Here is a 230,686-nt window from a genome sequence, read left to right as displayed (position 1 = left end):
TATGGAATGGGTATTTATGTACCCAAAAATAAAATTAGTAAAGATAGTAAAGATATAATAGATGAGTATTTTACAACAGAAAAATTAAATAATAAAACTGTATATAATATGCAAAATTGTATGACAAAGATGCCTGGGGATTTTGAAATTAGTAAAATAAATCTTGAAGAAGGTAGTTTTGATAAGAAAGAGGCGATAAAAGAAAAAGGAGTAATACTTGTAAGAAAAAGTTACTTCGAAGAGCCTGGTAAAAAGTATGAATTAAACTTAACAGATTATAAAGTTGGAGATACTGTTACAGGTTATACTTCAGAATATGATGAAGATAAGGAAATAAAAAAAGAAATTAATTTCAAAATTATGGCTATAACTGATGATATACCAATAGGTAGTGCATCATATAATTATATGGGATTAGATTTTATAACATATGAAGAAGTAGGAGAAAAACTTGGATTTACCCCAAGTAGTAATAGTATGTATATCTCTACAAATAAAGAAGAAAGTACACGAAATGCAGTAAAAGATATTGCAAACAAATATGGATATGATGTAACTGATAAAATGGAAGAAGTAAAAGAAATGGAAGATACACTTATAGTAATGCAAATCTTTGTATATGGATTTGTTACAGTAATTTCTTTAGTAAGTATAACTAATATAGTAAATACAATTAGCACAAATATAAATTTAAGAAAACGAGAATTGTCTATAATTAAATCCATAGGAGTTACACCTGGAGGTTTTAACAAGATGATATACTTAGAGAGCTTACTGTATGGTGCATTAGCTCTTATTTATGGTATTCCTTTAGGAATAGGTCTAGTTATGCTTATGAATGTTATTTTAGGTGATGTTATTCAGCTTGGATTAGTACTTCCATGGAGCGCTATAATTATATCTATCATAGGTATTTTTGTAATTACATTTATTTCATCATATATACCTATGAAGAAAATAAATAAAGAAAATATAATTGAAAATATCAGACAAGAAAGTATATAATTTTTTACTTACTAGAAAAGTGGGGATTTGAAATGAAGAACAAAACAATCAAAATATTATTAATTACATCATTTGTATTTTATACAGGATTTCTATTATGGAATATTCTTTTCAAATATGTGTCACCTATTGAAGTATTTAGTAGCGAAAGATATTGTTCACGTACAATAAGTCTAATACCTTTTAATGATATAATTCAAGGAAATTATAATAAATTAGATTTATTTGGAAATATAATACTATTTATACCCTTAGGTATTTATATAAGTATATTTTTAAATAATAAAACCATTAAAAATATATTAAGCATACTAATAATAAGCCTTGTATTTGAATCTTGCCAATATATATTTGGGATAGGGGCCACAGATATTACAGATGTAATTACTAATACTATTGGTGGAGTAATAGGTATATATTTTTACAAAATGTTTGTTATGTCATTCAAAGATGAAGAAAAGGTAAAAAAAATAATTGCTATTTGTAGTTTTATAATGATGTTAATAGTATCATTGTTACTGATAGGAATAATAATAGCAAATTAAATAGAACATTAAAAATAGATAGCTAGTAATAGCTATCTATTTTTTTATTTAAAAGGATTTTCAACTATATTTATTAAATCTGATGTTTTGACTTGTTTAGCAGTATTTTCATAAGATTTTTTTACTTTATTTTCTGGCAAATTAGCTATTTTATCTAAATCTGATTTATTTGCAATAGGTACTATTTCATAAACATACTTAGCAGTTTTATTATTGTAATATTTACTTAGCCAAGTAGGTATACAAGTAACTTTATCAACCTTTGCTTTTTCATCATTATTTTTACTAATATTTATATTTATCATTAAGCCATCTTCTGTATATTGATTAAACTGATCTCTGCTTTGGTTAGATAAGAAGTTTCCAAGAGAGTAAGCAACTACAGTTTCATGTTTATTATCACTAGACTTTATAGTTGTTACAGGTTGTACAACATGAGGGTGAGAACCTATTACAACATCTACACCAGCATCACAAAGTTTTTGAGCAAGCTCTTTTTGGAAAGTATTCTCTTTAAGAGAATATTTATCTCCCCAGTGTAAATACACTACTTGTAAATCAGTATCATTCATCTTTTTAAGAGTGTAGTTTATATTGTTAAATGCTTTATCTACACTTGTAGAATCAAAAATATTAACACTATTTTTGTATTCATCAGATATTTTAACATCATTTAAATATTTGTTATCATCAATAATTCTTCCGTAAGAATAAGAAGTAACTCCTACATTAATACCATTGATTTTTTTTACTATAAATCTTTCGTCACTGTTTTTTCTAGTTCCAACTACATCGAGTTTTTTATCTTTTAAAGTAGCAAGAGTATTTTTAATACTTAAATACCCCTTATCATGAGCATGATTGTTTGCTGTTGAAATTAAATCAAAACCAGCATATTTTAAACCATCAGCAAGCTCATCTGGTGAATTAAATTTTGGAGACGAGCTATATCTATAAACTTTATTGCCAGTTAATGTTGTTTCTAAATTAACCATGGAATAATCAGCTTCTTCAACATATTTTTTTATATGCTCAAAGTTATTATTGAAGTTATATTTTGCATTGGATACATCGTACTGTGCAGTTAATTGAGCGTTATATACCATAGTATCACCTACAGCTAATAAATAGGCTTTATTAACGTTTTCTTTTTTAGGTGTAAATATGGATGCTTCTTGTGATTTATTTTTAGAGAAAATGGATGTTTTGTTAATAGTAACAAAGGAAAAAGTACCCATAATTAATATACTTAAGCAAAAACAAATAAAAAATTTCTTAGTATTACGATTATTATAGTTATACATTTTTTGCCCCCCTTTCTTAAAAATATAAAATATTCATATAACTTTATATTATCTATATGTTAGTACATTTTCAATGAAAAGTTTTATTTTGTATATTTAAGAGTTTTTTTGGAAATAATTAAATTAAACAAAATACAATAATATATAAAAATAAAAGGAGAAACTATAATTAGTTTCTTTTTTTATATATTTAAAAGGAGACATTATGAAAAAATTTACTTTAACTTTAATGATAATAAGTAGTATTTTAATGGTAGGTTTTAATAGTGAATATAAAGAAGTTAATAATAATAAACCAAATGAAAAATTAGAAAAAATTATAATGAACAATGATAATATTACAGATGATAACAACGACAGATACATATATTTTCATGAGGATTTAAATGATGATAAGAAAGATGAAATAATAGTATTTCTATGGGGAGACAACTATAGTGGTACAGGGGGAGGAACATTAATGATATTCAATAATAAATATGATTTAATTTCAAGAAGCACAGTAGTTAATATGCCTATAATAATAAGCAAAAATAAAACTAATGGATATAAAGATATAATGGTAAAAGTAGAAGGTGGAGGGATTTACAAAGGATTTTACTCTTTACTTAAATACGAAAATAAAAAATATCCGCTAAACGCAAGCATGCAAGAAAAAGTTAACTTAGATAAGAATAATATTAAGAGAATTATAAATATGAATATAACACCAGAAAGTGGATTTAAATTGAATTAAAATAAATCCAAGTCTTAAAAATAAGACTTGGATTTACTTATAAGCAGATAGTTTACTTATAAGCAGATAGTTTACTTAAAAGGACTGTCTACTACCGTAACTATATCAGAATCATCTATTAAAGATGCTGTATTATTATATGATTGTTTTACATTATATTTATTTAAAGAAGTAATTGAGTTTAAATCACGTTCATCTTCTATTGGAATAATTTCATATACATTTTTATAACCATTATTATACTTATTTACCCAAGTAGGTATACAAGTGACCTTTTTTACTTTAGCTTCTTCTTCATTGATTTTTTTACTTATATCAATATTAACCATCAATCCATCTTCACTGTATGAGCCCACAGTTTCTCTTCTTTGATTAGAAATATAATTTCCTAAGGAGTAAATTACAAGTGTTTCGTTTTTCCCATTTGTTGATGTAATTGTTTCTACAGGTTCAACTACATGAGGATGAGAACCTATTATAATATCAACACCATCATCACAAAGCTTTTGAGCCAACTGTTTTTGAAAGCTTGTTTCCTTTCTTGCATATTCTATACCCCAATGTAAAATAACTATCTGTAAATCTGAATCTTTCATTTTGTCTGTTGTAGAAGAAATAGTTTTAAATGCTTTATTTACATTTGAGGAATCAAAAATATTCATTTTATCTTCACATTCTTCCGATATTTTAATCCCATTTAAATATTTATTATTATTTTTTACTTCTCCATAGGAATAGGATGTGATACCTACTTTAATATTATTTATATCTTTTATTATATAGTCATTGTCAGAAGAATTTTCTCTTGTGCCAACCGTATCAAATCCTTTTTCTTTTAATGTTGATAAAGTTCTATTAACTCCTAAATCTCTTTTATCAAAACTATGATTGTTTATTGTTGACAATAAATCAAAACCAGCATTTTTTAGTGCATCAGCTAACTCGTCGGGTGAGTTAAATGTGGGGTAGGAACTATATTGATATACATTATTACCAGCTAAGGTTGTCTCCAAATTAGCCAAGCTATAATCAGCATCTTCGATATATTTTTTGACGTATTTAAAGTTGTTATCAAAGTTATAAGTACCATTGGAATAATCATACTGTGCCTGAAGCTGAGGAGTATGAACCATAACATCTCCAACAGCTAATATGGAAGCCTCGTAAGTCTCAACGTTTTCGTTAAATATAGGAATAGTATTATCTTTCTTGCTTTCTTTTGTATCATTATTTATGCCCTTATAGATGAAAAAAACTCCCATAATACAAATAACAATTATTATAATACAAAATAATTTGTTATTATTTTTTCTTTTCTTTCTAGATTTTCTTCTAGACATTAATTATCCCCCTTTTAATAATTAATTTCACCAATCCCTTCTTAATAATCATATATTTATTGGAATAATTTATCAATTATAAAAAAAGTTGTATATATGATAATTACCTTGACAATAATCACATAATAAAAATAATAAGGTGAAAATATGAATAATATTGAAAAAGGTAAACTAGGTGAAGAAATTGCATTAAAATACATTATTTCAAAAGGCGGGAAAGTAATAGAAAAAAATTACAGAACGAAAATTGGTGAAGTTGATATAATTGCAAAATTAAATGGAGAATTAGTTTTTGTTGAAGTAAAAAGTAGAAGTAATATAAATTATGGATATCCATCAGAGTCAGTGAATTATAAGAAAAAAAGAAAAATAACTAACGTGGCAAAATATTATATTTTAGACAATTCTTTAGAAAATCTATCTATTAGGTTTGATGTAATTGAAATTTATTTTAATGAAAAGAAAATAAATCATATTGTGAATGCTTTTTAAGAAAGGGGAAATATGTTAAGTATAATAAATTCTAATAATTTGATAGGAATAGACAGCTTTTTAGTAAAGGTTGAGACAGATATAAGTAGAGGAATTCCATCATTTAATGTGGTGGGATTACCTGGTACGGAAGTAAGGGAAGCAAGAGAAAGAGTAAAGTCTGCAATAATTAATAGTGGTTATGATTTCCCAAATTCAAGAATAGTAGTTAATTTATCACCAGCAGATATTAAAAAAGAAGGTTCATATTTAGATTTACCTATTTCAATTGGTATATTAAGAAAATATTTAAATAAAGATGATTTTTGTTTAAATGAGTGTGTTTTTGTGGGAGAGTTATCTTTAGATGGGCACTTGAGAAAAGTAAATGGAATACTATCTTTAGTAATTGGAGCTAAAAAAGAAAATTTTAAAAGAATTTTTATACCATATGACAATTTGAGAGAAAGTAACCTTATTGATGGAATAGAAATTATACCTGTAAAAACATTAAGAGAATGTATTGATTATTTTAATGAAAATAAAATTAAACCTTTAAGATATAAAGATTTAGAAGTAGACAATGTAAAATTTAGTTATACAGAAGATTTTAAAGATGTGAAGGGTAATTACTTTGTAAAAAGAGCTGCTGAAATATGTGCTGCAGGAAATCATAATCTTATGATGGTAGGTCCTCCTGGATCAGGTAAAACAATGATAGCAAAACGTATTAGGACTATATTGCCTAAACTAGATAAAGAAGAAATGATTGAAATAAGCAAGATTTATAGTATTGCAGGATTAATTGATGAAGAATATGGAATAATTAAAGAGCGACCTTTCAGATCTCCTCATCATAGCACAACCAAGCAATCTTTAGTAGGAGGCGGTTTTAACTCAAAACCAGGAGAGATTACTTTATCTCATAGAGGAGTATTGTTTTTAGATGAAATAGCAGAGTTTGATAGAAAAATACTAGAATGTTTAAGGCAACCCATGGAAGATAAATATGTGAATATTTCTAGAGTAAGACATAATGTAAAATATCCTTGCAACATGCTAGTTATTGGAGCGATGAATCCTTGCCCATGTGGTTTATATTTATCAAAAACAGAATGTCGTTGCCAAAGTTTTGATATTATTCGATATAGAAATAAATTGTCAGGACCACTTTTAGATAGATTTGATATATTTGTAGAAATGACCCAGATACCTTTTAAAAAACTTAATGAACAATCTTACGAAGAAACTTCTTCAAAAATAAGTGTTAGAGTTGAAAAAGCAAGAGAAATACAAAGACAAAGATTTAAAGATGAATCAATAAGTACAAATAATGAGATGTCTACATCTATGATAGATAAATATTGTAAATTAGATAATAAAACAAAAAATATTTTAGATGAGATTTATAATAAGCATGAGTTAAGTAATAGGAGCTATACAAAATTAATAAAGATTGCAAGAACAATAGCAGATTTAGAAGGAGAAGAAGATATAAACTCAAACCATGTATTAGAGTCCTACTCATTTAGAAAAGCTTATTATACATATTTTAAATCTAGAGTGGAGTGAATTATGAATAAAAGAGATATATATTTATGTATAGAATCCATAAAGGGATTAAGTACTATAACCCTTGGTAAAATAATTGAAGAAGTTGGAAGTGTAGAGGAAATTATAAGCCTTAGTGAAAAAGATATATATAATTTGAAAAATATAAGTTTAAATATTAAAGAAAATCTAGTAAAATATATTAGTCGTTTCAATTTAGATGAAATTAAGGAAAAACTATATAAAAACTCTATTCAGTATATTTGTATAGAAGATGAAGAATATCCAGAAAAACTTAGAAATATTTATAGTCCCCCGTTATTATTATTTTATAAAGGAGATCTGTCCATAATAAATAATAATTTAAATATAGCAATGGTTGGTTCTAGAAAGCCTACTCCCTATGGAATAAATTGTGCACATCGTATTAGTTATGAATTATCTCAGGTAGGGATTAATATAATAAGTGGACTTGCATTAGGAATAGATTCTTGTTGTCATAGCGGATGTATAAAGGGAGAAGGAAAGACTATAGCAGTATTAGCCTCCTCTTTAGATAATATTAGACCATCTACTAATGAAGCTCTTGCTAATGAAATTTTAGAAGATGGAGGATTAATTTTATCTGAGTATAATGTGGGTCATATTACAACTAGAGGTAACTTTCCATGTAGGAATAGAATTATTAGTGGAATAAGTGATGGTATTATTGTTGTAGAGGCAGGAGAAAAAAGTGGCGCTTTAATTACTGCCGACTTAGGATTAGATCAAGGCAAAAATATATTTGCAGTCCCTGGTTATATAGATTCAGATTTAAGCAAAGGTTGTCATAAAATAATTAAAGAGGGTGCAAAACTAATAGAAAATATTGATGATATTTTAAATGAATATAATAATAGTGGTTTTAATAATAATAAAAATAGTATAGAATATGATATTAAGGATTTAAGTAATGAAGCATTGAAGATAATTGAGGTTATAAAAAGGCAAGGTATGTTGCAAATTAATGAAATTTGTGATACTACTGGTATTGATATAAAAAATGTGAATACTATAATAAATGAATTATTACTAAGAGACTTAGTTGTTGAAATGAATAATAAAATGTTTAGCATAAACTAAAATAATTTAAGGGTGGGGGTGTAAAGATGGCGAAAACATTGGTAATTGTGGAATCGCCTGCAAAAGCTAAAACAATAGAAAAATTCTTAGGAAAAAGCCATTATACTGTAAAGGCTTCAGTTGGTCATGTTAGAGATTTACCTAAAAGTACTTTAGGTGTTGATATAGATAATGATTTTGAACCAAGATATATTAATATCAGAGGTAAAGGTGATTTAATTAAAGAATTAAAAAAAGAAGCTAAAAAATCTAAGAAAGTATATCTGGCAACAGACCCCGATAGAGAAGGAGAGGCAATCTCTTGGCATTTATCATATATACTTGGCATTGACGAAAATGATAAATGTAGAATAGAATTTAATGAGATAACAAAAGATGCTATCAAAAAAGCTATAAAAAGTCCTAGGAATATTGATTTAAAACTTGTAGATGCTCAACAAGCGAGAAGGGTATTAGATAGACTTTTAGGATATCAAATAAGTCCAATCCTTTGGGCAAAAGTAAGAAAAGGACTTAGTGCAGGTAGGGTACAGTCAGTAACAACAAAATTAATATGTGAAAAAGAAAGAGAAATCAATGAATTTGTACCTAAAGAATATTGGAATTTAGAAATTGAAGGAAAAACTCAAGATGGAGAAATTGTATTATTTAAATTTGTATCATTTAATAATGAAAAAATGGATTTAAATAATGAAGAAGAAGTAAATAAAATTTTAGATGATATAAAAAATGGAAAATTAATAGTAGAAAAAATTGAATCTAAAACAAGAAGAAAGTCTGCTCCAAAGCCATTTACAACTAGTGTGCTTCAACAAGATGCAGCTAATAAGTTATCTTTTACAACTAAGAAGACAATGATAATAGCTCAAGAGTTATATGAAGGTGTGGATATTGAAGGAGAAGGAACAGTAGGTCTTATATCATACATAAGAACAGATTCAAAGAGAATATCCGAAGAGGCTAAGGAAAAGTCAAAATCATATATCTTAGAAGAATTAGGAGAAAACTACTATAAAGTTAATATTGATAAAAAAGAAACTAAAGAAAAGAAAAAAGTACAAGATGCCCATGAAGCTATTAGGCCAACTTCAGTGCTTAGAACACCAAATAGTGTGAAAGGTTCATTAAGTAAAGATCAATTTAAGCTTTATAATTTGATTTGGAGAAGATTTGTAGCTAGCCAGATGGAAGACTCTGTATTCGATGTACTAAATGTAGATTGCAAAATAGGCAATGCATTATTTAGAGCAACAGGTTCAGTAATGAAATTTGATGGATACACTAAGATTTATAATTTTACAGAAAGAGAAGATAAAATTTTACCTCCAATAAAAGAAAATGATGAGCTAGAAGTTAATCAATTTATGCCTTCTCAACACTTTACTCAGCCACCGGCAAGATTCACTGAGGCTAGTTTAGTTAAAACTTTAGAAGAACTTGGTATAGGTAGACCAAGTACTTACGCTCCTACAATAACAACTATACTAAATAGAGGTTATGTTGAAAAACAAGGAACTAGTTTACATCCAACAGAGTTAGGAATGATAGTAACTGATATTTTAAATATAAACTTCCAAAAATTCATCGATGTTGACTTTACCGTTCAGATGGAGAGTAAACTAGACGAAATAGAAGAAGGCGACATAAGATGGAAAAGTGTTGTTGGTGAGTTCTATGAGCCTTTAAAGGAAGCTATAGAAGAAGCTAACGAAAAAATAGAAAAAATTAATATGGATGAAGAAACTGATGAAATATGTGAACTATGTGGTTCAAATATGGTTATTAAATATGGTAGATTTGGTAAATTTATGGCATGTAAAAACTATCCAGATTGTAAAAATACAAAACCATTGGTTAATAAAGTAGGAGTAAAATGTCCTAAGTGTAAAGAAGGAGACATTATTCTTAGGAAATCTAAAAAAGGTAAAGCTTTTTATGGATGCTCAAGTTACCCAGAATGTGATTTTATAAGCTGGTACAAACCCACAGGAGAAATTTGTAAAGAATGTGGTTCTTACATGATAGAAAAACAAACAAAAAGTGAAACAAAAGAGATATGTTCTAATAAAGAGTGTAAAGCTGAAGGAAGAATTTTGGAATAAAATTATCGAGATGACAGAATATTGGCAAAAATACAAACAATTTATTGTTTAGTGTACATTTTTGTGTTAGAATGAAATAGGTAAAATAAGTAAACGACTATAGAATATTAAATTCTTTAAACTTCGTTAAGGAGATGATTAAATGGCAAGTGAAGTATTAAAAAAGACAAGAAGAATCAACAAAACTCTTCAAACAAGCGGAGGTAGTAGTGTATCATTTGATATATTAGCAGAAACATTAGGGGAAGTATTAGATGCTAATATATATGTGATAAGTGCAAAAGGAAAAGTTATAGGTCTTCATTTAACGGATATTCAAGATAGTTCTGTTATAGAAGATGAAGAAACTAAGTTACAAATTTTCCCTAAAGCTTATACAGATAGAGTTTTAAAAATTGATGAAACACTGGAAAACCTAACAGGAGAGAAAGTATTAGATGTATTTCCAGATGAACAAGGAAGATTAGAAAAATATCATACAATCATTCCTATACTAGGAAGTGGACAAAGACTTGGTACACTAGTAGTATCAAGATATAATGATATATTTACAGATGATGACTTAGTCATATCTGAGTATAGTGCTACAGTAATAGGTATGGAAATTCTAAGGGGCCTAAGTGAAGAAATGGAAGAAGAAATGAGAAAAACTGCAATAGTTCAAATGGCTATAGGCACATTGTCTTACTCAGAATTAGAAGCAGTAGAACATATCTTCAAAGAGTTAGAAGGTAATGAAGGTTTACTTGTTGCAAGTAGAATAGCAGATAGAGTAGGAATAACAAGATCAGTAATTGTAAATGCTCTTAGAAAATTTGAAAGTGCAGGGGTAATTGAGTCTAGATCTTTAGGAATGAAGGGGACTCACATAAAAATTCTTAATGATAAGTTAATACCAGAACTTAAAAAAGTAAGAAGTAATTATTAATAAAAAAAGGTATCTTTATAAGATACCTTTTTTACATATAAAGGAGTGAAAGATGTGCAACCTTTAGCAGATAAATTACGTCCTAAAAGTTTATATGATATGGTGGGACAATCTCATATAATTGGTAAAGGAAAAATTATAAATAAATTATTAGATAATAATACTATTCCAAATATGATATTATATGGTCCACCAGGCACGGGTAAAACAACACTTGCAAATATTGTAGCAAATTGTACAAATAAAAAATATGTAAAGTTAAATGCTGTCAATTGTGGAGTAAAAGAAATAAAAGAAGTAATTGATGTAAATAAACAAGATTTGTTTTCATACAACGGTATACTTTTAATGCTTGATGAAATACAAGCTCTTAATCGTAAGCAGCAACAATCTTTATTAGAAGTAATAGAAGATGGATCGGTGACATTGATAGCTAGTACTGCAGATAATCCATACTTCGTAGTATATAAGGCTATTTTAAGTAGAAGTACAATATTTGAATTTAAGCCTATTGTAAAAAATGATATATTAAAAGGTCTAAATAGAGCTGTGAACAAAATGAAAGGTTTGTATTCATATGAAAGTATTAGTATACAAGAAAAGGCTTTGGAGTATATTGCAGATACTTGTAATGGTGATATGAGAAGTGCTTTAAATAAATTAGAATTAGTATTTAATGTGGGAATAGATATTCTTAATAATTCAGTGAAAGTAACTCTAGATGATGTTATAAATTGCTCTTCTGTAAAAATGCTAAACTATGATAAAGGCGGAGATGACGGATATTCCATATTGTCAGCTTTTCATAAATCATTAAGAGGATCTGATGCCGATGGTGCAATTCATTATTTGGCAAGATTAATAAAAGCAGGCGATCTTCAGTCTATAACAAGAAGATTATTGTGTGTTGCAAGTGAAGATGTTGGATTGGCAGTGCCTCAGGCTATCACTATAACTGAGGCTTGTGTTTCAGCAGCACTTCAATTAGGTTTTCCAGAAGCGCGTATACCTCTTGCGCAAGCAACTATATATTTGGCACAATGTCCAAAATCAAATTCAGTCATAAATGCTATTGATATGGCTTTGTATGACTTGGATAATATTGAAACTGGAGAAATCCCAGATCATTTAAAAGATGCTCACTACGCTGGAGCTAAAAAATTAGGTAGGGGTGTTGAATACAAATATCCACATAACTTTGAAAATCACTATGTAGAGCAACAGTATTTACCAGATGAGATAAAGGATAAAAAATATTATGTGCATGGTAAAAATAAAAATGAAAGTTCTTTCGAAAATTATTGGAAATTAATTAAAAATACATCAAAATAAAAAACAAGTATACCAATGGTATACTTGTTTTTTATTTTGTTAGTAACATTAAACTATACTTTTTCGTGAGGTGTAGTTTTCATTTGATTATTTAAATTATGTTGTTTTGTAGTAGTTTTACTGCTATATTTTGCTTCATCTTGGGCGGCTATTTTAACATTTACTTGTACATCATTCATATTAATTGTTCCTAATTCACTAGCTATTTCTAATTTCTCATTTTCATAATCTTTCATTTTTTTTGTGCTAGGTCTTTTTTTGTCAGTCATTTTTACACATCCTTTTACATATTATAAGATTATTATCTGTTTTAAATAATTTAAAATTCTTATAAAAGATTACCAATAAAAATCATAAAAAATTAATTATTTAACTATATATATTAGTAAGCACAATTTTTAATTGCAAGTGAGATTAAATAAACTTATGATTAATATTGAGGAGTTTTTAGTAATTTTAATAAATGATAATTATATATCAGGGGGAATGTTAATGATTCAAAGACTAAATAGTACTTATCATAAGAAAGTTATTGAATATTTGCATAAAGAAAAAGAAGTGAATATATTTTTATTAAGTGATATTGAAAGATATGGCTATGATAGTTATTTTTTTAGCATTTATGGTGGAATAAATGAAGAAGGAGAAATTGAAGGTATCTTACTAAAATGTTTTGAATTTATTATATTTTATGCTTATGATAAGTTTGATGTAGATGATTTCGCAGAATTTATAAACGAAAGTAGTTGTGAAGAGGTCTGTGGAAAATCACAAACACTGGAGAAATTAGAGACAAAGATTTGTCTAGGAAGATATAGAAAAGTTAATATTTTTAAATTAATTAATAAAAACCTACTACCTCCGTACATAGAAGATAATATTAAGCTTAGAAAAATTAGATTTGGTAATTTAAATAAAATAGTAAAATTGTATGAAGAAATAGATGAATTTGAAGATACAACAGTAGATAATATTAAGTCTAGTTTAAAAACTGGAAGAGGTTACTGTATAGAAAGAGAAGGAAAAATAGTTTCTATGGCTAAAACAACTTCAGAAAATAGACATAATGCTATGATTATAGGGGTAGGAACTCATCCTAAATATAGAAATAGAAGCTATGCTACCAAATGCCTAATAAAGATTTGTAATGAATTGCTAGAAGAAAATAGGATCCCTTGTTTATTTTGTGATAATGAAGCAGCAGGTGCTATTTATAAAATGCTGGGATTTGAACAAATTGGATATTGGAGTATATATCGAAAATAGAAAAAATTGTAAAAAGATAATTTGAATTTTCAAGTTATCTTTTTTTATTTGTGGGTATAAATTAATTATCATTAAATTAAGAAATTAATTCCGATAAAAATAGTCAGAAATAATCTTGACAAAAATGGTAGGAAATAATACAATGATATCAAAGTAATTCATACAAGTTTACTATGAATTGTAATGGACACAGAGGGTGATAAAAAATGAAATTATCAACTAAAGGTAAATATGGACTGAAGGCAATATTTGAATTATCTTTGCATGTAAATGAAGGGCCTATGCCTTTAAACATGATTGCAAGTAAACAAAAAATACCAGAGCAGTATTTAGAACAAATATTTTCTACATTGAAGAAGTCAAAATTAATAACTAGTGTAAGAGGCGCACAAGGCGGATATCTTCTTAACAAAGCACCTAATGAAGTTACTGTAGGTGATGTACTTGCTATACTTGAGGGACCAGTAGCACTATCTCAATGCATTATTGAAGAAGGAGTATGTGAAAACTCAAATGATTGTTCTACCAAATTAGTATGGGAAAAGTTAAAAAAAGGAATTGAGGATGTATTAAATTCCATTACACTACAAGATATGGTTGATGACTACAATAAGAAGAATAACATAAAAGAATTTGATATAACAGAACTAATGAATAATAAAAAATAGGAGATGAATTTATGATGGAAAAAAGAAGACTATACATGGATTATTCAGCTACTACTCCAGTAAAAAAAGAAGTATTAGACGAAATGATGCCATATTTAACTGATTACTTTGGAAATGCTTCAAGTTTCCACTTATTTGGGAGAGAGGCAAAAACGGCTTTAGATAAATCTAGAAAACAAGTAGCATCACTTATTAATGCAGATGCAAGTGAAATATATTTCACAAATGGTGGTAGTGAAAGTGATAACTGGGCTTTAGAAGGAGCTGCCTTTGCAAGAAGAGATAAAGGGAATCATATAATAACAAGTAAAATAGAACATCATGCTATACTTCATACTTGTGAATATTTACAAAAAGTACACGGATTTGAAGTTACGTATCTAGATGTTGATGAGAATGGAAAAGTAGATTTAGAACAATTAAAAAGAGAAATAAAAAATACTACTATACTTGTTAGTATAATGTATGCTAACAATGAAATAGGTACTATACAACCTATAAAAGAAATAGCTAAAATAGCTCATGAACATGGTGCTTTAATGCATACAGATGCAGTTCAAGCAGCTGGTAATATACCAGTAGATGTTAAAGATATAGATGTTGACTTAATGAGTATGTCTTCTCATAAAATATATGGACCAAAAGGAATAGGTTCTTTATATATGAAAAAAGGTGTAAGAATACACAATCTTATACATGGTGGAGCTCAAGAAAAGAGAAAAAGAGCTGGTACAGAAAATATACCTGCAATAGTAGGATATGGAAAAGCGGCAGAAATAGCTAAAGAAAATATGGAACATCATATATCAGAATTAACAAGACTTAGAGAAAAACTTATAGAAGGTGTATTAGAGAAAATACCTCATACAATATTAAATGGTCATAGAACTGATAGACTACCAGGTAATGCAAACTTCTCATTTGAATTTATAGAAGGTGAAGGAATATTACTGTTATTAGATCAAGTAGGAATAGCCGGTTCAAGTGGTTCTGCTTGTACATCAGGTTCTCTAGATCCATCTCACGTATTAATGGCAATAGGATTAACTCATGAATGGGCACATGGTTCTTTAAGACTTACTGTTGGAGATTTTACTACTGAAGATGATATAGATTATATATTAGAACATCTTCCAAAAGTAATAGAAAGACTTAGAGGATTATCACCTTTATATCAAACTTATTTAAAAGAACAAAATAAATAATAAATTAAAATAGATAGATTAGAAAATATTAGGAGGAAAAGATTATGCAATATAGTGATAAAGTAATGGATCATTTCTTAAACCCAAGAAATGTTGGACAAATAGAAGATGCAAGTGGAATAGGTGAAGTTGGGAATGCTAAATGTGGAGACATAATGAAAATTTTTCTTGATATAGAAAATGAAATAATAAAGGATGTTAAATTCCAAACATTTGGATGTGGTTCAGCTATAGCTTCTTCATCAATGGCTACAGAAATGGTAAAAGGTAAAAGCATACATGAAGCTTTAGCAATTACTAATAAGGCTGTTGCTGAAGCACTAGATGGTTTACCACCAGTTAAAATGCACTGTTCAGTTTTAGCAGAACAAGCTATAAAGGCAGCATTAATAGACTATGCAGAAAAAAATAATATACACATACCAGAATTAGATGATGTGGTTATAGACGATGATCATGATCATCACCATGATATAGAAGAAGACTAATATAAAATAAATAAAATCTTTGGGGTAACTTATCTCAAAGATTTTTTTTGTCAAAGAAGCAATAAATTTTGAGAATTTAAAAATATACTTTTAAAATTCTTTTAAAGTATATATAATATAGAGAATGAGGTGATTTAGAAAATGAGCAAAAGAGTAATGATAGGTATGAGTGGTGGGGTAGATAGTTCTGTTGCTGCATACCTACTAAAAAAACAAGGATACGAAGTAATCGGCGTTACTATGAAATTATGGCAAGACGATGAAGAATATGATTTAATAGAAAATGACGGTGGATGTTGTTCGCTGGCAGCAGTAGAAGATGCAAGGGCTGTTGCAGACAAAATAGGCATACCATTTTACGTATTAAATTTTAAAGATGTATTTAAAGAAAAAGTAATAGATTATTTTATTGATGAATACTTACAAGGAAGAACACCAAACCCTTGTATAGCATGTAATAAGCATATAAAATTTGACGACTTATACAGAAGAGCCATGGCACTAGGTTGTGATTATGTTGCAACTGGTCATTATGCTAAGATTGAAAAAGACGAAGAAACTGGTAGACATTACTTAGTTAAATCAGTAACTGATAAAAAGGATCAAACTTATGCATTATATAATCTAACACAAGAGCAATTAGAGCATACGTTGCTTCCGATTGGAGATTATGAAAAAGATAGAGTAAGAGAAATTGCAAAAGAAATGGGAATGGACGTTCACAACAAACCTGATAGCCAAGAAATTTGTTTTGTAAAAGATAATGATTATGCAAACTATGTAAAAAGACATTCAAATAAACGTATTAAAGAAGGAAACTTTGTAGATACTAAAGGTAATATTTTAGGAAGACATAAAGGAATAATTTATTACACAATAGGACAAAGAAAGGGACTAGGTATTGCTTTTGGTAAACCTATGTTTGTTCTTGATATAAACCCACAAACTAATGAAGTAATCTTGGGATCAAATGACGATTTATTCAACAATGAATTAATTGCAAAGGATGTTAATCTAATAGCAGTAGATGAGATTACAGAACCAATTAGAGTAGAAGCTAAAATTAGATACTCTGCAAAACCATCACCAGCTACAGTATACAACAACGGGAAAGACTCAATAAGAATAGTATTTGACGAACCTCAAAGAGCTATTACTAAAGGTCAATCTGTTGTAATGTATCAAGGAGACAAAGTAGTTGGAGGAGGAATTATAGACAAAAGTTTATAATAGACTTGATTATAAATTGAAAATTTAGTAGAATTACTATAAGAAAATATAATTTTACAAATAATTTAAATACAATGAAAAGAAGTAGTAAAATATTTAAGGTCTTCACAGAGAAGGAGAAATGGTGAGAACTCCTAGAATAGAATATTTGAAGCAGTCTTGGAGTATCAATCTGGAAATTAAGTATAGATTGACGGTAGTTACGTTATAGCTAAGGTTTTCCGAAGATATCATGTTTATTATGATAATTAGGGTGGTACCGCGAATATACCTCGCCCCTATATAGTTTTATATAGGTGCGAGGTTTTTTAATTTATTTTGAGCAAAGTAAATCAAAAATATATTTACTAATTTAATTTTGGGTAAGATATTGTATTACTTAAATAATAGAAAAAATAGGAAATTTTATTTGTAAAGTAAAAGATATAAATTTATAGGAGGTAAAGCTAATGCAAAACTTAGGAGCTAATGAAATTAGAAAAAGATTTTTAGAGTTCTTTGAATCAAAAGGACATTATGTAGGTAAAAGTGCATCTTTAATACCAAACAATGATAAAAGTTTATTACTTATAAACTCAGGTATGGCACCACTTAAAAATTATTTCTCAGGAGTGGAAGTACCACCAAGTAAAAGAATGTCTACTTGTCAAAAATGTATAAGAACAGGTGATATAGAAAATGTTGGTAAAACTGCTAGACATGGTACTTTCTTTGAAATGATGGGTAACTTTTCATTTGGAGATTACTTTAAAACAGAAGCTATAACATGGGCATGGGAATTTATAACAGAACATCTACATATACCAGAAGATAAACTATGGGTAACTGTTTATCTAAACGATGATGAAGCTTATGATTATTGGGTTAAAGAAATTGGTGTGCCAGAAGAAAGAATGGTTAGACTTGGAAAGGATGACAACTTCTGGGAGATAGGACTTGGACCATGTGGACCTTGTTCAGAGATATACTTTGACAGAGGTGAAAAATTCGGATGTGACAATGCAGATTGTAAACCAGGATGTGATTGTGATAGATATTTAGAATTTTGGAACTTAGTTTTCACTCAATTTGATAGACAAGAAGATGGAACTTATCCAGAACTAGCTAACAAAAACATAGATACTGGTATGGGGCTTGAAAGAATGGCTTGTATAATGCAAGACGTAGATAATATATTTGAAATAGATACTATAAAATATATTATTGAAGGAATAGAAGAATTAGCAAATGTTAAATATGGAGAAGATGCTAAAAATGATGTATCTATAAGAATAATAACTGACCATATGAGAGCTATGAGTTTCTTAATAGCTGATGGTGTATTACCTTCAAATGAAGGAAGAGGATATGTTCTTAGAAGACTGCTTAGAAGAGCTGCTCGTCATGGAAAATTATTAGGAATTAAAGAAGACTTCTTATATGTACTATTTGACAGAGTTAAAAAAGTAAGTGGAGAAGCATATCCAGAATTAGTAGAAAAAGAAAGCTATGTTAAAAAAGTAATTAAGATAGAAGAAGAAAAATTCAACGAAACTTTAGACCAAGGTGTTGAAATATTAAACTCTTATATAGCTGAATTAAAAGCAAACAATGAAAAAATTTTAAGTGGGGAAAAATCATTTAAATTATACGATACTTATGGATTCCCTATGGACTTGACTCAGGAAATTCTTGAAGAACAAGATTTTGAGATAGATGAAGATGGATTCCAGAAAGAAATGGAAGCGCAAAGACAAAGAGCTAGAGCTGATAGAGGTGCTATGGAAGACGAAGGTTGGAAAGAAGATCCACTATCAACATTAGATGAAAGTATAGCTTCAACATTTGATGGATACCAAAACTTAAAGCTATGTGGTAATGTAACTGCCATAGTTAAAGGTGATGAAGTAGTAAGTACTATATGTGAAGGTGAAAAAGCTGTAGTAGTATTAAATAAAACTGCTTTCTATGCAGAAGGTGGAGGACAAGCTGGAGATATAGGAACATTAGAAAATGGAGAGACTATATTTGAAGTTGTTGATACTAAAAAAGGTGCAAACAACACTATAAAACACATAGGATTTGTTAAAAAAGGTAAAATAAGTGTAAGTGATAAATTAGAATCAAAAGTTGACAAAGAAATAAGAATGGCCTCTGCAAGAAACCATACTGCAACTCACTTATTACATGAAGCATTAAAAGAAGTTCTAGGTGATCATGTTAACCAAGCTGGTTCTTTAGTAACTCCAGAAAGATTAAGATTTGACGTAACTCACTTTGAACCAATATCAAAAGAAGAGTTAAAATTAGTAGAAGAAAAAGTTAATACTGCTATTTTAGATGCATTAGACATAAATTGTGAAATTATGAATATAAAAGATGCAAAAGAAAAAGGAGCTATGGCACTCTTTGGCGAAAAGTATGGTAATGAGGTAAGAGTTGTATCTATGGGCAACTATTCAGTAGAGCTTTGTGGAGGAACTCACCTTAACAATACTTCTCAAGTTGGATTATTTAAAATATTATCTGAAGGAGGAGTAGCAGCTGGTGTTAGGAGAATTGAAGCTATAACTGGTAAATCTGTTTATGAATATTTAACAAACAGAGATACAGTAATAAATGACATATGTGTAGCTTTAAAAACAAAAGAAGATAATTTAGTTCAAAGAGCTCATACTTTAGTAGAAGAAAATAAATCTTTAACTAAGGAATTACAAGATGCAAAAACTAAATTAAATTTACAATCAGTTGATGCTTTATTAGATTCAAAAGTTGATGTGTCTGGAGTAAGTTTACTGTGTGCTAAATTTGAAGGAATAGACATGAATTCTTTAAAAGAAACAGCAGACTCTCTAAGAGATAAAGTTGGAAGTGGAGTAGTAGTTCTTTCAAATGTAGTAGATAATAAAGTAAACTTTGTTGTTACAGCAACAAATGATGTAATAGAAAAAGGTATACACTCAGGAAATATTGTAAGAGAAGTTGCAAAAATAGCTAATGGTAAAGGTGGCGGAAGACCAAACATGGCACAAGCTGGAGCAACTGATATATCAAAAGTAGACGAAGCTTTAAGTTATGCAAGTGAGGTTATAAAAAGCCAAATTAAATAACTGAAAGGGGGAATTATTTTGGATAATAATTTCGATTATACAGTAAAATTCGAAGGAGTTACAGAAAATAAAAGTTTGAGCGTAGGAGAAACAATAAATTATGTTTATCAAGCTCTACAAGAAAAAGGATATGATCCTATCAATCAAATGATAGGATATATCCTATCTGGTGACTCTAGTTATATAACAAGTTACAAAGACGCTAGGACAGTAATAAGAAAATACGAAAGAGATGAATTGCTAGAAGAAATTCTTAAGTGTTATCTATCAAAATAGAAAGTGGGTCAATTATAATGAGGAAAAAAATAATATCATTATTATTATTAATCATGATATGTATTGGATTTATTCCCAATTATTCCTTTGCAGCAGAAGAAGGTAAAGTCATTTATATAAGTATGAATAGGGCTAATATAAATGATTTACAAAGAATACCTATTCTAAAAGAAAAACTAAGCAAGAGTGGATATATTGGTTTAATGAATACTAGAGGTGATCAAGGAAATGACGATGCAAGATCATATGCTAGTATAGGTGCTGGGTGTAGAGCCAATGTAGTTAATAATGAAGCTATATCTTTTGAAAATCTAAATGATGAGAATAGTAAAATATACAAGGCATCTACTGGAGAAAATCCAAAAGGTATAAATAACCTAGCTATAAATAAATCTATTAATAACAATATTGAAAGTGGAAGTTATGGTTCTACATTAGGACTACTTGGTCAAACATTATCTGCTAATAACAAAAAAGTAGCGTTATTAGGTAACAGTGATATTGTAGAAAATAATCAATTAAAAAAAATAAGAAATGCGGGATTAATATGTATGGACACTTCAGGCCGTGTGGATTCTGGAAATGTTGATGATATTACTGTAAAAGATTTAAATATGCCATATGGGCTAAGAACTGACTACGACAAATTAACTGCTGACACAAAAACATATTATAAAAACAGCGATGCTTTATTTGTAGAACTTGGTGACACGTATAGATTAGATGAGTACAAATTAAACTTAAATGAAAATACATATAATAAAACAAGAAAGCAAATTTACTCTTATATAAATACATATTTAAAAGAAGTATTTAATATGATAGGTGAAAATGATGTTGTATATATTGTAAGTGAATTTCCAAGTACCCTAGACTATAATAATAAAAGGCGTCTAGCTCCTGTTATTAAATTTTCTAATAATAAAAAAGGATTATTAGAAAGTGCAACAACAAGAAGAGATGGAATAATAGCTAACTTAGATTTAGGTGTTGATATTTTAAATGAATTTGACCTAAAAAATGAAGCTATGATAGGAAGAGCATTAAACAATATTGAAAAAGATGATAATATAAATTACTTATCTTCACAATATGAAAAAATAGTTTCAATAAATGATATAAGATCTACAGTTGTTAATACCTTTGTTGGAATTGTATCTGCATCATGGGTAATAGCAATGCTAGCCCTATTATGTAAAGATAAGCTACCTCACAAAGAAAAAATATTTGTAATATTAAAAGAGTTAATTAAATTAGGATTGATAATGCCTTTAACATTATTACTATCACCTATATTTAATTTTAAGGGGCAGTTAGGTCTAGTAAGTGGTGTTGTTATAATGACCATTTTACTTTATTTATCAGGACGATTACTGTTTAAAGATAATGATATTAAACAAATGGGATATTATGCATTCCTTACCATAGCTTTAATTGTTTTTGACTCAGTTATAGGAACACCTCTTATGAAAAATTGTATAATGAGTTATGATGCAATAGTTGGAGCTAGATATTACGGAGTTGGTAATGAGTATGAAGGTGTAACAATAGCAAGTGCAGTATTTGCATTATCTGTACTTCTTAATTATAAAAAAATACCAAAGTGGTTCACCATAGTATTATCAGTTGTAATACTTATTACAAGTGCATTCCCTTCAATGGGTGCAAATGTTGGTGGTGCCATATCTGAATGTATAGCATACTTATTATTTATTATGCTAATATTTGATGTTAAGTTAGACTTCAAAAAAATCATGATATTAGGATTATCAGCAGTTGTATTGGTTTTAATATTTGCAGGATTAGATTTAATGCTAGGAATGGAGTCTCATTTAGGAGTATTTACTCAACAAATACTACAAGAAGGTCCACAAGCTATATTTAATACATTTGGTAGAAAAATATCTATGAACTTAAAGCTTGCTAAATCATCTGTATGGGTAAACATATTATTAGTAGGAATAGCTGTAATTGGTATATTCATATTTAGACCTTCTAAACATATGAAGAATATATCTAATAAATATCCTATGATATTTAAAGGATTTATTGCATCTATGGTAGGATGCTTAATAACATTGTTAGTTAATGATTCTGGAATTGTAGCAGCAGCTACAGCATCCATATATATATTAATACCAATATTAATTATAAGTATTAACATGATAATTTTTAACGATAAAATAGAATAGAAATTGAAATTAGCCAGAATTTAATTCTGGCTAGTTTTTTTAATACAATATAGAATAATAAAGGTATCTATTAATTATATTTATGTAAAAATTAAGTAGTATGATTATGGATACATAAAAAGAGAATGATTATGCTTGATGGAAGAATAAAGGAAGTTAAAACAGTAATAATAAAACTCAAAAGAGATAATTTGGTTTAAGAAATTTTTATGTTATATTTATCAAAATAGAAAGTAGGTCAATTATAATGAGGAAAAAAATAATATCATTATTATTAATTTTGATATGTATTGGGTTTATTCCTAAATATTCCTTTGCAGCAACTGAAGAAGGGAAAGTTATTTATATAAGCATGAATAGATCTAATATAAATGATTTACAAGGAATACCTGTTTTAAAAGAAAAGTTAAGTAAGAGTGGATATATTGGTTTAATGAATACTAGAGGTGATCAAGGAAATGACGATGAAAGATCATATGCCAGTATAGGTGCAGGAGGCAGAGCTAATGTTATTAGTAATGGGCCCATTTCCTTTGAAAACTTAACCAAAGAGAATGGATTAATATATAAGTCTGCTACAGGAAAAAATCCTAAGGAAATAAATAATTTGAACATTAATGCATCGATTAACATTAATATTGAACAAAGTAGTTATGGTTCTACATTAGGAGTGCTAGGTCAAACATTATCAGACAATAATAAGAAAATGGCTCTGTTAGGAAATAGCGACATAATAGAAAATAACAATGTAATAAAAATAAGAAATATTGGGTTAGTATGTATGGACACCTTTGGTAGAGTTTATTCAGGAAATGTAGATAATATAAATATAAAAGATTTATCTATGCCTTATGGAATAAGAACAGACTATGAAAAATTAATTAAAGAGACTAAATCATATTACAAAGATAATGATGCATTATTTATAGAACTAGGTGATACATATAGATTAGATAAATATAAATCTAATTTAAATGAAAAAACTTATAACAAAATTAAAACAAATATATATACTAATGTAAATAATTACTTAAGCGAAGTACTCAATATGGTAAATGAAAATGATGTAGTATATATTGTGAGTGAATTTCAAAGTAACCTAGATTATAACAATAAAAGACGTCTATCTCCAGTAATTAAGTTTAGTGGCCATAAAAAAGGCTTGTTATCAAGCGCTACGACAAGAAGAGATGGTATAATAGCAAATTTAGATTTAGGTGTGGATATATTAAAAGAATTTGGACTATCAAATGATATTATGATAGGTAAAACATTTGATTATATTGAAAAAGATGATAATATAAAATATTTATCGAATCAATATGAAAAAATAGTTTCAATTAATAATATAAGATCTACTTTAGTTAATATTTTTGTAGGGATTGTATCTGTATCAGGTTTAATGGCAATGATAGCTTTACTATTCAAAGATAAATTGCCGTATAAAGATAAAGTATTTATAGTCTTAAAAGAATTTATTAAATTAGGTATGGTAATGCCTCTTGCTTTACTATCTTCACCTATATTTAATGCTAAAACTCAGATGGGTATAATAATAAGTGTGATAGCAATGACTATTTTAATATATTTATCTGGACGATTATTATTTAAACATAGTGATATAAAACAAATGTCATATTATGCTTTACTAACAGTAGGACTGGTAGTATTTGACTCAATAATTGGAACGTTCTTTATGAAATATAGTGTGATGAGTTATGATGCTATAGTAGGAGCTAGATACTATGGCGTAGGGAATGAATACCAAGGTGTTATTATAGGAAGTTCTATATTTGGACTAGCAGTTTTATTAAATAACAAAAGAATGCATAAATGGTTAGTTGGAGCATTGTTTATTGTAATATTAATAACAACTGCAGCACCATTTATGGGAGCTAATGTTGGAGCAGCTATATCTGAATGTATTGCATTCTTAATATTTATGATGTTGATATATGATGTTAAGCTAGATTTAAAGAAAATAATAATTGTAGTATTGACGGCATTTTTATTAGTGCTAGGGTTTGCTGGATTAGATATACTAATGGGAACAGAATCTCATTTAGGAGCCTTTGTAATGGAAATACTTCGAGAAGGGCCAAGTGCCATAATATTAACCTTCTCTAGAAAAATTTCAATGAATTTAAAACTAGCAAAATCCACTGTTTGGGTTAATATTTTGTTAACTGGAATAGCTGTTATAGGTATATTTATATTTAGACCGTCAAGACATATGAAGAATATTTCTAATAAATATCCTATGATATTTAAAGGGTTTATTGCATCTATTGTAGGATGTTTAATAACATTATTAGTTAATGATTCTGGAATAGTAGCAGCAGCTACCGCATCCATATATATATTAATACCAATATTAATTATTAGTATTAATATGATGATTTTCAATAATAAAATAGAATAGTAATTGAAATTAGACAAATTTAATTCTGGCTAATTTTAAAAATATAATATAAAATAAGGTATGAGAAAAATAAAATAAGATAAAATAATAGAAGTCCCTATTAATTATATTTATGCTAAAAATTAAGAAGGATGATGATGGATACATAAGAAGGAGAAGAAGCATGCTTGATGGAAGAATAATGGGCCTTGATATAGGAGATAAAACTATAGGAGTTGCAGTAAGTGACATAATGGGTTTAACTGCTCAAGGTGTAACGACTATTAAAAGAGTCGGCAAGAAAAAAGACATAGAAGAAATTAAAAGGATAATTTCAGAAAAACAAGTAAATAAAATAGTATCAGGGCTTCCTAAGAATATGAATGGTACTGTAGGATCACAAGGAGAAAAGGTTCAAAAATTCTGTGAGCTATTAAAGGAAGAAACAAATTTACCAATAGAATTTTGGGATGAAAGATTATCTACAGTAGCTGCTGAAAGGTCTTTAATTGAAGGTAATGTTAGAAGAGAAAATAGAAAAAAAGTAATAGATATGCTAGCAGCAGTAATAATATTACAAGGTTATTTAGACTTACAAAGAAATTTCTAATAATATTTTAATAATATATTTGAAATTATCTTAGTATAATATATAATATAAAAAAGAAGAAAGAAATTGAGGTGATCTAGATGCAAGATAATATAATAAGTTTAGTTGATGAAAATGGTGTAGAAAGCGAATTTGAAGTAATATTAACTTTAGAAGCTAATGATAAGGAATATGCTATATTAATGCCTGTTGATGACGAAGATAGCGATGAGGCTTTAGTATTTAGAATAGACCAAGATGAAGAAGGAGAAATGTTAGTTCCTTTAGAAGATGATAAAGAATATGAAATAGTTGTTGATGTTTATAATACATTAATGGACGAAGAAGGACTTAACGACGACGAATTCTAATAAAAAAGACTACCTTAATAGGTAGTCTTTTTTATGTTCAAAACTAAAGATAATATACATAATTATAGAGTTTAATTTTAAAATTACTGGGGAAAATATTGAAAAAAGTAAAGGGGATGACAAAATGAAAAAAAAGACTCTAATAAGCATAATACTTATAATAATTTTTCCCGTGATATTAAATAATAGTGTTTTTGCTAAAGACATAGATTCTTACACAGAAAAAGCAATTTATAATATATTATTAATAGGAAAAGATGGTATAGGAGATAAAAGTTCTAGAGCTGACGCTATGATTATTTTAACTATAGACAATAAAAATAAAGCCTTAAAGCTTACGTCTATAGCTAGGGATACACTAGTGAATATTCCTGGTGAAGGATATGACAAAATAAACCATTCTTTTTCATATGGAGGCTGCAAATTATTACTTAAAACAATAAATAATAATTTTAATCTTGATATAAAAGACTATGCTATTGTAGACTTTAAAAGTTTTGTGGATGTTATAAATGTACTAGGAGGAGTAGAAGTTAATATTGAGGATAGAGAAGTTGAAGGACTAAATAAAGTAATAGATGCATGTTATGGATTAGAAATTAAAAATAAGGGTAATAATATAGAATATATAACTAGTAGTGGCAATCATTTACTAAATGGATATCAAGCTTTAGCTTATTGTAGACTTAGGAAAATAGACAACTGTTTTTATAGAGACGCTAGACAACGAAAAATACTAGAAAGCTTAGCTTATAAACTATCAAAAGTATCAGTTTTTAAATATCCAGAATTGATAAAAATACTACTTAAATATGTAAATGTTAGCGTATCTCCAGATAAAATTTTAGACTTAGCAATAATATCAAGGGACTTAACTAATTATAAAATAAAACAATTGGAATTCCCTAGTAATGAATATAGAGAAGATGGAAGATTAAAACGCAATTCACAATATGTAATTAAATGGGAAAAAGACAAAAACTTAAAAATATTGCATGATTTTATATATAATTAAGTATAATAAATATGGTTATAAAAAAATAAATATATTAATGATTTTCTAAATATTGACATGAGTGAATTTATCATTTACAATAATTACAAAAGATTATCAATTGAAAACGGGTGGTATTATGTGTAATACAATGGAAAATTTAAAAAGCAAATTAAAGGAATCAGGACTAAAAATAACTCCTCAAAGAAGAGCTATAATAAATATACTTCTTGATAATGAAAACAGACATTTAAGCAGTGAAGAAATTTATGATTTAGTTAGGGAGAATTGTCCAGAAATAGGACTTGCAACAGTTTATAGAACAATGCAGTTATTAGACGAAATTGGAGTAATATCAAAATTAAACTTAGATGATGGATGTATTAGATACGAAATTAATTTAAATAAATCAGAAACTCATAATCACCACCATTTAATTTGTAAAAAATGTGGAAAAATAATTGAAGTTGAAGATGATTTAATGGACAACGTGGAAAATGAAATACAAAGTGCTTATAAGTTTAAAATATTAGACCATGATGTTAAATTTTATGGATTATGCCAGGACTGTAATAAAGATATAAGTTCTAAATAGAACTTATATCTTTTTACTTTTGTTGATTTTGTATATTAAAAAAGTACTTTATCTAGATAATGGATAAAAGTATTTTAAATATACTTAAAATAAAAGGAAATTTATGATACAATAAACTTAGTTGGTAAAAAGTGCGTGATTTAATATTATTTTTATATGCAACATTAAATTGAAAATTGAAAATTGAATAGACAGAGGAGATGATGCAATTGTTTAAGAAAAGCACCAACAAGATTAAAGTAATGGCTTTAGGTGGTCTTAACGAGATAGGCAAAAACATGACCGTAATAGAGTATAAGGATGAGATTGTTGTAATAGATGCGGGGTTAAGTTTTCCAGAAGATGAAATGTTAGGTGTTGATATAGTTATACCTGATATAACTTATTTACTAAAAAATAAGGATAAGGTAAAAGGTATATTTATAACACATGGACATGAAGATCATATAGGAGCTCTTCCATATATACTTAAAAAAATCGATGTACCTGTGTACGGAACTAGACTTAGTATTGGACTAATTGAGGTTAAATTAAAAGAACATAAACTTAATAATGTAAAATTAAATGTTGTTACTCCTAAACAAATAATTAAGCTTAAAAATATTAGTGTAGAATTTATAAAAAATAACCACAGTATACCAGGATCTTGTTCACTGGCTGTACACACAGAGCAAGGGGTTATTTTCCATACAGGAGACTTTAAGATTGATCTTACACCGATAGATGGAGATGTTATGGATATTCACAGAATATGTGAGCTTGGAAGTGCGGGAGTTCTTTTAATGTTAGCAGATAGTACAAACGTAGAAAAACCAGGATTTACTATGTCTGAAAGAACAGTAGGAGCAGGTCTTGATGATTTATTTAGAAAAGCAAATGGTAGTAGAATTATAGTATCTACTTTTGCATCAAATATTCATAGATTACAACAAATAATAAATATGGCGGTTAAATTTAATAGAAAAGTTGCTGTCTCAGGAAGATCAATGGTTAATGTAATAGGTGTTGCTAAAGAACTTGGCTATTTAGAGATGGAAGACGATACATTAGTTGACTTAAATGACATATCTAAATATGATGACAATGAATTAGTAATTATAACTACAGGAACACAGGGAGAACCAATGTCGGCTCTTGCTAGAATGTCAAGTAGCGAACATAAAAAAGTAGAAATTAAAAAGGGAGATTTAGTAATAATTTCAGCTCATCCAATACCAGGAAATGAAAAGCTAATCTCGAAAGTGATAAATCTTTTATTTGAAAGAGGAGCTAGGGTTGTTTACAACGACATAGCTGATATACACGTATCAGGTCATGCAGCCCAAGAAGATTTAAAACTTATAAATAGAATGGTTAAGCCAAAATTCTTTATGCCAGTTCATGGAGAATATAGAATGTTAAAACGTCATGCAGAATTAGCTAATGAGCTTGGTATGCCAGATCAAAATGTATTTGTAATGCAAACTGGTCAAATTTTAGAATTAGATAGACATTCTGCAAAAGTTACTGCTACAGTACCGACAGGAAATGTGCTTGTCGATGGGCTTGGAGTAGGAGATGTAGGAAACATAGTTCTAAGAGATAGAAAACATTTATCTGAAGATGGACTCATGATAGTAGTTGTCACTATATCTAAAGAAGATGGTAAAGTACTTGCTGGTCCAGACATTATATCTAGAGGATTTGTTTATGTTAGGGAATCAGAAGATTTAATGGATGGGGCTAAGAATGTAATAAAAGATGTTTTAACTGAATGTGAAGAAAAGAATATAAAAGAATGGGCATATTTAAAAAATAATATTAAAGAAAACTTAAAGGAATATTTATATATAAAAACTAAGAGAAATCCAATGATATTACCAATAATCATGGAAGTATAATTAGAAATACCTCAGTATTTAAATTAAAAATACTGAGGTATTTTTTTGTAACTATAAACAAAAACGCATTCGTAATGCATATATACTTATAACACCTAAAAATTTTAATATGAATTAGGAGGGTAATATGAGTGTATATGATACAGCTACAAAGTTGGCTAGTGAAATAAAAAATAGTAAAGAGTATAAAGATTTTGTAGACAATATGAAAGTAATGAAAAGTGATAAAAATAATGAAATCTTATTAAGTGAATATAAAAAAACAGGATACAATCTTCAATATGCTACTATGAATAATAAAAAAATAGATAAAAAAACCATGAGAAAAATGGAAGAAATTCAGAATAAAATAAGATATAATGAAAAAATATATAACTATATATTAGCTGAAGAAAAATTTAATAAAATGATGGATAATATAAATAAAATAATAGCACAGGCAATAAAAGAAGATTATAAATAGAAAAGAGGAATTTAAATGAAAATACTAGTTATTAAAGTTGATTTAAGGGCACCTTATGTACACTCTTTAAAAGAGAAGAGAATGATTGTGAAAAGTATAATAAGCAAATTACAAAACAAGTTTAATATTAGTATAAGAGAAGTTGAAAATCAAGATTTACATCAAAGAATAAGTATTGGTATGATAAAGCTTGATTTAAACAGTAAGGACAGTGATCAATCAAAGGAAAAAATTATAAATTTTATTGAAGAAAACTGTGATGCCGAAATAATTGATATAGAAAGTGAAATTATTAATTATTAAGAAATATAATATGTAAAAGATACTAATTATAAATTAGAAGTATTGGTAAAAAATAATATAAGAGAAATAATATAAAGGTTAATAAAATTAAATACAATTAAGAGGTGACGATATGAAAAAGTTTATTAGCTTTCTACTTGCATTAGTTATTGTAATAAGTCAAGGAAATTTTGTTTTTGCCAATACCAAAGAAGCTAAGTTAGATATAGCTTCTAAATCAGCAGTACTGATGGATGCTTCTACAGGTAAGGTTTTGTACGAGAAAAATTCTCATCAAAAATTACCACCAGCCAGTGTAACAAAAGTAATGACATTACTTTTAATTTGTGAAGCTTTAGAAGATGGGAAAATTAAAGAAGAAGATGATGTTCAAATAAGTGAAAATGCAGCTAGTATGGGAGGTAGCCAGATCTTCCTAGAACCAGGAGAGATACAAAAGGTAGATACACTTGTAAAATCTATAGCAGTTGCATCTGCCAATGATGCCTGTGTTGCTATGGCAGAATATGTGGGTGGAAGCATGGAAGAGTTTGTTGACCTTATGAATAAAAGAGCTAAAGAGCTGGGAATGAAAGATACAAACTTTGTAAATACAAATGGTCTTCCTGTAGATAACCACTATACTTCAGCTTATGATATAGCACTAATGTCAAAAGAATTGCTTAGTCATAAGAAGATTTCTAAATATCTAACTACATGGATGGATGAAGTTGTAGTTGGAAAAAAACAAGCTAAAATAGGGATTTCTAATACTAATAAATTAGTTAAACATTATTCAGGAGCAACAGGAGTAAAAACTGGCTTTACTCAACAAGCAAAATATTGTTTATCAGCATCTGCTTTAAGAAATAATACACATTTAATAGCTGTTACATTATGTGCTGAAACTTCTCCAATAAGATTTAAAGATGCTACAAATCTTTTGAATTATGGATTTGCAAACTATGAAAGTGTTAAAATTTGTGGAGCCAAAGACAAGGTAGCAACAGTTAAATTTGAAAAAGGTGAAAAAGAAAATGTTGATTTAGTAGCAAAAGATGATTTAAGTGTGTTAATAAAAAAAGGTGATAAAAAAGATTTCCAAAAGAAAGTAGAAATAAAACAAGATCTAAAACTTCCAATAAAGAAAAATACAGAACTAGGAGTTGTAAAAGTTTACAGAGGAAAAGAGCTTGTTGGAGAAACTAAAATAATAAATAATGAAGATATAAATAAGGCATCTTATTTACAAATGTTAAGAAGAGTAGTAGACAACTTATTATAATACTAAAAAGCTATGCAGTGCGTATTTATATGTGCTGCATAGCTTTTATCATTAATAAAAACATAAACCTTTTGATTATAGTTCTATTAATGATATAATAATATTATTACAAAAAACAGTAGGAGAGAATAAATATGTTTAACTTAAGTGATTTATTAGCATCGTTGGTGGGAATAGCCATAGCCATATCTATTCATGAGTTTGGTCATGCATATTCAGCACACTTACTTGGAGATGATACTGCCAAGTATAATGGGAGAATGACATTAAACCCTGCAAAACATGTGGATCCTTTAGGATTAATAACTTTATTATTATTTCGTATAGGATGGGCAAAGCCAGTACCAATTAATCCAAATAATTTTAAAAATTATAGAGTAGGTAATATAATAGTTTCTTTGTCAGGAGCATTAGGAAATTTAGTTGGTGCAATTGCTTGTGCGTTAATAGTTAAATACTCTGATATGTATGCTATACAACTGATATTTGATAAAGCAATGTGGATTAATATTGGTTTTGGAGCTTTTAATTTACTTCCTATACCACCACTTGACGGTTGGGGTATTATATCATCATTATTGCCATACAAATACAATGAATTTATTTACAAATATGAAAATGTAGGATACGTGGTGTTATTGATTTCTATTTTTACAGGAATTTATTCTTATGTTACGACACCTATAATGATGGTGTTTTATACTATAGTAAGTATATTTATGTAAGAGGTAATTTAATGAAGTATAATATACATTTAAATGTTTATGATGGACCTTTAGATTTACTTTGTGATTTAATTTCAAAACAAAAAATTGATATAAAGGATATATCAATTTCAGAAATTACAAGTCAATATTTATCTTATATTGATATGTTAAATGAAATGGATCTAGAAGTTGCCAGTGAATTTATAATAATGGCTTCTAAATTAGTTGAAATAAAGTCAAAGTATTTACTTTATAAACAACATCATGAAGAACATGAAGAAGATCCAAGATTAGAATTAGTAGAAAAATTAGAAGAATATAAGAAATTTAAAGAAGCTTCCCTAAGTATTAAAGAAAATGTTCACTATACTTGTGATACTTTCTTTAGAGCGAAAGAGGAAGTAATTGTAGATAATAAAATAGACTTAGACGAAATATCCATAGAAGCTATCAGAACAATTCTTCCTATGATACTAAAAACAAAAGTTATAGAAGGTTTTGATAAAACAGAAGAATTAGATATGATAGTTAAAAAAAGAGTAGTATCTTCTGAAGAAAAAATGTCAGATTTAAGAGATTTAATGAAAAAAGAAGATAAAGTAAGCTTTATCGAATTAGTAGGGCCTTATGATAAGGATGAAACTATAGCTACATTCTTAGCTATTCTTGAATTAATAAAGGAAAAGTTAATAATTGTAGTTCAAAATGAATTTTTTGATGATATTCTTATAATAAAGCGTGGAGTGGAAAATGAATAGAGAAGAAATAAAACATATAATTGAATCAATCATGTTTGCTTATGGAGAACCTATAAGCATAAAAGAGCTTAATAGTGTTATTAATGAAGAACTTTCATCTAAAGAAATAGAATTTATGTTAAATGCTTTGATTGATGAATATAGAGAAAATAATAGAGGAATTCAAATAATAAAACTAGAAAATAAATATCAAATGTGTACTAATAAAGACTATGCAGACTATATAAAAAAGGTGTTAGAGCCAAAGAAAAGAAAGTCTTTAAGTCAAGCTACACTAGAAACTTTAACTATTATTGCATATAAACAACCTATTACTAAAGTGGAAATTGAAAGTATTAGAGGTGTTAAATGTGATAAAGTTTTACAAACACTTTTAGAACATGAACTAATAAGAGAAGCAGGACGCTTAAATAGAATAGGAAAACCCATTATATATAAGACAACTCAGGAATTTTTGAAATTATTGCAAATTGAAAGTTTAAAAGAATTGCCACCAATAGATAGTTTCGAAAATGAAGAAGAAATTTAATAAAAAATTATTATTTATCATAAAATGTGATACTATTTCAGTAAGATAATAATTTAAGGGGGAGAAATATGAAAAGTAAACTAGCAATGGCCATATATGTAATATTTGCTATAGCAAGCTTTTTATTTGGAGTGCATATGTTTAGAATGGGAGATGCATTAAGGGGTATACTATTTATGGTTGCAGTTGCTTGTTGGGGTATGTGTATTTACAATAATAGTGGAACAACTAGAAGACAAAAACAAAGAATGGCACCATCGTCACAAAGTGTCATGTCAAACAAAAAAAGTAAAAACAAATCAAAGTCAAAATAAATCAAAGTCAAAATAAATAAAAATCATAGGTGTCTTGCCTATGATTTTTATGCGCCTAAGGCCTATCTCCTTTTAATTAGTATATATCCATAAGTTTTGCAAATAATATAGAATATGAGATATTTTAATTTGAAATATATATGTATATGTATTTTTTTTATATTAATTTTATTATTAATATCTTATTCTCACTTTATATTTGAAACTGATTTTAATAATAAAAAAATAGTTGTAAAATTAAAAATTAAATTATTATTCAAACTAATAAGATTTAATATTCAATTATATCCGCCAAAGAAAAGAAAAAGGAAAAAAAAAGGTAGTATAAAGGATTTAAAAATATTAGATAAAGAGTTGAGTAATATTTTAAAATTGGTTAAAAAAGTAAAAATAATAGAGTTATACTCAAATATATATTTTAGTAGTGTTAATCCATATGTAACTATATATATTAATGCATTAATTAACGGCATTTATGGAAACATAACAAATATATGTAAATGTGAAAAGATATATTTAAACATAGTACCTAAGTTTAATGAAAATAATATTAAAGGAAGTGTAAAAATACATATAAAATTTAGATTGAATACTATGTCTAAATCTATTCCAATTATTATAAGAATAATAAAATTTAAGTCTAAGGAAGGTGGCAAAGATGACAGCTACAAATTCAATACAAAGCATTATGGAGACAACTCTTGAGACTATAAAAAATTCCATAGATTCTAATACCATAGTAGGGAACCCTATAAAAGCGGAAGCATCTGTTGTTGTTCCTATATCAAAAGTAACAGTAGGGTTTGGTATTGGCGGAGGTGAATATAATAAAAACTGTAAAACAGAGACCAAATGTGATACTAATTTTGCAGGAGGAAGTGGTGGAGCAATTACCATATCGCCAGTAGCCTTCGTTGTAGTGGAAAATGGAGAAACACGTTTAATTTCTTTGGAGGATAATGTTAATTTAGTAGATAACATTTTAACAGTAACACCAAGGATAATAGACAAAGTTCAAAGGATTTTAAAACACGATAGTAATGTTAAGTTTCAGGAAGATATGGACAATGATATAAAAATACATAAAGAAGAATAACTAATAAAAAATAAGTTCTATTGCCATTTTATGTAAAAGAACTTATTTTTTTATAAATATTTATAAATAAATGTAATTTTTAATAAAATAAGGTAATTTTATAGTTTTTGGGGGAATAATATATATTAATAATTAGTAGGATAATTAACAGGAAGGTGTTTCTATGAACATACTTGAAGCTGCATCGATTATAAAAGACTCAGCTGAGAAAATAGCACAAGAAAAAGGTATAAGCGAAGAGGAAGCATATTATGAAGCTGTTTTAATATATAAGGATGTATATGAAAAGAAAAAGGAAAAAGAATAAGGTAAGATATAAATCTTACCTTATTTTAACATATTCTATAAATTCATCTTTTAACTTCCTGTAAAACTGCTTGTGAAAGTACTTTACCTATGGAATCATTAATGACTACAGAAGCTTTTGTATCATAACTTGTGCTACTTTTGTTTATAAGAACTATACTATCACCATTAAAGTAGTCGATAAAACTAGCAGCAGGGTAAACAACCAATGAAGTTCCTCCAATAATCAATAAATCTGCATTATTTAAAGCATTTACAGTTTCATTTACAACAGAATTATCTAATGGTTCTTCATACAAAACTACATCAGGCTTGACTATACTACCGCATACATTACAATGAGGAATTTTTCCACCTAAACTTAACATTTCTTCCAAAGTATAAGATTTTCCACATTTAATACAATGATTTCTATGTATAGACCCATGAAGCTCTAAAACATTTCTACTACCAGCCATTTGATGTAGGCCATCGATATTTTGAGTAATTATAGCATTTAATTTTCCCATATCTTCTAATTTAGCAAGAGATATGTGAGCATTATTTGGTTTAGCATCTTCATAAATTAATTTATCTTTATAAAATTTAAAAAACTCTTCTGGATATCTCATAAAAAATGTATGAGATACTAATTGTTCAGGAGTAAAATTTCTATTTGATTTTTCGTTAAATAAACCAGAGGCACTTCTAAAATCTGGAATGTTAGATTCTGTAGATACACCTGCCCCACCAAAAAACACAATATTATCATGACTATCTATAAGTTCTTTTAATCTTTTAACACTATCATCCATATATAGATACCTCCTAAAATAATATTTATAATATTATAATACCAAATATTCACAAAAATAAGTATAAATATGCAAAAAAATGTAATTATTTTAATTAATTTAAGTCAAATTATATTAAAAAGTGTATATTTTTATTAAAATATTTTGAATAAGTTAGAGGACAATAGAAAAGCTTTCTTATTATAAGAAAGCTCTTACTTATTAAGCAAAATATCTTTTATACTTAAAGAAAACTTCTAGATTATTTTCTTTTACAATAGTTTTAAGATCACCATAATTGTATGTTGCAAGGGCGTACTCCCTTATTTTTGAAAACAAAAATTTTTCTTTTTCGTTTTTAAAATTCATAATATTTTTTGCAATTTCCCAGGCAATAGATTCTCTTTCTATTAAATTTTTCTTTAAAGTTACTACACTTTCTTCCAAATCTTTAGGTAAATTGTTTTTATAATAATCCTCTTTAGATATATCAATATTGTAATATATCATTTTTTCTATAATATCAGTAAGTATTTTAGAGTGCTCCCATTTATTGTTTGAAATACTGTCGTCTAGTATATGACCTACCTCATGAGAACAGACACATTTTGCTATTATTTTTAAGTTTTCTTGAGATATATCTATATTATAATAATTAAAGGTATTAACATAGAAATAGAAATTATAACAAAAGGATAGAAAACCAATTTTCGTTACAAGTAACATTCTTAGTTTTGGCAGCGCGCATATGGGTGTGTCTTTTTTATTAGAATAATAAAGATATACCTTCTTATCTATTTTTGAATTGAACTCTTTTACGCAGTTTTTAAATAACTTTTTTCCTCCCAGGTTATCATAATATGTGGACATATAATTTATGTCAAAAATATTATCGCATGCCATATTAAAACACCGCCTTAGTTTGAATTGTGGTCATATTATATAATATTAACGAAGTTGTATTTTGAAGCTAATCCTAAAAATAAATTTTATTTTATAAAATATGGCAATAAATTTATTTTTAGATATGATATAATAATTTATCTAGGAAAGGAAGTGATAATCTCATGGATAGTATTAAAGACTATTTAGAAAAACTAGAAATTAAAAATAGTAGATTGGAAAAGCAATTAAAAGAAGTACAAGTATCTAAGATTGTATACTTTAAAGAAGAAAAAATTTTTTATATGTATTTAGTTTCAAAGGATATTATATCTCATGAGATTTTAGATGAGCTTAGAGAAGAGCTACTTGATAAATTAAAATATTTTAAAAATATTAGGCTTAAAATTAAGTTTAGTGGCTTTGGTAGAAAATCAGAAAAAGATATAGTAAAAGCTTATTGGCATAATATTATATATATATTAAAAAAAATCTGTCCGGCTATTGACGGATGGAAGAAGCAAGTAGAGTATATGTGTTTAGATAATATGCTAAAAATAAAAATACCTAAAGATATTTTTTATGAAAAACTAAAAAAGAATAATATAGAAGATATTATCAGAAATGTATTATTAGAAGAATTGGGAATTGACTATCAAGTCAAAGTTGAAAAAGCAGTTAGTGATAAGACAGACATAAAAAAATTAATAGAAAAAACAGATAAAGAAATTGAAGACTTAATTAAGGAAATGGAATTTGAAGTAGTAGATGAAGATAGTGAGGAAGAAACTTATGTGATTAAGGATGAATATGATGAACATTTGATTTATGGAGAAGATGTTAACAGTTTAGTACATCCAATAAAAGATCTTAATCAAAAATCTAAGACAGTAGCAGTTATAGGAGAAATATTTAATATAGAAAATAAAGAATTAAGAAATGGTAAAATACTTTCGATTATGTCTATTACAGACAATACAAGCTCTATTAATTGCAAATTATTTTTAAATGATTTAAATAAGGATAAGGTATTAGATAGTGTAAAAGAAGGGTCTTATGTAAAAATTAAAGGTGATGTATTATATGATACTTATCAAAGAGAAATCACTATGACTATAAGTGGTATTAGACAAGAGGAAAAACCTAAGAGAAAAGATACTTGTAAAAAAGGCAAAAGAGTTGAATTACATGCTCATACTCAAATGTCTTCAATGGATGCTTTATGTCCTACTAAAAAATTAGTTAAACAGGCAGCTGACTGGGGTCATAGGGCAATTGCAATAACAGATCACGGTGTGGTTCAGGCTTTCCCGGAGGCCATGGATGCAGGAAAGGCTAACAATATAAAAATACTTTATGGTGTTGAAGGATATTTAGTAGAAGATAATCTGCCTGTGATACAAAAGGCTAATGATGAAGAGTTATCTCAGACATTCATAGTATTTGACTTGGAAACTACAGGTTTTTCAAATAAAAATGATAAAATTACGGAAATAGGTGCAGTAAAGGTAGAAAATTATAAGATTGTTGATAGGTTTAGTCAATTGATAAATCCTGAGAAGGATATTTCTTACAAAGTTCAAGAGCTTACTGGGATCACAAATGATTTAATAAAAGATAAGCCTACTATTGAAGAAGTATTACCAAAGTTTGTTGAATTTATAGGAGACAGTGTATTAGTTGCTCACAATGCAGACTTTGATATGGGATTTATGCAACAAAAATGTAGAGAACAAAATATTGAATTTAAAAATACTTCAGTAGATACATTAACACTTGCCAGGACTTTACTTCCTCATATGAAAAGATTTAGATTAAATCTTATAGCTAAAGAGCTAGGAATTCCACTACTTAATCACCACAGAGCTGTAGATGATGCAGAAGCTACGGCGCATATATTTATCAAATTTTTAGAAATGATAAAAAAGAAGGGGGCAGAAAAATTAAGCGATATAAATACAATTTTAGGAGACATAGATTACACTAAATTAAGAACTAACCATGTGGCTTTAATTGCCCAAAATCAAATTGGAATAAAAAATTTATATAAAATAGTATCTGATGCTCATGTAAATCATTTTTATAGAGCACCTAGAATTTTAAAAAGTATCTTGGAAGAATATAAAGAAGGAATAATAGTTGGATCAGCTTGTGAAGCTGGGGAAGTTTTCCAAGCTGTTAAGCAAAACAAAAGTGATGAAGATTTAGAACGAATAATTTCTCTTTATGATTATATTGAAGTTATGCCAATTGATAATAACAGATTTATGATTGATAAAGGTGAAGTGGAAGATGAGGAAGAGTTAAGAGATTTAAATAGAAGAATGATTGAAGTGGCAAAGAAGTTTGGAAAAATTCCTGTAGCTACAGGAGATGTACACTTTATAGATAAACATGAAGCTATATATAGAACGGTGCTTAAATACTCACAAGGCTTTAAGGTAGATGAAGAAGAGACTTATCTTCATTTTAGAACTACAGACGAAATGCTAGATGAATTTAAGTATCTAGGAGAAGATTTAGCATATGAGGTTGTAGTAGAAAATACAAATAAGGTGGCAGATATGATTGAAGACATACTTCCAATACCTAATGCAACCTTTCCACCAGTAATCCAAGGTTCAGATAAGGAACTTAGAGATATGTGTAATGAGAAGGCTGAAAGAATCTATGGTACTCCTCTTCCAGATGTTGTTAGAAAAAGGCTTGATAGAGAGTTGAATTCAATTATAAGTAATGGTTATGCAGTGATGTATATTATAGCCCAAAAATTAGTTACAAAATCTCTTGCAGATGGATATTTAGTTGGTTCTAGGGGGTCTGTTGGATCTTCTCTTGCTGCTACCATGAGTGATATAACGGAAGTTAATCCGCTACCAGCGCATTATATTTGTGAAAACTCAGAGTGTAAGTATTCTTATTTCTATGAAATAGGTGAATGGGGGTCTGGAGTTGATTTACCAGCAAAAGATTGTCCTAAATGCGGAAGACCATTGAAAAAAGACGGACATGATATACCTTTTGAGGTTTTCCTTGGATTTGAAGGAGATAAGGAACCTGATATTGACCTTAATTTCTCAGGAAGTTATCAACCTGTCATTCATAAATACACGGAAGAGCTTTTTGGAGAAGGTCATGTATATAGAGCAGGTACAATAGGTACAGTTGCAGAAAAAACGGCATTTGGTTATGCCAAGAAATTTGTGGAAGAAAATGATTTAAATTCCACATCAGCAGAAGTATTAAGACTTGCTAATGGATGTACAGGGGTAAAAAGAACTTCAGGACAACATCCTGGTGGGGTTATGGTTATACCAGATTACAAAGATGTTTATGATATAACTCCTATACAATATCCAGCAAATGATACAAGTTGTGGAGTTATAACTACGCACTTTGACTATCACTCTATAAGTGGTAGGATACTAAAACTTGATATACTAGGACACGACGTTCCGACCATCATTAGAATGATAGAGGATATTACAGGAAAGATTGCTACAGAAATACCTCTAGATGACAAAGAAACAATGTCTTTATTTACATCTACAGATGCTTTAGGGGTAACACCTGAGGAAATAAACTGTCCAATAGGTTGTCTTGCCATACCTGAGTTTGGAACAAAGTTCGTTAGACAAATGCTTCTCGATACAAAGCCAACCACATTTGCAGAGCTTGTACGTATATCAGGATTATCTCATGGTACTGATGTTTGGTTAAATAATGCACAAGATTTAGTTGTAGAAGGTACAGTTGAATTTAAAGAGGTTATATCAACTCGCGATGATATAATGAACTACTTAATATTTAAAGGACTTCCACCAAAGATGGCATTTACCATAATGGAAAGCGTTAGAAAAGGGAAAGGATTAAAGCCTGAATTTATTGAAGAAATGAAAAAAAATAATGTACCAGATTGGTATGTAGGATCATGTCAAAAGATAAAATACATGTTCCCTAAAGCACATGCTGTTGCTTATGTAATGATGAGTTTTAGGCTGGCTTATTATAAAGTGCATTATCCAGAAGCATTTTATGCCACGTATTTTACAACCAAAGCAGAAGATTTTGATGCTGATTTAATTGTAAAAGGACTAGATGGCATAAGAAACAAAATGGATGAAATTATTTCCCTAGGTAATGATGCAACAGCCAAAGAAAAAAATATGCTTACAGTTCTTGAAGTTGCTTATGAGATGTATGCAAGAAATATAAAAATTCTTCCAGTGGATATTTATAAATCAGATGCAACTGAGTTTAAAGTTATGGGAGAAAAGCAAATCCTACCTCCAATGATAGCTTTGCAAGGTGTGGGAGAAAATGCAGCTATACACATACAGCAAGAAAGAGAAAATGGAGAGTTTATATCCAAAGAAGACCTGAGAAAAAGAACTAAAATTTCAAAAACTGTAATTGAAACTCTAACTAATCATGGATCTTTAGACAATATGAGTGATAAAAATCAACTTTCATTATTTTAATAAATTATGAGTGAATTATAGTATAAAAAATGAACAAACTAAGTATATTAGTGTACTTATAATTCTAAGGAGGAATTAATATGTTTAGTTTTGAGTATATAGAGCTAGTGGGATATGCAGCATCTATTTTAATTGCCATATCCCTTACAATGACAGATATTTATAAATTAAGAATAATAAACTCCATAGGGTGTTTGATGTTTGTTATATATGGTTTAAATGTTGGTGCTTATCCTGTAGCTTTAGCTAATGCTATAATAATTATTATAAATATTTATAACTTATATAAACTAAAAGGACCAAATAATAAAAGTTAAAATAAATAACTTATTATTGATGAAAGAGTGATAGAGCAAATATAAAATCAATACAAAAGCTTGTAAACATAACATTTTTATGATATAGTGATATATAAAATAGTATATTTGCAGAAACTAAGAGTGAGACATCTGTGCTCACTCTTTTATTTTAAATACTATAAGTACAACTGAATAGGAGGTAAACAATATGAAAAAGAACATAGCTACTGAAATAGAACAAATAGTATTACCTATAACAGAAGCCAACGATTTAGAGTTAGTAGATGTTGAATATGTTAAAGAAGGTGGAGAATTCTTCCTTAGAGTTTACATCGATAAAGAAGGCGGAGTTTCTTTAAATGAATGTGAATTAGTTACGAGAGCATTAAATCCAATTCTAGATGAAAAAGATCCAATTAAAGATAACTATTATTTAGAAGTATCATCTCCTGGTCTTGATAGACCACTTAAAAAAGATAAAGACTTTGTGAAATACCAAGGTAGAGATGTGGAAATAAAGCTTTACAAATCAATTGACGGTTCTAAATTACATGAAGGGGAGCTTGTTGGTTTAACAGAAGAGAAAAATATTAAAGTTATAATAGATAATAAAGAGGTTGAATTCAATAAAAAAGATGTTGCGCTTATTAGATTAGCTATTAAGTTTTAGTGGTAACATTAATATAGGGAGGATAAAAAAATGAATCACGAATTCATGGAAGCACTAGATGAATTAGAAAAGGATAGAGGTATAGATAAAGATATACTTATAGATACTATAGAACAAGCATTACTTACTGCATACAAAAAGAACTTTGGTTCAGCACAAAATGTTAGAATAGATTTTAACCCAGAAAAGGGAGAAGTAAGAGTTTACTCACAAAGAAGAGTTGTTGATGAGTCAGATTTATATGATAACTTTTTAGAAATAGAACTTGATGAAGCTAGACAAATAAATCCAAAGTATGAACTTGGAGATGTATTAGAAAATGAAGTAACTCCAAAAGATTTTGGTAGAATAGCAGCACAAACAGCTAAACAAGTAGTTGTTCAAAGAATAAGAGAAGCTGAAAGAGAAATAATATACAATGAGTTTATAGAAAAAGAAGGAGAATTAGTAACTGGAGAAGTTGCTAGAGTATCTGATAATAAAAAAATTGTTTATGTGAGACTTGGAAAAATAGAAGCATCTATGCCTGAAACTGAGCAAATTCCAGGAGAACATTTCAAAGCTGGAGATAAAATAAAGGTATATATATTAGAAGTGAAGAAAACTAATAAGGGACCTCAAATAGTAGTTTCAAGAAGTCATCCAAACCTTGTTAAGAGATTATTTGAATCAGAAGTACCAGAAATATTCCAGGGCATAGTTCAAATTAAATCTGTATCTAGAGAAGCCGGATCAAGAACTAAAATGGCTGTTCACTCAATAGATGAAAAAATAGATCCAATTGGAGCTTGTGTAGGACCAAAAGGAACGAGAGTTAAATATGTAGTTGATGAACTAGGTGGAGAAAAAATAGATATAATAAATTACAGTGAAAATCCAGCTGAGTTTGTATGTGCATCACTTAGTCCATCAAAAGTAGTTAAAGTAGAAGTTAACGAAGAAGAAAAATCAGCATTAGTTGTGGTGCCAGATTATCAATTATCTTTAGCTATAGGTAAAGCAGGACAAAATGCTAGACTTGCTGCAAAACTTACGAATTGGAAGATAGATATTAAAAGTGAATCTCAATTAAATGACGAAGAATAAGGAGGGATTGCTTTGAAAAAAATAAAAAAAGTGCCTCAAAGAAAGTGTATTGCTTGTCAAGATAGAGACAGTAAAAAGGAACTTATTAGAATAGTAAAAAATAAAGAAGGCCAAATTTTTATAGACTTAGCAGGAAAAGCAAATGGAAGAGGAGCATACATATGCAAGGATTCTGAATGTTTAAAAAAAGCTATAAAAAGCAAAGCTTTAAATAGAGCATTTAAAATGGAAGTGCCAAATGAGGTATACGAAAAATTATTAGCGGAGTTAGAATCTTATGAAAAATAATATGGATAAAATACACTCATTACTAGGCCTTGCAATGAGAGCAGGTAAATTAGTATCTGGCGAAGATGGAACTATGATAGATTTAAAAAAAGGAAAATTAAATTTAGTTATAGTAGCGGGTGATGCATCGAATAATACGAAAAAATTATTCAATGATAAGTCATCTTTTAGAAAAGTAAATTGTGTAGAGTTATCTACAAAAAGCGATCTAGGAATATCTATTGGTAAAGATTCTAGAGCAGTTATAGGAATTAAAGATATAGGATTCGCAAATAAAATCATACAGTTAATGGATTAACAAATAATAATAGGGGGTGATCTTGTGAATAAAACAAGAGTTTACCAAATAGCAGAAGAAGTAGGAATGTCAAATAAGGACATCTTAGCAAAAATAAAAGAATTAGGAATTGAAGTAGAAAACGAAAAATCTGAATTAGAAGAAGATGAAGTAGAATTACTTATGGACCTTTTAAAAGAATCTGATGAAAATGTAATAAAAGTTGATGGAACTTTAACAGTTCAACAACTGGCTGAAGCTTTAGAAAAACCAGCTACAGAAGTTATAATGAAGCTTATGAAAATGGGAACTATGGCTTCTTTAAATCAAGAAGTTAACTTTGAAATAGCTTCTCATTTAGCAAGTGAATATGGATTTACATTAGTTGCAGGTTCAAATGATGAAGAAGCTGAAGAAGAAATAGAAGCATTAATGCAAATAGAAGAAGATAAAGAAGAAGATTTAAAACCAAGACCACCAGTTGTAACAGTTATGGGACACGTTGACCATGGTAAAACATCTTTACTAGATGCTATAAGAAGTACACATGTTACTAATAGTGAAGCAGGTGGAATTACTCAGCATATAGGTGCATCTGAAGTATCAATAAATGGACAAAAGATAGTATTTTTAGATACTCCAGGACATGAGGCTTTCACAGCAATGAGAGCTAGAGGTGCGCAAGTTACAGATATAGCAATATTAGTAGTTGCAGCAGACGATGGTATAATGCCTCAAACAATAGAAGCAATAAACCATGCTAAAGCAGCAGGTGTTCCACTAATTATAGCTATAAATAAAATAGATAAACCAGCAGCTAATCAAGATAGAGTTAAGCAAGAACTATCTGAACAGGGATTACTTGTTGAAGACTGGGGTGGAGATGTTATAGCAGTTCCAGTTTCAGCTAGACAAAGAACAGGAATAGACACACTATTAGAAATGATACTTTTAGTTTCTGAAATGGAAGAATTAAAAGCTAATCCAGATAAGAGAGCTGTTGGTACAGTTGTAGAAGCTGAACTTGACAAAGGTAGAGGACCAGTTGCTACAGTACTTGTACAAGGTGGTACTTTAAAAGTTGGAGATCCAATTGTTTGTGGTGTTGCTTCAGGTAAAGTAAGAGCGATGATAAACTCAAAAGGAAAAAGAGTTAAAACTGCTGGACCGTCAACAGCTGTTGAAATATTAGGACTTTCAGAAGTTCCACAAGGTGGGGATCAGTTTGTAGCTGTACCTTCAGATAAAATAGCTAGAAATGTTGCAGAAAAAAGACAACATATAGCTAGAGAAGAAATGCTAAAATCTAACCAAAGAATGTCACTTGACCAATTCTTCGAGCAAATGAACGAAGGTCAAGTTAAAGAGCTTAATATAGTTATAAAAGCAGATGTTCAAGGTTCTGTTCAGGCAGTAAAACAATCACTTGAAAAATTATCTAACGAAGAAGTTGCAGTTAGAGTAATACATGGTGGTGTTGGAGCTATAAATGAATCAGATGTTATGCTTGCAGCTGCATCAAATGCAATAATAATAGGATTCAATGTTAGACCAGTACCAAGTGCAGAATCTCTTGCAGAAAAAGAAAGTGTAGATGTAAGAAGTTACACTATAATATATAAAGCTATAGAGGACATACAAGCTGCTATGAGCGGTATGTTAGACCCAGAATATAGAGATGAAGATACAGGTAAAGCAGAAATAAGAGAAGTTTACAAGATATCTGGAGTTGGTACAGTTTCAGGATGCTACGTAACAAGTGGTAAAATATTCAGAAATGGTAAAGTAAGAATAGTAAGAGACGGTATAATCATTCACGAAGGTGAAATACAAGCTCTTAAGAGATTTAAAGACGATGTAAAAGAAGTAAATAATGGTTACGAATGCGGTATGAGTTTCGTAAATTACAACGATATTAAAGTTGGAGATATAGTAGAAGCTTACGTAACAAAAGAAATAGAAAGAAAATTATAAACAATTAACTACAGGTAAAGAGGGTTGATATTATGGCATCATATAATAGAACACGTAGAATAGGCGAAGAAATTAGAAAAATAGTAAGTACTATGCTTATTAATGGAATAAAAGACCCTAGAATAAACTCTATGGTAAGTGTTACAGATGTGGAAGTTACTAGTGATTTAAGCTATGCCTACATATACGTAAGTATTTTAGGTGGAGATGAAGAGTCGACTTTAGAAGGCTTAAGAAATGCAGAAAGTTACATCAGAAGAGAAATAGGTAGAAGTATAAAAATAAGACATATCCCACAAATCATATTCAAAGTAGATGATTCTTTAATTAAAGGTATGTACATGGACAGCCTTATAAAAAAAGTATCACAAAAAGATCAAGATAAGCCTCAAACACAAGTTGAGGAAAATGATAATGAATAGTCTAGATAATATTATAAAATATATACATGGAAGTAATGATTTTGTCGTTACTTCTCATGTTAATCCAGATGGAGACAATATAGGTTCAACTCTTTCAATGTATTATTTCTTAAAAAAAATTAATAAAAATGTTTATTATGTTATGAATGACGAAATGCCTTTAAATATGCAGTTTCTTATTGAAGGTGTAAACATAATAAACTCTATTGAATTTAAAGAGTTGAAAATAGAAAACTATACTTTGATTACGTTAGATTGTGGAGATAAAAACAGAATTTGTGTGGATGATGAAGTTAAAGCTAATTGTATTAAATTAATCAATATAGATCATCATGCAAGCAATGATTTTTATGGAGATTTTAATTATGTAGTTGCTGAAGCATCTTCAACTAGTGAATTAGTATATAATTTACTTGTAAGAAATGAAGAGATAAATAAATTTAAATCTATAGATGAAAATATAGCTACAGCTCTTTATACAGGTCTTATGACGGATACTGGAAAGCTTACGTATTCAAATACTCATGCAAGTAGTTTTGATATGGCAAAGCAATTATTAATAAATGGAGCGCAAACACAAAAGGTAGTTCAAAATGTTTTTGGTAGTAATCCTTTTAACTTTTATAAATTATTAGGAGAGTCACTAAATACACTGGAAATTATTAATGAAAAAGTAGCTATAATGATAGTTACACTAGACATGCTTAAAAGATACAATGTTGACTTTAAGGATATAGATGGCATTGTTCCATATGCTAGAGATATAGAAAATGTTGAAATAGGAATTCTACTTAAAGAAAAAAGTCATAATGAAATTAAAGTTAGTTTAAGATCTAAATCCTATGCAGATGTAAGTCGCTTGGCTAAGGTATTTGGTGGAGGCGGACATATAAGGGCTGCTGGATGCACTATAAATGATAGTATGAAAAATGCAAAAATAAAAATATTAGAAGAAGCATTAAAAGAAATTTAAGGATGATTTTTAATGAATAAAATAGTAAATATATTAAAACCTACAGGTATGACATCTCATGATGTTGTAAGTAGAGTGAGAAGAATTTTAAGCATGAAAAAAGTTGGTCATACAGGAACACTAGATCCTGATGCTGCTGGAGTTCTTCCTATATGTTTGAATAAGGCTACAAAAGTAAGTGAGCTTATTTTGAATAAAGAAAAATCATACATATGTGAATTAACGTTAGGTGCTGATACAGATACTTATGACTCTTCTGGAGTAATAACATTTGAAGGCAATACTTCAAATATTACAAGTGAGGAGATATATAAAGCTTTTGAAACGCAAACAGGAGAAATTAACCAATATCCTCCTGTTTATTCGGCTTTGAAAATTAATGGACAAAAAATGTGTGATTTAGCTAGAAAAGGAAAAGCAGACACTATTGAAATTAAGCCTAGAAAAGTTAACATAAAACAAATAAAAATTTTAAATATAATTGAAAATAAAGTATTATTTTTGGTTAAATGTTCAAAAGGTACTTATGTTAGAAGTATATGTCATGATATTGGACAGTACTTAAAATGTGGAGGACATATGTCCTTTTTACTTAGAACATCTTCTGGAAAATTTAACTTAGAAAATGCAATAACTCTAGAGGAATTGGAAAAATATTATAATAATAACGTCTTAGAAAATTACTTATATGATATTGATTATGTTCTAGATAATTTTAAAAAAGTTGAATTAAAAGATACTGCTCTTAAATACTATAGAAATGGTGGAATAATAGATTCTAAAAGATTTACAAACGATAATTTATCACAAAATGATGAATATGTCAGAGTATATTGTAATGATGAATTTATAGGAACTGGAAAATTATTAAAAAATAGTAACACTATTAGTCTAAAGAGTGATAAAATTTTTATAGAATAATTTTTATATCAGTGGGGAAAAGACATGATTATTATAAATTCTTTAAATGAAATGAAAAGTTTTGATAAAAGTGTTGTTACTATAGGTAAATTTGACGGAATTCATAAGGGACATGAGGTTCTTATAGAAAAAACTGTTGATTATTCAAAACAAGAACAATTAACAAGTATAGTTTTTACATTCAAAAACAGCCCTATTAGTTATTTTTCTAATATTATAACTAGAGAAATAATAACAGAAGTAGAAAAAATGAATAAGCTTAAGTTATTAGGTGTAGATGTAGTTGTAGATATACCATTTAATAAAGATATGGCAGAAATATCAGCAGAAGACTTTGTGAAACAAATATTAGTTGATAAATTAGGAGCAAAAAAACTAATTATAGGGCATGATTTTGCTTTTGCAAGAAAGAGAGAAGGTACTCCGCCAATATTAAAAATATTAGGTAAAAAATACGGATTTGATGTGGAGGTAATTGAGCCTGTAGTTATAAATAACATAAGAGTAAGTAGTACTCATGTAAAAGATTTAATATATGCAGGAAGAGTGGGTGAAATAAAGAACTATTTAGGAAGAAACTATACAATAGAAGGTACAGTAATTCATGCAAAGCAGCTAGGTAGAACTTTAGGATTTCCAACGGCAAACCTTAGACTACAAGAAAATCTTATTATACCTAAAAGAGGCATATATGCTACAAAAGTATATATAGGCAATGAAGTATATGTTGGAGCTACAAATATTGGTTATAATCCTACCGTAGATGGAGAAAAAATGTCAGTAGAAACAAATATATTAGAATTTGACAAAGATATTTATGGCAAAACTATAAAACTTGAGTTTTTGGAAAGAATAAGAGATGAGAAGAAGTTTAAAGATTTAAACGAATTAAAAATACAATTAAAGATGGATACTAATTATATATATAAAAAGTATATTTGCAAAAGTAGCTAAGTTATGATAAAATAATCAAAGTAACCATTACTCGGCATGTGAATACTCCAATCAATGCTTAGTAAATGGCGATTATATTAAATTATTTGGAGGTACATCAAATGAATAAAACAGAAATAATAAAAGAATTCGGAAGAAAAGAAGGAGATACTGGTTCTCCAGAAGTTCAAATAGCTTTATTAACAGCTAGAATAAACGAATTAAATGAGCACTTAAAAGTTCACAAAAAAGACCACCATTCAAGAAGAGGATTATTAAAAATGGTTGGTAGAAGAAGAAACTTATTAGGTTACTTAAAAGAAAAAGACTTAGAAGGTTACAGAGCATTAATAGCTAAATTAGGATTAAGAAAATAATCTTATTACTTTATTTAAAGAGCAGGTATACTTATGGTATCTGCTTTTTTTGTATTGATAAAAGAATGAATAATTAATTTCTATAAGGGGGCAGTAGCCATGAAGATTAAAATACTGTGTGACAGCATGTGCGACATTCCTGAAGAAATAAAACAAAAAGACTTTTTAGATATGATTCCGCTTACTATCAGTATAAATGGGAAAGAATATAAAGACGGTATAGATTTTACTAAGCAAGAATTTTATCATGTTTTAGAAAGTAGTGAAACTTTACCTAAAACATCTCAAGTAACATACATTCAGTTCAAAGAAGCTTTTGAAAAATATGTAAATGAAGGATATGATGTGATTTGTTTAACCGGTTCATCAAATACGTCAGGAACATATCAAAGTGCAATGATGGCTAAAAATGATGTTTCTGGTAATATATATGTTTTTGATACATTATTTTTATCTTTAGGAAGTGGACAATATGTAATAAAAGCCTGTGAATTAGTGGAAAATAGTGATTTATGTGCTGATGAAATAGTTGGCAAATTAGAAGACATTAGAGAAAGCGTAAATTTATTTTTCGTACCCTTTACATTAGACTATTTAAAAGAAAGTGGAAGATTACCAAGTGTGGTATCTTTTGTAGGAAATATGTTAAATATAAAACCTATATGTACCATGGAAAATGGGAAAAATAAAATAGTAACAAAAGTTAGAGGAGCTAAACAAGTAGCCTCTAAACTAGTAGATATGATCTTAGAAGCTAACGAGCACAATTTAGAATCTAAAGTTCTTACAATAGGATATGGTTCTAATGAATCAGATTTTGAAAAACTTAAAGAAGAAGTTGCTAAAAGAATAAAAGCAAAGGAAGTCTTTATTACTAGAGGTGGATCTTGCATATGTGCACACACAGGGCCTCAAATTTTAGCAATAAGTTCTTCTAATTAATAAATAAGAGGATATACTAAAGCGCTAATTCTTTACATTGTATAATTATATTGTTAATTAGTAGTAATTTTGTTAATATAGTACATAGAAGAAATAGTGGTTTCAGTATAAGAGGAGGTACAAGCATTAATGTTTGAACATAAAATTTTTACAATGGATTTAGCAGGAAGAGAACTTTCTGTTGAAATAGGCAAAATTTCACAACTTGCTAGTGGTAGTGCAATACTTAGATATGGTGAGACTATGGTTATGGTAAACTGCTCAAAATCAGCTCAACCAAGAGATGGTGTAGACTTTTTCCCACTAAGTGTTGATTATGAAGAAAAATTATATTCAGTGGGTAAAATACCAGGTGGATTCTTAAAAAGAGAAGGTAAGCCATCAGAAAAAGCTATACTTACATCAAGACTTATAGATAGACCTATAAGACCTTTATTCCCAAAAACTTTTAGAAATGATGTGCAAGTTGTTGCTACAGTTTTATCAGTGGATCAAGATTGTACTCCTGATATAGTTTCTATGATAGGTTCATCAGTTGCTTTATCAATATCAGAAATACCTTTCAATGGACCAACAGGTTCTGTATGTATCGGCTTAGTTGATGGAGCGCTTGTAGTAAACCCTACAGCAGAAGAGAGAGAAAAGAGTTCACTACACTTAGTAGTATCAGGAACTAAAGAAGCGGTAATGATGGTTGAAGCTGGAGCTGATGAAGTACCAGAATCATTAATGCTTGAAGCAATATTAAAAGCACATGAAGAAATCAAAAAAATAGTTGAGTTTATAGAACAAATTCAAGCTGAAGTTGGAAAAGAAAAAATAGAATTTGTTGAAACTAAACCAAATGCTGAGATAGAGGCCAAAGTTAGAGAAATAGCTACTGAAGGAATGAAGGAAGCTGTTAGAGTTGTTGAAAAACTTGAAAGACAAGAAGCTATGGACGCTGTAAAAGAACAAACTGTAAATAGTTTTGATGAAGAAATTTTAGAAGAGTTTGGAAATGATATAATAGCTACACTAGATTCTATAATAAAAGAAGAAGTTAGGAAAGCTATCGTTCATGAAGGCAGAAGACCAGATGCTAGAAAAACTGATGAGATAAGACCAATATGGTGTGACCATGGATTTATACCAAGAGCTCATGGTTCAGGATTATTTACAAGAGGACAAACTCAAGTAATGACAGTTACAACTCTTGGAGCATTAGGTGATGTTCAAATACTTGACGGACTTGATGAAGAAGAAAACAAGAGATATATGCATCACTATAACTTCCCTGCATATTCTGTTGGTGAAGCTAGACCATCAAGAGGGCCAGGAAGAAGAGAAATAGGTCATGGAGCTTTAGCTGAAAGAGCTTTACTTCCAGTAATACCTTCAAAAGAAGAATTCCCTTATGCTATAAGACTTGTGTCTGAAGTATTAAGTTCAAATGGTTCTACATCGCAAGGTTCTGTTTGTGGTTCTACATTATCTTTATTAGATGCTGGTGTACCTTTAAAAGATATGGTTGCAGGTATTGCAATGGGACTTATAGAACATGATGGAAAAATGGCTATACTATCAGATATACAAGGTATGGAAGACCATTTAGGAGATATGGACTTTAAAGTTGCAGGTACTGAAAAAGGTATAACTGCTATACAAATGGATATAAAAATAGCTGGTATAGATGAAGAAGTATTAACAAGAGCATTAGCTCAAGCTAGAGTTGGTAGACTTCATATATTAAATGAAATGAGAAAATGCATAGATAAGCCAAATGAAGAATTATCTAAATATGCACCAAAAATAGTTACTATGAGAATTAACCCTGATAAGATAAGAGATGTTATCGGTGCTGGTGGAAAAGTAATAACTAAGATAATAGATGAAACTGGTGTTAAAATAGATATAGAACAAGATGGTGAAGTTTTCATAGCTGGTATAGATATTGAGATGATTAGACTTGCTAAGCAAAAAATATCTGACATAGTTGCAGAAGTTGAGTTAAACGAAATATATAAAGGTAAAGTTACAAGGGTAGTTAACTTCGGTGCTTTCGTTGAATTGCTTCCAGGAAAAGAAGGATTACTTCGCATAGGAAACATAGCTCATGAAAGAATAGAAAAAGTTGAAGATGTATTAAATGTTGGAGATGAAGTAGAAGTTAAGGTTACTGAAATAGATGACAAAGGTAGAGTAAATGTATCTAGAAAAGTATTATTACCTAGACCAGAAAGAAAAAATAAATAAAAATTCATTTATAAAATAAGGGAACGAGACATAGTCTCGTTTTTTTGTTGTGTATTTTTCTAACATATAGTCCAAGGTAGTCAATTTTAACCAAAGACATATGATTAGCCAAATGAATGAAGTGAATTTTTGGATAACAAGTCCTATTCCTAAGAATAAATTATAGGTTGTAATAATAAGCTTATAATAAGAAATAATTTGTACATATTAGGAGGAAACCAATATGATAATGATGGTGCTAAACAAAGGTAAACTAAAAAAAATAATAACTTTTATTCTAATCATTCTGCTTATAATATGTGGAATTGCTTTTACACTTAAGAAGAACCAAGCAACCCCAAGTATTAATATTCTAGACTTGGCAAAAGCCCCCTATACCCAGGGGACTAAAAAAAATAGTGGCTATGTTGCATTAACTTGCAACGTAGACCTAGGGTGGGAGGATGAGTATGTAATATCTATTTTGGAAACTTTAAAAAAGGAGAAGGTACATATTACTTTCAATGTCACAGGAAAATGGGCTGAAAATAAAAAGGACTTGCTTTTAAGAATCAAAAATGAAGGACATGAGATAGGCAATCATGGATATAAACACCTAGACTATGCTAATCTTTCATATGATGAAAATTATAATCAAATAAGTACTTCTAAGAAAATAATTGATGATACTATTGGAGAGGAAAGTAAATTTTTTCAAGCTCCAGCGGGTTCTTTTGGATCAAATACAGTTAAAGCAGCAGAACGTTTAAATTACATATGTTTCAAATGGGATGTGGATACTATTGATTGGCAAGATAGAGATAATCCTGAAAAAATTATTGAAAGAGTAAAGAATAAAAATATAGTAGATGGAAGTATTGTATTAATGCATCCAACAGATGCCACAACAAAATGCATAGATGATATTATTCAAATTATAAGAGAAAAAAACTTAAAACCAGGAAGGCTTAGCGATGTGTTTATTGTTGATTAAATTAAGCTTCTAAACTATAATTAATACTATAAATTTTTTTAACTTGTAAAAATTAAAGTATATAATGACGTATTAAAATTTGGAGGAAGATATGTATAAATGTCAAACCCTGAAAAATGGTCTCACCATTGTGGGAGAGGAAATACCTTATTTAAAATCCGTATCTCTTGGGATTTGGATAAATACAGGATCTAGGATAGAAACACCTAAGAAAAGTGGTGTGTCTCATTTTATTGAGCACATGTTGTTTAAAGGAACTAAAAATAGAAGTGCAAAAGACATAGCAAGAGATATAGATAATATTGGTGGACAAATAAATGCTTTTACAAATAAGGAATGTACATGCTATTATGTTCATCTTTTAGATGAACATATAAATATAGGAATAGATGTTTTAAGTGATATGATATTAAATTCAACCTTTAATAATAATGATATAGACAGAGAAAGAGTAGTAATATTAGAAGAGCTTAAAATGTATGAAGATTCGTTAGATGATTTATCTTATGATTTATTAGTAGAAAATGTATATGCTGATGATGGGTTAGGTATGAATATACTAGGGAATAGACAGACTATTAAAAGTTTAAAAAGAAAAGATATTCTAAATCATTATAGTAAGTATTATGTTCCTAATAATGCGGTCATATCAATTTGTGGTAATTTCAATTTTGAAGAAGTAGTAAAGGTTATTGAAGAAAAATTCAGTAAATGGGAAGAAAAGGAAGTAAACATAGAGGTAAATGAGGCTAAGTTTCACTCTTGTTTTATAACTAAAAATAAAGACAGTGAACAAGTTAATGTAGCAATTAGTTTAAAAGCTATACCAGAAGAGAATGAAAAAGAAGCTTATGCATTAGCAGTTGTAAACAATATATTTGGTGGAAGTAATAGTTCTAGACTGTTTCAAAGTATAAGAGAAGACAAAGGGCTGGTCTACTCCATATACTCCTCTCAGGCTTTATATAAAAAATGTGGCGAATTGGGTATATTTGCTAGTACCAGTGAAGAATACTTAAAAGAAGTCTATGACTTAATAATACAAGAAATAAAAAATATGAAAGAAAACTATATTACTGAAGAAGAACTTAAAGAAAGTAAGGAACAGTTAAAAGGTAATTATATATTAAGCCTAGAAAGTATTAGCTCAAAAATGCTATCTCATGGTGAGTCTATGTTGCTTAATAATAAAATTAAAAACGAAGATGAAATTATTGAACATATAAATAGCGTAAATATGGAACAAGTTGAAGCAATTATTAATAAAGTATTTAATATAGAGAACTTAGGAGTATGTATAGTAGGAAAAAACGTAGAAGGTGTTCAGATATAATTGTAAAAATTCAATTTGAGTAATGGATTTATCCGAAGTAATAACGAGGATATATCGTTGACGATATGAACGAAGTGAATTTTAATTTATCGGGGTGAAAATATGAATTTATCTGAATTAGCTGGAAAAGAAATAGTAAACTTAGTTAGTGGAGAAAGACTTGGAGTAATTGGTGAGTGCGATATTATAATAGATGAAACTACAGGAAAAATATTGGCACTTTCAATACCAAGAGAAAGAGGATTTTTTGGTATAAAAAGAGATAGAGGAGATTTAGAAATTCCGTGGAGGAATGTAAAGAAAATTGGCAATGATATGATAATCATTGAATATGATGGAATATTTTAGGAGGCATTTATGGGGATTCTAGTACAAAAATTTGGTGGTACATCGGTAGCATCAGTTGAAAAAATGAATGAAGTGTGTAATATAATAGAACAATATAAGAAAAAGGGCAACGACTTAGTGATAGTAGTTTCAGCCATGGGAAGAAAGGGAGAACCCTATGCGACTGATACACTAATAAATTTATGTACTAATGTTAACAAAAAATCTAAAAAACGAGAACTTGACTTAATAATGTCTTGCGGAGAAATAATATCAGGAACAATACTATCATCTATGTTAGAAGCGAGGGGAATATCATCAGTATTTCTAACAGGAATGCAAGCTGGAATAATAACAACTAAGGTTTATTCAAATTCAAAAATAAAAGAAATAAATCCAACAAGAATTCATAGAGAACTAGACGAAGGCAAAGTAGTTGTTATAGCCGGATTCCAAGGAGGAACAGAAGACGGAGAGGTTACTACTTTAGGAAGAGGAGGAAGTGACACATCTGCAGTTGCCATAGGAAAAGCATTGGGAAGTGAAACTGTACAAATTTACACAGATGTAGATGGAATAATGACTGCTGATCCAAGAATAGAGCCATCAGCAAAAATACTTGATTATTGTGATTATGAAGAAGTATTCCAAATGGCAGAAAAAGGTGCAAAAGTTATTCACCCAAGAGCGGTAGAACTTGCTAAAAATGGAGATATTGTTTTAGAAATAAAAAATACTTTAAACCCTACATGTAAAGGAACTAGAATCGGTTTAACTCGTGGTGCAACAAGTAATTATGAAGACTTCCAATCTAGATTTATGACATCAGTAGCCCATAAAGACAATATAGCTCAGATTAAGGTGAAATCATCTGAAGAATTGTTTTCAAAGATATTAAATGAAATGGAAGAAAAACATATAAATTTAGATATGATAAACTTCTTTACAGAAGAAAAGGCCTTTGCATTGGAGCACAATTATATTTTTGCTGTAGAAGAAATTTTACAAAAATATAATGTAAAATATGATATTAGAAAACATTGTGCAAAGGTAACTTTAATTGGTTCAAAAGTTACAGAAACTCCTGGTGTTATTGCAAAAGTAGTTAGAGCTTTATCAAAGGCAGGTATTACTCTTTTACAATCATCAGATTCATATACATGTCTTACTTGCTTAGTAAAAGAAGAAGATATGATAGAAACTGTTCATGCTATTCATAATGAATTTGCAGATTAATAGCATAAAAAAGCAAGATATATTTTATCTTGCTTTTTTTAGTGGTCAAAACTTAGACTAAGAAACTTAAGAATGATTTCATTCTCATTGGGAAAGATAAAATTAAATATATTATATGAGGTGAAATAAATGATAAAAAAAGAAAATAATATGAATGAATACATAAATGATAATAATTATAATAACTATGATTTGAATCAGTTGGGATTTGAAGATGAAGAATATGAAGAAAATAAACCTGAAAACAATGAAAGTAATAATGCCAACAATAGCGATAATGAAGGCGAAGATGAAGACAGTGATAAAGTTCAAAATATAAAACAAATGGGAGTTCCCAATATGCCTTCTAATGCACAAAAAGAAGTTCAATGTATAACTATAATAGGAGAAATTGAAGGTCACTTTGTAGGTAATCCACAGAAAAAATCTACAAAATATGAACATATAATACCTTTATTATATTCTGTAGAAGAAAGTGCTGAAATTAAAGGAATCTTAGTTATATTAAATACTGTAGGTGGAGATGTGGAAGCAGGTCTTGCCATGGCAGAGTTAATTAAGAGTATATCTAAGAAAGTCGTAACACTTGTACTTGGAGGAAGTCACTCCATAGGAGTTCCTCTTGCAACAGCAGGAGATTATTCTTATATTGCTCCAACTGCAACAATGATTGTTCATCCAATAAGAACAAATGGACTAGTTATAGGTGTTAACGAAACTTTTGAATACTTTAAGAAAATGCAAGAAAGAATAGTAGAATTTATAACAAGAACTTCTAATATAGAAAGAGAAGAGTTAAATAAGCTTATGCATGCAAAAGATGAGCTTGTAAGTGATGTGGGAAGTGTTTTAATAGGCAAAGAAGCAGTTGAATGTGGCCTTATAGATGAAGTAGGTGGATTAAAAGAAGCATTAGCAAAATTAAGAGAGTTAATAAAAGAAGACTACAAAAATGAAGGAAATAAATAAGATTTGTTTAAAATAAGTAATATGTGATATAATGATTTAATATTAAAAGTGTTAATGTATACCATTAACACTTTTAAGTTTTAATGAATTTATAATTGATTTGGTTTGTGGATAAATTATAAATTTGAATTGATAAGGTATAAGAAATAAGAGGTGAGATTGGTGGCTAAGAAAAAAAGTAAAGGCGCTAAGAATAAAAAGCATAACAAAGATAGAATAATAGTATCTGGAGAATATTATAATCTAGTAACTGTATTTATAGGAATATTTTTATTATATAGCTTAAACTCAAATTCAATGGGCCTTATAGGACAATTTATACAAGACACTTTTAAAGGATTGTTTGGAGCTCTTGCATTAATTATTCCATTGCTGATAATAATTATAGGAATTCTTGGATTTTTCGAAAGAAATGAATATGTATATAGAATGAAAAAAAGCAAAACAGTCTATATTTTCATAGTCTTTTTATTCATTTTTTATGGATTGTTTAATGCAAGAAAAATTCCAGTTGATAATCCACTAAAAGCTAACATGTATAGAGATGTTATGCAAATGGGGATTGATGGAAGTGGTTGCGGTCTGATCACATCAACAATAGCATACTTTATTAAAGCGGTATTCGGGTTAACAGGTGGATGGTTAATTAGTGTATTTGCTCTATTCATTACAGTAATGTACACATTTAATATATCTCTAAAAGACTTAATAGAAGGTATTACTAATAAGTCTAGCAAAATAAAAAATGGAAATGTAAATGTGAAAGATAAGGTATCTAATTTAAAAGAGTCTGCAATTAATTTAGTAACTGAAGAAGTTGATGAAACTACTCAAGTTGGTAAAAATAAAAAAGGTTTTTTGAAGAATATTTTTAATAAAAATGATAAAAATGAAGAACTAGAAAATACTTTAGTTGAACCAAGTTCTGATGATGAAGACAAAACGATAAAAATAGTAGGATTTAATAAAAGTGATGACGATTATCTAGAAATTTTAGAAGGTACAAATAGTATGCCAGAATTAGATGTACTTAAGGACCTTCAAAATACAAACCCTAATGTTAAAATGAGCGACACAATGAGTAATACTAAAACTAAAGCTAATACTAATATTGAAAAAACTGCTCCAATAAACTTAGGAGATGCAAATGATTTACAAATTAATAGTCAATCAAATTATGAAAACTATACAAAACCAAGTTTAGATTTAATAACTAAAATTGGACACAAAGGTAATGAAAATGATAAAAGAAAGGCATTAGAAAATGCATCTTTATTAATCAAAACATTATCTAATTTTGGTGTTGATACAAAAATGGGTCAAGTAACTCTAGGACCTACTATAACAAGATACGAAGTGCAACCAAATCCAGGAGTTAAAGTAAGTAGAATTGTAAACTTATCAGATGACATAGCTCTTTCTTTAGCTGCAAAAAGTATAAGAATAGAAGCTCCAATTCCAGGTAAAAGTGCCATAGGAATAGAAGTTCCTAATGACGAACCACAGGTAGTAGGACTTAGAGATGTTATTGGAAGTAAAGAATTTAAAGAAGATTCATCATCTCTTGCCATAGGACTTGGAAAAGATATAAGTGGAAATCCGGTGATTGCAGATATTGGCAAAATGCCACATTTACTTGTAGCAGGGGCTACTGGTTCAGGTAAGTCAGTTTGTATAAATACAATAATAAATTCTGTATTATACAAAGCAACACCAGATGAAGTAAAACTATTGCTTATAGATCCGAAAGTAGTGGAGCTTGCTCATTATAATGGTATACCTCATTTACTTTCACCAGTTGTTACTGATCCTAAAAAGGCAGCAAATGCACTAAACTGGGCAGTAGTTGAAATGAATAAAAGATATAAGTTGTTTGCTGATTTAGGAGTAAAGGATATAACTAGTTATAATGAAAAAAGTGAAACTAAACTTCCAAAAGTAGTAATAATAATAGATGAGTTAGCTGACTTAATGATGGCATGTGCTAACGAAGTTGAAGATTATATATGTAGACTTGCTCAAATGGCTAGGGCAGCAGGTATGCATTTGATTATAGCAACACAAAGACCTTCTGTTGATGTAATAACGGGAGTTATAAAAGCAAATGTTCCGTCTAGAATTGCCTTTGCAGTTTCATCACAAACAGACTCAAGAACTATATTAGATATGGGTGGAGCAGAAAAACTACTTGGAAAAGGTGATATGCTATTCTATCCACTAGGAGCTGCAAAACCGGTAAGATTACAAGGGGCTTATATATCTGAAGATGATTCTGAAAAAGTAATAAGCTTTGTAAAAGGCCAAGTAAAAGAAGAAATTAAATATGAAGAAGAAATAATACAAACTATTTCAAAAACTGCTAACATAAAAAATGATGATGTAGATGAATTCTTAGAAGATGCTATTGCCTTTGTAGTACAAAGTGGTCAAGGATCATCTTCTATGCTACAAAGAAAGTACAAAATAGGATTTAACAGAGCGGCTAGATTGATTGATTCAATGGAAGAAAGAGGAATAGTTGGTCCTAGTGAAGGAAGTAAACCTAGAAAAGTACTAATAACAATGGAAGAATTAGCAAAATTAGAAGGTGAATAAAATTTGAAAACAATTAAAATAGAAGATGCTTTAAAATTAGAAAAAACAATTTTTATAGATGTTAGAACAGAGAGAGAATACTTAGATGATCATATATTAAATGCATATAATATGCCATTATTTGATAATGATGAGTATTGTGAGGTTGGTACAATATATAAACAAGAGGGGAAACACGAAGCTATAGATAAGGGTTTTGACTTTGTTTCCCCAAAGTTAAAAGATATGTATAAACTAGCAAAAGAATTATCGAGTGATTATGAACATATAGTGATATACTGTGCAAGGGGTGGAATGAGAAGTGGCTCTGTAGCTAATTTACTTAGTTCTATAGGTATAGACTTATACAAGTTAGAAGGAGGCTATAAATCATATAGAAATTATGTGAAAAATTATTTAAGTAATATAATGGACAAAAAGCAATTTATAGTTCTTCATGGATTAACTGGAGTTGGCAAAACAGAGTTATTAATAGAATTGGACAAAAATAATATAGATATGGTGGATTTAGAATATATGGCTAGAAATACTGGTTCTGTATTTGGATTTATAACTTATGATGAAAAACCTCCAACACAAAAAACTTTTGAAACTAGAATATTTGAATCATTATTTTTCTCAAAGAGTGATTATTTATTCGTAGAAAGTGAAAGTAAAAGAGTAGGTCATGTACTTGTTCCAAATGATATATATGAAGGAATAATAAGAGATGGATATCACATACTTATAGAATGTGACGTAAAAGACAGAGTGAAAAGACTTTGCAAAGATTATATCTATGATAGAAATGAGGATAATATACAAGCCTTAAAGCAATGTATAAATACATTTAGAAAAAGACTTGGAAATAAAACTGTGGATGAATACTTAGAATTATTAGACAATGAAAAATATGAAGAATTAGTAGAACAGTTTTTAGTGTACTACTATGACCCTCTTTATATGCATTCGGTAAATCAATACAAGTATAACGACGTAATTAAATTCGAAGACATAAATGGCACAATAGAAAAATTGATAAGTTTTCATAAGACAGCAATGGAAGGAGTTAAACAATGTTAAAAATAGCACTAGAATCGTTAGGTTGTTCGAAAAACCTAGTAGATGCAGAAATAATGATGGGTATATTAAATAAAAAGGGTTACAAACTTACAGGAGATTTTGATGAGGCAGATGTGATTTTAGTAAATACATGTGGATTTATAGAATCAGCAAAACAAGAGTCTATAGAAACTATAATAGAATTTGCAAATCTTAAAGAAACTGGAAATTTAAAATTACTTATTGTTACAGGATGTTTAGCTCAAAGATATTCAGACGAATTAAGGGAAGAAATCCCTGAAATAGATGCAATAGTAGGCACAGGAAGTTACCAAAATATTGACGAAATTTTAGCAAATTTACAAAAAGAAAAACAAATAATTAGTTTAAATGATATAGAAGTTGTGTACAATGAAGATTTACCAAGATATATTTCAACACCAGAATATATGGCATATATAAAAATAAGCGAAGGTTGCGATAAGCATTGTACCTACTGTATAATACCTAAATTAAGAGGTAAGCAAAAAAGTAGAAAAATAGAAGATATAGTGGCAGAAGCTAAGAACTTAGCACAAGATGGAGTAAAAGAACTTGTAGTTATAGCACAAGATTCTACAATGTATGGTTCAGATATATATGGAGACGCGAAGCTACCACAATTATTAGAGGAATTGGCTAAAATAGAAGGATTAAAATGGATAAGAATAATGTACTCATATCCAGAATCAATAACAGAAGAATTAGTAGATGTTATAAAAAGAAATGATAATATTTGCTCTTACTTTGATATGCCAATACAACATGCAAGTAACAAAGTATTAAAACTAATGAATAGACAAACTACTAAAGAAGAATTACTTGATAAAATAAATATGATTAGAACTGCGATACCTGATGCAACACTTAGAACAACACTAATAACAGGATTCCCAGGAGAAGATGAAAAAGATTTTGAAGAACTTGTGGAATTTGTTAAAGAAGTGAAATTTGATAAATTAGGTGTATTCCCTTACTCAAGAGAAGAAGGAACAGCAGCAGATAAGCTTCCTAATCACTTAGAACAAGAAGTGAAGGAAGAAAGAAGAGATGTTATAATGATGATTCAACAAAGCATCTCAGAAGAAATAAACAAAAACAAAGTAGGTAAAGCATATGAAGTTTTAATAGAAGAACAAATTGAGGACAATGTATACATTGGAAGAACTAAATTCGATGCAGAAGAAATTGACAGCATAGTATATGTAAAATCACATACTAATCTAGAGCCAGGAGATTTTGCAAATGTTAAAATAAACACTGCCCTAGAGTATGATTTAATGGGGGATATACAAGATGAATCTACCAAATAAATTAACATTACTTAGAATTTTGTTGATACCGGTATTTGTAATTATAATGATGTTAGATATTACAAATCATTATTTAATTGCCTGTTTAATATTTATTATTGCATCAATAACAGATGCTCTAGATGGTCATATTGCAAGAAAAAATAATTTAGTTACTGACTTTGGAAAATTTATGGATCCTTTAGCAGATAAGCTATTAGTAATATCAGCTCTTATATGTATGATAGAATCAAATTTAGTTGCAGGCTGGATGGTTATTATTATAGTTGCAAGAGAACTTACAGTAAGTATCCTAAGAGCTATAGCTGCAGCTGATGGAAAAGTTATAGCAGCCAGTGGCGGGGGAAAAATAAAAACAATAAGTCAAATGTTGGCAATAATAATATTACTTCTTGGAGCTAATATAGATAATAGACTATTATTACAAGTTGGAACAATATTTATGTTAATTGCAACATTTTTCACTTTATACTCTGGAGCTGACTATTTATATAAAAATAAAGAATTATTTATGAATAGCAAATAAATTATAAATCCTTTCTGAATTAAATTCAGGAAGGATTTTTTTAAAAAAATAAAAAATATTCGTATAAAAGTTTATATATAAGTTTATAAATATAAATGTATGTCTTTATATTTAAACTAATTTATAATATATGTTAAAGATAAAGCTCAAATTCAATTGACTAAGAAAGTTTTATAAGATATAATGAAAGTGATATATAGAACAAATGTTTGCAAAAAGGAAGGATGAAATAATATGAGTATAGAAAAAGAAAAATTACAAGCTCTTAATCAGGCTTTAGGAAAAATAGAAAAAGACTTTGGTAAAGGATCTGTTATGAGGCTTGGAGAAGCAACTTCAATGAATATAGACGTAATATCTACAGGATCTATAGGATTAGATATTGCAGTAGGTATTGGTGGACTTCCTAAGGGAAGAATTGTTGAAATATATGGACCAGAATCTTCAGGTAAAACAACAGTTGCTCTACATACAGTAGCTGAAGCACAAAAAAACGGTGGTATAGCTGCATTTATAGATGCAGAACATGCCCTAGATCCAGTATATGCAAAAGCTTTAGGTGTAGATATAGATAACTTAATAATTTCACAACCAGATACAGGGGAACAAGCTCTTGAAATAACAGAAGCTTTAATAAGATCTGGAGCTATAGATATAATAGTAGTTGACTCAGTGGCAGCCTTAGTTCCAAAAGCAGAAATAGAAGGGGAAATGGGGGATTCTCACGTTGGTCTTCAAGCAAGGCTTATGTCTCAAGCTTTAAGAAAGTTAACTGGTTCAATAAAAAAATCAAACTGTGTGGCCGTATTTATAAACCAATTAAGAGAAAAGGTGGGTATAATGTTTGGTAACCCAGAAACTACAACAGGTGGACGTGCTCTTAAATTCTACTCATCAGTAAGACTTGATGTAAGAAGAATAGACAGTATTAAACAAGGAGATAAAGTACTTGGAAATAGAACAAGAGTAAAAGTCGTTAAAAACAAAGTTGCACCTCCATTTAAACAAGCTGAATTTGATATAATGTATGGAGAAGGAATATCCAAAATAGGTGACTTATTAGATATAGCAGCAGATGTTGACATAGTTAAAAAATCCGGTTCATGGTATGCATATAATGATATAAAACTTGGACAAGGTAGAGAGAATGTTAAGAAATTCTTAGCTGATAATATGGACTTAACTGATGAAATAAATACTAAAGTTAGAGAACATTATAACCTTGATAAAGCAGTTGTGGAAGAAGATAGCCAAAGTGAAGAATAAATATGAATACACCCCTCCTATAAACTTGACATGAATTAGAAAAAATTATAAAATTAAATGAGGATAAAATATTTTAAATTATGATGATTTTATTTAAAGTATTCCAAGATTATAGATAAAGAAACTTTATTAAATTTAAAACTTGGGCCTTATAGTGAAAAAGGGCATAATTTAAATGATGCTAAAGAATAATATTGATATTTTGGGATTATTACAAAAGGAGGTGGATGTCATAGAAATAATAGCCAGCATACTTGGTTTAGCTATTGGTATTATAGTTGGATATTTTGTTAGAAAAAATATATCTGAAACTAAAATTGGTGAAGCTAAAGACTTAGCCAAAGATATAATAGATAAAGCAAACAAAGACTCAGAAACAATAAAAAAAGAAAAATTATTAGAAGCAAAAGAAGAGATTCACAAATGGAGAACTGATGCTGAAAAAGAACAAAGAGAAAGACGTAATGAAGTTCAAAAGTATGAAAGAAGAGTTCTTCAAAAAGAAGAATCCATTGAAAAGAAGCAACAAAACTTAGAGACTAAAGAATCTAGTTTAAATGAAAAATTAAAAGTAGTACAAAGAAAAGAAGAAGAAGTAGAAGAAATAAAAGTTAAACAACTTGAAAAGCTTGAAGATATATCTGGGGTTACTTGTGAAAAAGCTAAAGATATAATTCTTTCAAATGCTGAAAGAGAAGTAAGACATGAAATGTCTATAATGATTAAGGATATTGAAACGCAAGCTAAAGAAGAAGCTGAAAAGAAATCTAGAGAAATAATAGGCTATGCTATCCAAAAATGTGCAGCAGATCATGTTGCAGAAACAACAGTAACTGTTGTTAATTTACCAAATGATGAAATGAAGGGGAGAATAATAGGTAGAGAGGGAAGAAATATAAGAACTCTAGAAACTTTAACAGGTATAGATCTTATAATTGATGACACTCCAGAAGCTGTAATTTTATCAGGCTTCGATCCTATTAGAAGAGAAGTAGCAAGAATAGCATTAGAAAAGCTAATATCAGATGGTAGAATACATCCAGCTAGAATAGAAGAGATGGTAGAAAAGGCAAGAAGAGAAGTTGATAATATCATAAAAGAGTTTGGAGAACAAGCTACTTTTGAAACTGGTGTGCATGGATTACATCCTGAACTAGTTAAATTACTTGGTAGATTGAATTATAGAACAAGTTATGGACAAAATGTATTAAAACATTCAATAGAGGTCGCTCATATAGCAGGAATTATGGCTGCGGAAATTGGAGCAGATATAAAACTAGCTAAGAGAGCAGGTCTGCTTCATGATATAGGTAAAGCAGTAGATCACGAAATGGAAGGAACTCATGTTGAAATAGGTATGGATTTACTTAGAAGATACAAAGAATCCAAAGAAATTATACATGCAATGAGTACTCACCATGGAGATTATGAGCCACAAATAGTTGAGGCTGTGTTAGTTACAGCAGCAGATGCCATATCTGCAGCAAGACCAGGTGCAAGAAGAGAAACTTTAGAGGCGTATATTAAGAGATTAGAGAAACTTGAAGAGATAGCTAATTCTTATGAAGGTGTAGAAAAGTCTTATGCAATTCAAGCTGGTAGAGAGATTAGAATAATGGTTAAACCTGATAGTGTAAATGATGAAGAACTTCATTTATTAGCTAGAAAGATGACTAAAGAAATTGAGGACGAGCTTGAATACCCAGGTCAAATAAAAGTAAGTATAATAAGAGAAACAAGAGCAATAGAATATGCTAAATAATAAAAAGGAGAGTTTTAACTCTCCTTTTTTGATTAAAATATATGTAAAGCATTACTTAGTTTGAATAGCAAGTAATACAACTGTTTAAATGATTATGTGAAATTAATTTTACTATAATAAAATGTATATATTTGATAATATAGTAAAATATATGTTTAAATGATATAATTACTATAAAGGGGGAATGCAAATTGAGACAAAATATTAATATTAAATCACAATTAGATGCATTAAAAGTAAAAGAAGTTGAACAAATTTTTTACGAAAAGAACTATGACAATACAAATGTAGTGCCAAAAGTTACTCCTTTTAGAGGAATTAACACAGATTTATTATATATAAAAAATAATAAAATACTTTTTATAAAATTTATGGATACAAGTGAAGATTTATTTTCTATATTAGACGAAGAATTAATTGAAGTAATGAATGAAGAATATGAGTTGTTAAAATTGAAAATGGCTCAATTTTATAATAATATTAGTTTTAATTATGTATTTGTAATGCCTTATGTGGATATAGAAGAGACATATGGCTTAGAAGATTTTATTAGCAATAATATAATAGACAAGAGTAAATTAAAAAGTATAATCCATAATAAAGAAGAGTTAGACAATTATTTAAAAAAGGAAAATAATGAAATAGAGCTAAATTTATATATTTTAGATATATGTCCAGAATACTATGACTTAAATGGTGCTTACCATCTTAACAAAGAGTTTAAAAAAATAACTTTTTCTCAGGATGAGTATAATTATAGTGCTACTATGATTACAGACGAACAATTAGAAATATCACTTTCTATTAATTATGGAAATGTATTGATAGAAGGTCCTACAGGTAGTGGTAAAACAACTATTATGATGAGCAGAGCTATAAAATTAGCACGTATATATCCGCACCATAACTTTATAATCTTTACTCATACTAAGCAACTTTGTAACCAACTTAGAGAAAGTCTTAAACTATTATATAAAGATAATAATAACTTAGAGGTACATACAATTTCATCTTTTGTATTTAAATTATCTAAAAAGTATAACTTAATACTAGATTATGGTTTATTAAAAAAGGATTATGAGAAAACTTTTAATAATTTGATAAAACAAGCTAAAAATGTTATAAAAAATAAAAAAATGTTTAAAGGTATATTTATAGATGAAAGTGAAAGTTTTGATAGAAGAGATATTGAGTTTATTCAAGAATTTTTATATGAAACTAAATATATACTTAATGTGTATTACTGTGAATCTTTAAACATATATAATAGTGTAAATATATACAAAAGTCCTTTGCAAAATATTGATTTTGATGAAAAAACACTTCTTAGAAAAAATTATAGACAGAAAAATGCAGTTATTGACTTTTCTAATAAATTTTGTGTAAGTGCTAATAATTATATAAAAGATTTGAGAAGTAATGTAAAGCGAGACATATATATACCTAGTGATATTGTTATGGAAGGTGGAATTTCAACTCAAATTGTGAAAGTAGAAGATTTAGAAGAACAAATTAATTCAATACTATGGGAAATTGAATATCTTGTAAATAACAAAGGATTGAATTACAGTGACATAGCCATTGTATTTCCATATAATAAAAAGAAATTGAAAAATGGAAAAACAATATATTTTCAATATATCCTTAGAAAGGCATTGGATGATGTAAGTATTCCATATATTGTTGGAGATGATAATTTAACTAAATATGGTAAAAAAAGTGGTATAACCATATCAAACTTATACTTTATCAAAAGCTTAGAATATAAAGCAGTTGTATTTTGCGAATTAGAAATGTTATATAATCAAACTATAAATGAGCAAGATCAAGATTATCAAGTGAATGACTTTATAGGTGATCTTAATAAAATATATATGGTTATGAATAGAGCTAGTGAATATTTAACATTTATAACCACTTTTAACGAAAAATCTAGTGAATTAATCAATATACTAGTTAATTCTGTAAATAAGTAATGACTTAAAGAAGCACTTATGTGCTTCTTAATTATTTATCCAAATAAACTTAAAATTTTAATATAAATTAATAATATATAAAGTTAAAAATTGATTAAAATAATAATGAAAGGAGACCTTATGGATAATAGTTATATATTGAGTGAGAGAGAATTTGAAATATTTGAATTATTTTCAATAAAAATGACACCAGCGACCAAAAAAGACTATTTTAGTAAGATACTTTTATTTAAAGAAAAAACTAATGTGGAAAACTTGCTAGAAGTAACAAAAAACGAATGTATGGATTTTATATCTTTTGTAGAAGATGAATATGCCACATCAACAAGTGAAAAGATTTTTAGCTACTTACATAGTTTTTATGCTTTTATGAAAAGAGAAAAATATATTGAATTAAATCCATTTACTTTTGTTAAAAAGCCTATAGTTACAAGAGAAAAAGGTAAAAAAGATGTGTTAAGTATACAAGAAATAAATCAGCTAATAGATTCTTTAGGTAAACTTAATTCTAGGGATAGACTAATAATGGTATTTTTAGTTACAACAGGGTGTTTATTAAACGAATTAGTAAGAGTCAAATGGAAAGACTTAATTGTAGATGAAGAAAATAATTTCTATGTAAGACTTGGTCAGGGTAAAAAAGAAAGAGTTATAAAACTTCATCCATATTGTTTCAGACTTATAGAAAGTTATAGATATTTTTCTGGGCTTAGTGAAATAATAATACCTTCTGAGGATTACATATTTACGACACAAAAAAGCCAATCTATTACAGATAGAAATGTAAGATTAATAGTAAAAAAAGCTTTTGATATGGCGGGATTACCTCAATACTCAGCAAAAGATTTAAGGCATTCATATGCAGCTATTTCTTTAATGCTTGGAGCAGATAAAGAAGATATAAAGAAACAGTTGGGATGGAGTGATAAATACTATGCTATAAGATATAAACACGTGTTAAATTTTGTTGATAGTGAGAGTATTGATTATATACTTGGCAAAGATAATTTTAAATTAAACAAAAAATGATATGAACAAAAATTGTGAAAAGTATTGTTATTGTTCGTAGAATTATATATAATAATCTTTGTAGAATAAAAAGATTTAGGGATGGTGCAAAAAATGATAGAAAATAAGTACACAACATATTCAAATCCTTTAACAGAAAGATATTGTAGCAAAAACATGAGCTATATTTTTTCTCCTCAATTTAAGTTTTCAACTTGGAGAAAGCTATGGATTGCATTAGCTGAGGGTGAAAAAGAACTAGGAATAAACATAAGTGATGAGCAAATAGAGGAATTAAAAACTCATATAGATGATATAAATTTTGATGAAGCAAAAAAAATAGAAAAAGAAGTAAGACATGATGTAATGAGTCATGTTAAGGCTTATGGACTTCAATGCCCAAAAGCAAAAGGGATAATTCACTTAGGTGCAACATCAGCTTATGTTGGTGATAATACAGATGTTATTCAAATGAATGAAGCATTAAAATTAATAAGAATTAAACTTGTTAATTTAATTGATAATCTTAAAGATTTCTCTTTAAAATATAAAGATGTTCCAACATTAGGATTTACACACTTTCAAGCAGCTCAGCTTACAACAGTAGGAAAAAGGGCTACTCTTTGGGCGCAAGACTTAATAATCGATCTAGAAGACTTAAACTATAGATTAGAAAATATGAAGCTTAGAGGAGTAAAAGGAACTACTGGAACTCAAGCAAGTTTCATGAGTTTATTTGAAAATGACACAAATAAAATAAAAGAATTAGATAAAATAGTATGTGAAAAAATGGGATATAAAGAATCTTATAAAGTAAGTGGTCAAACATATACTAGAAAATTAGATTCTCAAGTATTAAATGTACTTGCTGGAATAGCACAAAGTATGCATAAGATGACAAATGATATAAGATTGTTACAAAGCTTAAAAGAGTTAGAAGAGCCATTTGAAAAAAATCAAATAGGATCATCTGCGATGGCTTATAAGAGAAATCCAATGAGAAGTGAAAGAATAGCTTCTTTATCTAAGTTTATAATTTCTGAATCAATATCACCAGCTTTAGTAGAAGCCACACAATGGTTAGAAAGAAGTTTAGATGATTCAGCTAACAAAAGACTTGCTATACCACAAGCATTTATGGCTGCAGATGCAATATTAGATATAGGCATAAATGTAACTGATGGGTTAGTTGTATATGAAAATATGATAAGAAAACATATAGATGAGGAATTACCATTTATGGCTACAGAAAATATACTTATGGAAGCTGTAAAAAGAGGTGGAGATAGACAGGAATTACATGAGGTAATAAGAGAGTTATCTATGAAAGCGGCTTACAGGGTTAAACATGAAGGTTTAAATAATAATCTAATTGAATTAATAATTGAAGATGAAGCATTCAAAATGTTAAATAAGGAAGAAATAATATCTATATTAGACCCTATGAACTTTGTAGGGAGAGCTCCTCAGCAAGTTGTAGAGTTTGTAGAAGAATATTTAGAGCCAGCTATAAGCGATTATAAAGATTGTATAGGTTTAGAAGTAGACTTGAGAGTATAATTATAATAAAGAGCCATATTGGCTCTTTATTTTATTTTGGTTAAAATTAAAGTTTTAATAGGTATTTAGAAGTTTTAATGAATTAATTTCATAAAAAGTAATATTATAGTAAGTTATAATAATATTAGAAAATTAAAATAGGGATATTTATAAAAAGTATTGTACTACAAATATTTTTATTGTAAACTATAGAAGTGGGAAAAAGTCAATAAATTAAGCATCTGAGGTGATTAAATGAACTGTATAGTAACAAATACAATTGGTTTTTTATCAAAAACCTTTCCTAAAATTTACTCAAGTCTTTACTTAGAATACCTAAAGAAATATTCGGCATTATACAATGTAAATAAAACACAATTAAGAGCTTTAGTATTCATAAAAAATCATGGTAGTATAAGTATGACAGAGCTATGTGCTAAATTAAATATAGAAAAAGGTAGTCTAACAAGTATGATAGATGATCTAACTAAAAAAGGCTATGTTTATAGGGAAAAGGATTTAGCGGATAGAAGAAAATACATGATAGTTATTACAGAAGAAGGGGAAAAGTTAGCTATAAACTTTACTAGTAAATTAAGTGATGAACTAGAACAAAAGCTATTTAAGCTAGACGAAAGTGATAGATTAAGGTATCAAGAGGCTCTAGAAACTCTTCAGTACATACTAAATAAAGAAGAATTAAATTAATAAAAAAACCATCTTACTTTTGTAAGATGGTTTTTAGTTATGTTTAGAAATTATATATTAAGCTTTAGCTAAAGCAGATTTTTCTTTTTCTAATTGAGAATATTCTTCTAGAGCTTCTTTTAATAATTGACCAGCTCTTCTTAAGTCTTCTTCTTTTAACACATAAGCAAGTCTAATTTCGTTTTTACCAAGACCTGGAGTAGAGTAGAAACCTTCAGCAGGAGTACACATAACAGTTTCATTATCTCTTCTAAATTCTTTTAATGTCCAAGCAACAAAATCTTCAGCATTTTCAACTGGTAATTTAGCAACTATATAAAATGCACCCATAGGCTTTTCACATATAACGCCTTCGGCTTTCATTAATTCATTATATAAAGTATCTCTTCTGTTTCTATACTCGTCATTAACTTCTTTGAAATAAGATTTTGGAGTATTATATAAAGCTGCAGCACCTAATTGTTCTATTGTAGCAACACAAAGTCTTCCTTGGCAAACTTTCATTACTTCAGCCATGAATTGTTTGTTTTTGCAAGCTATAGAACCTATTCTAGCACCACAAGCACTGTATCTCTTAGAAACACTGTCTATAATAATAACTCTATCTTCGACTTCTTTAATATTTCCAAAACTTGTATACTCAAGCCCTTCATATACGAACTCTCTATACACTTCATCAGCTATTATCCATAAATCTTTTTCTTTAGCTATTTCAGCTATCATTTGAACTTCCTCTTTAGTATATACGCATCCAGTTGGATTTCCTGGGTTAACAACTAGTATAGCGGAAGTCTTATCGTCTATTTTAGCTATTATTTCTTCTTTAGAAGGTAAGTGGAAACCGTTTTCTGCAACTGTAGTAACAGATTTTACCTCAACATTTAAACATTGTGCAAAACCATTGTAGTTTGTATAGAATGGTTCAGGAACTAATATATTATCCCCTGGGTCACATGCAGCCATAAAAGCAAATAATAAAGCTTCACTACCACCATTAGTAACTATAATATCTTCACTTGCGAAATTCATGTCGTATGTAGTGTAATATTTTCTTATAGCTTCAATTAATTCAGGCATTCCTTGAGAACCTGCATATTCTAAAACTTTTTTGTCGAAATTTTTAACTGTGTTAAAAAACCCTTCTGGAGTTATTATATCTGGTTGGCCTATATTTAGGTGGTATACATTAACTCCCTCAGCCTTAGCAGCTGAAGCGAATGGTGCTAACTTTCTTATAGGTGATTGTTGCATTGAACTAAGTCTTTTTGAAAATTTCATTTGAATATTCCCCCTTATAAACATATGAATTGATTATTTAATCTCAATCTACCTTAATATTAGCATAATGGCGAATAAACTGCAGTATTATAAAAAAATATATTTCCAAAAAATCTAATAAATATCTTAATTATTTTTTATACAATCTTTTTAATTGCATATAGTGAAATTTCAATAGTACAATAATAATTAAAGTAAGAATATAAAACATTTACAAAGAAACTTTGTTAAAATATAATTTATGTAAGATGCTGTTTAAAAATAATAGTTTATAAATAAGGCTATATGATAGAGGAGTTTATAATGAAAGAGCTTGGAATGGATACATTAAATAATAGTAAAGTTATTATTGCAAGAGAAAGAATCAATAGACCATTGGACAAAATGAATAATAAGACTAATAAAAGCATTGAAAACAATGAGTATAGCAAATCATGTCCATTTTGTAGAGGGAATGAAGGTAATATATCTGATGAAACTTGTGTCATAAATAAAGATAATAAATGGATAATTAAATCAGTTAAGAATAGATATCCTATTATAGATGAGAACCCTCTAAATGAAATAAAAGGAGAGCATGAGGTAATAATAGATACATATAAACATAACGGAAACTTTTATAATATGATAGAAGAAGAGTTTTATAATTTGCTATTAATGTATAAAGTTAGGTTTAACTCACTTAAAAAGGATGAAAATGTTAAATATATATGTTTATTTAAAAATTATCTAAGAGAAGCAGGAGCATCATTAATGCATTCTCATTCTCAAATTTTATCTCTACCATTTATTCCTCCAGATTTAGAAAATGAATATAAAGTTTGTGAGGAATTTTATGAAAAAATGGGTATAAATATGTATAATCATCTTATTATACAAGAAATTGAAAATGAAAAAAGAGTTATACATGATAGTGAAAACTTTTTGGTGTTTGTACCTGAGATTTGTAAATTTACAGGGGATACGGTTATCCTATTTAAACATAACACATATTTTTATGACTTAAATGATGAAAATATAAAAGAATTATCTATTATATTAAAGAAATTATTTGAAAGAATATATGAAGAGTATGGAAACTGCCCATTTAATTTATATATTCATACTCACCCTGTAAATATAGAAAAAGATTACAAAGATAAGTATAATGCACATATTCATATTGTCCCAAGAAAATTTAATTTTGGAGGATTTGAATTGAGTACTGGTATGTATGTATCATCAGTTAAATCAGAGGATATAGCAAATAGATTAAAATTTGACTAATAAAAAGGAGAAAAATATGAAACTTATATCATGGAATGTAAATGGAATAAGAGCTTGTGTGAGTAAAAATTTTATGGAGTTTTTTAATGAAGTTGATGCAGATATATTTTGCTTACAAGAAACAAAGTTACAAGAGAATCAAATAGACTTACAGCTTGAAGGATATTTTCAATATTGGAACTATGCAAAGAAAAAAGGATACTCAGGAACAGCTATTTTTACAAAAAAGGAACCATTAAGTGTGACTTATGGAATAAATATTGAAGAACATGACCAAGAGGGAAGAGTAATAACTCTAGAATTTGAAGACTTTTATATGGTAACAGTATATACACCAAACTCTCAAAGTGAATTGAAGAGACTAGATTACAGAATGAAATGGGAGGATGATTTTAGAGCATACTTGAAAAAACTTGATGAAACAAAGCCTGTTATAGTATGTGGTGATTTAAATGTGGCGCATAAAGAAATTGACTTAAAAAATCCAAAAACTAATAGAAAAAATGCTGGATTTACGGATGAAGAAAGAAATAAGTTTACAGAACTACTTAATAAAGGTTTTATCGATACATTTAGATATTTTTATCCAGATGAAGCAAATGTATACTCATGGTGGTCTTATAGATTTAAGGCTAGAGAAAAGAATGCAGGATGGAGAATAGATTATTTTTGTACATCTGAAAAATTAAAAGAAAGATTAGTAAGTGCTAAAATACATACAGATGTATTAGGATCAGATCACTGTCCAGTGGAACTTATAATTAAATAATATAAAAATCCTTCCAAATATTAAAGGAAGGATTTTTTAATCTTTCAGATTATTTTTTTCTTTAGAAGATTTACTTCTTCTACCCATTTTATAAGCTAGATGAATAATCTTTTTTTCTTCTTTGTTTAAATCTCTATTTAGAATCTTTTTGAATTCGCCGAAAATGCTATCATAATTTACTTTTCGCTTTGTAACAGGTTTCTTTTTATCATCATTATCGAAATTATATTTTTTAGTCTCTATTTCATCATTAAAAATATTTTGAAATACTAAAGAAGTATAATAAGCATCATTTAAAGCGTTATGATAAGATTTATCTTCATTCAATTCTAACAGTGTAATAGCATTTTGAAGACCAATGCTTTTTCCACTTGGATTTTTAAAGTAAACAGAAGCATGATGTTGGATATTGATATAAGTGCTAGATAAACTATCTATAGATAATTTATAATAATTGATATTTCTGTATAATTCTTTTAAATCTCCATTTCCCCAAACACAAAGTATATTGTTTTCCTTATTTATAAAAGACTTAAACATATTAAAAGCTTCAGAAAAACAAGGTGCATTTTTTACATCTTCATTAGTTATGTTAGTCATTTTCTTTATGAAGGGGTGAATTTCTTTATATATGTGAGGTTTAACAAAAGTGTTAAAAGTATCAATTATTTCTAAGTTAGAGTCCAACTTGACAGCGCCTATTTGAATAATTTCAAAAGGGCATTTTTCATTAGAAACTGTCTTATTTAGCTTTCTATCAAATCCTTGATTAAACTCTAAATCAAAAACTATATATTCCATAAAATCTTTCTCCTAAATAATAATTGTGTAATACTATAATTAAAGAATGTAAAATTAAAATAAACTATAATATCTATTTTTAAGTATAACCTATTATTAATAAAAAGTTAAACTTTTTATATTATTTATATTATTATTAATTATATGTTGAATATGAATAAAAAATATATTGCGAAGAATTATTAAATTGTTTATAATAAAATAAATGAAATTACGAATTATTTCGGTGGAGAAATAAAAAATGATACGGAATATATTTGACCTAAATTTGGAGGGAATAAAAAATGAAAAACTTTAATGACATGCTATACTATGTTAATAAAAATAATTATAATGACGAAGAATTTAAAGATTTAATGTCAAGACATAAAAATATAAGATTTGTATCTTTAGTGGGAGTAGATTTAGGAGGAAACGCAACAGATGAAAAAATTCCTATAGAGTTTTTCTTAGAAGATGTGGAAGGATTTTTAAAGTCAGCAATACAAACAGATGGATCTTCTGTTGAATTATATGATATAGCAACTCTAAATAATGCAAAGGTAGATTTAATGCCAGATATTAATTCAAAATGGTATGTTGACTATAATTTAGAACATATAGATGAAAATACTAATTTGCCAATAGGAACACTGAAAATTCCAGCATTTTTAATTCATGATAATAAAAAAGTTTGCTCGAGAGGTATATTACAAAAAGCTGAAAGACATTTTAAAAAATCTTTGATTGAATTATTTAAGGAATATCCTCATTTAATAAATAACATAGGAATAGACAGTGTAGATGATATAGAAGATATACTTTTGACAGCAGCTACGGAATTAGAATTTTGGGTAAACACTCCAGAAGATAAGGCCGATTTAGAAAAATTAGCAGTATCTCAAAGCTTAAAAGAGCAATATTGGAAAAGAACTCATGGAATAATAAGAACGTGCCTAGAAAAATCATTAATTAAATTACAAAACTTAGGAATAAGTCCAGAAATGGCTCATAAGGAAGTTGGAGGAATACAAAGCTCTATAAGTATAGAAGGTAAAACAAATCATGCTATGGAACAATTAGAAGTGTCTTGGAAGTTTGATTCACCACTTAGAGCGGCTGATAATCAATTAATAGTAAGAGAAGTAATAGAAGATATATTTACAATGAACGGTCTAGAAGTAACCTTTAAGGCTAAACCTATATATGGTGTAGCAGGTAGTGGAGGTCATGCTCATATAGGTGCAAGTGTAAAATTAAAAAATGGAAAAATTCAAAACTTATTTGCTCCAAAAGATATGAAAGAAGACTATTTAAATGAAATAGGATATGGAGCTTTAATGGGATTACTTCACAACTATGAAGTTTTAAACCCAATAGTAACTTGTACAAATGACGGATTTGAAAGATTAGTACCAGGCTTTGAAGCACCTGTTTGTATAGTAACATCTCTTGGTCATACCTATGAAATACCATCAAGAAATAGATCAGTACTTGTTGGACTTGTAAGAGATGCTAAAAATCCTAAAACTTTAAGATTTGAACTTAGATCACCAAATCCTCTTTCTAATGCTTATTTAGTTATAGCAGGTTGCTATCAAACTATATTAGACGGAATTATAGCTACTGCAAAAAGCAAGCTAACAACTAAAGAATTAGAAAAAGAAATATCTAAAAACCTAGGAGAAGAAAGCTTCTATTTAGATAAAAATAGAATGTATAGAGATGAAAATGATGTGTTCGAACACTACAATGAAGAAGAAAGAAGAATAAGATTTGGTGAACCACCTGCAACAGTATATGAAAATATGCAAAACTTTAAAAAGTATGAAGAAAAACTTAAATCATTAAAAAATGGAAATGTTTTTAGTGACAGTATAATTAACTCATTTAGAACAGGTGCCATTGATAAATGGAAAAAAGAGTTAAGATTTAGAATTATTCATGATCATATGGATAGATTAAGAAGTTATGTAAAATTACATACAAAAGAGAATATGGATGCTTTAGATGAAGTAAATTGGAATGCAATTACAGAGTTAAAAACAAAAGTAATGAAAGATACATTAACAAGTAAATGTTTATTTACAAATATTATAGAAGCTATAGAAAATAAAGATTATGAGACTGTGTCAAACCTTCAAAAAGAGCTTAGCGATGATATGAAAATGCTTCAATCTTTATATGTAGATTATGCCAAAAATATATTTTAATATATGTTCTCTTATTACAAAAAATACTGTGGATTAAAGGTCCACAGTATTTTTTAGTTATTATAAAATTATACTAGAGGTATTAATAATACACCTATAAATAAAATATAAGATAAAAATCTTAAATATTTAGTAGATATAAGTTTTTTTATTGGTATATAAATAAATATGAGACTTACAATAATAGTCATTACAATTAGATAGAATAATAATTTTGTAATATATGCACCATAAAGATTGACAATTAAAAGTATAAATGTGAGTACAAGAAATAATTCATTGTACTTTGTAAAAAAAGGCAATACTTTATTTATATATTTTTTCATTTGGAAATTTTGTGTTGCGAAGTAACAGTCCCTAAGTATGTAAAGTAAACAATATAAAAATGAAAATACAAAAATACTTAGAAATAAATAATTCTTAAAATTTATATCCATAAAAATTCCCCCTTTGCCCTTAATACATTTTATTTAGGTTAAATGAAAATTATAAATAGAATTATAAAAAAATTAAACTTGGTTAATAATAATGTTTATAGGAAAAGGAGGAATAAAATGAATAAATATTTAAAGGTATTGATTGCTAATACCCTTTTATTTGTAAGTTTAATATATAGCTTTCAAGGTGATATTTCCTATGGTCAAAGCAATAACATGGATATGTTAATATCAATAACAAAACAAGAAGAGGATTTAAATAATAAAATAAAAGATTTAGACTGTATATTAAAAAATGAAAATCAAAATATAATTTTAAGTAATGATATGGAAGGTAGTTTGTTGGAAAGAAAAATTAATATAGATATTTTAAAATATAGTCAAATTAAATTTTTAAAAATGTTTTTCGAGAGACAATTAATGAATTGTGAAAAAAGTGAAAGTTTATTAATAAAAGAAATTAAAAAAGAAAAAGAAGAAACTTTGAAAAATAGCAATGCTATTTACATAAAAGGAGAATGGCCCTTAGAAAATTACAGATATATTAGTTCTGGATATGGATATAGAATACATCCAATAACAAAAAAAATAAATTTTCACAATGGGATCGATATTCCTGCGCCCAAAAATACTTCTGTGCTTGCAAGTGATGATGGTATTGTAAATTTTGCAGGTTATAAAAATGGATATGGATATGTAGTAGAAATAGAACATTTTGACAATAAAAAAACATTATATGCACACAATGATAGTATAGCAGTGAAAGAAGGGCAAATCGTTAAAAGAGGAGAAGCTATTGCTAAGGTAGGATCAACAGGAAATTCAACGGGAAATCATGTTCACTTTGAGGTTAGAATTAATGACAAGAGAATAAATCCACTATATGGAATAGGTAATAATTATAAATAAAAAAAGCAAAGATTAAGTCTTTGCTTTTTTTATTTATAATTATTGAAATTTTAAAACAATTTAGAATATTTAGTATAAAATGAAAATTTTATGGTGTAATAAAAAGGATTTAATTATTAATGTATAGAAAGTAATATTAATATAATTTAGTATAAAAATAAAAATAATGGCTTACTGAAGGAATGGGGGAGGAGTTGTATGAAGTCTAGGTTGTTAAAAGATATATTAGTATATGTTGTAGTTCCTGTTTTACTTTTTAATGCTACTCTTATAAGGAACATAGAAATTGCCTTTCAAGTTTCGTGCGCTATTGCAATAGTTTATTCAGTTTACACTAGAATTAAAGAAATCAGAGTGAATTTTACTGGCTTAACTATATTTTTTATAACAATTGCTTATTTTTTATCTAGTAAAAATCCAGATCCAGATGATGTATATTTTTATAATACATGTATCTTTTTATCTCTAGCTTTAATAATTCCAGGATTAAAGGTATTTAATAAAGATATTAGTATAATAGTGCTAAAAGATATATTAAAATCTTTAAATAAAAATAGTTTGGCAATGATTAGGTTATTAAAGAAAAAGTCAATGTTAGGTGAAGTCAATAAAATATGTTCAATGATAGAAACAAACTTAATATTAGTATCTCTTTTAAGAATTATCAATATCTTGATTTATAGGGGAGGAAGCAATTCATATTTAAACTTTATAACAAATTGTGCAGGAGTAATATTTACGGGACTTATTATTTATAAAATTATAAAAGTTGTTGGAGAATCTAAAAAGTTGAATATTGATAAAAATAATAAGGGAATAAGTAATGAAGATAATACAAAGGGAAAGGTAATTAATTTTAACTCCTTTAAATAGTTATTTATAAAAGAATTAAAAAATCATGTTTGCATATGCAAACATGATTTTTTTGTTATTTAAGAAGTTCGAAAACATAATCACCTATTTTATTAGGATGTATGCTTTTTTTGAAATAAGTAATATTTTCATCCATAAATTCAACTCTTGAATCCAATTTATTATTTAATAAATCCTTTATTAAATCTTTTAAATCTTCATCATTATCATATAAGATGCCTATTCCTTTATCTCTGATAAATTTAGCGTTTTCTATTTCTTGGCCAACCTTTGGATTTTTAACTATTATTGGGGTGTTTGAGCTAATTGCTTCAAATAATGTTGCACCACCAGACTTAGTTAACATTAAATCATAATTTTTTAATAAATCAGACATGTTAGTAACAAATCCTCTAACATCAATGTTTTGAAGAGGTTTTTTTATAGTTAAAGTATCATAAAGTTTTTTATTGCTACCAGTGACTATAGTAACATCAAGTACATCATTATATTCATTTAAGTACTCATCAAGCCAGTGCATAAAACTTTCATCAAAATCAAATAAACCTCTACCGCCACCTATAAGAAGTAGTCTAAGTTTATCACTTCGTATTTTTTGATTGCAAATGAAATTCTTACTTACAGGAACGCCTGTCACTCTAAAAATACTAGGATCTAATCCTTTTTGTACATATCTATTTTTTATTTCATAAGATGGTACAAAATACATATCTGTTGTCTTAAATATCCATTCTAAGCTATCTACTACATCAGTTATTACAGTTATAGAAGGTATTTCTTTGTGTGGATGTTTTGTGTTAAAATCATTTACACATGCTGCGGCACATGGAAATGTTGAAATAATTAAATCTGGATCAATACTTTTTATGTATTCAGCAAGTTTTGGCATATATATTTTATATGATATATCGTATTTAGCATCAAAAGATTTTTTTATATAATAGTAATAATTGTATAGTCCAGGCACATACTTAGTATTACTTTCGTACATTTTTACCATAGGTTTATTTATACGAGGAACACTTGCGCTAATAAAATTTTCTATTAAAATATTTATATTATCATCTTTTTCTTGAATATATTCTTTTATAGCCTTTGCTGCACTAATATGCCCAGCACCAAATTGAGCTGTTAATATCAGTATAGTTTTTTTGTTTTCTATTTCATTCAAAATATCACCTCGAAAAGAAAGTTTCTTTTATAGTATTATACCTTTGTATTTAATTATAATCAATGACAATGATTTTGATAATAAATTTAAAAATTATAAAGGAAAGTTAACCTCTTATGTAAAACATAGAAAAAGAGGTGAAATTATGGAAAGTATTAAAGATAGTACTTATAATAAAAATAGATCACGTGATGGTGAAGATTTATTTAAAAAAATGAAAATATATATTTTTTCATTAATAGGTATAATCATCTTTTTCATACCTATAAAAATTAATAACCAAACTGAAACATTATTATATCATATATCTTATTTTTTAGAGAATAAAGCATCAATGCTTATGAATATAAGTATTATGTTTTTTATTTCATTATCTATTTTAAAAAACATAATAAATGTAAAGAAATCAAGTATAAACAAATTTTTAGTATTCACAAAAATTTTCAGTTTAATAATACTTGTTTTTATATCCGTTGGAAAAGGAGAAATTTTTTTTATAGATGATAGCTTTATATTTATTTTAAAAGATTTAATATTAAATTTAAGTATTGTTCTTCCTATTGCATCTTTGTTTATGCCATTTTTATTAGATTATGGATTAATTGAGATTACAGAAGCTTTTACTCATAAAGTTATGAAAAAACTATTTAGAGTGAGTGGAAAGGTATTTTTAAATTTTTTAGTATATTTATTAGTAGATAATGTATGTGGGGTCTTCGTTACTTATAGTCTTTATAAAACTGGCAAACTTAGAGAAAGAGAATGTGCTATTACAATTTTAAATTTTTCAGTTTTATCATTAAGTTTAACTAGAGATTTATGTAATAAGATAGATATAAATATGGGTAAATTTTTAATGATTGAAATGGTAGTTTTAGTTATATGCAATGTTATTATAAGTAGAATTTATCCTTTAAAAAGAAAAAAACAAAGTTATTATTTTAAATCTGGTCATAAAAATGTTAATTGTAAAAAACATAAGCTAAATACAGCAGTTAAAAAATATTATGAAAACAGAACAAGTAAAAAATTTATTAGCATATCTTTGTCATATTTAAATGATGTAATATATATTTTAATGGATTTGATCCCTATAATTATAACTATCTTTTTTATAGGAAATATTGTGTATAATATAACCTTTATCATGGATATAATAAATAACTTTATTTGTATTATCATTACAAAACTTAATGTTCCAAACAGTATACTAATGTCTAAAATAGTTAATTTAAACTTTTTTAATAACATTTTGTCTATAAAAATCATAAATAATAACACTTATTATTTAAGTAGAATAATGATAGGATTGTTTATAAGTATTCAATGTATAAGTATAAGTTTTTTAATGCCTTTTATTAAAACATCAATAATTGATTTAAATATTGTTGAAATATTTTTAGTAGCGATTGAAAGATTTTTAATAATGATTTTTATTTTCTTCATTTCATATAATTTTTATTTAGGATATGTACTTTAACTAAATAAAATTAAAATTACAAGTGAAATAACTTGTAATTTTTTTGTAAGAAAATCTTCATAAAAGATCTATTGTGCTTTGCACAGTACTATGTTAATATTAATACATAATAAGTTTAACATAGTATTGTTTTATACACAGTAGTTATGTTATAGCTAATAATTTATTTTTAAAAATTGAAAGGAGAAGACATATGAATACCCAGTTTAGAAAAGGCGTGCTGGAAATATGTGTCCTGGCTCTAATAAACAAGAAGGATATGTATGGATATGAAATTGTACAAAATATATCAAAAGTTATTAATGTTAATGAAGGTACTATATATCCTATATTAAGAAGATTAACAAAAGATGAATTTTTTGAGGCATATATACTAGAATCAAGTGAGGGACCAGCTAGGAAATATTACAAGATAACAAATGCTGGTAAAACTTATTTAAGCAAAATGATTAATGAATGGAATGATTTTGTAAGCGCAGTAAGTTTGATTTTAAATGATGAAGGAGGCATAGGCTGTGAATAGAAAAGAATTTTTAGATATTTTAAGAGATTACTTAAAAAAAGATTTCTCAGAAGATGAAATAAGTGACATAATAAGAGATTATGAAGAGTATTTTGTAAATGGCGAAATAGAAGGAAAAAGTGATTTGGACACTATTGCAGCTCTTGGTTCTCCAAAATCAATAGCTAGAGACTTAATTAAACAAATTAAAGATGATGAAAGCAAAAGTAACAAAAAAGATAAAATAGAAGATGTATTTATTAAATATAAAAGAAAAATGAAAGAAAGTTGTTTTAGATGTAAAGATTTTTTGGATGAAAAATTGACACCTAGCTTAAATAATGAAAAGTCATTATCAAGTAAAGGAGTAAGAGTAGTTTTAACTTTATTATCTTTAGTATTAATTGTGCCAGCTTTTATGATTATATGTTTTATGGCATTTATAGCAGGTATGTTATCTTTATCTTTAATTACTTTTTTTATAGCAATACCACTAATGATAAGTTTTTCTTGGTCTGCGCCACAAATAGCATTTTTCTTTATTTTTTTATCAATAGCATTTATAGGATTTCAGATTATCGCATGGCAAATATTCATATTTATAGTTAAATATATGAAGAAAACTTATAAAACATATAACAATTGGATTAAAACAAGAAAAATATATATTAATGCAAATGAGCCAATAGGAAATATAAATAAGGAAGAATACGAAGGAGGCAAAGATGATGAATAAAAAACTATCAATATTTGCTATAGTTTTAATTATAGTAGGATTAATTGGAACTATTTGGTCAGGTTTTTTCTCTATGCCTTATTTTATAAGTAAATTACAAGATTTTGATGAACAAGTTAATATGGAAAATACAATATACGAAAAAAGTATAGATTTAGATGAGATAAATATAAATACTAATTATGTTAATACAAAAATTGTAAAAAGTAATACAGATAAGGTAGTAGTTAAATCTAGAGGGCTTTATGAAAATATGGATATACAGGTTAGAGATAATGATAAAACACTATCAGTTAAGGAATTAGATAAGAATTTATCTATGAATAAAATTAAAAGTGTAGATGATTTTACTTCTAAACTTCTAGAAAATGTATTTTCTAACCATATGAACATGATAATAATATATGTTCCCAAAGATGTAAATTTAAAAGTTATAAGTAAAAGTGGATCATTAATTATAGAAAGTGATATATTTTTAAATGAATTTTCATTTGACACATATAGCGGATCGTTATCACTATCTAATGAAGTTAAAAATTTAAATAAATTAAGTATAAGCTCACAAAACTATGTATCACTTCAGCTAGGAGAAATATTAGGCATAAAAGAAGTAAATATTTATAGCAACGATGTTTATATAGAAAGTGACAAATATAACTTAGAAGACATTGAAAGATATTTACCTAATAAAGTTACTATAAAATGTAACAACTTAGGCAACAATAATATTAATATAGAGTCAAATTTACCAATAAGTCAAAATCTTAGTATAGATGCATATAAGTCAGAGGTTAATATGAACCTTCCTCTTGATAGATATAAATTTAAATTTGATGTAAAAGCTTATGAAAATATTGATTTGAATGAATTTTTACAAAAAGATTATGATAAAGAAAAAGATTATGATTTAAAAGAATTCAAAAAAACTATAAATAAAAATTTAGAAAATGAGTATAAAGTAAATATTCAAGCAACAAATGTATATTTCAATTAAAAATATTTTTAAACTCAAACAATACAAGTAAAGCCTATTTGTATTGTTTTTTTGTATTACAATAAGTAACCACATTACAGGCTTTTCATATAATTATATTAAGTAACATAAGTTTTAGGGCTTATGGAATAAAAACAACAAAAGGAGTTTGACTTATTATGAAAAAAAAGAAGAAACAATCTTGTTCTTGCGCTCCTCAAAATGAAGCTTGTAAACCAGTTGAAGCTGTAAAAACTACTAAAAAATGTGAGGTTTGTAAACCTTGCGAAACTGTAGTAGAATGTACACCTATTTCATCTTGTAAACCATCTCCTACTGCAAAGAAACCAATCGCTTCTTATGTGGAGTGTCCTTGTGGTGATTATGAGATAACTTGTGTAGATAAATGTGTGGAGTTAGCTAAAAAAGCAGAAGAATTATTTGAAAAAGCTTGCAAATATGAAGTAGATGCAACACAAACATTTAATCAAGCTAAGGAATGTGAAAAGAGTGCTAAATTATTATCACAAAAGGCATGTAATTTATTGCAAAATGCAAACAAAAGTGAAAATCAAGCTAGAAATGATGAATGTAAAGCAAAAGAATTAATGCAAAGAGCACAAGAATTGTGTGAAAAAGCTAAAGCTTTAAATAAAGAGGCAGAATGTATAGAAAGAGAAGCTAAAGATAATTGTGAAAGAGCTAAATGTCTATATGAAAAAGCAGAAAATTATAATGATAAAGCTAAATGTTTATATAATCAAGCATTAAAATATGATGAAAAAGCATTAGAATGTTACAAAACAGCAGGTGATAAGATAAAAGAATATGAAGGCAAGTCTAAGAAGTGTGAAGAAATGCTAGATAAATGTGGTAATAAACTACAAAACTGTGAAAATAATTGTGTATCAAATCAATCAGTACAACCTAAAATGGATATGATGCCTTCGATGTCATCATGTGGATGTAACAAACCTTGTAAAAATACTTGTGAGACTATAGTAGAAAAGACATGTAAATGTTATGATGAAATAATCTATGTGGATATGGATAATGATTGTTCTTTTGAAAATTCATGTTCAACTTATGTGAGTCCAATGTATAATATGTCACCAATGCAATGTATGGGCAACTTTACTAATAAATATCCATCATTAGATAACTCTAATATGTCTCCTTATACTAATGGATATGATGAGATGTGGATGAATTATTATATGCATATGCAACAAATGATGCAACAAATGCCATATAATAAATAAGGTTAAATAAATAGGGGGAGAAGGTAGAGTTTTTAGCTCTACCTTTTTACATAATATAAATATGTTAATTTTGTGTAAAATAATAAAAAAAATATGGAAATTTATTCTAAATTAAATACAATTATAATATACTAAAAATATACTATTAAAATAAATTAATCCACGAGGGAGTAATTCCGCAGTATATGCGAGGTAAGTCAACATCCTGGCTGACAATTTAGCCTGGTTTACCTTAATGAATGAGACTTGTGTATAGATTTTTCTATGCATAGGTCTCATTTTTTATATTCATAATAATAAGAAGGAGGTATGAAAATGAGAGAATACTTGACTGATTACAAAGAAATATTAAATTCATTAGGATCTAGTTCTGAAGGAATAAGCGAAGAAGAAAGTAAAGTAAGATTAAAGGAAAATGGATTAAATAAACTTGAAGAAGGTAAAAAGACACCAATAATTGTAAAATTTTTAAAAGAATTAACTAATCCAATGACAATTATACTTATTGTAGCTGCCATAATATCAGGTATAACAGCAGCTTATGCTAATGAATCTTTTACAGATGTTTTTATAATATTTGCAGTAGTAATAATAAATGGCATACTTGGAGTATATCAAGAAAATAAATCGGAAAAAGCTATAGAAGCTTTGCAAAATATGACTGCATCAACATGTAAAGTAATAAGAAATAATAAACAATTAATAATTAAAAGTGAAGAAGTTGTTCCGGGAGATATAATTTTATTAGAAGCGGGAGATGCAATTCCAGCGGATGGAAGAATTATAGAAAGTGCTAGTTTGAAAATTGAAGAAGCTGCACTAACAGGAGAATCTGTAGCAGTTACAAAACATAATTACACATTGTCACTATCATCTAGTGAAAAAGATATATCTCTAGGTGATAGGAAAAATATGGTGTACATGGGAAGTTCAGTTGTTTATGGTCGCGGTAAAGCTATAATAACAGCCACAGGAATGAATACAGAAATGGGAAAAATAGCTAATGTACTCTCTAATACAAAAGAAAGTCAAACTCCTTTACAAGTTAAACTAAGTCAACTTAGCAAAACCCTTAGTTTTTTAGTTATAGGAATATGTATTTTTATATTTTTGTTCACCCTTGGAAAATCTTATCCTAATTTAAGCGGCGAAGTATTTATAGATACATTTATGGTTGCTGTAAGTTTGGCAGTAGCAGCTATACCAGAAGGTTTAGCTACAGTTGTTACAATAGTTTTAGCTATTGGGGTTACAAATATGTCTAAGAAAAGTGCTATTATAAGAAAATTAACTGCAGTAGAAACTTTAGGATGTGCTCAAATTATTTGTTCAGACAAAACAGGAACTTTAACACAAAATAAGATGACTATTGTTAAATATTATGGATATAATGAAAAACTTTTAGCTAAATCCATGGCACTTTGTAGTGATGCCGTATTAGATGAAGACAGTAAAAAAGCTATAGGAGAGCCTACAGAATGTGCTTTAGTCAATTATGCATACAAATTAGGGTTAAATAAAAATGATTTAGTAAAAACTGAAGTTCGTCTTAAGGAACTACCTTTTGATTCAAACAGAAAAATGATGACTACTATTCATAAAAATAAAGAGAATTATGTTCAATACACAAAAGGAGCTCCTGATGTAATATTAAAACGTTGTAACAAGATATTAATAGATAATAAAATAGAAGACTTAAGTGAAGAAATTAGAAATAAAATAATTAAAGAAAATAAAGATATGGCTGATAAAGCCCTTCGAGTTTTATGCTCTGCTATAAGATATTATGAAGAGGTACCAAAAGAGATTACAAGTGAAGCATTAGAAAATAATCTTATATTTGTAGGTCTTACAGGAATGATAGATCCAGTAAGAGAAGAAGTAGTAGATGCTATAAAAGAATGCAATAGTGCAGGAATTAGACCTATTATGATTACAGGAGATCATAAAGACACAGCAGTTGCCATAGCCATTGAACTAGGAATAATAACAGGTAGTAGTGAAGCTATAACAGGTGCAATGCTTAATGAAATTAGTGATGAAGAGTTTGAAAAGGATATAGAAAAATACTCAGTATATGCTAGAGTTCAGCCAGAACATAAAGTTAGAATAGTAAACACATGGAAGAAAAAAGGAAAAATTTCTGCTATGACAGGAGATGGAGTAAATGATGCTCCAGCCATAAAAAGTGCTGATATAGGTGTGGGTATGGGTATAACTGGAACAGATGTTACAAAAAACGTATCAGATATGGTTCTTGCTGATGATAATTTTGCTACAATAGTTCATGCAGTAGAAGAAGGTAGAAGAATTTATGATAATATTAGGAAATCTATACAGTTTTTATTATCATCCAACTTAAGTGAAGTTGTAGCTATTTTCTTTGCCACTTTAGTAGGGTTTGTTATTTTAAAACCTGTTCATTTATTATGGATCAACTTAATTACTGATTGTTTTCCAGCTTTAGCTCTTGGAACAGAAAAAGCAGAAAAGGATATAATGAAAAGATCACCTAGAAATTCAAAAGAAAGCATATTTGCTGGTGGAGTAAGTATTGATATAATATGGCAAGGATTTATGATAGCCATAATAACTATAGTGGCATATGTAGTTGGTCACTATATGGAGAGCGGAGTATGGGAGTTTGTAAATAGCGCTGATGGAATGACAATGGCATTTTTAACTATGTCTATGTCAGAAATATTCCACTCATTTAACCTTAGATCTAGAAGAAATTCTGTATTTACTATAAAATCTCAAAATAAATTTTTATGGGGTGCGATGATATTATCACTTTTACTTACTCTTGCAGTAATTTATATACCATTCTTGTCAAATGCTTTTGGCTTGGAAAGCATATCAATTATAGAATATAGTGTATCTATTTTAATATCATTTACAGTAATACCTATAGTAGAAATAGTTAAGCTTTTTCAACGAAAATATGAATCAAAATAATAATAAAAAGGAACTGTATTTTACAGTTCCTTTTTATTATTGACTTATATAGAAATAACCATTTACCATACTAACAATTAAACATGTAAAATTCTTTTTTAAAATTATTATCATGTATTTTACCATCCATTTATAAAAATATAAGCATCATCGCTGATTTCTCCTTTTATAAAATAATTGATAGAATTTTCTAATATTTCAATAGATTTGTCTATTTGTGTTTTAGTAATAATTAAAGGTGGTTGAATTCTAAGTGTGTTTTCGCCTAATGATATAAGTAGTAGACCATTTTTGATGCATTGATAGCATATTTTCTTTGTGGCAAGTTTGTCGGGTAAGTCAACACCTATAGATAAGCCTAAACCACGTATATCCATTATTATATTAGGATACTTATCTTTTAAGTAATTTAATTTATTCATTAAATAAGAACCTTTTTCTTTAGTTTGTTCAATAATATTATCTCGTTCAAATATTTCGACCATTTTTAAGGCTGCAGCACACACTGTAGCATTTCCAGAAAGAGTAAAGGCATGAGCAGGAGCATTTAAACATTCCATAATTTCACTTTTACCAACTACTATTCCTAAAGGTAAACCTCCACCACAAGATTTGCCCATAACAATTAAGTCAGGTTCAATATTGAAATGATCGATAGAAAACCAATAACCACATCTGCCTAAACTTTGCTGAATCTCATCAACAACAAATAGTATATTATTCTCTTTACATAATTTATATAAATTTTCTACATATTTTTTTGGTGGAACTATAATGCCAGAATCACCAGCAATAGGTTCGAAAAATACTGCAGCTACTTCATCAGCAGGTAAATACATTTGAAAAGCATTCTTTATTTCTTTCAAACACTCTAGGTTGCATTCAGATTCATTTTTACTATAGGGACATTTGATGCATATAGGATAATTAAAATGATAAATGTCAGGCAAAAGAGAGCCTATTTTTTTTCGCATATTTAAGCTTATTGCAGAAATTGAAAGGGATCCATAAGTACTTCCATGATAAGCTCCATGAAATGATATTATTTTATTTCTACCAGTATATCCTTTTGATAGTTTTATGGCAGCATCTATAGACTCTGAACCATTAGTACTATAAAGAACCTTTTTATTGCTATTACCAGGAGCTAAATTTATTATTTTTTCTGCAAGAATTACTGGTGGCTCACAAGTGAAATAAGCAATCGTATATTGTGTGATTTTGTCCATCTGATTTTTTACAGCTTGGGTAATTTCTTCATTACCATGGCCTATGTTAGCAGAAGAAGCACTTGATAGAAAGTCTATATATTCATTTTCATCATAGTCATAAAGTAAAGCTCCTTTTCCGCTTTTTATAGCTATGGGACAATAAGGTAGTTTTTGGATACTAGATAAAACTTTTTTTTCTCTCTCACAAATATCTTTATTAGTAAGATTCATTGTATTTCACCCCTAACAAATTAAAAATATATAACGATAACATATTACATAAATCATAATTCCTTATATTTATAAAAGTCAATAAAATATTAAAAACTTCCATATGATTATATGGAAGCTTTATATGTTAGAAATATAAATTATTTTAAGAGCTCATTTTCTATTGATGAATAAATTTTTTTCATCATTGAATTAAATTCATTAGTACTATTCATGTAATTTGTTACAAGAGGATCGTTGAAAAAATTAATATATTCTTTATCAAGTTTGGAAACTTTTTTATTTGCATCATCCATCTTATATCTAGAGTAAATTTGATTTTTTTTATTTAAATATGCATCTAGATGTCTTTTTAAAGACTTATTTCTTTCAAGTTCCTCTTTACATCTATTCATTGTTTTAAACTCTCTAGTACCTTTAATATAATAAGCAAGTTCTTTAGCTTTTTGATTTATATCCATAAAAATATCCTCCTTTAGGCCTATATTATATTTTATAAGCTTAAAGTAAGATATAGAATAAATTTTCATTAATATTTAGATTTTTTATTAAATTGAAGTTAAGTCATTTAAAAACATTTCAAACATAACTCCTTGATTCCTATCATTTTCGTACTTATAAGTATAAGAAACGCATTTGTATATAAAATCAGATGCTGTTTTTACTGCAAAATCTAAATTATAATTATTAGTTATAAGTCCACATACTATTGAAACAAAAATATCACCGGTGCCACTATAAGAACATTTATTATATTTAAGACCATATGTAAAGGGTTTATCAGTTTTTCTATCATAGGATAAGTTGTAAATCATTTCATTTCTAATTATACCAGTTATAATTACTTTCTCAGGACCCAAATTACTTAAATCTTTAGCTATAGTTATTATTTCTTCTTCATTAAAATCTGTTTTAAACTCTTTATTTAATAATAAACAAGCTTCAGTTATGTTTGGTGTAATCAGATTTGAATGTATAACTAAATTTTTCATTTCATCGCATGTTTTTTTACTAAATATAGGATACATTACACCATCATCACCAAGGACGGGATCAACAATTACAAAAGAATCAGGATTTTCCTTAATAAAATTACTTACAATATCTATTTGATCTATTGAACCCAAAAATCCACTATATATGGTATCTATTTCTAAATTTAGGTTTTTCCAAGTATTTGAATATTTTTTCATTTCATCAGTCAAATCTAAAAAGGTATATTCACTAAAACCTGTTTGGCTTGATAAAATAGCTGTAGGAAATGGACAGCATTGTACTTTTAAAGCTGATAATATGGGAATTGCTACAGTAAGAGAGCATTTTCCAATACCAGATAAATCATTTATGGCAGCTACTTTTTTTAACATCTATAAACCTCCATTTTAAAACATTAAAATTATAATATAATTTTATATTACTATAAAAAATAAAAAATTGTTACGCTTTTAAATATTAATTAGAAAATAAAAGGTGTATTAATACAATTTTATCTATAAATTTGCAAATAATCCTAAAATTATTTAGAGTTATTTGGACATACTAAAATTAACTTAAAAATTGATGTACTTTTTATTGGGAGGTGTAATGCTTGAAGGGAGCCAAAAATAAGTATATTAAGTATATGTTATTTACGTTATCCTTTGTTTTATTTATTTCATTATTTTTTAACTATAAGAATAATCGCTTATGTAAAGAAGAAGCATTAATTAGAGAAGCTTATAATAATGATGAACATCCAAAGGAAATAAGTGAACAGTATACTGTACTTTTGGAAAATCTTTTTGATTATAGAAACAAAGCAATTTTAGATAAAAACGAAGATATATTAAAAGGACTTTATGATACTGATATAAAGTTTGGTCTTTGGGCATATGAGCAAGAAGTAAAAAAGATGAAGTACTTGGAAAATTGGTCAAGTAAACAAGGAGTAAATTTCAACAATATAAAAACAAAAGTTAAAATAAAAAAAATGAGAGAAAGAGAAAAAAATTTATATGGTATTATTTGTGATGTATCTACTGAATATAAATATTCTTATGAAAATGATCCAGACAAAACAAATATGTTCAGAATAGGTACATATCATTATCTTCATGTAAAAATAAAAGATGGAAATTATATAATTGTAAAGGAATGGTACACAGATCCTTTTGCTGACTCTTTGAATTTAGAAAATATTAAATCTGATGATATAAAAAATTACATTATAAATCATGAAGAGATCCATCAAGAATTGACAAAAGAACAAAAAAAAGCTATAGAGTATGCTCATAGGTACTGTGGAGCTGCTGCTGATGAAGAGTTTGGGCTGAAGTTTAATACAAAGTATCGTGATTTTAATGGTGATGGTGGAGATTGTGCTAATTTTGCATCTCAAATAATGTATGAAAGTGGCAAATTTAAAAAAAATGAGATTTGGAATTATGACAATGGTAGTGCAACAAAAGCTTGGGTAAATGCACAAGGGTTTAAAAACTATATAATAAACAGTGGAAGAGGAAGTTATATTTCTAAAGGAAGTTATGAAGAAGTATATAGAGAGGCTTATAACTTAAGGCCTGGAGACTTTGTTGGATATGAAAAAAAAGGAAGAATAACTCATGTATCTACTGTTACAGGATTTGATTCAAAAGGATACCCTTTAGTAACTTGTCATAATACAGACAGACTACTAGTTCCATGGGATTTAGGGTGGAGTGATAAGGCTATTAAATTTCATTTAATTAAAGTGAATTATTAAAAAATATAATTATATAATAAAAAAATTATAAAAATAGTATAGAAACAAATAAGTTTGACAAAACTATGTATATATGTTAAAGTTAGATTAGAGTTGCATTTTTAAGCAGCTAAATTAAAGTGTGTTTTTAGGAGGATTTAATTAAATGAAAACTGGTGTAGTAAAATGGTTTAACAACGAAAAAGGATTTGGATTTATATCTGTAGAAGGTGAAGGAGATGTTTTCGTACACTTTTCAGCTATACAAGGTGATGGATACAAGTCATTAGAAGAAGGACAAAATGTAGAATTCGACGTAGTTGAAGGTGCAAAAGGTCCTCAAGCTGCTAACGTAGTAAGAATATAATTAAAATTCATATATATTGGTATTAATTAGTAACAAAATATTAGTAATATCTAGTCATATGTGAAAAAAAAGCCACTTATTAAAGTGGCTTTTTTTTTATATAAATTAAATTATCTTAACTAATTTATCATCGTCTAATAAAGTAAAGTTCTCTTTGTTTATTAATAAATCATACAACTCACTATCATTGTATTTGAAAAACTTATTTAAACATTCTTCCAAATCATCTTCTAGTTTATCAAATTCATCATAGTAAGAAAGGTCAATGGAAAAGAACTCCATTTCTTCTCTTAATTTATTCATATCTACAAAAGATAAAGCATAAGAAAAATCTAGCTTTTTACTTATAATCATTTCTTTCACAGTATTAACTAAGTTGTTATTCTTATAAGGTATAATAATAACATTATCATTTTTAAAAACTTCAATTTTATTAATTAAATTGTTATATATGATATCAAGATTTTTATTTACATAATCATAAAAGTCCTTACAACTAAATTTATTGTTTAAATCCTTAATAAATGTTTCATTGGTAAAGTCTTTCCAAAGTACAGTAGAAAAACTATTATGAGTATGAACTCTTAATGTTTTCCCCTCTTCATTATAAAGTAGAGGATAAGTAAGATTATGTTTTTTTGAAATAGCTTTTCTTAAAAGATATCCTTTAAATCCTTCTGGTATTAAATTTAAAATATATTCATCTAAATCGCTACCTAAATAAACTTCATTTGAGTTTATTAAAGACCTAATTTCACTTGAATTCATGTTTTTTAATTTGGATAAGTTTTCTTTTATAAGTATTTGATAAATTTTTTCATCATATATTTTAGATAAGTAATTTTCTAATTCTAATTGATAATTCATTTTCTGCCTCCAAAAAAGTTAATAATATATTTATACCCTTTAAATTGAATTTCAAAATATAAATTTTAATTATGAGGCAAATATGATAAAATTAATATTAAGGGAAATACTTTTATAATTAGCTAGTTAATTTTGGAGGTGTAATGTTAATGAATATATTGTTTTTCTTAACACCAAAAAGTGAAGTGGCTTTTATTTATGAAGACTATACATTGAGACAAACTCTAGAAAAGATGGAGTATCATAAATATTCATCTATACCTATATTGACTCGTGAAGGGAAATATGTAGGAACTATAACAGAAGGCGACTTATTGTGGACATTAAAAGACAATTTTCAAGAGAAGACACTGGATTTTAAAGCATTGGAAGATATGCCAATTAGTACGATAAAAAGAAGAAAGGACAATGCGCCAGTATGTGTGGAAGCAAATATTGAAGACTTAATATCGAAGGCTAGAAATCAAAACTTTGTTCCCGTAATTGATGACCATAAGACTTTTATTGGGATAATAAAACGAAAAGAGATTATTGAATATTGTTACGATAAAATACATAAAACTGTAAAAATATAAAAATAGTTTTAGAAAATAGATAAATTCTAATAGGGTTTATCTATTTTTTTATTTGAATATATGTTAATACTTTTTAACCTAGTTACTAGAATATCTATATAAATATATACATATATTTATATAAGTTTGAATGAAAGTAACTAGGGGGATAAAAATATGAGATACTATAATAAATCAACTAATGAAAGCTTAAAGTATTTAAAAGTAAGCAAAGAAACTGGATTGAGTAGTAATGACGTAGAATTAAGACGAAAGACTTGTGGTTATAATGAATTCAAAGTTAAAGAAAGGAAGCCTTTGTATGAAGTTATAAGTGAGAGTGTTATGGAACCTATGATACTTATTTTGCTAACTGCAGCCGTAATAAGTGCGTTTATAGGAGAAATACATGACGCAATTGGAATTTTTATAGCAGTCTTATTAGGGTTATCTATAGGAGCTGTAACAGAAAGTAAATCAAAAAAAGCAGCTGAAGCTCTATCTAAGTTAACTGACAATATAGAAGTGAAAGTATTAAGAGAAGGAAATATTCATCAGATTTCTAAGAGGGACTTAGTACCTGGAGATATAGTTTATATAGAAAGTGGAAATATGATACCAGCTGATGGAAGGTTAATAGAGTCTATAAATTTAAAGTTAAGAGAGGACATGCTTACAGGAGAATCGGCAGATGTTGCCAAGAGTGCAGATGAAATAGTAGAGATGGAAGTTATTTATGGAAAAACCGAAATAATAGAACAAGAGACAATACCAGCGAAACAAATAAATATGGTATTTGGAGGAACATTTGTAGCTTATGGAAGAGGAACAATGCTTGTAACTGCTACCGGTGATAAGACTGAGATGGGTAAGATAGCTCAAAATATAAGTGATGATAGTGTACAGACTCCGCTTCAAATAAAACTGGGTAAATTAGGAGCAAAGATTGCAGGAATTTCAGGTGTTATATCATTTTTGCTATGTATATATATGATTACAAAAATGAGTGTGCATGGACAAATAAGTTTAAATAGTTCAGGAATTATTCCATTTTTACAATCATTAGAGCCTGCTAAGGATATATATATGGTGTGCATAGCTTTGATTGTAGCTACTGTTCCAGAGGGTTTACCAACGATGGTTAATATTACACTAGCCATTACTATGCAAAAGATGGCTAAAATAAATGCACTAGTAACTAAAAAGGAAGCATGTGAAACTATTGGATGTGTGTCTGTAATTTGTTCAGACAAAACGGGAACTTTAACCAAAAATAAGATGGTTGTGGAAGTTGCCTATATTGATGGAAAGTATATAAATAGTAAAGGATATAGAAGTTATAGTTATTTCGAAGAAAACTGCATAGTAAATTCAACTGCTGATATAGAAAAAGTGGACGAGTCATATAAATATATAGGAAGTGCAACAGAATGCGCTCTACTTTTATATCATATTGACAAAAACTATAAGAGTTTTAGAAGAGATACTAATTTATTATCTCAAGTACCTTTTAGCTCAGAGAAAAAAAGAATGTCTTCTTTAATTGATATAGAGAATAAGGGAATATTTCTAAGTAAAGGGGCCCCAGAAGTTTTAATAAAAAAATGTGCTTATTTACAAAAAGGAAAAGATATTGTTAGAATGACACCTCAAATGAAAAAACATTTATTAAGCGAGATTAAAAAACTGCAAAATAAATCAATGAGAACTTTAGGGTTCGCTTATAAAAATATAGATAGGGCATCTATGGAAGTTGCTGCAACATTTGAAGATATACAATATCTTAATGAATATATAGAGTTGTATGAAAATGACAGTGATTTAATATTTAGTGGATTTGTAGGAATTGTAGATCCTTTGAGAGAAGGAGTAAAGGAATCTATTGAAACAGCTTATAATGCAGGTGTTAAAGTTAAAATGCTTACAGGTGATAATATTAATACAGCTATAGCTATAGGAAAGGAAATAGGATTATTAGATGGAAATAAAAAAGCTGTTGAAGCTACGTATATTGATATATTGTCAGATGAAGAATTAAGAGAAGAAATTAATGAAATATCCATAGTTGCTCGTTCAAAACCTGATACAAAGATGAGAGTTGTACAAGCATTACAAAAGAATATGGAGGTTGTAGCTGTTACTGGAGATGGAATAAATGATGCACCAGCATTAAGTAAATCAGATGTAGGAATTGCAATGGGGATATCAGGAACTGAAGTTTCAAAAAATGCATCGGATATAATTTTAACAGATGATAGTTTTAGTACCATAGTTGATGGGATAAAATGGGGAAGAGGAATATATGAAAACTTCCAAAGATTTATACAGTTTCAACTTACAGTAAATATAGTTGCCTTTATTACAGCGATAATATCACAAGTTTTAGGACAAGAAATGCCTTTTACAACAATACAATTATTATGGGTTAATATAATTATGGATGGGCCTCCAGCTCTAGCTTTAGGCTTAGAACCTGTAAGAGATTATGTTCTTAAAAGGAAACCAATAAGAAGAGATGCAGGTATTATAGCCAGAAGTATGTGTATTAATATATTTATTAATGCAATGCTTATAGTATCCATAGTTCAATTACAAGAGGAGCTTAATATACTTAATGCTACTCCAACAGAACAAGGAACTGTTATATTCTCATTATTTGCATTTAGTGCATTATTTAATGCGTTAAACTGTAGAGAGTTTGGACTAAATAGTACAATACCAAAATTTTTTGAAAATAAATTAGCACTTGAAGTGATTTTTCTTACAGCAGTAGCTCAGATATTGTTTACACAAATATTTAGAGAATTTTTTAGCTCAGTTCCATTAAGTGTAGTTATGTGGTGTAAAATAATTTTATTATCTTCCATGGTGCTTATTCTAAATGAAATCGTTAAACTAGCGCTTAGAATAGTAAAAAAACAAAGAGATTTTTTATTTAGAAGATAATAAGATTTCTATTTAGATAAATTAATAAAAGTTTTAACATACAAAAGTACAAAAGAATTTAAAATAATATACAAAAAACAACATATAATGGTAAATTATGTATACACCCTTATTTTATGATGATATAATTGACTTTAAGGGGGGGTGTTGATTTTATGAAAGAAGATACTTTGAACTTTAATAAAATTGGCCTGAAGTTAAATAAGATTGACATGGACATATTAAGGCTATTGGCAAACGATTGTAGAATTTCTTATGCAGAAATAGCAAGAGAAGTACATCTATCTCGTATGGCAGTAAGAGAGCGAGTTATGAAAATGACAGAAGAGGGAATAATTGAAAAGTTTACAGTACAGGTTAACTCACCTAAAGTAGGACTTAATACAGCTGTATTTTTACAAATATCTGCAACACCAAGTGAAATTGATTTTGTTGCAAATGAACTTTGCAAACATCCACAAATAGAATCAGTATATGCTACAACAGGGAAAAATGAATTACATGTTCATGGATATGTGAAAGACTTCCAAGAATTAAATAATTTTATATTTGAAGAAGTGTATAAAATTAAAGGTGTGACAGAAGTTAATTTTAACTTAATAACTAAAAAATATAAAAGTAATGGAATATTTATATAATTAAAAACAGCTCTTAGATTGTCTAAGAGCTGTTTTATTAATTAGTTATTCATATATTCAACTGCATTAGGGAATGAAGATTTAACTTCGTTTAATTTTTGTTGATAAACTTCACCTTGTTTTTGGTATAATAAAGTTTTTCCTACTTCTTCAGAAACTTCATCATACTCAGGAAGAATACTTTCTTTTCTATCTTCTAATTTAATTAAGTGATATCCGAATTGAGTTTTAACAGGTCCACTTACTTCGCCTTTATTCATATTGAATACAGCTTCCTCAAATTCTGGAACCATTTGTCCTCTTCCAAAAGATCCTAAGTCTCCACCAGCATCTTTTGATGGGCAAGAAGAATGTTCTTTAGCAGCGTCTTCGAATGATACTTCACCAGTATTTATTTTACCTAATATATCATTAGCTTTTTCTTCGCTGTCAACTAATATATGTTTAGCTGAAGCAGTTTCTGGTTTAGAAAAGTTTTGCTTTTGAGCTTCAAAGAAAGCTCTTTTTTCTTCTTCAGTTAATTTAACACTAGTTAATATTTTGTTTATAACGTATTGTTTTAATACATTTTCTTCTACTCTTTTCATTTCATTTCTGAATTCTTCATCTTGGTCTATTTTGTTATCTTTTGCATACATGTATAGTAATTCTTGATTTATTAAATCATCTAATACATATTTTTGACCTTCTTCAGTTTGAAATTGTTGTGCTTGGTAAGGATCTAGTCCTTGGATTGCACTTTGAATGTCTAAGTTAGAGATTTCTTTTTCTCCAACTTTAGCTAATATTTTCTTTTCCATATTATTAGTTACTCCTTTGTACCCTTAAAATTTTATAATAACTTTCAGTATAAATAATACCAAAAAATATATACTATGTCTAATATTTCCTTATATAAACATATGGTAATTAATAGCATATGCTTATGACTAACAATAATACTGCGCTAATCATACCTACTACACATTCTTCTATTTTGTGATTATAAACATTTTTAAAAGAAATGTAGAAGTAGATAAAGATAGATAATAATTTTAACCACATTAGTGTTATATTAGTAGGATATAGCAAAAATGATGCTAATGTTAAGATAAAAGATATTAATGTTGAAACTCTATAGTATATTACTATATTATCTAAAAATTTATATTTTATTTGTAAAATTCCAATATTTATTATGTATATTATTGACAAAATAGTAAAGATTAAAAGAGAATTTCTCTCCATATAAATATTTGGAATGAAAATCCATTTGTATATTATTATGGGCCAAAAAATAAGAGTTAGCCCTCTAAAACCCATTTCTAAATAATATTCTTTTTTCAAAGTTATACTCCTTTCACATGAGTAATATTTTATTATTACTATTTACCTCAACTTTGCTTCTTAAACGTTAAATTGTATTAAGATAAATAATTATAATATCATTATAGCATTTTTTTTATCATAAATTATTATGGGGGTGAAGAAAATGTATAGATATTATACTCATGGTGTTTGTTCAAAATCTATTTTATTAAATATCGAAGATGATATTTTATTAGATGTAGTATTTGATGGAGGGTGCGATGGCTCGTTAATAGCATTAAAACATTTTGTTGAAGGAAGACACATTGATGAAATAATTGAACAACTTGAATATATACCTTGTAGAAATAAAAATACATCTTGTCCAGATCAGCTTGCAAAGGCGCTTAAAATCTATAGAGACTATGTGCTTAATAAGGAGTAAATGATAATAAAAAACTTCTACTATTTTTAGTAGAAGTTTTTTATATGTATTAATTATTAATTAATATTATTGCTTTGTAACTAGTATAGCTATTTTGTAATCTGGATTGTAGCTTATTTGTACAAGTTGATTTTTCTTAATGTTTTCTAAATCTTCTCCACCATAGGCGATTTGTAATTTAACAGGCATTTTACCTTGTTTTATGATTGCAACATATTCCTTTTTACCTTTTTTCTCAACTTTTATTAAGTTACCAACATAAGGTTTAAAAGCTTGATACTTTTTACTTGCATTTCTCATATAGAAGAAAGTACCAATTGCTATTGCTATGTTTATTGCAAAAGCATACCAACCATTAATTCTTAGTGCAGCAAATGCTATAATAACTACAACCATAGCAACTATTGGAAGTATAGCTTTTTTTAAAAGGATTTTCCCCATTATTTCGTTGGCTCTTTTTTCTGGGCCGGTCATTGTTTTAGATCTTGCAAATGATTCGGCAAATTTTTGTCTTATGCTCATTTCAATCCTCCTGTTTCCTTAATAGAATTTAATCTATTTATCTTTGATACTTGAAACAAATATTATATTTATATTATTAACAAAATATCTATTAAAATTTATATTCAAGATTATCAAAATATAATAACTATTTTAACATAAAAAGTATAAAAAGAAAATAAATGAGATGGGAAAAGATTTTTAAAATAATAATAATTTTATTGAATTAAAAATGATTTGAAAACTAATTGATTTAACTATGATAATAATAACTATAGAGAGCTATTTTATGTGGGAAAAAAAGTAAGGGGAGATGATGACGAAAAATTTTTCATCATCATCAAGGATATTAAAATCCATATCACTAAGATTATCTTTACATTCATTATAAAAAAGTAATTAGAATTTAATGTAAATTTATTATGAAAAAATAAGGGGGATTTGTTATGAAAAAATTTAATTTAAATTCAATTGGAGAAGAGGCGCAAGACTACTTTAAAAATGAAAAGCTATCATGTTCAGAATCTGTATTAAAAGCAATTGTAAACAATTTTGATATGAATGTAGATAATAGCATTGTTAGAGTTGCTTCGGGGTTCTCTGGAGGTGTAGGAGGGTGTGGATGCATTTGTGGAACATTATCAGCGGCAAATATATCTATAGGCTTACTATTTGGAAGAAGTGAAGGAAATAACTAAGGGGTTAGAACCAGAAAGTAAAGAAAAATTGAATAAATGCTGTAATATTATTGGGGAAGTTGCTAAAGATACAGCTCAAATAATAGCGGATGAGTTAAAAATTGAATATTAATGATAATTTGAATTTTAGTTATATTTTATGAATAGTTAATTATGGTTATTTATTTATAAAATAGGAAATAAAGAAAATATTTTAATTATTTTATATTTGTGTATAATATATAATTATAATAAAAAATTATTATCAAGGAGTGTCATCAAATGGAAGAGTTATATAAAATGATAGAAGATAAAATATATGCATCAGGGTATAGAGGATCAATAAGTGGGGAAGAAATTTATGATGAAATATGTGATGAAATAGAAGATAAAGAAGAGGGTAGTTACATATTTATGAGTAAAAAAGAAGATGATGTAATATATGAGTACAAAATAGATGTAATGGAAGAACAATTTAATTTATCTTATTTAGATATAAAATCAGATGGTCAAACGTATCATATAGATTTTGATAATTAACAAAAAGGTTACAAAATTAAATTGAAAAGTTACAACATAATGAAAATTATGTTGTATTTTTTTTATCTTAAATTATGTATATTTCAACGATTTTAAGGGTAAAATAATAAATTTACATTAAATAACAGTTAAAAATCTAATGAAATGATGCTAGAATACTAATCACAGGGGTAACCTGTACACATAAGGTTACAAAAAAGTTACAAAATTAGAAAATAGGACGGTGGATAGTATGAATAAAAAATTGAAAACATTATTGACAGCTGGATTAGTTACTGTAATAGCAGGATCAAGTATAGTATCATCAAGTGCGCTATGTAAAAAGACAATTGATACTTACAAAACAAAAGGGGCAATATACCTTAGCATAAATGGTAAAAAATATAAAGTACCTCTAGGAAACAATAATAAACCATCTAAAGAAGAAGATTCTTCAACAGGAAATACAGGAAACAATAATAAACCAAATAATAACAACACTAATACAGGAAACAATAATAAACCAAATAATAACAATACTAATACAGGAAACAATAATAAACCAAATAATAAACCAAATAATAAACCAAATAATAAACCAAATAATAAACCAAATAATAAACCAAATAATAAACCAAATAATAACAACACTAATACAGAAAACAATAATAAACCAAATGATAATGTAGTTGAAAAACCAAATACTGACAATAATACATCAAATAATAATCAAAGTACAACAGGAAGTTTTTCAAGTTTCCAAAAAGAAGTTACTAGACTTGTTAACGTGGAAAGAAGTAAAAGAGGTTTAAGTCAATTATCTTTCAATAGTCAATTATCTAATGTGGCAACATTGAAATCACAAGATATGATAAATAAAAATTACTTTAGCCATACTTCTCCAACTTATGGTTCACCATTTGACATGATGAAGCAATTTAATATAAGTTATAGAGCAGCAGGAGAGAATATAGCTATGGGTCAAAGAACTCCAGCAGAAGTTGTAAATGCTTGGATGAATTCTCAAGGACATAGAGAAAACATATTAAATCCAAACTTTACAGATATAGGTGTGGGAGTAGCAAAAAGTTCAAATGGAACTTTATATTGGACACAAATGTTTATAGGTAAATAATAAATAATTAAAAGGGTTGTGTAATTAACAATTAAATATTGTTATAACACAGCCCTTTTTTTAAAATAAAGTTTTTTCTACAGGAAATCTAAGAATAGTTCTTAATTTTTCAGGTAAAGTTCTTCGAGGATCAGATAAATAAATTTCGTGGTGCTTTCTAATATTACCTGTAGCATTTTCTAAATTATTTTCTTCCATATATTTTTCAATTTTAGTAATAGTTTTCAGTTCATCATCATATGAGCCAATATGCATAGACTGTACACAAAGACCTTCGGTAAAAGTTTGAAACCTAGCTTTTGAAAAATCTAAATTAGGTTTTTTATTTTTACATTCATCTAAAGCCCAATTAAAAATATCTTCATTTACAAAGTTGGGTTGTGCAATCATAGAGGTCCATAGCCATTTGTCTTTGCTTACATTAAAGTCAAGCTTACCATTTTCTAAGTACCACAAACCTTCTAAAGGAGGAATTACATATTCATAATAGCCATCAATATGCTTATCTCCTTTTTTACTCATTTTAATAGTATAAGTAAGAGCATATAAAATTTGCATAGCATTTTGGTAGTTTTCTCCCGTTGGTTTTCCTCTACCATCTATCATAATATAATTTAAATGTGGAACATCTATTAATATTGGTTTTTGCCTTGATGAATACAAGTTTTTATACTCTTTTTTAAAATCATACTTTTCAATCATAAGTCCTCCTTATGTATTACTTAAAAAAATTAGATAAATAATAAAATCTACTAAGTAAATGATAGTTAGATTGCTGATTATTGTCAAGTTTGTAAAAATAAAAGAGTATCATTAAAATTATTTAATAATGGTAAGGTAATATTTTGCCACAAGCAATTTTATCACCAGACATACCAGAAGGTTGAGATGTAAAATCATCTCGGTTTTCATGAAGAATAATAGATCTTTCTAATATATCTATTACACGAAAATTATTTGTAAAAACAGACAAAATTCCAACACCATTAGCAGATAAAATTGGAGGTAAATCACCAGCATGAAAAGGATGGTCATTATTACCAGGATTAAAATGTCCGCCTGTAGATGGGAAAGGATTTTGAGATGTCCCAATACTACAATCTCCTATATCGTGTATATGAAATCCATGAAATTTAGTAGGCTCACCCTTAGAATTAGTGTTAGGTATTCCTATAATATATGCTTTAATATATACACCTTCATCTAATTGATAAAAAAGTACTTCACCTTTTAAGGATGGATTATTTGCATTACCTTGAATATTTGCAATAGCCGTAGGGTAATTAGGTCGATAAGATGAAAAAACTTTAATCATCTCATTATTTATTATTGGAAAGTCCATATTTAACCCCCTTATATTTAAAATTATATAAAGTATTTTATGATTTTTAAATATAAATTGTTACAATATAAATAGGTGAAATTTTAGGAGGGGAATAAATGGATATAAACGAAATAAAATTGAAGTGGAAATTAAAAAATCAGGATAAAGAAGCTAACATAAATTTATGGGACGAAAAGGCAGAACATTTTGGAAATTATAAAATTTTAACTATGGAAAATGATAACTTCATGAAATTTTTGAAAAATAGAAACTTCATAAAAAATGACTTTAAAGTACTAGATGTAGGTTGTGGAGGCGGAAAATATACCATTTCCTTATCTAAGGAATGCAATCATATATATGGAGTAGACTTATCACCTAAAATGATATATTATGCTAATGAGAATAAAAGAAAGTTTAATATTAATAATGTTTCTTTTATTTGTGACGATTGGCATGAACTAAATATAAAAAAATCAAATTTATATAAACAGTTTGATTTAGTATTTGCATCCATGACACCTGCTATACAAAGTGTATCTACTCTTGAGAAAATGAATGAAGCTAGTAAGAAATATTGTGCACTAAGGAGTAATATAAAAAGAAATGATTCTGTTTATGATAAAATAAGAAAAATTTTAAATGCTCCAGAGAGTAAACCAAATTTAAATTTTTTATATGCTATAAATATGTTATTATTACAAGGATATATGCCAAAAATCGATTATGAAGATAAAAATTGGTTTTATAAGGAACCATTGAAAAAAGCCTATAATACATACATAAAAAAATAAAAACAATTAGAAAGATTAATGAAGATGAGGAAAATGAAATAAAACAATTTTTAAAAGATATAAGTCATAATGGTTGTGTAGAAGAAGAAATAAGTTCTACTATAGCTACTCTTATATGGAGTATAGATTAAAAGGAGGAATTAAATTGAAAAGATTAAGTATTTTAATTATATCACTATGTTTATTATTTATCGTAGGATGTAATAACAAAGAAAGTAAGAAAGAAGTTGTGGATGAAGGTAAAAATACACCACCTGTAAATTTGATAATGGTGAGCAATAGTAAGTATTTTGAAGAAAGTGAATTTATAGATGAAGAAAATAAAGATGATGGATATTACAAACAAAGTTACAGATATGAGAATATTAAATTTACTTTAGAAAGAATGAAGCATAAAGAGTACTCAGATTTTCCAGTATACATAGAAAATAAAGATATATATGACTTAAAGTGTACGGATAAAAGTATAAATAATGAAATGAGTATGAATTTATCTTATCCAGCTCTTAAAGCCACATATAAAACTAAAACAGATGGCAAAGAAGTTTTCAATGAAGATATATTAATCTCCACAGAACAGTGGGATTTTCGAATTCATTTAGAAACAAATATGGAAAATTATAAGAATAGTGCAAACATACTAGATAGTATAGTAAAAGGAATAAAGATTGAGGAAGTTAGTTAGGAGAAGTAAATTGATATATTACTTAATAATAATAAACATAATTGGATTTTTTATAATGAATATAGACAAGAAAAAAGCTATAAAAAATGCTTATAGAATACCAGAAAAGAACTTGTTTTTTATATGTATTATAGGAGGAAGTCTAGGGGTGTTAATGGGGATGTACAAGTTTCATCACAAGACCAAGCACAACAAGTTTGTATATGGCGTTCCATTATTCCTAATTTCTAATATAATAATATTCTACAGTATAATAAAAATACTATAAATGGTTATATAAATGAGATACGAAAAATTAAAATTACAAAAATAAAATGTAGCTATTTTTAAAATATAATGTTATAATAAATATTGTAGAAATACACAGTAAGTCAAGAAAAGCTTGATGTAGGTTTATAGGAGATTCCAAAATGAATAACGGAACAGTAAAATGGTTTAACAACGAAAAAGGATTCGGATTTATATCTGTAGAAGGTGGAGATGATGTATTCGCTCATTTCACAGCTATACAAGGTGATGGATTCAAATCATTAGAAGAAGGTCAAAAAGTAAGCTTTGATATAGTTGAAGGTGCTAAAGGTCTTCAAGCAGCTAACATAACTATATTATAATATATTTGTCAGAATGCTTTTGAGACCCCTACGGGGGTCTTTTTTTAGTGGTAAAAATAAAGGTATATCATTTAAGTTAATTAAAGTAAATATTAATAAATGACAAAATAGAAAATTCTTTTACAAACTAATTATGAAAATATATAATTAAAATATATAGACAAATAATATGATTTTAATATAAGGTTTCATTTTTAAAATTGGAGGAAGATTGATGGAAAAAAAATATGTAATTGCCCTAGACCAAGGAACGACAAGCTCTAGAGCGGTAATTTTTAATAAACAAGGTGAAATAGTATCTGTATCACAAAAAGAGTTTAGTCAAATATTCCCACAGTCAGGATGGGTAGAACATGATCCTATGGAAATTTGGGGATGTCAAAGCGGCGTTATGAGAGAAGTTGTAGAAACTGCATCAATAGACCCAAAAGAAATAGCTGCTATAGGAATAACAAATCAAAGAGAAACTACAATAGTATGGGATAAAAATACAGGAAAACCTATTTATAACGCCATTGTATGGCAATGTAGAAGGACTTCGAAAATTTGTGATGAATTGAAGGAAAAAAAACTAGAACAGGTTATAAGGGATAAGACAGGTCTTATTATAGATGCATATTTTTCTGCAACAAAAGTTAAATGGATTTTAGACAATGTGAAAGGTGCTAGAAAAAAAGCTGAAAGAGGAGAACTTTTATTTGGAACTGTAGATACTTGGCTAATATGGAAGTTGACAAATAAAAAAGTTCATGTTACAGACTATTCAAATGCTTCTAGAACAATGATGTTTAATATAAATGAATTAAAATGGGATGAAGATATACTAAATGAGCTTGATATTCCATTAAGTATGCTTCCTGAAGTTAAACCATCTAGTTATATATATGGTAATACAGATATGCATATATTAGGAGAAGAAGTTCCTATTTCAGGATGTGCAGGTGACCAACAATCAGCATTATTTGGACAAACTTGTTTTGAAGAAGGTAGCGCTAAAAATACTTATGGAACAGGCTGTTTCTTATTAATGAATACAGGAAACAAATTAGTTAAATCAAAAAATGGATTATTAACTACAATTGCATGGGGTATAGGAGAGAGTGTAACTTATGCATTAGAAGGAAGTATATTTATGGGTGGTGCATCTATTCAATGGCTTAGAGATGAACTTCGTATGTTAAAGAATGCTTCTGATAGTGAAGACTATGCAAATAAAGTAGATGATACAAAGGGGGTATATGTGGTGCCAGCATTTACAGGTCTTGGTGCACCATACTGGGATATGTATGCAAGGGGGACTATACTTGGTCTTAGTAGAGGTGCTAAGAAGGAGCATATAATTAGAGCAACTTTGGAATCTATAGCTTATCAAACTAAGGATGTGCTTTCTGCTATGGAAGAAGATTCTAATATATTATTAAAGGACCTAAGAGTTGATGGCGGTGCTAGTAAAAATAATTTCTTAATGCAGTTTCAATCAGATATTTTAAATGTAAATATAGATAGACCTAAAGTTGTAGAGACAACTGCTCTTGGTGCAGCATATTTAGCAGGATTAGCAGTAGGTTTTTACGATGATCTTAGCAATATAAAAAATAATTGTAGGTTAGATAAGCATTTTACACCTTCTATGGAAGAGGAGAAAAGAAAAAAACTATATAAGGGATGGAAAAAGTCTGTATCTAGAGCACTTGATTGGGCTAGAGAAGACGAAGAATAATAAGAAGGCATATGAAGGTTACAAGCTTCATATGCCTTTATTAATAGTAAATTTTCAAGTAAAAATTTAATCGTATAAGAAAGTTGGTACTGAGTTGTAAATATATCTATCACCAACAACTAATAAGATATCTTTTTCCATAAATACTATATAAGGTCCTGGAGAAATAATTAATTCATCTCCTCTTTTTATTGCAACAATAGTAGCGCCAGTATTTTGCCAAAATTTAGTTTCTGCTGCTGTTTTTCCAATGAATTTACAGTGAGCTTCTACAGTAAACTGTATAGGAACTAGCGGATTAATAACTTCTAATCTATCAGAGTAATCTAATATTTTGTTTAATGTAAGAATTATATCGCTATCAATTCTTGATTTATCTTCAAGTAATCTATATAAATTACTTTTATAAGAAGATATGTTTGTAATGTCTTCATATTTTTTTATAAAAGATAATGCATTATTAGAAGATAAAACTATTACACCTTTACCTTTTATACTTTCAACTATGTCGATATCTTCTAGTAGTTTTATTGCTCTTCTTATTGTCTCTGGAGAAACATTGTATTTCCCAGCAAGTATAGAACGACCATAAAGAGTACTACCTTCTTTTATGTCCCCAGTATGTATCTTATTTGCTAAATCTAATGCTATTTTTTGATATATAGGAACGGTATATTTTTCTTTCATTTATTCACCTTCTATTTTAAAATTGTAAAATATAAAATAATATCACTATTAATATTGTATAGATAATTTAGAAATATGCAATATACTATTATAAAAAATATGAATATGTATAAATATAAATGTAATGAAATGGGTATAAAAAATTTGACTATTGCATTTTACCCATATAAAATAGATTAGTATCATTTTAGGAAAAATTAATAATAAAAGGAGAAAAAATGAGTGAAATAACAAAATCAAACAGATTAAAAGGCATATTCTTTATAATTTTATCTGCCTTTGGATTTGCAGTTATGTCGGCTTTTATAAAATTATCAGGTGACTTACCTAATATGCAAAAAGTGTTTTTTAGAAATTTGGTAGCTGCAACAATTGCATTATTTTTAATAATAAAACATAAAGGAAGCTTTACAGGAAAAAAAGAAAATAGAAAAATATTAATATATCGTTCTATATTTGGAACAATTGGAGTTATTTTTAATTATTATGCTATAGATAAGCTAGTATTATCAGATGCAAATATGTTAAATAAAATAAGTCCATTTTTAGTAGTAATATTTTGTGCTTTGATATTAAAGGAAAAAATTAATGTGAAACAAATATCAGCTATAATTGTTGCATTTATTGGGGCACTATTTATAATAAAACCTACCTTTGATGTTAGAGTTGTGCCATATATGATAGGCTTTTTAAGTGCAGTATTCGCTGCTCTTGCATATACTTTTGTAAGGATGCTAGGAAATAAAGAAGAGTATTATACCATTGTATTTTTCTTTTCTACATTTTCATTAATTACAGTTTTACCAATGTTTCTAATGGTTTATGAGCCAATGACATCGATGCAGTTTATTTATTTAATATTAGCAGGTGTATTTGCCAGTCTTGGTCAATTTGGAATTACTTTGGCTTATAAATATGCTCCAGCTAAAGAAATTTCAATATTTGATTATAGTAATATCATATTCTCAGCTATTTTAAGTATATTCTTATTTGGTGCATATCCAGATAGTATTAGTGTTGTAGGTTACTTTATAATATTTGCAGCAGCTTTGTATATGTTCCTATATAACAAAAAACAAGATAAGTTAATAAAATAATCTAAATATGAAAAATGTATATTATAATTATTTATAGAAGTAATTTATTTTTCTAATAAAGGGGATTGTCTGATGAATAAAGTTAAATTAGCTATAATTGGAGCAGGTGTAAGGGGGAGATACACCTATGGTAAATTTATAAAAAATAATAATGATATATGTGAAGTTGTAGCAGTTGTAGAAATTAAAATAGGAAGAAGAGAAAAGTTTAAGGAAATATTCGATTTACCTGAGAATAAAGTATTTGAAGATATAAATGTTTTTTTTGAAAAAGAAAAAATGGCAGATGCAGTTATAGTTTGTAGTAATGATAATACTCATTTTCATATAGCGACTGCTGCTTTAGAAAAAGGCTATGATGTTTTAGTTGAAGGTCCTGTTGCTAATAACCTAGATAAATTATTTCATTTAAAAGATTTATGTGAAAAAAACAAAGATAAAATTTTTATGGCTACAATGCCTTTTAGATATTCAAATTTATTCTTAAAGATTAGAGAAATAATATTAAGCAAAGAAATGGGAAATTTAATTAATATTAATTATAATTCTTATATAGGGTACAAGAAATTTGCACATAATTTTGTAAGAGGAAATTGGAGATTGGATAATGATACGGCTCCACTTATTTTAACAAATAGTTGCTATGATTTAGATATACTTGAATTTTTAACAAATTCACAATGTGAGAAGATTTCATCTTTCGGTAAACTAAATCACTTTATAAGGAAAAATTTGCAACTAGATATGAGTGAGCTATGTATAAGATGTAGTAAAGAAAAAGAATGTCCTTATTGTGCTCAAAAAATTTACCTTAATGATGATGAAATGAGTCATGCACTACATATAAATCCAACGGAGGAAAACGTAAAGAATATATTAAAAGAGGGCCAATATGGACAATGTGTATATTCTTGTGATAATAATGTTTCTGATAATCTAATAAGCATACTTAAATTTAAAAATAATATTACAGCAACACTTAATATTAGTGCATTTATGAAAAAAGAAAATAGAAACTTAACACTCATGTTTACTCATGGAGAAGTTTATGCAGATTTGCAAGATAACACTATTACTATTAAAAAATTTATAAATGAGAAAGAAGTAGTAATTAAGCTTGATAAAGATAATTCTGAAGAACGATTAATAAGGGATTTTATAAAAAAAATAAAAAATAGAAATATTTGTGATTTGAAATCCAGTGTTCTTTCAACTATAAATAGTCATGTTACAGGATTTGCATGTGAGTTTGCAAATGTAAGTGAAACGGTAGTAGATATAGATGAGTTTTGGGGTGAATCTTGTGAAATGACCAAGAAAATTGAAAAATTATTATTTTAGTATAAATAAAAAGTCTATCCTTTGATAGACTTTTTATTTGCTTAAAAGTAAAACATCAGAATATATTTCTAGTAGATAGTAAAGTAAAACAAAAAGAATTTGATTAGCGGGACTTATACTTATTCCTTCCATAAAAAAATCTACAATTCCAACTACTAAACAAGAAAAAGAAGTATATAGAATAAAATCCATGGCTCTTTGTTGAAACCTAGAAATATTGCTTTTAACTTTAAATAAACCAATTAAAATAGAAGTGTAATAATCGGCAGGGATAAGCATAATATAGCAAATTATTAGGAATATTATAACGTTTGTATATGAATCATATGTAAATCCTAAAAAAGATAAAAAACCTATTCCTGCTATTGTATATATAATTGCCTCAAAAATTAACATGGTAACCATATAGATAATAAAAGAAATTAGGGTAAATTTTAGTACTATTTTTTCTTTTTTTATATTAATCAACTCCTAGAAAAATTTTAATAATATATAACTATAAATATTTATAAATTTACTTATAGTAATATTACTATTGTAATTCGTATAAAATGCTAATAAATAAGTAAAATATTATGGAATGGGGGATAATATGAGATATCCAGATCATTTAAAAAAAGGAGATACGATAGGGTTGATTGCACCAGCAGGGCCCTTAAGAGATATAAAAATAGAAGAAATAAAATATGAATTAAATAGACTAGGTTATGAAGTTAAGATAGGAAAGAGTTGCTATTTATCATACAAAGGATATTTAAGTGGTAAAGACAAAGAAAGAGCTTTAGATTTAGAGAGAATGTTTTTAGATAAAAATATAGACGCTATTATTTGCGTTAGAGGAGGATATGGATGTGCCAGGATTCTCGATTTAATAGATTTTACTATAATTAGAGATAATCCTAAGGCATTTATAGGTTTTTCTGATGTTACAGCTCTTCATATAGCTATAAATCAGCTATCTAACTTAGTAACTTATCACGGTATTATGGCGGCAAGTATAAAAAAATGGGACGAATTTACTTATAGTTCATTGACAAAAGCTTTAAATTTTAAAGAAGAATTAGTAATTGAAAATCCATCTAATGAAAACTTAATGTCCTTATATGAAGGTTATTGTGAAGGTGTAATAACAGGAGGAAATTTATCTGTAATTGTTTCAACACTGGGAACTAAATATGAAATAGACACAAAAAATAAAATATTATTTATAGAGGAAATAGGAGAATATACTTATAAAGTTGATAAAATGTTAAATCATATGCAAATGGCCAGTAAGTTTAATGATTGTAAAGGAATAATATTTGGAGAATTTACAAATTGTAAAAAAGCATTTCAAAATGACGAAGGAATTTTAAATATACTTAAAGAGATTGCTATAAAAAATAAAAAGCCAACTATATGTAACTTGAAGTCTGGTCACTGTATGCCTATGGTTACCATACCTTTAAATATGAATTGTTGCCTTAACTCTTATGAAAATAAAATAATATTAATGAAAAGCATAAATTAAGGATAGTAAACTATCCTTAAGATGATTTATTCTGAGGTGTAACTAATATTAATAAAATAGCAAAAACAAGAAAGAGACGAAATGACAAAGTAATCACCACATTTCTTTTTATATTTTTATATTATGTATATTTAAATAAGTGTGGTATAATTCATATTAAGTATAATTTTGGCAGGAGGAATTAACATGTCTGATGATAGAATAATTGATTTTAATGAATTAAAAAATAAAGTGAAAGACAGTGATGTAGATAAATTTGAAAATTATATGTATGATTTATATTTCTCTGTGGCAGATGGAAGTATGACTATGTCTCAATTTACATCTAAAATATATGAATATATGAGAGAAAATAATATATCACAAGAGAAGTTTTTAAAAATGCAAAATAAATTAATGGAAAGATATGGGGTAGATCCAACGGAGCTGGACCAGCAAATAAAAAATCTTGGTTTAAACCCTAACAGCTTAAGCTTTGATGATTTAAATAAATTTAATCCTACAAATAATACACAAAGTACAATAAATGAAATAAAAGAAAAAGTAGATTATGATATAGATAAAAACTCTGATTTTTATAAAAAATATAATAAAGATTTAGAAAGTAAGGAGTTAACAACAACTTTTTTAAAGAATGAAGTAAATGATATGAAAATTATTATTGAAAAAGAGAACGTAACTTTAATTAGTGAAGGTTGCATAAATTTAGTAGATGCTCAACTGAATGAATTATTATTATCATACAAAAGTATTAACAATGAAAAATTAAAAATAACTATTTGTGAAAAATGCAAAGAGTACGATTATTAAAATACACTTCAAATAGGAGTGTATTTTTTATGTGAAATATTTACAGAAAATTTTAAATATTATGGATTTATTGAAAGAAGTGAAATACAATAGGGGTATAAGGGGGGAATGGAGGAATAGAAAATGATATTAACGGCAGTAAAGGAAACTTTATTATTATTTTTAGCGTTATTTTTAGGTATTAATGAAATCTATATTTTAGGAATACCAACGATTTTAATTATTTCATGTTTATGTATAGCTGGATTATTTTACACGGGATTCGAAGAAATATTGGTTAATACTGAATCCGAAGACTGTACATTAGGAATTATAAACATTTTTCTTGGCTTTGTATTGTTAGGTATGACACTTACAAACAATATTGTAGTCTAATTTGCAATTATAATAAAAAAGGTGTTATTTCCAAAAGAAACAACACCTTTTAATTTAATTATATTAAAATACTTTTAACTACATTAATTCCGTTTTGCATCATACTATTCAAAAAAACAGTGTTAAAAAAATCACCGCTATGAATCATATCTATATCATAAGTTTCCACTAAATTTACAGGAACTATAATGTTTTTATCTAAGTTATTTTGATTGAAGTATGTTTTTAAAGTTAGCACAAATTGATAGACACAAATATCAGTACAACATCCTACAACTATGAAATTATCCAAGTTTTTGTATTTTTCCATATTCATAACAAAAAATCCATTGGTAGAGTTTTTTTCTAATATCTCTATATTATTTATATCTAGTATTTCCTTTACAATTTCGCTTTCTTTATCTCCTCTTAAACAATGAGCAGGGTAACTTTTTAGCTCTACATCATCTTCATTATGAGTGTCTGTAAAAGCTACAATTGTATTTATTTTAGAACAGATTAATTTTCCAAAATCAGCTATAGGATTTATTATTTTTTCTACTCTTGGAGAAGATAGAGCACCTTCTTTGGCAAATCCATTATTCATATCTACTATAAATAATCCGGTTTTATTTAAATCATAGTCATTAATATCAATGTTAGATAAATTATTTAAATTATTTACCAATGCTTTGTAGTTATCTAATATTTTTTCCATAAAAAACCTCCCAATATAATATAAGCTTATTTTATATTTACTAAGAGATTATGTCAATACATGTGTATATACACCTTGGAATTGTTTAAAACTTTACTAAAATTTCATAAATATATATGAAATTTATTTATCTATTGAGGAAAGTATATTAGGAAAATCAGTAAATATTCCATCTGCTTTAAATTTTAATAGTTTTTCATATTCTTCAACGGTATTTACTGTGTAACAAAGAATTTGCAGATCTCTTCTATGGCATTTCTTAATAAATTTTTTGTCTGTAATAGAATAACTACTACTTATATAAGTAGATTTGTTTTTTATAACTTTTGAAAAGATTATACTTTTAAGTCTATATTTATAAAATTTTTTACTGATCAAATAAGACCTTGGTATTTTAGGACAAAGAGCTTTTACTTTATGAAGGCTCTTTATCCTAAAAGAAGATATAATTACCCTTCTTTCCATTTTTAATTCCTTTACTAAGTGAATCACATTTTCTTCTAAGTGTTTGTATTTTATTTTGCTATTTTTTAGTTCTATGTTTATTATAAAGTCTGTAGGTTTAAATAATATAAGAACCTCTTTTAGAGTAGGTATTTTGCAGTCCTTGTTATTTTCATAATTTTTGAAATTAGAATTTAAAGATTGAAGTTCTTTTAAAGTCATATCTTTAATATAACCGGTACCACTAAATGTTCTGTCAACTTTTTCATCGTGTATAACTACAAGATGATTGTCTTTTGTTTTTTGAACATCTATTTCAATGCCATATATGTTTAAGTCAAGACATTTCTTAAAGGCTAACATAGTGTTTTCTGGATAAAACCCACTTAGTCCTCTATGGGCGATTATTTTCATTATCTAAACCTCCAAACTAAATTTTAAGTAACGGTATAAGTCTGCCACTAAGTAAAGACTTATACGTTGGTTTTATGAACGAATGGACTATTATTTCTGGATAGATATTTCTTCTGCTAGATTATTTAAATACTCCCATCTTTCATATTTATGTTCTAATTCTTCTTCTAATTTTTCTTTTTCATTCATTATTTCTTGAAGTTTTGTAAAGTTTGTTGCAAATTTGCTTGTATCTCCTTCAAGTTTTTTAATTTTGTCTTCTAATTTAGCAATGTCATCATCTATAGTGTCAAACTCTCTTTGTTCATTAAAAGAGAACTTAAGTTTTTTATCATTTTTTGGCTTTTCTTTTTTAATTTTTTCTTCTTTTGTGATACTTTGAGCAAACTCCTCAAATTCTATTTTTTTATTTTCTCTATATACTAAATAATCACTGTAATTCCCTGTATATATATGAATTTTACCTCTACCTTCATATGCAAATATTTTGTTACAAATTCTATCAAGGAAGTATCTATCATGTGATACAGTTATAACTACACCTTTGAATTCATCTAAATAGTCCTCAAGACGATTTAAAGTTTCTATATCTAAGTCATTTGTAGGTTCGTCTAGTAAAAGAACATTAGGTGCAGACATTAAAATTCTAAGAAGGTGTAACCTTCTTCTTTCACCACCGGATAACTTTCTAATATAAGTATACTGCATAGTTCCATCAAATAAGAATTTTTCACACATTTGAGAAGCAGTAATTTTACTTCCATCAGCAGTTGTAATGTAGTCACTTTCTTCTTTTATATAATCGATGGCTCTCATATCAGGGTGCATATGCGAATCATCTTGAGAAAAACAACCTATTTTAACTGTTTCACCTATTTCAATTTCACCGCTATCAGGTTTGATTTTACCGTCAAGTATGTTAATTAGAGTAGATTTACCTAAACCATTTTTACCTATGATACCTATCCTGTCATGTCTAGCTAAAGTGTATTCTAAATTAGCTATTACTTTTTTATCATCAAAAGTTTTAGATATATTATGGATTTCTATAATTTTGTTTCCAAGTCTTGATGATCCTACAGATATATCTAACTTTTCATCAATTATATTTTTATCTGCATTAACAAGTTCATCAAATCTTTGTAGTCTTGCTTTTTGTTTAGTACTACGGGCCTGAGCTCCACGTCTAACCCAAGCAAGTTCTGTTCTTAGTAGATTTTGACGCTTAAGTTCTGAAGATTGTTCTAAATCGAGTCTTTCGGCTTTTTTTTCTAAGAAAACAGAGTAGTTACCATCATAGCTAAATAGTCTACCTTTGTCTAATTCTATTATTCTATTAGTAACTCTATCTAAGAAATATCTATCATGAGTTATCATAAGTAATGAACCTTTAAATTTATTTAGATATTCTTCTAACCAGTCTATTGTATCGTTGTCTAAATGGTTAGTAGGTTCGTCTAGTATTAACAATTCACAAGGAGTAATTAAAGCAGAAGCAAGGGAAACTCTTTTTCTTTGTCCACCAGACAACTCTTTTACCTTTTGATTAAAGTCTTTTATTCCTAATTTCATAAGTACGGTTTTTGCATCACTTTCCAAATCCCATAAATTTAAATCATCCATTTTACTTTGAAGAGAAAGTAGTATATCATTTAATTTTTCATCGTAATTATGATTTATTTTTTCTAATATATCTTGATATTGACCTATTAATTTCATTTCAGAAGAAGTACCTTTAAACACTTGCTCAAGAACAGTGGCTTCTTCATCATAGTATGGGTTTTGTGGAAGATATTCAATTCTAACTTTGTTAGCCTTAATTATAGTTCCAGCTTCACTTTCTTCAACTCCAGCTATTATTTTTAATAAAGTAGATTTACCAGTACCATTAACACCGATAAGTCCTATTTTTTCTCCCTCATTTATACCTAGAGAAATATTATTCAATAATGTTTTTTCTGAGTAGTTTTTACTTATATTTTCTAAGCTTATTAAATTCATTTCTATCACCTTTGCATATTATCATTTATTATATTTATAATTATTAGTCAAAATATAAACTTATTATAACTCAAATACATATTCATAGACTAGCTATTTTGAAAAGTTAAAATTTTTATAAATGAAAGTTTGATGTTTATTGAAAAGATATATAAAATTTATAGTATTAGGATTGCAGAAGAAAATTATACAAGAAGAAAAAATTAAAATAAAAATTAGAGGTGATAAGATGAGATTTTACGTATCTCAGTTAGTAGAAACAGAAAAAATTTTACCAATACTCAGAAAATATGATGTAGGTTTAGAAGTTGTGCAGTTTGCTAATCCTTATATATTAGATAATAGATATGAGATTATGGAGATATACAAAAAAGAGTTAAAAGATTTATATGGAAATATTGATTTAATAATTCATGGCCCATATGCAGATTTATGTCCTGCAAGCCGCGACAGTGAGATAAAAAGGATAACTAAGTTGAGAATGGATCAAGCGTATGAGGTGGCGAATGATTTAGGAGCAAAGAAAATACTTTATCATAATGGATATACACCAAGGACGTATACATATTTAGAATGGAAAAAGAATGCGTATGATTTTTGGATTGAGTTTTTGAAGGGGAAAAATAATAAGGAAATAGTTATAGAAAATGTACTTGATGAAGAATATGAGCTTTTGGATGATTTAATGACGAGAACAAATAAAGATAATTTTTCTGTTTGCATAGACATAGGTCATATAAATGCTTATTCTAAAATAAGTGTAGAAGAATGGATAAATGCTCTTTCTTATAAATTAAGTCATATACATTTACACAATAATTATAAAGATAAAGATAGTCATTATGGCATATACAAAGGAAGTATGAATGTAATAAGAATACTTAATAAGCTAAATGATATAAATAATAATATAACCGTATCTCTGGAAATTACAGATTTAGAACAGTTGAAGGAATCTTTAGATATATTAGTAAGAGAAGATTTTGTGAAACTGAAGATACAAAAATAGGTAGCTATATAGCTACCTATAAACTTATAAAGTTTTTTTCCACTTAGTGACATAGTCATCAAGTATTCTTCTTAAAGCTATACCAATTGTAGCATATGCTTCATCATATAGGTTGGCAAGTGAAATTCTTATTGACCATTCAGGTCCAGCAAACCCACCACCACCAAGTAAAACAATTGATGAGTCTTGGGCTAAATCAAATAATATATCTACAGGTTTGAAGTTTGCTTTCAAATAGTTTGCAAATTCTAAGCCATGATTTTTTTCAGCCCATTGTAATAAGTCAAACTCAGTATAGTAACAAGCATCATTTGGATCATTATTTAATTCTAAACCTAAAGAATTAAATAACAATTTTTTACGTCTGATACATATATCCATAGTCTTTTTCTTGTAATCATTTTTTCTATCTATAAGAGTGAATGCAGAGAAGAAGGCCATTTGAACTTGCTGAGGAGTAGAAAGACCAGCAGTATGATTTAGAGCAACTTGCCTACTATCAGCAACTATTCGATCTATAAAAGGTACATCTTCTGGTATTGGGTTCATATCAGAGTATCTTTTATTTGTTCTCTTTCTTATAGAATAAGGTAATTCTTTTATTAATTTATCAAATACATTTTCTTCATGTAAAGCGATAGTACCAAGTCTCCAACCTGTAACACCAAAGTATTTTGAATAAGAGTAAGTTCCTATAGTATTGTATGGTAAATTTGCCATTAAAGATCTGAAACCTGGAACAAAAGTGCCATAAACATCATCAGAAATAATCATTAAATTAGGATTATGATTATTAACTATATCTACTATTTTTGATATGGATTTATCACATATGGCTACTGAAGGTGGATTACTTGGATTAACTACAAATAATGCTTTTATATCTGGATTTGCTAATTTTTCCAATTCTTTTTGTGAACATTGCCAAGTGTGTTCACCTTTTTCATCGACTTCATCAGAGTTTATATATACGACTTCAAACTCGTATCTTGGAAGATGAGGAATTTCTAAGTAAGGTGTAAATACTGGAGTCATTATGGCAATTTTATCTCCTTTAAGAAGTAGGTTATTTGCGATTAATGAATCAAATATATAACACATGGCAGCAGTGGCACCTTCCACAGCAAATACATTAAAGTCGCCACCTTTTTCTAAGTCATATTTCATTTCTGTTTTTAGATATTCTTTAACTATTTTTTCTATATGAACAAGCATTCTGTCAGGGAAAGGATAGTTATCTCCAATTATTGCATCAGTTAATTCATGTAAAAAATGGTCAGCATCAAATTTTAAATCATTGATACCATAATCTATAATTTCTTTTAAAGTATTTATTCCTGGCATAGAAGCATTTTCTTCAACGAATTTACAAAAACGATCATAGACTCCTGTTTTTTTAGGTATTCCAGTTAAATCACCATTATCCCAAGAGTGTCTACTTTCTGTTACGGCAAAATGACCAAAAGTAAAAAATGCTTCTCTAGGTGTAGCAGCAACCCAGTTTGGATTTCCACGCCCAGCATCAAGTAAAGTTCTAGTACTTTTTCTATTTGATATGGTAGCAAGTTCTATAAGCTTATTTTTGAACTCAAAAGGACTTATTTGGCCATATATATTTTCTAATTCTTGTCTGTTAAGATTTACACCCGTCATTAAAAAATTCCTCCCTATGTATATTAATAAAAAGTTTTGTCATTTATATTATGTCATGAATATTTAAAATTTACTTATATTAATATAAATTTAATAAGTAAGGTTAAATATTCAATGTAATTATAACATATAAGGTGTATTGCTTGGAAGTCTTTAATATAAAAAGATATATTTTAAAAACACAAACTTATTATAAAGTTAAAAGTTAATTATTGAAATGAACAAATTTATTAGGTCACTTACATAAAAAAATGCGTAAGCTATTGGCTTTACGCATTTTTTATGTAATGAAATTACAATTTATTTATAGTCTAATTCTTTTATAGTTTCACCTATAATTTTAACTCCCTTTTCTATATCATCATCAGATAATCGAGATAAACCTAATCTAAGGGTATTTTCACCTTTGTCATCAATATAAAACAAGTCACCAGGCATAAAGATTACATCTTTTTTATAGCATTCATGAAGAAGCTTTCTAGTATTTAAATTTTTAAAAGCTAGAAATAAATGAAGCCCTCCATCGCCTAATATATAATCACACTCTATATATTTTTCAACACACTGCTTGGCAAAGTTAAATTTATCCCCATAAAACTTCCTAGTCTTTTTTATATATTTTTCAAAGGCTCCATTTTGTAAATAATCATACAAGATACCTTGATCTAAGAAAGAAACATGTATAGTAGTACATCTTTTTACACTTTCCAATCTATCTATCAGATTTTTATCACATAAAATCCATCCTATTCTAAGTCCTGGAAATAATATTTTAGAAAAACTACCAATATAAATTACACCATTGCTATTGTTATCTAAAGAACAAATAGGAAATATATGAGAAGAAGAATAGAGAAGTTCTTCATTGAATCCATCCTCAATAATTGGTATGTTATTTTTTTTCATTAAATTATAAAACTTGTATCTATTTTCTGGAGACATAACCATACCTGTAGGATTATGATAAGAAGGAGTAATATAAGAAAATTTTATTTTGCTTTTATATTTTTTTAACTTCATATCTAAGTCTTTAAAATCAAGACCATTTTCATCCATGTTTATTGGAATAATATTAAGTCCATAGGATTTCATTATTTTTATAGATGTATTATGTGTAGGATTTTCACAAAATATATAATCACCTTTATTAGTTAGTGTTGAGATTATAAGATTTAATCCTTCTGTGAAACCATTGACTATTAGAATGTCTTTATTTGTAGTATTTACACCTTTTTTGTTCATATATCTATGTAAATAGTCTATTAATGGCCTATATCCCTGGGCATAGCCATAGTTTAGCAACTTATGGCCTTCCAAATTAAATCTATTTAAAAAAGATTTTTTTAATTCTTCCATATCAAATAAATCGCCATCAGGAGATATACTTTTAAAAGAAATTTGACCAGATTTCCATCGTATTTCACTTTTCATAATATCCATTTTATTGGCAGTTTTCATATAATCATTTTCAAAGTTTTTGTAATCTATATTCCAATGACTGTTGCTGATATTATTATCACTATTCACAAAAGTTCCTTTTCCAGAAATAGAATAAATAATACCATCAGACTTTAATTCTTCATAAGCCGATACAATAGAGTTTCTACTTACATTTAAAAGCAAACTAAGCTCCCTTGTTGAAGGAAGCTTAGAATTGTGAGGAAGAAGTCCTTTAGAAATCATTTCTTCCAAATATTTTTTTATCTGAATATATATTGGTTCATTTTCATTAATTGTTAAATCGGAGAATAACAAATTATCACCTCTAAGCTTTATTTATATAAAGTAATTATATTAAATAAACTTGTTTTAGTCTAGGCTATTATTTTATTGACGTCTCCAATATTTTGTCTACTAATTGGCTATAAGATAAGCCTTTAGCATTAGCACTTCTTGGGATTAAACTTGTAGTTGTCATTCCAGGAAGTGTGTTTAATTCAAGAACATAAAACTTTCCATTTGATAATATAAAATCTACTCTTACATAAGCTCTACAGTAAAATATATTCCAAATTGTTTTAGATGCTATATCAATTTGTTCTTGTAATTCATCATCTAAATAAACTATTTCTTCTTTTGCTGCATTAGCACCAGTTGAATACTTTGCTTCGTAGTCAAAGAAACCTTTAGTAGTTGATATTTTTATAGTTGGATAAATTTCACCATCTAAAACAAAAGAAGTGTATTCATCACCTGGTAGATATTGTTCTATCATTACCACACTATCAACTTCTAAACCAGCTTTTACAGCGGCCTCAACATCTTCTTTTTTTTCTACTTTGAAAGTAGCAACAGAAGAACCACCACTATTTGGCTTTATAAAAACTGGATAACCCATTTTTTCTATTTTATCATAATCTATATCATCTATTGATTTTGCTATAGTCCAATCTGCAGTTGGAACACCAGAATCTCTTAACATTTTTTTAGTAATGTTTTTGTCCATACACATGGCAGAAGTTAAAGGTCCACATCCAGAATAAGGAATATCCATAGATTCTAATATTGCTTGTATAGTACCATCTTCACCATATTTACCATGTAACATTAAAAATGCAAATTCGATACCTTCTGGCATTTTATTTATAACATCCATTTTATTATTTAAGATTATTTCATGTACTTCATATTTATCTCTATCTAAAGCATTAAGAACAGATTTTCCTGAATTTAAAGAAACTTCTCTTTCTGTAGAAATTCCACCCATTAAAACAGCCACTTTTTTCTTCATAATTAACAACTCCTTAATATACCTCATGCAAAGTGCATAAGATAAAAATTTACATATTTTATTTTTTGCCACTAGCATTTAGCTTTAGTCAAGCAAATAATTTCCAATCACTTGTAGTTTTGTGGTAAATTTATTTTTCTAGTAACAATTATATGTTTAAGTTGCTAAATCTGAAAGTACCACAGATAGCTTAATTTTTAAATAGCGTGGTTTATAAAAAAAGAAAAGAGGAATGTATGAAAATAACATTCCTCTTTTCTTTATCTTAAAACATCTTCCATAACTCTAAATATGTTTCTATGAGTTATTTTATCTATTTCATCTTCTAGATAACCTCTTTTTCTAAGTTCTCTAGTAACATTATTAGAATGAGATGCACTTTGAAGGTTTTTAACGTTAGGATTATCTACATCTTCTGAAAAAGAAGAAAGTGTACCACTCTCTAAATAATCACAATAATCAAAACCTAAACAGATATGATCAACACCTATCAAATCTGCAATATAATCAATATGGTCAACAAATCCTTGGAGATTTTGCTTATCTTTATTGTGACTTACAAAACCACTAAAACCATTAAGACCAACTACACCGCCACTATTTGCAACAGCCTTTAATTGTTCATCACATAGATTTCTTTTAACATCACATAATGATTTTGCGTTAGAATGAGATGCTATTATTGGTTTTGAAGCCACATTTACTAGATCCCAAAAAGATTTTTCATTTAGATGAGATACATCTACTAACATATTTAAATCTTCTAATCTTTTAACTGCATTTTTGCCAGCTAAAGTTAATCCCCTGTTATCATCACCACAAACACCAGTGGCAAGCTCATTTTCTTCATTCCAAGTAAGAGAAGCATGTCTAACATGAACTTCATCATGATAATAATTAATTTTGTCTATGTTGCTACCTATATGACTTAAACCTTCCATCCCAATTACAATATCGACCTTACTTTTTAGAAATCCTTTTCCTATATCTTTGTATGACTTCACCACATTAATAATATCTTTGCTCTCATTAATTTCATCTTTTAAAGCATTTACGACTTCCTTTGCCCTAAGAGAAGGATTATTATCATAGGGTGGGTCTATCCAAATAACAAAGATACTGCCACAAACATTACCTTTTTTAAAATTATTTAAATGATAATTTTTAAAAATATTATTTTCTTTTTTTTCTCTTCTTAAAGTAATATGAGTAAAAGTATCAGAGTGACAATCAAATATCATAATATCCCTTCTTTCATAAATAGTTTACTTGCTACATTAAAAAATTTCCAACTATTATACCGCAGTAATTTCCTATTACATATCCTAAAGTTCCAATTAGCATAATTGGAGCTATAAGTTTAGACCAGGATTTAGAAACAGCCATAGCTGCTGCAGTTGTAGGACCACCAATACATGCATTAGATGCTAAAATTGCTTCTTCTAAATTAAAATTGAATAATTTTGCAGCACCAAATGTTACAAACATATTTATTAAAACTACTATTAAGCAAAATACTAACAACAGTGGTGAATTGTTAATTATAGATGATATTGATGCAGGAACACCTATAACTACAAAGAAAAGATAAATTAAAAATGTTCCTATTTCTTGAGCTCCACCTAAATTTCCAAAGAAGTCTGATTTAAGAGTAGCGCAAAGCATAGTTACAGTTGTTATTATTAAATATTGATTTCCAAGTAAAGTATTAATTATTTTTAGAAAAGCATTAGATGTTGGTATTATAGAAGCTAAAAACTCTGCTAAACTTACAGATAAAGCAACTATTATAAAAGCAGAACCTATACAAAATCCAATATCTTTTAGAGACACTTCTTTACTTTTCCAATATGAAGATGCAGCTGTTTCACCTTCTTTTATTCCTACTTTTTCAATTTCTTCTATATGAGGATGATTAAACTTTTGTCTAAAGAAAGCAATAGATGGAATGGATATTAATACAAAGAAATAAAGAGCCATTAATAGATTATCAGAAACTACTGCAGCTGAAACTAAATCTCCAGGAATTTCAAAAGCACTTGCCATGGCTGCAAAATTTGCACCACCACCTATGTATGAACCAGTCATCATACCAGCTAACTGTCCTAATTCAGGAATATGTTTATTTAAAAGTAAAAACCCTAAAGTAGAACCAAGCATGGTACCTATGGCACTAACTAAGAATAATACAAGTATTTTTCCGCTTTCTTTCCATATCTTTGTGATATTGCATTGATAAAGAAGTAGAGTAATTGCTAAGGGAACAACATAAGTCCATACTTGATCATACACCACCGACTCTGTAGGTATAACTTTCAAATTAGATAAAATTAATGCTCCAATAAGAGCGATGATAGCACCTGAAACTTTAGAAGCCCATTCAAATTTTTGTTCTAAATAAATACTAAAAGCTGCCCAGCCTGTGATAAAAGCCCATAATACCCATATATTTTCGGAACTGATTAATGTTTTCATAATAACCTCCTATAAATTTTTTGAAAATTTCAACATATTGAAATTAATTTAATTGTAATACAAAATTTACCGAATTTCAACATATTGAAAAAATGTTAAGAATATTAATAAAATACTGTAAATATATTAAAAAAATATGTATTTTGTAAATTTATTTGTTAAATATCATAAATACTTTTTAAGTTTACTTGAATTTTTACTATCTTTAATATAAATTGGAAATATATGTAGTATTATATTTATAGAAAATATAAAAAATATTACATATGAATAATTGGGGGAATTTAATATATTGAAAAAAGAAAAGATTATAAGTATTGAAGGGTATTAAGGAAGTGAATATATGAAAAAAGATATTGATATGAATATAGACATTGGGAAAAAAATTAGAGAATTAAGAAAGAATAAGAAATTTAGTATTATAGATTTATCTAAAGAAAGTGGGCTAAGCACAGGACTTATAAGTCAAATCGAAAGAAATATGGTAGTACCATCAATAAAAGTCATGTGGAAGATTGCTAATGTATTAGAAGTTAATATTGGCTACTTCTTTGATGAAGATGATGAAAATATAGAGGAAAAGATAGTAGTCAGAAAAAATCATAGAAAATCAATTAACACTAATGATTCTACAAAGTCTTATGAGTTATTAATGCCAAACTTGAATAATAAAAGTATAGAATTTATTTTGATTACATTAAACAAAGAGACTAAAATAAATAAAGAACTAGTTTCTCATAAAGGAGAAGAATGTGGATATATAATTGAGGGGAAGATGAAAATAATACTAGAAAATAAGGAATACATTTTAGAAAAAGGCGATAGTTTCTATTTTGATAGTAAAATTCCTCATGTGTATGAAAATTATGGTGATGAAACATGTGTCTTAGTTTGCGCTATGACACCACCATCATTCTAAAATAAATAAGAAGGTGATATTAATGAAAGCAGAAATTATTACTGTAGGTACTGAAATACTTTTGGGAGATATACTAAACACAAATACTCATTATTTATCTAATGAATTAGCAAATATGGGAGTTGATGTATATTATCAAATAACTGTAGGGGATAATGAGAATAGATTGTTAAACCAGTTGGAAGAAAGTTTTAAAAGAAGTGACTTGGTAGTATTAACTGGGGGGCTAGGGCCAACAGAAGACGATCTTACAAAGGAGGTCTGTGCTAAATATCTTAACTTAGATATGGAATTTCATCAGCCTTCATGGGATAAAATTATAGAAATACACAATAAAATGAAAAGAATACCTACTGAAAATAATAAAAAGCAGGCTTATTTTCCAGTAAATTCTATCATACTGCCAAATGAATATGGTACAGCACCAGGATGTATTATGGAAAAAGATAATAAAACTATAATAGTAATGCCAGGACCTCCAAGAGAAATGAAGCCTATGTTTGATAACTTTGTAAAACAATTTTTACAAAAAAATAGTGAAGACATACTTAAGTCAAAAGTTATTAGAATAATTGGTGTAGGAGAATCCAAGGTAGAAAATGATTTACTAGATTTGATCCAAAAACAAGTAAATCCTACTATAGCCACTTATGCAAAGGATGGAGAGTGCACTGTAAGAATAACAGCAAAGGGAAAAACTGTTGAAGAAGTAGAACAACTAATTTTACCGGTAGCAAAAGAAATTAAAAATAGATTTAAGGAAACTGTATATGGTGAAGATGAAACTACAATAGAAGATGAAGTGGCAAAACTTCTAGTAAAAAACAACTTAACTATATCAGTGGCAGAATCTTGTACAGGCGGGATGGTATCTTCTTCTTTAATAAATTATCCTGGTATATCTTCAGTATTTATTGAAGGTTGTGTAACTTATTCAAATGAAGCAAAAATGAAGAGTTTAAATGTAAGAGAAGAAACTCTAAACTTAGTCGGTGCAGTTAGTGAGCAGTGTGCAAAAGAAATGGCAGAAGGAGTTGCTGCAAGACATAACACAAATATTGGGTTATCTACAACAGGTATAGCAGGTCCAGAAGGTGGCAGTGAAGAAAAACCTGTAGGACTTGTATATATGGGAATTAAAATAAATAATAAAACTATTGTAAAAAAATACATATTCAACGGAGATAGGCAACAAATTAGATACAGAGCATGTAAAACTCTGTTAAACGACTTAAGACTAGAATTATTAAATATTATATAGATTTTTAGGAGGCAAAATGATAAGACATATATTTTGTGACTTAGATGGAACACTTTATAATAATGGAATTAGTGATGAAGATATAAAATCCATAGAGGATATAGAAAAAGAAGGTGTAATATTCCATGTAGCAACAGGAAGAGTTTTTAAGCAGGCATATAATATGTTAAGTGATAAAATTAAGTTAAATGGATATTTTATTTGTGAAAATGGTTCTTTTATTTTTGATAAAAATAAAAATTTAATATTTAAAGAGCCTATAGATGATTATTTAGTGAGAAAAATTATAAATAGATTTGAATCAGATTTAGCACATCTTTATTTAAAATATAATGGTGATATTATTTTAAGTGGAGGAGAAGACGCTTTTAGTAATTATACTAAGGATTATATTTTAGATAAAGAAATGTTTAAAAAAGAAAATTTTGATAACCTAGTTGGAAATGTAGGTATAGTATCAAATAATATGGATGAACTTAAAAGATTGGAGTATTATTACAAAAGTGAATTTAGTGAAGTTTGTGATATTTACTTATCTGGGCCTTATACCCTAAATATAGTTCCTAATCACGTATCTAAACGCCATGGAATAGAGCATATTTGTGAAAATTATAATATAAACTTGAATGAAGTTGCAACTATAGGAGATTCACCTAATGATATATGTATGTTAAAAGATATAAAATATAGTTTTGCAATGGATAAATCAAATAAAGATGTTAAAGAAAGTGCATCTTATATAGTTAATAACGTTAGAGAGGCAATAGAAAAAATTAAAAAAATAAATAGGACTAAATAATAGTCCTATTTATTTTATACACAATTTTCTAATGCGTAAGAATTTGCTGTGTTAGCCAATATTGAGTCAAGAACATGATTTACAATCATGCTACAAACATAAGCTGAAAACTTTAAATCATTTTCATAGCTAGTTTGACAAGATTTATATTTTTTGTATAAGTTATGGAAAAATTCTTCCACATTATAATCGATTTGGCAATTTAGATCACAATTTGAAAAATCCATGTCTTTAGCATAAGAGGCTAGTTCCTTTTCATAGGTAACGTGCTTGTTCATGCTATGAGAAAATTCCCAACGTTCGCTATGTGGAGTAGTGAAAAAGTCACATAAAAAATGACAAATAACACCTAACTCTTGACTTAGCTTACTTATGGAAAAATATTTTTTTAAAGAATCTAAAGTTAAGTGACATAGATATTTTATTTTTTCAAGAACCATAGACAAAGACTCATCTAAATAATGCTTATTCAGCACATATTTGGAAGAAATATCTGGCTTAATATTACCGTAAATAAAATTCTTTTCACTTAAAAAGAAAGATTTATTTGATTCTAATTTATCTAATACAGATTTAGATATAATAAAATGTGTGTTAATTAACATTGATTCACCTCATAAGTTTTGTGTATAGCTAAAGTATATATTTGAATTTTCTAAATTTTTGCTTATAATAACTATCTATTAAATAATAGCAAGAATGAAAAAAAAATTCAAGATGATAATGATTCCAATTTTAAATTATAACTGAAAATTAAGGAGAGTAAGAAATGAAAAAAGTATTAGTTTTATTAGCAGACGGATTTGAAGAGATAGAAGCACTTTCAGTAGTGGATGTGCTTAGAAGAGGTAATATTGATTGTAAAATGTGCTCTATAGAAGGTGAGTACGTGAGAGGAACTCATAATATAGTAGTGCAATCTGATTGTAGTATTAAAGATATTAATTATGGTGATTATGACGCAGTGGTACTTCCTGGGGGGTTACCAGGAGCAGAAAACCTAAAAGCCAACTGTGTAAAAGAATTAATTACTAAAATGAATGAAAGCAAAAAAATAATTGCTGCAATTTGTGCTGCGCCAGAAACATTAGAGTATTTTAAGATACTTGAAGGTAAAAAATGTACTTCTTATCCTGGTTTTATCCAAGAAAAAGAAAAGGTTAGTTATATAGAAGATGAGGCTGTAGTAATAGATGATAATATAATAACTAGTAGAGGACCAGCTACTGCCCTGTATTTTGCTCTAACAATATTAGAAGAGCTAGGATGTATAAATGAAATGGAAGATATAAAGGAAGGAATGCTAGTAAATTTTTATAATAAATTTGCTAAATAATAGGAGTTGAAATGAAGTATAGAAATTATAATGAAACAAGTTCTTATAAGAATTTAAAAATAGACTGTAGCAAATGCTTTGGTTTTTGTTGTGTGGCCTTGTATTTTTCTACAATAGATAATTTCCCCCAAGATAAGATTGCAGGACAACCTTGCAAAAACCTTAAAGATGACTTTACTTGCAAAATACATAAAGATCTAAGTAAAAAGAATCTTAAAGGATGTATTAACTATGACTGTCTTGGAGCAGGCCAAAAGGTAGCTCAAAACATATATGAAAATGTAAGTTGGAAAAATTCACAAGAGAAATCACAGGAAATGTATGATGTTTTTGTAGTAGTAAAAAACTTACAAGAAATGATTTGGTATTTGTATGATAGTTTTACTTTTGCAGAAAGTGAAGATTTGAAAAAAAGAATAAATGAAATGATAATAGAAACAGAAAGTCTTACAAATCTTTGTGCAAGTAATGTATTAAAAATTGATGTGGAAGAGCATAGAACAAAAGTAAATTACTTACTAAAAGAGGTTAGAGAAAATGTAATAAAAAAAATAAATCCTAAAACAAAAAAGGATGAACCTTTAGGTTTTGATTTTATAGGAAAGGACCTTAGAAATAAAGACCTAATAGGAACAAACTTAGCAGGAGCCTTATTAATAGGATCCAATCTACAACATAGAGATTTAAGTGGTGCAATTGTTATTGGAGCAGATATGAGAGATGCAGATATTAGAGGTTGTAATTTGGAAAATACAATGTACCTTACTCAGTCCCAAATAAATAGTGCAAGAGGAAGCTCTAAAACAAAATTACCTCTATTTATAAAAAGGCCTTCTCATTGGGAGGAATAAAGAAAAAATGCCAGCTTAGCCTGGCATTTTTTTCTTAGAAAACTTCTAGATTAAATTATTATAGATTGTACTTTCTAATAAGTCTGCTAGCTTTGGATTGAGATATATTTAGGCATTTGGCCACCTTATAGGAACTTTTATAATGCTTGTAGGTTTTAGAAATAATCTCTTTTTCGTAGGTTTCCATTAAAGTATCAAAATCATTTCCATTAAAAAAGTCTTCCTTATCGTCTATATTATAATCAAAGTTATAGTTAAAAATATCTTTTGGAAGATTTTTTTCAGTAATCACATGATTAGTAGATGTTAAAACAAGCTTTTGTATAATATTTTGAAGTTCTCTAATGTTACCAGGAAAATCGTAGCAAGAAATTAATTTTATGGCATCTTTTGTAATTATTTTATTAATATTAAATTCAAAGCAATACTTATTAAAGTAATGTTTTATTAATTCAATAAGGTTATCCTTTCTGTCTCTTAGAGGAGGTATTTTTAATTGAATAACATTTAATCTATAGTAAAGGTCTTCCCTAAATGTTTTTTCCTCTACCTTTTTTAATAAATCACAGTTTGTAGCAGATATAATTCTAATATCTACCTTTTTTTCTTTCATGCCACCTACTGGAGTAAAGGTTTTTTCTTGAATTAGCTGAAGAAACTTTGCTTGAAGGCTTGGAGGAATCTCTCCAATTTCATCTAAAAATAAAGTTCCCTCATGGGCAAGCTCCACAAGACCAGCCTTTCCTTTAGTTGAAGCCCCTGTAAAAGCACCTGGCACATACCCAAATAATTCCGATTCAAGAAGTTCTGGTGATATGGTTGCACAGTTAATAGTTATAAATGGTTTATCTGATCTTCTACTATTTTTATGTATATATCTGGCTAATGAACTTTTACCAGTACCTGATTCCCCAAGGAGTAAAACTATAACATTTGTTTTTGAAATTTGATTTACTGTATTGATTATGGGTTTCATAACATTTCCTGTAAGAATAATATCAGTTTCTATTTTCAGAGTAGTTCTATATATATTTTCAATTTCGTTTTTATATTTATTAACTTCATTTTGTGTATCTGTTAATTTATTTTTTATTTGATTAAGTTCTGTAATATCTCTAGTGTTTTCAACTATAAATTCAATTTCACCCTTACTATCAAATAGAGGTGTAGCTGTTAATACAAGTTTTTTTCCTGTATTAGTAAACTGTTCCATAGAACTAGTTTTTTTTGTTATTAAAACCTGTGGTATAGCTCCTACTGTAGAATAACCTTTTTCAGATAAAAGCTTAACATTTTTACCAAGCATCTCTTCTTTTTTTATTCCATAATTTTTTTCAAATGCTTTATTACAATAAATTAGATTACCTTTATTGTCAGCAACGCAAATCTCATCATGGGATGCATCCATGATTTTTTTATAAAAATCTTCTTTGAACTTCAAAATTATCCCCCCCCTTTTTTTTCAAATGAGTCGTTTTAGACTTAATATATTGGCTAAATTTCGTTATAGTGCAAATGAGTCATAAATAACTTAATTATATTGGAATAATAAGTCTAAATCAACTTATTTTGTTAAATAACTTATTTTAAATCTAAAAAAAAATTAAACTGTATAAATACAATAAAAAAAAATGGCTAAATTTCAACAACTTTGTTAAAGAAAATTAATATATAAAAATTGGCATAATATTTGCTACAACAAATATTGGAATCAAAAGACAGATTATAAAGTTTCAAACGGAGGAAAGAAAGATGGGTTATATATATATATTACTTGCAGGTCTTTTTTGGTCTAGTATAGGATTATTTACAACAAATTTAAGTAATGTAGGATTATCAACAGAAGAAATAAGTTTTTTAAGACTTTCAATGGGGTGCATTATATTACTTACTTATGCAATTATAAAAAATCCAAGTTTATTAAAAGTATCAAAAAAAGGACTTATTTATTCAATAATAATAGGATTACTTTGTCAAGGATTATTTAACTACTGCTATGTAAATTCAATAAAAAGTTCAGGAAGTGCAGTAGCAGCTGTATTACTTTATACTTCACCAATATTTATTACAATTTTTTCTAAAATTATATACAAAGAGAAAATTAATAAAATGAAGTTATTATCTTTAGGTATATGTTTAGTGGCAGCGATACTTGCTGTTACAGGAGGAAGTTTAGATTTACAAAATATAAGTACATTCGGAATTATAAGTGGAATTATGGCAGCAATTCTTTATTCCTTAATGCCAATAATAAGTAAAAATATATTAGATGAAGTAAATAATTTAACCATGATGATTTATTCATTTTTAACAGGAGCATTACTTCTTGTAGGTAAAGTGAATTTTGCTAAAGTTGGAGCTAGCATAGGAGATATGTCTGTAGTTTTAAATATAACAGGATTTGGATTATTTTCAGGAGCTCTTGCTTATATTTGTTATACAAGTGGTGTGAAAAGTGGAATAGAACTTTCTGTTGCTGGTGTAATAGCATCAATAGAATTAGTATTTGCACAAATGATTGGATGGATTATCATGGGAGAACCATTCAATTCTATAAAAATAATTGGAGTTTGCTTAATGATGGTTTCCGCTATATTAGCTCTTAAGAGTGTTACTAAAATACCATCTGATAGTGAAGACAGTCTTGATTTAGACCTTAGAAAGGTTGTAGGTCAAGCATAACATCGCCCTTTAAAATTTATAATTATAAATTATAAAAAAGTCCTTCGGAAATAATTTTACGAAGGACTTTTTTAATGTGAAAATTTATTATTTTGAAGATGAGTACTTTATACCTTGATAAGAATCTCTTGATTTTAGAGTATCATCAATGGCATTTAGTACTTCCCACTTTTTCAAAGACCAAAGAGGACCCACTAAATCTTCTTTTTTCCCATCACCTGTTAGTCTATGGATTACCATTTCAGGTGGAAGAATTTCTAACTGATCACAAACTAGATTTACATAATCTTCTTGTGTCATTAAAGTCATCATATTCTTTTCTAACATCTTTGCCATTGGAGTACCCTTTATAACATGAAGTAAATGAATCTTTACTCCATGAACATTTAAATCAGCCACAGCTTTAGCTGTTTCCATCATCATATTATAATCCTCTCCAGGAAGACCATTAATAATATGAACTACAGTTTTTATATTCTTAGCTTTTAACTTTTTTACACCTTCTACAAAAGTCTTATAATCGTGGCCTCTATTTATAATTTTTGAAGTTGGGTCATGAATAGTTTGAAGACCTAACTCTATCCATAGATTAGTTCTTTTATTTAGCTCACTTAAATATTCAACTACATCATCTTCTAAACAGTCTGGACGAGTAGAAATAGAAAGACCTACTACATCATCTTGCTCTAAGATAGTTTCATATTTTTCCTTTAAAACCTCTAAAGGAGCATAAGTATTTGTATAAGCCTGGAAATATCCAATATACTTAGCGCTTGGCCATTTTTTTAGCATCATCTCTTTAATTTCTTTAAACTGTTTTATCAAATCATCTTTTGGATTACCAGCAAAATCTCCAGAACCTTCTTTGGAGCAGTAGGTACATCCGCCATAAGCTACTTTTCCATCTATATTTGGGCAAGTGAATCCTGCATTTATAGAAACCTTAAATATTTTTTCACCAAATGTATTTCTAAGATAGTAATTCCAAGTATGATATCTTTTATTGTCATCAAAAGCATATTTGAACTTTGTCATTTCATCACCTTTTTCTTATGATTTATATCTAGTTATATTAACATAAATCTTTATTATATACAAATTTGTATATAATAATTGATTACGAAAATGAAATTTTTTTAAATGAATAAAGTTTAAGTTTATTAATACAATTTACTAGTGGTGAAATCAAGGGGGGGGGTGTACTGTGGAGAGAAACGATGATAATAATGATATTATAAGAAAAGCACGCCAAAAGGCAAAGCAGGAAAAAGAAGAAAACTTGGATGAGAACAAGTTAGATATTAATAATAAAACAGAAATCACCGATGAAGAAAAAACTGAAGAACATGATTATAAAGAAGATGAAGGTTTTAATAATAAAGAATATGTAAATAGTGAAGAGTTAGAAAGTATTAAAGGAGAAATAATAGAGGAAAAAGAACACACAAAAAAAAATGTAAAAAATAAAAAGAAGATTTATATTGGAATCGCATGTTTTATTGTAATGATTACAATAATGTATTTTGGTTCTAAAAGATATGACTATCGAGTCTACCCAGATATAACATTGTATGAAGAAGATGTTTCAAAACTAAATGAAAAACAATTAAAGACAAAGGTAAATACTTTGGCAAATGATATTAATAAGAATAAAATAATTATAAAATTAGAAGATAAAGACTATGAAATTTTAGTATCCAATATAATTGATAAATTAGATGTAAAAAAAGTTGAAAATGAAATAATGAGTTATGGTAAAGATAAAACATTTTTAGAACAATTTGGCTTAATATATTTAAGCGTGAAAAGAAATTATAACTTTGATATTAAAATTAATAAAGAAGCTTTAGAGGAAGAAGTTAATCAAATTTATGACGATACTCATGTATCGCCTATTGAACCAACACTTGAGATGAATGGGGATAAATTAAATATAATAGAAGGTGAAAATGGTAAAAGTATTAATGATAAAAATTTAATAAATAAAATAATAGAAAAAATAAATAGTAATGAAGTGGGAAAAAGTAATATAATTATTAAAGAAGAATATAAACAAATCAAACCTAAAATAGATAATAAAGATCTTGAAGGTGTAGACTATAAGATTTCTTCTGCAACGACATACTTTGGAGGAACAGGCTACAATAGGGGACTGAATATAGCTAATGCAGCAAGAAAAATTGATCAAACATTATTAATGCCTGGAGAAGAGTTTTCATACGAAGACAAAGTTAGCCCTGTAGACCTTAGTAATGGTTATTACATGGCACCAGTTATAATAAATGGAACTCATAAGGATGCCCCAGGAGGAGGAGTTTGTCAAGTTTCTACAACATTGTATAATACACAATTAAAAGCAGGAATTCTACCAACAGAAAGATACAATCACTCAAAATCTGTAGCCTATGTACAACGAGGATTAGATGCCACATTAGCAACAGGAAGTAAAAACTTAAGATTCAAAAATCCTTATAATTATCCAATTTATATTCATGCCTATACAGTTGGAGGACAAATTACAGTAGAATTTTGGTCAAATAAAAGTGTTTTGGATGGGAAAAAATATACTCCTGTAAGTTTTGTGAAAGGAAATGTGGCAAATACTTATCTTTATGGGTATAATAATAAGGGAGAATTAATATATAAAAAATATATTGACACAAGTATTTATAGATAGAATATATTAATTTTCAAAAATAACCTACATACAAAAGAAAAGCGAGCAAAGGAGATTATAAAAATGAAGTTATTTTTAGACACAGCAAATGTGGAAGATATTAAAAAAGTTAATGATATGGGTGTAATATGTGGTGTAACTACAAACCCATCTTTAATAGCAAAAGAAGGAAGAGATTTTACAGAAGTAGTTAGAGAAATTGCTTCAATAGTTGATGGACCGATAAGTGGAGAAGTAAATAGTGATGATGCTGAAGGTATGATAGAAGAAGCAATGGAAATAGTAAAAATCCACAAAAATATGGTTGTTAAAATACCAATGACTGCACAAGGGCTAAAAGCTGTAAAAGTATTAGCTGCAAAGGGAATAAAAACTAATGTCACTTTAATATTCTCAGCAAACCAAGCACTACTTGCTGCAAGAGCTGGAGCAACTTATGTATCACCGTTCTTAGGTAGATTAGACGATATATCAACTAATGGAATGGATTTAGTAAGAACTGTGGCAGAAATGTTTGATATACATGGAATAGAAACAGAAATAATAGCTGCAAGTGTTAGACATCCAGTTCATGTTACTGATGCAGCATTAGCTGGAGCTCATATAGCAACAGTACCAGCCAAGTTAGTATACCAAATGTTAAATCATCCTTTAACAGATCAAGGAATTGAAAAGTTTAAAAAAGACTGGGAAGATGCTTTCGGAAATAAATAAATAAAAAACTCATGGAATTAGTAATGTAATTTCATGAGTTTTTTATTTAAATTAAAGCCTTGCATAAAAGAATAAGAACATTACTATGATTATACTAAAGAATAATATTTTTAAAAGGAAGTTTTATTTACTATATGGAATTTTATAATAAATAGAAAAAGGAAGGTAAAATCACATATGAAAGAAATAACATATTCTTTGTGTAAAGAAAATTATAATTCAAATTTGTTTTATAAAAAATTATCAAGTTTTACATTGGATGTTGAAAAAAATATATCTTATACTTGTGAAAAGTATGTAAAAGATTTTATTAACTTTTTAGAAAAAAATCATATAGAAGATATAAGGACAAATTCAGAATATTATTTGGAAATATTAATGTTAGGAGTTTTATGGAAAAATTATATAAATAGAGCAGTAAATCTTCAAAGAATACCTAAAAAAATTCTAATAATTTTATCTTACTTAAGAAAATATGAGATTATAAAGAATAGTGTTGATAAAAAGAGAGGCATAATGGAAACATATTTTCTGAACATAGAAGATAATAAACAAATTGAACTTAATATAAATAATTTTAGCAAGTTAATTGGTTATTTAAATGCAGTTGGTGATTTTAAGGAAGAGGTTAAAAGGTTAGAATCATGGGAAAAATATTTCACGACTAGAGGAGAATATGAAGCTAAGAAAATAATTTTAGCGTCTCTAGAAATAGAGTATATATTTGAGAATAAAGGTAAAATAGAATTAGGTCCTTATACAGAAAATGTGGATAAATTTTTAATTTTAGCAGAAGAAAAATATAAATACAGGGAAGACTATATTACATGTAGAAGGAAAGAAGTAGAATATCATCTAAACATGGTAGGAGCAGAAATAATGAATAAATCCTATAAGGAGTTATTTATTAAGTCAAAAGAAAAAAGATTATTGCTTCCATCATGTATGAAAGCTCAAAATATAAATTATTGTAAAGCAATAAAAACTGAAGATGGATATAAATGTGCTCATTGTACAAAATCATGCAATATAAATAGATATGATAAGTTAGGTGAAGATTACAATTTTAAAGTTTATATAATCCCTCATGAATCAGATATTAATGTTAAAAGAAAGTTTCAATATGGAGATATAGGAATAATTGGTGTGGCCTGTGTTCTTAACTTAATATCAGGTGGACTTAAAGCAAAAAGTTTAGGATTTGTTCCTCAATGTGTATTTTTAGATTATTGTGGATGTAAATGTCACTGGCATGAAAGTGGAATAATAACGGACATTAATAAAGAAAAATTGCTAAATACATTAGGCTTATATAATTTCAATATTTAAGGAGGTTAACAGGGGACCTCCTTTTTTAGGGGATAATTTTACCAAGGCTTGCTCCAATTACAGTAATGATATTCATCTTTCCATTCTAAATCAGTAGAGATAAAAAAGTCACCATAACTTCTTGTTGATTTATAAAAGATATTTACTATAGAAAACTTAGAAGACAAATCATTATTGATAATTACATGATATCTATTGTCCACAACATATATATTATCATCTGAAGTAGGCTCATCCTGAGCTACATTAAAGACAGGTCCATGTCATGCAATTTCTTTCAAATAAATACGAATATATTTTTTATTATATAATTTATCAGTTTCGTAGTTTTTAAACATCTCATCAAGAGAGGCTTTTGCCAAATCAGTTATGTTTATTATCATTATAATCTCCTTTTATTATTAATAATATTATTATTGATAAAATTATTTTATCCAATTACTATTAATATATCAAACTAATTTTAATTTGAATTATTATTAAAAGTGAGATATTGAAGAAAAAAACTTATTTTACAGTATACAAATTATTAAGTTATAATAAAAATAAAAAATAAGAGGGCGATTTTATGAGTAAAAAGAAAGCTGGTATTTTAGTATTAATGGGATATTTAATAACCATGGGCATTGGAATTTTAATAGGAAATGTTGTATCCAATATATTAGGAGAAAATGTGCTAGGTACAATGAATATGAACTTGAACAATATTATTTATAAATTCATAATTCAAATACCACCAACAGTATTTATTATATATTTTATAAAGAAATATTATAATTGGGAAGATATATATCTTTCATCAAAAAACTTAAAAAGTTTTATATGGTTTGTACCATATTTAATAGTTTTAATATTTATCATAGGTAAATTTATAACTGAATTAAGTAAACATATATCAACTTATGATAGATCAATTTATCTAATGATAATAATTATATTTACAGGTACAGCTATGGCGGGTTTTTGTGAGGAAGTTATTTTTAGAGGTATAATATTGAACTCCTTTAAAAGTGAAAAATCTTATATAATGGCTATGATAATAAGTAGTTTAGGTTTTTCCATAGTACATATAACAACTATAGTAATGGGCAACTCTTTATTTGAGGCCCTTGTCACAGTATTTTATTCATCTTTATTAGGTTTTGCCTTTGTTGGTCTTGCAATGAAGATGAAAAATATATGGCCTTTAATTATTTTTCACTCTATTTGGAATTTCATATTGATCGCATCTCAAAGTTTACAATTTGAAATATCTATAGCAGCTGGTATATGCAATATCATGAATATTTTTATGGCCATAATACTATGGGTTGTTGTTATAGTTGAAGAAAAAAGAAAAAATAGAAGAAAAACTATACTGACGAATTAGTCAGTATAGTTTTTAATTTTAATTAATTATTTCAATATATTTGCAGTCTGTATATATATGGTTTATAAAAAGTAATAATCTTTCATATAAAGGATGAATTTTTTCACCATACTTTAATTCTAAATTTTCTCCTACTTCTTCTACAGTATTTTTACCATTTAGCATGATAAAGACTGAGCTACAATATTCATCAAGTTCAATTTTTTTATACATAGGTATTTTAAATTTTAACTTTCTTAAAATATTTTGTATTTTATGGTCTTGTTTTTCAAGCAAAGTAACCATTCCATTATCGTCTATAAAATACTCCACATTTTCACAAATTTTAAATCTTAAATTTAAAATTTCTTCATTAGTCTTCATTATGTTTAACCTTCGCAAATGCAATCGGAATAGTTGTTGCTACAACAAGAATAACTAGTAGAAGCAATGCCATTGAATTTGATGCAGCAAATCCAGTAGGGATTCTAGGTGTAATTATACCAGATACTTGTAGTATTATACCTATTAAGCCTATTATAGATCCACCAGCAACTAAGCCTGAAGATAAACTTATACCATTTGAAACCTTAGCTTCTCTTTCCAAATCATTTTTAGCAGTCTTTTCTACAAATAAACGAACTAGTGCTCCTACTAATATGATTGAAGTAGTAGAGATTGGTAAATAAAACCCTATAGCAACGGTCATTATTGGTAGATTTAACATAAACAACACTAAAGCCATAACTACACCGGCAATAACCATAACCCAAGGCAAGTTACCAGACATTATACCTGATGTTAATGTAGACATTAAGTTAGCTTGAGGTAATGCAAAAGGAGCGTCAGCACCTGTAATTGCCAATTGGCTAGAAAGTACAACTATTGTTCCACAAACTACAGCCACACCTACTATAGAAGCTAGTGCGAAGCTGTTTTGCATTTCTTTTTTACTACCACCAATTATATAAGTTACCTTTTGAGATTGATTATATCCACCAGCAACAGATATGGCAGTAACCATAAAGCCAGCAAATAAAAGTAATGATTTGTTATCTTCAAGTCCTGTCCAACCAGACATGACGAAAACAAGAGTTAATATTACTAAAGATGCAATAGTCATACCTGATACAGGAAGATTTGATGTTCCTATAGTACCTGTTAAACGTCCAGAAACTATAACAAATAAAAATGATAATATGAATGAAACTATAATAGCAACAGCTGCCATTGTAATGCTTTGAGATATTAAATAAGCGGCAATTAAACCAACAACTATACCACCTATTAATATTAACATTTCAGAAGAACTACCTTTATCATCTTCATTATTACCTTTTTTAGCGTTTAAAGTTTCTCTTATAGAAACTACTATAGTTGGGATAAGTTTTATAGCACCAATTATACCACCACAAAGCATCATACCAGCACCAATATATTTTACATAACTGCCTGATATAGCATTTACATCCATAGTATTTATGGCAACGGCAGGGTCATTCCATATGAACATTCCTTCACGAGCCATATCTGAGAAGTAACCTATTAGTGGAGCTACTGCAAAGTTTGATAGTATAGAACCAGCAAACATAGTTAATGAAACCTCTAATCCAACTATAAATCCAATACCTAGTAAAAGTGGATTTACTTCTAAAGAAAACTTCCACTTATAAAATGGAGTACCTAAATAAGTCATAACATTGTTGATTACATTTAAAAATGAACCAGTTAGAACGTTTATGATACCACTTATTCCAAAACCAATACCCATATATTTTATAGCGTCTCCACCACCCTGTGAAGCTACTAATGTTTCAGAAATTGCCATAGATTCAGGATACATAAGTTTTCCATGTTCCTCTATTATTAAGTAATTGTAAACTAGAGAAGAACAACCTATACCAAATAAACTTCCTGCTACACCTGTTGTTAAACCTTCAAAGAAAGTAAGGTCACTTCCTATTAAAATAATTGCTGGCAATACAAAAATTAAACCACTAGCTATAGATTCACCACCACTAGACATACCTTGTATAATATTTTTGCCAAGTATTCCCTTATCTTTTGCAAAAACCCCTACAAACATGGAACCAATAATTGCTCCAGGAATTCCTGCTGCTACTGTTAAACCTGATTTCATGCCAGAATATGCAGTAGATGCTGCAAATACAGTAGCAAGTATTATTCCTATTATTAATACTGGAATATTTGCGCCTTTATTGGATTTATCAGTTATATAAGGCACATAATCCTTCCCTGATACACCTCCATAGGCCTCTTTAGGTAATTTTTTACTCATTATGTCATCTTCCTTTCTATTTTTTTAATAAAATAATTTGTTCTTATATAGTGTTTAACATTTTTGTAAAAAAATTTATATTATTTTTGAAAAACTGGAAATAAATTTGAAAATAAAAAATATACAACAAAAAAATAAATTTTTAAAAGAACAAAAAGAGGTAAATAATGTAATTTGTAGAATATAATATGTGGAAGTATATAGAAGAGGAGCATAAAAATGAGAGAAGAAGCATTGGAAATATTATCTAAGTATTTAAAAACTGATTATATGTTAAAACATAGTTATGCAGTAGAAGCTGTAATGAGAGAACTGGCTAAAAAGTTAGAGCCAGAAAAGGAAGAGGAATGGGCAGTGGCAGGTCTTTTACATGATTTAGATTCTGATATTACAGGAAGGATACCTGGTGTTGTAAATGATGCCCATGCTTTTAAAAGTGTTGAATTATTAAAAAAAGAAAAATTTGGAGATGAAAAATTATATAGAGCCATTCTTGGTCATCATGACAATAAGGGAGTAGTTAGGTCAAGTTTAATGGAGAAAGCCATATATGCAGTAGATCCCATAACAGGTTTTATAACAGCCATAGCTAAAAGCTATCCAGATAAAAAACTTACTAGTGTAAAATCAAAGTCTGTTATAAAGAGAATGAAGGAGAAGCGATTTGCAGCTAATGCTAATAGAGATGCCATGAGAGCCATAGAACTTACGGGAATATGTTTTGATGAATTTGCAGAAATATCTTTGAATGCTATGCAAGGTATTGCAGATATATTGGAAGAAACAGAATAAATTTAGCATGAACATAGATTTTAGAAAAAATCATTCCTTTTGGAGTGATTTTTTTGATTGAATATTATGTGCAATGTATATAAATATATAGTAAACTTTATATTACTATTAAATTTAGGAGGAATACATGATAAAAGAATTTGTAAAATATTATAAACCCTATAAGAAGCTTTTCTTTATGGACTTATTAGCAGCATTATTATTTGCTATATGTAACTTAGTATATCCAATGATTACAAGGGATATAATGAATGAGGTTGTACCAAATAAGGATTTAAGAATGCTTGTTATTTTTGGATTTACCTTATTATTTATATTTATAATAAAGGCATTTTTAAATCATTTTATGCAATACTGGGGGCATGTGGTAGGTGTTAGGATGCAAGCTGATATGAGAAGTGAAGTGTTTACTCATCTTCAAAAACTGCCTAATTCATACTTCGATAATCACAAAACTGGAGTAACCATGTCTAGAATAATAAATGATTTAATGGATATTTCTGAGCTTGCTCACCATGGGCCAGAGGATTTATTTATATCAATAGTTATGTTTATAGGTTCATTCATTATTTTATTGAATATAAACATACCACTTACTATAATAATTTTTGCCATATTACCTTTTGTAATAATATTTGCGGCGAGACAGAGAAAAAGAATGCAAAATGCTTTTATGGAAACAAGGATAACTACAGGTGAAGTAAATGCAACTTTAGAAAATTCTATAGCTGGGATGAAGGTAACAAAATCTTTTTGTAACGAAGAAGAAGAATTAAATAAATTTAATGATAGAAATAATATTTTTAAATCAGCTAGACAAACAGCTTATAGAGTTATGGCTGACTATTTCTCAGGGATGAATTTATTTATGGACTTGTTAGAATTAGTAGCATTAGTTGCTGGAGGATACTTTACTTACTTAGGTGAAATTAATTTAGGTGACTTTGCAGCTTATATATTATATGTAAAAATGTTTATAGAACCAATTAAAAAACTAATAAACTTTACAGAACAATATCAAAATGGTATGACTGGATTTGAAAGATTTATGGAAATAATTGAAGAGGATATGGAAAAAGAAGCAAAGAATCCTGTGGAGTTAAAAAATGTTAGAGGAAATATTGAAATAGATAATGTTTCATTTACTTATGAAGATAAAAAACAAGTATTAAAAAACTTAGATTTATCAATTGAAGCTGGTAGAACGGTAGCATTAGTTGGGCCATCTGGAGGAGGCAAGACCACTCTTTGTAATCTTATACCTAGATTTTATGATTTTGAAGAAGGTGATATAAGAATAGATGGAAAAAGTATAAAAAATATAAGCTTAAAATCATTGAGAAAAAATATTGGTGTGGTTCAGCAAGATGTATTTTTATTTACAGGAACTATAAAAGAAAATATATTATGTGCAAAACCAGATGCTAGTGAAGAAGATATAATAGCTGCAGCTAAAAAAGCAAGAATACATGATTTTATTAAAAGTTTACCAGAAGGTTATGATACTTATATAGGAGAGCGTGGGGTTAAGCTTTCAGGAGGACAAAAACAAAGAATATCTATATGTAGAGTATTTTTAAAAAATCCTCCAATAATAATCCTTGATGAAGCTACATCGGCCCTTGATAATGTAACAGAAAGGGAAATTCAAAAATCTTTAGAAGAGTTAAGCAAAGACAGAACTAATTTAGTTGTAGCACATAGACTATCTACAATAAAAAATGCTGATGAAATTGTAGTATTATCAGATAGCGGTATAGTTGAAAGAGGAACTCATAATGAGTTGATCAATAATGGTGGAGTTTATAGTAAATTGCATGTAAGTTAACAAATAAAAAGTCTGAATCTAAAGTTATTTTAGTTCAGACTTTTTTATATTTAGCAACAATAATATGATAATGATAATTATTTTCATTTACAAAATAATATAATGATGATATTATTATATTAAATAAATCTCAAGGAGGAATAATTATGAATAATAAAATAAATATAATATTTTGGAGCGGAACGGGAAATACAGAATCTATGGCACAAGCTATATTTGAAGGTAGCAAAAATAATGGAAATTCAAAATTATTAACTGTTGATAAAGCTACATTGGATGATGTAAAAGAAGCAGATATATTATTTTTAGGTTGTCCGTCTATGGGAGTAGAGGAATTAGAAGAAAGTGAGATGGAGCCATTTATGGAAAGTATATCAAATAATATAAGTGGTAAAAAGATAGTTCTATTCGGTTCTTATGGATGGGGTGATGGAGAGTGGATGCAAGACTGGGAAGAAAGAATTAAAAATTGCGGAGGAATAATAGTTGAAGAAAGTATAATATGTAATGAATCTCCAGAAGAAAATATTTTAAAACAATTAGTAGCGTTAGGAGAAAAATACTCTAATTAAATTAATGATTATGCAAAACCATATGCTTAACAAGTAAGTATATGGTTTTTATTATTATAGAATAATTATTTATAGATTTTTTCTATATAAATATACTTATTATAGAAAATATTAATTTGACCATATATTATTGGGAAAGATATAATACAAGTGCTACATATCAGAATAATGGAGGAAGAAAACATGCAAAAAAAATTATTAAGTCTAGTTTGTTGTGCAACTCTATCAGCAATGTTTGTTGTAGGTTGTGCAAGTAATGAAAAAAGTAAAACTAGTGAAGGAAATAAGACAAAAGTAGTAGCAACAGATGATGTAAAAAAATCGTTAAAAGATGAAAAAACTATAATTGTAGATGCAAGAGGAAATGATGTATATAGCGGTTGGGCTACTGAAGGTGTATCAAGGGGTGGTCATATACCGGGGGCTACAGATTTTTCTGCAGATTGGCTAGAATCTAAGGCAGATAATAAAGATGACTATTTATCAGACGCTATAGAAAATAAAAAGTTAAAGTCTTATGAAAATGCAATTGTATATGATACAAATGGAGAAGATGCAAGTAAAGTTGCAAGTTATTTATCTTCTAATGGGATAAAAAATGTATCAACTTACGATGCTAATGAATGGATTAAAGACAAATCTTTAGAACTAGAATCATATGAAAATTATGATATGTATGTTCCAGCAGATATGGTGAAAGAAATAGTAGATGGAAAAACTCCAGAAAACTTTACAGATAGTAAGAATATAAAAATTGTAGATGTTAGATGGGGAAATGATAAAGAATCAGGATACTTAGATGGACATATACCATCTGCAGTTCATATAAATACAGATGACTTTGAGACTCCAAAAGTATATGTTAATAATATAGAAGAGTGGAGATTAAATGACGATAAAACCCTAGTAAATTTAGCTTTAAAAAATGGAATAACTTCTAAGGATTGTGTAATAGTTACGAGTCCAGAGCCACTTGCAGCTTGTAGATATGCTATTATACTTAAATATTTAGGTGTGCAAGATGTTCGAGTAATGAGTGGTGGATTTGATGTATGGAATGAAAAAGGATATGCATTAGAAAAAGAAGGTATAAAAGCAAAAGCTGAAAGTAATTTTGGAGTAGATGCACCAGCAAATCCAGATATGATAGATACAATAAAAGAAACAAAAGAATTCTTGAAAAAAGATGATTATACACTTGTAGATAATCGTACTTGGGATGAATATATAGGTAAAGAAAGTGGATATAGTTATCATAAAATTAAAGGCCGTATAGAAGGCGCTGTATATGGATATGCAGGAAAAACTGATTCAAGTTCAATGGATTATTATAGAAATGCAGATAAAACAATGAGAAATGGATATGAAATATTATCTATGTGGAAAGATGATTGTAAAATAGATTTAAATAATCACTTAGCATTTATGTGTGGAAGTGGATGGAGAGCTGCTGAGACTTACTGGGATGCTATGGTAATGGGACTAGATAATACATCTTTATATTCAGATGGATGGATTGGATGGAGTAATGAAGGGAATCCATATGTAACAGGAGATCCTACAAAATAATATGAGTAAAACAGTTAAAAAAATATTTTATTATATATTTACTTTTGTTCAAATAGCAATGGCAGTTGGGCTAAAAGTAGTCCATGATTTGTCTAGTAAAAAAGCAGGAGTAAATCATCATCTAAGATTTTATAAATCAAAATATAATAATGAAATTTTTACAACAGATAATGTTCTTACATTTAAAGTGATTATTGGAATAGTAATGATTTTATTACTTATAGCATTGGCTTATTATATCTTTAAAAAGAAAAAAACTCACACTTTATTAGATTTTACAATAAGTATTTTATGTTGCATTTTATTAATTTGGATGTTAACTAGTACAACACTGATGTCTTTATTAGTTTATCCATTTATGATTTTAGTTGCAGTTTTAGAATTAGTAATTGAAATAATAAAAATATTTATATTAATATAATTAAAAGCTATGGAAAAAATGGTTGACATTTTTCACCATAGCTTTCTTTTTTAAGGCTATTAACATAAAAATATGATAAAATTTGAAATAGTCGGAATGTTTAAAATGATTTTTATATTAATAAAATAATTATGACAAAAAAATACATTTTTTAAATTGACTACGATAACGATTTCTGGTACATTTTGTATGGGGAGTAAAATTAGTTTTTGCATTCCTAGAAGATGTTTAAACCATATTTGACATTAAGGACTATCATGAGATTTATGTATGGTAAATAAACATTACATATTTAGAAGTTTCCAAATGAACCAGTCAAAAAAATGGAATCATGCAGATAAGTAAATAAAGAGACCTATTATTTAAGGCAGAAGATTAATAGTGACTAGGCATTGGGAAATCTCTAATAAAAAACATAAACTATATTGGAGGTAGTACATGGAAAACACAGTAAAAACTAAAAAGAAATACCCTTTTGGCTTTTATGTATGTGCTTTATCTTTCACTCTTGAAAGAATGGCATTCTATTCATCAAAATGGTTATTAGGTGTATTTATAGTTGCTACAGTAGCAAAAGGTGGTCTTGGACTAGATGCTGTAGAAGGGGCAAAAATGAGTGCAAACTTAGTTGCATTCACATACTTAACACCAATATTTGGTGGTTATATAGCAGATAGATGGGTTAGCCCTAGATTATGTGTTGTATTAGGGGCAGTATTAATGGGTCTTGGATATGTTTGTGGATGGCAATCAGCTGTTCAAGGATCTCCTGCTTTATTATGGGGAATGATAGCACTTGTATCTATAGGAACAGGTTTCTTTAAAGGAAATGTTTCTGGAATAAATGGTAAACTATTCGATGATCCAGATCAACTTGACTCTGCATTTACAGTGCAATATTCATTTGTTAACATAGGGTCTTTCATAGGAACTACTTTTATTGCATTTATAGTTGCAGCATACGGATATGGACCTACTTTCTTAGTTTGTGCAGGATTATTATTCTTAGATGCTTTATGGTTACTATTTGCTGGTAAAGCTGCTTGGGGAGAGGTTGGTAAAAAACCTTTCAAAGCTGGTGAAGTAAAAGAAACTGCAGTTAAGAAAGAAGAAGATAATAAACCTCTTACTATAATTAGAAAAGAAAAGAGTTGCAGCTATAGTTCTTGTAACTGTATTCTCAATAGTATTCTGGGTAGTTTGGTACTTAACTTATATGCCAGTATTATATCACTGGGGACCAGATGTTGAAACAGCTAATAAAGCTAACTGGGTAATTGGAAACTTTACTGTTCCTTCTGCTTGGTTTGATTCATTAAATGCACTTTGCTGTATAGCTCTTGGACCAGTTCTTGCAGCTTATTGGACTAAACGTGCAAATTCACCAAAAGGTGATTTAAGTATGTTCAAGAAAACTGCTTTAGGTATGTTACTTCTTGGTGCTGCATTTGGTGTTATGGCTCTTGCAGAAGTAGTTAGAGGAGATGGACAAGCTAACTTAATGTGGATAGTAATGGTAGGTATATTAATGTCAGTTGGTGAAATGGTATTCTCACCACTTGGAAACTCATTTATATCTAAATTCTCTCCAGCAAAAGTTTTAGGACTTATGATGGGTGTTTGGCCATTTGCAGTTTTCATAGCTGGTAAATGTTATGGATACTTATATGAATTCTTATCAAAATATTCATTTGCTCCAGCTTATGCTGTAGTTGGTGGAATAGTTGTAGCTTGTGGTGTAGTTCTTTGGTCAATGGATAAGAAGTTAAATACTCTTGTTGAAGATGAAAACGAAGACGAAGCATTAAATGCTTAATAAGTAAATATATACTTTTAAATAAAATAGTCTCAACTTATGTTGAGGCTATTTTTTATTTCAAAAGAACATTTTCGCTTTAATATTACGGTGGTGAAAATATTGGAAAACTTACAAAAAATAATTGTAAAACAAATTCCCATTATTAATAATAAAGATGTAGTCCGAAAATCAAATATATTCATAACTGCTGATAAAGATTATATTCCAGATGGTGTAAGCATGATAAATGCACCGTTTATGTGGAGTAAAGGAATTACAGGTAAAAATATTAAAATTGCAGTAATTGATTCTGGGTGTGATACAACTCATAAAGACTTACAAAATAGAATAATAGGTGGAAAAAATTTTACTACTGAAGACAATAGTAATATAAATAAATATGAAGATTACAATGGCCATGGGACTCATGTATGTGGAACAATAGCAGCATCAAATGATAATTATGGTGTAAATATAACATCTACTTTCTTAAATGGGAAATATGAAATTTTGTCAGGAACAAGCATGGCAACGCCTCATGTAACAGGATTCTTAGCTCTTTTAATAGAATGGTCAAAAAAAGAATTTGGAAGAAAATTAAGTGAAGCTGAATTATATGGTCAGTTAATAAAAAATACTAGTACTCTACCAATACTCAGAACACTTCAAGGTAATGGATTAGTATTTATGGATCCTAAGAATGTTTTAAAATAAAACTGTAGATATAAAAATTAAAAAATAAAGGTTGCCTTAAAATTCATTTTTGAGGCAATCTTTATTTTTAATCAATAAACAATATGGATTTACAGCAAATGGAAATGATATAATTATATAAAAAGTAATTATTAAGGGGAAGAAGAAATGGGGTTTATTAATGATTGAGGTAGAAAATTTATGCAAATCCTTTACTAGACAAGTAAAAGATAAAAGTAATAAGAAAAAGTTTAAAACAAAAAAAGAAGAATTTTTAGCAGTAAATAATTTATCTTTTAAAATAGGAAAAGGAGAAATTATTGGAATATTAGGACCAAACGGAGCAGGAAAAACTACGCTACTTAGAATGCTTGGAGGAATCTTAACTCCAACTTCTGGACAAATTAAAATAGGAAACTATGACTATGAAGAAGATAAAAATGCAGCTAAAAAAGAAATAGGATATTTATCAGGAAATACAAAGCTATATAATAGATTTTCTCCTAGGGAACTTTTAACTACATTTGGAAGTCTATATGATATGTCAAAAGAAGAAATAGAAAAATCTATACATAGTATAGTAGAAATTATGGATATGGAAAGTTTTATTGATAATAGAATAGAAAACTTATCTACAGGACAAACACAAAGAACCTCTATTGCAAGATGTCTTATACATAATCCAAACATATACATATTTGATGAGCCTACATTAGGTTTAGATGTAATAAGCAGTAAATCAATTATAGATTTTATGAAAAGAGAGAAAAATAGAGGAAAGACTGTATTATATTCAACTCACTACATGGAGGAAGCAGAAATTCTATGTGACAAGATTTATATGATACATAAGGGTGAATTTATAGCTGAAGGCAGTTGTGAAGAACTTAAATCTAAGTATAATACAAGTAGCCTTAGAGACATATTTATAAACTTAGCAAGTGAAAGGGGGAGCTTAAATGAGGAGTAAAATGGTAAAAGCTATTTTTAAGAAAGAAATGATAGATATTCTTAGAGATAAGAAAACTCTATTTATGGGAATTATACTTCCTTTAATTTTATATCCTGTTCTCATGTTAATAATGTCTCAAGTTATGACTCTGTCTATAAATAGTATTAAAAATGAAGATATTAATATAGCTTTTGAAAAACATCCTAACAAAGAGCTTATATCAACAATTGAAAACTTTAAGGATGAAAGTAGTGGACATATTAATATAGTAAATACTAATAATTATAAAAAAGATTTGGAAAAAGGCTCTATTGATGCATACATAAGTGTAAAAGGTGAAAACAAAATAGAAAACTATAAGATATATATAAATTCATCAAAAGACAATTCATCAAACATAAATAGTAAATTAGAAGGTGTTTTTTCTTCATACAAAGATAGTAAAGTTAAAAATAAAATAGAGCAGTCTAACTTAGATGTGAAAGAAACCCTTGAACCTATAGCATATGAAACTGTTGATGTGGCTAAAAATGAAGAGTTGGCAGGACTTGTTCTTGGTCAAATACTTCCATTTATTTTGATTATGGGAGTGCTTCTTGGGGCTATTTATCCAGCTATTGATTCTATGGCAGGAGAAAAAGAAAGAGGCACACTAGAAACTTTATTTACCTTGCCTATTACTAACTTAGAACTTGTTATGGGTAAATATATGGCAGTATCTGTTTGTGCAATTGTAACGGCAATTTTAAATGTTGTATCTATTTTGATGACTTTAATGTATATTTTAGCAACTGGAAATATGACAGGGCAGATGTTTTCTCATAGTTTGAGCACTTTAGCATTGGCGTCACCATTATTTATAACAATAATTTGTGTTTGTTTATTTGCCATGGTAGTGTCAGCGGTAAGTATGTGTGTTTGCTCATTGGCAAAAAGCTTCAAAGATGCACAAAATTATATTACGCCAATTATGTTTTTGGTGCTTATACCTTCTTATGCATCTATGATACCAAACCTAAACTTAGATAGAATTACTGCTGTAATACCTGTTGTAAACATATCTTTATTAATAAAGAGTGTACTTACTTTTGAGTCTAGCTTAGGATTAATAGCATTAGTATTTATATCAAACTTTGCCTTTGTAATTTTAGCAGTTATTTTATTGTCAAAAATGTTTAATTCTGAAGAAATATTGTTTGGAAGTAGAAAGAGTTTTTCCTTCTTAGAAAAAAGAAGTAATATACAAAAGTATACTATGCCAAGTGTAAGTGATGGAGTTGTTTTATATGCTGTTGGATTGGTGCTTTTAATTTATGTAGGAAGTTATGTTCAATTGAAATTTAAAATGACTGGTATTGCTTTGACCCAAATTATGATCTTAGTCTTGCCCCTTTTATTTGCCTATTATATAAAAAGTGATTTTAAAAAGGTATTTTCCTTGAAATTACCTAAGTTTAAATATTTAGTTGGAGCATTTAGTCTTTGGATTGGAACCTATTTAATTGTATTTGTAATAACTAATATAACTTTATACTATTTTCCACAAAACCAAGAGATTATAGAAGGATTAAATAATGCTTTGTTTATGAAGGATAACTTGTTTTTAAATTTATGCTTGGTAGCAGTAATGCCAGCAATTTGTGAAGAGTTATTTTTTAGAGGTTTCATACTAACATCTTTTAAACACAATAAAAAATCTTACAGAGGAGCTGTGATTGCCTCTGGAATATTATTTGGCATGATGCATATGGATTTTATCAGAATTATACCTACATCAATTCTAGGCATATCTTTTGCATATGCAGTATGTAAAACTAATTCTATTGGCGTAAGTATGTTTATGCATTTTATAAATAACGGATTAGCAGTTGTTGTAAGTTATGTTTCTTCAAATGTTCTTGAAAATGTTGAAATGAATACTGTCAATTACTTGCCATTTAATCAATTACTTGTTTTTATAGGTTTAGGCATTTTGTTTATAGGCATTGCTGTTTTATTATTTAAAGAAAATAAAACTTTATAGAAAAATAACAAAAGGAGATAATAAATTGTTGAGTATTGAAGAAGTAGAATTTGATTTGGATAGATGTGAAGAAGTATTAAAAGATAATGATTATATGGAGGTAGTAATAGCCATAGAAGAGCTACAAGATAAATATAGAAATAAGATTAATAATATAAGTAAAAATGAAAATAATGTTGTTTGGAACTATAGCAAAAAGGATTTAGAGAAAATCAAAACATGTTTATTTGACTATAAAAAAGAAATGATTAAAGAAGAAAAATTAAAAAATATTGAAGAAAAATTGAAAGATTTTAAACTGTTTATTAAAGAGAATGATGTAAAATATAAAAATGATTTAGAAGAAATAGTTAGTTTAATTGAAGAGGTAAATAATAAAGATATAAGTTTAGATGAAAAGTATGAAGAATTAAAAATTTGTTTTAATTTATTGAAAAAAAATGAAAGGAAAACTAGTATGTATATATTAGAATTAATAGCTTTATCAATAAAATAAGTTATTAACTAATTTAAACTTTTGAAATTATGGTTATTATTATAATTATTCACTATGATTCATAGATATTAAGTTGTTCACAAGTATAAAGAGTGCTTGAGTTAAAATATAAAAAGAAATCCTTCTATAAAAATTTATAGTAAGGCTTTCTTTTTTATATTTTAATTATATACTAAATAACAAGTCTGCATAAGTAGGGAATGGCCAAAATTCCTTGCTAACTATTGTCTCTAACTCATCTGCAATAGCACGAAGTTCTTGCATTTGTGCTTTAATATTATCTCTGTAAAATTCAGCATTTTCTTTAGGATTAGTGAAATTCTTACTCTCTAATAATGAATTGTTCAGCTTTTCAATTTTAATGTCTAAACAAGAATTTAAAGAAGAAAGTTTTTTCACTAAAGAAATTTCTAAGTTACAATCAATATCACAGATTAATGATTTCTTGTTTAAAGCAGTATCAGTTAAGGAATTTGAATAAGCACATACTGATGGTATCCTCTGTATTAGTACTTTTTTCTAATATATCTGCATACTCACATAAACTATTTGCTACAATTGTATTTAAAATAGTATTAGGACATACAATATTACAAGTAGAGCCAAGCATTCTAAATTCAAATTTGTTCCCTGTAAAGCTAAAGGCGAAGTACGATTTCTATCTGTAGTATCCTTCATAAAAGATGGAAGAACATCAACATCTATATCCATTGTGTTTAGAAAAATTTCGCTATAAGGCAAATCATTTTCAATACATTTTAGTATTTTCTTTAAGTCTGAACCTATAAACATAGAAATTATAGCTGGAGGAGCTTCGTTGCCACCTAACCTATGATCATTTCCTACACTTGCTACTGATAATCTAAGTAGGTCTTGGTATTCATCTACTGCTTTAATAATTGCAGAGAATAATAATAAGAATGTTTTATTTTCATAAGGTTTTTTACCTGGTTCGATTTTTTCCTTTGCTAGTAGAAAGTGACCAGTCGTTATGTTTTCCACTACCATTTACACCTGCAAAAGGCTTTTCGTGCAATAAACAAACAAGACTATGTTTATCAGCAATTCTTTTCATTAAGTCCATTGCAATTTGGTTTTGATTAGTAACTGTAAAAATAGGAGCTAATTCATGTTGAGATGGAGCCGCTTCATTATGCTTAGTTTTTGATAAAACACCAAGTTTCCAAAGCTCCATATCTAATTCTTTCATAAATTCTGCCACTCTAGGTTTAATAGAACCGAAGTAATGATCTTCCATTTCTTGACCCTTTGGTGGTTTTGCTCCAAATAAAGTTCTTTGGCAGAATTTTAAATCCATTCTTTTTCAAATAGTTTTTTATCTATTAAAAAATATTCTTGTTCTGCACCAACAGTAGTTACTACTCTGGTTACTTCATTTTAACCTAAAATATTTAATAATCTTACTGTAGCCTTATCAATAGCTTCCATAGATTTTAATAAAGGTGTCTTTTTGTCTAAAGATTGACCAGAATAAGAACAAAAAGCAGTTGGTATGCATAAAGTAGTATCTCTTATAAAAGCATAAGAGGTTGGATCCCACACTGTATATCCCCTCGCTTCAAAAGTACTTCTAAGTCCTCCAGATGGAAATGAAGATTCATCACGTTCTCCTTTTATTAATTCTTTGACAGAAAACTCCATTACAATATTACCGTCATCAGTAGGCGAGATAAAGCTATCGTGTTTTTCAGCAGTTATCCCAGTCATTGGCTGGAACTAATGAGTAAAATGAGTGAAGAAGAGTCACATAAATATATTGAAAAGCAAGCAATGGATTTAAGAATTACAAAGATTGAAGTTGCTAAAAACATATTAAAAATTTATGAATATTAAAACATATGTAAAGAGGGAAATATAAATATGACTAAATTTATATTTGTAACAGGTGTAGTAGTATCAGGTCTTGGGAAAGGGATAACCGCTGCGTCTTTGGGGAGATTATTAAAAGTAAAAAATCTTAAGGTTATTGCACAAAAACTAGATCCATACATAAATGTGGACCCAGGAACCATGAGTCCTTATCAACATGGTGAAGTCTTCGTAACCGAAGATGGAGCTGAAACTAACTTAGATTTAGGTCATTATGAGAGATTCATTGACTAAAATTTAAACAAATATTCTAACTTAACTACAGGAAAAGTATATTGGAACGTACTTAACAAGGAAAGAAAAGGAGAGTACTTAGGAGATACTGTTCAAGTTATACTTCATATAACTAACGAAATAAAAAAATTTATTTACCGTGTAGGTGAAAAAAGTGAATCAGACATTGTAATTAGCGAAATAGGTGGAACAGTCGGAGATATAGAAAGTCAACCATTTATGGAAGCCATAAGACAAGTGTATCTAGAAGTAGGAAGAAATAACTGTTTATTCATACATGTAACTGCAGTTCATTATATTAAAAGCTCAGGTGAGTACAAATCTAAACCAACTCAACATTCTGTAAAACAACTCCAATCTCTTGGAATCATGCCTAATATAATAGTAACACGTTCAGAAGAACCTATCGATGAGTCTATCAAACAAAAAATCTCACTATTTTGTAATGCAAAAAGATTGTGCAATTGAAAATAAAACAATAGTCTTATAGCCAGCTGAATATAAGTGAAAGACATCGTCATAGATATGAATTTAATAATAAATACAGAGGGGAGTTTATAAATTCAGGAATGATTATTGGAGGAACTTCTCCTGATGATACTTTGGTAGAGTCGGTGGAGATACCTAAGAATGCTTTTTTTGTAGGAGTACAATATCATCCAGAATTTAAAAGTAGACCCAATAGATCAAATCCAATAATCAAAGAATTTATTAAGTCTACAGTTAAGAAATAATTGTAAAAAATGTAATATATTAAACATAATTGGGAATTATAAAACCATATTATAGAAAAATATGGAGGTGTAATTATGAAAGCTTATGTTGATGATGATTTATGTATAGGATGTGGAACATGCCCAGAAGTATGTCCTGAGGTTTTTCATATGACTGATGATGGTATAGCTCATGCAATAAATACAGATATACCAGATGATGTACTTGGAAATGCAAAAGAAGCTTGTGAAAGTTGTCCAGTTGATGCAATCGATATTGATGACTAAATAAAAAAGGCATGTTATTAAATTTAATAACATGCCTTTTATCTATATTGGAGTATAGATTTATAAAACTATGGAATCTTTCATAATTTTAGACGATGGTTCGTTTTCTGAATTTAATCTTTTCTTTCTAAAAAAGTTGAATAATAAAGATAGGGCAATTACTAAACATACAAATTCAGAAACAGCAGTTGTAACCCATATGGCATTACCACCAAATATTGTAGTTAATAAGAACAAACTTATTGTTACTAATACTAAACTTCTTCCAAGAGAAATTATGGAAGAATATATAGGCTGTTCTATGGCTACAAAGAATCCAGAGATAATTAAGTTAAATCCTACAAATAAGAAAGAAATTGAATATAATTTAAATACAGAAATTGTTGAATTAAATAACTGAGTTTCCTCAGGATTAATAAATAAACTTGTAATATTGCCTGTAAATAAAATAGATGAGGCAAATACTGCAATAGAAGTTATTAAAACAGTTTTAAGTCCCATTTTGAATAAATGATTTACTTTGTCTATTTCTCCTGCACCAAAGTAGAAACTTATCAAAGGCTGAGCTCCTTGAGTTATTCCAATCATAGTCATTAATATAAGAGTATTAACATAACAGATTACACTATATGATATTAATGCATCTTGACCTATTAATCTTAGTAAGGTTTGATTAAATAATATTGTAACTATCCCTACACTTAATTCTGAAGTACAATCAGGGAAACCTAAGCAAATTATTCTTTTAATAGTATCGAAACTAAATTTGAATTTAACAAATTTTAAATTTGATTTTTTTCTCAAAAAATGACTTAAGAAAAATACAGTTGAAAGTACTTGAGCTATACCAGTGGCAAAGGCGGCACCTTTTACACCATATCCAAGCTCTATAACGAAAATATAATCTAAAACGATATTAGTTATAGCTGAAATTACTACTCCAATAGTTGCTAAGAATGGAAAACCATCAGCTTTTACAATAACCTCTAAAGAATAAGAAACAATAAAGAATATGTTAAATAAAGAGATTATAAATAAGTAATCCTTAACATAACTTATAGTATCTGGGGTTGCACCTAAAATTTTAGCTAGATAATCAAGGCCCAAAATAGATGTAGCTGTTATTATAATTGCAAGAACTGTAATAGTAACTAGATTAAGTGAAAAAGCTTCTTTTGCTTTTTCTAAATCTTTTTTTCCAAGATACATGGCTATAACTGTAGAAGCACCTGTAGAAAATAACACAGATACGGCAAATACTAAATTAATAAAAGGCATAGAAATATTTACTGAAGCCAGGGCCAGTTCTCCAACGCCCTTACTAACGAATATACCATCAACTATTGTATATAGTGAGAAAACCCACATGGCAACAACAGAAGGTCCCAAGTACCTTAGAAATTGTTTAAATAAATTTTTTGTCATTGTATCACTCCTTATGCTTATATATTAATCCTTGGTATAATACCAAGGTCAATAAAAATCAGTAAATATTTTTAAATTTATTGAAAAATACTTTTCTTTGTGAAATAATATATTTCAGTATATATTAAAAAAGGAGCAAAAATGAAAGATTATTACAAAATTGGAGAAATATCTGAAATGTACGACATGAGTAGAGATTCACTTATGTATTATGAAAAGATAGGAATAATAAAACCTACTAGAGACGACAATGGATATAGACTTTATAGTGTTTCTGATATTTGGAGACTGAATTTAATAAAAGAATTAAAAAGTTTAGGCTTCTCTTTTAAAATGATTAAAGAGTATTTAGGAAATAGAGATTTAAATTCTACTAATAAATTACTTCAAAACGGCATAACTTTACTAGATGATCAGATTCTAAAATTATTAAAACAAAAAGAAAATATGAGAAAGAGAATGGAATCTATAGAAAATACTGCTAATAATTCAAACTTAAATAGTGTAGAATTATCTTATTTAAAAAGACGAAAGGGTCTAATATTAAATGGTCAAATTAAAAGAGATGAGGATTTTGATTTATTAATACAAAAGCTTCAAAAAGATCATAATAATAAATTTGGTATTTTAGGAAACAACAATGTGGGATCTGTATTTAAGGTAGACTCACTTAAAAATGGCATAACTACAGATTTTGAATCTGTATTTTGTTTACTAAAAGATAATGCTAAAGAACACAATATAGTATTCGATGAAGGTTATTATGTAACTTTAACTTATAGTGGAGACTATGCAAATAACAAAGAACATATACAAAATATGTTTGACTTTATTGAGGAAAACAAATTAATAATTACAGGTAATCCAATGGAAATATACAAGATAGATATACATGAAACGGAAAATAAAGATGAGTTTATCACTGAAATTCAAATACCTATTAAATGTTAAAGATGATGTTAAAAGAAAAACATCATCTTTTTTTGTTAAAAATGATATGTTATAAGGTAGCAACAAAAATGTTACTACCTTATCATACTGTACTATATGTAAAAATATGGTATAATATTTAGAAAGAGTATATTATTTAATGCGGAAATATGAAGAAAACAAGGAGAATTATTAAAAAAATATAATTCTATGGTTCAATCCAAACTGGAGAAGTTACAGATTTTTTATTGCTTTCCTCAGTTATTAATGCAAAATAGTAGGTATTTTTCAAAGGCGGCTTTAAAGTGAAATCTACTTTTGCATAATTTGAATTAAATTCTTTTGTATATATTATTTCATTATTATTACTAAAAATTTCTATTTTTTTTATTTTATCATAGTCATCATTATTAATAGCACTTGCAATAATCCTAACGTAAGATGGAGATTTTACTACACTTCCCATAGGCATTTTATTTAATGAAAAATATATATCCACATTATTATCTTCACTTACATATATCCTTCTGTTTTTTATGGCATCTATAATCTTACTTCTACTTAAATCTTCACATAGTATAGTAGTTCTAAGATCTTTTCCAATATTCACATTGGGATACTCATTGTACTCACATGCTATAGGACTTACGTGCCAACCGTTATTTAAGGCTTCTTTATATGCGTCTAAATTTAATATGTCCCTATTTTCTTTAGTATTCCTTTTTTTATTTAATTCAAGTAAAGTTATAACCTTGTCACCGTAAGGTGAATATTTAAAGTAATCAATATTACTTAAATTATTATTTGCTTTAAATTGACAAACTAAGTCATCCTCATAATAGAATAATTTTTTATAAAGTAACTCAAGGTCTATATTGTCTTTAAACAAAAAAGGATGTTCACAATTAAATGCGTTGACCTCAGTTTTACTTTTTTCACCTTTTAGCTTTGTACTTAATTCAAAGCCTGGGATAGAAATAAAATCATTATTATTAGTATATTTATTGCAACAATCAATTAATTTTTTATATTTTTTGCTTTCAAGATGAGTATCTAATTTATTATTTTCCTTGTTATTTATTTTTTCGGTAATAAAAACATAATCTAAGTGATTTGTGTTTTTACATATATTATTTAAATCATCATAAGAAGTAAGCATATTTAATTCCTTAGTGTTGTTAAAGAAAATTCCCCTATAATTATTATAAAAAGGCGTTCCAACGGTGAAATACCATTCTATCTCTTCTACTTTATTATTTTCAGTTGGAATTTCAAGTTTTGCAACTTGTACACCTCTTTTTAATTTTGTGTCGCATTTATAGTAAATATATTTAGACGTAAGTATGGTTTTATTAGTTACTTCTTTATAGTTAATAAAGAGTTTATAATTATTTATAATAAATTTACTGCTGTAGTCTATTTTGATTTCTGGGGTAGAAATTATATTTTGTTCGCCTCTTTTGGGAATTAGACTATCAATAGTTATGGACCTATCTTCAGTAGCATTGCTTTCAATATAAACATTTCCATCTGTTTCTATATAGAACGTAAAAAAAATAAAAAATATTAAAGCAATAGTAGTTATTTTTTTCATATTTTCCTCCCAAATATATTTATATGACGAATTTAGTTTTAACAAAGAATTAATTTTTATTCTATAAAGGAAAAATAAGTATATTTAGATACTTATTTAATTTGTACAAACATAAGAGGACAAGATTGATTAATATAATATAGAAGGATTTTTAATTTTTAGTTAGTCATCTTTTTATTAAGGAGGATAAATATGTTAGCAGATTCTATAGAGATAAAAGTAAGAAAAAAAGATGCAATGAAACATATATTTAGAAAGACACCATTAATAAGTAAAATTGATCAATTTAATAGAAAAGTAGAAAATATACATCTAGAATATGTGGAATATAAAATACTAAAATATGAGATTATTAGTAGAAGAAAAAATAAGAATAACTTTAGAAATGATGATATGAACAATAACATAATTATGATGGTCAATACTTATAATGGACATTCTAAGTCAATTGAGTGTGTACCACAAACTGTTAAAAGATATATTGCTAGAAGTTGTATAAAAAAATCTAATATTAAAGAAGATTATATAATTGAAAAAGTAAAAAATGAAATTTTAAATTATTTTGATAGTAAGATTAAGAATAATTCCATAGATAAACATATTATAAAAAATATTAGACTTTTAGAAGTTAGCAGTATATATAAACCTTATTGGATAGGGGATTATAATGGTAAAGAAGTTTTTGTGGATGCATAGAAAAAGCTGTAAGTAAAAATCTTACAGCTTTTTAAACTTTTATTTTTTATTATTTAGGTAATCTAAAGATTTTAAAGTATATCCTTCTTCTTCCCAGTGTGTGATTACTTCATCTAATATTTCGCTATTAGTTTTTGAATTTGAGTGAAGTAAAACTATGGCACCAGGATGAGTTCTAGAATATATTTTATTTTTAGCAAATTCGTGAGTAGGTTGTTGGTTGTTGTACCAATCAACATAAGCAAAACTCCAAAAAATTGATGAGTAACCTAAATCACTAGTCATTTTTAATGATTCTTCGCTAAATTTTCCCATTGGTGGTCTAAAATATTTAGGCATTTTTTTTCCTGTTACATCTTTATATGTTTTAGCCACATCTAAAATCTCTTTTTTAAACTTATCTTCGTCATGAATAGATGCCATAGAAACATGACTTACTGAGTGATTACATACTAAATGTCCTTCTTTTTCCATTCTTTTTATTATGTCTGGATTGTTTTTGATATAACTTTCAACTACAAAAAAATTACCTGGAGCGTTGTGTTTTTTCAATACATCTAACATATGATTAGTAAATCCATTTTCATAACCAGAGTCAAAAGTTAAATATATTACTTTTTCATTTGGATTTCCAACATAATAAGTGTTGTAGTTTCTGAAAAAATCAGCTTCTTTTATTGGTAAAGGTTGTTTACCATCTTCTCGAGGGTTGAAATACCAGTTATATTCCTCGGTACTAATATCTTTGGAATATATTTGAGTTTTCATTTTGGTGAATATTGAATTGTTATTAGCAATGACAAATGCAAAAACTAATAAAAATGCACCTATAATTATTAATTTATTTATGCTATTTTTTTTCAAATCTAAACCTCCATTTCTGTCTTATTGAAATTTAGCTATACATATTATTGCCAAAAGGAATATAATAAATTTATGATTAAACTAAATTACTTTCGTGGTAATATAATAAGGTTAAGTAAAAAAATTCTTTAATAAACTATGAAAGGATGAGTCATGAATATAAATGGAATTAAAAGTATAGTACAAAATGTGGTTTTTCTTGATTTAGAAACTAGTGGACTAAATCCTTTTAAAGCTGAAATATTAGAAATTGGAGCTATTAAAATAGATAATAATAAAGCAACTTCTTTTCATACTCTAATTAAAAATAAAAAAGAAGTGCCTCTTGAAATTTTTTCTTTTTGCACTAATTTAAAAAAAGAGGAATTAAGTAAAGCACCAAATTTATATGATATAAAAAATAAGTTAAAGGAATTTTTAGGAGATAAAAAAATAATTTGTCATAATGGAGAATTACAAAAGAAATTTTTAGAATATTATATTCCTGAGATAAAAAATGAAATTTTAGATTCTATGGAACTGTCGGCTATATTAGAGCCTTATCATAAAGAATACAACTTAGAGTATTTAAAAAATACTTTGACAAAGGATTTATCTTGTGAAAAACACAGAGCTTTAGATGATGTTATAGATACAATAAAAGTAGTAAATGCTTTGCTTTTAAGACTGAAAAATGAAGAAAGTAAAAGTGGAACTTTTGAAAATTTGACTTTTAAAATTAATTCTACTTTAAATAGATTTGGATTAAACAAATGGATTTGGAGTCACATTATTGATGAAGGAAATCACAATTTAGAAGACTTAGATGTGATTTATGAAGATGATGAAACTATTGCTGAAAATAAAAAAAATATGAAAAATACTCTTATAGATAATAGATTTTGCTATGAGTATTTATTAAAGAACAGTGAAATTTGGAAAAGTAAAAAAGGCTTTAATTATGAATTTAGGCCAGGTCAATTTGAATTAAGTAAAATCATAAGAGAGACTATGAACACAAGAGGAGAGAATATTGCTTGTATAGAAGCTCCAACAGGTATAGGAAAAAGTGTGGGGTATTTACTACCAAGTATAATGGAAAGTTATTTAAACCATAAAAGAATAATTATTTCCACAGACACAAAGGAACTACAAACACAACTTATAAAAAAAGATATTCCAAATGTAATACAATCTCTTGGATTGGAGGGGAAAATATCTTTTGGGTATATTAAAGGAAAAAGTAATTATATTTGTGTAGAAAAATTAGAAAAATATGTTAATGAATACGATAACAATAAATGTAGTCATAATGAAATATTATCTTTAATCATATTAGAAAGACTTGTGAGAGAAGGAATTTATGGAGATATTGAAGAGATAAATTATTGGATTTTAAATCATTTTCCAGATATAATAACTCATTTAAGACAAGTTTTCTGTGATCCTAATCTTTGTAAACCAAAGAAATGTTACAAAGAATGTCTTTACAAAAAAAGAGTAGAAGAGTTACAAGAAGAAGATATAACTGTGGTTAATCATTCACTTCTCGCTAGATGGCCTTATAAAGATGAAAAGCCTATAGAAAATTTAATCGTAGATGAAGCACATAATTTAGTGGAAAAAGGTTATGAATTTTTTGCTTCAGAAGTGGAATACAGAAGTTTGAAGTATTTTTTACAAGAAATTTATCCTCTTGAATTAGTACATAACAGCCCTTTTGCTTATAATAGTAGAAAGAAAAGGTCACTTAAACCTTTTGACAGGTTTTATAATTATATAAAAATGGAAGCAAACAATAAGTCTAAAATAAGTAGAGAAATAAATCTTATAATTGAAGAAGCTGAATATATTTTAGAGTATGGAAAAATGAATAATTACTCAACTTTTTCCAAATACAACTTAAGCTGGGAGATAAATCTTCAAAGTGAAGAAAAAGCCGGATCTTTATATAAAGACAAAAGATTGGTAGATATAACATATAGAAAATACGGAGATTGTATAAAAACTTCCTTAGACAAAATTCTTTCTAATTTAAAATCTATTTTATACATTTTGGACAGACAAATGGATGATGATAATTTGGATAAAGAAAATGACACTTACAAACAAGGTGAAAGCAAGGTAAAGGACTTGGAAGCTTTAAAAAATACAATAGAAGTATTTTTAGAGTACAATGAAGCTGATTTATATGCAAGAATTGTTACTCTTCACAAAGATTTTGATAACTTCTTATTTCAAGTTGTTCCTTTAAATGTAGCTGATTTATTTGAAGAAAAAATATTATCTTCTTTAAACTCAGGCATATTTTTATCAGCAACCCTAACAGTAAATAATAATATGAAACATTTTGTTAATACTTTAGGGATAGACAGATTTATTCATAAAGAAAAGGTAATTGAACCTTTATTTGATTATAAAAGAAGAATAAAGATTATTACTCTAGGTGATATATCTTCTTACAAAAACAAAGAATTTACAGAAGACATGAGTAGGGTAATAGGCAGCTTGTCACATTACACCAATGGTCATATACTAGCTTTATTTAACTCAAAAGATAGACAAGAAAGGACCTATGAGATTTTGAAAGAATTTCTTCATGAAAAAGATATAGAAATATACATGAACAAAAAATATATAAAATTGCTAAAAGATTTTAATAAAAAATGTGTTATTTTAGGTTCAAAAGGTTGTTTTGAAGGGGTGGATGTACCAGGAGATGGGCTAACTTGTGTGACCTTAGACAAAATTCCTAACTTAAATCCTAAAGACCCTCTTTACTCAACTATAATGAATAAATTTAATAAAACTTATTATGATGTAAACCAACCTCAAATGATAATTAAATTAAAACAAGCCATGGGAAGAATACTTAGAAGTAAATACGACTATGGATGTTTTATTATATTTGATATGGGAAGAAAAGAAAATTTATATAGGCTAAGAAAGGATTTGCATCATTGTGATATAATAAATACCAATTACTTTAATCTTTCAAGCATTGTGAATCATCATTTAACCCTATGTAGAAAAGAAGTAATAAGAGATTTAATAAGTGATATTAGTAATAATGAAATAATTAGAAACATGGATAATAAAATGAAGATTGAAGAATATTTTAATGAAGAGATAAACAATAGATCTATAAATGCAAAGATTAAAATAAAAGATGAAAAAAACTACTTACTAAAATATTTTGACTTAAAATATTTAATCAATAAAGATAGTTTTGATAAAAAATAGAGTCTATAAAAAGTACATGAATTACTCATGTACTTTTTTATTAGTTAAATTTTACTTTAGACAATCTAAAAAAGTTTCACATATATTAGAAGAGTTGATAATGCTAATTTCATCTATTACGTTATTATGACAAATTATAAATAATGTATGTTTATTCAAATGTCGATTGCTCTTAATATCATAAAAATAAAGTATTTTATTTTCATTTACTAAATTGACTGCTATTTGTGGACAAATCAAATTATATGTTGTATTAAATTCTTTAATGTTATTGCCAATATAATTTCTATATTTATCTGTAATAAAATTTTTATTTAAGGTTGAAAAATTTTTATTATAATCTATTTTTATATCCATATTATTTATACTTGTCTCGAAATAATCTTCGTTAACTGTGTCAGCTTCATTAAATGAAGATTTTATAACTTTATTATCTTTGTACCAAAGTATAACATAAGAGTCATCCTTATCAATATCATAATAAGCTTTTATAATGGCGTAGTGATTAAAATCTCTAAGACTAATATGGTTATGATGAACAAAAGATAAGTCTTTTCTATTTAGATAATAAGTAGATTTTTCTGGAGAACCATAAATTTTTTCAACATCACCGTATGTAACACCAACCAATTGCTTTATATCAGAAGTAGTTAATTTTGTTTGATTTTTACTATTATTCAAGTTGTTCATTTCACAACCAAAACATAGTAAAATATTAAATAATAAAAATGTAATTATAAATTTTTTCTTCATTTCACATCTCCTAAGTATTTATACAAATATTATCTATTTTTGTTTAAAAAATATACTCTGCATAACATAAAAGTATTAATACAAACTAATAAAAAAGACTTTTAGGAGGACAAAAATGACATACATAATTTTATTAATTGGATTTTTATTTTTAATTAAAGGAGCAGATTTTTTTGTAGAAGGATCATCTTCTATTGCTAAAAGATTTAATATACCAAGCCTTATAATCGGTCTTACAATAGTGGCATTTGGAACTAGTGCACCAGAGGCTGCTGTAAGTATAACAGCTGCTATAGGAGGACAAAATGAAATGGCTATAGCGAATGTTGTTGGCTCTAACATTTTTAATATATTGTTTGTTGTTGGAGTAACTGCAATGATAAGACCGATATATGTACAAAAATCAACAATTCTTAAAGAATTTCCATTTTTGCTATTGTCATCTATAGTGTTGGCTATTTTAGCTTACGATGTAAAGTTTCAAGGTTATAATGAAAATATTTTAACAAGATCAGATGGGTTAATATTTATAGCCTTATTTATTATATTTATATATTACTTAGTTGATATGGCTATAAATAGCAACGATGAAACTAATGAAGAAAATTATAAAATAATGTCCCTTTCAAAAAGTATTTTATTGAGTATAGGTGGACTTTTAGGTATTATAATAGGAGGTAAATTTGTAGTAAACAGTGCTTCAGATATAGCTATTTCTTTGGGAATGAGTGAAAACTTAGTAGGACTTACTATAGTTGCTGTTGGAACTTCTCTGCCTGAGTTAGCTACAAGTATAGTTGCAGCGAAAAAAGGTGAAAGCGATATTGCTATTGGAAATGCTGTAGGATCAAATATATTTAATATATTATTTGTTCTGGGAGTATCATCTTGTATTAGCAATGTTCCTGTGCAACTTGAAGCTTTTACAGATATGTTTGTAATGATAGTGTCTACATTAATAGTATATATTCTTGCTATCTCAAATAGAAAGATAAGTAAAGTTGAGGGCATGATTATTAATTTACTATATATTTCTTATTTTATTTTTATAATATATAGACAATAAATTTTTATTATATTGGGGGAACGTAATGGATATTAGAGTAATTGTTAATCAAATGATAGTCTTATTTATAGTAATGATAATAGGTTATATTGCTAATAAAAAGAATATTTTAGATGTAAATGTGAATAAAAAGATATCGTCACTGCTTTTAAATATTACTGCACCAGCACTTATTTTATCGTCAGTAGTAAATAGAGAGAAAGCAGGGGATCCGAAATTAGTTTTAGATGTTGCTGTGCTTGCTATAATTTTATATGCAATTTTACCTTTTATAGGAATCGTTTTAGCTAAGTTTTTAAAAGTGCCAAAAGAAGATGAAAATTTATATCAATTTATGACCATATTTTCAAATGTTGGTTTTGTAGGATTTCCAGTAATTGAATCAATATTTGGCAGTGAAGCTGTGTTTTTTGCAGCAATTGTTAATTTAGTATTTAATGTTTTTTGTTATAGTTATGGTATTTACTTAATATCTGAAAGCAATAAATTATCTTTTGATATTAAAACTTTAATTAATCCAGGGATTATAGTATCAATTATTGCTATTATAATATATTTAACAAATATAGAAGTACCTTTAGTAATAAAAGAAACAACATCAATGATAGGAGGAATTACTACTCCTCTTGCAATGATGTTAATAGGATCCTCTTTAGCAGAAATACCAATAAAAGAAGTATTTTTAGAAAAAAGATTGTATCCATATACTTTTATAAAACAAATGATAATGCCTATAATTTTTTTCTTAATATTAAAACATTTTGTTGCAAATGAATTAATACTTGGAATTATAATAATTGTTTCAGCAATGCCTGTAGCAACTATAACCATTATGTTCTGTAATGAGTATGAAGGAAACATAAATCTTGCATCTAAAACTATTTTTATAACTACTTTATGTAGTGTAGTAACAATACCTGCATTGGTTTACATATTATTAATTTAAAAAGCTATGAACTAGAATATTCTAGTTCATAGCTTTTTACTATTTTTTATAAAGAAGGTATTTGACCAAAAGTATCTTGAAGTTCTTTCTCAAAGACTGTAGGGTTGTTTATTGATTCGTACATAGCTCTTAAAAGGATATTAGCCTGATCAAATGTTGACTGCCAAGCAAATATTCCACCTAAACAATTTTGACGTACATATTGTGATTTAATGAAAATTGATACTTCATTATCAAAAGACATGGCAAACTCGCCATCTTTAACTAAATAAGGAACCTTTGCGTCTTTATCAAATCTGTATTCAAATCCATTTCTATTTATATAAGACTTTCTAAGTTCATCATAAGACCTAGTTATGGTAGCTCCAAATCGTCCGTAAAAAGGTATACCTAGAAGAATTTTTTCTGATGGCATACCTGCATCAATTAAATTATTTACCATATTATCCACACTATATCCAGGTAAAGAGAAATCAGAAGCAAATAAGTTAGATTGATGATTTTTCGCATTCTGACCAGTTTCCCCTGCAGTAAAGTCATAACTCATTAGATTGAAATGAGTGATTAAAGGAGCTATTTTATCTATTTCAGCACTTCTGTTAATATATCCAGAATCACCAGTTCCAGCAACACTTATCCAAGTTTCAGGTCCAAGTACATCTCTTAGGGCTGTTAATAAAAGTGTGAAGTTTTCTCTATCTTCAGGTCTTGATTTAATTCCAGCAGCACCACTTCCAGGATATTCCCAGTCAATATCTATTCCATCTAATTTATAATCACGTATAAGATTTTGTACATTTCTAGCAAAAGCATATCTAGATGCTGGTGTTGAAGCTGCATCAGAAAATCCCTCTGCTGCCCATCCCCCAATAGCAGCTATTACTTGAAGGTCTGGATTTGTATCTCTTAGTTTTACTAAGGATTTTAGATATGTTGGTGCTGGAACAACTAATTCACCATTAGAGTTAATTTCTACAAAGGCATAAATTATAAAGTCTAAAAAGCTAGGGTCTATATTCTTAGGGTTACCAAGAACATATTCTCCAACTAGAGGGGCTAAATCAGGACATTTAGGGTTTAATGTGTCAGGTTTTAATTCTACATCTATTGGAGGCCTCATGAAGGTTGAATTTTTCTCAATTGCTTTTTTTGAAGATTTTATTCTTTTTTTACATTTATTACACTCATCTTCAATAAAACAAATATACCAATCTAAACATTTATATTCCTTATTACAGCTATTAACTCTTTCTTGCAACTCTTTAAAAGTTTTAGGTGTTGGAAGTAGAACGGGAGTTCCTGGTAGCCAATTAGCTGGAGTAGCTACTTTACATTTATCAGAAGTTTGTAATGCATCTACAATTCTAAGTATTTCAGGAATATTTCTTCCTGTAGTAAGAGGATAATAAAGTATTGTTCTTAGAATTTGCTTGTCATCTATTATAAATACAGTTCTTACAGTTGAAGTTGAACTCATTTCTTCGGAAATCATTCCATATTGTTTTGATATTTTCATATCTCGATCTTCGATAATTGGAAAAGGTATAGTTATTCCTGTAATCTGTAAAATATTGTATACCCAAGCTAAGTGAGAAGTATTACTATCAACACTAAGTCCTAATAATTTAGTATTTCTTTTTTCAAACTCTGGAGCTAAGTTTGTAAACGCTATAAACTCAGTAGTACATACAGGAGTAAAATCTCCTGGATGAGAAAATAGTACTAACCAACTGCCAGTATAATCAGAAAGCTCTATAGGCCCAAAGGTAGTATTTGCTTTAAAATTAGGGGCCTTTTCTCCTAAATTTGGAAGACATGCCATAAAATCACCTCGTTTAAAAAATTATATATCTATTTATTTTATTAATTATTGAGATTTATTGTGACTAATTTAAGCCATTTACTATTAAAAGGTTATGTTCAAATAATCTGATTTCATTAGATTTTAAAATAACTTTTTTTTCTACAATATAATTTATAAACATTGCCAATATTGTATAAGTTTGTTATTATTATAGATATAATGTTATTTTTATAAATATATACAAAGTTGAGGTGAGGGGCATGAAGAAAGCATTTAAGAGGTTAATAGGAAAATGCATAAATATGTTTAACCACATAAAAAAAATAGGGGAAAGAATATTAAAGGTTACAGTACAGTCGGCGGCAATTTGTTGTCCTGTAGTATTAATACTAGTTATAATTAACGCAATACTAGGTGTAAATATAAGGTTTAGTTATTATTTAATATTAGCTGGATTAGCTATAGTATGTTTATCTCTAATATTATGTGCGTTTAAATGGGAACAAATTATTGCAAAACCTATTAAGGTATCAAAGAGAACTGTTCCTGCTAAAACTGATAGAAAAACACAAAGAGCTATTCACAGAAAGAGAAAAAGAATATCATAGTCAATGTACTTTGAATAAACCGCAATTTATTTTTAATAAATTTGCGGTTTTTTAATATTTAAAACATATTATTTTATAAGAGTAAATTGACTAGGGAGGTAAATATGAAATTTTCAGTTTTTAGCAAAAGTGTGGTAGGATATAAAAATATAATTAAGAATAAATCATCACAGGATTATTTGCAATTTGATTATATAAATGATGGCTTGATATGTGCTGTAGCAGATGGTCATAGTGGTGACTTTTTTACTTATAGTCACTTAGGGTCTAAATTTGCGTGTGAAGTGGCTATTGAAACTTTAAAAAAATATGCAGATGAAGATATTGGCAAAATCAAAACTTTATTTGATAATAAAATATTACAAAAAGAAATTTGCAATGGATGGAAAGTGTTAGTTGAACAAGATATTAAAAATAGACTTCCAAGGGCATTTAAATACAACTATTTTATATATGGGACTACATTGTTAGGAGTAATGATTAAAAAAGACTATATAATTTATTTAAAGATTGGCGATGGAGATATTATAATTAAGCAAGATGACAATTTTAAAAAAGTTTTACCTTCATATAATAAGAATATAGTTGACTGTTTAGCGGAGGATAAGGCTTATGATAAAATGATTTATAAAGTTGTAATTAATGAGATTAATATAAACAATATAATAATCTATTCTGATGGATTTGAAAATAGCTTTAGTTCATATAAAAGTATGTTAAATAATATAGATAGTACGTTGATAATGTATAATAAAAATATATTTTCAAAAACAAAATTAGAAAAAAATTATCATAAGGAATTAAGTGATTTGAGTAAAAGTGGAAGCTTAGATGATATAAGTATAATTTTTGTGAATATTTTGTTATAGATATGTAAGTTTAAAGTATTGTGGAGATATGCTGATTTCTTAGTAATATGAATGAAAATATGAAAAATATGCACATTTATGTTATAATTAATAAAAGTTTGTTTATGGAAAAATTAATTTAAGAAAGGAAGAAATAATGAATTTTAGGGCATTTTATGATAAAATTGTTAATTTAATATATGATAATAGACGAAATATAGTTAGAATTTCATTCTCAGCATTGGCATTATTACTTTTACTCATAGTTCTTTATTTTAGTAGCGATAATTTCAATATAAATAATGAGGTTAATACTTTAATTACATATATAGAAGATAGACAGTATACTATGGCTGAAAATTACTATGATGACGTAGAAAAAAAATTTTCTAATTCTAAGATGAGTAGATTTAATAAAAAAGTATCTAAGAAGTTATCTTCATTGCTTATTAATAATGCAGATATGTATATCAATGGTCAGGTAACAAAAGAACAATACATGGGACTTGTAAATATAATAAATGTACTAAACCCTATAAGTATTGACCCGGAAAATCTAATAGACTTAGGAAAAAGAGTAGATGAAATGTATAAAGAAGAAAATATTACGTATGAATCAGCATCTTCATTTTTACAAATAACTTCTTCTTTAAGTGGTGTTAATGAAGGATTGGATGAGTATAAACAAAATATAGAATCTATTTATGAATCAAGGAAAATATATAAAGAAGGAACTAAAAATCAGTCTATAAAAAAATATCATGAAGCAATAGAGTTGTATGATAAAGTACTTAAAGAAGATGAAAAATATTATTCTTTGGCACAAAATGCAAAAAAAGAATGTATAAAGGTAATGCATGATTATTATATTAATCAAGCGAAAAGCTTAGCAAATGAAGGAAGATATGAGGAAGCATTAAAATATTTAAGCTACTTAAGCCCATACTATGATGAAGAGGAAATAAATGACCTAACAGATCAGTATAATAAATACGTTTCTAATTATACTATGACAAGTAGCGATATTATAAATTTAATATCAAGAAGAAGTAATGAAAATAAAGATGATTTATCTGTAGTATCTTACTTGCAAACAGTAAATGGAAAAAGATATTACTATGGTGAAGTAATGAAAAATGATAAAGTAGTTAATGAGGTGTTGATTGATACTGATACTAAAAAACTTTATTCATATAAATCAGACAAAAAAGATTATAATTGTAATTATTGCGATGCATACTTTAAAATAGATGAAGATAGTGGTCAAATAATTTTCTCTATAAACAAAGACGAAGCTAAATCAATATTAGAGGACAAACTAAAAGAAAATGAAAAAGACTATAATAGTATAGAATTGCTAGGTGAAGATAAACAAGAAAAATATAGTAATGATGAAGTAAAAAATATGATAAAACAAAATGGCAATATATATTACTATTTTACGGTTAAAGCAGGTTGGTTTAATTGGTTTAAACCTAAAGAAATATATATGATCAATATTTATGACAAAACTGTCTATAATTTAGAGAATGACAAAGTACAACATGTTTAAACATAAGTAATACAACAAGGAGACACATAATGAAAAATTTAAAAGGAATAAATTTAGCTATTATTATACTAAGTAGTATCTTAATTTTAACTTTCGGATTTAGTTATATGCAAATTAATAATGACAAAATAGCTAAAAATACCTATGTGAAAAATATTGATGTAGGAAATTTAAGCAAGGAAGATGCAAAAAAGAAAATATTAAGTGAATACAAAATTGACACAATAACATTTAAATATAATGATAAAATATGGCGTATTAATCATAATGACATAGATACTAATTACGATATAGATAAAACAATAGATAATGCCTATAAAGTTAATAGAGATAAAAATATTTTTGTTAATATTATAGATACATTAAAATCTACTTTTGGTATTAAAAATTATATAAATGTAGTTGTTGATTGTGATGAAGCTAAAGTAACTTCAGAACTTGAAAAAGTATCAGAAGAAGTTAATGTAAGCATGAAAGATGCAAAGTTAAATGTTTTAGATAATAGTATTGAAATTAGTCAAGATAAAGCTGGTTTACAAGTTGATATTAGTTCCACAATAGCTAATTTAAAAAAATCTTTGCAAAAAGGACTATTTGAAGAAAGTTTAGTTGTTACAAAAGTAGAACCTAAAATTAAAAAAGAAGATTTAAAAGATATAAATACTTTACTTGGAAGCTATCAAACAACATTGTCTGATGTAAGTCCTGGTAGGATAGAAAATATTAAAATAGCAACAGAGAGAACAAGTGGTGTATTATTAATGCCAGGAGAAGAATTTTCTTACAATAAACATACAGGATTAAGAACAGTTAAAAATGGATATAAAAATGCAACAGTAATTGTTAGTGGAGAAGCTGTGCAAGGTGTAGGTGGTGGCGTATGTCAAGTTTCTACAACTTTGTATAATGCAGTTTTATATGCAGGCCTTGATATAGTGAAAGTATCTAATCATTCTATACCATCAAGTTACGTAGATAAGGGTAGAGATGCTGTTGTATCTGATAGTGGATTAGATTTTGTGTTTAAGAATGATTATGACCAACCAGTATATATTAAAAATTACTACAATAATGGAGTAATCACTTGTCAGGTTTATGGAAACAATAAAGAAAAACAAAATATAAAAATTAGCACAAGTATAGATAAAGTAACTAAACCTCCAATTAAAGAAGAAAAAGATCCAACATTGGAAAAAGGAAAAGAAAAAATACTAGAACATGGAAGAGATTCTTATACTGTGTCAACTTATAGAATTTATTATGATGAGAATGGAAAAGAAGTAAAAAAAGAAAAAGTAGCATCTTCTTTTTATCCATCTAAACAAAAGGTTGTGGCAATAGGAACGAAAAAAGAGGAAAAGCCATCTGAGAAGGAAGAGGATAATTCTTCTACTACTGATAACTCTAGCAACAATTCTAATAAAAATGAAGATAATAGTGAAGAAGAAAATAATAATAGCAACGATGATAAGGATAGTAACAATAATATCCAAAAGGAAGGCAATATGTCTGTAGAAAAAGAGTAAATTATGGACCTAGTTTAATCTAGGTCTTTTTATTTTTAATATGCAATATATTTAAAAATAAAATTATACAAAATATCTGTAGATATATAATTTTTTGACTTAATATAACAAATATGATATCTTAGAGTATATGCAATGTAAGGGAGGAGATTAAAATTTTAGGAGAAGAGATTAGAATAGACATAGATAATATGCCTAGAAAAATTCTAAATATAGATTTAATTGAAGAAAAAAATAGTGACTTTACTTTCTTTGAGATAGATGAAGATGAAAATAATGAAACTTTAAAGGCATTAAAACAGTCTTATGTTACTTCAAACTATAAAGATGAAACAATACTTAATTTACAGCAGGAGTTAAAAGCACATACAAATGTATTACCAAAGGAAATAAAACTAGAGTCTTATAATAAGTATAATAATGCACTAGAATTAGCACAAAAAAGCTATATAACAACAGCTATTAGATTAGTTGATGAGGCGTTACAACTTAACCCTAAAGATGAAGATATTTTAAATTTAAGAGGCCTTTTAAAATTATTGAAATGTGACTTTGCAAAAGCTTTTGAAAGTTTTTATACAGCTCAATGCTATGGAAATAATGAATTATCAAGAAAGTATGTAGACAAATTGTCTTCAAGAAAATTTAAGGTTTTCTTAGAAAGATATAATCACTCTATTAGATTTATCAATGAAGAAATGAATGAAGAATCTATGGAAATATTTGACTCTTTAATATTAGAAGATCCTGAACTTATTGAACCATATATAATATTAATATTATTATATGAGAAAATGGGTAAGATTAAAGAAAAGGAAGAGTTATTAGATAGACTTAGATTTGTAGATGCGGATAATCACTTATTTGATAAGGACCATGATCCTATAAATGAAGAAGAGTTTTCTGTGTCTGTAGCTAAAAAAGAAAATAAACAAATCGAAAAATTAAAAGAACATAAAAATATACTGAGTAAAAAGAAAAATATGGCTTATATTATAGTTGGATTATTAATAGTAGTTATAGGAGCCACAGCAATATACAGTAAAAATAGATTAGACAAGATGCACGATGAATTAAGTAAAAAGCAGGAGGCTATTTCTGAAAAAGAAAATGAGTTAAGTGCTAAGGATAAGGAATTGGAAAAGAAAGAAAGTGAAATCTCTAAAAAAGAAGAAGATTTAGATAAAACAAATAGTGAACTAGATGATGCAAAACAAAAGGCCGAAGATGCTAAATTAATAAAGCAAGGTGAAGAAGCTTTATTTATGAAGGGGATTTCATATGAAAAATCTGGAGATTATAAAAACGCTTTAAGATACTTTAAATTGGCAATTGAAAACAGTAAAAGTGGTACTCTTAAAGCAGCATCTATTTATCAGTCAGGTTTATGCTATGAAAAATTAAACAAAGATAATGAAGCTATTTCTTATTATCAAAGATATGTTAATACATTTCCTAAATCTTATGAATATTTCGATGATTCTTATTATAGAATGGGAATATTATATTATGAAAATGACCAATTGCAAAAAGCAAAAGATAGCTTCTATTCTTTAAGACATGAAGACCCAGATAGTAGTTATCTTGTGACGGAAAAAGTAAAAGATATTTTAAAAAAATAATAAGATGTAGAAAGGTATAGATTGAAATTTTAATCTATATCTTTTTTTATTGGTTTAGAAATTTTATTTTAGTATATGTAAGTTGAAAAAATAATAAGATATAGAAAGATTATTATTTTTAGGAGAGATTAGATGAGTAGGGAGTTGATTTTGCCAATACTAAGAGATGGTAAGTATGGATTTATTGATAGCGAGTATAATATGGCTATTAAGCCAAAATACAATTATGTTTCTAGTAGGTTTAAAGAAGGCTACTGCATTGTTACTTATATAAAAAAAATAAGGAATAATACAAAGTGGGTTTTTGGATATATAGATAACAAAGGAGTTGTAAATTTCTTTTTGCAACTTGAAAGTGCAAATCAGTTTTGTGAAGGATTATCAAAAGTTAGAATAGATGGTAAGTATGGATTTTTTAATGTGAATTTAGAACAAGAGATAAAACCTTTATATAGAGCAGCTTTAAATTTTAATGAAGGGCTTTGTGGAGTTAGATTAAATAAAAAGTGGGGATTTATAAATAATCAAGGAGAGATGGTTATAGATCCTGTTTTTTCTTATGTAAATAACTTTTATGATGAAAGGGCTTTAGTAGAAATTAAAAATAGATACGGATATATAGATAAAAGTGGAAATATAATAATAGATGGGGATTTTATTATGGGCTCTGACTTTTCTCAAAATTTAGCTAGTGTTAGAAAAGAAAATAAATGGGGTTATATAGATGAGAATGGGAAGTTAGTAATTAATTATTTATATGATAAAGCAAAAGGGTTTAAAGAAGATTTGGCACCTGTATGCATTAATAATAAATGGGGGTATATAGATAAAAGTGGAAAATTAGTTATTGACACAAAATTTGATTATGCATGTAGTTTTAACGAAGGATTGGCAAGGGTCAATGTAAAAAAAGGACATTTCTCACAGGGGCATTGGGGTTTTATCAATAAGGAAGGAGAAATGGTAATTAAACCTGTTTACAAATCAATATCTGATTTTCTAGAAGGATATGCTCAAATTAATGAAAGTAAAAATAATTACATTGATAAAAGTGGAAAAATAATTATACATGGATTTACGAAATAAATATAGAAAATGAAGGATTTGGAAGAAAAATTGATTGAAAGCAAAATTTCCCTTTGAAAAAAAAATGAAATAAATCATGCATAGTTGTAAGAAATATGATAATATAGTAATGTAAAAAACAAGAAAAACGTTAGTTACAATTTGTTTTATTTATTTGGAGGGTGTTTTATGAGTAAGGTTAATACAATGGAGCATGACAATATTTATGTAAGGTACTCAATAATAATAGTGGGTATTACGATTATGTCCATTGGAGTAAATGGTTTCTTAAGACAGGCACATTTGTTAAGTGGAGGAGTAGCTGGTGTATCAACAGCAATTAATTACTTATCTAATATAAATGTTGGATTGATTACGTTTCTTATTAATGTACCTATTTTTATTCTAGGGTTTATATTTTTAGAAAAAGATTTTTTAATTACGAGTCTAATAAATATGATACTTTTTTCTGTAATTATTGGTATAACACAAAATATAGGAAATATTATTCCAATTGATGATATACTACTACAAAGTGTGTATGGTGGAATATTATGTGGGATAGGTAATGGATTAGTATTTAGAACAAAATCGTCTCTTGGAGGTACAGATATACTAGGCGCGATACTAAAGAATAAATTAAATATTGCGATGAAAACTACTAGTTTCGGAACAAATTTAGCCATTGTATCTGTAAGTTCTTTATTATTTGGAGCAAATTTAGCTTTATATACTTTGATTTCAATGTTTATAAATGCTCAAGTTATGAATTATATAAAAGATGCTCTAAATGATGAAAAAGCAGTCATGGTATTTTCTAATAATTCAGAACCTATAGCAGCTGAAATTATGGATAATTTAGTTAGAGGAGTTACATTTTTAAATGCAGAAGGTGGATATACTCATGAAAAGAAAAAAATTATTTATTGTGTAGTTTTATCTAGGGAAATTCCAAAAATAAAAGAAATAGCATTAAAATACGATGATAGGGCTTTTATTTCAGTTAATGATATAAATGAAGTTAAGGGTAAAGGATTTAAAGAAAAATTTTTATAAAGTAAAGCCAGACTATGCTCTGGCTTTTATTAATTTAAAATACAAATAAGTATTTTCATATGTAGTTTATATTATAATCTTCAAAAGATTAATAAAATGAATATATACACAATTATAAAATTAAGTAAGTGTGGAAAAAAAATTTCTATTACTTTATAATAATATATATGAAATACCATAGAGAAAATGGGGGATGAGGATGAGTATATCAAAAGATTTTGTTAATATATATAAGGATTACTTAAGAGAGATTAATATCTACAAAAAAACGATTAGATCAGTTGAAAGTATGAAAAGAAAAGCAGAAAAAAAACAAGCTATAGCAACTGAGGAAGAAATGTCTTTAGTGGAAAAAGAGGAATTAAATGAAGAAGACGAATTTTCATGTAGCAAGGATAAGATTTACTATTTTTCAAATGGAGATAAATACATAGGAAAAATACAGAAAAATGAATTACATGGTAGGGGCTATTATGTAATGAATAATGATGGTAAAGTTATCATGGAATATTTAGGTGAATTTGAAAATAACTTAAGAGAAGGTATTGGTGAATGCAAATTTGAAAATGGCAACCTTTATTTAGGAAAATTCAAGGGCGACTTAATGAATGGAATAGGCCAAATGAGTTATTCAAATGGAGATGAATACATAGGTGAATGGAAAGATGGTAAAAAACATGGAACAGGAATATTTACGTGGAGTGATAGCGTAAAATATAATGGAGAGTTTAAAGAAGGAAAAATGGATGGAGAAGGCCAATGTTTTGATTGTGATGGAAACATTATTTATGAGGGACAGTGGAAAAATAATCTAATACATGGATTTGGAACTTATATTTGGAGTGAAGGTAAAAGATATGAGGGGGAATTCATGCATGGTAAAAAACATGGACAAGGTACTTTTTATTTAAATGGAGAATTAATTTATGATGGAACATGGAAATTCGATAAACCATCTGTTTTTGGAAGGAGTTTAGACGAATTATTTTGTGTTAAATTATAGCTTTATCTTAGGATAAAGCTTTTTTAATACTAGTGAATTTGTTTTTATTTCACTTCGATTTGAAAGGGTGATATTTTGAAGAAAATAATATCTATATTTCTGGTGATATTTCTGGTGTTTTTTTATAATGCAGGTTATTTTATGGAAGTTAGAAATGCAATACAAGAAAAATTTTTGAAAAAAGACTCAGAAATAAGAATTGAAAAAGATGATAATAAAGAAACTAATACAAAAAAAGTATATAACTTTAAAAAAATTAAAATAGGTGATTCAAAAGACTCTGTTATAAAAAGAATAAATAAACCGAATAGAATAGACAAAAGTGAGTATAACTTTAATTGGTATGTGTACAATGCTTATAAAGAAAATTTTGTTATGGTAGGAATAAAGAATAATAAAGTAGTAGCTTTATTTACAAATAATATTGATTCTTGTGAAAACGAAGGGATTTATATTAATAAAGATATAAAATATATAAAAGAAAATTACCAAGCGTTAAAGTATAAAAACAAAGGAAATATAAAATATGAGATATCTTCTAATGATGAGTATAGCGTCATATATAAAAATAAAAAATATATTACAGCGTTCTATGACAAGTTTAATAAAAATAAAATTTGTGCTTATCAAATAATTGAAAAATCTTGTGAAGATGAAATGAAAAATATATATGCTCCACAAGATAAGGATATTGAAAAAAGTTTTATGTATCAAATAATAGACTTAGTAAATAGTACACGATATAAATATAATTTAAATGGATTATCTTATGATGAAAAAACAACTATATGTGCTATAAAACATAGTGAAGATATGAAAAATAATGATTTTTTTGATCATGTAAATTTAAAAAATGAAACTCCATTTGATAGAATGGAAAAAGAAGGAATTAATTATTTAAGCGCAGGAGAAAATATTGCAGTTGGCCAAACAAGTGCAATATTTGTTCATAATGGATGGATGAATTCAGATGGTCATAGAAAAAATATTTTGGGGAATTATAAATATATCGGTGTAGGAGTTGTATTTGGAGGTAAATATAAAACTTACTACACAGAAAACTTTTTTGGTTAATACAAGGAAGGAAGTAAGACTATAATGACATCTAAAGTTAAAAGCATTTTATTATTTATGATAACCTTGTTTATTATAATTCCTAATTATTATGAGGTATCTTCATTAGTACAAAATAACGATATATTTTTTAAAAATGGTTCACGAGAAGAAAAAATAATAGCATTAACCTTTGACGATGGGCCGCATCCAAAAGAAACTCATGAAGTTTTAGATGTGCTAAATAAGTATAATGTTAAAGGAACTTTCTTTGTGGTAGGAAAGCATGCTAATTGGTATAGCGAACCATTAATAAGAGCAGCTAAAGAAGGACATGAAATAGGTAATCATACCTTTACTCATCCTGACATTAGTAACTTAAGTAGTGAAGATATAAAGAAAGAAATAAAAGAATGTGAGGATACGTTAGTTAAACTAACAGGAAAAAAACCGACTTTATTTAGGCCTCCATATGGAAGTTATAGTAAGGATAAGTTGGGGGAAATAGCAAAAGAATGTGGGTATAAAATAATACTTTGGACTACTATCGATGCTAAAGATTGGAAAAATCCACCTTCATCACAAATTTCTAATATTATAATAAATAAAGCTCAAAATGGAGACATAATTTTGCTTCATGATTATGCAACAGAAAACACTGTAAAAGCGTTAGATAGAATAATTCCTGAGATGATGAAAAAAGGATACAAATTTGTTACTGTATCAGAGCTAATTAATAAATAAAATTTAATGAGATATAATTACAATAACTAAAAGGATTTGGTTAAATGTATAATAAAGTGTATGAAAAAAGAGAATTTATCATTTTTCAAGTGAAAAATGGTTATATTGCTTATAACACTAAAAAAACATTTAAAGATGGTCATACTCACCTTAGGTGTTTTGACAGTGCAAAAACTGCCATTGATTTAGTTATAAGGAAAAAGGTACCAAGGAGTACGGATTCATATTACCTTACAAGTCTTATTAGATTAAGTAAAGATATTGCTTATATAACAAAAATAAATGGATTAACTAAGTGCAGATAAGAAAAATTAAAGAGAGAAAATTATCAACAAAATAAAATGAAAATATTAAAAAGGAGCATTTAGCTCCTTTTTTTGACTTTAAATATAAAAATAATTAATTATATTACATGTAGTAACAAGTTTTTTAAACTTAACATATAGTATATCAAGGATAAGCTAAAAAATAATCCTTAGAGAGGGGTGGAATATATGGATAAGGACAAGCGTAAAAGTTGTTGTAAAGGCAAAAGCTATAAAGAACATTGCCATTGTGAAAAAAAATGTCATCATGAAAACCATCATTGTGATCAGCTATGTGAAAGATCATGTATGTGTAAGCGCTGTCGTAAATTTAGACGTTGTTGCAAATGTGGATGCTTTTGCAATATGATTCTTTTCCAGAAAAGCAAGAGGGGTTGTAGATTTGTTTTTGAATGTAAATGTGGACACTGCTTTGAATGTATATGCGATTTTAAGGGGAATTGCTGCTGTGAAAGAGAGTGTTGTCGCTTAGACAAGAAAAATACAATTAAATTTAATGTTAATTTTGTAAATGAGAGTTGTCATAAGAAAAAAACTTGTAGCCATAATTGCCTTAATAAGATGAAGCGTTGTAAATGTAAATAATATAGAGTGATTTAATCACTAAAAAATTTAAAAATTTAATTTTTACAGTAACGAATATGTACTCTCATGATAGTAAATAAGTACTTTCATGAGAGTTTTTCTTATGTACATATGAGGAATTAAAAAAAATAAAAAACATATATTTAATTATAATAATTCTTTTTATATAGAACATTAAAAGGTAGGTGAAAAATAGTATATTTATGAAGAAATTAAATCCATCCTTTATTCCTAAATTCAAAAATAAATTAAATAAACTACCTGTTTTTGTACCATCTTTTTATAAAAGAGAAGATAAGATAAATCAACACTATAGTGTAGATGCATGCGAATTTTATCAACAAATATTACCAGAAGGCTTTAATAAAACAAAGGTATGGGGGTTTGGGGGGCTTTGCAAAGATGAAAATAACAAAGGTATTAAATATGTGAAGCATTCACCAGGACCTACGTTTGAAGTGGATAGAGATGTTAGTACAAATATACAATGGAATAATAAAATATTAGGAGAATACATGTTTAAAATTGATAAGACACTTGCTTGGTCTAACCCTAATAATATAATATCTAATGATTTAGAGGATGATTCTAAAGAAGGCCAGTGGCCTCCTACTTTAGTCATGCATGTTCATGGAATGTGTGCACCTCCAATTTACGATGGTCACCCTAAAGCTTGGTATACAGCAACAGGGATTAAGGGACCAACTTATTCCACCAATTATTATAAATATACAAATAAGCAAAGTAGTGCTATGCTTTGGTACTATGAACAAAGTCCGGGAGTATCAAGATATTCAGTTTACTCAGGATTGTGTGGTTTATATTTTATAAAAGACCAAAAGCATAACTTACCAAAGGATGAGTATCATATTCCATTAATTATTCAAGATAAGTCATTTTATGAAGATGGTTCTCTTTATTATGAAGATGAAAAAACTAATTTAAGTCATCCTTATTGGAAATCAAAATTTTATGGTGAAACGATTTTAGTTAATGGTAAAGTATGGCCTAATTTAGATGTTAAAAACCAATTGTACAGATTTAATATACTAAATAGTTCTAATAGTAGGCCCTATAAGATAGCTTTGTCTGATAATAGCAAGATGATCCAAATAGGAAGTGATGGTGGATATATTGATAAACCACAAGAATTATTAAATTTTGTATTATATCCAGGAGAAAGGATTGACTTGCTTATAGATTTTTCTAAATATAAAAAAAATGATACGGTTATAATGAAAAACTTATTATCTGTAGATGAATGCCAAGATATTATGAAATTTACTATTACAAAAATTAGTAAAAAAATAGAGTATAATTTGCCACAAAATTTTATCAAATATCCTCCTATGAAAATTAACTCTAATAAAATTTCAACTTTTTTTTATGAACGAAAAAAGGGAGAATGCAAAGATGGATATTTTATAAATAATGACATATATACAAACCCTCCAGATATTATAGTCAAAGTTGGTTCAACTTTTTTATGGGAATTTATAAACCTATGTGATGATAATGTATGCTTACACATACATTTAGCTAATTTTCAAATTGTTGAAAGACAAAAAGTTAATAAAGATAAATGCAAAGAAAAATATGAAAAAAATAAAGTATTAAAACCTATGGATTTAGATGATTTATATGAAGGTTCAGTTATATTGCCTGAAAAATATGAAAGAGGGTTTAAAGATACCTTACATTGTCCTCCATCATATATCACTAGAATAATTATTAGATATGCACCAACTTATATAATGAATGAAGTTAATATAGGTGAAAATTATTTTTCATTTAATACAAGTGATGGACCAGAATATATTATAAGTTCTCAAATTCTAGAACAAAAAGATAATTATTTAGTTAGGCCACAACTTGTTCTTTCAGAAGAATAAAATATACATGTGATTAAATAGGAGGTTATATGTATTTATATTTAAATGAGAAAGATACTTTAACAGCTCATATTAAGTTAAATAATATATGTAGCGGAGGATGCAAAAATTGTGGAAAATATTTAAATTACTTATGCTTATGTACTCCATATAATAATATAGAAAAAGAACTAATTTGTAGTAGCTGGATAGGAATAATAGATTCATTATGTAATTTGGGCATAAAAAAGGTATATTTTACAGGTGGAGATCCGTTTTTCTATGAAGATTTAGATGAAATAGTAAATTTTGCGTTAGAAAAAAGATTAGAGGTTAATATAGTAACTACAGGATTAATGGATATACCAGAAACTCTATCTTATGAGGGAAATATCATACTTACAGCATTTGAATATAGAAACTATAAGCATATATTAAAAAAGTTTGAAAAGTTTAAAAATGTATATATTTATTACATTGATGATGATTTATATAAAGATTTTAAAAAATATTTAAAAGGAAATATGAATGTAATAAAATCTACTGTAAATAAAGAAATGAGTTTCAATTTGACACATATATTTATTAATGAAGAAGGTAGAATATTAAATAACTTTGAGGAATTTGAAAATTATACATTTGAAAAGTGAATATTAAAAATAAAAGCATTTGATTTATAATCAAATGCTTTTATTTTTAATAAAATCACATAATTTTTAGATTTATTTTAATACTATAAATATCGAATCCAAAATAATTAAAATTGTCAAGGAGAAAGAATATAAATTTATTAAATAAACAAAACATTATAAAACATGAATTGAAATATTTGAAAAAAACATATTTTATAGTGCAATTCGACAAATGAAAGAAATTAAGGTGTGAAAATAAAAATATATATTCTTGAAAAAAGTTATAAAAAGTAATAAAAAAAAGAAGGGTATTAACAAAAAAAGTCGAATTATGTATAATAGTATTTGACAAATGAAAAATTTAATGTAAAATAGAAATGTTACGAATAATACACCAGAGGGTGAAAATATGAATAATATGAGAGATTTAATAGATGAAGTTAAAAACAGATGTGATATTGTAAATGTAATATCTCAGTACATAAACTTAAAAAATTCAGGAAGTAATTATAGTGGCCTATGTCCATTTCATAATGAAAAAACAGGATCTTTTCATGTAAATCAGAAAAAACAAATTTATAAATGTTTTGGATGTGGTGAAGGTGGAGATGTTATAAACTTTGTTATGAAAATAGAAAATTTAGACTTTATAGAGGCTGTAAAATTATTAGCAGAAAAAAATGGAATAGAATTTAAAACAAATTTAAGTGAAGCAGATAAGGCAAAAATGGAAAGCATTAAACTAATGCAAGATATTCATCTAAAAGCTGCCAGATTCTATTTTTCAAATTTGATTAATTCCCAAAATACAGGGTATGATTATCTTAGAAGAAGAGGGCTTAGCGATAAAATAATTAAAAAGTTTGGGTTAGGATATTCTCTAGACTCATGGAATAGTCTGATGGATTATTTATTATCAATAGGTTATGAAAAAAAAGATTTAGTTAAAAGTGGACTAGTTACGCATAAAGAAAATGGTAATAAATATTACGACAGATTTAGAAATAGAGTAATGTTCCCAATTTTTGATTATAGAGGAAATGTTATAGGTTTTGGAGGAAGAGTGCTTGATAACTCATTGCCCAAATATCTTAATTCACCTGACTCTTTACTATTTAATAAAAGATTTAACTTATATGGACTAAATTATGCTAAAAAAAGTATAAGCAATGATACCTTAATATTAGTAGAAGGATACATGGACTTAATATCATTATATGAACATGGAATAGAAAATGTAGTAGCCACACTTGGTACGGCCTTAACAAATGAACAAGGAAAATTAATCAAAAGGTATGTATCTACTGCTATAATATCCTATGATTCAGATGATGCAGGAGTCAAAGCAACTCTTAGAGCTATAGATATATTAAGAGGACAAAATATAAATGTTAAAATCTTGAATTTAAAGGACTGTAAAGATCCAGATGACTTTATCAAAAAATACAAAAAAGAAGGTTTCTTGAAAGCTATAGAAAATTCAATTTCTCATATTGTATTTCGAATTAACATCTTAAAAAGAAAATTTGATTTTAATAAAGATGAACATTTGATAAAATTTGCAAAAGAAGCAGCATTAATAATTAAGACTTTATCATCTCCAGTTGAAAAAGATTATTACATTAAGTATGTAAGTAAAGAATATAATATTAGTTTGGAAGCAATGAAAGAAGAAGTTTTTGGAAAAAATTTTAATAAAAGTAAAAAAAATTATAATAATTTTGAAAAAACTGAACAAAAACCAATAGAAAAGATTAAAAATATCGAAAACGGTGAAAAATTCGTAGAAGAAACCTTTATTAAACTATTAATGGAAAATAAAGAACTTCGTCTTATTGCATTGTTAAAAATTAGTGAGAATGATTTCTTAATTAATGACAGTAAAGAAATTTTTAATCTAATAATTAAAAATAAAGAATTGGACAAAATAACTATTGACAAAATCAAAAGTTTAAACATATCTGAAGAATATTTGAAGGATTTGGATAATATATCATTAAATAGCATAAGCACTTATAATTCTAAAAATGTTGATGAAATAATTAAAAATGTGAAAAGGAATAAGCGTCACAAAGAAATTGATGAATTACTTCAAAAGCAGAAAAATTTAGAATTAAGCTTAAGTGACAATAGAATAGATAAAGACACCATGAAAGAGGTAGAATTAGAAATTATGAATATAACTTTAAAAATATTAGATATACAAAAGAGCTTAAAAAGCTTATAATTCACGAAAGGAGGTTTGAGTGTGGCAAATAACAGAGAAGCTAATAAAGTAGCAGCAAAAAGTCTTATTGAAAAAGGTAAAAAACAAGGATCTCTTACATTAGATGAAATAATGGGAGCCTTTTCAGATACAGAATTAGATAAAGATAAAGTTGAAAATCTTTATGAAACTTTAGGTAATTTAGGAATTGAAATACTAGAAAATAAAACAGAAAAAGTTGCAATTGATTTTTCTGCAGATGATGACGATTTAACTTTAGATATGGAAAACATAGATGACGATGTTGATGAAAAAATTAAAAAAGAAGATGACATCGAAATGGATAAACTAGATTTATCTCTTCCAAAGGGTATAAGTATAGATGACCCAGTAAGAATGTATTTAAAGGAAATAGGCAAAATTCCTTTGCTTAAACCTCATGAAGAAGTTGAACTAGCAAAAAGAATGCTAGAAGGCGACGAAATAGCTAAACAAAGATTAGTTGAAGCCAACTTAAGATTAGTTGTAAGTATAGCAAAAAGATATGTTGGAAGAGGCATGTTATTCTTAGATTTAATACAAGAAGGAAATCTTGGCTTAATAAAAGCTGTTGAAAAATTTGATTATGTTAGAGGATTTAAATTTTCAACATACGCAACATGGTGGATTAGACAAGCAATTACTCGTGCCATAGCAGACCAAGCAAGAACTATAAGAATACCAGTGCATATGGTGGAAACAATAAATAAATTAATAAGAGTTTCAAGACAATTATTACAAGAATTAGGAAGAGACCCTAAACCAGAAGAAATAGCTAAAGAAATGGAAATGTCTGAGGAAAAAGTAAGAGAAATAATGAAAATAGCTCAAGATCCAGTATCTTTAGAAACTCCAATTGGTGAAGAAGAAGATTCTCACTTAGGAGATTTTATACCAGATGAAGATGCTTTAGCTCCAGCAGAAGCAGCAGCATATTCTTTGCTTAAAGATCAAATAGAAGAAGTCCTAGGTTCATTAAATGAAAGAGAACAAAAAGTATTAAAATTAAGATTTGGTCTTGAAGATGGAAGAGCTAGAACTCTTGAAGAAGTTGGTAAAGAGTTTGATGTTACACGTGAAAGAATAAGACAGATAGAAGCAAAAGCTTTAAGAAAATTAAGACATCCAAGTAGATCAAAAAAACTTAGAGACTATTTAGATTAATATAGATAAAACAAAAATTCGCCAAATTTGGCGAATTTTTAATTATGCGGAAATAAAATTTAAAGAAATTGTTAATACATATAATAAGACAATGTAAAAGAGAATATGAAAGGAAGAAATAAAGTGAAATTAACGAACAGATTATTAAAAATAGCATCTTTAGTAGGTGAAAATAAAAGATTAGCTGATATAGGAACGGATCATGGGTATATACCTGTATATCTTTTAAATAAAAATAAAATAAACTTCGCTATTTTAGCTGATATTAATAAAGGACCTTTAGAAAATGCAAGAAATGAAGTAAAAAGAAATAAATTAGAAGATAAGGTAGATTTAAGACTTGGATCTGGAATAGAAGTTCTAAAAAAAGATGAAGTAGAAGAAGTGATAATTGCAGGAATGGGTGGAATATTAATAGGTGAACTGCTTGAAGCAAATAAAGAAGTAGCCCATAGTGTAGAAAAGTTAATTTTACAACCAATGCAAGCACAAGAAGAGTTAAGAGAATATTTATTAAATAATGGATTTGAAATCATAGATGAATATTTAGAAAAGGAAGATTTTAGACTTTATGAAATAATAATAGCAAAATACACTGGTAAAAATACATTAGTTGAAGATAATATATATTATGAGGTAGGAAAAAAATTAATAGAAAATAAAGATAAATTATTAACTGAATTTATTGATAATAAAATAAAAAAATATAATAATATTATAAATAAATTAGGTGATAAAGATACTGAAGCAGTTATATTGAAAAGAGATTTAGCTAAGGATAAAATAGAAAAATTAAAAAATTTAATTTAACAAGGGGTTGAAAAAATGAAGTTAAATGATTTAATTAAAAAAATTGAAAATAAATATCCTCTTAATTTAGCTTATGATTGGGATAATGTAGGATTATTAGTGGGAGATTTTGATAGTGAAATAAAAACAGTTTTGGTTTCACTTGAGGCAAATGAAAAAGTTATTGAAGAAGCTATAGAAAAAAATGTGGATTTAATAGTTACACACCACCCTTTTATTTTTAGAAAAATGAACAAAATTAATACGAAAGATTTAAAGGGAAGACTTATACATAAATTAATTAAAAATGATATAGCACTCTATTCTATGCATACAAATTTTGATATAGCTTTTGATGGCCTTAATGACTATTTTATGGAAATTATGGGGTTTAAAAATAGTAAAATACTCGATGTAACTTCTAGTGAAATTCTATACAAACTTGCAGTTTATACTCCTATGACTCATGAAATAGTAGTTAGAGAGGCTTTAGGAGAAAGTGGAGCAGGATATATAGGTAATTATAGCAATTGTACATTTAACAGCTCTGGAATAGGAACATTTAGGCCAGAAGATAATTCAAATCCTTTTACAGGTGAAAAGGGTAAGATAGAAGAAGTTAAAGAAGTTAAAATTGAAACTATTTTACCAAGTAACATATTACAAAAGACAATATCAAAAATGATTAATGCTCATCCTTATGAAGAAGTAGCATATGATGTTTATAAATTAGAAAATAAAGGTAAAGCTGTAGGTCTTGGAAGATATTCTACTCTTAATAGTGAAATAGACTTAAAAGGTCTATGCGAAAAAATTAAATTAAAATTAAATATGGATCATATAAGAGTTGTTGGAGAACTAAATACAAAAATAAAAAAGGTAGCAGTTGTAACTGGAGCAGGTTCTGATATGGTAGGACTAGCAAATTCTAAAAATTGTGATGTAATAATTACAGGAGATGTTAAATATCATGAAGCGCAAGATGCTTTGGACATGGGTATGTGCATAGTAGACTGTGGCCATTTTGATACAGAAGATATATTTAAGAATGTAATGAAAAGATTTTTACACAATATTGAAAGTATTGAAATTATAAGCAGTGAAATAAATTTAAATCCATTCAAAATAATTTAATAAATAAAAATATTATAAATTAGTTGACAAAATTAAATAAATTACATACTATGTTATTAATAATAAATTAAATCCTTTGATAAGGGATAGTAATCAAATTTAGGTTCAAAATAGAGAGTTGAGGATGGTGGAATCTCGACAAGAAGAAATTTGGTGAATGGGCCTTTGAGGAGTAAATCGAAATCTTTGCGAAAGTAGACTTTACCGTGATTTGCACGTTATAGCAAATGAGGTATGATGGTACCAATATTAAGAGGTGTATTTATAATACACAAATTAGGTGGCAACGCGGAGTATAACTTCGTCCTATTTATATAGGGCGGAGTTTTTTTTATTGCCCAAAAGAGAGGTAGGTGAAAATCTTGGTATGAACTAAAACTCTTAATAGGTTAAAAGAGGAATTAATTTATTTAAATATAATTAAAAAATATTTTGGAGGATATTATTATGAAAATGAATACAAGAAAATTAGTTTTAAATGCTGTACTTTTAGGAATAGGTTTAGTTTTACACCAGATAGAACCTGCTATATTTGGTGTAAAGCCTGATATGACTTTAATAATGTTATTTACAATAATGATTATAAATAAAGATGATTATAAAACTTGTTTAATATGTGGTATAATAGCTGGCATATTTTCTGGGATGACAACTTCATTTCCTGGAGGTCAAGTACCTAATGTTATAGATAAATTTCTTACTACAAATATTAGTTTTTTAGTTATGATAGCTATGTACAAGGTTCCTTTTATGAAAAAATTAGCTGATAAAAATCAAGATTTTATAGTTTCCAATGTATTAATGTCTTTAGGAACTGCAGTAAGTGGATTTATATTTTTAACATCAGCTCAGATTTTAGTAGGTCTTCCTGGAAATATGAATTTAAGTATGCTATTTGCAGCAGTAGTACTTCCTGCTATAGGTATTAACTTACTAGTTGGTGTAATTGTATTTAAAGTAATTCATGTTACAATGAAAAGGGTAAGTTTTCAAAGTTAGAAAAGTAAATAAAAATTATCCCCTCTAGCTGTATAGAGGGGATAGTAAATTTTAAACAAATGAATAATTTATAAATGAAATAAAACTTGCTATCTTAGCCAAGGTGGATTACCTGGAACAAATACTCTAGTTCCAAATTTTCTTTTATATTCATCTAAAACATCTTGTATAGCAACTCCATTTTTTTTAAATGAACTATATTTTTTAATACTTTCAAGATTTTGGCTAAAAGGACATACTGAAATACACATACCACAGTCAGTTCCCAAGTATCTCCACTTTTCATAACAAGTTTCAACATCTACAGTCCAGTTATATTTATTATCTTTATTAATTTTGTTTTCTCTAGATAAAGACTGGGTAGGACATGTAAGGGCACATTTTTTACACACTTTACAAAAGTCTTCTAAACCAAAATCTATTTTTTTATCAATATCAAGAGGTAAATTTGTAGTTACTACTCCTAATTTAAATCTTGAACCGTAGTCTTTATTTGTAAGAATAGCATTTCTACCTAGCTGACCTAGTCCTGCGTCTTCTGCTATAAGAGCAGGTATAACAAGATAGTTTGCATCAACATGATTTCTTGCTTCATATCCTAAACTTCTAATATAATATGAAATTACCATGCCTATAATAGCTACATCTACATAACTCTTTGATGTGGCAATGACTTCTGAAATCATAGGAGCTCTATTAACCATATCTAAATCCATTTCACAAGCAAATGCAATGGCAAATTTGTGGTCAAGATTAACTTCTTGTCCATAATCTTCTTCAGACCTACCTCTATGTGTATAAATATGTTTTTTTTCCAGCTTAGTTATTCCAATCATACAAGCACCGTATAAAGAAGCAATTCCTTTTATTTTTTTCGTAAATGTTTTACTATCACCATCTATTTTTATAGGAGATACTTCTCCTTCACATAAATCTTTAATATCTCTTAAAAAAGCAAAGGCACTTCCTGCAATTGGTGAATTTAGTTTATTGTATGTAGTTGTACCTTCTTCTAACAGCTCTGGTCTGGTTCTAAAACTATCATCAATATCTTTTTTTTCTGGATTTTTAGCATAATAGTCTTTATAAACGGTACTGTCTTTTTTATAGTGAGCTCTTGCAAACATAGTATCCCTTTCATCAATTCTTTCCAATGAAATCATCCCCTTTTTATTTTATCCTATGTTACAGTAATTATTGTAGATTATTGAAATATAAAAGTCATTAGAAAAATAAATGGAGATATAAATTTTAACTTTTTATATAAATTAAAAACATTTTTAGTGTATTTTAGAAAAAAATGTAAAAGATATAAATAAGATCTTATTTATTTTTAGAAAGGAGATTAAAATGAAAAATATAAAATATTTACTATTATGTTTAATAATGATAATGATGACAACACTGAGAATAGATGCAACAGAGAAGGAAAATAAATATATACTAGGTGGAAATTTAGTTGATGAATCTGTTGTAGGTGAAAATTTAGAGGTTGTTGATAGTAGAGAAGAAAATTACGATTTAGAAAGATTTTTTAGGCCATCTGATATGGCAATACTAAATGATGATAATCTTAATATTTTGAAGGAATTTTATAATAAGAATCCATATAAAATGGATTTACCATCAAAGCCATTTAGGTCAGGAAAAGATACTGTGGTAAACTACTTTAATGTACTTAGAGAAGCTGCTAATCCAACAGAAGACAATGAAACCGGGTGTGGATCATTAGGAGAAGTTAAAGGGCCATATCCAGTAGCATATAATTTTTTATCAAAATCTTATCAAAAAGAATTGCCATACAATGACTTTTTAGATTCTTTTAAAAATATACTTCATATTAATCTGATTAAAGTAAATAATGTTCCGTCAGATGAAAACAATCCAAACTTATTAAAATATTTTGTAGAGTTGGAAGTTATTGAAGGATCAAAAGAGAATAAAGGCTTATTTGCATATTACTATGGATATATATATCTAGATAAAGAAAATGATAGTTACAAAATAGTTAAAATGGATTATAGTAGTGAAAACTATTTATGTGCACCATATCATGGATGGGCATATGATGCTAAAGCGTTTGTGGAAATAGAATATGGAAACTGGTGCTCATTGATTGATGGAGATGTAATTGTAAATGAAGATGGATATACAAAAAGAGCATATTATAAGGACAAAGATGATAATGAATATTATGTACTTTTTTATGAACTAACTAATGGAGTAGATAAAAAAATAGCTGATTATAAGAAAAATAAGGATAATCAATGGGAAGTCGTTTATATTAACCCCGAAAAATGTATACAAAATAAAGATTCAGATAAAAATAAAGAATCACAATGAAATTATAGTAATTAATAATATATGATAGAGACAAAGAAAATATAACTACGAAAAAGAAAATAAAATATTATTATTTATCAAAGATTATGAACAAAATTATATGTATATAAATACAATTATATTAAGGAAGTGGCAGTGGTAATATCTCAAACTAACACGTGAAACTCTTCAAAGGAGCTTTCGATTTATGTTAAAGTTAAGCCCGTTCAAGAGTATAAAATAAATCCTTTTGGGTAGATAACAGTAAAACCACTTCCTTAACTAATTTTAATAAATGTAAGCTAAACTAATTATTAGTTTAGCTTTTTTATAGCAAACTATTACAAGCAATCATTTTTGATATAATTTTTTTATAATATTTGATAATAAAACTATAAATAATTAATATATATGCATAAATTAATTTATTTGGATTGTATATAAAGATATCTCTATGTCAATAGCATATATAGGATTGCTTAATATATGGTATGTCATATATGATATAAGCATAAAAATAGCCTTAATTATATGGTAAAAAATATATCATTTACAATTTTAATAAGTGAAGTTTTTTTATTCTATTTAGTTATACATAAATATAAAAGAAATTATAATATAAAGAAAATAGTAAACATATTGTAACGTTACCTTATATATAGGGATAGTATATTACACGAATATAAATGCTTTAGAAAGGGTAATAAAAGATACGCAATTTTATGTATTAATATTTATTACATCCGAAATTTTCAAGCAAATACAAATAAGAAATTCATTATTTTTTATTATAATAATTTTAAATATAATAAATAGTTATACTATTATAAATCTCTTAATAAGAGATATAATAAAATATAAAACATGGTTTTATGAGTCTTTAATGTTAATTCCTATAGGAATAATATTCAGTAAAAAAGATGAAATAATATTCATTAATGAAAAAATTGTACTTAACATTTTATCAAATGCAATAAAATATAATCGAGAAGATGGAAATATATTTGTGAGTATAAAATGTAAAGATGAGAAAGTGATTATTGATGTAATTGATACAGGAATTGGAACTCCAGGAGAAAAGTTAGGCAAGTTATTTAATCGTTTCGAAAGATTTGATGATATATAATGTTAAAATATTGAAATTTACATAGTAATTACAAATATTAATATTAAAATTTATAACTTTTTTATGTGATAAATACAAATACTATTTATATATAATAACCTTTTAAGGAAGGAGAATTTAATATGAAAAGTATTGAATGTTTTGAACACTATATGGATATAAACAAAAAGGCTAGAAAAGCCGTAATATTTGGTGCAGTAACTGCAGGAGTAGGTGCAGCAGTGTATATTGGGACAAGAAAGTTACTAGGAATAATTGAAGATAAAAAATTGGCAAGATATTACGAGGATGAAATAGAAGAAATTTTTAAAGAAAAAGAAAAAATGCAGTTTTATGAAGATGAATTTATAAGACAAGAAGAGGAAGAAAAAGAAGAGTTGGAAAAAGTAGTTGATGAGTTTAATTCTAAAAGATTAAGAAGAGAAGAGTGTCCTCGTTGTTCAGAGAACAAAGGTAAAATAAAGGGTAAAAGAAGAGAAAAAACTTCACAATACAAAACTACAAATGAGTATGATGGATAATAATAAAAAATAAGCCATTTTTATGGCTTATTTTTTAAAATGAATTTGATAGAATATTATAAATAGTCAAAAAATATGCTATAATTAAGATATAATTTCTATATGAAATAATATGTTTTTTTAACTTAAGAGTATACTAGGGGGATAATACAATGAGAGCAAAAATTTATAATAGCAGAGACGAAATTGATACTTCTAAATTAAGAGCTTTTGCAGAGATTAATTTAACTAATTTCAAACATAATATAGATGTGATTTCAAATATGTTAGATGAAAATTGTGAAATCGTAGGAGTAGTAAAAGCAAATGCTTATGGACATGGTGCAGTAGAAGTTGCTAGTTATTTTGAGAGTATTGGAATAAAATACCTTGCAGTAGCATGTATTAGTGAAGCAATAGAATTAAGAGAAGGAAATATTAAGGGTGAAATAATAGTTTTAGGTTATACACCTGTTTGTCAAAAAGAAGAATTAATAAAATATAATTTAACTCAGACTTTAATAAATAGTAAATATGCTAAAAATTTAAGTGATTTACCAGGAACTGTTAAATGTCATGTGGCGCTTAACACTGGTATGAACAGAATAGGTGAAAATAGAGATAATATAGATGACATTAAGTCGATTTTTAATTTGGAAAATATTTATATTACGGGTATATTCTCTCATTTATGTAGAGCTGATAGTGAGGCAGAAGAAGATATATTATTTACAAGAAAGCAAATTGAAAATTTTGATTATATAATTGATAAATTAAAAGATGAAAATTTAAATTTAGGAAAAGTTCATTTACAAAACTCTTATGGTATAGCATCCTATAGAGAAATAAATAGAGACTTAGCCAGACCAGGTATTATATTATACGGTGTACCTTGTGATCCATGTGATACTATATTAAGTAAATTACCAAATAATGAACAATTAAAGCCGACAATGTCATTAAGATGTAGAGTGGCTATGGTAAAAGAGGTAGACGCTGGAGAGAATATAGGTTATGGTAATAACTTTACTACACCAACTCCAATGAAAATAGCTACTATTACAATTGGATATGCTGATGGATTTTCTAGAGCGGTATCTAAAAAAGATTTTAAAGTTTTAGTAAATGGCCAATATGGAAGAATAATAGGCAATGTTTGTATGGATCAAACAATGGTAGATGTAACTAATATTGATAATGTTAAAGAAGGAGATATTGTAACATTGTTTGGTCAAGATGGAGATTTTTACTTACCAGTAAATCAATTAAGTAGACTGAGTGGAACAATAACAAATGAAACCTTAAGTTGTATAGGTAGTAGAGTGGAAAGAGTATATCATTATTAAATTTAAATATATATAATTAAAAAACTGTAGATTTTAATATCTACAGTTTTTTAGTATGCAAATTAATTTAACATTTTATAAATAAAATTAGTATGTTCATTTAAAATATTAATACCTATAAGTATTAATATTATACCTCCTACAATTTGAGAGTAGTTTTTAAATACTGGTCCTAAAAGTTTTCCAATCATAACGCCTAAAAAACATAAGACAAAGGTAATTATGCCTATGCTTAAACAAAGTGGTATAATATGTACATTTAAAAATGCAAAACTAACTCCAACAGCAAGAGCATCTATACTAGTAGCAATGGATAAAATTATTAACTCTGTATTATTTAATTCATCATCACAGGTTACAGTTATTTCAGGATTGTTACTGTCTTCATAGGCCTCAAATATCATTTTAAGACCAATAAAAGATAATAGAAATAATGCAATCCAATGATCTACAGCCTTTATATATAATTGAAACCTAATGCCTACGAACCATCCAATAAAGGGCATTAATCCTTGAAATAAACCAAAGAAAAAAGCAATTTTAAAAGATATAAAAGATGTAATTTTTCTAAGAGTCATACCTTTTGTTACTGAAACAGCAAAGGCATCCATGGCTAAAGCAAATCCAGTTAATAATATTGTTAAAAGTCCCATAAATATGTCCTCCTTGGCAATAATCAAACCATTATTAATAATTCTTATTACTTATAATATATTTAAGATACATACTTATTATTCTTAAATAAAATTTGAAAATTATAAATAAATGTATAAAGAATAAAAAAATATAAATATATTCATAATATAGGTATAAAATAATTTACAGGAAATATTAGGAAGGAAATATGAATGAATAAATGGATTTGTCCAATATGTGGATATATTATTGAAAATGAAAAAACAAAAACATGCCCTATTTGTAATGCTCCATATGAAGAATTTAAAGAAATTGACATAAAAGAAGAAAAAAAAATATTTGATATTGGTGAAAATATAGGAATAGCAAAAGATGCAGACGACAATATGATTTGTGATTTAAGGACTATTTTTTCTAGAGAATGTTTAGAAGTAGGAATGTATTTGGCTATGAGTAAAATTGCAACGAAAGAAGGATATTTAAAGGTAGGAGAAATATATAAGAAAATAGCTTACGAAGAAGCTGAGCATGCATCTATTCTAGCAGGACTTCTAGGAGAAGTGGTGAAACCTTGGACTGAAGAAAATTTAAAAGTAATTATAGAAGATGAATATGAAGCAATACAAAGCAAATTGAAATTAGCTAAAAAAGCTAAAGAACTTGGTTTAGATACTATTTATAATGCACTAAATGAAATGTGTAAAGATGAAACTAAACACGGAAAAGAGTTTTTTAGTTTACTAAATGAATATTTTATAGAATCCTAAAAATGCATGAACATATTTATATCTTTGAAAAAGAGAGTAAACTATATATTGATTTATAGCGAGCAAAGGATGGTGGAAGCTTTGTATGATAATTTAGTTGAAGAACACTTTGGAGTAGTTAGCCAAAATTTATATTAAAGAGTAGACCTAAACGGAATCCTACCGTTATCAAGGAAGCGTATCGAATATGATTCTGTACGTAATTAAAGTGGACTAAAAATAGTCAACTAGGGTGGTACCGCGTAAATATCACGCCCCTATACTTTGTATAGGGGCGTTTTTAGTGTATAAAAATAATAAAAGAGAGGATTGAATGATATGTCACAGCTAAAAAGAACATTTATAAATTAATTAAAAGGCTTAGAAAGTCAAAAAGTATTACTTCGAGGCTGGGTGCACAAAATTACTGATTTAAGTCAAGTAGTATTTATAAGATTAAGAGATAAGTCAGGAATAATTCAATTAGTATGTGAAAAGGAACAAATTAAAAGTTTGAGGCTAGAAAATGCTATAGAAGTTGTAGGAAAAGTGTGTAGCAATGAAAAAGCCCCTGAAAAAATAGAGATATTAGTTGAAGATATTAATATTCTAGGCAAAACTTATTATGACAAGCTTTCATTTGAAATTAATAGTTTAAAAAGCAAAGCAGCTTTAGAAACTCAAATAGATCATAGGACTATTTCACTTAGAAGACCTGAAATGAGAGCAATATTTAAAATACAAAATGAAATAGAAGCTGCTTTTGAGATGGTGTTTGAAATAGGTCATGCATATAGAGCTGAACTTCACAATACATGGAGACATTTAAATGAATATGTTAGTTTAGATGTGTAGAAGGGATTTATAAAAGATGAATTTGGAAGAAGGTTTTATAAATTATTTATTCAATCATTTAAATAAAGTTTGTAAAAAAGAACTTGATATGTATAAAATAGACTTACCTAGTGAGGTATCTATTTCAAAAATAACTTTACAAGAAGCCCATGAAATATTACTAGATAAGTATAATAAAAAATCTCCAATTGGAAATATAGATGCAGAAGGTGAAGTGCTAATTCTAAGTATGTTAAAGAAAAATATAACTGTGATTTTGTCTTTTTAACAAAATATCCTGTTAGTAAAAGACCTATGTATACAATGCCAGATGATGATAACAAAGAATTGGCTAAGAGTTTTGACTTAATATATGATGGTTTGGAAATAACTACAGGTGGTCAAAGAATTAATGACTATGAAATGTTAAAAGAAAATATAATTAAATTTGGATTAAATCCAAAAGACTTTGATTTTTATTTAGAAACTTTTAAATATGGTATGCCTCCACACGGTGGATTTGCCATAGGACTTGAAAGACTTACTATGAAAATATTAAAACTTACAAATATTAGACAGGCAACTCTTATACCAAGAGATATGAAGAGATTAACTCCATAAACTATATTATTGAAAGGGTGAACAAAATGGTAATTACAAAGGAAGAGGTTAAATATATTGCAAAATTAGCAAAACTTCAATTTAGTGAAGAAGAAGCTAAGGTGTTTGCAAATGAGTTCGAAAATATATTAGAACAGTTTAGAACATTAGATAATCTAGATTTAGAAAATGTGGAAATAGAAAGACCAAAAGTTGCAGTAGTTAGAAAAGATATATGCAAAAAATGTGAAATATATGATTTATATAAAAATTCTAAAAAGATGAGAGAAACTTCTATAGAAGTTCCTAAAATCATTGAGTAGGAGGAAGTTTGAATGAAAAGTTATAGCATAAAAGAGCTAGTAAGTAAAATACAAAATAAAGAAATTTCTTGTGAAGAAGTTGTAAGTTATTATATTGAAAATATAAAAGAAAAAGAAGATGATATAAATGCATTTATATCACTTCAAAAAGAAGAAGCTTTAAATAAAGCTAAAGAACTAGATGAAAAAATTAAAAAAGGTGAAAGTGTTGGAAAACTAGCAGGTATACCTATAGCTATAAAAGATAATCTTTGTACAAATGGTGTAACTACAACATGTGCATCTAAAATGTTAGAAGATTTTGTACCTCCTTATGATGCAACAGTTATAAAAAAATTACAGCAAGAAGATGCAATATTAATTGGAAAAACAAATTTAGATGAATTCGCCATGGGATCATCAACAGAAAATTCAGCTTTTAAGATTACAAAAAACCCAATAGACAAATCTAGAGTTCCAGGTGGGTCTTCTGGAGGTTCAGCAGCTGCAGTAGGATCTGAAATGGTTCCTCTTGCATTAGGCTCAGATACAGGTGGATCTATTAGACAGCCGGCATCATTTTGTGGAATAGTTGGAATGAAACCAACTTATGGATTAGTATCAAGGTTTGGTTTAATTGCTTTTGGTTCATCATTAGATCAAATAGGACCATTTTCTATGACAGTAGAAGACAATGCTTATTTACTAAATATATTATCAGGAGAAGATGATTTAGACGGAACTACTGCTAAAAATCTTGAAGTAAAAGATTATACTTTGGGAATTGACTCAGGAATAAAAGGAATGAAAATAGGTATACCTGTTGAATTTATGGAAGAAGAAGGATTGGACGAAGAAATAAAAGAAGCTATATTTAAAGATATAAAAGCTTTAAAAGAACTTGGTGCAGAAGTTGAAGAATTTTCACTACCATCTACAAAGGATGGATTAGCTCCTTATTATATAATATCTTCAGCAGAAGCCAGTTCTAATTTAGCAAGATTTGACTCCATAAGATATGGATATAGAGCTGAAAATTATGACTCTGTAGAAGACTTAGTTGAAAAAAGTAGGAGTGAAGGATTTGGTAAAGAAGTGAAAAGAAGAATTATGCTTGGAACTTATGCACTATCTTCAGGATATTATGATGCTTATTACAATAAAGCACAGAAATTTAGAGCAAAATTAAAAGAAGATTTTAAAGAAGCATTCAAAAAATACGATATTATCATGGGGCCAGTATCTCCCATACTTCCTTTTAAAATAGGAGAAAGATGCCAAGATCCAACAGCTATGTATTTGGCAGATATTTATACAATAAATATTAATTTAGCTACAGTTCCTGCTTTATCTATGCCAGGTGGAAAAAGTAAAGAAGGTTTGCCTATAGGAGTTCAATTAATAGGAGATGTATTTACGGAAGATAAGATATATAAGGTGGCTTATGCATTAGAGAAAAAATTAAATCTTAGTTTTGAGAGAGGAGTGTAATTTATGTTATTAGAAACTGTTATTGGTTTGGAAATACATGCAGAGTTAAAAACAAATACAAAAATATTTTGTTCTTGCTCAACAGAATTTGGAGCCAAACCAAATGAAAATACATGTCCAATATGTCTTGGTATACCAGGAACACTACCAGTATTAAATGAAGAAGTTGTTAATTTAGCCATAAAAGCTGGAAGAGCCATAGGATGTAGTATAAATAATTATAATAAAATGGATAGAAAAAATTACTTTTATCCAGACTTAACTAAAAACTATCAAACATCACAATATGATTTGCCTATGTGTATAAATGGTAAAGTGGATTTTACTTACGAAGGAAAAGAAGTATCTGTTAGAATTAACAGAATACATATAGAAGAAGATGCAGGAAAACTGGTTCATTTAGAAGATGAACCAGTATCACTTATAGACTATAATAGAGCAGGCGTACCTTTAGTAGAAATTGTTACTGAGCCAGATTTAAGATCTCCAGGGGAAGCAGCAGCGTTTATGAGAGAGCTAAAAGGAATACTTGAATATGCTGAAATATCAGATTGTCGTATGGAACAAGGTTCTATAAGATGTGATGCTAATATATCTATAAGACCTTACGGTAGAGAAGAATATGGAACAAAAGTAGAAATAAAAAATATAAACTCTTTTAGAGAAGTTCAAAAAGCCTTAGAAAAAGAAGAGAAAAGACAAAAAGAATTATACCAATATGGTGAAGAATATAAAATAAAACAAGAAACAAGAAGATGGGATGCTGGAAAAGGTAAAACTTTACCTATGCGTTCAAAAGAAGAAGCTCATGACTACAGATATTTTCCAGAGCCAGATTTAACACCTATAATAATCCCACAAGAAAAAGTTGATACTATAGAAAAATTACTACCTGAAATGCCAATAGAAAAAAGAGCAAGATTTATTAAAGATTACAATTTAAGTGAAAAAGACGCTTCTATAATAATAGGAAGTAAAAAACTAGCTGAATTCTACGAAGATGTTGTAAAAGAAGGTGGAAATCCTAAAATAGCTTCAAATTATATACTAGGGGACTTGCTTCGATTATTAAATGCAAATAATATGGAAGTAGAAGATCTAAAAATTTCACCTAAAAACCTAGTAACATTATTTAATATAATAGAAGAAGGAAAAATAAGTAATACAGCAGGAAAAAAAGTATTTAAAGAAATGTTTAAAAGTGACAGATCAGTTTTAGATATTATTGAAGAAGAAGGATTATCACAAATTAGTTGTTATGATGAAATTGAAAAATTTGTTGATGAAGTTTTAAATAATAATCCTAAATCAATAGAAGATTTTAAAGATGGTAAAACTCAAGCTATTGGATATTTAATGGGTCAAGTTATGAAAGCTTCAAAAGGAAAAGCCAATCCACCAGTTGCAAAACAAATGATAGAAGAAAAACTTAAAAATATGTAAATTTTAAAAATATTAAAGTATTATTTGTTAACAATAAAAGCAAAATATAATAATTATAGACGAAAAAGGCTTAGATTTTTCTAAGTCTTTTTTATTGTAAGAATTTTATATTTTATTGGGTTAATGGAGCAACATCTGAAGACGTTAGACAAATTATTGAAGTAAGTTTTTTAGTTGGTAAAACTATTTATTGGAAATTTTTCACACTGGAACATAAACTAATATATACTATTTATATATGTGAAATTTAAAAGGGGAGAAAATTAAAATATATATGAAAAAACCATATAAAAATTCTATTCAAAGATTAATATTTTTCTTTTTAACTTTGGCAGTACAGATATATATTATTATTTTAGTTATTTTACAGAGTAGAGAGTATTTTTTATACTTTTATTTAATATCTCTAATACTCGGATGTATTTTAGTAATATATATATTAAATGGAAGAAGCAACCCCAGCTATAAAATTGCATGGATAGTACCAATATTAATACTACCCATATTTGGGGGAACTTTTTACCTTATATATGGAGGAAATAAATTAAGTAAAAGAGAAAAGAAAAAAATGAAAAATCAAAATATAAAAATGAAGTCATCTCTAATTCAAGATTATGATGTTTTGAAAAGATTAGAAAAAGAAAGTGAGTATGCTAAAAATCAATCTTTATATATATTGGATTATGCAAATTGCCCAATATATGAAAACTGTTATAATGAATATTTATCACCAGGAGAAGCTAAGTTTGAAAAATTAATTGAGGAGCTAAAAAAGGCAAAACACTTCATATTTATAGAGTATTTTATTATTGAAGAAGGTATAATGTGGAATACTATTTTAGATATTTTAAAGGAAAAAGTTAAAGAAGGAGTAGATGTTAGAGTTATTTATGATGATGTTGGATGTGTAATGAAATTACCATATAAATATGCAGGTGAATTACAAAAATATGGTATTAAGTGTAGAGTATTCAATCCATTTGTACCTTTATTTACAAATAGATTAAATAATAGAGATCATAGAAAAATAACCGTAATAGATGGATATGTAGGTTTTATGGGCGGAATTAATTTGGCTGATGAATATATTAATACTTATGAAAAATATGGTCACTGGAAAGATGCTGCTATACTAATTAAGGGGGATGCAGTTTTTAATTTAACTGTTATGTTTTTAAGTATGTGGGATTTTATAAATAATACAGATGATGATTATTTAAAGTATAAACCTGAAAATTATACAAAAGAAAAATATTTAAGTAGTGGATATATACAGCCCTTTGATGATAGTCCATTAGTTAATGAACCTATTGGAGAGACCGTATATTTAAATTTAATAAATAAGGCTAAAAACTATATATATATTAATACTCCATATTTAATAATAGATAACGAAATGGCAACTGCGTTGAAAATAGCATCAAAGTCAGGTGTAGATGTGAAAATTGTGACACCACATATACCTGATAAATGGTTTGTTCATGCAGTTACAAAATCTTATTATCATTCATTTATAAAAGATGGTATAAAAATTTATGAATACACACCAGGCTTTATGCATTCTAAAACTTTTGTAGTTGATGATGAATATGCAGTAGTTGGAAGTATTAACTTAGATTTTAGAAGTTTGTATCTTCATTTTGAATGTGGAGCATGGTTGTATAATACAGATAGTGTATTAAAGGTAAAAGCTGATTATATTGAAACATTAGAGCTTTGTCAAAAAATAAGTTTAAAAGAGTGTGAAAATATAAAATGGCCGGTAAAATTTGGTAGACTGATACTTCGGTTATTCTCACCGTTAATGTAATAGAAAATCTTCCTTAATGTTCGAATTAAGGAAGATTTTTTTGATAAACATATTAATAAGAATATTTAAAGAGTTCAATTCTATACAATAATAAAGGATAAAAACAAGAAATATAGAATTTTATAGGAATATATAAAGAATATTAAAATAAATTTGGGGAGAATGAAGACGATGGATAATAATAATTTGAGACAATTAATGAGTAAGGTTAACAAATCATTTTATGTATATGATGAAGAAGAAATTTTAAAATCGATTAATATCTTAAAAGATAAATTTAAAGGATTTGAAATTTTATACTCAGTTAAAACTAATCCCAATAAAAATATATTGAATTTAATGAGTAAAAATAATATAGGCTCTGATGCTGCATCTGCAAAGGAAGTACAAATATCAAATTTGTCAAATATTGCTAAAAATAATATAATTTATTCTGCACCTGGAAAAAGAAGAAAAGATATTGAAGAATCTATTGATAAATGCATAATAACAGCTGATAGTTATAATGAATTAAGTTTACTAAATGAAATTGGAAAAGAGAGAAATACTAACTTAGAAGTTGGGTTAAGGATTAATGCTAATTATAATATATTTGGAGGAGAATCTATAAGCAGCAAATATGGAGTAGATGAAGAGACATTGTTAGAAAATAAAAACTTTATAAATAGCTTAAGTAATATTAAGGTTGTTGGAATTCATGTACATCTTCAGTCACAAATTTTAGATTATGAAATAATTTACAATTATTATGAATATGTATTAAAGCTTGCATTGTTTTGTAAAGATAGAATGAAATTTAATCTTAAGTTTATTAATTTTGGTGGAGGACTAGGAATATCATATGGAGATTCTTATAAAAATTTAGATATTGATAAACTTAGTAGAATGTCAAATGAGTTAATTAAAAAATATAAAGAAAAGTTAAATACTAGATTTATTATAGAAAGTGGAAGATTTTTAGTTTGTAAAAGTGGAACTTACGTTACACCTATAATTGATATTAAAGAATCAAGAGGTACAAAATACCTAATCGTACAAAATGGATATAATGGTTTTTTTAAACCTACAATTAGCGAACTTATTGTGTCTTATACTAATAAAAAAGATAACCTAAAAATGATGGAACCACTTTTTACTTCTTATGATTCTTATACAATAAGTTTAATAAAGAGGAAAGATAAAGAAGAAAATAATAAAGAAATAGTTACTATAGGAGGAAATTTATGTACGGCTATTGATATTTTAGCAAAAGATATACTTATTACTAAGGCTGAAATTAATGATTTGATTTTAATAAATAATGCTGGAAGCTATGCGTATTCTCTTACACCATTCTTATTTAGTAGTCAAGAAAAGCCTGTAGAAATCTATTATAGTAGTAAGGATGATTATGTAATAGATTAATTACATAAATTTACATGATATGATTTATTATAATTATTTGCAACTATTCTAGACAATTTTCTCGAAAAAGTGTATTATTTTATTTATATATGTAATAGACTTGGAGGTAAATTGATGATTGAAGAAATACAAAATATGAATTTTAAAAATATGACCATGGAAACTATGGCTACAAAAATATTAGATTGGGCACTAAGTAGTGGAATAAAGTTAATAATAGGTACAATTTTAATAATAATAGGATTTAAAATAATAAATAGATTATCAAAAAGATTTGTAACTTTTGCAGAAAAAAGAAATGTAGATATGACATTAGTAAAGTTTACAAGATCATTTATAAGTATATCTTTAAAAGGCTTATTAGTGCTTGTAATTGCAGGTGCATACTGGGAACTAAAGTTATCAGGACTAGCAGCTATAGTTGCTTCGGCTGGGGTTGCTATAGGTCTTGCACTTCAAGGTAGTTTATCAAACTTTGCTGGAGGATTTATAATTTTACTTCTTAGACCATTTAAAGTTGGAGATTATATTCAAGCGGCTCAATTTGAAGGAGCAGTTGAACAAATTGGCGTATTTTATACTACTTTAACTACAGTAGATAATAAAGTTGTATTAATACCAAATGGAACTTTATCAAATGGAAGTTTAATAAATTATTCTACAAAAGAAACTAGAAGAGTTGATTTAACATTTTCAGCAGGATATGAATGTGATATTTTAAAAGTTAGAAGTGTTTTAAAAGAAATAGTAGCTAAAAATAAACTAATTCTTGATTATCCAGAGCCATTTGTTGGATTATTTGAACAAGGACCTAGTTCTTTAAAATTTGCTGTAAGAGTTTGGGTAAAAACACCTGATTACTGGACTGTATACTATGATTTATTAGAACAAGTTAAAATTAGATTTGATGAGGAAAAGATTTCAATACCATATCCTCAAATGGATTTACATGTAAAACAAATATTAAAATAAAAAAGATTGCTTTTTAGCAATCTTTTTTGTATGAATTTAAAAAGAATAAATAACAAAATAGTAAGAAAAAATTAAGAAAATAGTGTATAAAGGTGCAAATTGTTAAGAAAAAATGAAAATTTATTCACAATAGATTTAAAAAAATTTATTATGGTATAATTATTTATAATGATTTTAAAATGATAAAAAGGAGATATTTATGGAATATATTCAAAACATATATAATATAGTAAATGATTATTGGTTATTGTCTATTGTTGTTGGATTAACAAGTGTATTTATAGAAAGTTTTCTGCCTATACTGCCGCTAGTTGCAATTGTTACTGCTAACGCGGCCTTATTTGGTATGTATCAAGGGTTAATAATATCGTGGATAGGTTCTACAGCTGGAACTATATGTCTATTTTTAATAGTTAAGAAAATTAGCAATAAAAAATTTGTTAAATTATTAAAAAATGAAAAAGTAGAAAAAGCAATTGATTGGGTAGAAGAAAAAGGGTTTATGCTATTATTTTTTGCTTATGCTTGTCCATTTTTACCAGCTTGTGTGGTTACAATATCTCAAGGATTAGCCAAAAGACACACTACAGACTTTGTATCTGCAGTAGTAGCAGGAAAATTAGTTATGTTTTTTATAGTTAGTTATATAGGAAAAGACATAATTGGTTTTATAACAAATCCTTTGAAAGTATTAACTTTAATTTTAATAACATTTTTTGCTTGGAAAATAGGAAATAAACTAAATAAGGATTTAGATAATTTTGAAAAGAAAAGAATGCATGAAGAATAGGCAAAGGTCTATTCTTCATTTTAATTTTAAATTTACTTTGCACCCATTATTCCATCAACTAATATATCTATATTGCAATTTAAAAAATAATCATTTATATCAATATTATTTAAGATAGCTTTAATACTATTTTCATTATGATTTATATTTTTTAATATATCTTCTATATAAGAAACATCCTTTTTACCAAAGAAATCTCCGAAGAATTTTATCTCATTAATTAGTCCTTTTTTAACATTTAAACTAAATTCTATATTACCACCAGGGTACTTAATTTCATTATTAAGAGCATACTTAGGTGAATGACCAAAATTCCATTTCCAAGTATTATATTTTTCTTCTGCTAATTTGTTAATTTCATTTATATCTTGTGCACTTAATTCGTAGAGACGATTATTTTCATCCTGGCTATTTATAAAGTTCATTAAGTAATTTTTAAACTCTAAAACAGTCATATTTTTGTCTAAATGATTACTAATATTTGTAACACGGGATTTAACAGATTTTACACTCTTTCCTTTAAACTTAGATGGTTTTACTTTTAACGCACTAGATAAATCATTTATTTCAGATGAGAATAATAGTGTACCATGATGCATTACCTTATTTTTATAATTATACTGGGCATTGCCTGAAAACTTTTGATTATCAATGAGTAAATCATTTCTTCCTGAAAATTCAGCATGTATATTTAAAGTTTCTAAAGCATCTATTATTGGCATAGTAAATCGCTTAAAATCACTAAAGGTATTATCATTACATGAAATAAATGTAAAGTTTATATTACCTAAATCATGAAAAACAGCACCACCACCAGATTGTCGTCTTACGATTTTTATTTTATTTTCTTTTACATACTCATAATTAATTTCAGATAATGTATTCTGATTTTTGCCTACAATTATAGCGCTTTCATTTCTCCAGAGCATAAATATATCTTCAGTAGTATTTTTTAAAAAATATTCTTCCATAGCCAAGTTAAAGTAAGCATTTGTACTAGTATTATTGATTAACAGCATAGTCTATTCCTCCATAAATTTTGTAATCAGATATTTTACTAATATTCAACAAAATATGAGAATTTCCTTTAATAAATATTAATAATTAAAGAATTTGTCGCAATTTTCATAATCATAGAGAATGAAAATTGAAGGAATTGTTAAAAAAAAAAAGAAGATAGTAATAATCAGTATATAGGGGGGAATAAGATGAAAAAGATAATTTATATTATTATTTTTATAACTTTTTGTAGTTTATTAGGATGTGAAAATGCTGATACTAAAAAGGCTATAGATACTTTTAGTGAGGAAAAACTTAAAATATATTCAGCAAAAGATTCACAAAAAGTAAAAGAAATATTAAAATCTTATGGAGAATCCAAGAATTTAACAGCTGAAAAAGCAAAAAAAAATAATATTGTAGTTATAGAAGATGAACAAATAGTAGCAAATAAGAAAATATGGAATAATTTTTATAATAATAGTAAAAAGAAAAAAGAAGATAGTGTGTTAATAGTTCAATATACTGAACAAGAGGACCCAATACTGACTTACTTATCCTGCAAAGACAATAAATTCTTTATGATTGAAGATGACTCTAGAGATCAGTATAGAGATGATAAAGAGGAAGATTATTTTGAATACAGTTTTAAATATTTAAAATTATTTCAAGAAAATAAGAAAACTTATGTATACTTATTAGATGATAATAAAATAACTTTAGATGAGCTTAATTACTCTTTACTAAGTTCAAATATATCAGATTGGATACCTTATGGCTTTGTATTTTATTATATGAATTCATAGATGATTACAGTAAAAAAATATAATTTTGACAATTTGAACAAAATGTATTGTATTTGTAAAGCATATATTATATACTGTAAAAAACAAGTGAATATATAGGTAGAGGTGCAATATTTATAAGTATTAATAATGAGGTAGCACGATGATTTATTAAAAAAGGAAATATTGCCGAAGCGTATAACTGAGGCTTTAAGGTTATATAGCTGGGTGTATATAAAATATGTATACAACTGTCACTAATTTTAGTGTTGAGCTATCATTGAGAAGAACTAAGAATATTTTTAGTATGTAATTTTAACCTTGATGAAGCCATCAAGGTTTTTTTATTACAAAGAAATTAATATTTTTTATTAAAAAATATTAATTTTCAACTACTTAATGGAATAATGGATTTATGTTATAAACCATTATTAACATGAGCAAAGCAAATTTTATTAAAAATGACAAAACCCTGAAATATTCACAACTATCACATAGGGGGAAATAAAATGAAAAAAAGAAATGTAAGATTATTATTAATGACAACTATACTGATTTTAATATCAAGCGTAACGAGTTTTGCAGCTGAACAAGATATGGCTGTAATAAATGCACAAAAGTATGGACTATTAACACTATTACCACCACTTGTAGCTATTATTTTGGCTTTTATAACTAAGAATGTTATAGTATCTTTGGTTATTGGAGTTATGTCAGGTGGATTTTTATTAAACTTAAATAGTATAAATATTTTCTCTGCGCTATTTAATGCATTTTTAGATTTAGTAGATAGAGCTGTTGGAGCATTAGCCGATCCATGGAACGCAGGAATTATACTTCAAGTTCTAGCAATAGGTGGAGTAATCAACTTAGTTGCTAAAATGGGCGGAGCAAAAGCAATAGCTGAATCACTAGCTAAAAAAGCAAAAAGCGCAAGAAGTGCTCAGCTTATAACATGGGTAGCAGGACTTTTAGTATTCTTTGACGACTATGCAAATTCATTAATAATAGGTCCGATGATGAGACCAGTTACAGATAAAATGAATATTTCAAGAGAAAGACTTGCCTTTGTAATAGATGCTACAGCAGCGCCAGTTGCAGGAATAGCAATAATTTCAACTTGGATAGGTTTAGAAGTTGGACTAATTGGCGATGGATTTAATGCTATAGGAGTAAATACAAATGCATTTAGTGTATTTTTAAGTACATTACCATATAGATTTTACAATATATTAATACTTGGATTTATAGTTATAACGGCAGTGCTATTAAAAGAGTTTGGACCAATGAGAGAAGCAGAGTTAAGAGCTAGAAGAGGAAATACAAATTTAGTTTCTAATAAAGATATAGATGAAAAAATAAGTAATGAACATAGTGATTTAGAACCACTTCAAGGAGTTAAATTAAATATATGGAATGCTATAGTACCAATAGGTATACTAATAGTTGGATCATTATTTGCATTTTACTACAGTGGTTATACAACAATAATGAGTGGAAATGATGTAAGTTTAATCCAAATATTTAATAACTCACCACTATCATTTGTAGCAATAAGAGAAGCATTTTCTAATGCTGATGCATCTGTAGCGCTATTCCAATCTGCTTCATTTGCAGGTGTAGTTGCTATAGCAATGGGTGTATGTAAGAAAATATTTACTGTATCACAAGGATTAGATATATGGGTAGATGGAATGAAAACTTTAGTTATAACTTGTGTAATACTAATATGTGCATGGTCACTTTCGTCAGTAATAAAAGAACTTGGAACAGCTAGATACTTAATACAATTATTATCAGGTTCTGTACCAGCTTTTTTATTACCAAGTATAATATTTGTACTAGGTGGAATAATTTCATTTGCGACAGGAACATCTTATGGAACTATGGGTATACTTATGCCACTGACTATTCCGCTAGCTCATTCTATAAGTCCAGATATGTCTTATATAATAGTTTGTATAAGTGCAGTGCTTACAGGTTCTATATTCGGAGACCACTGCTCCCCAATATCAGATACAACTATACTTTCATCAATGGGAGCTGGATGTAATCATATAGACCATGTTAGAACACAAATGCCATATGCTTTATTCGTTGGAAGCATAGCCATATTATTTGGGTATATACCAGCAGGAATGGGACTTCCAATTTATTTAATAATCCCTTTAGCATTTATAGCAATGTTTATAGGAATACAAATACTTGGAAAAAGTGTAGATATAGATGAAAAGGAAGAAAATTTAATAGCTTAATTTATTATAAAATATAAAAAATCCCTTTAGATTGTTAGATACAATAATTTGAAGGGATTTTTAGTATTTAATTAATAAATTCTCATGTTCTTGTCATAGGAGTAGGTGGAGTTGGTAGTTTTTGTGTAGAGGCCTTAATAAGGGCTGGCATAGGAAATATAACTATAGTAGATTATGCAAAGGTTGAAGAAAGTGATTTTAATAGACAATTACCTGGATTAAATTCTAATTTAAACAAAGATAAGGTTCAAGTAGTAAAAGATAGATTAATAGATATAAATAAAGACTTAAATATAAATGCAGTAAACTGTGTTTTTAATGAGGAAAGTAGTAACAAAATATTTAGTCAAAATTATGATTATGTTGTAGATGCTATAGATATGGTTTCATCAAAACTTCAATTAATTCAACTATGTTTAAATAAAAGCATACCAATAATAAGTTCCATGGGTATGGGGAATAAGTTAGATCCCACAAAGATAGAAATTAATGATATTTCAAATACTCATACTTGTCCATTGGCTAAAGTTATGAGAAAAGAACTTAGAGATAGAGGAATAGAGCATTTAAAAGTAGTATTTTCCACAGAGCAACCTATAGAAGTTAAGGAAAAGATATCAAATGGCCATAGAATACTACCAGGAAGTATGCCTTTTATGTCTTCCTGTGGAGGATTGATAATATCATCTCAGGTTATAAAGGACTTACTTGATATAAAATAGTTTGAATTTTAAAACTAAAATAGTAATAATTTTAATAATAACCGATTAAAACTATTACTATTTTTATTAGAAGGTATAAAAAATTATCTTAATAACATTCCTATAAATATATAATAATAAATTTATTTCTAAAAAGTTTTTGTTTTAGAAAAATTTTTTTGTGATTTATCTTTATAAAAATCCAAGTAGATACAATAACATAAATGACAAAATGGGACTATATATAGAAAAATAGCATATGGGATAAATTTGTAATTACTTATGCCTAAGACTGAAGTAGGAACGAGTGCAGCTATGCACCATGGGATTAAGGCAGATGTAACGATTGCGGAATTGGAAAATTCCATAGCCATATCTTCATTATTATAATTCTCGTAGCTATTTTTAAGTGTTTCTATAGTTAGAATAAAAGCTATAGTTTGGCTACATCCAATAGATGCAATTATTAAGCCAAGAAATAAGGTTACTAAAAATAACTTACTCTTATTTAGTTTTATTTTTTTCAAATACGTCTCTAAACCATTAAAAATATTTAATCCACTAAAAAATCCTGTTAAACAGCATGAAATAATAATTATATAACAAGTTTTAAGCATGGAAATAATGCCACCGCCCTTAATAATATTTGATAAGGATGAAGAGGCTTTATATCCAAATATAATATAATTACACAAATCTATCATAGTTATTTTTTGAATAATAAAGCAAATTATTATTGAAGCTATTATACTTATAGTTATTGATTTTGAAATTGAAACTTTTTTTAACGATAAAATAATAATTATAATAGCTGGTATTAATAAAATAAAACTAATATGAAAATCATTGTATAAAGTTAAACTTAGTGAATTGTCAATAAAAGTTAAAGGATTTTTAAAGGAGAATAATAAATAAAAAATAATACTAACCATAGTTGGAATAATACCAAAAATGAAAATTTTTCTAATATATTTAAATAAATCAACGTTAGTTAAATTGCATAGAAGAAGTAAACTAGAAGATAAAGGTGAACATCTATCACCTAAATATGCCCCAGACATAATTGCTCCTCCTACTAAATTTAAGTTAAGATTAGATGCCTGTGCAATAATAATAAGAGGTATGCCTATAGAACTTATAGTACCAAAGGAAGTTCCAATCAAAAAGGATGTTAAAGCTGGGATTAAAAAACAAAATAAAATAAATAGATTAGGGTTAATATATTTTAGTGAATAATAAACTATTGCAGGAATTGTTCCACAACTTAACCAAACACTTATTAAAATTGAAATTAATAATAAAATTTTTATAATTGGAAAGCTTCTTTTAGATTCAAAGGTATATAATTCAAGAAGCTCCTTTATGCTTTTATTTCTTTTTAGGCCGACTAAAGAAAATAAAATTAAAGAAATAGTTAAACCGTATCCTAAAAAAATATTATTAAAAACGCTAAATATTAGCATTATTATTGTAATAATAATTATTAAAAAAATTCTCATATAAATAATTCCTCCCATAACTTATCATCATAATAAAATTATAGAGAAATAATATCAAAATATTAATTAAATATAAAAAAATATTTATAATATATATATGGTAAAAAAGACAGAATTAAATGTTGCTAAATATAGGAAGGTGATATATACTCATATTAATAAGTGAATATTTAAGGTAGAGGTGCGATTTTTATCAGTAACAATAATGAGTTAAGCAACGTGGATTTATTGTGAAAGGAAACATCGCCGAAGCATATAACTGAAGCTTTAAGGTTATTTGGCTGGGGGTATATATAATATATATGCCACTGTCACTAAGAAATTAGTGTTGAGCTATCAAATGGATTTATAGTTTAGTATAATTATGACCTTGATGCTCTTACATCAAGGTTTTTTTAATGAAAAAAATAGCCCTTATAATGTTCACTACAAAAATATTAGGGGGAAATAAAATGAGAAGAAGAAATTTAAGATTATTTTTAATGACAACCATGCTATTCATAATGACAACAGTATTATCTTTTGCAGAAGAAGTTGATGTTGCTGCACAAAATGCAGATAAATTTGGTTTATGGACTTTAATACCACCGCTAGTTGCCATTTCACTTGCTTTTATAACTAAAAATGTTATAGTATCTTTGGTTATAGGGATTATGTCAGGGGGATTTATATTAAATATAACAGGAAATAATCCTTTTATGGCAATATTTTATTCATTTTTGGATTTAATTCAAAGGGCAGTGGGATCTTTAGCAGATCCATGGAATGCAGGTATAATTCTTCAAGTTTTAGCAATAGGAGGAGTTATAAATTTAGTTGGAAAAATGGGTGGAGCAAAAGCCATAGCTGAAGCCTTATCAAATAAAGCAAAAACAGCAAAAAGTGCTCAAATAATGACTTGGTTTGCAGGATTATTTGTATTCTTTGATGACTATGCAAACTCTTTAATAATAGGACCTATGATGAGACCTGTTACAGACAAAATGAAAGTATCAAGAGAAAGATTAGCGTTTATAATAGATGCCACTGCAGCACCAGTTGCAGGTTTAGCAATTATTTCTACATGGATAGGTTTAGAAGTTGGGCTTATAGGTACGGCATTTGAAAGTATAGGAGTTGAAACAAATGCATTTGGAGTATTTTTAAATACAATTCCATTTAGATTCTATAATCTATTAATATTAGGATTTATAGTAATGACAGCTTTACTTTTAAAGGATTTTGGACCTATGAGAAAAGCTGAGTTAGAATGTAGAAGAGGGAGTCAAAATCTTACTTCAAACGAAGAAGTGAATAAAAATTTAAGTAAACATGATGATATGGAACCATTAGAGGGTGTTAAATTAAGTGTCTGGAATGCAATAATACCAATAGGAGCGTTGATAGTTGGAGCGTTATTTGCTTTTTATTACAGTGGATATACTGCAATAATGGGTGGAGAGGACACTACAGTAATTCAGCTTATGCAAAATTCACCAGCATCATTTAATGCAATAAAAGAAGCTTTTTCAAATGCAGATGCATCTGTTGCTCTTTTCCAATCAGCTTTATTTGCAGGAATAGTTGCAATGGTTATGGGTGTATGTAAAAAAATGTTTACTGTATCAGAAGCTCTAGATATTTGGGTGGATGGAATGAAAACATTAGTAATAACAGGTGTAATATTAATATGTGCATGGTCACTTTCGTCTGTAATAAAAGAATTAGGAACCGCAAAATATTTGATTACATTATTATCAGGTTCACTGCCTCCATTTATAGTACCAAGCTTAATATTTGTGCTTGGGGCAATAATATCATTTGCAACAGGGACTTCTTATGGAACAATGGGAATACTTATGCCTCTGGCTATACCACTTGCATACTCAATAAATCCAGATATGTCTTATGTAATAGTTGCAACATCAGCAGTATTAACTGGAGCTATATTTGGAGACCATTGCTCACCAATATCAGATACAACAATACTTTCATCTATGGGAGCTGGATGTAATCATATAGACCATGTTAGAACACAGATGCCTTATTCAATATTTGTGGGAGTTATTACTATAGTGTTTGGATATATACCAGCGGGATTTGGATTACCTGTCTATTTAGTTTTACCATTGGCATTTGTGGCTATGTTTATAGGAATACAAGTACTTGGTAAGAGTGTAGAAGTTGAAGATATACAAGGAAATGAATTACTAGAAAATTAATATTTATAAAAGACTTAAATGATAATGCATTTAAGTCTTTTTTTATGCAAATAATAAGTTATAGAGTTTATAAAAGGAGAAATTACTATGGCTTATGTAAATTTTAAAGAAGAAAATTATAAATTAAAGATCCAATTGGATAAAAGGAAAAAAAATAATGAAAAAAATTATAGTTATATTATAAAGCATAAAAAGAATATGACTGACTATAATCCAGACAATCGATATAGTTATGAAATTACAGAAAATGAATTCATTGGCAAAAAGGGATTGTTAGATGAAAAAGATTATTATAATATTTCAAACAAAGATATAATATGTGCAAGTTTTAAAGATTGTACTTTTGCAAATACAAAATTTATCAATTGTAGAATAATAGGCTGTAAATTTTATGATTGTAAATTTATATTAGGTGGTGTTATTTTTGAAAATTGTATATTTATTATGGAAGATAATATAAAGTCACCGTCATTGAATAATACAATAAATTACTCTTGTGAATTCTATAATTGTGAGTTTTATAGTAAATTCAAAAATTGTGATTTATCATATTCAATATTTGAAAATTGTTTAATAAAAAATACTTCATTTGAAATATGCATGATGAAAAGTATGATAGCAAATAAATGTGAATTGAATGAAATAAAAATTTCGGATAGTGACTTAAGTGGATTTAAAACACACAAATGTTATATTTTAGATTTTGAATTTGATGATAAGTATAAAACTAAATTAGATGAAAAAACATTTTTTGATAAATTAGTAGAAATTAAAAAAACTAGAGAAGAATATGAAGGGCTATATTTAACTTATCAGGCTATTGCAAATAAATTTAAAGAAAATACTTTAGATAATAACTTTGGCGAATATTATTATTTATGTAAGAAAATTCAAAGTAAAACCCTGGACCCTATTCCAAAAATAGGATCATTTTTGTATAGAATATCTTGTGGTTATGGTGAGAGACCTTTTAATGCACTATTTATGGGAATATTTCTAATAGTAGTATTTGCGTTGATATATTTAATTGTTGGTTTGGATATTGATAATAATTACGTTATTTATAATTTAGAAACATTAAAGCATTTTAATTTTATCGGATTCATTGAAGATTTTAACGAATCATTAGCATTAAGCTCAGGTATATTTTTAGGTGTAGGTGGGTATAGCTGTGAACCAGTCCAAATATCATTGATGCTATCTAATATTGAAATGATTTTAGGGACAGTAACTGTGGGGGTTGGTATAGGTGCAATAGTAAGAAAAATTATAAGATAATATCTATGAAAAAAAGGAAATTTACCGTATAATCTAGTATTTAGTAATATACATGTTGATATTTTGTAATATTCTTACTATTAAATAAACTATTTCATATATATTGATTATATGAATGATATATGTTAAAGTGATTTTAAAATTCTATATACTTATTAAGGGGTGGTATCTTGAATAATACAGAGTCATTGAAAAAAAATATAACTAAAGCAGAAGATTTAAATTTATACATGAACCTAACAAAAGATGAAGAAATAAAAATGAATGAAATACTTGAAAAATATCCTATGTCTATTACACCTTATTATCTATCTTTAATTGATTTTAACGACCCAAATGATCCTATAAAAAAAATGTGTATACCTTCGATAGAAGAAATTGATTTAAGTGGAAGTTTTGATACGAGTGGAGAAGCAGATAATACTGTTATTACAGGAATGCAACATAAATATGAACAAACAGTCATAGTACTGTCTACAAGTCATTGTGCAATGTACTGTAGACATTGCTTTAGAAAACGTTTAGTAGGTTTATCAGATGAAGAAATAGCTACACATTTTGAAGAAATGTTAGAATATGTTAAAAATCATGAAAAAATAAGCAATGTACTTATTTCTGGAGGAGATTCATTTTTAAATAGTAATAGTAAAATTGAAAAATTTTTAGCAGCCTTATGTGATATTCCTCATATTGATTTGATTAGATTTGGAACAAGAATACCTGTAGTTTATCCTGAGAGAATAACAAGAGATAATGAACTTAAAGAGATACTTAGCAAATATGGTCAAAAAAAACAAATTTATGTAGTAACTCAATTTAATCATCCTAGAGAGGTGACTAAGGAAGCTATTGATGCAATAAGATATTTAAGAGATGCTGGCGTTATAGTAAAAAATCAAACAGTTTTGTTAAGGGGAGTAAATGATAGTATTGAAATTCTTGGAGAGTTGCTAAAAAATATTACTTCTATTGGAATAGTACCATATTATGTATTTCAGTGTAGACCAGTTACAGGTGTAAAAAATCAATTTCAAGTTCCGCTTAAAGAAGGTATTGATATAGTAGAAGGAGCTAAAAGTTTGCAAAATGGCCAAGGTAAATGTTTTAAATATTGTTTGTCTACAACAAAGGGGAAAATTGAAATAATAGGAAAAATAGAAGAAAATGATATAGTATTTAAATTTCATCAAGCAAAATGCAAAGAGGATAGAGCAAGAATATTTATAGAAAAAGTTGATGATAATCAAACCTGGATATATTAAAATATTTAATTATAATTGCCATCATTTAAAAAGTATATATTTCTTTTTAGATGATGTTTTATTTTTACAAAAAATAAATATAATATGAAAAAACATAGCAATATATTACTATACATAAAAACTTAAGATGCTTTATAATGTAACTATAAGAAATGTAATTATTAAATAGAAGAATTTAATATTATATTAAGCAACTTTCTTATATAAAATAGAAAGGAGCGTTAATATTTGCCATGCCAAGTAATAAAAATAAGAGCGTTAATCCTTATATTACCAAGTCCATAAAATATATTAATCAAAATTTAAAGAAAAAAATAACAATTAACGAAATTTGTCAGTATATTAACTTATCTAAATATTATTTTTCACGAATGTTCAAAAATGAAATTGGTGTAACTCCATACAGATATATAATGAATTGCAAAGTAGAGGCTATAAAATATGATTTATCTGAGGGAGTAGACATAAACACCATAGTAAGTAAATATGAGTTTTACGATTTAAGTCATCTTAACAAGAATTTCATAAAAGTGTATGGAATAACACCATTAGAATATCAAGAATCCTGTAAGTTAAAGAATAAATAATTTTTATTTTTAATGCCAAGTTATTATGTAGCTATCTACATATATAATAAAATTATTTTTAGGAGGTTTTAATAATATGGCTTTTACATTTTATATGCCAAGTGTTAGTTTAATGGGAGCAGGATGTTCAGACAATTTACCAGAAGAAATAAAATCAAGAGGATTTAAAAAGGCTTTAATAGTTTGTGGAAAGAGATCTGCTAGTAGTTCGGAATTTAAAGGAATAACTGACAACTTAGAAGAAAATGGTGTAGAATTTGTTGTATATCCTGGTTCTCAACCAAATCCAACTGTTACTAATGTAATGGATGGAGTTAAAGTACTTAAGGACAATGAATGTGATTTTGTTATATCTTATGGTGGAGGATCTCCGCATGACTGTGCAAAAGGTATAGCTTTAGTTGCTAGTAATGGTGGTAATATAAAAGATTATGAAGGCGTTCATGTATCTAAAAATCCTCAGCTTCCACTTATAGCAATAAATACTACAGCTGGTACTGCTTCAGAAATGACTATATTCTCTATAATTACTGACGAAGAAAGACATGTTAAAATGGCAATAGTTGATAAACACGTTAATCCAGTTCTTGCAATAAATGACCCTAATTTAATGGTTAGTATGCCTGCTTCTTTAACTGCTGCTACAGGAATGGATGCTTTAACTCATGCAGTTGAAGCTTATGTATCTACTGCTTCTACTCCAGTTACAGATGCTTGCGCACAAAAAGCTATTGAACTTATAAGTGATTATTTAAGAGATGCAGTTGCTGATGGAAATAATATGGAAGCAAGAGATAAAATGGCTTATGCAGAATTTTTAGCAGGTATGGCATTTAATAATGCTTCACTTGGATATGTTCATGCAATAGCTCATCAATATGGTGGATTCTATAACTTACCACACGGTGTATGTAATGCAATATTGCTTCCTGCAGTTCAAGAATTTAATGCTAAAGTTGCTGCTAAGCAATTAAAAGACTGTGCTAAATTTATGGGTGTAGATATATCAGGAATGAATGATGATGAAGGCGCTGCTGCTTGTATAGCTGCAATCAGAAAATTATCTGTTGATGTCAATATACCTAAAGGATTTGCTGAACTTGGAGCTAATGAAAAAGATTTTGATATATTAGCGACTAATGCACTAAAAGATGCTTGTGGGGCGACTAATCCAGTTCAAGCTACTCATGATGAAATAAAAGCTATATTAGCAAAGGTTATGTAATCAACATCAAACTGATTTTTATAGATTATCACATGTAAATTAACTTTATAATAATAAGCTATAATTGATAAGTGAAATTTATCAGTTGTAGCTTTTTTGTTATGTTAAAAATGTTTATATTTTGTATAATAATATTTTAAATAAGACATAATGTTGTCATATTAATAGTGATATTATTAAATTAAAAGGATATGACTTATGTTGAAAAGCATAGTATATGATTTTAAAAACAGTGGAGAAATAACATGAAAATTAATAGATTAACAGAAATTATTTTAATACTTTTAAATAAGAATATAGTAACAGCCAAAGAATTATCAGATAAATTTCAAGTATCAACTAGAACCATATACAGAGATATAGAAACTTTATCTTTGTCTGGAGTACCAGTTTATATGAGTAAAGGTAAGAAAGGAGGTATTGGATTATTAGAAGATTTTTCAATAAATAAAACTTTATTGTCTGATAATGATAAGGAAAGTATAACATTGGCACTCAAAGCCTTGTCTACTATTGAATATCCAGATATAAATTCTGTAATTAACAAAGTTGGGTTTGTAAATGTTACAAATTACAATGATAATTGGATAGACATAGATTTATCAAGGTGGGGAAGTAAAACATATGAAGACGATAAATTCGATAAAATAAAATATTCAATTTTAAATAATAAATTAGTAGAATTTAGCTATATTAATAGCTTATCGAATCAATCAAAGAGAATTATTGAACCAATTAAGCTCATTTATAAAGGTCAAAGTTGGTACTTATATGGATACTGTAGATTAAAAAAAGACTTTAGATTATTTAGAATAAGTAGAATAAAAGATTTTGAGGTAAATAAACAGAGTTTTACAAAATGGAATTTAAAAAAGCAAGAAATAAATAAGGATGAAAATAAAGTTTTTAATACTGTTAAAGTAAAATTAGAAGTTAAAAAAAAAGTTTTATATAGGGTTTTTGATGAATTTAACAAAGAATCAATTATTGAGAATGAGAATGGAAATTATCAAGTAACTATGGAATATCCAGAGAATGAATGGTTATATGGGTATATACTTTCTTTTGGTCCATATGTCAAAGTTATTGAGCCATTACATATAAGAAATATAATTATAGAGAAAATGAAAGAAACCTTAAATATGTACAATAAAAATACTTAATATAAATTTAAGAAAAGGGAAGATTTGTTATGAAACATGAATGGAGAAAAAAAGAAAAGCAATATTATTTACCAAAAGCAAAACCTGAAATTATAAATATGGGAAAATTTAAGTTTATAAGAATAGCAGGTAATGGCAACCCAAATAGTGAGGAATTTTCTGAGAAAGTAGGGGCATTATATTCAATAGCTTATGCAATCAAGATGATGCCTAAAAAAAGTATAACTCCAGATGGGTACTTTGATTACACTGTATATCCATTGGAAGGAATTTGGGGTTTAGACGAAGAAGGTAAGAAAAAAGATGTATTTGATAAAAATAATTTAGTTTATAACATAATGATTAGACAACCTGATTTTGTAACTAAAGAAGTTTTTGATTTAGCAGTTAATCTTACTAAGAAGAAAAAAACTAACAAGTACTTAGATGAAATAGAATTTGATAAGATAGATGAAGGTATGTGTGTTCAAATGATGCATACAGGACCTTTTGATGAAGAATACAAAACATTTGAAGTTATGAAAAAATTTTGTGGAGATAAGAATCTATCAATAAAAGATAAAAATCATAGGGAAATTTACATTTCTGACTTTAGAAAAACCTCACCAGAAAAACTTAAAACAGTTTTGAGATATATGGTAGAAGCTAATTGAGGAGGTATTTAAATTGGATTTTATAGATATAGACTTGGAAAATATAGACAAAGAGCATATATGTTGTGCCATATCTGATAAAAGTCAAGTATCATCAAAAAAAACTTGGCTTAAGGATAGAATAAAAGACAATATAGTATTTAAAAAAGGTGATGTTAGAGGGAAAGTTTTTATTGAATATATACCTGCTGAAAATGCGTGGTGTCCAATCATTGCAGATAATTATATGTTTATAAATTGTTTTTGGGTTTCGGGAAAATACAAAGGACAAGGTATAGGTAGTAAGTTACTAGAAGAGTGTATAAAAGACAGTAAGTTAAAGGGAAAAAAAGGCTTAATAGTATTATCATCTAATAAAAAGAAGCCATTTTTATCAGATAAAAAATATTTTGTAAATAAGGGATTTTTAGTGGCTGATATTGCAAAACCTTATTTTGAATTATTGTATTTGCCTTTTGAAGAAAACGAATTTGTACCTAGATTTAAAAATACAGCAAAAGAAGAGTATATAAATGAAAAAGGATTTGTTTTGTACTATTCACATCAATGCCCTTTTACTTCTAAATATGTATCTATGATAAAGGATTATGCAAAGGAAAAAGATATTGATTTGCATATTGTTAGATATGAAAATAAAGCTCAGGCACAAAATGCTCCGACTCCATTTACCACATGTAGTTTATATTATGATGGGAAGTTTATAACTCATGAAATTTTAAGTAGTAAGAAGTTTGATAATATATTCAGCATTATAAAGTAAATAAAAATAAAAGTATAAAACTAGATTAAGTGTAAGATTTATTAATATACTTTATATAAAAGAGTAGTAATCTTTATTGAATAAATCACAATATAAAATTTACTACTCTTTATGAATTTAAATTTTATACTTCAATTAATTCATATTCCTTATTCCCAATACCTAGTTTGACACTATGATCGATACAAACTTCCCAATTTGTTTCAGGATGAGTATTTATAAAATGGTCATGACAATGGTGTCTTTGTTCGTCTAAATAACTACCATGTATTACACTTTGTTTGTTGCAAGCATCTACACAAGCCATATCTAAAGCAACAGGATCAAACGAAGCAAAAATACCTACATCTGGAATAATAGGCAAATCATTTTCTCTATGACAATCACAGTTTGGAGAAATATCTATAACAAAGCTTATATGAAAATGAGGTCTATCTTGTAATACGGCTTTAGAATACTCTGCTATTTTTTTATTTAGTATATCATTGGATTCATCTGTAGGTGAACTTACAGCATCATAGTTACATGACCCAATGCATCTTCCACATCCAACACATTTATTATGGTCAATAGAAGCTTTTTTATTTTCTCCAAATGAAATAGCTTCATGAGCACAATTTTTTGCACATGATTTACATCCAACGCATTTCTTTTCCTTTATAAAAGGCTTTCCACTACTATGCATTTCCATTTTACCGGCACGAGATCCACATCCCATACCTATATTTTTTAATGCTCCACCAAAACCTGTAGATTCATGACCTTTAAAATGATTCATTGAAATGAAAATATCAGCATCCATTATAGCTTGACCTATTTTAGCTTCTTTAACATATTCTCCACTATAAACAGGTACAAGAGCTTCATCTGTACCTTTAATTCCATCAGCGATTATTATATGGCATCCAGTAGTAAATGGATTATAACCATTAGTATAAGCGGAATCTAAATGCTCAAGGCCATTTTTTCTACCACCAACGTAAAGAGTATTACAATCTGTTAAAAACACTTTACCATTTTTTGAATTTATTAAATCCACAATGACTTTAGAAAAATTAGGTCTTAAGTAGGCTAAATTTCCTGGCTCTCCAAAGTGAATTTTTATGGCTGTATACTTGTTTTCAAAATCAATGTTATTTATACCAGCTTTTGTAACTAGTATTTGTAATTTGTCTAATAAATTGTTTTTGAAGTCTGTTCTTAGATTAGTATAATAAACTTTTGATTTATTCATAAGTTCCCCTTTCTATATGAAAATTAAGTTATTTCAATATATTATAATTCTATAATTATAATTTTTCCATAAATTTAAAAATATAATTCCTAAAAAAATGTATATTTAAATGATGCTTTTAATGAATTATAGTATAGAGAAAAATATTTGTTTACAATTAAGGATTTAAGGGAATAAATATATTAAGAAATTATATAAGTATATAATTAGTCATAATATATTGGAGGATGAATATGGGAAATTTAAATAAGAATGTATGTAATTGTAGAAAAGTGACTTTCGAGAGAATAGAAGATAGCATAAAAAATGGAGCTAATAGTTTTGAAGAAGTTGTAGAGGAAACGAAGGCAACAAAAGGATGTGGAAGATGTAAATCTTATGTGGAAGATATAGTAAAAAGTAAATTAAATAGATAATAGCATAAAAAAATAAAGATACAGATGCATCTTTATTTTTTTATGCTATTATGAAATATTCTAAATATAATAATATGTATTTGGACATTGTTGTTAATAAAATAATCTGTATATGTATTTTAACAAAAGAATGTATAGTGCTAAATGTGAAAATTCTACAAAAATAAAAATTTTATTTGTAAATGTCAAAAAAAGTATTAGCTTTTCTTAGGAAAATGTTTTATAATTATATTTGTAGTAGAAAAAAGGGAATTTTTATTACAAGTGGAAGTTTGGGTATATTAAATTTAAACTTTGAGTAATCGGTTGAAAAGGTTTTCTTATGGGAAGAGAGAATCTTTTGGGGAAATTGTGATCGGATTTTGCAATAATTAAATTTATTCTTTTCAATAAGTCATTTTAAAATGGGGGTTTTAAAATGACTTATTTTTATTCCAAAAAAGAATCATTGTTTAAGATATATAATTGATTTGTAAAAAATATTATTATATTATTTACTTATAAAGTTTATTAAACAATATAATGAAAAATTAGCTTAAGTAATTTAACCCACCCTAGCACGAATAAATATCGTGCTACTTTTTTTGTATGTAAAGACAAATATGTTAAATATTTGTTATACTTAATATAGAAGATTAATTGAAAGGGTGAAAATTATGAGATATAGCAATTTTTATTTTACTTCTAAAATAGATGATAATGAGATATTTACATATAAGTTTGTATGTGATAAAAATGTAACTGTTAAAGGTGTAGTACAAATATCACATGGTATGGCAGAACATGGGAAAAGGTATGAAGATTTTGCTAAACTATTAACAGATAATGGATATAATGTTTATATTAACGATCATAGAGGTCATGGTAAAACAGCAAAAAGTTTAGAAAATGCAGGTTACTTAGCAGAAGAAAATGGATTTGATTGTTTAGTAGATGATATACATACTTTAACAGAAATAATAAAAGAAGAAAATAAAGATGTACCTTTAATATTATTTGGTCATAGTATGGGATCATTTGCCTCGCAAAACTATGCTATAAAATATGGAGAGGAAATCGATGGATTAATACTTTCTGGTTCAAATGGAGATTTTGGTGCAAAACTAGATTTAGCTAACATAGTAGTAAAATCTACTTGTAAAATTAAAGGAAGAAAATATGTTAGTGAATTTATTGATAATTTATTCTTTGGGTCAAATAATAAAAGCTTTAAACCATGTAGAACAGATTATGACTGGCTAAGTAGAGATGAAAAAGAAGTAGATAAATATATAAATGATTCAATGTGTGGATTTAAGTGCACTTGTGGTTTTTTTGAAGATTTTATACAAGGGCTTAAATTTATAGAAGATAGAGAAAATATAATAAAAATCAGAAAAGATTTACCTATATTAATAATTTCAGGAGATAAAGACCCTGTTGGAAATAACGGAAAGGGCTTACTAAATCTAAAAATTAGATATGAAAAATCTGGTATTGAGGATGTAAAATGTATATTATATAAAGATGGTAGACATGAAATATTAAATGAGATTAATAAAGAAGAAGTAAAAGAAGATGTAATGAAGTGGATAGTTGAAAAAATAGAAAACAAAAAACAAAGTTATTATTAAGAAAATTTTAGGAGGAAATAGAAATGGCAGAAACAAAAATAACAGGATCTTCACAGAGAAATGCAAAGGATGTGGCTATAGAGTTGACAGAATTATATTATAGAGTGTCAAAGGAAGAAGCTAAATCAGCAGAAGAAGTTGGAGAAACTTACGTTAGAATTTACAACATAGTTAAAGATGCAAGATAACTAATTACAAAATATTAAAAAAATTTATTGCTAAAAAGTAGATGGTTACTAAATGTTATCAAAAATAAATATAAAAATTAAATATTAGTTACAAATTAGTTACATATTTTATCACTTCTATAAATATAAATATATAAACAATTTAAAATTTGAAATTTAAAATACTTAAGTTTTATATATTAAATATTTATAGGGGGAGTAAAAATGAAAAATAATATAATTTTTAGAACTTTACTAATAACTCTATCTTTTTGTGTTCTTCTTGCATCATATTTTATATTGAAAAAAGAGCAAATAGTTGTACAGGTAAATGGAAAGGCAACGACTGTAAATACTTATTGTAAGACTGTAAAAGAATTATTGAGTGAAAAAAATATATGTTATAACGAAGATGATATTATATATCCTAGTTTGAATAGTAAATTAGAAGATTATATGAATATAAAGATTACATATGTAGAGCAAATTTCTGTTAGTGAGCATTCACGAATATCATACAAAACTGAAGTTAAAAAAGATAAATCTTTGCCAAAGGGAGTGACTAAAGTTGCTCAGGAAGGAAAAGAAGGAAGAAAAACAACTGTATATGAAGAAATTTATCATGATGGTAAATTGGTATCTAGAGTTGTTAATAAGGAAATGATAAGAGAAGAGCCAGTTAATAAGGTTGTTCTAAAAGGTACAGGAACAAGTTATGTGGCTAGTTCTGTAAATTTATCTACGCGAGAAAAATCTTCGAATACTAACGGAAATAAAATAGTAGTCTCAGCAACTGCTTATAGTGGTGATAGTGTCACTTCTACTGGAACGCGCCCAAGATGGGGAACTATTGCAGTGGATCCTAGAATAATACCTTATGGTACAAAGGTGTATATACCTAAATTTAATATGACTTTTGTAGCAGAAGACTGTGGCGGTGGGATAAAAGGAAATAGAATAGATATATTTATGAATAGCTCCTCAGCTTGTTATAATTGGGGAGTAAGAAGTATAGATATTTATATTGTTGGATAAATTAAAGTATTAGGTCAAGTTTTAACTTGATCTAATACTTTTGTAGTTTTGTAGAAAAAATTAATTTAGATATTAGCGGTTCATGTTTACTAAATAGAAAAATAAGGATAAAATATACATATGATTATTCATATGTGATTATGGATAAAAAGTAAAAAGTAAAGGAGCAACTTAAATGGCATATAGGGGAAAATATAATAGTTGGATAGATAATAAATATTTTGATGAAAAAACTAGAGAAGAATTGATTAATTTAAAAGATAAAGAAAAAGAAATAGAAGATAGATTTTACAAAGATTTAGAGTTTGGTACAGCTGGACTTAGAGGGGTAATTGCAGCGGGAACAAACAGAATAAACAAATATACTATTAGGAGAGCTACTTTTGGTCTAGCTAATTATATATTAAAAAATACTACGAAAGAAGAACAAAAAAGAGGAGTAGTTATAGCTCATGATAATAGATTTATGTCTAGAGAATTTTGTATAGAAGCTGCCAATACACTAGCAGCATGTAATATAAAAGCGTATATATTTAAAAGTTTAAGAACCACTCCAGAGCTTTCTTTTGCAGTTAGAAACTTAAATGCAATAGCAGGTATAGTTATAACGGCTAGCCACAACCCACCAGAATATAATGGATACAAGGTATATTGGGAGGATGGGGCACAAGTAATGCCAGAAATAGCAAATGCAATAACTGAAGAAATAAATTCAATTGAAGATTACTCAATAATACCTACATTAACTGAAGAAAATAAAGATTTAGTGATAGTCTTAGATGAAAAGCAGGACAATGACTTTATTGAAGCAGTTAAAACACAAGTAATAAGAAAAGAATTAGTTAAAAAAGTAGGAAAAGAATTTAAAATAGTTTATACACCACTTTGTGGAACAGGAAATGTACCAGTAAAAAGAGCATTAGAAGAAGTTGGATTTGAAAATGTTCTTGTTGTAAAAGAAGAAGAAATACCAGATCCAAACTTTGCAGGAATAGAATATCCAAATCCTGAAGACCAAAGAGCATTAACTAGAGGAATAGAACTTGCTAAAAAAGAAGGGGCTAATTTAGTAATAGCAACAGATCCAGATTGTGATAGAGTTGGGGTGGCTGTAAAAACTACTTCTGGAGATTATGCACTCCTTACAGGAAATCAAATTGGTGGAATGCTAACTAATTATATAATAGAAGGTCAAAGAGAAGAACATAAATTAAAAGATAATTCAGTGCTTATAAAAACAATCGTTACTTCTGAATTTGGTGCAGACGTAGCAAAAGCAAATAATGTGGAAGTTATGAATGTGCTTACAGGATTCAAGTTTATAGGTGAAAAGATAAAATCTTTTGAAAAGAAAAATGATAAGATTTATTTATTTGGATACGAAGAAAGTTATGGTTACTTAGTTGGAACTCATGCAAGAGATAAAGACGGGGTAGTTGCATCTTTATTAATATCTGAAATGGCTGCATATTATTATTCAAAAGGCATGAGTTTATATGAAGGATTACAGGAGTTATATAAAAAATATGGATACTTCAAAGAAGAAACGATATCTTTAACTTTAGCTGGAATAGAGGGATTAGAAAAAATTGGGGAGATAATTTCGCATTTTAGAAATAATGATATAGAAAATATAAACAATAAAAAAGTTGTTGAAGTTAAAGACTTCGCAAAGGGTATAGATGATTTACCAAAGGCAAACGTATTAAAATACTTTTTAGAAGATGAATCATGGATAGCGGTTAGGCCCTCTGGAACAGAGCCAAAATTAAAGTTCTATGTAGCAGTAAAAGGTAATGATGAAGTTACTTGTGATAGTAAAGTATCCAGTATAAAGAAAAGTATAAACGAAATATTAAACAAATTAATGTAAAAAAAATAATATTATAAGGGAGATATTCGTTTTCTTATGAAGTTTATAATAAAGTAAAGGAAAAGTAATGATTTTTGATTAAAAATATCAAAAGTTATTACTTTTTTTGATTTCGAATATTTGGTAATATATACTTTGCAACAAAAATTATATTTAAATAAAATAATAGTTTATTGAGGAAATATATATTAATGGTGTTAAGTATTAGTATTTTCATGTTAGCTTCCAAATCTGTTTTCTCTATTTTTACAATTAAAAAAACTTCTTTTTACGCTAAATTAATTTCAGTGTGTATAACATATATATAAATAAATCAAGAATATTAACTTAAAATATGAAGATATTTCATAGTATAGTTGATAGTGATAAACATAGCCTTATGCTTATTTGTAATGAAAAAGGAGATACTATTTATGCTAATAAAAACATTAAAGATTATTACTTTAACTTAGAGTATAATGAAATAGAAATCTAAATTCTCTTTTTCATAATATATCTGATGAACTAGATAATAGTAATGAATTATTAAAATCTCTTAATAAGACAGGTTCATGGAGGAAATTATAAAAAATAGCTTTGATGAAATAATGTTAGATTGAGCTATGCAACTAGTAGAGAAACTTAAGAATAAAGAGATATCTATTTAGAGTATGGATATTTCTGATGATATAAAAAGGAATTAGAATTGGAAAAGTTGAAAATATATACAAATGAAAAAGTGGAATTGTTAGATATACATGAAGTATTAAGTATGAGTTAAAATGTAAAATATGAAAAAATAAAATTGTATTAACTATTATATATATTGAAAATAGTAAATAAGAAAAATATAGAATAGGAGGGATAATATGAAAAATAAACTTAATAGTAAATTCCAAATATATAGTAAGAGAATGAAGTTTCTTATGGAATATTCTAATTATAGAGAAATAAATTCCAAAGCAGCTGAAATGTCATTCTATTTACTGTTATCTTTCTTTCCTTTTTTAATATTTACAATAAGTTTAGTGGTATATACACCCATAATTAAGATTAGCAAATATATATTTTTATTAAAGAAAATATTACCTTTAAGTGCTTTTAATATAGTATCATCATTAATGCAATCCGCCATAGAAAATAGAAGTTTTAGTTTTTTAATACTTAGTTTCATGTTAGCCATGTATACCATGTCTAGGGCAGTATTGTCACTGATTAGAGGTATGAATAGATCATATAATATTAGGGAAACTAGACCATATTTTGAGGTATTATTCATATCTTTAGTATTTGTAATAATGTTAGTTGTTTTGATTTTTACATCTATGATATTTTTAGTATTTGGTGAGAGGTTAGGTTCATTTTTATTTAATTTAATTGGTTTGGATCAATATTTTATGTATATTTGGAATCTTTGTAGATATGTGGTTGGAATTATAACTGTAATTATTATTTTGATGAACTTATATAGATTTACTCCAAATAAAAAGCTGTCTTTTAAAGAAGTATTGCCAGGAGCTATAGTGTCTACCTTATGTTGGCTAGTAGCATCATTTTGTTATTCATTTTACACAAACAATTTTGCAAGGTATGATATTATTTATGGAAGTTTAGGTGGAATTATCGTACTTATGACTTGGGTTTATTTAAGCAGTTGGACTATATTAATTGGTTGTGAAATAAATGCAAGGTTATATAAAAGAAAAATAAGATGAATTTGTATCACTTATTATAATTTTTAATATATTATGATTAATAAATTAAAAATTATCTTGACATTTAGTAATAATTCTTATAATATTAATTTAATATAATTTAGAGTTATAAAAGCGATGAATAGGAAGAGTAAATCTAATTCGATTACCAGAGAGAAAAGCTCATAGGCTGTAAGGCTTTTCAAATTAGAGGGATTGAAAACTACCTAGGAGCTGTGATCTGAAGTAATCTAATTGATTTCAGTAAGATTAACCGTAAGCTGCGTTAAAGCATTAAGTGGATTTTAAATCAATTTAGGTGGAACCGCGGGAAGATATCTCGTCCTTATTTATAAGGGCGAGTTTTTTAATTTAAAGAAAAATACAAGTCAATATTTAAAAGCGATGAATAGGAAGAGTAAATCTAATTCGATTATCAGAGAGAAAAGCTCATAGGCTGTAAGGCTTTTCAAATTAGAGGGATTGAAAACTACCTAGGAGCTGTAATCTGAAGAAATCTGACTGATTTTAGTAAGATTAACCGTAAGCTGCGTTAAAGTTTAAAGTGAGTTTTATTTATAATAAAACTAAATTGGGTGGAACCGCGAGAGACTCGTCCCTTTATGAGAGATTAGTCTCTTTTTTGATTGAAAAAATTTATTATGTAAAATAAAAAGGAGGTTTTAGTATGAAGATAGCTATACTTGGATATGGAACAGTGGGAAAAGGTCTT

219 protein-coding genes, 3 pseudogenes, 2 riboswitches and 5 other annotated features (2 of these 229 only partly in view) are annotated in these 230,686 nt (G+C 27.5%); of the genes and pseudogenes, 176 read left to right on the top strand and 46 right to left on the bottom strand.

What is annotated here, in order from left to right:
• Positions 1-1,005, top strand: partial view of an ABC transporter permease gene (locus tag TEGL_RS14010; protein WP_018589688.1) — the final stretch only. 1,593 nt of this gene lie to the left of the window's left edge; only the last 1,005 of its 2,598 coding nucleotides appear in the window; the start codon falls outside the window, past its left edge; the stop codon is at positions 1,003-1,005.
• Between the two features lie 32 nt (positions 1,006-1,037).
• Entirely contained in the window at positions 1,038-1,550 is a 513-nt protein-coding gene (locus TEGL_RS14005; RefSeq protein ID WP_018589687.1) for a VanZ family protein, read from the top strand.
• 44 nt (positions 1,551-1,594) lie between these two features.
• Here the strand turns inward: TEGL_RS14005 and TEGL_RS14000 are convergent, their stop codons facing one another.
• On the bottom strand, positions 1,595-2,854 hold the full coding sequence (locus TEGL_RS14000) for a CapA family protein (RefSeq protein ID WP_018589686.1): 1,260 nt from the start codon (positions 2,852-2,854) through the stop codon (positions 1,595-1,597).
• A gap of 205 nt (positions 2,855-3,059) precedes the next feature.
• Here TEGL_RS14000 and TEGL_RS13995 point away from each other — a divergent pair, with 205 nt between their 5' ends.
• Positions 3,060-3,590, top strand: coding sequence for a hypothetical protein (locus TEGL_RS13995; RefSeq protein ID WP_018589685.1), 531 nt, complete (start codon positions 3,060-3,062; stop codon positions 3,588-3,590).
• Between the two features lie 71 nt (positions 3,591-3,661).
• On the opposite strand, the gene TEGL_RS13990 is transcribed toward TEGL_RS13995, so the two are convergent.
• The gene (locus tag TEGL_RS13990; protein ID WP_018589684.1) at positions 3,662-4,930 is read right to left on the bottom strand and encodes a CapA family protein; all 1,269 of its coding nucleotides are present in this window, start codon (positions 4,928-4,930) and stop codon (positions 3,662-3,664) included.
• A gap of 147 nt (positions 4,931-5,077) precedes the next feature.
• Between TEGL_RS13990 and TEGL_RS13985 the strand changes: the two genes are divergently transcribed.
• The 6 genes from TEGL_RS13985 (at position 5,078) to TEGL_RS13960 (ending at position 12,436) form a co-directional block, all read left to right on the top strand.
• Positions 5,078-5,422: a YraN family protein gene (locus tag TEGL_RS13985; protein ID WP_018589683.1), complete on the top strand. Its 345-nt coding sequence runs from the start codon at positions 5,078-5,080 to the stop codon at positions 5,420-5,422.
• 12 nt (positions 5,423-5,434) lie between these two features.
• Complete coding sequence (locus tag TEGL_RS13980) at positions 5,435-6,973, top strand: YifB family Mg chelatase-like AAA ATPase (protein WP_018589682.1); 1,539 nt, start codon at positions 5,435-5,437, stop codon at positions 6,971-6,973.
• Positions 6,974-6,976: 3 nt separating this feature from the next.
• A complete protein-coding gene (gene dprA / locus TEGL_RS13975; protein WP_018589681.1) occupies positions 6,977-8,074 on the top strand; it encodes a DNA-processing protein DprA in 1,098 nt (365 codons plus the stop codon).
• Between the two features lie 26 nt (positions 8,075-8,100).
• Positions 8,101-10,176, top strand: a complete 2,076-nt coding sequence (gene topA, locus TEGL_RS13970) for a type I DNA topoisomerase (RefSeq protein WP_018589680.1) — start codon at positions 8,101-8,103, stop codon at positions 10,174-10,176.
• 142 nt (positions 10,177-10,318) lie between these two features.
• Entirely contained in the window at positions 10,319-11,104 is a 786-nt protein-coding gene (gene codY / locus TEGL_RS13965; protein WP_018589679.1) for a GTP-sensing pleiotropic transcriptional regulator CodY, read from the top strand.
• 54 nt (positions 11,105-11,158) lie between these two features.
• Positions 11,159-12,436 (top strand): replication-associated recombination protein A, encoded by a 1,278-nt coding sequence (locus TEGL_RS13960; protein ID WP_018589678.1) that lies wholly within the window; start codon positions 11,159-11,161, stop codon positions 12,434-12,436.
• A gap of 53 nt (positions 12,437-12,489) precedes the next feature.
• Here TEGL_RS13960 and TEGL_RS13955 read toward each other — a convergent pair whose 3' ends face one another.
• On the bottom strand, positions 12,490-12,705 hold the full coding sequence (locus TEGL_RS13955; protein ID WP_018589677.1) for a hypothetical protein: 216 nt from the start codon (positions 12,703-12,705) through the stop codon (positions 12,490-12,492).
• 223 nt (positions 12,706-12,928) lie between these two features.
• On the opposite strand from TEGL_RS13955, the gene TEGL_RS13950 reads away from it, so the two are divergent.
• From TEGL_RS13950 to TEGL_RS13835, 24 genes are all read left to right on the top strand, one after another.
• The gene (locus tag TEGL_RS13950) at positions 12,929-13,702 is read left to right on the top strand and encodes a GNAT family N-acetyltransferase (protein ID WP_018589676.1); all 774 of its coding nucleotides are present in this window, start codon (positions 12,929-12,931) and stop codon (positions 13,700-13,702) included.
• Between the two features lie 206 nt (positions 13,703-13,908).
• Entirely contained in the window at positions 13,909-14,370 is a 462-nt protein-coding gene (locus tag TEGL_RS13945; RefSeq protein WP_018589675.1) for an RrF2 family transcriptional regulator, read from the top strand.
• 14 nt (positions 14,371-14,384) lie between these two features.
• Complete coding sequence (nifS, locus tag TEGL_RS13940) at positions 14,385-15,575, top strand: cysteine desulfurase NifS (protein ID WP_026255016.1); 1,191 nt, start codon at positions 14,385-14,387, stop codon at positions 15,573-15,575.
• Between the two features lie 44 nt (positions 15,576-15,619).
• Entirely contained in the window at positions 15,620-16,063 is a 444-nt protein-coding gene (gene nifU, locus TEGL_RS13935; RefSeq protein WP_018589673.1) for a Fe-S cluster assembly scaffold protein NifU, read from the top strand.
• A gap of 141 nt (positions 16,064-16,204) precedes the next feature.
• Positions 16,205-17,293: a tRNA 2-thiouridine(34) synthase MnmA gene (gene mnmA / locus TEGL_RS13930; protein ID WP_018589672.1), complete on the top strand. Its 1,089-nt coding sequence runs from the start codon at positions 16,205-16,207 to the stop codon at positions 17,291-17,293.
• A 65-nt stretch (positions 17,294-17,358) separates the two neighbouring features.
• Positions 17,359-17,576 (top strand) — a binding site (T-box leader).
• Positions 17,577-17,742: 166 nt separating this feature from the next.
• Positions 17,743-20,382, top strand: coding sequence for an alanine--tRNA ligase (gene alaS, locus TEGL_RS13925; RefSeq protein ID WP_018589671.1), 2,640 nt, complete (start codon positions 17,743-17,745; stop codon positions 20,380-20,382).
• An 18-nt stretch (positions 20,383-20,400) separates the two neighbouring features.
• Positions 20,401-20,658 (top strand): IreB family regulatory phosphoprotein, encoded by a 258-nt coding sequence (locus tag TEGL_RS13920; protein WP_018589670.1) that lies wholly within the window; start codon positions 20,401-20,403, stop codon positions 20,656-20,658.
• Between the two features lie 17 nt (positions 20,659-20,675).
• Positions 20,676-22,850, top strand: a complete 2,175-nt coding sequence (locus TEGL_RS13915) for a hypothetical protein (protein WP_026255015.1) — start codon at positions 20,676-20,678, stop codon at positions 22,848-22,850.
• Positions 22,851-23,097: 247 nt separating this feature from the next.
• A complete protein-coding gene (locus TEGL_RS13910; protein ID WP_018589668.1) occupies positions 23,098-25,272 on the top strand; it encodes a hypothetical protein in 2,175 nt (724 codons plus the stop codon).
• 163 nt (positions 25,273-25,435) lie between these two features.
• The gene (ruvX, locus tag TEGL_RS13905; RefSeq protein WP_018589667.1) at positions 25,436-25,861 is read left to right on the top strand and encodes a Holliday junction resolvase RuvX; all 426 of its coding nucleotides are present in this window, start codon (positions 25,436-25,438) and stop codon (positions 25,859-25,861) included.
• Between the two features lie 80 nt (positions 25,862-25,941).
• Positions 25,942-26,211: a DUF1292 domain-containing protein gene (locus TEGL_RS13900; protein WP_018589666.1), complete on the top strand. Its 270-nt coding sequence runs from the start codon at positions 25,942-25,944 to the stop codon at positions 26,209-26,211.
• 124 nt (positions 26,212-26,335) lie between these two features.
• Positions 26,336-27,226 (top strand): LCP family protein, encoded by an 891-nt coding sequence (locus tag TEGL_RS13895; RefSeq protein ID WP_018589665.1) that lies wholly within the window; start codon positions 26,336-26,338, stop codon positions 27,224-27,226.
• A 118-nt stretch (positions 27,227-27,344) separates the two neighbouring features.
• Entirely contained in the window at positions 27,345-27,800 is a 456-nt protein-coding gene (locus TEGL_RS13890) for a Fur family transcriptional regulator (RefSeq protein WP_018589664.1), read from the top strand.
• A gap of 203 nt (positions 27,801-28,003) precedes the next feature.
• On the top strand, positions 28,004-29,680 hold the full coding sequence (locus TEGL_RS13885) for a ribonuclease J (protein WP_103978929.1): 1,677 nt from the start codon (positions 28,004-28,006) through the stop codon (positions 29,678-29,680).
• A 127-nt stretch (positions 29,681-29,807) separates the two neighbouring features.
• A complete protein-coding gene (locus TEGL_RS13880; protein ID WP_018589662.1) occupies positions 29,808-30,143 on the top strand; it encodes a YlbF family regulator in 336 nt (111 codons plus the stop codon).
• Positions 30,144-30,158: 15 nt separating this feature from the next.
• Positions 30,159-30,446: a DUF503 domain-containing protein gene (locus tag TEGL_RS13875; protein WP_018589661.1), complete on the top strand. Its 288-nt coding sequence runs from the start codon at positions 30,159-30,161 to the stop codon at positions 30,444-30,446.
• A gap of 112 nt (positions 30,447-30,558) precedes the next feature.
• Entirely contained in the window at positions 30,559-31,710 is a 1,152-nt protein-coding gene (locus TEGL_RS13870) for a D-alanyl-D-alanine carboxypeptidase family protein (RefSeq protein ID WP_018589660.1), read from the top strand.
• A gap of 134 nt (positions 31,711-31,844) precedes the next feature.
• Positions 31,845-32,435, top strand: coding sequence for a site-2 protease family protein (locus TEGL_RS13865; protein ID WP_018589659.1), 591 nt, complete (start codon positions 31,845-31,847; stop codon positions 32,433-32,435).
• Between the two features lie 11 nt (positions 32,436-32,446).
• On the top strand, positions 32,447-33,175 hold the full coding sequence (locus TEGL_RS13860; protein ID WP_018589658.1) for a segregation and condensation protein A: 729 nt from the start codon (positions 32,447-32,449) through the stop codon (positions 33,173-33,175).
• Positions 33,168-33,704, top strand: coding sequence for an SMC-Scp complex subunit ScpB (gene scpB / locus TEGL_RS13855; protein ID WP_018589657.1), 537 nt, complete (start codon positions 33,168-33,170; stop codon positions 33,702-33,704). The genes TEGL_RS13860 and scpB overlap by 8 nt, the downstream gene beginning before the upstream one ends.
• Before the next feature lie 68 nt (positions 33,705-33,772).
• Positions 33,773-34,018 carry a hypothetical protein gene (locus tag TEGL_RS13850; RefSeq protein WP_018589656.1) on the top strand — a complete coding sequence of 82 codons (246 nt, stop codon included), beginning with the start codon at positions 33,773-33,775 and terminating at the stop codon, positions 34,016-34,018.
• Between the two features lie 354 nt (positions 34,019-34,372).
• Positions 34,373-34,723 (top strand): DUF2953 domain-containing protein, encoded by a 351-nt coding sequence (locus TEGL_RS13845; RefSeq protein WP_169334767.1) that lies wholly within the window; start codon positions 34,373-34,375, stop codon positions 34,721-34,723.
• Positions 34,677-35,114 (top strand): GerW family sporulation protein, encoded by a 438-nt coding sequence (gene ytfJ / locus TEGL_RS13840; RefSeq protein WP_018589654.1) that lies wholly within the window; start codon positions 34,677-34,679, stop codon positions 35,112-35,114. Before TEGL_RS13845 ends, ytfJ begins: the two co-directional genes overlap by 47 nt.
• Positions 35,115-35,277: 163 nt before the next feature.
• Positions 35,278-35,421 carry a hypothetical protein gene (locus tag TEGL_RS13835; protein ID WP_018589653.1) on the top strand — a complete coding sequence of 48 codons (144 nt, stop codon included), beginning with the start codon at positions 35,278-35,280 and terminating at the stop codon, positions 35,419-35,421.
• Positions 35,422-35,464: 43 nt separating this feature from the next.
• Here TEGL_RS13835 and TEGL_RS13830 read toward each other — a convergent pair whose 3' ends face one another.
• Positions 35,465-36,214, bottom strand: a complete 750-nt coding sequence (locus TEGL_RS13830; protein WP_018589652.1) for an NAD-dependent protein deacylase — start codon at positions 36,212-36,214, stop codon at positions 35,465-35,467.
• Between the two features lie 201 nt (positions 36,215-36,415).
• Complete coding sequence (locus TEGL_RS13825) at positions 36,416-37,096, bottom strand: hypothetical protein (protein ID WP_018589651.1); 681 nt, start codon at positions 37,094-37,096, stop codon at positions 36,416-36,418.
• 164 nt (positions 37,097-37,260) lie between these two features.
• Here TEGL_RS13825 and TEGL_RS13820 point away from each other — a divergent pair, with 164 nt between their 5' ends.
• From TEGL_RS13820 to TEGL_RS13680, 29 genes are all read left to right on the top strand, one after another.
• Positions 37,261-41,556 carry a PolC-type DNA polymerase III gene (locus TEGL_RS13820; RefSeq protein WP_018589650.1) on the top strand — a complete coding sequence of 1,432 codons (4,296 nt, stop codon included), beginning with the start codon at positions 37,261-37,263 and terminating at the stop codon, positions 41,554-41,556.
• An 80-nt stretch (positions 41,557-41,636) separates the two neighbouring features.
• On the top strand, positions 41,637-41,873 hold the full coding sequence (locus tag TEGL_RS13815) for a YgjV family protein (RefSeq protein WP_018589649.1): 237 nt from the start codon (positions 41,637-41,639) through the stop codon (positions 41,871-41,873).
• 190 nt (positions 41,874-42,063) lie between these two features.
• Positions 42,064-42,525 carry a ribosome maturation factor RimP gene (gene rimP, locus TEGL_RS13810; RefSeq protein WP_018589648.1) on the top strand — a complete coding sequence of 154 codons (462 nt, stop codon included), beginning with the start codon at positions 42,064-42,066 and terminating at the stop codon, positions 42,523-42,525.
• Positions 42,526-42,555: 30 nt separating this feature from the next.
• Positions 42,556-43,611 carry a transcription termination factor NusA gene (gene nusA / locus TEGL_RS13805; protein WP_018589647.1) on the top strand — a complete coding sequence of 352 codons (1,056 nt, stop codon included), beginning with the start codon at positions 42,556-42,558 and terminating at the stop codon, positions 43,609-43,611.
• Positions 43,612-43,623: 12 nt separating this feature from the next.
• Positions 43,624-43,899: an RNase P modulator RnpM gene (rnpM, locus tag TEGL_RS13800; RefSeq protein ID WP_018589646.1), complete on the top strand. Its 276-nt coding sequence runs from the start codon at positions 43,624-43,626 to the stop codon at positions 43,897-43,899.
• Positions 43,889-44,197, top strand: a complete 309-nt coding sequence (locus TEGL_RS13795) for a L7Ae/L30e/S12e/Gadd45 family ribosomal protein (RefSeq protein ID WP_018589645.1) — start codon at positions 43,889-43,891, stop codon at positions 44,195-44,197. Before rnpM ends, TEGL_RS13795 begins: the two co-directional genes overlap by 11 nt.
• Before the next feature lie 24 nt (positions 44,198-44,221).
• Positions 44,222-46,150 (top strand): translation initiation factor IF-2, encoded by a 1,929-nt coding sequence (infB, locus tag TEGL_RS13790; RefSeq protein WP_018589644.1) that lies wholly within the window; start codon positions 44,222-44,224, stop codon positions 46,148-46,150.
• 32 nt (positions 46,151-46,182) lie between these two features.
• Complete coding sequence (rbfA, locus tag TEGL_RS13785) at positions 46,183-46,572, top strand: 30S ribosome-binding factor RbfA (protein WP_018589643.1); 390 nt, start codon at positions 46,183-46,185, stop codon at positions 46,570-46,572.
• Entirely contained in the window at positions 46,565-47,545 is a 981-nt protein-coding gene (locus TEGL_RS13780) for a DHH family phosphoesterase (protein WP_018589642.1), read from the top strand. Before rbfA ends, TEGL_RS13780 begins: the two co-directional genes overlap by 8 nt.
• Positions 47,546-47,557: 12 nt before the next feature.
• Positions 47,558-48,466 (top strand): tRNA pseudouridine(55) synthase TruB, encoded by a 909-nt coding sequence (truB, locus tag TEGL_RS13775; RefSeq protein WP_018589641.1) that lies wholly within the window; start codon positions 47,558-47,560, stop codon positions 48,464-48,466.
• A gap of 24 nt (positions 48,467-48,490) precedes the next feature.
• A complete protein-coding gene (locus tag TEGL_RS13770; protein WP_018589640.1) occupies positions 48,491-49,420 on the top strand; it encodes a bifunctional riboflavin kinase/FAD synthetase in 930 nt (309 codons plus the stop codon).
• Positions 49,421-49,521: 101 nt separating this feature from the next.
• A complete protein-coding gene (gene rpsO, locus TEGL_RS13765) occupies positions 49,522-49,776 on the top strand; it encodes a 30S ribosomal protein S15 (RefSeq protein WP_018589639.1) in 255 nt (84 codons plus the stop codon).
• 99 nt (positions 49,777-49,875) lie between these two features.
• On the top strand, positions 49,876-50,718 hold the full coding sequence (locus TEGL_RS13760) for a DegV family protein (protein ID WP_018589638.1): 843 nt from the start codon (positions 49,876-49,878) through the stop codon (positions 50,716-50,718).
• A 129-nt stretch (positions 50,719-50,847) separates the two neighbouring features.
• Positions 50,848-52,953 (top strand): polyribonucleotide nucleotidyltransferase, encoded by a 2,106-nt coding sequence (gene pnp / locus TEGL_RS13755; protein ID WP_018589637.1) that lies wholly within the window; start codon positions 50,848-50,850, stop codon positions 52,951-52,953.
• A gap of 223 nt (positions 52,954-53,176) precedes the next feature.
• Complete coding sequence (locus TEGL_RS13750; protein ID WP_018589636.1) at positions 53,177-53,926, top strand: polysaccharide deacetylase family protein; 750 nt, start codon at positions 53,177-53,179, stop codon at positions 53,924-53,926.
• Positions 53,927-54,017: 91 nt separating this feature from the next.
• Positions 54,018-55,259, top strand: coding sequence for a M16 family metallopeptidase (locus TEGL_RS13745; protein WP_018589635.1), 1,242 nt, complete (start codon positions 54,018-54,020; stop codon positions 55,257-55,259).
• A 102-nt stretch (positions 55,260-55,361) separates the two neighbouring features.
• Positions 55,362-55,607 (top strand): YlmC/YmxH family sporulation protein, encoded by a 246-nt coding sequence (locus tag TEGL_RS13740; protein ID WP_018589634.1) that lies wholly within the window; start codon positions 55,362-55,364, stop codon positions 55,605-55,607.
• Between the two features lie 9 nt (positions 55,608-55,616).
• A complete protein-coding gene (gene dapG / locus TEGL_RS13735) occupies positions 55,617-56,822 on the top strand; it encodes an aspartate kinase (RefSeq protein ID WP_018589633.1) in 1,206 nt (401 codons plus the stop codon).
• Between the two features lie 324 nt (positions 56,823-57,146).
• Positions 57,147-57,791 (top strand): ATP-dependent Clp protease proteolytic subunit, encoded by a 645-nt coding sequence (locus tag TEGL_RS13730; RefSeq protein WP_103978956.1) that lies wholly within the window; start codon positions 57,147-57,149, stop codon positions 57,789-57,791.
• A 162-nt stretch (positions 57,792-57,953) separates the two neighbouring features.
• Positions 57,954-60,386: an FtsK/SpoIIIE family DNA translocase gene (locus tag TEGL_RS13725; protein ID WP_018589631.1), complete on the top strand. Its 2,433-nt coding sequence runs from the start codon at positions 57,954-57,956 to the stop codon at positions 60,384-60,386.
• Between the two features lie 3 nt (positions 60,387-60,389).
• Positions 60,390-61,448: a tRNA 2-selenouridine(34) synthase MnmH gene (mnmH, locus tag TEGL_RS13720; protein WP_018589630.1), complete on the top strand. Its 1,059-nt coding sequence runs from the start codon at positions 60,390-60,392 to the stop codon at positions 61,446-61,448.
• The gene (gene rimO, locus TEGL_RS13715) at positions 61,442-62,779 is read left to right on the top strand and encodes a 30S ribosomal protein S12 methylthiotransferase RimO (RefSeq protein ID WP_018589629.1); all 1,338 of its coding nucleotides are present in this window, start codon (positions 61,442-61,444) and stop codon (positions 62,777-62,779) included. The genes mnmH and rimO overlap by 7 nt, the downstream gene beginning before the upstream one ends.
• The gene (pgsA, locus tag TEGL_RS13710; protein ID WP_018589628.1) at positions 62,763-63,305 is read left to right on the top strand and encodes a CDP-diacylglycerol--glycerol-3-phosphate 3-phosphatidyltransferase; all 543 of its coding nucleotides are present in this window, start codon (positions 62,763-62,765) and stop codon (positions 63,303-63,305) included. Before rimO ends, pgsA begins: the two co-directional genes overlap by 17 nt.
• A gap of 234 nt (positions 63,306-63,539) precedes the next feature.
• Positions 63,540-64,571 carry a recombinase RecA gene (gene recA, locus TEGL_RS13705; RefSeq protein ID WP_018589627.1) on the top strand — a complete coding sequence of 344 codons (1,032 nt, stop codon included), beginning with the start codon at positions 63,540-63,542 and terminating at the stop codon, positions 64,569-64,571.
• Positions 64,572-64,749: 178 nt separating this feature from the next.
• Positions 64,750-66,333, top strand: coding sequence for a ribonuclease Y (gene rny / locus TEGL_RS13700; RefSeq protein WP_416389620.1), 1,584 nt, complete (start codon positions 64,750-64,752; stop codon positions 66,331-66,333).
• A 191-nt stretch (positions 66,334-66,524) separates the two neighbouring features.
• Positions 66,525-68,309 (top strand): DEAD/DEAH box helicase family protein, encoded by a 1,785-nt coding sequence (locus TEGL_RS13695; RefSeq protein WP_018589625.1) that lies wholly within the window; start codon positions 66,525-66,527, stop codon positions 68,307-68,309.
• 120 nt (positions 68,310-68,429) lie between these two features.
• Complete coding sequence (locus TEGL_RS13690) at positions 68,430-69,338, top strand: tyrosine-type recombinase/integrase (protein WP_018589624.1); 909 nt, start codon at positions 68,430-68,432, stop codon at positions 69,336-69,338.
• A 93-nt stretch (positions 69,339-69,431) separates the two neighbouring features.
• Entirely contained in the window at positions 69,432-70,877 is a 1,446-nt protein-coding gene (gene purB / locus TEGL_RS13685; RefSeq protein ID WP_018589623.1) for an adenylosuccinate lyase, read from the top strand.
• Between the two features lie 234 nt (positions 70,878-71,111).
• Positions 71,112-71,564, top strand: a complete 453-nt coding sequence (locus TEGL_RS13680) for a MarR family winged helix-turn-helix transcriptional regulator (RefSeq protein ID WP_018589622.1) — start codon at positions 71,112-71,114, stop codon at positions 71,562-71,564.
• 57 nt (positions 71,565-71,621) lie between these two features.
• On the opposite strand, the gene TEGL_RS13675 is transcribed toward TEGL_RS13680, so the two are convergent.
• On the bottom strand, positions 71,622-72,842 hold the full coding sequence (locus tag TEGL_RS13675) for a pyridoxal phosphate-dependent aminotransferase (protein WP_018589621.1): 1,221 nt from the start codon (positions 72,840-72,842) through the stop codon (positions 71,622-71,624).
• 303 nt (positions 72,843-73,145) lie between these two features.
• Here TEGL_RS13675 and TEGL_RS13670 point away from each other — a divergent pair, with 303 nt between their 5' ends.
• Complete coding sequence (locus tag TEGL_RS13670) at positions 73,146-74,108, top strand: galactose-1-phosphate uridylyltransferase (protein ID WP_018589620.1); 963 nt, start codon at positions 73,146-73,148, stop codon at positions 74,106-74,108.
• Positions 74,109-74,124: 16 nt separating this feature from the next.
• Positions 74,125-74,877 carry an exodeoxyribonuclease III gene (locus tag TEGL_RS13665; protein WP_018589619.1) on the top strand — a complete coding sequence of 251 codons (753 nt, stop codon included), beginning with the start codon at positions 74,125-74,127 and terminating at the stop codon, positions 74,875-74,877.
• Positions 74,878-74,913: 36 nt separating this feature from the next.
• On the opposite strand, the gene TEGL_RS13660 is transcribed toward TEGL_RS13665, so the two are convergent.
• On the bottom strand, positions 74,914-75,678 hold the full coding sequence (locus TEGL_RS13660; RefSeq protein WP_018589618.1) for a 3'-5' exonuclease: 765 nt from the start codon (positions 75,676-75,678) through the stop codon (positions 74,914-74,916).
• Between the two features lie 284 nt (positions 75,679-75,962).
• Between TEGL_RS13660 and TEGL_RS13655 the strand changes: the two genes are divergently transcribed.
• The 3 genes from TEGL_RS13655 to TEGL_RS13645 all read left to right on the top strand — a co-directional run bounded on the left by TEGL_RS13655 (position 75,963) and on the right by TEGL_RS13645 (position 80,089).
• Positions 75,963-77,870, top strand: a complete 1,908-nt coding sequence (locus TEGL_RS13655) for a glutamine synthetase (RefSeq protein WP_018589617.1) — start codon at positions 75,963-75,965, stop codon at positions 77,868-77,870.
• Between the two features lie 554 nt (positions 77,871-78,424).
• A complete protein-coding gene (locus tag TEGL_RS13650; RefSeq protein ID WP_018589615.1) occupies positions 78,425-79,216 on the top strand; it encodes a M23 family metallopeptidase in 792 nt (263 codons plus the stop codon).
• A gap of 198 nt (positions 79,217-79,414) precedes the next feature.
• The gene (locus TEGL_RS13645) at positions 79,415-80,089 is read left to right on the top strand and encodes a hypothetical protein (protein ID WP_018589614.1); all 675 of its coding nucleotides are present in this window, start codon (positions 79,415-79,417) and stop codon (positions 80,087-80,089) included.
• Between the two features lie 55 nt (positions 80,090-80,144).
• Here TEGL_RS13645 and TEGL_RS13640 read toward each other — a convergent pair whose 3' ends face one another.
• The gene (locus TEGL_RS13640) at positions 80,145-81,260 is read right to left on the bottom strand and encodes an MGDG synthase family glycosyltransferase (RefSeq protein WP_018589613.1); all 1,116 of its coding nucleotides are present in this window, start codon (positions 81,258-81,260) and stop codon (positions 80,145-80,147) included.
• Between the two features lie 145 nt (positions 81,261-81,405).
• On the opposite strand from TEGL_RS13640, the gene TEGL_RS13635 reads away from it, so the two are divergent.
• From TEGL_RS13635 to TEGL_RS13610, 6 genes are all read left to right on the top strand, one after another.
• Positions 81,406-82,740, top strand: a complete 1,335-nt coding sequence (locus tag TEGL_RS13635) for a hypothetical protein (RefSeq protein ID WP_018589612.1) — start codon at positions 81,406-81,408, stop codon at positions 82,738-82,740.
• 193 nt (positions 82,741-82,933) lie between these two features.
• Entirely contained in the window at positions 82,934-83,263 is a 330-nt protein-coding gene (locus tag TEGL_RS13630) for a PadR family transcriptional regulator (RefSeq protein ID WP_018589611.1), read from the top strand.
• The gene (locus TEGL_RS13625) at positions 83,256-83,978 is read left to right on the top strand and encodes a DUF1700 domain-containing protein (RefSeq protein ID WP_018589610.1); all 723 of its coding nucleotides are present in this window, start codon (positions 83,256-83,258) and stop codon (positions 83,976-83,978) included. Before TEGL_RS13630 ends, TEGL_RS13625 begins: the two co-directional genes overlap by 8 nt.
• Complete coding sequence (locus TEGL_RS13620; RefSeq protein ID WP_081617842.1) at positions 83,968-84,972, top strand: DUF4097 family beta strand repeat-containing protein; 1,005 nt, start codon at positions 83,968-83,970, stop codon at positions 84,970-84,972. The genes TEGL_RS13625 and TEGL_RS13620 overlap by 11 nt, the downstream gene beginning before the upstream one ends.
• Positions 84,973-85,130: 158 nt before the next feature.
• Positions 85,131-86,213 (top strand): hypothetical protein, encoded by a 1,083-nt coding sequence (locus tag TEGL_RS13615; protein ID WP_018589608.1) that lies wholly within the window; start codon positions 85,131-85,133, stop codon positions 86,211-86,213.
• 315 nt (positions 86,214-86,528) lie between these two features.
• Positions 86,529-89,171 (top strand): calcium-translocating P-type ATPase, PMCA-type, encoded by a 2,643-nt coding sequence (locus TEGL_RS13610; protein ID WP_018589607.1) that lies wholly within the window; start codon positions 86,529-86,531, stop codon positions 89,169-89,171.
• Between the two features lie 119 nt (positions 89,172-89,290).
• Here TEGL_RS13610 and TEGL_RS13605 read toward each other — a convergent pair whose 3' ends face one another.
• From TEGL_RS13605 to TEGL_RS13595, 3 genes are all read right to left on the bottom strand, one after another.
• Complete coding sequence (locus TEGL_RS13605; protein WP_018589606.1) at positions 89,291-90,613, bottom strand: aminotransferase class III-fold pyridoxal phosphate-dependent enzyme; 1,323 nt, start codon at positions 90,611-90,613, stop codon at positions 89,291-89,293.
• A gap of 140 nt (positions 90,614-90,753) precedes the next feature.
• Complete coding sequence (locus TEGL_RS13600; protein WP_018589605.1) at positions 90,754-91,074, bottom strand: YlbF family regulator; 321 nt, start codon at positions 91,072-91,074, stop codon at positions 90,754-90,756.
• An 87-nt stretch (positions 91,075-91,161) separates the two neighbouring features.
• Complete coding sequence (locus tag TEGL_RS13595; RefSeq protein WP_018589604.1) at positions 91,162-91,980, bottom strand: pyridoxamine kinase; 819 nt, start codon at positions 91,978-91,980, stop codon at positions 91,162-91,164.
• Positions 91,981-92,201: 221 nt separating this feature from the next.
• Between TEGL_RS13595 and TEGL_RS13590 the strand changes: the two genes are divergently transcribed.
• Together TEGL_RS13590 and TEGL_RS13585 are read left to right on the top strand one after the other, a co-directional pair.
• The gene (locus TEGL_RS13590; protein ID WP_018589603.1) at positions 92,202-93,353 is read left to right on the top strand and encodes an amidase domain-containing protein; all 1,152 of its coding nucleotides are present in this window, start codon (positions 92,202-92,204) and stop codon (positions 93,351-93,353) included.
• 145 nt (positions 93,354-93,498) lie between these two features.
• On the top strand, positions 93,499-93,699 hold the full coding sequence (locus TEGL_RS13585) for a cold-shock protein (RefSeq protein WP_018589602.1): 201 nt from the start codon (positions 93,499-93,501) through the stop codon (positions 93,697-93,699).
• A gap of 105 nt (positions 93,700-93,804) precedes the next feature.
• Here TEGL_RS13585 and TEGL_RS13580 read toward each other — a convergent pair whose 3' ends face one another.
• The gene (locus tag TEGL_RS13580) at positions 93,805-94,566 is read right to left on the bottom strand and encodes a hypothetical protein (protein WP_018589601.1); all 762 of its coding nucleotides are present in this window, start codon (positions 94,564-94,566) and stop codon (positions 93,805-93,807) included.
• Positions 94,567-94,715: 149 nt separating this feature from the next.
• Between TEGL_RS13580 and TEGL_RS13575 the strand changes: the two genes are divergently transcribed.
• The 3 genes from TEGL_RS13575 (at position 94,716) to TEGL_RS13565 (ending at position 98,704) form a co-directional block, all read left to right on the top strand.
• Positions 94,716-95,141: a CBS domain-containing protein gene (locus TEGL_RS13575; RefSeq protein ID WP_026255010.1), complete on the top strand. Its 426-nt coding sequence runs from the start codon at positions 94,716-94,718 to the stop codon at positions 95,139-95,141.
• Positions 95,142-95,297: 156 nt separating this feature from the next.
• Positions 95,298-98,066, top strand: coding sequence for a calcium-translocating P-type ATPase, PMCA-type (locus tag TEGL_RS13570; RefSeq protein WP_018589599.1), 2,769 nt, complete (start codon positions 95,298-95,300; stop codon positions 98,064-98,066).
• A 155-nt stretch (positions 98,067-98,221) separates the two neighbouring features.
• Positions 98,222-98,704 (top strand): Lrp/AsnC family transcriptional regulator, encoded by a 483-nt coding sequence (locus tag TEGL_RS13565; protein ID WP_018589598.1) that lies wholly within the window; start codon positions 98,222-98,224, stop codon positions 98,702-98,704.
• A gap of 41 nt (positions 98,705-98,745) precedes the next feature.
• Here the strand turns inward: TEGL_RS13565 and TEGL_RS13560 are convergent, their stop codons facing one another.
• Together TEGL_RS13560 and TEGL_RS13555 are read right to left on the bottom strand one after the other, a co-directional pair.
• On the bottom strand, positions 98,746-99,504 hold the full coding sequence (locus TEGL_RS13560) for a peptidylprolyl isomerase (RefSeq protein WP_018589597.1): 759 nt from the start codon (positions 99,502-99,504) through the stop codon (positions 98,746-98,748).
• Between the two features lie 109 nt (positions 99,505-99,613).
• Entirely contained in the window at positions 99,614-100,030 is a 417-nt protein-coding gene (locus tag TEGL_RS13555) for a hypothetical protein (RefSeq protein WP_018589596.1), read from the bottom strand.
• 145 nt (positions 100,031-100,175) lie between these two features.
• On the opposite strand from TEGL_RS13555, the gene TEGL_RS13550 reads away from it, so the two are divergent.
• On the top strand, positions 100,176-100,436 hold the full coding sequence (locus tag TEGL_RS13550; protein ID WP_018589595.1) for a TIGR03905 family TSCPD domain-containing protein: 261 nt from the start codon (positions 100,176-100,178) through the stop codon (positions 100,434-100,436).
• 66 nt (positions 100,437-100,502) lie between these two features.
• Here the strand turns inward: TEGL_RS13550 and TEGL_RS13545 are convergent, their stop codons facing one another.
• Positions 100,503-100,958, bottom strand: coding sequence for a hypothetical protein (locus tag TEGL_RS13545; RefSeq protein WP_018589594.1), 456 nt, complete (start codon positions 100,956-100,958; stop codon positions 100,503-100,505).
• Positions 100,959-101,383: 425 nt separating this feature from the next.
• Between TEGL_RS13545 and TEGL_RS13540 the strand changes: the two genes are divergently transcribed.
• From TEGL_RS13540 to TEGL_RS13525, 4 genes are all read left to right on the top strand, one after another.
• Entirely contained in the window at positions 101,384-101,635 is a 252-nt protein-coding gene (locus TEGL_RS13540; protein ID WP_018589593.1) for a C-GCAxxG-C-C family (seleno)protein, read from the top strand.
• Positions 101,619-101,747 (top strand): hypothetical protein, encoded by a 129-nt coding sequence (locus tag TEGL_RS13535; protein ID WP_018589592.1) that lies wholly within the window; start codon positions 101,619-101,621, stop codon positions 101,745-101,747. The genes TEGL_RS13540 and TEGL_RS13535 overlap by 17 nt, the downstream gene beginning before the upstream one ends.
• 149 nt (positions 101,748-101,896) lie before the next feature.
• The gene (locus tag TEGL_RS13530) at positions 101,897-102,154 is read left to right on the top strand and encodes a hypothetical protein (protein WP_018589591.1); all 258 of its coding nucleotides are present in this window, start codon (positions 101,897-101,899) and stop codon (positions 102,152-102,154) included.
• Positions 102,155-102,386: 232 nt separating this feature from the next.
• The gene (locus TEGL_RS13525; protein ID WP_027626963.1) at positions 102,387-103,268 is read left to right on the top strand and encodes a CAP domain-containing protein; all 882 of its coding nucleotides are present in this window, start codon (positions 102,387-102,389) and stop codon (positions 103,266-103,268) included.
• Positions 103,269-103,328: 60 nt separating this feature from the next.
• Here the strand turns inward: TEGL_RS13525 and TEGL_RS13520 are convergent, their stop codons facing one another.
• The gene (locus TEGL_RS13520) at positions 103,329-103,970 is read right to left on the bottom strand and encodes a GyrI-like domain-containing protein (protein WP_018590163.1); all 642 of its coding nucleotides are present in this window, start codon (positions 103,968-103,970) and stop codon (positions 103,329-103,331) included.
• A 121-nt stretch (positions 103,971-104,091) separates the two neighbouring features.
• Positions 104,092-104,610: a superoxide dismutase family protein gene (locus tag TEGL_RS13515; protein WP_018590164.1), complete on the bottom strand. Its 519-nt coding sequence runs from the start codon at positions 104,608-104,610 to the stop codon at positions 104,092-104,094.
• A 98-nt stretch (positions 104,611-104,708) separates the two neighbouring features.
• On the opposite strand from TEGL_RS13515, the gene TEGL_RS13510 reads away from it, so the two are divergent.
• From TEGL_RS13510 to glpK, 5 genes are all read left to right on the top strand, one after another.
• Positions 104,709-105,386 carry a class I SAM-dependent methyltransferase gene (locus tag TEGL_RS13510; RefSeq protein ID WP_018590165.1) on the top strand — a complete coding sequence of 226 codons (678 nt, stop codon included), beginning with the start codon at positions 104,709-104,711 and terminating at the stop codon, positions 105,384-105,386.
• Positions 105,387-105,531: 145 nt separating this feature from the next.
• Entirely contained in the window at positions 105,532-106,071 is a 540-nt protein-coding gene (locus tag TEGL_RS13505) for a hypothetical protein (protein ID WP_018590166.1), read from the top strand.
• Between the two features lie 10 nt (positions 106,072-106,081).
• The gene (locus TEGL_RS13500; protein ID WP_018590167.1) at positions 106,082-106,339 is read left to right on the top strand and encodes a DUF1294 domain-containing protein; all 258 of its coding nucleotides are present in this window, start codon (positions 106,082-106,084) and stop codon (positions 106,337-106,339) included.
• A gap of 142 nt (positions 106,340-106,481) precedes the next feature.
• The gene (locus tag TEGL_RS13495; RefSeq protein WP_018590168.1) at positions 106,482-106,682 is read left to right on the top strand and encodes a cold-shock protein; all 201 of its coding nucleotides are present in this window, start codon (positions 106,482-106,484) and stop codon (positions 106,680-106,682) included.
• A 214-nt stretch (positions 106,683-106,896) separates the two neighbouring features.
• Positions 106,897-108,402 (top strand): glycerol kinase GlpK, encoded by a 1,506-nt coding sequence (gene glpK / locus TEGL_RS13490; protein WP_018590169.1) that lies wholly within the window; start codon positions 106,897-106,899, stop codon positions 108,400-108,402.
• Between the two features lie 66 nt (positions 108,403-108,468).
• Here the strand turns inward: glpK and TEGL_RS13485 are convergent, their stop codons facing one another.
• On the bottom strand, positions 108,469-109,089 hold the full coding sequence (locus TEGL_RS13485; RefSeq protein ID WP_018590170.1) for a TrkA C-terminal domain-containing protein: 621 nt from the start codon (positions 109,087-109,089) through the stop codon (positions 108,469-108,471).
• Between the two features lie 218 nt (positions 109,090-109,307).
• Between TEGL_RS13485 and TEGL_RS13480 the strand changes: the two genes are divergently transcribed.
• Together TEGL_RS13480 and TEGL_RS13475 are read left to right on the top strand one after the other, a co-directional pair.
• The gene (locus tag TEGL_RS13480) at positions 109,308-110,186 is read left to right on the top strand and encodes a DMT family transporter (protein WP_018590171.1); all 879 of its coding nucleotides are present in this window, start codon (positions 109,308-109,310) and stop codon (positions 110,184-110,186) included.
• 72 nt (positions 110,187-110,258) lie between these two features.
• Positions 110,259-111,527 carry a Gfo/Idh/MocA family protein gene (locus tag TEGL_RS13475; RefSeq protein WP_018590172.1) on the top strand — a complete coding sequence of 423 codons (1,269 nt, stop codon included), beginning with the start codon at positions 110,259-110,261 and terminating at the stop codon, positions 111,525-111,527.
• A 33-nt stretch (positions 111,528-111,560) separates the two neighbouring features.
• Here the strand turns inward: TEGL_RS13475 and TEGL_RS13470 are convergent, their stop codons facing one another.
• Positions 111,561-111,995, bottom strand: a complete 435-nt coding sequence (locus tag TEGL_RS13470) for a YrvL family regulatory protein (RefSeq protein ID WP_081617861.1) — start codon at positions 111,993-111,995, stop codon at positions 111,561-111,563.
• Between the two features lie 124 nt (positions 111,996-112,119).
• Here TEGL_RS13470 and TEGL_RS13465 point away from each other — a divergent pair, with 124 nt between their 5' ends.
• The 3 genes from TEGL_RS13465 (at position 112,120) to TEGL_RS13455 (ending at position 114,222) form a co-directional block, all read left to right on the top strand.
• Positions 112,120-113,037 (top strand): S66 peptidase family protein, encoded by a 918-nt coding sequence (locus TEGL_RS13465; RefSeq protein WP_018590174.1) that lies wholly within the window; start codon positions 112,120-112,122, stop codon positions 113,035-113,037.
• 186 nt (positions 113,038-113,223) lie between these two features.
• Positions 113,224-113,847 carry a DUF3867 family protein gene (locus TEGL_RS13460; RefSeq protein ID WP_018590175.1) on the top strand — a complete coding sequence of 208 codons (624 nt, stop codon included), beginning with the start codon at positions 113,224-113,226 and terminating at the stop codon, positions 113,845-113,847.
• A gap of 123 nt (positions 113,848-113,970) precedes the next feature.
• The gene (locus tag TEGL_RS13455; protein WP_018590177.1) at positions 113,971-114,222 is read left to right on the top strand and encodes a hypothetical protein; all 252 of its coding nucleotides are present in this window, start codon (positions 113,971-113,973) and stop codon (positions 114,220-114,222) included.
• Positions 114,223-114,280: 58 nt separating this feature from the next.
• Here TEGL_RS13455 and TEGL_RS13450 read toward each other — a convergent pair whose 3' ends face one another.
• The 3 genes from TEGL_RS13450 to TEGL_RS13440 form a co-directional block, all read right to left on the bottom strand.
• On the bottom strand, positions 114,281-114,919 hold the full coding sequence (locus TEGL_RS13450; RefSeq protein ID WP_018590178.1) for an isochorismatase family cysteine hydrolase: 639 nt from the start codon (positions 114,917-114,919) through the stop codon (positions 114,281-114,283).
• A 123-nt stretch (positions 114,920-115,042) separates the two neighbouring features.
• Positions 115,043-115,777 carry a glycerophosphodiester phosphodiesterase family protein gene (locus TEGL_RS13445; RefSeq protein ID WP_018590179.1) on the bottom strand — a complete coding sequence of 245 codons (735 nt, stop codon included), beginning with the start codon at positions 115,775-115,777 and terminating at the stop codon, positions 115,043-115,045.
• 90 nt (positions 115,778-115,867) lie between these two features.
• A complete protein-coding gene (locus tag TEGL_RS13440) occupies positions 115,868-117,778 on the bottom strand; it encodes an ABC-F family ATP-binding cassette domain-containing protein (protein WP_018590180.1) in 1,911 nt (636 codons plus the stop codon).
• Positions 117,779-117,917: 139 nt separating this feature from the next.
• Between TEGL_RS13440 and TEGL_RS13435 the strand changes: the two genes are divergently transcribed.
• Positions 117,918-118,787, top strand: coding sequence for a sugar phosphate isomerase/epimerase family protein (locus tag TEGL_RS13435; protein ID WP_018590181.1), 870 nt, complete (start codon positions 117,918-117,920; stop codon positions 118,785-118,787).
• A 24-nt stretch (positions 118,788-118,811) separates the two neighbouring features.
• On the opposite strand, the gene aspD is transcribed toward TEGL_RS13435, so the two are convergent.
• The 5 genes from aspD to TEGL_RS13410 form a co-directional block, all read right to left on the bottom strand.
• Complete coding sequence (gene aspD, locus TEGL_RS13430; protein ID WP_018590182.1) at positions 118,812-120,440, bottom strand: aspartate 4-decarboxylase; 1,629 nt, start codon at positions 120,438-120,440, stop codon at positions 118,812-118,814.
• Positions 120,441-120,740: 300 nt separating this feature from the next.
• Complete coding sequence (locus tag TEGL_RS13425) at positions 120,741-122,195, bottom strand: PLP-dependent aminotransferase family protein (RefSeq protein WP_018590183.1); 1,455 nt, start codon at positions 122,193-122,195, stop codon at positions 120,741-120,743.
• 67 nt (positions 122,196-122,262) lie between these two features.
• Positions 122,263-123,171: a D-alanine--D-alanine ligase gene (locus tag TEGL_RS13420; RefSeq protein ID WP_018590184.1), complete on the bottom strand. Its 909-nt coding sequence runs from the start codon at positions 123,169-123,171 to the stop codon at positions 122,263-122,265.
• 260 nt (positions 123,172-123,431) lie between these two features.
• Positions 123,432-124,412 (bottom strand): dipeptidase, encoded by a 981-nt coding sequence (locus TEGL_RS13415; protein WP_018590185.1) that lies wholly within the window; start codon positions 124,410-124,412, stop codon positions 123,432-123,434.
• 31 nt (positions 124,413-124,443) lie between these two features.
• Positions 124,444-125,646 (bottom strand): DUF819 domain-containing protein, encoded by a 1,203-nt coding sequence (locus tag TEGL_RS13410; RefSeq protein ID WP_018590186.1) that lies wholly within the window; start codon positions 125,644-125,646, stop codon positions 124,444-124,446.
• Between the two features lie 343 nt (positions 125,647-125,989).
• Here TEGL_RS13410 and TEGL_RS13405 point away from each other — a divergent pair, with 343 nt between their 5' ends.
• The 3 genes from TEGL_RS13405 to TEGL_RS13395 are packed head-to-tail and all read left to right on the top strand — an operon-like array spanning position 125,990 to position 128,625.
• Positions 125,990-126,565, top strand: coding sequence for a cupin domain-containing protein (locus TEGL_RS13405; protein WP_018590187.1), 576 nt, complete (start codon positions 125,990-125,992; stop codon positions 126,563-126,565).
• A gap of 22 nt (positions 126,566-126,587) precedes the next feature.
• Positions 126,588-127,826, top strand: a complete 1,239-nt coding sequence (locus TEGL_RS13400; RefSeq protein ID WP_018590188.1) for a competence/damage-inducible protein A — start codon at positions 126,588-126,590, stop codon at positions 127,824-127,826.
• Between the two features lie 16 nt (positions 127,827-127,842).
• Positions 127,843-128,625 carry a Cof-type HAD-IIB family hydrolase gene (locus tag TEGL_RS13395; protein ID WP_018590189.1) on the top strand — a complete coding sequence of 261 codons (783 nt, stop codon included), beginning with the start codon at positions 127,843-127,845 and terminating at the stop codon, positions 128,623-128,625.
• Positions 128,626-128,639: 14 nt separating this feature from the next.
• Here TEGL_RS13395 and TEGL_RS13390 read toward each other — a convergent pair whose 3' ends face one another.
• Complete coding sequence (locus TEGL_RS13390; RefSeq protein ID WP_018590190.1) at positions 128,640-129,230, bottom strand: zinc dependent phospholipase C family protein; 591 nt, start codon at positions 129,228-129,230, stop codon at positions 128,640-128,642.
• A gap of 164 nt (positions 129,231-129,394) precedes the next feature.
• On the opposite strand from TEGL_RS13390, the gene TEGL_RS13385 reads away from it, so the two are divergent.
• Both TEGL_RS13385 and TEGL_RS13380 read left to right on the top strand, forming a co-directional pair.
• A complete protein-coding gene (locus TEGL_RS13385) occupies positions 129,395-129,961 on the top strand; it encodes a DJ-1 family glyoxalase III (protein ID WP_018590191.1) in 567 nt (188 codons plus the stop codon).
• Between the two features lie 11 nt (positions 129,962-129,972).
• The gene (locus TEGL_RS13380) at positions 129,973-130,812 is read left to right on the top strand and encodes a pentapeptide repeat-containing protein (RefSeq protein WP_018590192.1); all 840 of its coding nucleotides are present in this window, start codon (positions 129,973-129,975) and stop codon (positions 130,810-130,812) included.
• A 58-nt stretch (positions 130,813-130,870) separates the two neighbouring features.
• Here the strand turns inward: TEGL_RS13380 and TEGL_RS13375 are convergent, their stop codons facing one another.
• Complete coding sequence (locus tag TEGL_RS13375) at positions 130,871-132,220, bottom strand: sigma 54-interacting transcriptional regulator (protein ID WP_051082125.1); 1,350 nt, start codon at positions 132,218-132,220, stop codon at positions 130,871-130,873.
• A 344-nt stretch (positions 132,221-132,564) separates the two neighbouring features.
• On the opposite strand from TEGL_RS13375, the gene TEGL_RS13370 reads away from it, so the two are divergent.
• Entirely contained in the window at positions 132,565-133,494 is a 930-nt protein-coding gene (locus TEGL_RS13370; RefSeq protein WP_018590194.1) for a DMT family transporter, read from the top strand.
• An 87-nt stretch (positions 133,495-133,581) separates the two neighbouring features.
• Here the strand turns inward: TEGL_RS13370 and TEGL_RS13365 are convergent, their stop codons facing one another.
• A complete protein-coding gene (locus tag TEGL_RS13365; protein WP_018590195.1) occupies positions 133,582-134,529 on the bottom strand; it encodes a TIGR01212 family radical SAM protein in 948 nt (315 codons plus the stop codon).
• A gap of 169 nt (positions 134,530-134,698) precedes the next feature.
• Here TEGL_RS13365 and TEGL_RS13360 point away from each other — a divergent pair, with 169 nt between their 5' ends.
• The 3 genes from TEGL_RS13360 to TEGL_RS13350 all read left to right on the top strand — a co-directional run bounded on the left by TEGL_RS13360 (position 134,699) and on the right by TEGL_RS13350 (position 138,214).
• Positions 134,699-136,171 (top strand): VanW family protein, encoded by a 1,473-nt coding sequence (locus tag TEGL_RS13360; RefSeq protein WP_018590196.1) that lies wholly within the window; start codon positions 134,699-134,701, stop codon positions 136,169-136,171.
• A gap of 63 nt (positions 136,172-136,234) precedes the next feature.
• Positions 136,235-136,885, top strand: a complete 651-nt coding sequence (gene fsa / locus TEGL_RS13355; RefSeq protein ID WP_018590197.1) for a fructose-6-phosphate aldolase — start codon at positions 136,235-136,237, stop codon at positions 136,883-136,885.
• Between the two features lie 177 nt (positions 136,886-137,062).
• Positions 137,063-138,214, top strand: a complete 1,152-nt coding sequence (locus tag TEGL_RS13350) for a DUF116 domain-containing protein (RefSeq protein WP_018590198.1) — start codon at positions 137,063-137,065, stop codon at positions 138,212-138,214.
• Between the two features lie 38 nt (positions 138,215-138,252).
• Here TEGL_RS13350 and TEGL_RS13345 read toward each other — a convergent pair whose 3' ends face one another.
• Complete coding sequence (locus TEGL_RS13345; protein WP_154650619.1) at positions 138,253-138,417, bottom strand: hypothetical protein; 165 nt, start codon at positions 138,415-138,417, stop codon at positions 138,253-138,255.
• 365 nt (positions 138,418-138,782) lie between these two features.
• Here TEGL_RS13345 and TEGL_RS13340 point away from each other — a divergent pair, with 365 nt between their 5' ends.
• Positions 138,783-139,583 (top strand): CPBP family intramembrane glutamic endopeptidase, encoded by an 801-nt coding sequence (locus TEGL_RS13340; protein ID WP_018590200.1) that lies wholly within the window; start codon positions 138,783-138,785, stop codon positions 139,581-139,583.
• Between the two features lie 18 nt (positions 139,584-139,601).
• Here TEGL_RS13340 and TEGL_RS13335 read toward each other — a convergent pair whose 3' ends face one another.
• Together TEGL_RS13335 and TEGL_RS13330 are read right to left on the bottom strand one after the other, a co-directional pair.
• Positions 139,602-139,946, bottom strand: coding sequence for a hypothetical protein (locus tag TEGL_RS13335; protein WP_018590201.1), 345 nt, complete (start codon positions 139,944-139,946; stop codon positions 139,602-139,604).
• The gene (locus TEGL_RS13330; protein WP_018590202.1) at positions 139,936-141,861 is read right to left on the bottom strand and encodes an OPT family oligopeptide transporter; all 1,926 of its coding nucleotides are present in this window, start codon (positions 141,859-141,861) and stop codon (positions 139,936-139,938) included. The genes TEGL_RS13335 and TEGL_RS13330 overlap by 11 nt, the downstream gene beginning before the upstream one ends.
• Positions 141,862-142,080: 219 nt before the next feature.
• Here TEGL_RS13330 and TEGL_RS13325 point away from each other — a divergent pair, with 219 nt between their 5' ends.
• The 11 genes from TEGL_RS13325 (at position 142,081) to TEGL_RS13275 (ending at position 153,005) form a co-directional block, all read left to right on the top strand.
• The gene (locus TEGL_RS13325; protein WP_018590203.1) at positions 142,081-142,653 is read left to right on the top strand and encodes an HD domain-containing protein; all 573 of its coding nucleotides are present in this window, start codon (positions 142,081-142,083) and stop codon (positions 142,651-142,653) included.
• Positions 142,654-142,780: 127 nt separating this feature from the next.
• Positions 142,781-144,481 carry an ABC transporter ATP-binding protein gene (locus TEGL_RS13320; protein ID WP_018590205.1) on the top strand — a complete coding sequence of 567 codons (1,701 nt, stop codon included), beginning with the start codon at positions 142,781-142,783 and terminating at the stop codon, positions 144,479-144,481.
• A 146-nt stretch (positions 144,482-144,627) separates the two neighbouring features.
• Positions 144,628-145,053 carry a flavodoxin gene (locus TEGL_RS13315; RefSeq protein WP_018590206.1) on the top strand — a complete coding sequence of 142 codons (426 nt, stop codon included), beginning with the start codon at positions 144,628-144,630 and terminating at the stop codon, positions 145,051-145,053.
• A 183-nt stretch (positions 145,054-145,236) separates the two neighbouring features.
• Positions 145,237-146,622, top strand: coding sequence for a rhodanese-like domain-containing protein (locus TEGL_RS13310; protein ID WP_018590207.1), 1,386 nt, complete (start codon positions 145,237-145,239; stop codon positions 146,620-146,622).
• 1 nt (position 146,623) lies between these two features.
• Positions 146,624-147,043 (top strand): hypothetical protein, encoded by a 420-nt coding sequence (locus TEGL_RS13305; protein WP_018590208.1) that lies wholly within the window; start codon positions 146,624-146,626, stop codon positions 147,041-147,043.
• A gap of 438 nt (positions 147,044-147,481) precedes the next feature.
• Complete coding sequence (locus TEGL_RS13300; RefSeq protein WP_330370751.1) at positions 147,482-148,294, top strand: MFS transporter; 813 nt, start codon at positions 147,482-147,484, stop codon at positions 148,292-148,294.
• Entirely contained in the window at positions 148,203-148,859 is a 657-nt protein-coding gene (locus TEGL_RS13295) for a hypothetical protein (RefSeq protein ID WP_330370766.1), read from the top strand. Before TEGL_RS13300 ends, TEGL_RS13295 begins: the two co-directional genes overlap by 92 nt.
• Positions 148,860-148,961: 102 nt before the next feature.
• Complete coding sequence (locus TEGL_RS13290; RefSeq protein WP_018590210.1) at positions 148,962-149,555, top strand: S8 family serine peptidase; 594 nt, start codon at positions 148,962-148,964, stop codon at positions 149,553-149,555.
• A 160-nt stretch (positions 149,556-149,715) separates the two neighbouring features.
• Positions 149,716-150,504: an ABC transporter ATP-binding protein gene (locus tag TEGL_RS13285; RefSeq protein WP_018590211.1), complete on the top strand. Its 789-nt coding sequence runs from the start codon at positions 149,716-149,718 to the stop codon at positions 150,502-150,504.
• On the top strand, positions 150,494-152,509 hold the full coding sequence (locus TEGL_RS13280; protein WP_018590212.1) for an ABC transporter permease subunit/CPBP intramembrane protease: 2,016 nt from the start codon (positions 150,494-150,496) through the stop codon (positions 152,507-152,509). Before TEGL_RS13285 ends, TEGL_RS13280 begins: the two co-directional genes overlap by 11 nt.
• Positions 152,510-152,534: 25 nt before the next feature.
• Positions 152,535-153,005: a hypothetical protein gene (locus TEGL_RS13275; RefSeq protein WP_018590213.1), complete on the top strand. Its 471-nt coding sequence runs from the start codon at positions 152,535-152,537 to the stop codon at positions 153,003-153,005.
• Between the two features lie 564 nt (positions 153,006-153,569).
• Here TEGL_RS13275 and TEGL_RS13270 read toward each other — a convergent pair.
• The 3 genes from TEGL_RS13270 to TEGL_RS13260 all read right to left on the bottom strand — a co-directional run bounded on the left by TEGL_RS13270 (position 153,570) and on the right by TEGL_RS13260 (position 154,733).
• On the bottom strand, positions 153,570-154,007 hold the full coding sequence (locus TEGL_RS13270) for a hypothetical protein (RefSeq protein WP_026255059.1): 438 nt from the start codon (positions 154,005-154,007) through the stop codon (positions 153,570-153,572).
• Positions 153,949-154,323 carry a hypothetical protein gene (locus TEGL_RS13265; protein WP_018590215.1) on the bottom strand — a complete coding sequence of 125 codons (375 nt, stop codon included), beginning with the start codon at positions 154,321-154,323 and terminating at the stop codon, positions 153,949-153,951. Before TEGL_RS13265 ends, TEGL_RS13270 begins: the two co-directional genes overlap by 59 nt.
• Positions 154,324-154,403: 80 nt before the next feature.
• Positions 154,404-154,733, bottom strand: a complete 330-nt coding sequence (locus TEGL_RS13260) for a glutamine synthetase III (protein WP_026255060.1) — start codon at positions 154,731-154,733, stop codon at positions 154,404-154,406.
• 12 nt (positions 154,734-154,745) lie between these two features.
• On the opposite strand from TEGL_RS13260, the gene TEGL_RS13255 reads away from it, so the two are divergent.
• The 4 genes and pseudogenes from TEGL_RS13255 (at position 154,746) to TEGL_RS13240 (ending at position 156,130) form a co-directional block, all read left to right on the top strand.
• The gene (locus tag TEGL_RS13255) at positions 154,746-154,859 is read left to right on the top strand and encodes an ANTAR domain-containing protein (RefSeq protein ID WP_242827315.1); all 114 of its coding nucleotides are present in this window, start codon (positions 154,746-154,748) and stop codon (positions 154,857-154,859) included.
• A gap of 27 nt (positions 154,860-154,886) precedes the next feature.
• Positions 154,887-155,597 (top strand): annotated as a pseudogene (locus TEGL_RS13250) (CTP synthase).
• A gap of 26 nt (positions 155,598-155,623) precedes the next feature.
• Positions 155,624-155,863 (top strand): glutamine amidotransferase-related protein, encoded by a 240-nt coding sequence (locus TEGL_RS13245; RefSeq protein ID WP_330370765.1) that lies wholly within the window; start codon positions 155,624-155,626, stop codon positions 155,861-155,863.
• A 75-nt stretch (positions 155,864-155,938) separates the two neighbouring features.
• Complete coding sequence (locus TEGL_RS13240) at positions 155,939-156,130, top strand: ferredoxin (protein WP_018590219.1); 192 nt, start codon at positions 155,939-155,941, stop codon at positions 156,128-156,130.
• Positions 156,131-156,190: 60 nt separating this feature from the next.
• Here TEGL_RS13240 and TEGL_RS13235 read toward each other — a convergent pair whose 3' ends face one another.
• Entirely contained in the window at positions 156,191-157,555 is a 1,365-nt protein-coding gene (locus tag TEGL_RS13235; protein WP_018590220.1) for an MATE family efflux transporter, read from the bottom strand.
• A gap of 141 nt (positions 157,556-157,696) precedes the next feature.
• On the opposite strand from TEGL_RS13235, the gene TEGL_RS13230 reads away from it, so the two are divergent.
• Positions 157,697-158,506, top strand: coding sequence for a MerR family transcriptional regulator (locus TEGL_RS13230; RefSeq protein ID WP_018590221.1), 810 nt, complete (start codon positions 157,697-157,699; stop codon positions 158,504-158,506).
• A 187-nt stretch (positions 158,507-158,693) separates the two neighbouring features.
• Here the strand turns inward: TEGL_RS13230 and TEGL_RS13225 are convergent, their stop codons facing one another.
• A complete protein-coding gene (locus TEGL_RS13225; RefSeq protein WP_018590222.1) occupies positions 158,694-160,079 on the bottom strand; it encodes a hypothetical protein in 1,386 nt (461 codons plus the stop codon).
• Between the two features lie 192 nt (positions 160,080-160,271).
• Here TEGL_RS13225 and TEGL_RS13220 point away from each other — a divergent pair, with 192 nt between their 5' ends.
• Positions 160,272-160,775, top strand: a complete 504-nt coding sequence (locus TEGL_RS13220; RefSeq protein ID WP_018590223.1) for a hypothetical protein — start codon at positions 160,272-160,274, stop codon at positions 160,773-160,775.
• Between the two features lie 39 nt (positions 160,776-160,814).
• On the opposite strand, the gene pdaA is transcribed toward TEGL_RS13220, so the two are convergent.
• The gene (gene pdaA / locus TEGL_RS13215; protein ID WP_018590224.1) at positions 160,815-161,639 is read right to left on the bottom strand and encodes a delta-lactam-biosynthetic de-N-acetylase; all 825 of its coding nucleotides are present in this window, start codon (positions 161,637-161,639) and stop codon (positions 160,815-160,817) included.
• 153 nt (positions 161,640-161,792) lie between these two features.
• On the opposite strand from pdaA, the gene TEGL_RS13210 reads away from it, so the two are divergent.
• On the top strand, positions 161,793-164,861 hold the full coding sequence (locus TEGL_RS13210) for a helicase C-terminal domain-containing protein (protein WP_018590225.1): 3,069 nt from the start codon (positions 161,793-161,795) through the stop codon (positions 164,859-164,861).
• 51 nt (positions 164,862-164,912) lie between these two features.
• Here TEGL_RS13210 and TEGL_RS13205 read toward each other — a convergent pair whose 3' ends face one another.
• Positions 164,913-165,614 (bottom strand): hypothetical protein, encoded by a 702-nt coding sequence (locus TEGL_RS13205; protein ID WP_018590226.1) that lies wholly within the window; start codon positions 165,612-165,614, stop codon positions 164,913-164,915.
• Between the two features lie 115 nt (positions 165,615-165,729).
• Between TEGL_RS13205 and TEGL_RS13200 the strand changes: the two genes are divergently transcribed.
• The gene (locus TEGL_RS13200) at positions 165,730-166,680 is read left to right on the top strand and encodes a calcium/sodium antiporter (protein WP_018590227.1); all 951 of its coding nucleotides are present in this window, start codon (positions 165,730-165,732) and stop codon (positions 166,678-166,680) included.
• A 25-nt stretch (positions 166,681-166,705) separates the two neighbouring features.
• Positions 166,706-167,626 carry an AEC family transporter gene (locus tag TEGL_RS13195; protein ID WP_018590228.1) on the top strand — a complete coding sequence of 307 codons (921 nt, stop codon included), beginning with the start codon at positions 166,706-166,708 and terminating at the stop codon, positions 167,624-167,626.
• 46 nt (positions 167,627-167,672) lie between these two features.
• On the opposite strand, the gene TEGL_RS13190 is transcribed toward TEGL_RS13195, so the two are convergent.
• The gene (locus tag TEGL_RS13190; protein WP_338460345.1) at positions 167,673-169,448 is read right to left on the bottom strand and encodes a peroxiredoxin; all 1,776 of its coding nucleotides are present in this window, start codon (positions 169,446-169,448) and stop codon (positions 167,673-167,675) included.
• Between the two features lie 242 nt (positions 169,449-169,690).
• On the opposite strand from TEGL_RS13190, the gene TEGL_RS13185 reads away from it, so the two are divergent.
• The 18 genes from TEGL_RS13185 to TEGL_RS13100 all read left to right on the top strand — a co-directional run bounded on the left by TEGL_RS13185 (position 169,691) and on the right by TEGL_RS13100 (position 190,252).
• Positions 169,691-170,038, top strand: coding sequence for a hypothetical protein (locus TEGL_RS13185; RefSeq protein ID WP_018592481.1), 348 nt, complete (start codon positions 169,691-169,693; stop codon positions 170,036-170,038).
• A gap of 104 nt (positions 170,039-170,142) precedes the next feature.
• Complete coding sequence (locus TEGL_RS13180) at positions 170,143-170,907, top strand: protein phosphatase 2C domain-containing protein (RefSeq protein ID WP_018592482.1); 765 nt, start codon at positions 170,143-170,145, stop codon at positions 170,905-170,907.
• Positions 170,908-171,043: 136 nt separating this feature from the next.
• The gene (locus TEGL_RS13175) at positions 171,044-172,438 is read left to right on the top strand and encodes a hypothetical protein (RefSeq protein ID WP_018592483.1); all 1,395 of its coding nucleotides are present in this window, start codon (positions 171,044-171,046) and stop codon (positions 172,436-172,438) included.
• A 29-nt stretch (positions 172,439-172,467) separates the two neighbouring features.
• Positions 172,468-173,964 carry a VanW family protein gene (locus TEGL_RS13170; RefSeq protein WP_018592484.1) on the top strand — a complete coding sequence of 499 codons (1,497 nt, stop codon included), beginning with the start codon at positions 172,468-172,470 and terminating at the stop codon, positions 173,962-173,964.
• A gap of 191 nt (positions 173,965-174,155) precedes the next feature.
• Positions 174,156-175,586, top strand: coding sequence for a tetratricopeptide repeat protein (locus TEGL_RS13165; RefSeq protein WP_018592485.1), 1,431 nt, complete (start codon positions 174,156-174,158; stop codon positions 175,584-175,586).
• A gap of 132 nt (positions 175,587-175,718) precedes the next feature.
• Positions 175,719-176,672, top strand: a complete 954-nt coding sequence (locus TEGL_RS13160; protein ID WP_018592486.1) for a WG repeat-containing protein — start codon at positions 175,719-175,721, stop codon at positions 176,670-176,672.
• A 168-nt stretch (positions 176,673-176,840) separates the two neighbouring features.
• A complete protein-coding gene (locus TEGL_RS13155) occupies positions 176,841-177,707 on the top strand; it encodes a YitT family protein (protein WP_018592487.1) in 867 nt (288 codons plus the stop codon).
• A 199-nt stretch (positions 177,708-177,906) separates the two neighbouring features.
• Positions 177,907-178,710 carry an MORN repeat-containing protein gene (locus tag TEGL_RS13150; RefSeq protein WP_018592488.1) on the top strand — a complete coding sequence of 268 codons (804 nt, stop codon included), beginning with the start codon at positions 177,907-177,909 and terminating at the stop codon, positions 178,708-178,710.
• Positions 178,711-178,851: 141 nt separating this feature from the next.
• The gene (locus TEGL_RS13145) at positions 178,852-179,784 is read left to right on the top strand and encodes a CAP-associated domain-containing protein (protein WP_081617921.1); all 933 of its coding nucleotides are present in this window, start codon (positions 178,852-178,854) and stop codon (positions 179,782-179,784) included.
• Positions 179,785-179,808: 24 nt separating this feature from the next.
• Positions 179,809-180,507 (top strand): polysaccharide deacetylase family protein, encoded by a 699-nt coding sequence (locus tag TEGL_RS13140; protein WP_018592490.1) that lies wholly within the window; start codon positions 179,809-179,811, stop codon positions 180,505-180,507.
• A gap of 44 nt (positions 180,508-180,551) precedes the next feature.
• On the top strand, positions 180,552-180,812 hold the full coding sequence (locus TEGL_RS13135) for a hypothetical protein (protein WP_018592491.1): 261 nt from the start codon (positions 180,552-180,554) through the stop codon (positions 180,810-180,812).
• 809 nt (positions 180,813-181,621) lie between these two features.
• Entirely contained in the window at positions 181,622-183,310 is a 1,689-nt protein-coding gene (locus TEGL_RS13130) for a multicopper oxidase family protein (protein WP_018592493.1), read from the top strand.
• A gap of 29 nt (positions 183,311-183,339) precedes the next feature.
• Entirely contained in the window at positions 183,340-183,939 is a 600-nt protein-coding gene (locus TEGL_RS13125; RefSeq protein WP_018592494.1) for a radical SAM protein, read from the top strand.
• Between the two features lie 391 nt (positions 183,940-184,330).
• A complete protein-coding gene (gene dnaG / locus TEGL_RS13120) occupies positions 184,331-186,148 on the top strand; it encodes a DNA primase (RefSeq protein WP_018592495.1) in 1,818 nt (605 codons plus the stop codon).
• 21 nt (positions 186,149-186,169) lie between these two features.
• A complete protein-coding gene (gene rpoD, locus TEGL_RS13115; RefSeq protein WP_018592496.1) occupies positions 186,170-187,330 on the top strand; it encodes an RNA polymerase sigma factor RpoD in 1,161 nt (386 codons plus the stop codon).
• A 123-nt stretch (positions 187,331-187,453) separates the two neighbouring features.
• Positions 187,454-188,140 (top strand): tRNA (adenine(22)-N(1))-methyltransferase, encoded by a 687-nt coding sequence (locus tag TEGL_RS13110; protein ID WP_018592497.1) that lies wholly within the window; start codon positions 187,454-187,456, stop codon positions 188,138-188,140.
• A 15-nt stretch (positions 188,141-188,155) separates the two neighbouring features.
• Entirely contained in the window at positions 188,156-189,253 is a 1,098-nt protein-coding gene (locus TEGL_RS13105; RefSeq protein ID WP_018592498.1) for a Nif3-like dinuclear metal center hexameric protein, read from the top strand.
• A gap of 67 nt (positions 189,254-189,320) precedes the next feature.
• Positions 189,321-189,565: a binding site (T-box leader), on the top strand.
• A gap of 135 nt (positions 189,566-189,700) precedes the next feature.
• Positions 189,701-190,252: a tryptophan transporter gene (locus TEGL_RS13100; RefSeq protein ID WP_018592499.1), complete on the top strand. Its 552-nt coding sequence runs from the start codon at positions 189,701-189,703 to the stop codon at positions 190,250-190,252.
• Positions 190,253-190,341: 89 nt separating this feature from the next.
• Here TEGL_RS13100 and TEGL_RS13095 read toward each other — a convergent pair whose 3' ends face one another.
• A complete protein-coding gene (locus tag TEGL_RS13095) occupies positions 190,342-191,415 on the bottom strand; it encodes a 4Fe-4S dicluster domain-containing protein (protein ID WP_242827314.1) in 1,074 nt (357 codons plus the stop codon).
• Between the two features lie 187 nt (positions 191,416-191,602).
• On the opposite strand from TEGL_RS13095, the gene TEGL_RS13090 reads away from it, so the two are divergent.
• From TEGL_RS13090 to vanT, 4 genes are all read left to right on the top strand, one after another.
• Positions 191,603-192,595, top strand: coding sequence for a hypothetical protein (locus TEGL_RS13090; RefSeq protein WP_018592501.1), 993 nt, complete (start codon positions 191,603-191,605; stop codon positions 192,593-192,595).
• Between the two features lie 862 nt (positions 192,596-193,457).
• Complete coding sequence (locus TEGL_RS13085; RefSeq protein WP_018592502.1) at positions 193,458-193,700, top strand: sensor histidine kinase; 243 nt, start codon at positions 193,458-193,460, stop codon at positions 193,698-193,700.
• A 122-nt stretch (positions 193,701-193,822) separates the two neighbouring features.
• Positions 193,823-194,221, top strand: a complete 399-nt coding sequence (locus tag TEGL_RS13080) for a hypothetical protein (protein WP_018592503.1) — start codon at positions 193,823-193,825, stop codon at positions 194,219-194,221.
• 152 nt (positions 194,222-194,373) lie between these two features.
• Positions 194,374-195,546, top strand: coding sequence for a serine racemase VanT catalytic subunit (gene vanT, locus TEGL_RS13075; RefSeq protein ID WP_018592504.1), 1,173 nt, complete (start codon positions 194,374-194,376; stop codon positions 195,544-195,546).
• Between the two features lie 62 nt (positions 195,547-195,608).
• Here vanT and TEGL_RS13070 read toward each other — a convergent pair whose 3' ends face one another.
• Complete coding sequence (locus tag TEGL_RS13070; RefSeq protein ID WP_018592505.1) at positions 195,609-196,199, bottom strand: manganese efflux pump MntP family protein; 591 nt, start codon at positions 196,197-196,199, stop codon at positions 195,609-195,611.
• A gap of 195 nt (positions 196,200-196,394) precedes the next feature.
• Here TEGL_RS13070 and TEGL_RS13065 point away from each other — a divergent pair, with 195 nt between their 5' ends.
• From TEGL_RS13065 to TEGL_RS13015, 11 genes and pseudogenes are all read left to right on the top strand, one after another.
• A complete protein-coding gene (locus tag TEGL_RS13065) occupies positions 196,395-196,949 on the top strand; it encodes a ferritin family protein (RefSeq protein WP_018592506.1) in 555 nt (184 codons plus the stop codon).
• A 15-nt stretch (positions 196,950-196,964) separates the two neighbouring features.
• Positions 196,965-197,211: a binding site (T-box leader), on the top strand.
• A gap of 125 nt (positions 197,212-197,336) precedes the next feature.
• Positions 197,337-197,783 (top strand): annotated as a pseudogene (locus tag TEGL_RS13060) (OB-fold nucleic acid binding domain-containing protein); the annotation flags it as partial.
• 16 nt (positions 197,784-197,799) lie between these two features.
• Positions 197,800-198,051, top strand: coding sequence for a hypothetical protein (locus TEGL_RS13055; RefSeq protein WP_026255209.1), 252 nt, complete (start codon positions 197,800-197,802; stop codon positions 198,049-198,051).
• A 17-nt stretch (positions 198,052-198,068) separates the two neighbouring features.
• Positions 198,069-198,383, top strand: a pseudogene (locus TEGL_RS13050) (amino acid--tRNA ligase-related protein); the annotation flags it as partial.
• A 26-nt stretch (positions 198,384-198,409) separates the two neighbouring features.
• Entirely contained in the window at positions 198,410-198,685 is a 276-nt protein-coding gene (gatC, locus tag TEGL_RS13045) for an Asp-tRNA(Asn)/Glu-tRNA(Gln) amidotransferase subunit GatC (protein WP_018592507.1), read from the top strand.
• A 12-nt stretch (positions 198,686-198,697) separates the two neighbouring features.
• Positions 198,698-200,155 carry an Asp-tRNA(Asn)/Glu-tRNA(Gln) amidotransferase subunit GatA gene (gene gatA / locus TEGL_RS13040; RefSeq protein WP_018592508.1) on the top strand — a complete coding sequence of 486 codons (1,458 nt, stop codon included), beginning with the start codon at positions 198,698-198,700 and terminating at the stop codon, positions 200,153-200,155.
• Positions 200,156-200,158: 3 nt separating this feature from the next.
• Positions 200,159-201,598, top strand: a complete 1,440-nt coding sequence (gene gatB / locus TEGL_RS13035) for an Asp-tRNA(Asn)/Glu-tRNA(Gln) amidotransferase subunit GatB (protein ID WP_018592509.1) — start codon at positions 200,159-200,161, stop codon at positions 201,596-201,598.
• Between the two features lie 274 nt (positions 201,599-201,872).
• Complete coding sequence (cls, locus tag TEGL_RS13030; RefSeq protein ID WP_018592510.1) at positions 201,873-203,408, top strand: cardiolipin synthase; 1,536 nt, start codon at positions 201,873-201,875, stop codon at positions 203,406-203,408.
• Positions 203,409-203,579: 171 nt separating this feature from the next.
• On the top strand, positions 203,580-204,812 hold the full coding sequence (locus TEGL_RS13025; RefSeq protein WP_018592511.1) for a diaminopimelate decarboxylase family protein: 1,233 nt from the start codon (positions 203,580-203,582) through the stop codon (positions 204,810-204,812).
• Positions 204,813-204,926: 114 nt separating this feature from the next.
• Positions 204,927-205,784, top strand: coding sequence for a mechanosensitive ion channel family protein (locus TEGL_RS13020; RefSeq protein ID WP_018592512.1), 858 nt, complete (start codon positions 204,927-204,929; stop codon positions 205,782-205,784).
• A gap of 199 nt (positions 205,785-205,983) precedes the next feature.
• Complete coding sequence (locus TEGL_RS13015; protein ID WP_018592513.1) at positions 205,984-206,574, top strand: TVP38/TMEM64 family protein; 591 nt, start codon at positions 205,984-205,986, stop codon at positions 206,572-206,574.
• A gap of 32 nt (positions 206,575-206,606) precedes the next feature.
• Here the strand turns inward: TEGL_RS13015 and TEGL_RS13010 are convergent, their stop codons facing one another.
• Entirely contained in the window at positions 206,607-207,593 is a 987-nt protein-coding gene (locus TEGL_RS13010; protein WP_018592514.1) for a lipoate--protein ligase, read from the bottom strand.
• Between the two features lie 189 nt (positions 207,594-207,782).
• Here TEGL_RS13010 and TEGL_RS13005 point away from each other — a divergent pair, with 189 nt between their 5' ends.
• The 3 genes from TEGL_RS13005 to TEGL_RS12995 all read left to right on the top strand — a co-directional run bounded on the left by TEGL_RS13005 (position 207,783) and on the right by TEGL_RS12995 (position 211,335).
• Entirely contained in the window at positions 207,783-208,379 is a 597-nt protein-coding gene (locus tag TEGL_RS13005; protein ID WP_018592515.1) for a DUF4362 domain-containing protein, read from the top strand.
• A 92-nt stretch (positions 208,380-208,471) separates the two neighbouring features.
• Positions 208,472-208,643: riboswitch (Lysine riboswitch) on the top strand.
• 224 nt (positions 208,644-208,867) lie between these two features.
• Positions 208,868-210,613, top strand: a complete 1,746-nt coding sequence (locus TEGL_RS13000; protein WP_018592516.1) for a Na+/H+ antiporter NhaC family protein — start codon at positions 208,868-208,870, stop codon at positions 210,611-210,613.
• Positions 210,614-210,687: 74 nt separating this feature from the next.
• Positions 210,688-211,335: a tRNA threonylcarbamoyladenosine dehydratase gene (locus TEGL_RS12995; protein ID WP_051082170.1), complete on the top strand. Its 648-nt coding sequence runs from the start codon at positions 210,688-210,690 to the stop codon at positions 211,333-211,335.
• A 128-nt stretch (positions 211,336-211,463) separates the two neighbouring features.
• Here TEGL_RS12995 and TEGL_RS19835 read toward each other — a convergent pair whose 3' ends face one another.
• Positions 211,464-212,777, bottom strand: a complete 1,314-nt coding sequence (locus TEGL_RS19835) for a Na+/H+ antiporter NhaC family protein (protein WP_416389619.1) — start codon at positions 212,775-212,777, stop codon at positions 211,464-211,466.
• A 204-nt stretch (positions 212,778-212,981) separates the two neighbouring features.
• A riboswitch (Lysine riboswitch) is annotated at positions 212,982-213,157 on the top strand.
• A gap of 108 nt (positions 213,158-213,265) precedes the next feature.
• Here TEGL_RS19835 and TEGL_RS12985 point away from each other — a divergent pair.
• The 8 genes from TEGL_RS12985 (at position 213,266) to TEGL_RS12950 (ending at position 221,942) form a co-directional block, all read left to right on the top strand.
• Positions 213,266-215,014 (top strand): Na+/H+ antiporter NhaC family protein, encoded by a 1,749-nt coding sequence (locus TEGL_RS12985; protein WP_018592519.1) that lies wholly within the window; start codon positions 213,266-213,268, stop codon positions 215,012-215,014.
• A gap of 87 nt (positions 215,015-215,101) precedes the next feature.
• Positions 215,102-216,292 carry a pentapeptide repeat-containing protein gene (locus tag TEGL_RS12980; protein WP_018592520.1) on the top strand — a complete coding sequence of 397 codons (1,191 nt, stop codon included), beginning with the start codon at positions 215,102-215,104 and terminating at the stop codon, positions 216,290-216,292.
• Positions 216,293-216,462: 170 nt separating this feature from the next.
• Positions 216,463-217,554, top strand: a complete 1,092-nt coding sequence (locus TEGL_RS12975) for a KamA family radical SAM protein (RefSeq protein ID WP_018592521.1) — start codon at positions 216,463-216,465, stop codon at positions 217,552-217,554.
• A 233-nt stretch (positions 217,555-217,787) separates the two neighbouring features.
• Positions 217,788-218,141: a helix-turn-helix domain-containing protein gene (locus TEGL_RS12970; RefSeq protein WP_018592522.1), complete on the top strand. Its 354-nt coding sequence runs from the start codon at positions 217,788-217,790 to the stop codon at positions 218,139-218,141.
• 76 nt (positions 218,142-218,217) lie between these two features.
• The gene (gene yiaY / locus TEGL_RS12965) at positions 218,218-219,366 is read left to right on the top strand and encodes an L-threonine dehydrogenase (RefSeq protein ID WP_018592523.1); all 1,149 of its coding nucleotides are present in this window, start codon (positions 218,218-218,220) and stop codon (positions 219,364-219,366) included.
• A gap of 245 nt (positions 219,367-219,611) precedes the next feature.
• Positions 219,612-220,529: a helix-turn-helix transcriptional regulator gene (locus tag TEGL_RS12960; protein ID WP_018592524.1), complete on the top strand. Its 918-nt coding sequence runs from the start codon at positions 219,612-219,614 to the stop codon at positions 220,527-220,529.
• 29 nt (positions 220,530-220,558) lie between these two features.
• A complete protein-coding gene (locus tag TEGL_RS12955) occupies positions 220,559-221,182 on the top strand; it encodes a GyrI-like domain-containing protein (RefSeq protein WP_018592525.1) in 624 nt (207 codons plus the stop codon).
• Positions 221,183-221,195: 13 nt separating this feature from the next.
• Entirely contained in the window at positions 221,196-221,942 is a 747-nt protein-coding gene (locus TEGL_RS12950) for an N-acetyltransferase (RefSeq protein ID WP_018592526.1), read from the top strand.
• A gap of 124 nt (positions 221,943-222,066) precedes the next feature.
• Here TEGL_RS12950 and TEGL_RS12945 read toward each other — a convergent pair whose 3' ends face one another.
• Positions 222,067-223,176 (bottom strand): DUF362 domain-containing protein, encoded by a 1,110-nt coding sequence (locus tag TEGL_RS12945; RefSeq protein WP_018592527.1) that lies wholly within the window; start codon positions 223,174-223,176, stop codon positions 222,067-222,069.
• A gap of 233 nt (positions 223,177-223,409) precedes the next feature.
• Between TEGL_RS12945 and TEGL_RS12940 the strand changes: the two genes are divergently transcribed.
• The 8 genes from TEGL_RS12940 to TEGL_RS12905 all read left to right on the top strand — a co-directional run.
• Positions 223,410-223,592 carry a (2Fe-2S)-binding protein gene (locus TEGL_RS12940; RefSeq protein ID WP_018592528.1) on the top strand — a complete coding sequence of 61 codons (183 nt, stop codon included), beginning with the start codon at positions 223,410-223,412 and terminating at the stop codon, positions 223,590-223,592.
• Between the two features lie 656 nt (positions 223,593-224,248).
• Entirely contained in the window at positions 224,249-225,205 is a 957-nt protein-coding gene (locus tag TEGL_RS12935; RefSeq protein WP_018592529.1) for an alpha/beta hydrolase, read from the top strand.
• Positions 225,206-225,228: 23 nt separating this feature from the next.
• Positions 225,229-225,393, top strand: coding sequence for a hypothetical protein (locus tag TEGL_RS12930; RefSeq protein ID WP_018592530.1), 165 nt, complete (start codon positions 225,229-225,231; stop codon positions 225,391-225,393).
• Positions 225,394-225,597: 204 nt separating this feature from the next.
• Entirely contained in the window at positions 225,598-226,407 is an 810-nt protein-coding gene (locus TEGL_RS12925; RefSeq protein ID WP_018592531.1) for a 3D domain-containing protein, read from the top strand.
• Between the two features lie 175 nt (positions 226,408-226,582).
• Positions 226,583-228,280 carry a phospho-sugar mutase gene (locus TEGL_RS12920; protein WP_018592532.1) on the top strand — a complete coding sequence of 566 codons (1,698 nt, stop codon included), beginning with the start codon at positions 226,583-226,585 and terminating at the stop codon, positions 228,278-228,280.
• A gap of 334 nt (positions 228,281-228,614) precedes the next feature.
• A complete protein-coding gene (locus TEGL_RS12915; protein WP_154650668.1) occupies positions 228,615-228,755 on the top strand; it encodes a hypothetical protein in 141 nt (46 codons plus the stop codon).
• Between the two features lie 373 nt (positions 228,756-229,128).
• Entirely contained in the window at positions 229,129-229,974 is an 846-nt protein-coding gene (locus TEGL_RS12910) for a YihY/virulence factor BrkB family protein (RefSeq protein ID WP_018592533.1), read from the top strand.
• 108 nt (positions 229,975-230,082) lie between these two features.
• Positions 230,083-230,304, top strand: a binding site (T-box leader).
• Positions 230,305-230,349: 45 nt separating this feature from the next.
• Positions 230,350-230,577, top strand: a binding site (T-box leader).
• Between the two features lie 64 nt (positions 230,578-230,641).
• Positions 230,642-230,686, top strand: partial view of a homoserine dehydrogenase gene (locus tag TEGL_RS12905; protein WP_018592534.1) — the start only. Its footprint extends 1,161 nt past the window's final position; 45 of the gene's 1,206 nt are visible here — the first part of the coding sequence; it begins with the start codon at positions 230,642-230,644; its stop codon lies beyond the right edge, outside the window.

Source organism: Terrisporobacter glycolicus ATCC 14880 = DSM 1288 (genome assembly GCF_036812735.1).
In the GTDB taxonomy this organism is placed as follows: Bacteria; Bacillota; Clostridia; order Peptostreptococcales; family Peptostreptococcaceae; genus Terrisporobacter; species Terrisporobacter glycolicus.
Note: the sequence above shows the minus strand (reverse complement) of the source record. Positions and strands in the feature narration are given on the sequence as shown.

Excerpts from the sequence above, each read along its gene's own strand:
- TEGL_RS14005 (WP_018589687.1), top strand. The coding sequence starts at position 1,038 with ATGAAGAACAAAACAATCAAAATATTATTAATTACATCATTTGTATTT.
- TEGL_RS14000 (WP_018589686.1), bottom strand. The coding sequence starts at position 2,854 with ATGTATAACTATAATAATCGTAATACTAAGAAATTTTTTATTTGTTTT.
- TEGL_RS13995 (WP_018589685.1), top strand. The coding sequence starts at position 3,060 with ATGAAAAAATTTACTTTAACTTTAATGATAATAAGTAGTATTTTAATG.
- TEGL_RS13990 (WP_018589684.1), bottom strand. The coding sequence starts at position 4,930 with ATGTCTAGAAGAAAATCTAGAAAGAAAAGAAAAAATAATAACAAATTA.
- TEGL_RS13985 (WP_018589683.1), top strand. The coding sequence starts at position 5,078 with ATGAATAATATTGAAAAAGGTAAACTAGGTGAAGAAATTGCATTAAAA.
- TEGL_RS13980 (WP_018589682.1), top strand. The coding sequence starts at position 5,435 with ATGTTAAGTATAATAAATTCTAATAATTTGATAGGAATAGACAGCTTT.
- dprA (WP_018589681.1), top strand. The coding sequence starts at position 6,977 with ATGAATAAAAGAGATATATATTTATGTATAGAATCCATAAAGGGATTA.
- topA (WP_018589680.1), top strand. The coding sequence starts at position 8,101 with ATGGCGAAAACATTGGTAATTGTGGAATCGCCTGCAAAAGCTAAAACA.
- codY (WP_018589679.1), top strand. The coding sequence starts at position 10,319 with ATGGCAAGTGAAGTATTAAAAAAGACAAGAAGAATCAACAAAACTCTT.
- TEGL_RS13955 (WP_018589677.1), bottom strand. The coding sequence starts at position 12,705 with ATGACTGACAAAAAAAGACCTAGCACAAAAAAAATGAAAGATTATGAA.
- TEGL_RS13950 (WP_018589676.1), top strand. The coding sequence starts at position 12,929 with ATGATTCAAAGACTAAATAGTACTTATCATAAGAAAGTTATTGAATAT.
- TEGL_RS13945 (WP_018589675.1), top strand. The coding sequence starts at position 13,909 with ATGAAATTATCAACTAAAGGTAAATATGGACTGAAGGCAATATTTGAA.
- nifS (WP_026255016.1), top strand. The coding sequence starts at position 14,385 with ATGGAAAAAAGAAGACTATACATGGATTATTCAGCTACTACTCCAGTA.
- nifU (WP_018589673.1), top strand. The coding sequence starts at position 15,620 with ATGCAATATAGTGATAAAGTAATGGATCATTTCTTAAACCCAAGAAAT.
- mnmA (WP_018589672.1), top strand. The coding sequence starts at position 16,205 with ATGAGCAAAAGAGTAATGATAGGTATGAGTGGTGGGGTAGATAGTTCT.
- alaS (WP_018589671.1), top strand. The coding sequence starts at position 17,743 with ATGCAAAACTTAGGAGCTAATGAAATTAGAAAAAGATTTTTAGAGTTC.
- TEGL_RS13915 (WP_026255015.1), top strand. The coding sequence starts at position 20,676 with ATGAGGAAAAAAATAATATCATTATTATTATTAATCATGATATGTATT.
- TEGL_RS13910 (WP_018589668.1), top strand. The coding sequence starts at position 23,098 with ATGAGGAAAAAAATAATATCATTATTATTAATTTTGATATGTATTGGG.
- ruvX (WP_018589667.1), top strand. The coding sequence starts at position 25,436 with ATGCTTGATGGAAGAATAATGGGCCTTGATATAGGAGATAAAACTATA.
- TEGL_RS13900 (WP_018589666.1), top strand. The coding sequence starts at position 25,942 with ATGCAAGATAATATAATAAGTTTAGTTGATGAAAATGGTGTAGAAAGC.
- TEGL_RS13895 (WP_018589665.1), top strand. The coding sequence starts at position 26,336 with ATGAAAAAAAAGACTCTAATAAGCATAATACTTATAATAATTTTTCCC.
- TEGL_RS13890 (WP_018589664.1), top strand. The coding sequence starts at position 27,345 with ATGTGTAATACAATGGAAAATTTAAAAAGCAAATTAAAGGAATCAGGA.
- TEGL_RS13885 (WP_103978929.1), top strand. The coding sequence starts at position 28,004 with ATGCAATTGTTTAAGAAAAGCACCAACAAGATTAAAGTAATGGCTTTA.
- TEGL_RS13880 (WP_018589662.1), top strand. The coding sequence starts at position 29,808 with ATGAGTGTATATGATACAGCTACAAAGTTGGCTAGTGAAATAAAAAAT.
- TEGL_RS13875 (WP_018589661.1), top strand. The coding sequence starts at position 30,159 with ATGAAAATACTAGTTATTAAAGTTGATTTAAGGGCACCTTATGTACAC.
- TEGL_RS13870 (WP_018589660.1), top strand. The coding sequence starts at position 30,559 with ATGAAAAAGTTTATTAGCTTTCTACTTGCATTAGTTATTGTAATAAGT.
- TEGL_RS13865 (WP_018589659.1), top strand. The coding sequence starts at position 31,845 with ATGTTTAACTTAAGTGATTTATTAGCATCGTTGGTGGGAATAGCCATA.
- TEGL_RS13860 (WP_018589658.1), top strand. The coding sequence starts at position 32,447 with ATGAAGTATAATATACATTTAAATGTTTATGATGGACCTTTAGATTTA.
- scpB (WP_018589657.1), top strand. The coding sequence starts at position 33,168 with ATGAATAGAGAAGAAATAAAACATATAATTGAATCAATCATGTTTGCT.
- TEGL_RS13850 (WP_018589656.1), top strand. The coding sequence starts at position 33,773 with ATGAAAAGTAAACTAGCAATGGCCATATATGTAATATTTGCTATAGCA.
- ytfJ (WP_018589654.1), top strand. The coding sequence starts at position 34,677 with ATGACAGCTACAAATTCAATACAAAGCATTATGGAGACAACTCTTGAG.
- TEGL_RS13835 (WP_018589653.1), top strand. The coding sequence starts at position 35,278 with ATGAACATACTTGAAGCTGCATCGATTATAAAAGACTCAGCTGAGAAA.
- TEGL_RS13830 (WP_018589652.1), bottom strand. The coding sequence starts at position 36,214 with ATGGATGATAGTGTTAAAAGATTAAAAGAACTTATAGATAGTCATGAT.
- TEGL_RS13825 (WP_018589651.1), bottom strand. The coding sequence starts at position 37,096 with ATGGCATGCGATAATATTTTTGACATAAATTATATGTCCACATATTAT.
- TEGL_RS13820 (WP_018589650.1), top strand. The coding sequence starts at position 37,261 with ATGGATAGTATTAAAGACTATTTAGAAAAACTAGAAATTAAAAATAGT.
- TEGL_RS13815 (WP_018589649.1), top strand. The coding sequence starts at position 41,637 with ATGTTTAGTTTTGAGTATATAGAGCTAGTGGGATATGCAGCATCTATT.
- rimP (WP_018589648.1), top strand. The coding sequence starts at position 42,064 with ATGAAAAAGAACATAGCTACTGAAATAGAACAAATAGTATTACCTATA.
- nusA (WP_018589647.1), top strand. The coding sequence starts at position 42,556 with ATGAATCACGAATTCATGGAAGCACTAGATGAATTAGAAAAGGATAGA.
- TEGL_RS13795 (WP_018589645.1), top strand. The coding sequence starts at position 43,889 with ATGAAAAATAATATGGATAAAATACACTCATTACTAGGCCTTGCAATG.
- rbfA (WP_018589643.1), top strand. The coding sequence starts at position 46,183 with ATGGCATCATATAATAGAACACGTAGAATAGGCGAAGAAATTAGAAAA.
- TEGL_RS13780 (WP_018589642.1), top strand. The coding sequence starts at position 46,565 with ATGAATAGTCTAGATAATATTATAAAATATATACATGGAAGTAATGAT.
- truB (WP_018589641.1), top strand. The coding sequence starts at position 47,558 with ATGAATAAAATAGTAAATATATTAAAACCTACAGGTATGACATCTCAT.
- TEGL_RS13770 (WP_018589640.1), top strand. The coding sequence starts at position 48,491 with ATGATTATTATAAATTCTTTAAATGAAATGAAAAGTTTTGATAAAAGT.
- rpsO (WP_018589639.1), top strand. The coding sequence starts at position 49,522 with ATGAATAAAACAGAAATAATAAAAGAATTCGGAAGAAAAGAAGGAGAT.
- TEGL_RS13760 (WP_018589638.1), top strand. The coding sequence starts at position 49,876 with ATGAAGATTAAAATACTGTGTGACAGCATGTGCGACATTCCTGAAGAA.
- pnp (WP_018589637.1), top strand. The coding sequence starts at position 50,848 with ATGTTTGAACATAAAATTTTTACAATGGATTTAGCAGGAAGAGAACTT.
- TEGL_RS13750 (WP_018589636.1), top strand. The coding sequence starts at position 53,177 with ATGATAATGATGGTGCTAAACAAAGGTAAACTAAAAAAAATAATAACT.
- TEGL_RS13745 (WP_018589635.1), top strand. The coding sequence starts at position 54,018 with ATGTATAAATGTCAAACCCTGAAAAATGGTCTCACCATTGTGGGAGAG.
- TEGL_RS13740 (WP_018589634.1), top strand. The coding sequence starts at position 55,362 with ATGAATTTATCTGAATTAGCTGGAAAAGAAATAGTAAACTTAGTTAGT.
- dapG (WP_018589633.1), top strand. The coding sequence starts at position 55,617 with ATGGGGATTCTAGTACAAAAATTTGGTGGTACATCGGTAGCATCAGTT.
- TEGL_RS13730 (WP_103978956.1), top strand. The coding sequence starts at position 57,147 with ATGGGAGTTCCCAATATGCCTTCTAATGCACAAAAAGAAGTTCAATGT.
- rimO (WP_018589629.1), top strand. The coding sequence starts at position 61,442 with ATGTTAAAAATAGCACTAGAATCGTTAGGTTGTTCGAAAAACCTAGTA.
- pgsA (WP_018589628.1), top strand. The coding sequence starts at position 62,763 with ATGAATCTACCAAATAAATTAACATTACTTAGAATTTTGTTGATACCG.
- recA (WP_018589627.1), top strand. The coding sequence starts at position 63,540 with ATGAGTATAGAAAAAGAAAAATTACAAGCTCTTAATCAGGCTTTAGGA.
- rny (WP_416389620.1), top strand. The coding sequence starts at position 64,750 with ATGCTAAAGAATAATATTGATATTTTGGGATTATTACAAAAGGAGGTG.
- TEGL_RS13690 (WP_018589624.1), top strand. The coding sequence starts at position 68,430 with ATGGATAATAGTTATATATTGAGTGAGAGAGAATTTGAAATATTTGAA.
- purB (WP_018589623.1), top strand. The coding sequence starts at position 69,432 with ATGATAGAAAATAAGTACACAACATATTCAAATCCTTTAACAGAAAGA.
- TEGL_RS13680 (WP_018589622.1), top strand. The coding sequence starts at position 71,112 with ATGAACTGTATAGTAACAAATACAATTGGTTTTTTATCAAAAACCTTT.
- TEGL_RS13675 (WP_018589621.1), bottom strand. The coding sequence starts at position 72,842 with ATGAAATTTTCAAAAAGACTTAGTTCAATGCAACAATCACCTATAAGA.
- TEGL_RS13670 (WP_018589620.1), top strand. The coding sequence starts at position 73,146 with ATGAAAGAGCTTGGAATGGATACATTAAATAATAGTAAAGTTATTATT.
- TEGL_RS13665 (WP_018589619.1), top strand. The coding sequence starts at position 74,125 with ATGAAACTTATATCATGGAATGTAAATGGAATAAGAGCTTGTGTGAGT.
- TEGL_RS13660 (WP_018589618.1), bottom strand. The coding sequence starts at position 75,678 with ATGGAATATATAGTTTTTGATTTAGAGTTTAATCAAGGATTTGATAGA.
- TEGL_RS13655 (WP_018589617.1), top strand. The coding sequence starts at position 75,963 with ATGAAAAACTTTAATGACATGCTATACTATGTTAATAAAAATAATTAT.
- TEGL_RS13650 (WP_018589615.1), top strand. The coding sequence starts at position 78,425 with ATGAATAAATATTTAAAGGTATTGATTGCTAATACCCTTTTATTTGTA.
- TEGL_RS13645 (WP_018589614.1), top strand. The coding sequence starts at position 79,415 with ATGAAGTCTAGGTTGTTAAAAGATATATTAGTATATGTTGTAGTTCCT.
- TEGL_RS13635 (WP_018589612.1), top strand. The coding sequence starts at position 81,406 with ATGGAAAGTATTAAAGATAGTACTTATAATAAAAATAGATCACGTGAT.
- TEGL_RS13630 (WP_018589611.1), top strand. The coding sequence starts at position 82,934 with ATGAATACCCAGTTTAGAAAAGGCGTGCTGGAAATATGTGTCCTGGCT.
- TEGL_RS13620 (WP_081617842.1), top strand. The coding sequence starts at position 83,968 with ATGATGAATAAAAAACTATCAATATTTGCTATAGTTTTAATTATAGTA.
- TEGL_RS13615 (WP_018589608.1), top strand. The coding sequence starts at position 85,131 with ATGAAAAAAAAGAAGAAACAATCTTGTTCTTGCGCTCCTCAAAATGAA.
- TEGL_RS13610 (WP_018589607.1), top strand. The coding sequence starts at position 86,529 with ATGAGAGAATACTTGACTGATTACAAAGAAATATTAAATTCATTAGGA.
- TEGL_RS13605 (WP_018589606.1), bottom strand. The coding sequence starts at position 90,613 with ATGAATCTTACTAATAAAGATATTTGTGAGAGAGAAAAAAAAGTTTTA.
- TEGL_RS13600 (WP_018589605.1), bottom strand. The coding sequence starts at position 91,074 with ATGGATATAAATCAAAAAGCTAAAGAACTTGCTTATTATATTAAAGGT.
- TEGL_RS13595 (WP_018589604.1), bottom strand. The coding sequence starts at position 91,980 with ATGTTAAAAAAAGTAGCTGCCATAAATGATTTATCTGGTATTGGAAAA.
- TEGL_RS13585 (WP_018589602.1), top strand. The coding sequence starts at position 93,499 with ATGAAAACTGGTGTAGTAAAATGGTTTAACAACGAAAAAGGATTTGGA.
- TEGL_RS13580 (WP_018589601.1), bottom strand. The coding sequence starts at position 94,566 with ATGAATTATCAATTAGAATTAGAAAATTACTTATCTAAAATATATGAT.
- TEGL_RS13575 (WP_026255010.1), top strand. The coding sequence starts at position 94,716 with ATGAATATATTGTTTTTCTTAACACCAAAAAGTGAAGTGGCTTTTATT.
- TEGL_RS13570 (WP_018589599.1), top strand. The coding sequence starts at position 95,298 with ATGAGATACTATAATAAATCAACTAATGAAAGCTTAAAGTATTTAAAA.
- TEGL_RS13565 (WP_018589598.1), top strand. The coding sequence starts at position 98,222 with ATGAAAGAAGATACTTTGAACTTTAATAAAATTGGCCTGAAGTTAAAT.
- TEGL_RS13560 (WP_018589597.1), bottom strand. The coding sequence starts at position 99,504 with ATGGAAAAGAAAATATTAGCTAAAGTTGGAGAAAAAGAAATCTCTAAC.
- TEGL_RS13550 (WP_018589595.1), top strand. The coding sequence starts at position 100,176 with ATGTATAGATATTATACTCATGGTGTTTGTTCAAAATCTATTTTATTA.
- TEGL_RS13545 (WP_018589594.1), bottom strand. The coding sequence starts at position 100,958 with ATGAGCATAAGACAAAAATTTGCCGAATCATTTGCAAGATCTAAAACA.
- TEGL_RS13540 (WP_018589593.1), top strand. The coding sequence starts at position 101,384 with ATGAAAAAATTTAATTTAAATTCAATTGGAGAAGAGGCGCAAGACTAC.
- TEGL_RS13530 (WP_018589591.1), top strand. The coding sequence starts at position 101,897 with ATGGAAGAGTTATATAAAATGATAGAAGATAAAATATATGCATCAGGG.
- TEGL_RS13525 (WP_027626963.1), top strand. The coding sequence starts at position 102,387 with ATGAATAAAAAATTGAAAACATTATTGACAGCTGGATTAGTTACTGTA.
- TEGL_RS13520 (WP_018590163.1), bottom strand. The coding sequence starts at position 103,970 with ATGATTGAAAAGTATGATTTTAAAAAAGAGTATAAAAACTTGTATTCA.
- TEGL_RS13515 (WP_018590164.1), bottom strand. The coding sequence starts at position 104,610 with ATGGACTTTCCAATAATAAATAATGAGATGATTAAAGTTTTTTCATCT.
- TEGL_RS13510 (WP_018590165.1), top strand. The coding sequence starts at position 104,709 with ATGGATATAAACGAAATAAAATTGAAGTGGAAATTAAAAAATCAGGAT.
- TEGL_RS13495 (WP_018590168.1), top strand. The coding sequence starts at position 106,482 with ATGAATAACGGAACAGTAAAATGGTTTAACAACGAAAAAGGATTCGGA.
- glpK (WP_018590169.1), top strand. The coding sequence starts at position 106,897 with ATGGAAAAAAAATATGTAATTGCCCTAGACCAAGGAACGACAAGCTCT.
- TEGL_RS13485 (WP_018590170.1), bottom strand. The coding sequence starts at position 109,089 with ATGAAAGAAAAATATACCGTTCCTATATATCAAAAAATAGCATTAGAT.
- TEGL_RS13480 (WP_018590171.1), top strand. The coding sequence starts at position 109,308 with ATGAGTGAAATAACAAAATCAAACAGATTAAAAGGCATATTCTTTATA.
- TEGL_RS13475 (WP_018590172.1), top strand. The coding sequence starts at position 110,259 with ATGAATAAAGTTAAATTAGCTATAATTGGAGCAGGTGTAAGGGGGAGA.
- TEGL_RS13465 (WP_018590174.1), top strand. The coding sequence starts at position 112,120 with ATGAGATATCCAGATCATTTAAAAAAAGGAGATACGATAGGGTTGATT.
- TEGL_RS13460 (WP_018590175.1), top strand. The coding sequence starts at position 113,224 with ATGTCTGATGATAGAATAATTGATTTTAATGAATTAAAAAATAAAGTG.
- TEGL_RS13455 (WP_018590177.1), top strand. The coding sequence starts at position 113,971 with ATGATATTAACGGCAGTAAAGGAAACTTTATTATTATTTTTAGCGTTA.
- TEGL_RS13450 (WP_018590178.1), bottom strand. The coding sequence starts at position 114,919 with ATGGAAAAAATATTAGATAACTACAAAGCATTGGTAAATAATTTAAAT.
- TEGL_RS13445 (WP_018590179.1), bottom strand. The coding sequence starts at position 115,777 with ATGAAAATAATCGCCCATAGAGGACTAAGTGGGTTTTATCCAGAAAAC.
- TEGL_RS13440 (WP_018590180.1), bottom strand. The coding sequence starts at position 117,778 with ATGAATTTAATAAGCTTAGAAAATATAAGTAAAAACTACTCAGAAAAA.
- aspD (WP_018590182.1), bottom strand. The coding sequence starts at position 120,440 with ATGACGGGTGTAAATCTTAACAGACAAGAATTAGAAAATATATATGGC.
- TEGL_RS13420 (WP_018590184.1), bottom strand. The coding sequence starts at position 123,171 with ATGAAGAAAAAAGTGGCTGTTTTAATGGGTGGAATTTCTACAGAAAGA.
- TEGL_RS13415 (WP_018590185.1), bottom strand. The coding sequence starts at position 124,412 with ATGATATTTGATTGTCACTCTGATACTTTTACTCATATTACTTTAAGA.
- TEGL_RS13410 (WP_018590186.1), bottom strand. The coding sequence starts at position 125,646 with ATGAAAACATTAATCAGTTCCGAAAATATATGGGTATTATGGGCTTTT.
- TEGL_RS13405 (WP_018590187.1), top strand. The coding sequence starts at position 125,990 with ATGAAAAAAGATATTGATATGAATATAGACATTGGGAAAAAAATTAGA.
- TEGL_RS13400 (WP_018590188.1), top strand. The coding sequence starts at position 126,588 with ATGAAAGCAGAAATTATTACTGTAGGTACTGAAATACTTTTGGGAGAT.
- TEGL_RS13395 (WP_018590189.1), top strand. The coding sequence starts at position 127,843 with ATGATAAGACATATATTTTGTGACTTAGATGGAACACTTTATAATAAT.
- TEGL_RS13390 (WP_018590190.1), bottom strand. The coding sequence starts at position 129,230 with ATGTTAATTAACACACATTTTATTATATCTAAATCTGTATTAGATAAA.
- TEGL_RS13385 (WP_018590191.1), top strand. The coding sequence starts at position 129,395 with ATGAAAAAAGTATTAGTTTTATTAGCAGACGGATTTGAAGAGATAGAA.
- TEGL_RS13380 (WP_018590192.1), top strand. The coding sequence starts at position 129,973 with ATGAAGTATAGAAATTATAATGAAACAAGTTCTTATAAGAATTTAAAA.
- TEGL_RS13375 (WP_051082125.1), bottom strand. The coding sequence starts at position 132,220 with ATGGATGCATCCCATGATGAGATTTGCGTTGCTGACAATAAAGGTAAT.
- TEGL_RS13370 (WP_018590194.1), top strand. The coding sequence starts at position 132,565 with ATGGGTTATATATATATATTACTTGCAGGTCTTTTTTGGTCTAGTATA.
- TEGL_RS13365 (WP_018590195.1), bottom strand. The coding sequence starts at position 134,529 with ATGACAAAGTTCAAATATGCTTTTGATGACAATAAAAGATATCATACT.
- fsa (WP_018590197.1), top strand. The coding sequence starts at position 136,235 with ATGAAGTTATTTTTAGACACAGCAAATGTGGAAGATATTAAAAAAGTT.
- TEGL_RS13350 (WP_018590198.1), top strand. The coding sequence starts at position 137,063 with ATGAAAGAAATAACATATTCTTTGTGTAAAGAAAATTATAATTCAAAT.
- TEGL_RS13340 (WP_018590200.1), top strand. The coding sequence starts at position 138,783 with ATGAGTAAAAAGAAAGCTGGTATTTTAGTATTAATGGGATATTTAATA.
- TEGL_RS13335 (WP_018590201.1), bottom strand. The coding sequence starts at position 139,946 with ATGAAGACTAATGAAGAAATTTTAAATTTAAGATTTAAAATTTGTGAA.
- TEGL_RS13330 (WP_018590202.1), bottom strand. The coding sequence starts at position 141,861 with ATGAGTAAAAAATTACCTAAAGAGGCCTATGGAGGTGTATCAGGGAAG.
- TEGL_RS13325 (WP_018590203.1), top strand. The coding sequence starts at position 142,081 with ATGAGAGAAGAAGCATTGGAAATATTATCTAAGTATTTAAAAACTGAT.
- TEGL_RS13320 (WP_018590205.1), top strand. The coding sequence starts at position 142,781 with ATGATAAAAGAATTTGTAAAATATTATAAACCCTATAAGAAGCTTTTC.
- TEGL_RS13315 (WP_018590206.1), top strand. The coding sequence starts at position 144,628 with ATGAATAATAAAATAAATATAATATTTTGGAGCGGAACGGGAAATACA.
- TEGL_RS13310 (WP_018590207.1), top strand. The coding sequence starts at position 145,237 with ATGCAAAAAAAATTATTAAGTCTAGTTTGTTGTGCAACTCTATCAGCA.
- TEGL_RS13305 (WP_018590208.1), top strand. The coding sequence starts at position 146,624 with ATGAGTAAAACAGTTAAAAAAATATTTTATTATATATTTACTTTTGTT.
- TEGL_RS13300 (WP_330370751.1), top strand. The coding sequence starts at position 147,482 with ATGGAAAACACAGTAAAAACTAAAAAGAAATACCCTTTTGGCTTTTAT.
- TEGL_RS13285 (WP_018590211.1), top strand. The coding sequence starts at position 149,716 with ATGATTGAGGTAGAAAATTTATGCAAATCCTTTACTAGACAAGTAAAA.
- TEGL_RS13280 (WP_018590212.1), top strand. The coding sequence starts at position 150,494 with ATGAGGAGTAAAATGGTAAAAGCTATTTTTAAGAAAGAAATGATAGAT.
- TEGL_RS13265 (WP_018590215.1), bottom strand. The coding sequence starts at position 154,323 with ATGGATTTAAAATTCTGCCAAAGAACTTTATTTGGAGCAAAACCACCA.
- TEGL_RS13260 (WP_026255060.1), bottom strand. The coding sequence starts at position 154,733 with ATGACTGGGATAACTGCTGAAAAACACGATAGCTTTATCTCGCCTACT.
- TEGL_RS13255 (WP_242827315.1), top strand. The coding sequence starts at position 154,746 with ATGAGTAAAATGAGTGAAGAAGAGTCACATAAATATATTGAAAAGCAA.
- TEGL_RS13240 (WP_018590219.1), top strand. The coding sequence starts at position 155,939 with ATGAAAGCTTATGTTGATGATGATTTATGTATAGGATGTGGAACATGC.
- TEGL_RS13235 (WP_018590220.1), bottom strand. The coding sequence starts at position 157,555 with ATGACAAAAAATTTATTTAAACAATTTCTAAGGTACTTGGGACCTTCT.
- TEGL_RS13230 (WP_018590221.1), top strand. The coding sequence starts at position 157,697 with ATGAAAGATTATTACAAAATTGGAGAAATATCTGAAATGTACGACATG.
- TEGL_RS13225 (WP_018590222.1), bottom strand. The coding sequence starts at position 160,079 with ATGAAAAAAATAACTACTATTGCTTTAATATTTTTTATTTTTTTTACG.
- TEGL_RS13220 (WP_018590223.1), top strand. The coding sequence starts at position 160,272 with ATGTTAGCAGATTCTATAGAGATAAAAGTAAGAAAAAAAGATGCAATG.
- TEGL_RS13210 (WP_018590225.1), top strand. The coding sequence starts at position 161,793 with ATGAATATAAATGGAATTAAAAGTATAGTACAAAATGTGGTTTTTCTT.
- TEGL_RS13205 (WP_018590226.1), bottom strand. The coding sequence starts at position 165,614 with ATGAAGAAAAAATTTATAATTACATTTTTATTATTTAATATTTTACTA.
- TEGL_RS13200 (WP_018590227.1), top strand. The coding sequence starts at position 165,730 with ATGACATACATAATTTTATTAATTGGATTTTTATTTTTAATTAAAGGA.
- TEGL_RS13195 (WP_018590228.1), top strand. The coding sequence starts at position 166,706 with ATGGATATTAGAGTAATTGTTAATCAAATGATAGTCTTATTTATAGTA.
- TEGL_RS13190 (WP_338460345.1), bottom strand. The coding sequence starts at position 169,448 with ATGGCATGTCTTCCAAATTTAGGAGAAAAGGCCCCTAATTTTAAAGCA.
- TEGL_RS13185 (WP_018592481.1), top strand. The coding sequence starts at position 169,691 with ATGAAGAAAGCATTTAAGAGGTTAATAGGAAAATGCATAAATATGTTT.
- TEGL_RS13180 (WP_018592482.1), top strand. The coding sequence starts at position 170,143 with ATGAAATTTTCAGTTTTTAGCAAAAGTGTGGTAGGATATAAAAATATA.
- TEGL_RS13175 (WP_018592483.1), top strand. The coding sequence starts at position 171,044 with ATGAATTTTAGGGCATTTTATGATAAAATTGTTAATTTAATATATGAT.
- TEGL_RS13170 (WP_018592484.1), top strand. The coding sequence starts at position 172,468 with ATGAAAAATTTAAAAGGAATAAATTTAGCTATTATTATACTAAGTAGT.
- TEGL_RS13165 (WP_018592485.1), top strand. The coding sequence starts at position 174,156 with ATGCCTAGAAAAATTCTAAATATAGATTTAATTGAAGAAAAAAATAGT.
- TEGL_RS13160 (WP_018592486.1), top strand. The coding sequence starts at position 175,719 with ATGAGTAGGGAGTTGATTTTGCCAATACTAAGAGATGGTAAGTATGGA.
- TEGL_RS13155 (WP_018592487.1), top strand. The coding sequence starts at position 176,841 with ATGAGTAAGGTTAATACAATGGAGCATGACAATATTTATGTAAGGTAC.
- TEGL_RS13150 (WP_018592488.1), top strand. The coding sequence starts at position 177,907 with ATGAGTATATCAAAAGATTTTGTTAATATATATAAGGATTACTTAAGA.
- TEGL_RS13145 (WP_081617921.1), top strand. The coding sequence starts at position 178,852 with ATGGAAGTTAGAAATGCAATACAAGAAAAATTTTTGAAAAAAGACTCA.
- TEGL_RS13140 (WP_018592490.1), top strand. The coding sequence starts at position 179,809 with ATGACATCTAAAGTTAAAAGCATTTTATTATTTATGATAACCTTGTTT.
- TEGL_RS13135 (WP_018592491.1), top strand. The coding sequence starts at position 180,552 with ATGTATAATAAAGTGTATGAAAAAAGAGAATTTATCATTTTTCAAGTG.
- TEGL_RS13130 (WP_018592493.1), top strand. The coding sequence starts at position 181,622 with ATGAAGAAATTAAATCCATCCTTTATTCCTAAATTCAAAAATAAATTA.
- TEGL_RS13125 (WP_018592494.1), top strand. The coding sequence starts at position 183,340 with ATGTATTTATATTTAAATGAGAAAGATACTTTAACAGCTCATATTAAG.
- dnaG (WP_018592495.1), top strand. The coding sequence starts at position 184,331 with ATGAATAATATGAGAGATTTAATAGATGAAGTTAAAAACAGATGTGAT.
- TEGL_RS13105 (WP_018592498.1), top strand. The coding sequence starts at position 188,156 with ATGAAGTTAAATGATTTAATTAAAAAAATTGAAAATAAATATCCTCTT.
- TEGL_RS13100 (WP_018592499.1), top strand. The coding sequence starts at position 189,701 with ATGAAAATGAATACAAGAAAATTAGTTTTAAATGCTGTACTTTTAGGA.
- TEGL_RS13095 (WP_242827314.1), bottom strand. The coding sequence starts at position 191,415 with ATGATTTCATTGGAAAGAATTGATGAAAGGGATACTATGTTTGCAAGA.
- TEGL_RS13090 (WP_018592501.1), top strand. The coding sequence starts at position 191,603 with ATGAAAAATATAAAATATTTACTATTATGTTTAATAATGATAATGATG.
- TEGL_RS13085 (WP_018592502.1), top strand. The coding sequence starts at position 193,458 with ATGTTAATTCCTATAGGAATAATATTCAGTAAAAAAGATGAAATAATA.
- TEGL_RS13080 (WP_018592503.1), top strand. The coding sequence starts at position 193,823 with ATGAAAAGTATTGAATGTTTTGAACACTATATGGATATAAACAAAAAG.
- vanT (WP_018592504.1), top strand. The coding sequence starts at position 194,374 with ATGAGAGCAAAAATTTATAATAGCAGAGACGAAATTGATACTTCTAAA.
- TEGL_RS13070 (WP_018592505.1), bottom strand. The coding sequence starts at position 196,199 with ATGGGACTTTTAACAATATTATTAACTGGATTTGCTTTAGCCATGGAT.
- TEGL_RS13065 (WP_018592506.1), top strand. The coding sequence starts at position 196,395 with ATGAATAAATGGATTTGTCCAATATGTGGATATATTATTGAAAATGAA.
- TEGL_RS13055 (WP_026255209.1), top strand. The coding sequence starts at position 197,800 with ATGAATTTGGAAGAAGGTTTTATAAATTATTTATTCAATCATTTAAAT.
- gatC (WP_018592507.1), top strand. The coding sequence starts at position 198,410 with ATGGTAATTACAAAGGAAGAGGTTAAATATATTGCAAAATTAGCAAAA.
- gatA (WP_018592508.1), top strand. The coding sequence starts at position 198,698 with ATGAAAAGTTATAGCATAAAAGAGCTAGTAAGTAAAATACAAAATAAA.
- gatB (WP_018592509.1), top strand. The coding sequence starts at position 200,159 with ATGTTATTAGAAACTGTTATTGGTTTGGAAATACATGCAGAGTTAAAA.
- cls (WP_018592510.1), top strand. The coding sequence starts at position 201,873 with ATGAAAAAACCATATAAAAATTCTATTCAAAGATTAATATTTTTCTTT.
- TEGL_RS13025 (WP_018592511.1), top strand. The coding sequence starts at position 203,580 with ATGGATAATAATAATTTGAGACAATTAATGAGTAAGGTTAACAAATCA.
- TEGL_RS13020 (WP_018592512.1), top strand. The coding sequence starts at position 204,927 with ATGATTGAAGAAATACAAAATATGAATTTTAAAAATATGACCATGGAA.
- TEGL_RS13015 (WP_018592513.1), top strand. The coding sequence starts at position 205,984 with ATGGAATATATTCAAAACATATATAATATAGTAAATGATTATTGGTTA.
- TEGL_RS13010 (WP_018592514.1), bottom strand. The coding sequence starts at position 207,593 with ATGCTGTTAATCAATAATACTAGTACAAATGCTTACTTTAACTTGGCT.
- TEGL_RS13005 (WP_018592515.1), top strand. The coding sequence starts at position 207,783 with ATGAAAAAGATAATTTATATTATTATTTTTATAACTTTTTGTAGTTTA.
- TEGL_RS13000 (WP_018592516.1), top strand. The coding sequence starts at position 208,868 with ATGAAAAAAAGAAATGTAAGATTATTATTAATGACAACTATACTGATT.
- TEGL_RS19835 (WP_416389619.1), bottom strand. The coding sequence starts at position 212,777 with ATGCTAATATTTAGCGTTTTTAATAATATTTTTTTAGGATACGGTTTA.
- TEGL_RS12985 (WP_018592519.1), top strand. The coding sequence starts at position 213,266 with ATGAGAAGAAGAAATTTAAGATTATTTTTAATGACAACCATGCTATTC.
- TEGL_RS12980 (WP_018592520.1), top strand. The coding sequence starts at position 215,102 with ATGGCTTATGTAAATTTTAAAGAAGAAAATTATAAATTAAAGATCCAA.
- TEGL_RS12970 (WP_018592522.1), top strand. The coding sequence starts at position 217,788 with ATGCCAAGTAATAAAAATAAGAGCGTTAATCCTTATATTACCAAGTCC.
- yiaY (WP_018592523.1), top strand. The coding sequence starts at position 218,218 with ATGGCTTTTACATTTTATATGCCAAGTGTTAGTTTAATGGGAGCAGGA.
- TEGL_RS12960 (WP_018592524.1), top strand. The coding sequence starts at position 219,612 with ATGAAAATTAATAGATTAACAGAAATTATTTTAATACTTTTAAATAAG.
- TEGL_RS12955 (WP_018592525.1), top strand. The coding sequence starts at position 220,559 with ATGAAACATGAATGGAGAAAAAAAGAAAAGCAATATTATTTACCAAAA.
- TEGL_RS12945 (WP_018592527.1), bottom strand. The coding sequence starts at position 223,176 with ATGAATAAATCAAAAGTTTATTATACTAATCTAAGAACAGACTTCAAA.
- TEGL_RS12940 (WP_018592528.1), top strand. The coding sequence starts at position 223,410 with ATGGGAAATTTAAATAAGAATGTATGTAATTGTAGAAAAGTGACTTTC.
- TEGL_RS12935 (WP_018592529.1), top strand. The coding sequence starts at position 224,249 with ATGAGATATAGCAATTTTTATTTTACTTCTAAAATAGATGATAATGAG.
- TEGL_RS12930 (WP_018592530.1), top strand. The coding sequence starts at position 225,229 with ATGGCAGAAACAAAAATAACAGGATCTTCACAGAGAAATGCAAAGGAT.
- TEGL_RS12925 (WP_018592531.1), top strand. The coding sequence starts at position 225,598 with ATGAAAAATAATATAATTTTTAGAACTTTACTAATAACTCTATCTTTT.
- TEGL_RS12920 (WP_018592532.1), top strand. The coding sequence starts at position 226,583 with ATGGCATATAGGGGAAAATATAATAGTTGGATAGATAATAAATATTTT.
- TEGL_RS12915 (WP_154650668.1), top strand. The coding sequence starts at position 228,615 with ATGAAGATATTTCATAGTATAGTTGATAGTGATAAACATAGCCTTATG.
- TEGL_RS12910 (WP_018592533.1), top strand. The coding sequence starts at position 229,129 with ATGAAAAATAAACTTAATAGTAAATTCCAAATATATAGTAAGAGAATG.